The organism is Pseudomonas sp. FBCC-B1667, from assembly GCF_059133255.1.
The window spans coordinates 979,726-1,210,411 of sequence record NZ_CP101437.1 but is presented as its reverse complement, the minus strand read 5'-3'; the positions used below and the strand labels follow the sequence as shown (position 1 = coordinate 1,210,411).

Annotated in this window: 189 protein-coding genes, 3 tRNA genes, 2 rRNA genes, 1 other RNA gene and 6 pseudogenes (2 of these 201 running past the window's edge); 81 read left to right on the top strand and 120 right to left on the bottom strand. The window is 58.5% G+C overall.

Features of this window, described 5'->3' with window-relative positions; translation table 11 throughout:
- Positions 1 to 1,022 carry the 3' portion of a glycosyltransferase family 4 protein gene (locus NL116_RS05275; RefSeq protein ID WP_494376284.1) on the top strand. Its footprint begins 178 nt before the window's first position, so only the last 1,022 of its 1,200 coding nucleotides appear in the window; its start codon lies off the left edge, out of view; it ends in the stop codon at positions 1,020 to 1,022.
- A gap of 116 nt (positions 1,023 to 1,138) precedes the next feature.
- Here NL116_RS05275 and NL116_RS05270 read toward each other — a convergent pair whose 3' ends face one another.
- From NL116_RS05270 to NL116_RS05260, 3 genes are all read right to left on the bottom strand, one after another.
- Positions 1,139 to 2,242, bottom strand: a complete 1,104-nt coding sequence (locus NL116_RS05270; RefSeq protein WP_494376283.1) for an NADH:flavin oxidoreductase — start codon at positions 2,240 to 2,242, stop codon at positions 1,139 to 1,141.
- 154 nt (positions 2,243 to 2,396) lie between these two features.
- Complete coding sequence (locus NL116_RS05265; protein ID WP_027924552.1) at positions 2,397 to 2,879, bottom strand: glutathione peroxidase; 483 nt, start codon at positions 2,877 to 2,879, stop codon at positions 2,397 to 2,399.
- A gap of 121 nt (positions 2,880 to 3,000) precedes the next feature.
- The gene (locus tag NL116_RS05260; RefSeq protein WP_494376282.1) at positions 3,001 to 3,486 is read right to left on the bottom strand and encodes an FKBP-type peptidyl-prolyl cis-trans isomerase; all 486 of its coding nucleotides are present in this window, start codon (positions 3,484 to 3,486) and stop codon (positions 3,001 to 3,003) included.
- Between NL116_RS05260 and NL116_RS05255 the strand changes: the two genes are divergently transcribed.
- Genes NL116_RS05255 through yihG form a run of 3 tightly spaced genes read left to right on the top strand, consistent with a single transcriptional unit; the run spans position 3,455 to position 6,859 of the window.
- Complete coding sequence (locus NL116_RS05255; protein ID WP_081743972.1) at positions 3,455 to 3,793, top strand: DUF3565 domain-containing protein; 339 nt, start codon at positions 3,455 to 3,457, stop codon at positions 3,791 to 3,793. The genes NL116_RS05260 and NL116_RS05255 overlap by 32 nt on opposite strands.
- A gap of 60 nt (positions 3,794 to 3,853) precedes the next feature.
- Positions 3,854 to 5,953 (top strand): phosphate acetyltransferase, encoded by a 2,100-nt coding sequence (gene pta / locus NL116_RS05250; protein ID WP_494376281.1) that lies wholly within the window; start codon positions 3,854 to 3,856, stop codon positions 5,951 to 5,953.
- Positions 5,954 to 6,859, top strand: coding sequence for a 1-acylglycerol-3-phosphate O-acyltransferase, YihG family (gene yihG, locus NL116_RS05245; protein ID WP_494376280.1), 906 nt, complete (start codon positions 5,954 to 5,956; stop codon positions 6,857 to 6,859). It begins immediately after the preceding gene.
- 182 nt (positions 6,860 to 7,041) lie between these two features.
- Here the strand turns inward: yihG and cysN are convergent, their stop codons facing one another.
- The 3 genes from cysN to NL116_RS05230 all read right to left on the bottom strand — a co-directional run bounded on the left by cysN (position 7,042) and on the right by NL116_RS05230 (position 10,877).
- A complete protein-coding gene (gene cysN / locus NL116_RS05240) occupies positions 7,042 to 8,940 on the bottom strand; it encodes a sulfate adenylyltransferase subunit CysN (protein ID WP_494376279.1) in 1,899 nt (632 codons plus the stop codon).
- Between the two features lie 9 nt (positions 8,941 to 8,949).
- Positions 8,950 to 9,867 (bottom strand): sulfate adenylyltransferase subunit CysD, encoded by a 918-nt coding sequence (cysD, locus tag NL116_RS05235; protein ID WP_027924547.1) that lies wholly within the window; start codon positions 9,865 to 9,867, stop codon positions 8,950 to 8,952.
- Positions 9,868 to 10,118: 251 nt separating this feature from the next.
- The gene (locus NL116_RS05230) at positions 10,119 to 10,877 is read right to left on the bottom strand and encodes a Nif3-like dinuclear metal center hexameric protein (RefSeq protein WP_494376278.1); all 759 of its coding nucleotides are present in this window, start codon (positions 10,875 to 10,877) and stop codon (positions 10,119 to 10,121) included.
- A gap of 102 nt (positions 10,878 to 10,979) precedes the next feature.
- Here NL116_RS05230 and algW point away from each other — a divergent pair, with 102 nt between their 5' ends.
- Entirely contained in the window at positions 10,980 to 12,140 is a 1,161-nt protein-coding gene (gene algW / locus NL116_RS05225; protein WP_027924545.1) for a Do family serine endopeptidase AlgW, read from the top strand.
- 122 nt (positions 12,141 to 12,262) lie between these two features.
- Here the strand turns inward: algW and hisC are convergent, their stop codons facing one another.
- The 10 genes from hisC to NL116_RS05175 form a co-directional block, all read right to left on the bottom strand.
- On the bottom strand, positions 12,263 to 13,315 hold the full coding sequence (gene hisC, locus NL116_RS05220) for a histidinol-phosphate transaminase (protein WP_494376277.1): 1,053 nt from the start codon (positions 13,313 to 13,315) through the stop codon (positions 12,263 to 12,265).
- Position 13,316: 1 nt separating this feature from the next.
- Positions 13,317 to 14,642 (bottom strand): histidinol dehydrogenase, encoded by a 1,326-nt coding sequence (hisD, locus tag NL116_RS05215; protein ID WP_494376276.1) that lies wholly within the window; start codon positions 14,640 to 14,642, stop codon positions 13,317 to 13,319.
- A gap of 125 nt (positions 14,643 to 14,767) precedes the next feature.
- The gene (gene hisG / locus NL116_RS05210) at positions 14,768 to 15,403 is read right to left on the bottom strand and encodes an ATP phosphoribosyltransferase (RefSeq protein ID WP_007942738.1); all 636 of its coding nucleotides are present in this window, start codon (positions 15,401 to 15,403) and stop codon (positions 14,768 to 14,770) included.
- A gap of 126 nt (positions 15,404 to 15,529) precedes the next feature.
- Positions 15,530 to 16,795 (bottom strand): UDP-N-acetylglucosamine 1-carboxyvinyltransferase, encoded by a 1,266-nt coding sequence (gene murA / locus NL116_RS05205; RefSeq protein ID WP_027924542.1) that lies wholly within the window; start codon positions 16,793 to 16,795, stop codon positions 15,530 to 15,532.
- A gap of 22 nt (positions 16,796 to 16,817) precedes the next feature.
- The gene (locus tag NL116_RS05200) at positions 16,818 to 17,057 is read right to left on the bottom strand and encodes a BolA family protein (protein WP_007912386.1); all 240 of its coding nucleotides are present in this window, start codon (positions 17,055 to 17,057) and stop codon (positions 16,818 to 16,820) included.
- Positions 17,058 to 17,170: 113 nt separating this feature from the next.
- Positions 17,171 to 17,476 carry an STAS domain-containing protein gene (locus NL116_RS05195; RefSeq protein WP_494376275.1) on the bottom strand — a complete coding sequence of 102 codons (306 nt, stop codon included), beginning with the start codon at positions 17,474 to 17,476 and terminating at the stop codon, positions 17,171 to 17,173.
- Positions 17,473 to 18,114 (bottom strand): MlaC/ttg2D family ABC transporter substrate-binding protein, encoded by a 642-nt coding sequence (locus tag NL116_RS05190; RefSeq protein WP_494376274.1) that lies wholly within the window; start codon positions 18,112 to 18,114, stop codon positions 17,473 to 17,475. The genes NL116_RS05195 and NL116_RS05190 overlap by 4 nt, the downstream gene beginning before the upstream one ends.
- Positions 18,115 to 18,125: 11 nt before the next feature.
- Complete coding sequence (mlaD, locus tag NL116_RS05185; protein ID WP_027924539.1) at positions 18,126 to 18,593, bottom strand: outer membrane lipid asymmetry maintenance protein MlaD; 468 nt, start codon at positions 18,591 to 18,593, stop codon at positions 18,126 to 18,128.
- Positions 18,593 to 19,390, bottom strand: a complete 798-nt coding sequence (mlaE, locus tag NL116_RS05180; RefSeq protein ID WP_123435318.1) for a lipid asymmetry maintenance ABC transporter permease subunit MlaE — start codon at positions 19,388 to 19,390, stop codon at positions 18,593 to 18,595. Before mlaE ends, mlaD begins: the two co-directional genes overlap by 1 nt.
- Positions 19,390 to 20,199: an ATP-binding cassette domain-containing protein gene (locus NL116_RS05175; RefSeq protein WP_494376273.1), complete on the bottom strand. Its 810-nt coding sequence runs from the start codon at positions 20,197 to 20,199 to the stop codon at positions 19,390 to 19,392. Before NL116_RS05175 ends, mlaE begins: the two co-directional genes overlap by 1 nt.
- Before the next feature lie 277 nt (positions 20,200 to 20,476).
- Between NL116_RS05175 and NL116_RS05170 the strand changes: the two genes are divergently transcribed.
- From NL116_RS05170 to NL116_RS05125, 10 genes are all read left to right on the top strand, one after another.
- The gene (locus NL116_RS05170; protein WP_007942750.1) at positions 20,477 to 21,451 is read left to right on the top strand and encodes a KpsF/GutQ family sugar-phosphate isomerase; all 975 of its coding nucleotides are present in this window, start codon (positions 20,477 to 20,479) and stop codon (positions 21,449 to 21,451) included.
- Positions 21,451 to 21,975, top strand: coding sequence for a KdsC family phosphatase (locus NL116_RS05165; protein ID WP_494376272.1), 525 nt, complete (start codon positions 21,451 to 21,453; stop codon positions 21,973 to 21,975). Before NL116_RS05170 ends, NL116_RS05165 begins: the two co-directional genes overlap by 1 nt.
- A gap of 7 nt (positions 21,976 to 21,982) precedes the next feature.
- Positions 21,983 to 22,555 carry an LPS export ABC transporter periplasmic protein LptC gene (gene lptC, locus NL116_RS05160; protein WP_494376271.1) on the top strand — a complete coding sequence of 191 codons (573 nt, stop codon included), beginning with the start codon at positions 21,983 to 21,985 and terminating at the stop codon, positions 22,553 to 22,555.
- On the top strand, positions 22,542 to 23,090 hold the full coding sequence (lptA, locus tag NL116_RS05155) for a lipopolysaccharide transport periplasmic protein LptA (protein ID WP_494376270.1): 549 nt from the start codon (positions 22,542 to 22,544) through the stop codon (positions 23,088 to 23,090). The genes lptC and lptA overlap by 14 nt, the downstream gene beginning before the upstream one ends.
- Positions 23,090 to 23,815 carry an LPS export ABC transporter ATP-binding protein gene (lptB, locus tag NL116_RS05150; protein ID WP_027924532.1) on the top strand — a complete coding sequence of 242 codons (726 nt, stop codon included), beginning with the start codon at positions 23,090 to 23,092 and terminating at the stop codon, positions 23,813 to 23,815. Before lptA ends, lptB begins: the two co-directional genes overlap by 1 nt.
- Positions 23,816 to 23,998: 183 nt before the next feature.
- Complete coding sequence (locus NL116_RS05145; protein ID WP_032828652.1) at positions 23,999 to 25,492, top strand: RNA polymerase factor sigma-54; 1,494 nt, start codon at positions 23,999 to 24,001, stop codon at positions 25,490 to 25,492.
- Positions 25,493 to 25,566: 74 nt separating this feature from the next.
- On the top strand, positions 25,567 to 25,875 hold the full coding sequence (gene hpf, locus NL116_RS05140) for a ribosome hibernation-promoting factor, HPF/YfiA family (protein WP_007941242.1): 309 nt from the start codon (positions 25,567 to 25,569) through the stop codon (positions 25,873 to 25,875).
- Between the two features lie 12 nt (positions 25,876 to 25,887).
- Entirely contained in the window at positions 25,888 to 26,352 is a 465-nt protein-coding gene (gene ptsN, locus NL116_RS05135) for a PTS IIA-like nitrogen regulatory protein PtsN (RefSeq protein WP_123435314.1), read from the top strand.
- A gap of 2 nt (positions 26,353 to 26,354) precedes the next feature.
- Positions 26,355 to 27,212, top strand: a complete 858-nt coding sequence (rapZ, locus tag NL116_RS05130; RefSeq protein WP_494376269.1) for an RNase adapter RapZ — start codon at positions 26,355 to 26,357, stop codon at positions 27,210 to 27,212.
- A 15-nt stretch (positions 27,213 to 27,227) separates the two neighbouring features.
- Positions 27,228 to 27,500 carry an HPr family phosphocarrier protein gene (locus NL116_RS05125; protein ID WP_494376268.1) on the top strand — a complete coding sequence of 91 codons (273 nt, stop codon included), beginning with the start codon at positions 27,228 to 27,230 and terminating at the stop codon, positions 27,498 to 27,500.
- Positions 27,501 to 27,677: 177 nt separating this feature from the next.
- Here NL116_RS05125 and pmbA read toward each other — a convergent pair whose 3' ends face one another.
- The gene (pmbA, locus tag NL116_RS05120; protein WP_494376267.1) at positions 27,678 to 29,024 is read right to left on the bottom strand and encodes a metalloprotease PmbA; all 1,347 of its coding nucleotides are present in this window, start codon (positions 29,022 to 29,024) and stop codon (positions 27,678 to 27,680) included.
- 107 nt (positions 29,025 to 29,131) lie between these two features.
- On the opposite strand from pmbA, the gene yjgA reads away from it, so the two are divergent.
- Positions 29,132 to 29,656: a ribosome biogenesis factor YjgA gene (yjgA, locus tag NL116_RS05115; RefSeq protein WP_027924525.1), complete on the top strand. Its 525-nt coding sequence runs from the start codon at positions 29,132 to 29,134 to the stop codon at positions 29,654 to 29,656.
- Positions 29,657 to 29,706: 50 nt separating this feature from the next.
- Here yjgA and tldD read toward each other — a convergent pair whose 3' ends face one another.
- From tldD to mreB, 8 genes are all read right to left on the bottom strand, one after another.
- A complete protein-coding gene (gene tldD, locus NL116_RS05110; protein ID WP_123435310.1) occupies positions 29,707 to 31,149 on the bottom strand; it encodes a metalloprotease TldD in 1,443 nt (480 codons plus the stop codon).
- Positions 31,150 to 31,161: 12 nt separating this feature from the next.
- Complete coding sequence (locus tag NL116_RS05105) at positions 31,162 to 32,016, bottom strand: carbon-nitrogen hydrolase family protein (protein WP_494376266.1); 855 nt, start codon at positions 32,014 to 32,016, stop codon at positions 31,162 to 31,164.
- A gap of 80 nt (positions 32,017 to 32,096) precedes the next feature.
- Positions 32,097 to 35,900, bottom strand: a complete 3,804-nt coding sequence (locus NL116_RS05100) for a YhdP family protein (protein WP_494376265.1) — start codon at positions 35,898 to 35,900, stop codon at positions 32,097 to 32,099.
- Between the two features lie 75 nt (positions 35,901 to 35,975).
- A complete protein-coding gene (gene rng / locus NL116_RS05095) occupies positions 35,976 to 37,433 on the bottom strand; it encodes a ribonuclease G (RefSeq protein ID WP_027924521.1) in 1,458 nt (485 codons plus the stop codon).
- Between the two features lie 57 nt (positions 37,434 to 37,490).
- A complete protein-coding gene (locus NL116_RS05090) occupies positions 37,491 to 38,087 on the bottom strand; it encodes a Maf family protein (RefSeq protein WP_494376264.1) in 597 nt (198 codons plus the stop codon).
- 42 nt (positions 38,088 to 38,129) lie between these two features.
- Positions 38,130 to 38,621 (bottom strand): rod shape-determining protein MreD, encoded by a 492-nt coding sequence (gene mreD, locus NL116_RS05085; protein ID WP_494376263.1) that lies wholly within the window; start codon positions 38,619 to 38,621, stop codon positions 38,130 to 38,132.
- Positions 38,621 to 39,745 carry a rod shape-determining protein MreC gene (gene mreC, locus NL116_RS05080; RefSeq protein WP_494378005.1) on the bottom strand — a complete coding sequence of 375 codons (1,125 nt, stop codon included), beginning with the start codon at positions 39,743 to 39,745 and terminating at the stop codon, positions 38,621 to 38,623. The genes mreD and mreC overlap by 1 nt, the downstream gene beginning before the upstream one ends.
- Before the next feature lie 142 nt (positions 39,746 to 39,887).
- Positions 39,888 to 40,925, bottom strand: a complete 1,038-nt coding sequence (mreB, locus tag NL116_RS05075; protein ID WP_002555108.1) for a rod shape-determining protein MreB — start codon at positions 40,923 to 40,925, stop codon at positions 39,888 to 39,890.
- A gap of 211 nt (positions 40,926 to 41,136) precedes the next feature.
- On the opposite strand from mreB, the gene gatC reads away from it, so the two are divergent.
- The 6 genes from gatC to NL116_RS05045 all read left to right on the top strand — a co-directional run bounded on the left by gatC (position 41,137) and on the right by NL116_RS05045 (position 46,330).
- Positions 41,137 to 41,424, top strand: coding sequence for an Asp-tRNA(Asn)/Glu-tRNA(Gln) amidotransferase subunit GatC (gene gatC / locus NL116_RS05070; protein WP_007901429.1), 288 nt, complete (start codon positions 41,137 to 41,139; stop codon positions 41,422 to 41,424).
- A gap of 16 nt (positions 41,425 to 41,440) precedes the next feature.
- Complete coding sequence (gene gatA / locus NL116_RS05065) at positions 41,441 to 42,892, top strand: Asp-tRNA(Asn)/Glu-tRNA(Gln) amidotransferase subunit GatA (protein WP_494376262.1); 1,452 nt, start codon at positions 41,441 to 41,443, stop codon at positions 42,890 to 42,892.
- A 10-nt stretch (positions 42,893 to 42,902) separates the two neighbouring features.
- Positions 42,903 to 44,348 (top strand): Asp-tRNA(Asn)/Glu-tRNA(Gln) amidotransferase subunit GatB, encoded by a 1,446-nt coding sequence (gene gatB, locus NL116_RS05060; protein WP_494376261.1) that lies wholly within the window; start codon positions 42,903 to 42,905, stop codon positions 44,346 to 44,348.
- Positions 44,349 to 44,469: 121 nt separating this feature from the next.
- Entirely contained in the window at positions 44,470 to 44,844 is a 375-nt protein-coding gene (locus NL116_RS05055; protein ID WP_494376260.1) for a septal ring lytic transglycosylase RlpA family protein, read from the top strand.
- A 50-nt stretch (positions 44,845 to 44,894) separates the two neighbouring features.
- Positions 44,895 to 45,956: a calcium/sodium antiporter gene (locus NL116_RS05050; protein WP_494376259.1), complete on the top strand. Its 1,062-nt coding sequence runs from the start codon at positions 44,895 to 44,897 to the stop codon at positions 45,954 to 45,956.
- A complete protein-coding gene (locus NL116_RS05045; protein WP_494376258.1) occupies positions 45,953 to 46,330 on the top strand; it encodes a carboxymuconolactone decarboxylase family protein in 378 nt (125 codons plus the stop codon). The genes NL116_RS05050 and NL116_RS05045 overlap by 4 nt, the downstream gene beginning before the upstream one ends.
- A gap of 139 nt (positions 46,331 to 46,469) precedes the next feature.
- Here NL116_RS05045 and NL116_RS05040 read toward each other — a convergent pair whose 3' ends face one another.
- From NL116_RS05040 to kdgD, 5 genes are all read right to left on the bottom strand, one after another.
- Positions 46,470 to 47,411: an AEC family transporter gene (locus NL116_RS05040; protein WP_494376257.1), complete on the bottom strand. Its 942-nt coding sequence runs from the start codon at positions 47,409 to 47,411 to the stop codon at positions 46,470 to 46,472.
- Positions 47,412 to 47,598: 187 nt separating this feature from the next.
- The gene (gene garD / locus NL116_RS05035) at positions 47,599 to 49,152 is read right to left on the bottom strand and encodes a galactarate dehydratase (RefSeq protein WP_027924511.1); all 1,554 of its coding nucleotides are present in this window, start codon (positions 49,150 to 49,152) and stop codon (positions 47,599 to 47,601) included.
- Between the two features lie 11 nt (positions 49,153 to 49,163).
- Complete coding sequence (locus NL116_RS05030) at positions 49,164 to 50,543, bottom strand: MFS transporter (RefSeq protein ID WP_494378004.1); 1,380 nt, start codon at positions 50,541 to 50,543, stop codon at positions 49,164 to 49,166.
- Positions 50,544 to 50,642: 99 nt separating this feature from the next.
- Positions 50,643 to 52,088, bottom strand: a complete 1,446-nt coding sequence (locus tag NL116_RS05025; protein ID WP_494376256.1) for an aldehyde dehydrogenase family protein — start codon at positions 52,086 to 52,088, stop codon at positions 50,643 to 50,645.
- Positions 52,089 to 52,148: 60 nt separating this feature from the next.
- Positions 52,149 to 53,060, bottom strand: coding sequence for a 5-dehydro-4-deoxyglucarate dehydratase (gene kdgD, locus NL116_RS05020; protein ID WP_027924508.1), 912 nt, complete (start codon positions 53,058 to 53,060; stop codon positions 52,149 to 52,151).
- Between the two features lie 236 nt (positions 53,061 to 53,296).
- On the opposite strand from kdgD, the gene NL116_RS05015 reads away from it, so the two are divergent.
- Positions 53,297 to 54,601 (top strand): phospholipase, encoded by a 1,305-nt coding sequence (locus NL116_RS05015; protein WP_494376255.1) that lies wholly within the window; start codon positions 53,297 to 53,299, stop codon positions 54,599 to 54,601.
- Between the two features lie 14 nt (positions 54,602 to 54,615).
- Complete coding sequence (locus tag NL116_RS05010; RefSeq protein WP_494376254.1) at positions 54,616 to 54,807, top strand: hypothetical protein; 192 nt, start codon at positions 54,616 to 54,618, stop codon at positions 54,805 to 54,807.
- A gap of 158 nt (positions 54,808 to 54,965) precedes the next feature.
- On the opposite strand, the gene NL116_RS05005 is transcribed toward NL116_RS05010, so the two are convergent.
- From NL116_RS05005 to NL116_RS04990, 4 genes are all read right to left on the bottom strand, one after another.
- On the bottom strand, positions 54,966 to 55,715 hold the full coding sequence (locus NL116_RS05005; protein ID WP_027924505.1) for a FadR/GntR family transcriptional regulator: 750 nt from the start codon (positions 55,713 to 55,715) through the stop codon (positions 54,966 to 54,968).
- A 136-nt stretch (positions 55,716 to 55,851) separates the two neighbouring features.
- Entirely contained in the window at positions 55,852 to 57,579 is a 1,728-nt protein-coding gene (locus NL116_RS05000; protein WP_494376253.1) for an ABC transporter ATP-binding protein/permease, read from the bottom strand.
- Between the two features lie 96 nt (positions 57,580 to 57,675).
- Positions 57,676 to 58,236, bottom strand: coding sequence for a response regulator transcription factor (locus NL116_RS04995; RefSeq protein WP_027924503.1), 561 nt, complete (start codon positions 58,234 to 58,236; stop codon positions 57,676 to 57,678).
- Positions 58,229 to 59,491, bottom strand: a complete 1,263-nt coding sequence (locus tag NL116_RS04990) for an ATP-binding protein (protein WP_140664169.1) — start codon at positions 59,489 to 59,491, stop codon at positions 58,229 to 58,231. The genes NL116_RS04995 and NL116_RS04990 overlap by 8 nt, the downstream gene beginning before the upstream one ends.
- Before the next feature lie 240 nt (positions 59,492 to 59,731).
- On the opposite strand from NL116_RS04990, the gene NL116_RS04985 reads away from it, so the two are divergent.
- A complete protein-coding gene (locus tag NL116_RS04985) occupies positions 59,732 to 60,448 on the top strand; it encodes an SIMPL domain-containing protein (RefSeq protein WP_494376252.1) in 717 nt (238 codons plus the stop codon).
- Positions 60,449 to 60,672: 224 nt separating this feature from the next.
- Here the strand turns inward: NL116_RS04985 and NL116_RS04980 are convergent, their stop codons facing one another.
- The gene (locus NL116_RS04980; RefSeq protein ID WP_494376251.1) at positions 60,673 to 61,047 is read right to left on the bottom strand and encodes a DUF6124 family protein; all 375 of its coding nucleotides are present in this window, start codon (positions 61,045 to 61,047) and stop codon (positions 60,673 to 60,675) included.
- 1,064 nt (positions 61,048 to 62,111) lie between these two features.
- Here NL116_RS04980 and NL116_RS04975 point away from each other — a divergent pair.
- The 8 genes from NL116_RS04975 to NL116_RS04940 all read left to right on the top strand — a co-directional run bounded on the left by NL116_RS04975 (position 62,112) and on the right by NL116_RS04940 (position 72,881).
- Positions 62,112 to 63,737 (top strand): ABC transporter substrate-binding protein, encoded by a 1,626-nt coding sequence (locus NL116_RS04975; RefSeq protein WP_494376250.1) that lies wholly within the window; start codon positions 62,112 to 62,114, stop codon positions 63,735 to 63,737.
- 306 nt (positions 63,738 to 64,043) lie between these two features.
- Entirely contained in the window at positions 64,044 to 65,645 is a 1,602-nt protein-coding gene (locus NL116_RS04970; RefSeq protein WP_494376249.1) for an ABC transporter substrate-binding protein, read from the top strand.
- 168 nt (positions 65,646 to 65,813) lie between these two features.
- The gene (locus NL116_RS04965; RefSeq protein WP_494376248.1) at positions 65,814 to 67,229 is read left to right on the top strand and encodes an OprD family porin; all 1,416 of its coding nucleotides are present in this window, start codon (positions 65,814 to 65,816) and stop codon (positions 67,227 to 67,229) included.
- A gap of 78 nt (positions 67,230 to 67,307) precedes the next feature.
- A complete protein-coding gene (locus NL116_RS04960) occupies positions 67,308 to 68,903 on the top strand; it encodes an ABC transporter substrate-binding protein (protein ID WP_494376247.1) in 1,596 nt (531 codons plus the stop codon).
- Positions 68,904 to 68,977: 74 nt separating this feature from the next.
- Positions 68,978 to 69,988 carry an ABC transporter permease subunit gene (locus tag NL116_RS04955; RefSeq protein ID WP_494376246.1) on the top strand — a complete coding sequence of 337 codons (1,011 nt, stop codon included), beginning with the start codon at positions 68,978 to 68,980 and terminating at the stop codon, positions 69,986 to 69,988.
- A 10-nt stretch (positions 69,989 to 69,998) separates the two neighbouring features.
- Positions 69,999 to 70,922 (top strand): ABC transporter permease subunit, encoded by a 924-nt coding sequence (locus NL116_RS04950; RefSeq protein ID WP_494376245.1) that lies wholly within the window; start codon positions 69,999 to 70,001, stop codon positions 70,920 to 70,922.
- Positions 70,923 to 70,932: 10 nt separating this feature from the next.
- On the top strand, positions 70,933 to 71,901 hold the full coding sequence (locus NL116_RS04945) for an ABC transporter ATP-binding protein (RefSeq protein WP_494376244.1): 969 nt from the start codon (positions 70,933 to 70,935) through the stop codon (positions 71,899 to 71,901).
- Positions 71,901 to 72,881, top strand: coding sequence for a peptide ABC transporter ATP-binding protein (locus tag NL116_RS04940; RefSeq protein ID WP_059181621.1), 981 nt, complete (start codon positions 71,901 to 71,903; stop codon positions 72,879 to 72,881). The genes NL116_RS04945 and NL116_RS04940 overlap by 1 nt, the downstream gene beginning before the upstream one ends.
- A gap of 101 nt (positions 72,882 to 72,982) precedes the next feature.
- On the opposite strand, the gene NL116_RS04935 is transcribed toward NL116_RS04940, so the two are convergent.
- Together NL116_RS04935 and NL116_RS04930 are read right to left on the bottom strand one after the other, a co-directional pair.
- Positions 72,983 to 73,234: a hypothetical protein gene (locus NL116_RS04935; RefSeq protein WP_494376243.1), complete on the bottom strand. Its 252-nt coding sequence runs from the start codon at positions 73,232 to 73,234 to the stop codon at positions 72,983 to 72,985.
- Between the two features lie 251 nt (positions 73,235 to 73,485).
- A complete protein-coding gene (locus tag NL116_RS04930; protein ID WP_123435283.1) occupies positions 73,486 to 75,069 on the bottom strand; it encodes a peptide chain release factor 3 in 1,584 nt (527 codons plus the stop codon).
- A 446-nt stretch (positions 75,070 to 75,515) separates the two neighbouring features.
- On the opposite strand from NL116_RS04930, the gene NL116_RS04925 reads away from it, so the two are divergent.
- The 5 genes from NL116_RS04925 to NL116_RS04905 all read left to right on the top strand — a co-directional run bounded on the left by NL116_RS04925 (position 75,516) and on the right by NL116_RS04905 (position 80,595).
- Positions 75,516 to 76,232, top strand: coding sequence for an ABC transporter permease (locus NL116_RS04925; RefSeq protein WP_483842519.1), 717 nt, complete (start codon positions 75,516 to 75,518; stop codon positions 76,230 to 76,232).
- Positions 76,233 to 76,252: 20 nt separating this feature from the next.
- Positions 76,253 to 77,146: a glycine betaine ABC transporter substrate-binding protein gene (locus tag NL116_RS04920; protein WP_494376242.1), complete on the top strand. Its 894-nt coding sequence runs from the start codon at positions 76,253 to 76,255 to the stop codon at positions 77,144 to 77,146.
- 12 nt (positions 77,147 to 77,158) lie between these two features.
- Positions 77,159 to 77,812, top strand: coding sequence for an ABC transporter permease (locus tag NL116_RS04915; protein WP_007942812.1), 654 nt, complete (start codon positions 77,159 to 77,161; stop codon positions 77,810 to 77,812).
- Entirely contained in the window at positions 77,809 to 78,966 is a 1,158-nt protein-coding gene (locus tag NL116_RS04910) for an osmoprotectant ABC transporter ATP-binding protein OsmV (protein WP_494376241.1), read from the top strand. The genes NL116_RS04915 and NL116_RS04910 overlap by 4 nt, the downstream gene beginning before the upstream one ends.
- Positions 78,967 to 79,431: 465 nt before the next feature.
- Entirely contained in the window at positions 79,432 to 80,595 is a 1,164-nt protein-coding gene (locus tag NL116_RS04905) for a type III PLP-dependent enzyme (RefSeq protein WP_027924486.1), read from the top strand.
- A 58-nt stretch (positions 80,596 to 80,653) separates the two neighbouring features.
- On the opposite strand, the gene NL116_RS04900 is transcribed toward NL116_RS04905, so the two are convergent.
- The gene (locus NL116_RS04900; protein ID WP_494376240.1) at positions 80,654 to 81,421 is read right to left on the bottom strand and encodes a tetratricopeptide repeat protein; all 768 of its coding nucleotides are present in this window, start codon (positions 81,419 to 81,421) and stop codon (positions 80,654 to 80,656) included.
- Positions 81,418 to 82,098 (bottom strand): Fe2+-dependent dioxygenase, encoded by a 681-nt coding sequence (locus tag NL116_RS04895; protein ID WP_494376239.1) that lies wholly within the window; start codon positions 82,096 to 82,098, stop codon positions 81,418 to 81,420. The genes NL116_RS04900 and NL116_RS04895 overlap by 4 nt, the downstream gene beginning before the upstream one ends.
- 206 nt (positions 82,099 to 82,304) lie before the next feature.
- Here NL116_RS04895 and NL116_RS04890 point away from each other — a divergent pair, with 206 nt between their 5' ends.
- Together NL116_RS04890 and NL116_RS04885 are read left to right on the top strand one after the other, a co-directional pair.
- Complete coding sequence (locus NL116_RS04890) at positions 82,305 to 84,623, top strand: TonB-dependent receptor (RefSeq protein WP_494376238.1); 2,319 nt, start codon at positions 82,305 to 82,307, stop codon at positions 84,621 to 84,623.
- Positions 84,624 to 84,881: 258 nt separating this feature from the next.
- The gene (locus NL116_RS04885; RefSeq protein ID WP_494376237.1) at positions 84,882 to 87,410 is read left to right on the top strand and encodes a PepSY domain-containing protein; all 2,529 of its coding nucleotides are present in this window, start codon (positions 84,882 to 84,884) and stop codon (positions 87,408 to 87,410) included.
- A 141-nt stretch (positions 87,411 to 87,551) separates the two neighbouring features.
- On the opposite strand, the gene NL116_RS04880 is transcribed toward NL116_RS04885, so the two are convergent.
- From NL116_RS04880 to ptsP, 4 genes are all read right to left on the bottom strand, one after another.
- Positions 87,552 to 89,093 (bottom strand): alkaline phosphatase D family protein, encoded by a 1,542-nt coding sequence (locus tag NL116_RS04880; RefSeq protein ID WP_494376236.1) that lies wholly within the window; start codon positions 89,091 to 89,093, stop codon positions 87,552 to 87,554.
- A 172-nt stretch (positions 89,094 to 89,265) separates the two neighbouring features.
- Entirely contained in the window at positions 89,266 to 91,005 is a 1,740-nt protein-coding gene (locus tag NL116_RS04875) for a PTS fructose-like transporter subunit IIB (RefSeq protein ID WP_494376235.1), read from the bottom strand.
- An 11-nt stretch (positions 91,006 to 91,016) separates the two neighbouring features.
- Complete coding sequence (gene pfkB, locus NL116_RS04870; RefSeq protein WP_494376234.1) at positions 91,017 to 91,958, bottom strand: 1-phosphofructokinase; 942 nt, start codon at positions 91,956 to 91,958, stop codon at positions 91,017 to 91,019.
- Complete coding sequence (gene ptsP / locus NL116_RS04865) at positions 91,958 to 94,819, bottom strand: phosphoenolpyruvate--protein phosphotransferase (RefSeq protein ID WP_494376233.1); 2,862 nt, start codon at positions 94,817 to 94,819, stop codon at positions 91,958 to 91,960. Before ptsP ends, pfkB begins: the two co-directional genes overlap by 1 nt.
- 44 nt (positions 94,820 to 94,863) lie before the next feature.
- On the opposite strand from ptsP, the gene NL116_RS04860 reads away from it, so the two are divergent.
- The 3 genes from NL116_RS04860 to NL116_RS04850 all read left to right on the top strand — a co-directional run bounded on the left by NL116_RS04860 (position 94,864) and on the right by NL116_RS04850 (position 96,875).
- Positions 94,864 to 95,007, top strand: a complete 144-nt coding sequence (locus NL116_RS04860) for a hypothetical protein (protein ID WP_494376232.1) — start codon at positions 94,864 to 94,866, stop codon at positions 95,005 to 95,007.
- Between the two features lie 92 nt (positions 95,008 to 95,099).
- Positions 95,100 to 96,095 carry a catabolite repressor/activator gene (gene cra / locus NL116_RS04855; RefSeq protein ID WP_494376231.1) on the top strand — a complete coding sequence of 332 codons (996 nt, stop codon included), beginning with the start codon at positions 95,100 to 95,102 and terminating at the stop codon, positions 96,093 to 96,095.
- A gap of 3 nt (positions 96,096 to 96,098) precedes the next feature.
- On the top strand, positions 96,099 to 96,875 hold the full coding sequence (locus NL116_RS04850; protein WP_494376230.1) for a TatD family hydrolase: 777 nt from the start codon (positions 96,099 to 96,101) through the stop codon (positions 96,873 to 96,875).
- Here the strand turns inward: NL116_RS04850 and NL116_RS04845 are convergent, their stop codons facing one another.
- The 5 genes from NL116_RS04845 to NL116_RS04825 form a co-directional block, all read right to left on the bottom strand.
- Positions 96,876 to 97,265: a hypothetical protein gene (locus NL116_RS04845; protein ID WP_494376229.1), complete on the bottom strand. Its 390-nt coding sequence runs from the start codon at positions 97,263 to 97,265 to the stop codon at positions 96,876 to 96,878.
- Between the two features lie 140 nt (positions 97,266 to 97,405).
- Positions 97,406 to 98,110 carry a methyl-accepting chemotaxis protein gene (locus NL116_RS04840; protein WP_494378003.1) on the bottom strand — a complete coding sequence of 235 codons (705 nt, stop codon included), beginning with the start codon at positions 98,108 to 98,110 and terminating at the stop codon, positions 97,406 to 97,408.
- Positions 98,111 to 99,623: 1,513 nt separating this feature from the next.
- On the bottom strand, positions 99,624 to 100,460 hold the full coding sequence (gene ampE / locus NL116_RS04835; protein ID WP_494376228.1) for a regulatory signaling modulator protein AmpE: 837 nt from the start codon (positions 100,458 to 100,460) through the stop codon (positions 99,624 to 99,626).
- Positions 100,457 to 101,017 (bottom strand): 1,6-anhydro-N-acetylmuramyl-L-alanine amidase AmpD, encoded by a 561-nt coding sequence (ampD, locus tag NL116_RS04830; RefSeq protein WP_494376227.1) that lies wholly within the window; start codon positions 101,015 to 101,017, stop codon positions 100,457 to 100,459. The genes ampE and ampD overlap by 4 nt, the downstream gene beginning before the upstream one ends.
- A 64-nt stretch (positions 101,018 to 101,081) precedes the next feature.
- Positions 101,082 to 103,277: a DUF1631 domain-containing protein gene (locus tag NL116_RS04825; protein WP_494376226.1), complete on the bottom strand. Its 2,196-nt coding sequence runs from the start codon at positions 103,275 to 103,277 to the stop codon at positions 101,082 to 101,084.
- Between the two features lie 271 nt (positions 103,278 to 103,548).
- Between NL116_RS04825 and nadC the strand changes: the two genes are divergently transcribed.
- Complete coding sequence (gene nadC / locus NL116_RS04820) at positions 103,549 to 104,397, top strand: carboxylating nicotinate-nucleotide diphosphorylase (RefSeq protein ID WP_494376225.1); 849 nt, start codon at positions 103,549 to 103,551, stop codon at positions 104,395 to 104,397.
- An 83-nt stretch (positions 104,398 to 104,480) separates the two neighbouring features.
- On the opposite strand, the gene NL116_RS04815 is transcribed toward nadC, so the two are convergent.
- The 17 genes from NL116_RS04815 to rlmE all read right to left on the bottom strand — a co-directional run bounded on the left by NL116_RS04815 (position 104,481) and on the right by rlmE (position 120,708).
- The gene (locus tag NL116_RS04815; RefSeq protein ID WP_494376224.1) at positions 104,481 to 104,786 is read right to left on the bottom strand and encodes a DUF6388 family protein; all 306 of its coding nucleotides are present in this window, start codon (positions 104,784 to 104,786) and stop codon (positions 104,481 to 104,483) included.
- Positions 104,787 to 105,200: 414 nt separating this feature from the next.
- Positions 105,201 to 105,276 (bottom strand) — tRNA-Thr (locus tag NL116_RS04810).
- Positions 105,277 to 105,408: 132 nt separating this feature from the next.
- Positions 105,409 to 107,514 carry a polyribonucleotide nucleotidyltransferase gene (gene pnp, locus NL116_RS04805; protein WP_494376223.1) on the bottom strand — a complete coding sequence of 702 codons (2,106 nt, stop codon included), beginning with the start codon at positions 107,512 to 107,514 and terminating at the stop codon, positions 105,409 to 105,411.
- Positions 107,515 to 107,709: 195 nt separating this feature from the next.
- Complete coding sequence (gene rpsO / locus NL116_RS04800; RefSeq protein ID WP_003176135.1) at positions 107,710 to 107,979, bottom strand: 30S ribosomal protein S15; 270 nt, start codon at positions 107,977 to 107,979, stop codon at positions 107,710 to 107,712.
- A 117-nt stretch (positions 107,980 to 108,096) separates the two neighbouring features.
- Positions 108,097 to 109,014 carry a tRNA pseudouridine(55) synthase TruB gene (gene truB, locus NL116_RS04795; RefSeq protein ID WP_494376222.1) on the bottom strand — a complete coding sequence of 306 codons (918 nt, stop codon included), beginning with the start codon at positions 109,012 to 109,014 and terminating at the stop codon, positions 108,097 to 108,099.
- A gap of 3 nt (positions 109,015 to 109,017) precedes the next feature.
- Complete coding sequence (rbfA, locus tag NL116_RS04790; RefSeq protein WP_007942872.1) at positions 109,018 to 109,419, bottom strand: 30S ribosome-binding factor RbfA; 402 nt, start codon at positions 109,417 to 109,419, stop codon at positions 109,018 to 109,020.
- Between the two features lie 159 nt (positions 109,420 to 109,578).
- The gene (gene infB / locus NL116_RS04785; protein ID WP_494376221.1) at positions 109,579 to 112,107 is read right to left on the bottom strand and encodes a translation initiation factor IF-2; all 2,529 of its coding nucleotides are present in this window, start codon (positions 112,105 to 112,107) and stop codon (positions 109,579 to 109,581) included.
- A gap of 27 nt (positions 112,108 to 112,134) precedes the next feature.
- Complete coding sequence (nusA, locus tag NL116_RS04780; RefSeq protein ID WP_007900474.1) at positions 112,135 to 113,616, bottom strand: transcription termination factor NusA; 1,482 nt, start codon at positions 113,614 to 113,616, stop codon at positions 112,135 to 112,137.
- A 47-nt stretch (positions 113,617 to 113,663) separates the two neighbouring features.
- Entirely contained in the window at positions 113,664 to 114,122 is a 459-nt protein-coding gene (gene rimP, locus NL116_RS04775) for a ribosome maturation factor RimP (RefSeq protein WP_494378002.1), read from the bottom strand.
- Between the two features lie 138 nt (positions 114,123 to 114,260).
- Positions 114,261 to 114,337, bottom strand: a tRNA-Met gene (locus NL116_RS04770).
- Between the two features lie 96 nt (positions 114,338 to 114,433).
- A tRNA-Leu gene (locus tag NL116_RS04765) sits at positions 114,434 to 114,519 on the bottom strand.
- A 22-nt stretch (positions 114,520 to 114,541) separates the two neighbouring features.
- Positions 114,542 to 114,925, bottom strand: a complete 384-nt coding sequence (gene secG, locus NL116_RS04760; protein ID WP_017336473.1) for a preprotein translocase subunit SecG — start codon at positions 114,923 to 114,925, stop codon at positions 114,542 to 114,544.
- A gap of 4 nt (positions 114,926 to 114,929) precedes the next feature.
- The gene (tpiA, locus tag NL116_RS04755; protein WP_494376220.1) at positions 114,930 to 115,685 is read right to left on the bottom strand and encodes a triose-phosphate isomerase; all 756 of its coding nucleotides are present in this window, start codon (positions 115,683 to 115,685) and stop codon (positions 114,930 to 114,932) included.
- A gap of 66 nt (positions 115,686 to 115,751) precedes the next feature.
- Positions 115,752 to 117,089, bottom strand: coding sequence for a phosphoglucosamine mutase (gene glmM, locus NL116_RS04750; protein ID WP_123435255.1), 1,338 nt, complete (start codon positions 117,087 to 117,089; stop codon positions 115,752 to 115,754).
- Positions 117,090 to 117,105: 16 nt separating this feature from the next.
- A complete protein-coding gene (folP, locus tag NL116_RS04745; protein WP_494376219.1) occupies positions 117,106 to 117,957 on the bottom strand; it encodes a dihydropteroate synthase in 852 nt (283 codons plus the stop codon).
- 8 nt (positions 117,958 to 117,965) lie between these two features.
- Entirely contained in the window at positions 117,966 to 119,876 is a 1,911-nt protein-coding gene (gene ftsH, locus NL116_RS04740) for an ATP-dependent zinc metalloprotease FtsH (protein ID WP_494376218.1), read from the bottom strand.
- Between the two features lie 202 nt (positions 119,877 to 120,078).
- Complete coding sequence (gene rlmE, locus NL116_RS04735; protein WP_494376217.1) at positions 120,079 to 120,708, bottom strand: 23S rRNA (uridine(2552)-2'-O)-methyltransferase RlmE; 630 nt, start codon at positions 120,706 to 120,708, stop codon at positions 120,079 to 120,081.
- A gap of 101 nt (positions 120,709 to 120,809) precedes the next feature.
- Between rlmE and NL116_RS04730 the strand changes: the two genes are divergently transcribed.
- Positions 120,810 to 121,118: a YhbY family RNA-binding protein gene (locus tag NL116_RS04730; protein WP_007942889.1), complete on the top strand. Its 309-nt coding sequence runs from the start codon at positions 120,810 to 120,812 to the stop codon at positions 121,116 to 121,118.
- 9 nt (positions 121,119 to 121,127) lie between these two features.
- Here the strand turns inward: NL116_RS04730 and NL116_RS04725 are convergent, their stop codons facing one another.
- The 8 genes from NL116_RS04725 to grpE form a co-directional block, all read right to left on the bottom strand.
- Complete coding sequence (locus NL116_RS04725; RefSeq protein WP_494378001.1) at positions 121,128 to 121,532, bottom strand: MFS transporter; 405 nt, start codon at positions 121,530 to 121,532, stop codon at positions 121,128 to 121,130.
- A gap of 28 nt (positions 121,533 to 121,560) precedes the next feature.
- Entirely contained in the window at positions 121,561 to 122,037 is a 477-nt protein-coding gene (greA, locus tag NL116_RS04720) for a transcription elongation factor GreA (protein WP_494376216.1), read from the bottom strand.
- Complete coding sequence (gene carB / locus NL116_RS04715; protein ID WP_494376215.1) at positions 122,034 to 125,255, bottom strand: carbamoyl-phosphate synthase large subunit; 3,222 nt, start codon at positions 125,253 to 125,255, stop codon at positions 122,034 to 122,036. The genes greA and carB overlap by 4 nt, the downstream gene beginning before the upstream one ends.
- A 118-nt stretch (positions 125,256 to 125,373) precedes the next feature.
- On the bottom strand, positions 125,374 to 126,510 hold the full coding sequence (gene carA / locus NL116_RS04710) for a glutamine-hydrolyzing carbamoyl-phosphate synthase small subunit (protein ID WP_494376214.1): 1,137 nt from the start codon (positions 126,508 to 126,510) through the stop codon (positions 125,374 to 125,376).
- A gap of 259 nt (positions 126,511 to 126,769) precedes the next feature.
- Positions 126,770 to 127,576 (bottom strand): 4-hydroxy-tetrahydrodipicolinate reductase, encoded by an 807-nt coding sequence (dapB, locus tag NL116_RS04705; protein ID WP_494376213.1) that lies wholly within the window; start codon positions 127,574 to 127,576, stop codon positions 126,770 to 126,772.
- 9 nt (positions 127,577 to 127,585) lie between these two features.
- Positions 127,586 to 128,710 (bottom strand): molecular chaperone DnaJ, encoded by a 1,125-nt coding sequence (dnaJ, locus tag NL116_RS04700; protein ID WP_109627906.1) that lies wholly within the window; start codon positions 128,708 to 128,710, stop codon positions 127,586 to 127,588.
- A gap of 297 nt (positions 128,711 to 129,007) precedes the next feature.
- A complete protein-coding gene (gene dnaK / locus NL116_RS04695) occupies positions 129,008 to 130,924 on the bottom strand; it encodes a molecular chaperone DnaK (RefSeq protein WP_494376212.1) in 1,917 nt (638 codons plus the stop codon).
- 102 nt (positions 130,925 to 131,026) lie between these two features.
- Positions 131,027 to 131,593 carry a nucleotide exchange factor GrpE gene (gene grpE / locus NL116_RS04690; protein WP_494376211.1) on the bottom strand — a complete coding sequence of 189 codons (567 nt, stop codon included), beginning with the start codon at positions 131,591 to 131,593 and terminating at the stop codon, positions 131,027 to 131,029.
- 240 nt (positions 131,594 to 131,833) lie between these two features.
- Here grpE and recN point away from each other — a divergent pair, with 240 nt between their 5' ends.
- Positions 131,834 to 133,507, top strand: a complete 1,674-nt coding sequence (gene recN / locus NL116_RS04685; protein ID WP_494376210.1) for a DNA repair protein RecN — start codon at positions 131,834 to 131,836, stop codon at positions 133,505 to 133,507.
- A gap of 75 nt (positions 133,508 to 133,582) precedes the next feature.
- Here the strand turns inward: recN and fur are convergent, their stop codons facing one another.
- On the bottom strand, positions 133,583 to 133,987 hold the full coding sequence (gene fur / locus NL116_RS04680; protein WP_003197684.1) for a ferric iron uptake transcriptional regulator: 405 nt from the start codon (positions 133,985 to 133,987) through the stop codon (positions 133,583 to 133,585).
- 97 nt (positions 133,988 to 134,084) lie between these two features.
- Here fur and NL116_RS04675 point away from each other — a divergent pair, with 97 nt between their 5' ends.
- Entirely contained in the window at positions 134,085 to 134,612 is a 528-nt protein-coding gene (locus NL116_RS04675; RefSeq protein WP_494376209.1) for an outer membrane protein assembly factor BamE, read from the top strand.
- Between the two features lie 60 nt (positions 134,613 to 134,672).
- On the opposite strand, the gene NL116_RS04670 is transcribed toward NL116_RS04675, so the two are convergent.
- The 3 genes from NL116_RS04670 to NL116_RS04660 are packed head-to-tail and all read right to left on the bottom strand — an operon-like array spanning position 134,673 to position 136,825.
- Positions 134,673 to 134,987 (bottom strand): RnfH family protein, encoded by a 315-nt coding sequence (locus NL116_RS04670; RefSeq protein WP_494376208.1) that lies wholly within the window; start codon positions 134,985 to 134,987, stop codon positions 134,673 to 134,675.
- The gene (locus tag NL116_RS04665) at positions 134,980 to 135,414 is read right to left on the bottom strand and encodes a type II toxin-antitoxin system RatA family toxin (protein WP_494376207.1); all 435 of its coding nucleotides are present in this window, start codon (positions 135,412 to 135,414) and stop codon (positions 134,980 to 134,982) included. Before NL116_RS04665 ends, NL116_RS04670 begins: the two co-directional genes overlap by 8 nt.
- Positions 135,415 to 135,421: 7 nt before the next feature.
- Complete coding sequence (locus NL116_RS04660; RefSeq protein WP_494376206.1) at positions 135,422 to 136,825, bottom strand: sodium-dependent transporter; 1,404 nt, start codon at positions 136,823 to 136,825, stop codon at positions 135,422 to 135,424.
- Positions 136,826 to 136,943: 118 nt separating this feature from the next.
- On the opposite strand from NL116_RS04660, the gene smpB reads away from it, so the two are divergent.
- Entirely contained in the window at positions 136,944 to 137,426 is a 483-nt protein-coding gene (gene smpB, locus NL116_RS04655) for an SsrA-binding protein SmpB (RefSeq protein ID WP_007942908.1), read from the top strand.
- A gap of 130 nt (positions 137,427 to 137,556) precedes the next feature.
- Here smpB and NL116_RS04650 read toward each other — a convergent pair whose 3' ends face one another.
- A complete protein-coding gene (locus NL116_RS04650; RefSeq protein WP_494376205.1) occupies positions 137,557 to 138,324 on the bottom strand; it encodes an FCD domain-containing protein in 768 nt (255 codons plus the stop codon).
- 263 nt (positions 138,325 to 138,587) lie between these two features.
- On the opposite strand from NL116_RS04650, the gene NL116_RS04645 reads away from it, so the two are divergent.
- From NL116_RS04645 to NL116_RS04605, 9 genes are all read left to right on the top strand, one after another.
- Positions 138,588 to 140,282 (top strand): lactate permease LctP family transporter, encoded by a 1,695-nt coding sequence (locus tag NL116_RS04645; protein ID WP_494376204.1) that lies wholly within the window; start codon positions 138,588 to 138,590, stop codon positions 140,280 to 140,282.
- Between the two features lie 151 nt (positions 140,283 to 140,433).
- Positions 140,434 to 141,258, top strand: coding sequence for a (Fe-S)-binding protein (locus NL116_RS04640; RefSeq protein ID WP_494376203.1), 825 nt, complete (start codon positions 140,434 to 140,436; stop codon positions 141,256 to 141,258).
- Complete coding sequence (locus tag NL116_RS04635) at positions 141,255 to 142,709, top strand: LutB/LldF family L-lactate oxidation iron-sulfur protein (RefSeq protein WP_494376202.1); 1,455 nt, start codon at positions 141,255 to 141,257, stop codon at positions 142,707 to 142,709. Before NL116_RS04640 ends, NL116_RS04635 begins: the two co-directional genes overlap by 4 nt.
- Positions 142,709 to 143,380: a LutC/YkgG family protein gene (locus tag NL116_RS04630; RefSeq protein WP_494376201.1), complete on the top strand. Its 672-nt coding sequence runs from the start codon at positions 142,709 to 142,711 to the stop codon at positions 143,378 to 143,380. The genes NL116_RS04635 and NL116_RS04630 overlap by 1 nt, the downstream gene beginning before the upstream one ends.
- Positions 143,377 to 146,187 carry an FAD-binding and (Fe-S)-binding domain-containing protein gene (locus NL116_RS04625; RefSeq protein WP_494376200.1) on the top strand — a complete coding sequence of 937 codons (2,811 nt, stop codon included), beginning with the start codon at positions 143,377 to 143,379 and terminating at the stop codon, positions 146,185 to 146,187. Before NL116_RS04630 ends, NL116_RS04625 begins: the two co-directional genes overlap by 4 nt.
- Positions 146,188 to 146,385: 198 nt before the next feature.
- A complete protein-coding gene (locus tag NL116_RS04620; RefSeq protein ID WP_494376199.1) occupies positions 146,386 to 146,658 on the top strand; it encodes a PA2433 domain-containing protein in 273 nt (90 codons plus the stop codon).
- A 287-nt stretch (positions 146,659 to 146,945) separates the two neighbouring features.
- Positions 146,946 to 147,197: a PA2433 domain-containing protein gene (locus NL116_RS04615; RefSeq protein ID WP_494376198.1), complete on the top strand. Its 252-nt coding sequence runs from the start codon at positions 146,946 to 146,948 to the stop codon at positions 147,195 to 147,197.
- Between the two features lie 114 nt (positions 147,198 to 147,311).
- Positions 147,312 to 147,709, top strand: a transfer-messenger RNA (tmRNA) gene (ssrA, locus tag NL116_RS04610).
- Between the two features lie 187 nt (positions 147,710 to 147,896).
- Complete coding sequence (locus NL116_RS04605) at positions 147,897 to 149,153, top strand: integrase domain-containing protein (RefSeq protein ID WP_494376197.1); 1,257 nt, start codon at positions 147,897 to 147,899, stop codon at positions 149,151 to 149,153.
- Positions 149,154 to 149,273: 120 nt separating this feature from the next.
- Here NL116_RS04605 and NL116_RS04600 read toward each other — a convergent pair whose 3' ends face one another.
- The 4 genes from NL116_RS04600 to NL116_RS04585 are packed head-to-tail and all read right to left on the bottom strand — an operon-like array spanning position 149,274 to position 152,250.
- Entirely contained in the window at positions 149,274 to 149,543 is a 270-nt protein-coding gene (locus tag NL116_RS04600) for a hypothetical protein (RefSeq protein WP_338648823.1), read from the bottom strand.
- Entirely contained in the window at positions 149,540 to 150,520 is a 981-nt protein-coding gene (locus NL116_RS04595; protein ID WP_339497276.1) for an integrase domain-containing protein, read from the bottom strand. The genes NL116_RS04600 and NL116_RS04595 overlap by 4 nt, the downstream gene beginning before the upstream one ends.
- Entirely contained in the window at positions 150,504 to 150,857 is a 354-nt protein-coding gene (locus NL116_RS04590; RefSeq protein ID WP_494376196.1) for a hypothetical protein, read from the bottom strand. Before NL116_RS04590 ends, NL116_RS04595 begins: the two co-directional genes overlap by 17 nt.
- Positions 150,850 to 152,250, bottom strand: a complete 1,401-nt coding sequence (locus tag NL116_RS04585) for a YfjI family protein (protein ID WP_072451315.1) — start codon at positions 152,248 to 152,250, stop codon at positions 150,850 to 150,852. Before NL116_RS04585 ends, NL116_RS04590 begins: the two co-directional genes overlap by 8 nt.
- A gap of 1,360 nt (positions 152,251 to 153,610) precedes the next feature.
- On the opposite strand from NL116_RS04585, the gene NL116_RS04580 reads away from it, so the two are divergent.
- The 3 genes from NL116_RS04580 to NL116_RS04570 all read left to right on the top strand — a co-directional run bounded on the left by NL116_RS04580 (position 153,611) and on the right by NL116_RS04570 (position 160,314).
- Positions 153,611 to 157,273 carry an AAA domain-containing protein gene (locus tag NL116_RS04580; protein WP_494376195.1) on the top strand — a complete coding sequence of 1,221 codons (3,663 nt, stop codon included), beginning with the start codon at positions 153,611 to 153,613 and terminating at the stop codon, positions 157,271 to 157,273.
- Positions 157,270 to 159,120, top strand: coding sequence for a phospholipase D-like domain-containing protein (locus NL116_RS04575; RefSeq protein ID WP_494376194.1), 1,851 nt, complete (start codon positions 157,270 to 157,272; stop codon positions 159,118 to 159,120). The genes NL116_RS04580 and NL116_RS04575 overlap by 4 nt, the downstream gene beginning before the upstream one ends.
- Before the next feature lie 168 nt (positions 159,121 to 159,288).
- Positions 159,289 to 160,314 (top strand): hypothetical protein, encoded by a 1,026-nt coding sequence (locus tag NL116_RS04570; RefSeq protein WP_494376193.1) that lies wholly within the window; start codon positions 159,289 to 159,291, stop codon positions 160,312 to 160,314.
- 159 nt (positions 160,315 to 160,473) lie between these two features.
- Here the strand turns inward: NL116_RS04570 and NL116_RS04565 are convergent, their stop codons facing one another.
- Complete coding sequence (locus NL116_RS04565; protein ID WP_494376192.1) at positions 160,474 to 161,328, bottom strand: hypothetical protein; 855 nt, start codon at positions 161,326 to 161,328, stop codon at positions 160,474 to 160,476.
- Positions 161,329 to 161,883: 555 nt separating this feature from the next.
- Between NL116_RS04565 and NL116_RS04560 the strand changes: the two are divergent.
- Both NL116_RS04560 and NL116_RS04555 read left to right on the top strand, forming a co-directional pair.
- A pseudogene (locus NL116_RS04560) lies at positions 161,884 to 162,344 on the top strand (isochorismatase family protein).
- A gap of 69 nt (positions 162,345 to 162,413) precedes the next feature.
- Positions 162,414 to 162,617 (top strand): hypothetical protein, encoded by a 204-nt coding sequence (locus tag NL116_RS04555; RefSeq protein ID WP_494376191.1) that lies wholly within the window; start codon positions 162,414 to 162,416, stop codon positions 162,615 to 162,617.
- 491 nt (positions 162,618 to 163,108) lie between these two features.
- Here the strand turns inward: NL116_RS04555 and pelG are convergent, their stop codons facing one another.
- From pelG to NL116_RS04515, 8 genes are all read right to left on the bottom strand, one after another.
- Positions 163,109 to 164,479 carry an exopolysaccharide Pel transporter PelG gene (pelG, locus tag NL116_RS04550; RefSeq protein WP_123435170.1) on the bottom strand — a complete coding sequence of 457 codons (1,371 nt, stop codon included), beginning with the start codon at positions 164,477 to 164,479 and terminating at the stop codon, positions 163,109 to 163,111.
- Positions 164,480 to 165,994: a GT4 family glycosyltransferase PelF gene (gene pelF / locus NL116_RS04545; protein WP_494376190.1), complete on the bottom strand. Its 1,515-nt coding sequence runs from the start codon at positions 165,992 to 165,994 to the stop codon at positions 164,480 to 164,482. It lies immediately after the preceding gene.
- Positions 165,991 to 166,980 (bottom strand): tetratricopeptide repeat protein, encoded by a 990-nt coding sequence (locus tag NL116_RS04540; RefSeq protein WP_494376189.1) that lies wholly within the window; start codon positions 166,978 to 166,980, stop codon positions 165,991 to 165,993. Before NL116_RS04540 ends, pelF begins: the two co-directional genes overlap by 4 nt.
- Positions 166,958 to 168,325: a PelD GGDEF domain-containing protein gene (locus NL116_RS04535; protein ID WP_494376188.1), complete on the bottom strand. Its 1,368-nt coding sequence runs from the start codon at positions 168,323 to 168,325 to the stop codon at positions 166,958 to 166,960. Before NL116_RS04535 ends, NL116_RS04540 begins: the two co-directional genes overlap by 23 nt.
- A gap of 5 nt (positions 168,326 to 168,330) precedes the next feature.
- Positions 168,331 to 168,849: a penicillin-binding protein activator LpoB gene (locus NL116_RS04530; protein WP_140663956.1), complete on the bottom strand. Its 519-nt coding sequence runs from the start codon at positions 168,847 to 168,849 to the stop codon at positions 168,331 to 168,333.
- 28 nt (positions 168,850 to 168,877) lie between these two features.
- The gene (locus tag NL116_RS04525) at positions 168,878 to 172,465 is read right to left on the bottom strand and encodes a tetratricopeptide repeat protein (protein ID WP_494376187.1); all 3,588 of its coding nucleotides are present in this window, start codon (positions 172,463 to 172,465) and stop codon (positions 168,878 to 168,880) included.
- Positions 172,443 to 175,256 carry a bifunctional glycoside hydrolase/polysaccharide deacetylase family protein gene (locus NL116_RS04520; RefSeq protein WP_494376186.1) on the bottom strand — a complete coding sequence of 938 codons (2,814 nt, stop codon included), beginning with the start codon at positions 175,254 to 175,256 and terminating at the stop codon, positions 172,443 to 172,445. The genes NL116_RS04525 and NL116_RS04520 overlap by 23 nt, the downstream gene beginning before the upstream one ends.
- Positions 175,257 to 175,319: 63 nt before the next feature.
- Positions 175,320 to 176,252 (bottom strand): NAD-dependent epimerase/dehydratase family protein, encoded by a 933-nt coding sequence (locus NL116_RS04515; RefSeq protein WP_494376185.1) that lies wholly within the window; start codon positions 176,250 to 176,252, stop codon positions 175,320 to 175,322.
- A 440-nt stretch (positions 176,253 to 176,692) separates the two neighbouring features.
- On the opposite strand from NL116_RS04515, the gene NL116_RS04510 reads away from it, so the two are divergent.
- From NL116_RS04510 to NL116_RS04495, 4 genes are all read left to right on the top strand, one after another.
- Entirely contained in the window at positions 176,693 to 177,610 is a 918-nt protein-coding gene (locus NL116_RS04510; protein WP_494376184.1) for a hypothetical protein, read from the top strand.
- A 451-nt stretch (positions 177,611 to 178,061) separates the two neighbouring features.
- Positions 178,062 to 178,436, top strand: coding sequence for a DUF6124 family protein (locus NL116_RS04505; RefSeq protein WP_494376183.1), 375 nt, complete (start codon positions 178,062 to 178,064; stop codon positions 178,434 to 178,436).
- Positions 178,437 to 178,468: 32 nt separating this feature from the next.
- On the top strand, positions 178,469 to 178,726 hold the full coding sequence (locus tag NL116_RS04500; protein WP_494376182.1) for a hypothetical protein: 258 nt from the start codon (positions 178,469 to 178,471) through the stop codon (positions 178,724 to 178,726).
- A 206-nt stretch (positions 178,727 to 178,932) separates the two neighbouring features.
- Positions 178,933 to 179,625 (top strand): DUF433 domain-containing protein, encoded by a 693-nt coding sequence (locus tag NL116_RS04495; protein WP_494376181.1) that lies wholly within the window; start codon positions 178,933 to 178,935, stop codon positions 179,623 to 179,625.
- 53 nt (positions 179,626 to 179,678) lie between these two features.
- Here the strand turns inward: NL116_RS04495 and NL116_RS04490 are convergent.
- Together NL116_RS04490 and NL116_RS04485 are read right to left on the bottom strand one after the other, a co-directional pair.
- Positions 179,679 to 179,929, bottom strand: a pseudogene (locus tag NL116_RS04490) (helix-turn-helix domain-containing protein).
- A gap of 80 nt (positions 179,930 to 180,009) precedes the next feature.
- Positions 180,010 to 180,918, bottom strand: coding sequence for a YeeE/YedE thiosulfate transporter family protein (locus NL116_RS04485; protein WP_494376180.1), 909 nt, complete (start codon positions 180,916 to 180,918; stop codon positions 180,010 to 180,012).
- A 145-nt stretch (positions 180,919 to 181,063) separates the two neighbouring features.
- Between NL116_RS04485 and NL116_RS04480 the strand changes: the two genes are divergently transcribed.
- Positions 181,064 to 182,470: a DUF2252 domain-containing protein gene (locus tag NL116_RS04480; protein ID WP_494376179.1), complete on the top strand. Its 1,407-nt coding sequence runs from the start codon at positions 181,064 to 181,066 to the stop codon at positions 182,468 to 182,470.
- Positions 182,471 to 182,724: 254 nt separating this feature from the next.
- Entirely contained in the window at positions 182,725 to 184,164 is a 1,440-nt protein-coding gene (locus NL116_RS04475; protein ID WP_494376178.1) for an ArnT family glycosyltransferase, read from the top strand.
- Here the strand turns inward: NL116_RS04475 and NL116_RS04470 are convergent.
- Entirely contained in the window at positions 184,115 to 184,978 is an 864-nt protein-coding gene (locus NL116_RS04470) for a phosphatase PAP2 family protein (RefSeq protein WP_494376177.1), read from the bottom strand. The genes NL116_RS04475 and NL116_RS04470 overlap by 50 nt on opposite strands.
- Before the next feature lie 25 nt (positions 184,979 to 185,003).
- Entirely contained in the window at positions 185,004 to 185,675 is a 672-nt protein-coding gene (gene pmrG / locus NL116_RS04465; protein ID WP_494376176.1) for a lipopolysaccharide core heptose(II)-phosphate phosphatase PmrG, read from the bottom strand.
- Between the two features lie 258 nt (positions 185,676 to 185,933).
- On the opposite strand from pmrG, the pseudogene NL116_RS04460 reads away from it, so the two are divergent.
- Positions 185,934 to 186,947: pseudogene (locus tag NL116_RS04460) on the top strand (methyl-accepting chemotaxis protein); the annotation flags it as partial.
- Between the two features lie 42 nt (positions 186,948 to 186,989).
- Complete coding sequence (locus NL116_RS04455) at positions 186,990 to 187,853, top strand: methyl-accepting chemotaxis protein (RefSeq protein ID WP_494378000.1); 864 nt, start codon at positions 186,990 to 186,992, stop codon at positions 187,851 to 187,853.
- A 516-nt stretch (positions 187,854 to 188,369) separates the two neighbouring features.
- On the opposite strand, the gene NL116_RS04450 is transcribed toward NL116_RS04455, so the two are convergent.
- The 6 genes from NL116_RS04450 to NL116_RS04425 form a co-directional block, all read right to left on the bottom strand.
- Entirely contained in the window at positions 188,370 to 189,743 is a 1,374-nt protein-coding gene (locus NL116_RS04450; protein WP_494376175.1) for a DUF1329 domain-containing protein, read from the bottom strand.
- Between the two features lie 159 nt (positions 189,744 to 189,902).
- Positions 189,903 to 191,858 (bottom strand): DUF1302 domain-containing protein, encoded by a 1,956-nt coding sequence (locus NL116_RS04445; protein ID WP_494376174.1) that lies wholly within the window; start codon positions 191,856 to 191,858, stop codon positions 189,903 to 189,905.
- Between the two features lie 69 nt (positions 191,859 to 191,927).
- A complete protein-coding gene (locus NL116_RS04440; protein WP_494376173.1) occupies positions 191,928 to 193,217 on the bottom strand; it encodes a phospholipase in 1,290 nt (429 codons plus the stop codon).
- Positions 193,218 to 193,459: 242 nt separating this feature from the next.
- A complete protein-coding gene (locus NL116_RS04435; RefSeq protein ID WP_494376172.1) occupies positions 193,460 to 195,028 on the bottom strand; it encodes an FGGY-family carbohydrate kinase in 1,569 nt (522 codons plus the stop codon).
- Positions 195,029 to 195,048: 20 nt separating this feature from the next.
- On the bottom strand, positions 195,049 to 196,644 hold the full coding sequence (locus tag NL116_RS04430) for a glycerol-3-phosphate dehydrogenase/oxidase (protein ID WP_494376171.1): 1,596 nt from the start codon (positions 196,642 to 196,644) through the stop codon (positions 195,049 to 195,051).
- 5 nt (positions 196,645 to 196,649) lie between these two features.
- Entirely contained in the window at positions 196,650 to 198,245 is a 1,596-nt protein-coding gene (locus NL116_RS04425) for an FAD-binding oxidoreductase (protein ID WP_494376170.1), read from the bottom strand.
- A gap of 210 nt (positions 198,246 to 198,455) precedes the next feature.
- Here NL116_RS04425 and gliR point away from each other — a divergent pair, with 210 nt between their 5' ends.
- Positions 198,456 to 199,472, top strand: a complete 1,017-nt coding sequence (gene gliR, locus NL116_RS04420) for an AraC family transcriptional regulator GliR (protein ID WP_494376169.1) — start codon at positions 198,456 to 198,458, stop codon at positions 199,470 to 199,472.
- A gap of 208 nt (positions 199,473 to 199,680) precedes the next feature.
- Positions 199,681 to 199,818 (top strand): annotated as a pseudogene (locus NL116_RS04415) (DUF6124 family protein); the annotation flags it as partial.
- 60 nt (positions 199,819 to 199,878) lie between these two features.
- On the opposite strand, the gene NL116_RS04410 reads toward NL116_RS04415, so the two are convergent.
- The 7 genes from NL116_RS04410 to mdaB all read right to left on the bottom strand — a co-directional run bounded on the left by NL116_RS04410 (position 199,879) and on the right by mdaB (position 207,297).
- Positions 199,879 to 200,247 carry a glyoxalase superfamily protein gene (locus NL116_RS04410; protein ID WP_494376168.1) on the bottom strand — a complete coding sequence of 123 codons (369 nt, stop codon included), beginning with the start codon at positions 200,245 to 200,247 and terminating at the stop codon, positions 199,879 to 199,881.
- A 120-nt stretch (positions 200,248 to 200,367) separates the two neighbouring features.
- Positions 200,368 to 201,825, bottom strand: a complete 1,458-nt coding sequence (locus NL116_RS04405; RefSeq protein WP_494376167.1) for an N-acyl-D-amino-acid deacylase family protein — start codon at positions 201,823 to 201,825, stop codon at positions 200,368 to 200,370.
- Between the two features lies 1 nt (position 201,826).
- Positions 201,827 to 202,687 (bottom strand): MurR/RpiR family transcriptional regulator, encoded by an 861-nt coding sequence (locus NL116_RS04400; RefSeq protein WP_494376166.1) that lies wholly within the window; start codon positions 202,685 to 202,687, stop codon positions 201,827 to 201,829.
- Between the two features lie 395 nt (positions 202,688 to 203,082).
- Positions 203,083 to 204,528 carry a SulP family inorganic anion transporter gene (locus tag NL116_RS04395; RefSeq protein WP_494376165.1) on the bottom strand — a complete coding sequence of 482 codons (1,446 nt, stop codon included), beginning with the start codon at positions 204,526 to 204,528 and terminating at the stop codon, positions 203,083 to 203,085.
- A 212-nt stretch (positions 204,529 to 204,740) separates the two neighbouring features.
- On the bottom strand, positions 204,741 to 205,634 hold the full coding sequence (locus tag NL116_RS04390; RefSeq protein WP_494376164.1) for an NAD-dependent epimerase/dehydratase family protein: 894 nt from the start codon (positions 205,632 to 205,634) through the stop codon (positions 204,741 to 204,743).
- A gap of 103 nt (positions 205,635 to 205,737) precedes the next feature.
- The gene (locus NL116_RS04385; protein WP_494376163.1) at positions 205,738 to 206,649 is read right to left on the bottom strand and encodes a LysR substrate-binding domain-containing protein; all 912 of its coding nucleotides are present in this window, start codon (positions 206,647 to 206,649) and stop codon (positions 205,738 to 205,740) included.
- Positions 206,650 to 206,706: 57 nt separating this feature from the next.
- Positions 206,707 to 207,297, bottom strand: a complete 591-nt coding sequence (gene mdaB / locus NL116_RS04380; protein WP_494376162.1) for an NADPH:quinone oxidoreductase MdaB — start codon at positions 207,295 to 207,297, stop codon at positions 206,707 to 206,709.
- Positions 207,298 to 207,458: 161 nt separating this feature from the next.
- On the opposite strand from mdaB, the gene NL116_RS04375 reads away from it, so the two are divergent.
- Positions 207,459 to 207,773 carry a putative quinol monooxygenase gene (locus NL116_RS04375; RefSeq protein WP_494376161.1) on the top strand — a complete coding sequence of 105 codons (315 nt, stop codon included), beginning with the start codon at positions 207,459 to 207,461 and terminating at the stop codon, positions 207,771 to 207,773.
- Here NL116_RS04375 and NL116_RS04370 read toward each other — a convergent pair.
- Positions 207,763 to 208,527, bottom strand: coding sequence for a sulfite exporter TauE/SafE family protein (locus tag NL116_RS04370; RefSeq protein ID WP_494376160.1), 765 nt, complete (start codon positions 208,525 to 208,527; stop codon positions 207,763 to 207,765). The two genes, NL116_RS04375 and NL116_RS04370, sit on opposite strands and share 11 nt — an antisense overlap.
- Before the next feature lie 223 nt (positions 208,528 to 208,750).
- Between NL116_RS04370 and NL116_RS04365 the strand changes: the two genes are divergently transcribed.
- From NL116_RS04365 to NL116_RS04350, 4 genes are all read left to right on the top strand, one after another.
- Complete coding sequence (locus NL116_RS04365) at positions 208,751 to 209,635, top strand: LysR substrate-binding domain-containing protein (protein WP_494376159.1); 885 nt, start codon at positions 208,751 to 208,753, stop codon at positions 209,633 to 209,635.
- Positions 209,636 to 209,680: 45 nt separating this feature from the next.
- Entirely contained in the window at positions 209,681 to 210,256 is a 576-nt protein-coding gene (locus NL116_RS04360; protein WP_494376158.1) for an NAD(P)H-dependent oxidoreductase, read from the top strand.
- A 46-nt stretch (positions 210,257 to 210,302) separates the two neighbouring features.
- Positions 210,303 to 210,674, top strand: a complete 372-nt coding sequence (locus NL116_RS04355) for a MerR family transcriptional regulator (protein ID WP_494376157.1) — start codon at positions 210,303 to 210,305, stop codon at positions 210,672 to 210,674.
- A 107-nt stretch (positions 210,675 to 210,781) separates the two neighbouring features.
- Positions 210,782 to 211,126: a cupin domain-containing protein gene (locus NL116_RS04350; protein ID WP_007946320.1), complete on the top strand. Its 345-nt coding sequence runs from the start codon at positions 210,782 to 210,784 to the stop codon at positions 211,124 to 211,126.
- A gap of 70 nt (positions 211,127 to 211,196) precedes the next feature.
- On the opposite strand, the gene mmsB is transcribed toward NL116_RS04350, so the two are convergent.
- Positions 211,197 to 212,084 (bottom strand): 3-hydroxyisobutyrate dehydrogenase, encoded by an 888-nt coding sequence (gene mmsB, locus NL116_RS04345; RefSeq protein ID WP_494376156.1) that lies wholly within the window; start codon positions 212,082 to 212,084, stop codon positions 211,197 to 211,199.
- A 10-nt stretch (positions 212,085 to 212,094) separates the two neighbouring features.
- A complete protein-coding gene (locus tag NL116_RS04340) occupies positions 212,095 to 213,621 on the bottom strand; it encodes a CoA-acylating methylmalonate-semialdehyde dehydrogenase (RefSeq protein ID WP_494376155.1) in 1,527 nt (508 codons plus the stop codon).
- 163 nt (positions 213,622 to 213,784) lie between these two features.
- Between NL116_RS04340 and NL116_RS04335 the strand changes: the two genes are divergently transcribed.
- The 3 genes and pseudogenes from NL116_RS04335 (at position 213,785) to NL116_RS04325 (ending at position 217,112) form a co-directional block, all read left to right on the top strand.
- Positions 213,785 to 214,732: a LysR family transcriptional regulator gene (locus NL116_RS04335; RefSeq protein ID WP_140663823.1), complete on the top strand. Its 948-nt coding sequence runs from the start codon at positions 213,785 to 213,787 to the stop codon at positions 214,730 to 214,732.
- Between the two features lie 346 nt (positions 214,733 to 215,078).
- Positions 215,079 to 216,207 (top strand): annotated as a pseudogene (locus NL116_RS04330) (polymorphic toxin type 44 domain-containing protein).
- Between the two features lie 368 nt (positions 216,208 to 216,575).
- Positions 216,576 to 217,112, top strand: a complete 537-nt coding sequence (locus tag NL116_RS04325) for a hypothetical protein (RefSeq protein ID WP_494376154.1) — start codon at positions 216,576 to 216,578, stop codon at positions 217,110 to 217,112.
- A 221-nt stretch (positions 217,113 to 217,333) separates the two neighbouring features.
- Here NL116_RS04325 and NL116_RS04320 read toward each other — a convergent pair whose 3' ends face one another.
- Positions 217,334 to 217,753 carry a hypothetical protein gene (locus NL116_RS04320; protein WP_494376153.1) on the bottom strand — a complete coding sequence of 140 codons (420 nt, stop codon included), beginning with the start codon at positions 217,751 to 217,753 and terminating at the stop codon, positions 217,334 to 217,336.
- Between the two features lie 43 nt (positions 217,754 to 217,796).
- Between NL116_RS04320 and NL116_RS04315 the strand changes: the two are divergent.
- Positions 217,797 to 217,934 (top strand): annotated as a pseudogene (locus NL116_RS04315) (LysR family transcriptional regulator); the annotation flags it as partial.
- Here the strand turns inward: NL116_RS04315 and yfiB are convergent.
- From yfiB to NL116_RS04275, 8 genes are all read right to left on the bottom strand, one after another.
- Positions 217,931 to 218,425 carry an outer membrane lipoprotein YfiB gene (yfiB, locus tag NL116_RS04310; protein ID WP_494377999.1) on the bottom strand — a complete coding sequence of 165 codons (495 nt, stop codon included), beginning with the start codon at positions 218,423 to 218,425 and terminating at the stop codon, positions 217,931 to 217,933. The pseudogene NL116_RS04315 and the gene yfiB sit on opposite strands and share 4 nt — an antisense overlap.
- Positions 218,426 to 218,437: 12 nt before the next feature.
- Positions 218,438 to 219,706: a diguanylate cyclase DgcN/YfiN gene (gene dgcN, locus NL116_RS04305; RefSeq protein WP_494376152.1), complete on the bottom strand. Its 1,269-nt coding sequence runs from the start codon at positions 219,704 to 219,706 to the stop codon at positions 218,438 to 218,440.
- Positions 219,703 to 220,278 (bottom strand): regulatory sequestration protein YfiR, encoded by a 576-nt coding sequence (gene yfiR / locus NL116_RS04300; protein WP_494376151.1) that lies wholly within the window; start codon positions 220,276 to 220,278, stop codon positions 219,703 to 219,705. Before yfiR ends, dgcN begins: the two co-directional genes overlap by 4 nt.
- A gap of 119 nt (positions 220,279 to 220,397) precedes the next feature.
- The gene (gene recD, locus NL116_RS04295) at positions 220,398 to 222,506 is read right to left on the bottom strand and encodes an exodeoxyribonuclease V subunit alpha (RefSeq protein WP_494376150.1); all 2,109 of its coding nucleotides are present in this window, start codon (positions 222,504 to 222,506) and stop codon (positions 220,398 to 220,400) included.
- Positions 222,503 to 226,192, bottom strand: coding sequence for an exodeoxyribonuclease V subunit beta (recB, locus tag NL116_RS04290; RefSeq protein WP_494376149.1), 3,690 nt, complete (start codon positions 226,190 to 226,192; stop codon positions 222,503 to 222,505). The genes recD and recB overlap by 4 nt, the downstream gene beginning before the upstream one ends.
- Positions 226,189 to 229,641 carry an exodeoxyribonuclease V subunit gamma gene (gene recC / locus NL116_RS04285; protein ID WP_494376148.1) on the bottom strand — a complete coding sequence of 1,151 codons (3,453 nt, stop codon included), beginning with the start codon at positions 229,639 to 229,641 and terminating at the stop codon, positions 226,189 to 226,191. Before recC ends, recB begins: the two co-directional genes overlap by 4 nt.
- 156 nt (positions 229,642 to 229,797) lie before the next feature.
- Positions 229,798 to 229,913: ribosomal RNA gene (gene rrf, locus NL116_RS04280) — 5S ribosomal RNA — on the bottom strand.
- Between the two features lie 157 nt (positions 229,914 to 230,070).
- Positions 230,071 to 230,686: ribosomal RNA gene (locus NL116_RS04275) — 23S ribosomal RNA — on the bottom strand (it continues 2,276 nt past the right edge of the window).

Sequence of the window (230,686 nt, the reverse complement as noted above, 5' to 3'; positions counted from 1 at the left end):
TAAGCGGTGACGATGATTTGCTGTTGTGTCGCGGCTGGCCGCTGCCGGGCTATCCCGGCTTGCAGTGGGGCCAGTCATCGATGCACAAGTTGCTCAGGCGCTGGACCCGACATCGACCAGACGTGCTGTACATCGCCACTGAAGGACCGCTGGGCCTGTCAGCGTTGCGCGCGGCACGGCGGTTGGGGATTTCGGTGGTCAGCGGCTTTCACACCAACTTTCAGCAGTACTCCCGCCAATACGGACTGGGGTTGCTGACGCGCCTGCTGACTCACTACCTGCGCTGGTTCCACAACCGTTCAACCCTGACCCTGGTGCCGAGCCCCAGCCAGCGGATAGAGCTTGAGCGTCGCAGTTTCGAACGCCTGGCCTTGCTCTCCCGGGGCGTCGACAGTCAATTGTTTCATCCGAGCAAAAGACTGCCAGCACTGCGCGGACAGTGGGGACTGGCCGACGATGACATTGCGATCATTCATGTCGGGCGTTTGGCCCCCGAGAAAAACCTGGGCTTGCTCAAGCGCAGTGTCGATGCCCTGAAAGCGACTTATCCACAGCGCAATCTGCGCTTGATCGTAATCGGCGACGGCCCGCAACGAGCGGTGCTGGAGCAGGAACTGCCCGAGGCAGTTTTCTGCGGCGCACAGCGTGGCGAAGCGTTGGCCAGTCACTACGCATCAGGTGATGTGTTTCTGTTTCCAAGCATGACCGAAACCTTTGGCAACGTAGTGCTTGAGGCATTGGCCTCGGGGCTGGGGGTGGTCGCTTACGATCAGGCGGCGGCAGCCCAGCATATCCGTCATGGCTATAACGGCGTGCTGGCGATGCCGGGGGATGAAGAGGCGTTCTGTGATGCGGCCGCATGGCTGCTGCAAGAGCGTGAGACCTTGCGATGTGTGCGCTTGAATGCACGCCAGCATGCGAGGCGCCAGGGTTGGGCGGCGATCATCGAGCAGTTCGAGGGGCAGTTGCGGGGGGCGTGTGGTGGGGAAGTGGTGGTGCCGAATGCATCGACCGTACCCTGATTTTTTGGTGACATTGGGTCAGTCATCGCGAGCAGGCTCACTCCTACAGGGGTCTGTGTCGTGCACAAAACCTGTGGGAGCGAGCTTGCTCGCGATAGCGTCCTTCCAGTCGCCGCTTAAACCAGCGTCATCAACGCCTCACGGCTGAACGGCAGGATGTCTTCTTCACGACCATCACGCACCTTCTGCGCCCAGTCCGGATCAACCAGCAACGCACGACCCACAGCCACCAGGTCGAATTCGTCGTTGTTCAAGCGCTCCAGCAGTTTCTCCAGGCTCGCCGGTTGGGCGATCTTGTCGGTGTTGACCATGAACTGCAGGAACTCGCCATCCAGGCCCACGCTGCCTACGGTAATGGTCGGCTTACCCGTCAATTTACGGGTCCAGCCGGCAAGGTTCAGCTCGGAACCGTCGAATTCCGGCTCCCAGAAACGGCGTGTCGAGCAGTGGAAAATATCCACGCCAGCGTCGGACAATGGCTTGAGGAATTCGCCCAGCGCTTCCGGCGTTTGCACCAGACGCGCGGTGTAATCCTGCTGCTTCCACTGCGAGAATCGGAAAATGATCGGGAAACCTTCGCCGACTGCGGCACGGACGGCTTGAATCAGTTCGATGGCGAAACGTGAACGGTTGGCCAGATCACCGCCGTATTCGTCGGTGCGCTGGTTGCTGCCGTCCCAGAAGAACTGATCGACCAGATAACCGTGGGCGCCGTGGATTTCCACGCCATCCATGCCGATGCTCTGGGCATCCTTGGCGGCTTGGGCGAACGCGGCGATCACCTCCTGGATATCTTGTTTGGTCATGCCGTGAACCACGACCTGACCGTCCTTCAGTTTTTCCGACGGGCCGTAACCCGGCACGCTCGCATCCGGTTCGGTGCCGATACGGCGCACGCTACCGACATGCCACAACTGTGGAACGATCTTTCCGCCTTCGGCGTGCACTGCATCGACGACTTTCTTCCAGCCGGCCAGTGCGGCTTCACCGTAGAAATGCGGCACGTTCGGGTAGCCGTTCGACGCCTTGTGACCGACAGTGGTGCCTTCGGTGATGATCAAGCCCACGCCAGCGGCGGCGCGGCGACGGTAGTACTCGATCACTTTGGAATTAGGCACGCCGCCTGGCGAAAACGAGCGGGTCATCGGCGCCATGACGACGCGGGTCGGCAGTTCGAGGGTGCCGAGGTGGAACGGTTTGAACAGGGCTTTAATTGGCATGGGCACTCCACGAAAACGATATCGACGGGATGAAATTTTATGACGGCGATAATATGTGCAGTTCAATGTGATGCACAGCACTATTGATCTGGGTGATTAAGGGTCAAAAGGCGCGCATAAAAAATCGCAGCCCGAGGGCTGCGATTTTTGGGGTTCAGCTCAACGCTTTTTCAATTGCATGCACGATCGTCGGGTCATCCGGCGCCGTACGCGGGGAAAACCGCGCCAGCACACGACCGTCCTTGCCCAGCAGGAATTTTTCGAAGTTCCAGGTAATGTCACCCGGGAACTCCGCACCCTCGCCCGCCAGCAGACGGTACAGCTGATGACGTTCATGCCCGTTGACTTCCAGCTTGCTGGACAACGGAAAGGTCACGCCATAGTTGAGGCTGCAAAACTCCTGGATTTCCTGCTCGGAGCCCGGCTCCTGCCCGGCAAACTGGTTGCAAGGCAAGCCGAGTACGCTGAAACCCTTGCCTTTGTATTGCTGGTAGAGGTTTTCCAGCGCTGCGTACTGTGGGGTCAAGCCACATTTGGAGGCGACGTTGACTACCAGCACGACTTGCCCTTTGAAAGGCGCCAGCGGTAGCTCCTGTCCATCCAGGGCTGTCAACTTAAGGTCGTGAAAAGCACTCATGACGAACTCCAAATTCCCGTGTTCTTCTCGAAACAGCCACTTGGCAATCGCCAGGGACAGCCGCCGACTAAAAAGGCGCCCTCAAGGCGCCTCTCCAGTTCTCTGAGCTTAGCGCAGAAAATCAGTGGTGATGGCCACCTTCGCCATGGACGTGACCATGAGCGATTTCTTCCTGGCTGGCGTCACGAATGTCGATGATCTTGACTTGGAAATTCAGGCGCTGACCGGCCAACGGGTGGTTGCCGTCGACGGTGACTTCGTCGCCGTCCAGATCGCGAATGGTGACGATCTGCATCTGACCGTCTGGCGCGGAAGCGTGGAACTGCATGCCCACTTCCAGTTCGTCGACGCCTTCGAACATGCTGCGGCTCAAAGTGCTGACCAGTTCGGCAGCGTACTCGCCGTAAGCATCTTCAGGTTCAACGGCAACGGTCAGTTCGTCACCGACTTTCTTGCCTTCCAGTGCCTTTTCCAGGCCCGGGATGATGTTACCTGCGCCTTGCAGGTAGACCAGCGGCGCGCCACCGGCGGAGCTGTCGATGACCTCACCAGCGTCGTTGGTCAGGGTATAGTCGATGGAGACAGCCTTATTGGCGGCGATCAGCATGGGGCGAGACCTTTTGCATAAGAATGAAGAAAGGCCAAGTTTAGCGAAGCCATCGCCCGAAAGCGAACACAACCCGGACGGAAGGTTGGCGACGCCAGGGGCAACGGTCACCGGTTTCCATCAGGATGAGGACGGGCATTGGGTGGCGGAGCTTTCCTGTGGCCACACCCAGCACCTGCGCCATCAGCCACCGTGGCAATCGCGCGCCTGGGTCCTCGACCCCGCGCAACGTATTGAAAAAATAGGCCAGCCCTTTGACTGCGGTTGGTGCGCACAAGGCCCGGTTAGCGATAACCTTGGCGACTGAATTTCGGTAGATCGTCAGGTATAAACGATCGCCTTTGCCATGCTCCCTTAGAGAATCCGCATGCAAACTTTTTTTATCGCACCCACCGATTTTGGTGTGGGTCTGACCTCCATCAGCCTCGGGCTGGTGCGCACGCTTGAGCGCGCCGGCCTCAAAGTCGGTTTTTTCAAACCGATTGCCCAACCACATCCGGGTGACACCGGCCCGGAACGTTCCACCGAATTGGTGGCGCGCACCCACGGCTTGCGGCCACCGCAACCACTCGGTCTGGCGCACGTCGAGCGGATGCTCGGCGATGGTCAGCTGGATGAGCTGCTCGAAGAAATCATCACCCTTTATCAGCAAGCCGCTGTCGGCAAGGACGTGCTGGTCGTCGAAGGCATGGTCCCGACCCGCAGCGCCAGTTACGCCGCACGGGTCAACCTGCATTTGGCCAAGAGCCTGGATGCCGACGTGATTCTGGTCTCGGCGCCGGAAAGCGAAGCCCTGACCGAACTCTCTGGCCGCGTGGAATTGCAGGCGCAATTGTTCGGCGGGCCGAAAGACCCGAAAGTCCTCGGCGTGATCCTCAACAAGGTCAAGACCGACGAAAGCATGGACGCCTTCGCCACGCGCCTGAAGGAACACTCACCATTGCTGCGCAGCGGTGATTTCCGTCTGCTGGGCTGCATCCCGTTCCGACCGGAATTGAACGCCCCGCGCACTCGGGACGTGGCCGATTTGATGGGCGCACAAATCCTCAATGCTGGCGACTACGAAACCCGCCGCATGACCAACATCATCATCTGCGCCCGCACCATGCGTAACACTGTGGAGCTGCTCAAGCCCGGTGTGCTGGTGGTGACGCCCGGTGATCGCGACGACATTATCCTCGCCGTCAGCCTCGCCGCCATGAACGGCGTGCCGCTGGCCGGCCTGCTGCTGACCAGCGACACCCTGCCCGACCCGCGCATCATGGACCTGTGCCGTGGCGCGTTGCAGGCGGGTTTACCGGTGTTGTCGGTGAGCACCGGCTCCTACGACACCGCCAACCAGTTGAACGGTTTGAACAAGGAAATCCCGATCGATGACCGCGAACGTGCGGAGATCATCACCGATTTCGTCGCCAGCCACCTCGATGCCAACTGGCTGCACCAGCGCTGCGGCACCCCGCGTGAGATGCGTCTGTCGCCCGCCGTGTTCCGCTATCAATTGATCCAGCGCGCCCAGGCCGCCAACAAGCGCATCGTGCTGCCAGAAGGCAGCGAGCCGTTGACCGTGCAAGCCGCGGCGATCTGTCAGGCCCGTGGCATTGCCCGTTGCGTGTTGCTGGCGAAACCGGCGGACGTCGAAGCCGTGGCCCGCGCTCAAGGTATCGATCTACCGCCCGGCCTGGAAATTCTCGACCCGGACCTGATTCGCGAACGCTATGTCGAGCCAATGGTTGCGCTGCGCAAAAGCAAAAGTCTCAACGCACCGATGGCCGAGCAGCAACTGGAAGACACCGTAGTGATCGGCACCATGATGCTGGCGCTGGATGAAGTCGATGGCCTCGTCTCCGGCGTCATCCACTCCACCGCCAACACCATCCGCCCTGCCCTGCAGCTGATTAAAACGGCACCGGGTTGCACCTTGGTGTCGTCGGTGTTCTTCATGCTGTTCCCCGAAGAAGTGCTGGTCTACGGCGACTGCGTGATGAACCCGCACCCGAGCGCCAGCGAACTGGCCGAGATCGCCCTGCAAAGCGCCGATTCGGCGGCCGCGTTCGGCATCACTCCGCGCGTGGCAATGATCAGCTATTCCAGCGGTGAGTCCGCCACCGGCGAAGAAGTCGAGAAAGTGCGCGAAGCGACGCTGCTCGCCCACGAACAGCAAAACGCGCTGCTGATCGACGGTCCGCTGCAGTACGACGCCGCCGCCAACGAAACCGTCGCCCGGCAACTGGCTCCCAACAGCCAGGTCGCCGGTCGCGCAACGGTGTTCGTGTTCCCCGACCTGAACACCGGCAACACCACCCACAAAGCCGTGCAGCGCAGCGCCGACTGCGTGAGTCTCGGGCCAATGCTGCAAGGCCTGCGCAAACCGGTGAACGACCTGCCGCGCGGTGCGCAAGTCGATGACATCGTCTACACCATCGCGTTGACCGCGATCCAGGCTGCCAACCGACCTATGGATGTTTAAATGCTGGATTCCCTGCCTGCCGCCGTGCGCGGTGTGATTGCCTCGTTATTGTTGGCCCTCAATACCATCTTGCTTTGCTCGTTTCTGTTCTGCGTGGCGATTTTCAAGGTGCTGCCGTTCGCCATCACCCAGCGTTTCACGCGCTGGTTGATGAGCCACACCCATGAAGCGTGGGTCAGCAATAACAAAGCGTGGATGAACCTGGTCTGCCGCACCCGCTGGCACCTCAGCGGCCTGGAAGGTCTGGACTATCGGCACTCGTACCTGATCACCAGCAACCACCAGAGCTGGGTCGACATCATGGTGCTGCAATACGTGCTCAACCGTCGCATCCAGCCGCTGAAGTTTTTTCTCAAGCAAGAGCTGATCTGGGTGCCGGTGATCGGTCTGGCCTGGTGGACGCTGGGCTTTCCGTTCATGAAGCGCTACTCCAAGGCGTATCTGGAAAAGCACCCGGAGAAAAAAGGCAAAGACCTGGAAACCACCCGCAAGACCTGCGCGAAATTTCGCAACAGCCCGGTGGGGATTTTCAACTTCGTTGAGGGCACGCGCTTCACCGAGGGCAAGCATGCCCAGCAGAAATCACCGTTCAAATATTTGCTCAAACCCAAGGCCGGCGGCATTGCATTTGTGCTGGACGCGATGGGCGAGCAGCTGGAGTCCATCGTCAACGTGACGATTCACTATCCGGGCGGCCGTCCGGGGTATTGGGATTTGCTCTGCGGGAATGTGAAGGATGTGGTCGTGCATTTTCAGGAGCTGAAGATACCGCCGCAGTTTATCGGCAAGAACTACGACCAGGATGGCGAGTATCGATTGCAGTTTCAGGGGTGGATCAATCAGCTGTGGCTGGATAAGGATGCATTGCTGGAGCAGATGCATCGGGAGTATCCGGGCAAGTCTTGAGGCGCCTGTACTGACCTGTTCGCGAGCAAGCCCGCCCCCCTGTCAGATCTTCGGTGAACACAGGTTTCGCGAACGCCAGAGATTGAATGTGGAAGCGGGCTTGCTCGCGAAGGCGCCCTCCCGGACACAAAAAAACCCGCCGATGATTACTCATCGGCGGGTTTTTTATGGGCTGCCAGCGCTTAGATCGCGCCGCGGCTACGCAACAGATCCAGCACCTGCTTGACGCTTTCTTCCAGCGACAGCGACTGGGTGTCGACCACAAGGTCGGCATCGAGCGGCACATCGAACGGGAAGGAGTCGCCCGGGATGTTATCCCCGGCCGCCGCGTACAGACCTTGCGGGTCACGTTCGGCGCAAACAGCCGGCGAGGCCTGAACGTAAACAGTCAGCAAACGCTCTTTGCCGATCAGTTCCCGGGCCTGCTCACGACCTTCGGCACTCGGTGCAACGAAGGCTGCAAGGGTCAGCAAACCGGCTTCGTTGAACTGACGCGCCACGTGTGCCGCACGACGCCAGTTTTCGGTACGCCCGGCGCGATCCTGGGGCAGACCTTTGTTCAGGTCATGACGCAGGTTCTGGCCATCGAGCACAAACACTGCACGGCCCATGTCGAACAGCTTGCGTTCAACCGCGTAGGCCAGGGTGCTTTTTCCCGCGCCCGACAAGCCGCTGAACAACACGGTGGCCGGTTGCTGGCCAAAACGCTGGGCGCGTTCCTCGGTGGCGACGTGAGCAAGTTTGCCATGGTGCGTAGCGCTGCCATGCGCCACTGGCTGAGCGATGATCATGCCGGCAGCGACGGTGCCATTGGTCAAACGATCAATGACGATGAACGAACCGGTGGTGCGGTTACTCGCGTAACCGTCCAGCGCAATGGCCGCATCGAGGCTGATCTTGACACGACCGATCTCGTTCAACTGCAACGAGCTGGCAGGACCTTCTTCCATAGTGTTCACGTCAACGCGGTTGACGATGCTGGTGATCGAACCCGGCACGTACGTCGTGGCGCGCTTGATGTCGTATTTCTTGCCCGGCAGCATCGGTTCTTCAGCCATCCACACCAGCATGGCGTCAAAGGCGTCAGTCACTTGCGGCAGGTTGTCGGCGTGCACCAGCAGGTCGCCACGAGAGATGTCGATTTCGTCTTCCATGGTCAGCGTCACCGCCTGACCCGGCCCCGCGTGCTCCAGTTCACCCTCGAAGGTGACGATGGATTTTACGCGGCTGCTCTTGCCCGACGGCAGCACAACGACTTCGTCGCCCTTGTGCACGACGCCGCTGGCCAGGGTGCCGGCGAAACCTCGGAAATTAAGGTTCGGACGGTTGACGTATTGCACCGGGAAACGCAGGTCGGTGTAATTGCGGTCGCTGGCGATTTCGACCGTTTCCAGAATTTCCATCAGCGACTGGCCGGTGTACCACGGCGAGCGCTCGGACTTGTTCACCACGTTGTCGCCCTTGAGCGCCGACATAGGCACGAAGGCCATGGTGGTCGGCTTGAAGGCGATGCCTTCGGCGAACTTCAGGTAATCGGCCTTGATCGACTCGAAGACGTTTTCGTCGAAGCCATTGAGGTCCATCTTGTTGATGGCCACAACGATGTGTTTGATGCCAAGCAACGAGGCAATGAAGCTGTGGCGTCGGGTCTGGGTCTGCACACCGTAACGGGCGTCGACCAGAATGATCGCCAGGTCACAAGTGGATGCACCGGTGGCCATGTTGCGGGTGTACTGCTCATGGCCAGGGGTGTCGGCGATGATGAATTTGCGTTTGGCGGTGGAGAAGTAGCGGTAAGCGACATCGATGGTGATGCCCTGCTCACGCTCGGCCTGCAGGCCGTCGACCAGCAATGCCAGGTCGATGTCATCGCCGGTGGTGCCGACTTTTTTCGAATCGCGGGTAATGGCTTCCAGGTGATCTTCGTAGATCATTTTGGAATCGTGCAGCAGGCGCCCGATCAGGGTGCTCTTGCCGTCGTCGACATTGCCACAGGTCAGAAAGCGCAGCATTTCCTTGCGTTCGTGCTGGCCCAGGTAGGCGAGGATGTCCTCGCTGATCAAATCAGATACGTGCGACATGACAACCCCTTAGAAATAACCCTGACGTTTCTTTTCTTCCATCGAGCCTGCGCCATCATGGTCGATGACCCGGCCCTGGCGTTCGGAAGTTCGCGTCAGGAGCATTTCCTGAATGATGTCGGTCAGCGTGACAGCCTCGGACTCGACCGCACCGGTCAGCGGGTAGTCGCCGAGCGTACGGAAACGGACCTTCTTCTTGACGATGCGCGCCTTGTCTTCATCGCTCAGGTGATTGAGCAGGCGTTCGTCGTCGATCATGATCCAGGTGCCATTCATCTCGATGACGTCGCGCTCGGCGGCGAAATACAGCGGCACAATCGGGATGCCTTCGAGGTAGATGTACTGCCAGATGTCCAGTTCGGTCCAGTTCGACAATGGGAAAACGCGGATCGATTCGCCCTTGTTGACGTTGCCGTTGTAGACGTTCCACAGCTCTGGACGCTGGTTTTTCGGATCCCAGCGGTGCTTGGTGTCGCGGAAGGAATACACGCGCTCTTTGGCACGGGATTTCTCTTCGTCACGACGGGCACCGCCGAAAGCGGCATCGAAACCGTACTTGTCGAGGGCCTGCTTGAGGCCTTCGGTTTTCATGATGTCGGTGTGCTTGGCACTGCCGTGAGTCAGCGGGTTAATACCCTGCGCAACGCCATCGGGATTGACGTGGACCAGCAGGTCCAGGCCGAGTTCTTCGACCATACGGTCACGGAACGCGTACATTTCCTTGAACTTCCACCGGGTGTCGACGTGCATCACCGGGAACGGCAGCTTGCCCGGGAAGAATGCCTTGCGCGCAAGGTGCAGCATCACGGCGGAATCTTTGCCGACGGAGTACAGCATCACCGGGTTATCGAACTCGGCGGCGACCTCGCGGATGATGTGGATGCTTTCGGCCTCCAGCTGTTTCAGATGCGTCAGTTTGTCGACCATGGCTACTCACGAAAACGATCTTATGGACGGCCAGCGGGCCGTGTTCGAGCGAGGAATCCTAGCACAGCGACCTCTTCTAATCAGGACACCAACTAGATCGAAAGAGTATATGAATATACCCCCATGTTTGGCCAACGAGGCCTCTGTGGGAGCGAGCTTGCTCGCGATGACGGCGTGTCAGTCGACATCAATGTTGAATGTTAGTCGGCCATCGCGAGCAAGTTCGCTCCCACAGTGTTCCGTGGTGGATTTCAGATCGGATTCGGGCAATCGATAAAAATGTGTTCGAGGGCAAACCGGCGCGCCAGATAATCACCCAGTGCCTGCACACCATAACGCTCAGTGGCGTGATGGCCGGCGGCGATAAAGCTGATGTCGTTTTCCCTGGCACTGTGAAAGGTCTGCTCCGAGGCTTCACCGCTGAGGTACAGATCGACACCGGCCAACACCGCCTGATCGATGTAACCCTGACCGCCGCCCGTGCACCAGCCCACCCGGCGAATCATCTCGCTGCCTTCGATCAGCAACGGCTCACGGCCCATGACTTCCTGGACGCGACGGGCGAAATCGCGCGGCGTCATCGGTTCACTCAACGAACCGACCAGGCCAACGATTTTAAGGTTGTCCGGATCCAGCGGACCTTCGACGGTAATGTCGAGCTGTCGTGCCAGTTGCACGTTGTTGCCGACTTCCGGGTGCAGGTCCAATGGCAAGTGATAAGACAACAGGCTGATGTCGTGTTTGAGCAAGGTTTTCAACCGACGCTGCTTCATGCCGGTGATGCACGGGTTCTCGCCCTTCCAGAAATAACCGTGATGCACCAGCACCAGATCGGCGTTGGCCTCCACAGCGGCGTCAAGCAGCGCCTGACTCGCGGTGACGCCACTGACAATGCGCATCACTTGCGGCCGGCCCTCGACCTGCAAGCCGTTGGGGCAGTAATCGGCAATTTTGGAGCTGGTGAGGTAGCGGTCGGCTTCTTCGACCAGGGTGCTCAGGGCGACGGCCATAAAAGACTCCTAAATATCCCGTTCAGAGGCGCGCTTGGCCTCGTATAATGCGCGACATTATGGGCGGTCTCATACCGCCTGCAACCTTTCAGGAAGTGCTTAATGCTCAAGGCGCTGCGTTTTTCCGGCTGGCCGCTGTTGGCCGGCGTGCTTATCGCTCTTTTGATAATTCAGCGTTACCCGCAGTGGGTCGGGCTTCCGAGCCTCGACGTGAACTTGCAGCAAGCACCGCAAACCACCAGCGTGCAACAGGGGCCTGTGTCCTATGCCGACGCCGTGGTCATTGCCGCACCGGCGGTGGTCAACCTGTACACCACCAAGGTCATCAACAAACCGAATCACCCACTGTTCGAAGACCCGCAGTTCCGTCGCTTCTTCGGTGACAACTCGCCCAAGCAGAAGCGCATGGAGTCGAGCCTGGGTTCTGGCGTGATCATGAGCCCGGAAGGTTACATCCTGACCAACAACCACGTCACCACCGGTGCCGACCAGATTGTCGTGGCGCTCAAGGATGGCCGTGAGACCCTGGCTCGCGTGATCGGCAGCGACCCGGAAACCGATCTCGCGGTATTGAAGATCGACCTGAAGACCCTGCCGGCAATCACCATCGGCCGTTCCGACAACATCCGCATCGGCGACGTGGCGCTGGCCATCGGCAACCCGTTCGGTGTCGGCCAGACCGTGACCATGGGCATCATCAGCGCCACCGGGCGCAATCAGCTGGGCCTGAACAACTACGAAGATTTCATTCAGACCGATGCCGCTATCAACCCCGGCAACTCCGGCGGTGCGTTGGTGGACGCCAATGGCAACCTGACCGGCATCAACACGGCGATTTTCTCCAAATCTGGCGGCTCGCAAGGCATCGGGTTTGCGATCCCGGTCAAGCTGGCGATGGAAGTGATGAAGTCGATCATCGAACACGGCCAGGTGATTCGCGGCTGGCTGGGCATTGAAGTACAACCGTTGAGCCAGGAACTGGCGGAGTCGTTCGGCCTGTCGGGACGTCCAGGGATTGTAGTCGCGGGGATCTTCCGTGACGGTCCGGCGCAGAAAGCCGGCCTGCAATTGGGTGATGTGATTCTCAGCATCGACGGCGAACCGGCCGGCGATGGTCGCCGTTCGATGAACCAGGTGGCGCGAATCAAGCCAACGGACAAGGTCACGGTTCAAGTGATGCGCAATGGCAAGGAGCTCAAGCTCACGGCCGAGATCGGCCTGCGTCCGCCACCGGCGCCGGTCAAAGAGAAAGAAGAAGAGTAAGCAGCCAACAAAAAAACCTGTGGGAGCGAGCTTGCTCGCGATGAGGTCCTAACCTTCAACATCAATGTTGAAGGTTATACCGCTATCGCGAGCAAGCTCGCTCCCACAGGTTCAGCGGTGGCTTAGAGGTCGCCGAGGCCGTCGATCAGCGCCTGGTTCTGCTCCGGCGTGCCGATGGAGATCCGCAGGAACTGGGCAATCCGTTCCTGCTTGAAGTGCCGAACGATCACGCCTTGTTCGCGCAACTTCGACGCCAGCCCGGCCGCATCGTGCCGGGGGTGACGGGCAAAAATGAAGTTCGCTGCCGACGGCAACACCTCAAACCCTTTCGCCTCCAATTGCCCGACCACCTTCTCACGACTGTCGATGACCAACCGGCACGTCTTGTCGAAGTACTCGCGATCCTCGAACGCCGCCGCCGCCCCGACAATTGCCAGGCGATCCAGCGGATAAGAGTTGAAGCTGTTCTTGATTCGCTCCAGCGCCTCGATCAAGTCCGGATGCCCGACCGCCAGGCCAACCCGCAGACCAGCCAGTGAACGGGACTTGGACAGGGTCTGAGTCACCAGCAGGTTCGGATAACGGTCCACCAGCGTGATTGCCGTCTCACCGCCAAAGTCAATGTAAGCCTCATCCACCACGACCACCGAATCCGGGCTGGCCTGGAGGATCTGCTCAACGGCGTCCAGCGCCAGCAGGCAACCGGTCGGTGCGTTCGGGTTCGGGAAGATGATCCCGCCGTTCGGCTTGGCGTAGTCGGCCGGGTTGATCTGGAACTGTTCGTCCAGCTGCACCGCCTCAAACTTGATGCCATACAACCCGCAGTAAACCGGATAGAAGCTGTAGCTGATGTCCGGGAACAGCAGCGGCTGATCGTGTTGCAGCAAACCGTGGAAAATGTGCGCCAGGACTTCATCGGAACCGTTGCCGAGGAACACCTGATTGCCTTGCACGCCGTAGTACCTGGCAACAGCCTGCTTGAGCAGGTCGCTGTTCGGGTCCGGGTACAAACGCAGGTTGTCGTTCAGTTCGGTCTGCATCGCCGCCAGGGCTTTAGGCGATGGACCGTACGGGTTTTCATTGGTGTTGAGCTTCACCAGTTTCGTCAGCTTTGGCTGCTCACCCGGCACGTATGGCACCAGGCTCTTGACGAAGGGGCTCCAGAATTTACTCATCTCAGTTCCCCTTTTTGTCATCAATGATGCGGTATTCGGCGCTGCGGGCGTGGGCGGTCAGCGACTCGCCACGGGCCAGTACGGAAGCGGTCTTGCCCAACTCGGACGCACCCTGCTCGGAGCAGTAGATGATCGACGAGCGTTTCTGGAAGTCGTACACACCCAGCGGCGAGGAGAAACGCGCGGTGCCGGACGTCGGTAACACGTGGTTCGGGCCGGCGCAGTAGTCGCCCAAGGCTTCGGAGGTGTGACGCCCCATGAAGATCGCGCCTGCGTGACGAATCTGCGGCAACCAGGCCTGCGGATCAGCGACCGACAGCTCAAGGTGTTCCGGTGCGATGCGGTTGGCCACTTCGATGGCTTGTTCCATGTCGCGGACTTTGATCAGCGCGCCACGGCCATTGATCGAGGTTTCGATGATCTCGGCGCGTTCCATGGTTGGCAGCAGCTTGGCAATGCTCGCGGCAACCTTGTCGAGGAACTCGGCGTCCGGGCTGACCAGAATCGCTTGGGCGTCTTCATCGTGCTCGGCCTGGGAGAACAGGTCCATGGCGATCCAGTCCGGATCGGTCTGGCCGTCGCATACCACGAGAATCTCGGACGGGCCGGCAATCATGTCGATGCCGACCTGACCGAACACGTGACGCTTGGCGGTAGCGACATAGATGTTGCCCGGGCCCACCACTTTGTCGACCTTCGGCACGCTTTCAGTACCGTAAGCCAGCGCGGCAACGGCTTGGGCGCCGCCGATGGTGAACACCCGGTCGACGCCGGCGATGCAGGCTGCGGCCAGCACCAACTCGTTGATTTCTCCGCGCGGGGTCGGCACCACCATGACCACTTCGGTCACGCCCGCCACTTTGGCCGGGATCGCGTTCATCAGCACCGAGGACGGGTACGACGCTTTGCCGCCCGGTACATAAAGACCGGCGCGATCCAGCGGCGTAACCTTCTGCCCCAGCACCGTGCCGTCGGCTTCGGTGTAGCTCCAGGAGTCCTGTTTCTGTTTTTCGTGGTAGCTGCGCACACGGGACGCGGCTTTTTCCAGGGCTTCGCGTTGCGGCACGGTGATCCGGGTCAGGGCCAGTTCCAGACGCTCACGCGGCAGAATAAGGTCGGCCATCGAGGCGACTTCGAGGCCATCGAACTTCTGGGTGAATTCCACCAGTGCCGCATCGCCACGCTCGCGCACGGCTTTGATGATGTCCAGCACCCGCTGATTGACCGAGTCGTCAGACACACTTTCCCAGCTCAGCAGATGATCCAGATGATGTGCGAAATCCGGGTCAGCAGCGTTGAGTCGGCGAATTGCAGTCGGTGCGGTCATAGCGAGAGCCTCATAGGATTGGCAAAAAACTCAGGCGCCCGAAGCTAACATTCGATCCGCTTGGGCACCCGAGAATTCTGGCTATGAGGCGGATAGACGGCGCGACTCAAGGTCGCGCAGGTGAATCAGCCGCGGTGTCGAGACTCCACTGCCTTGCGCAGGGTGTCGATCAACGCCTGGATACGGGCGTGCTGCATTTTCATCGAAGCTTTGTTGACGATCAGCCGGGAGCTGATGTCGGCAATGAAATCCTGGGGTTCCAGGCCATTGGCGCGCAAGGTGTTGCCGGTGTCGACCACGTCGATGATCTTGTCAGCCAGACCGATCAGCGGCGCCAGTTCCATCGAGCCATACAGCTTGATGATGTCGACCTGACGACCCTGCTCGGCGTAGTAACGCTTGGCAACGTTGACGAACTTGGTGGCAACCCGCAGGCGACCTTTGGGCTCGACATCGCCGACGCGGCCGGCGGTCATCAGCTTGCACAGGGCAATGCGCAGGTCCAGAGGCTCGTACAGGCCCTGGCCGCCATATTCCATCAGCACATCTTTACCGGCGACGCCGAGGTCCGCGGCACCATGCTCGACATATGTCGGTACGTCGGTGGCGCGCACGATCAGCAGACGTACGTCAGGCTGGGTCGTGGGAATGATCAGCTTGCGGCTCTTGTCCGGATTCTCGGTCGGCACGATGCCCGCTTCAGCCAGAAGCGGCAGGGTGTCGTCAAGGATGCGGCCCTTGGACAGTGCGATGGTCAACATGGGAAACGTCAGTCCTTATCAAGGTACTCATGCCCGGTCGCAAACGGCGCCGGACACACATCGAGCCGGAAACCGGCTCGACTTCAACAATTCAACGGGCATGTCCTTATGCCCATGCAGCAGAAACTAGCCCGGTACGCGACGGATCTTGGCGCCGAGCATCTGCAGTTTCTCTTCGATGCACTCGTAACCACGGTCGATGTGGTAGATGCGGTCGATCAGGGTGTCGCCTTCAGCGATCAGCGCCGAGATCACCAGGCTGGCCGAAGCACGCAGGTCGGTGGCCATGACTGGCGCGCCTTTGAGCGTCTCGGTGCCGGTAACGATGGCAGTGTTGCCTTCGACCTGGATCTTGGCGCCCATGCGGTGCAGTTCGTAAACGTGCATGAAGCGGTTTTCGAAGATCGTCTCGATCACGGCACCAGTGCCTTCGGCAATGGCGTTAAGGGAGATGAACTGCGCTTGCATGTCGGTCGGGAACGCCGGGTATGGAGCGGTCCGCACGTTGACGGCTTTTGGCCGCTTGCCGTGCATGTTCAGCTCGATCCAGTCTTCGCCGCAGGTGATTTCGGCACCCGACTCGCGGAGTTTTTCCAGAACGGCTTCGAGGATGGTCGGATCAGTGTCCTTGACCTTCACACGACCGCCCGTCACGGCAGCCGCCACCAGGTAGGTGCCGGTTTCGATGCGGTCGGGCATCACTTTGTAGGTGGTCGGGTGCAGACGCTCAACGCCATCGATGGTGATGGTGTCGGTGCCGGCGCCAGTGATCTTGGCGCCCATGGCGATCAGGAAGTTAGCCAGGTCGATGACTTCAGGCTCACGAGCAGCGTTCTGCAACACGCTGCGGCCCTTGGCCAGAGCAGCCGCCATCATGATGTTTTCAGTACCGGTCACGCTGACGGTGTCGAAGAAGAAGTGCGCACCGCGCAGGCCACCTTCAGGCGCCTTGGCCTTGATGTAGCCGCCTTCGACGTCGATGACCGCGCCCATGGCTTCGAGGCCACGGATGTGCAGGTCAACCGGACGCGAACCGATGGCGCAACCGCCAGGCAGTGCGACTTCGGCTTCACCGAAACGGGCAACCATCGGGCCCAGCACCAGGATCGATGCACGCATGGTTTTGACCAGTTCGTACGGTGCGATCAGGGTCTTGATGGTGCGCGGGTCGATTTCGACGCTGAGTTTCTCGTCGATCACCGGCTCGATGCCCATGCGACCGAACAGCTCGATCATCGTGGTGATGTCGTGCAGGTGCGGCAGGTTGGCCACGGTCACCGGGCCATCACACAGCAGGGTGGCAGCCAGAATCGGCAGGGCAGAGTTCTTTGCCCCGGAGATGCGGATTTCGCCATCAAGACGAACGCCACCGGTAATAATCAATTTATCCATAAGAATCTCGACGCCCTTGGGCTCAGGTGCGCTCGGCCCAGGCCGCGCTGCTGAAAAATTTCATAGTGACCGCATGGATGCTGCCATCGGTGATCCATGGGTTCAAATGGGCATAGATCTGCTGCTGACGCTTCACCGGGCTTAACGCCGCCAGTTCATCGCTAATCACGTTCAGCTGGAAATTGCAGCCTTCGCCCTCAACTTCTACCAACGTTCCGGGCAGCTTTCCTTCAAGGAAGCTCTTCACTTCTACGGCCTGCATGCTCAACCTCAATCGGCGCCCTGTGCGCACGGGTCGGACATCATACAAAAAAGCCCCGCGCCTGCGAACCCCGCTAAGCAGGACTCTGACGGGGGGCTTCCTTATAGATGCGGTCAGGGGTGCGCCAACAGCTCGGTCAATTCGCAGACCTGAGCGATTTCACGCATGTCTTCGGGCATCCCGCGGATGCTCAGCGCCTTGCCGGCCGCCTCTGCATCACGCATGAAGCACAGCAGCAGCGACAAGCCGACACTGCTGGACTTCAACACTGCAGAGCAGTCGACCACCAACTCGGTAGCCGCGCTCGATTTAATCAACGCCTGCCCCTGCTTGCGCAAGCCAGGGGCCGTGAGGTAGTCCAGCATGCCACTCAACCGCAGCTCGCCGGATTCGCTCATGCGAATGGCCGACACACTCATTGGGCTGGCTTCTCGGTCGATGCCTTGGCTTTGGCGACTTCCCCGGCCCAACCGTTGATGGTCTTGTCCAGGTCGTTGCCATTGCGCTGCATTGCATCAGCGAACTGATCACGGAAAAGCTTGCCGATGTTGATGCCATTGATGATGACGTTGCGCAGTTTCCACTCGCCATTGATTTTTTCCAGTGTGTAGGACACTGGATAGATCGCGCCGTTGCTGCCTTTGACGGTCATGCCAACGCTGGTGCGATCGCCCGACTCGTCTTTTGCCGGGTCAACGGTGATGCCCTGGTTGTTGTACTCGAGCAGCGCATTGCCATAAAACTGGAACAGGCCCCTCTTGAAGTTCTCTTCGAAGGTTTTCATCTGTGCCGGCGTGGCTTTCTTCGAATACTTGACCGTCATGATGCTTTTGGAGATGCCTTCGGCATCCACCACAGGCCCGACGATGGTGTTCAGCGCCGTATAGAAGTCCTGTGGATCCTGCTTGTACTTCTCTTTGTTGGCCGACAGATCGGCCAGCATCCGGTTGGTGGTGTCCTGTACCAGGTCGTGCGCGGAAGGCGCCGCCACGGCGTTAGCCATCAACGGCAGCGCCGCGAGTACTACCAACAGGCCACGTCGCAAGGTAGAGATCATTCAAAAGCTCCTCATTTGGCGTCTTTGCTAACGGTATTGAGCAGAAATTTACCGATCAGGTCTTCGAGCACCAGCGACGACTGGGTGTCGTGGATGGTCCCGCCATCCTTGAGCAAGGCTTCTTCGCCGCCCACGCTGATACCGATGTACTTCTCGCCCAACAGGCCAGCGGTGAGGATAGATGCAGTGGAGTCAGTCGGCAGGTTATCTACGCGCTTTTCCAGTTGCATGGTCACCCGGCCGGTGAAGCTGTCGCGGTCCAGATCGATCGCCGTGACTTTGCCGATGGTCACACCGGCCATGGTCACTTTAGCTCTGACCGTCAAACCGGCGATATTGTCGAAATACGCATAAAGTTTATACGTGTCGGTGCTCGGGCTCGGGGAAAGGCCACTCACCCGCAACGCCAGCAGCAATAAAGCCAGGATGCCAGCCAGCAAGAAAAGGCCGACACCGATTTCCAGGGTGCGGTTTTGCATCAGAAATCTCCAAACATCAAGGCGGTCAGAATAAAGTCCAGACCGAGTACAGCCAAAGAGGCATACACCACGGTCTTGGTAGTGGCACGACTGATCCCCTCGGAAGTGGGCTCACAGTCATAGCCTTGGAATACGGCGATCCAGGTCACGACGAACGCGAAGACAATGCTTTTGATGATGCCATTGAGCACATCATCAGTGAACGTCACGCTGTTTTGCATGTTTGACCAGTATGAGCCTTCATACACACCCAGCCAGTCGACGGCCACCCACGAACCGCCCCAGATACCCACCACGCTGAAAATCATCGCCAGCACCGGCAGGGAAATGAAGCCGGCCCACAGGCGTGGGGCAACGATATATTTGAGCGGGTCGACACCAATCATTTCCAGACTGGACAATTGTTCGGTGGATTTCATGTTGCCGATTTCCGCCGTCAGCGCCGAACCGGCACGCCCGGCGAACAGCAGTGCCGTCACCACAGGCCCCAGTTCACGCAGCAGCGTCAGCGCAACCATCTGCCCGACAGCCTGTTCCGAGCCGTAGCTGGACAGGATGTTGAAGCCTTGCAGCGCCAGCACCATCCCGATGAACACGCCGGAGACGACAATGATCACCAGGGACATCACGCCGACTGAATGAAGCTGCTTGACCAGCAGGCCGAAGCCGCCGCCGATGCCACCGCGACCGAGCAAGGCATGGAACAGGAAAATCGTCGAGCGACCGAACACCGCCAGCACGTCGATGGCCGCATGGCCAAACCGGCGCACGCGTTCTATCAATGAAATCTTGCGCATCAACGCTTCCCCAGAAGATCTGCGCGGTAATCCGTCGCTGGAAAGTGGTACGCGACCGGACCGTCGGGGTCGCCAGTCATGAATTGACGGATCCGTGGCTCCTGCGAGTTCATCAGTTCCTCGGGAGTCCCCTGTCCCAACACCTGGCCTTCGCCGACGACATAGATGTAATCGGCGATGCTCGCTGTTTCGGCCAGATCATGGGACACCACGATACTGGTGATGCCCAGGGCATCGTTGAGCAGGCGAATCAGGCGCACCAGCACGCCCATGGCAATGGGGTCCTGGCCGACAAAGGGCTCGTCGTACATGAGGATCTGCGGATCAAGGGCAATTGCCCGGGCCAGCGCGACACGACGCTTCATGCCGCCGGACAACTCGTCAGGCATCAGGTCGATGGCACCACGCAAGCCCACGGCCTGCAATTTAAGCAGGACGATGTCACGGATCATTTCTTCCGGCAGTTCGGTATGAACGCGCAGCGGGAACGCGACGTTCTCGAACACATCGAGGTCGGTGAACAGGGCACCGCTCTGGAACAGCACCCCCATGTGCTTGCGCGCATCGAACAGATCACTGCGCGACAACTTGGGCAGGTTCTGGCCGTTGACCCAGACTTCGCCCTTTGTTGGACGCAATTGTGCGCCAATCAATCGCAACAGCGTGGTTTTGCCACACCCGGAAGGCCCCATGATGCCGGTGACCTTGCCGCGTGGGATACGGATATCGACGTTATTGAAAATGCTGCGCGCACCGCGCTTGAAGGACAGTCCCTTCAGCTCGACCGCGTAGGCGTTATCGGCACTCATCTAAACTCCTTGCGATGCAGCCTCTCACTCGGACGCCTGGCTCTCTGACGAAAGCACATACCTCCCCGGGCAGGCCGAACTGGCGGCGAACTATATCACTGCAAAGGCCTGGCGCCCAAGGCCCAAGCCCGACCATGTTCAGTAACATGACAGGCAAAAAGCCTCGTTTAGAGGGGATTCGGTTACAGGGAATGACAAAGCGTGACGAACTAGCGTGAGGGATTTGATCATTACCGCTATAATCGCCGCCTTTTCATCAGGCTATACGATTTCTGACATGAGCCAATCCAGCGACCTGATTCAATCAGCACAACGCACCATCCGCCTCGAACTGGAAGCCGTAGAAGGCTTGCTGCCCCATATCGACGCAGATTTCGTACGCGCTTGCGAGATGATTCTGGCCAGCAAAGGCCGCGTGGTAGTGGTCGGCATGGGTAAATCAGGGCACATCGGCAACAAGATTGCCGCGACCCTGGCCAGCACCGGCACCACGGCTTTTTTCGTGCACCCGGCCGAAGCCAGCCATGGCGACATGGGCATGATCACGCGGGATGACATTATTCTGGCCCTGTCGAACTCCGGCTCCACCAACGAAATCGTCACCCTGCTGCCCTTGATAAAGCGTCTGGGCATTCAGTTGATCAGCGTGACCGGCAACCCGGATTCACCGCTGGCCAAGGCTGCCGAGGTCAACCTCAACGTTCACGTCGAACACGAGGCCTGTCCGCTGAACCTGGCACCGACTTCCTCCACCACCGCAGCCCTGGTGATGGGTGACGCACTGGCCGTTGCGTTGCTGGAAGCTCGCGGCTTTACCGCTGAAGACTTTGCCTTTTCTCACCCGGGAGGTGCGCTGGGCCGACGTCTGCTGCTGAAAGTGGAAAACGTCATGCACGCCGGGCAAGAGCTGCCGCAGGTTCAACGCGGCACCTTGCTCAAGGATGCCTTGATGGAAATGACCCGCAAGGGTCTGGGCATGACCGTCATTCTGGAAGCCGACGGCAAGCTGGCCGGGATCTTCACTGACGGTGATCTGCGTCGCACACTGGATCGCAGCATCGACATCCACAGCGCCACCATTGACCAGGTCATGACGGCTCACGGCAAGACCGCCCGCGCCGAAATGCTTGCCGCCGAGGCCCTGAAAATCATGGAAGACCACAAAATCAACGCGCTGGTCGTGGTCGACAGCGAAGACCGTCCGGTCGGCGCCCTGAACATGCACGACTTGCTGCGCGCAGGAGTAATGTAATGAGTTCGGACCTGCTGCAACGCGGCAAACAGATCAAACTCGCGGTGTTCGACGTCGACGGCGTGCTGACTGACGGACGCCTGTATTTCCTCGAAGATGGCAGTGAGTTCAAGACGTTCAACACCCTCGACGGTCAAGGCATCAAGATGTTGATGGCGGCGGGCATACAGACGGCTATCATCAGCGGCCGCAAGACCCCGGTGGTCGAACGACGAGCAAAAAACCTCGGCATCCCGCACCTTTATCAAGGTCGCGAGGACAAACTGGTGGTACTGGACGAACTTCTGGCCCAACTCAACCTAAGCTATGAACAAGTGGCCTATCTCGGTGACGACCTGCCGGACCTGCCGGTGATTCGCCGCGTCGGCCTGGGCATGGCAGTAGCCAACGCAGCCAGCTTCGTGCGTGAAAACGCCCACGGCATTACCGTCGCCCGGGGTGGCGAGGGTGCTGCTCGCGAGTTCTGCGAATTGATCCTGCGCGCCCAGGGCCGCCTCGATGCGGCCAACGCCGAGTACCTGTGAGCACATTATGCTGAGCAAAAAGTTTCGTAACATCCTGTTGTTCAGTTGCATCGCGGCGCTGTTCGCTGCGGTCGGCTACTGGAACATCAGCCCGGAACGCTTCCTCGACAAGACAGTTGCCCCTGTCGATGAAAGCGCGATCGACTATTACGCACTCAACGCCCACAGCGTGCAGTACCTGCCGGACGGCAAATTGCAGTACGAAATGACGTCCGACAAGGTCGAACACCTGAAAGCGTCCGAGGTCACGCTGTTGACCAATCCCGACCTGAACATGTTTCGCGGCACCCAGTTTCCCTGGCACGTTCAGAGCGAGCGCGGCGAAGTCAATACGGACGGTACCCAGGTCGAGCTGATCGATTCGGTACGCATCACCCGTTTCGACGAAAAAAACCGCAAGACCCTGATTACCACCACCCGTATGACTGTGTTCCCGCAGCAGCAATATGCGCAGACCGACCAACCCGTTAGAATCGACGGCGCTGGCGGTGTATCGACAGGCAACGGAATGAAAGCGTACTTGAAAGAAAGCAGGATACACCTGCTATCTAACGTAAGAGGACAGTATGAGGCTCGTTAAAACCCTCCCTATTTTGCTCAGTCTGGGCGCAGCACTGGGAAGCGTGAGCGCCTGGGCTCTGCCGAACGATCAAGAGCAGCCAATCCGCATTCAGGCCGACGATGCCCAACTGGACGACAAGAATGGCGTTGCCACCTATAAAGGCGACGTGATCATCACCCAGGGTTCGATGATCGTTAAGGGCAACACCGTGACCATCACTCGTACGCCGGCTGGCGACATCGACGTGGTGACATCGGTGGGCAACCTTGCCTACTTCGAACAGTTGCAGACCGCTGGTGACACCAAGCCTGTGCAGGGTTGGGGTGTAACCATCCAGTACCACGCTGCGCAAAACCGCGTCGTGCTGATCGACAAGGCAAAAGTTGTCGACAAAGACAGCAACACTACCCAGGGCGAGAAAATCGTCTATGACACGGTCAAGAAGCTTGCCAGCGCTGGCCGTGCGACAGGCAACAAGGTCACCGAGGCGCGTCCACGCATCGACATGGTGATCCAGCCGAAGAAGAAAACCGACGAGCAGAAGGCCCAGTAATGGCAACTCTGAAAGCCCAGCATCTGGCCAAGAGCTACAAGAGCCGCCAGGTCGTGCGCGACGTCAGCCTCTCGATCGACAGCGGTCAAATCGTCGGCCTGCTGGGTCCCAACGGCGCCGGCAAGACCACCTGCTTCTACATGATTGTCGGCCTGGTGCAGGCCGATCAGGGCCGCGTGCTGATCGATGATCTGGACGTCAGCCACCAGCCAATGCACGGTCGTGCAAAAGCCGGTATCGGCTATCTGCCGCAAGAAGCATCGATCTTCCGCAAACTTTCGGTGGCCGACAACATCATGGCGATCCTCGAGACCCGCAAGGAACTCGACAAGGCCGGTCGTCGCAAAGAGCTGGAAAGCCTGCTACAGGAATTCCACATCAGCCACATCCGCGACAACCTCGGCATGAGCCTGTCCGGTGGTGAGCGTCGTCGCGTGGAAATCGCCCGCGCACTGGCCACCAATCCGAAATTCATCCTGCTCGACGAACCTTTCGCCGGCGTGGACCCGATTTCGGTCGGCGATATCAAGCAGATCATCTACCACCTCAAGGCCAAAGGCATTGGCGTGCTGATCACAGACCACAACGTCCGTGAAACCCTGGATATCTGCGAGACCGCCTACATCGTCAACGATGGCCAGCTAATCGCCGAAGGCGACTCCGCCACTATCCTGGCCAACGACCTGGTCAAAGAAGTTTACCTGGGCCATGAGTTCCGCCTGTAAGCGTTGAGGTGTCTGGCTAGTCGACTGAGCGCTTACAACGATAAAAATCAACAGGTTTTTATTGTTACAGCGCTCTAGGCAAACACTTCAGTTTCAGGCATATAATTTGCTTATGTTTGGCGCTCCGGCGCCCTGTAGTGGATGGCGCATGTGCGCCGGCGAATAAGGTGTTAAGCCCCTGCCATGAAACCATCGCTAGTCTTGAGAATGGGCCAGCAGCTGACGATGACACCGCAGCTGCAACAGGCCATCCGTCTGCTCCAATTGTCGACCCTGGATTTGCAACAGGAAATCCAGGAGGCCCTGGAGTCCAATCCGATGCTCGAACGCCAGGAAGAAGGCGACGACTTCGACAACGCCGACCCCTTGGCCGACAAAGCCGAACAGCAACCCAATGCCGATGTTTCGGAACCCTCCTATCAGGAAACCGCCCCGACGGTGGACAACCTCGAGGAAGGCGACTGGAACGAGCGCATTCCCAACGAATTGCCCGTCGACACGGCTTGGGAAGACGTCTACCAGACCAGCGCCAGCAGCCTGCCGAGCAACGATGACGACGAATGGGACTTCACCACTCGCACTTCGGCTGGCGAGAGCCTGCAAAGCCACCTGCTCTGGCAACTGAACCTGGCACCGATGTCCGACACCGATCGCCTGATCGCCGTGACCCTGATCGACTGCATCAACAATCAGGGCTACCTGGATGAAACCCTCGAGGAGATCCTCGAAGCGTTCGATCCGGAACTGGACATCGAGCTGGACGAAATCGAAGCCGTCCTGCACCGCATCCAGCAATTCGAGCCGGCCGGCATCGGCGCTCGCAACCTGGGCGAATGCCTGTTGCTGCAATTGCGCCAATTGCCCGCCAAGACGCCCTGGCTGGCCGAAGCCAAACGCCTGGTCACCGACTACATCGATTTGCTTGGTAGTCGCGATTACAGCCAGTTGATGCGCCGCATGAAGCTCAAGGAAGATGAACTGCGCCAGGTCATCGAACTGGTCCAGAGCCTCAACCCGCGCCCCGGTTCGCAGATCGAATCCAGCGAAGCCGAGTATGTCGTCCCGGACGTGATCGTGCGCAAGGACAACGAACGCTGGCTGGTGGAACTGAACCAGGAGTCGGTGCCCAGGCTGCGGGTCAACGCGCAATACGCCGGATTTGTCCGTCGCGCCGATACCAGCGCCGACAACACCTTCATGCGCAATCAGTTGCAAGAGGCTCGCTGGTTCATCAAGAGCCTGCAAAGCCGCAATGAAACACTGATGAAAGTCGCCACCCAGATCGTCGAGCATCAGCGCGGCTTCCTCGAATACGGCGACGAAGCCATGAAGCCGCTGGTTCTACATGACATCGCCGAAGCAGTAGGCATGCACGAATCGACGATTTCACGGGTGACCACACAAAAATTCATGCATACCCCTCGGGGTATTTATGAGTTGAAATACTTTTTCTCCAGTCACGTCAGCACCTCCGAAGGCGGCGAATGCTCGTCCACGGCGATCCGCGCGATCATCAAAAAACTGGTTGCCGCGGAAAATCAGAAAAAGCCGTTGAGTGACAGCAAGATCGCTGGTTTACTGGAGGCACAAGGCATTCAGGTGGCTCGCCGCACCGTCGCCAAGTACCGTGAATCCTTAGGGATCGCGCCTTCGAGCGAACGCAAGCGGTTGATGTAGAGCCACGCCACAGCGTTCCAGTGGTAGATCATCTGATCTGCCGCTTTATGCACTGGCAACGAAGGAGAAGCTGTATGCAAGTCAACATCAGTGGACACCAACTGGAAGTGACCGAACCCCTGCGCACCTACATCGGCGAAAAACTCGAACGATTAGAGCGGCATTTCGACAAGATCACCAACGTGCAGGTCACGATGACGGTCGAGAAGTTGAAGCAGAAAATCGAAGCCACCCTGCATATTCCCGGCAATGAAGTGGTCGCCAACGCGGAACATACCGATATGTACGCGGCGATCGACGCATTGACCGACAAGCTGGATAAACAACTCAAAAAGCATAAGGAAAAGACCCAGAGCCTCCTTCAGGGCGCGACCGGTCGTTAACATCCCCAACCCATGATCCGACTTGAAAACATCCTGACCCCCGGCCGTTCCCTCGTGAACGTGCCGGGTGGCAGCAAAAAGAAAGCCCTCGAGCAAATTGCCAACCTGATCGCCCGGGAAGTGCCGGATCTGGAGATGCAAGATGTCTTCGAGGCTTTGATTGCCCGTGAAAAACTTGGCTCGACCGGTTTTGGTAACGGTATCGCCATCCCCCACTGCCGCCTCAAAGGTTGCGAGTCGCCCATCAGCGCCTTGATGCACCTCGACGCCCCAATCGATTTCGATGCCATCGACGGCGCTCCGGTTGACCTGCTGTTCGTACTGCTGGTCCCGCAAGCCGCTACCGATGCCCACCTTGAACTGCTCCGCCAGATCGCCAGCATGCTCGATCGCAAGGAAGTCCGTGATCGTCTTCGCAGCGCCCCGAGCAACGAAGCCTTGTATCAGGTTGTCCTGGACGAGCAAAACGGTCCGTAACCATGCGCTTGATCATCGTCAGTGGCCGTTCCGGCTCAGGTAAAAGTACCGTACTCGATGTTCTCGAGGACAACGGCTACTACTGCATCGACAACCTGCCCGCCGGCTTGCTCCCGGAACTGGCCGAACGCGCACTGATTCATACCGAACTGGCACAGCCGCTGGTCGCAGTGTCCATTGATGCGCGTAACCTGCCGAGCCACCTGTCACGCTTTCCCGAACTGCTCGAAGAAGTCCGTAGCCGGCATATCAAGTGTGATGTGCTGTACCTGGACGCCGACGAAGAAACCTTGCTCAAGCGCTTTTCCGAAACCCGTCGTCGTCACCCGCTGAGCACCGCCAACCGTTCGTTGGCCGAGGCGATCGAGGACGAAAGCAATCTGCTGGGTCCGATCGTCGATCTGGCCGACCTCAAGATCAATACCACCAACCTGAACTTGTACCAGCTACGCGACACCATCAAGCTTCGCCTGCTGAACCAGCCTGAAGCCGGCACTGCCTTTCTGGTTGAGTCGTTCGGATTCAAGCGTGGCATGCCGGTGGACGCGGACCTGGTGTTCGACGTACGTTGCCTGCCCAACCCTTACTGGAAGCCGGAACTGCGTTCGCAGTCCGGGCTCGATCAACCGGTGGCTGAATACCTGGCTGCACAACCGGACGTCGAAGAAATGTTCCAGGACATATCGTCGTATCTACTCAAGTGGCTGCCGCGCTTTGCCGCCAGCAACCGTGCTTATGTCACCATTGCCATTGGCTGCACCGGCGGGCATCACCGCTCTGTCTACCTGACCGAACGTCTGGGCCAGGTTCTGCAAAAAACCCTGAAGAACGTCCAGGTCCGCCACCGCGACCTCAGCTAAAGGATTCACACCGCGATGCCTGCTCTGGAAATCGAAATCATCAACAAGCTGGGTCTGCATGCCCGTGCTTCTGCAAAATTCGTTGGAGTGGCGGGTCAGTTCCCCTGCCAGATCAGAGCCGGGCGTACGCCAGAGTCAATGGTTGACGGTAAAAGCATCATGGCCATGATGATGCTCGCGGCCGGCAAGGGCACCCGAATCCACCTGCGCACCGAAGGCGAGCAGGAACAGGAAGCGCTGGATGCGCTGGTGGCGTTGATCAATAACTTCTTCGACGAAGGTGAATAACGCCCCTGTAGCAGTGGCCTCTTCCAGCTGCCACAAAAGCTGTGCCAAGCCAGATCATCATTGGTGAATGCTTCACCGCTATCGCGAGCAGGCTCGCTTCCACAGCGGCCGGTGCCAGGCGCATAAAAAAGGCGCGCCATCCGATGAGATGGCGCGCCTTTTTTGAAGCGGTAAGGTTTAGCTACCCGCCACCGTCATCCGCTCAATCAGCACCGAGCCGGTGCGAATGTTGCTGCGCAGCTCCAGGTCATTACCGACCGCAACGATCTGCTTGAACATGTCGCGCATGTTGCCGGCGATGGTCACTTCCTGCACGGCGAACTGAATTTCGCCATTCTCGACCCAGTAACCCGCCGCCCCCCGCGAGTAATCGCCAGTGACCATGTTCAGGCCCTGGCCCATCAGCTCCGTGACCAGCAGGCCACGGCCCATGCGCCGCAGCAAGGCAGCCTGGTCTTCATCGCCGTGGGTGACGAACAGGTTATGCACGCCGCCAGCGTTGGCAGTACTCGGCATCCCGAGCTTTCGCCCGGAGTATGTACCGAGGATGTAGGACACCAACTCGCCCTTTTCGACGAACGGTTTGGCGTAGGTCGCCAAGCCATCGCCATCAAACGCGGAACTGCCCATGGCGCGCATCAAGTGTGGGCGCTCGTCGATGGTCAACCATTCCGGGAACAGCTTCTGACCCAGTGTGCCCTCGAGGAACGACGATTTGCGGTACAGGCTGCCGCCGGAAATCGCCGACAGGAAGCTGCCGAATAAACCACCCGCCAACTCAGCGGAAAACAGCACCGGCACCTCGCAGGTCGGCACTGGACGTGCGCCCAAACGGCTCGCCGCCCGTTGCGCGGCACGCTGGCCGATGCTCACCGGGTCGGCCAGCAAATTACCCTGACGGTTGACGTCGTACCAATAGTCGCGCTGCATCTGGCCATCGGCCTCGGCGATCATCACACAGCTCAGGCTGTGACGGGTCGACGCGTAGCCACCGATAAATCCGTGGCTGTTGCCGTATACGCGGCAGCCCTGATGGGTACTGAGGGTGGTGCCATCGGCATTCTTGATCCGGCTGTCTGTGGCAAACGCAGCGGCTTCGCAGGCCAACGCTTGTTCGATGGCTTGCTCCGGGGTGATGTCCCATTGATGGAACAGGTCGAAATCCTGCAGGTCACGGGCCATCAGCGCGGCATCAGCCAAGCCCGAAGCTTCATCTTCGGAGGTGTGTTTGGCGATGGCCAGCGCCGCCGCAACCGTTTCGCGAATCGCGTCAGGACCGCTCGCCGAGGTACTGGCCGAGCCTTTGCGCTGGCCGACGTACAAGGTGATGCCAAAGCCCTGATCGCGGTTGAATTCGACGGTTTCGACCTCACGCTGACGCACCGACGTGGACAGCCCCTGCTCCAGGGACACGGCGACTTCGCAGGCGCTGGCGCCCTGACGCTTGGCTTCAGCGATGATCTGCTCGACTTGTTCTTGCAGTGCCGGCAACGCTTGTGGGCCGACGCTTTCAACTGCACTCATGCTGTTCTCCACTCAAATTCTGCTTTCGGTAAGGCCTTCGAGCGACCGGGCCGGACAAGCGGCCCCCGACTGGTTATCATGGCGGCGTTTCTTTGCGGACGGCCACCATGGTTGATTCTTACGACGACTCCCTCGATACGGGAGAAAAAAGCAAATCCCAGGTTAAACGCGAGCTTCATGCTCTGGTTGACCTTGGCGAGCGCCTTACAACACTCAAGCCTGACTTGCTGGCAAAACTGCCGTTGACCGACGCCATGCGCCGGGCCCTGGCCGATGCGCCCAAGCACACCGCGAATATCGCGCGTAAACGGCACCTTATGTTCATCGGCAAACTGATGCGCGATCAGGATACTGCCGCCATTCTGACCTTGCTCGATCAACTCGATGCCTCCACCCGGCAGTACAACGAACGTTTCCATGGCCTGGAACGCTGGCGCGATCGCTTGATCGCGGGCGACGATGCAGTCCTGGAGAAGTTCGTGCTCGACTACCCGGAGGCTGATCGTCAGCAATTGCGCTCCCTGATCCGTCAGGCCCAGCACGAACTGGCGACCAACAAGCCACCGGCATCGAGCCGTAAAATCTTCAAGTACATCCGTGAGCTGGACGAGACTCAACGCGGTCTGCGTTAAGTCCCGAATCGGGTGAACCGCACGCGGTTCACCCGAGGCTCCATCCCTGTTTACGATCCTGTGCCACCCACAGTGATCGCATCAATTTTCAGCGTTGGCTGGCCGACACCTACCGGCACCGACTGCCCATCCTTGCCACACGTCCCCACGCCGCTGTCCAGCGCCAGATCGTTACCGACCATCGACACCTTGCTCATGGCTTCCGGGCCGTTGCCGATCAACGTCGCACCTTTGACCGGTGCCGTAATCTTGCCGTCTTCGATCAGGTACGCTTCGCTGGTAGAGAACACGAACTTGCCGCTGGTGATGTCCACCTGGCCACCGCCGAGGTTGGCGCAGTAGATGCCTCGTTTCACCGAGGCGATGATTTCCGCCGGATCGCTTTCGCCCGCCAACATGTAGGTGTTGGTCATGCGCGGCATCGGCAGGTGCGCGTAGGATTCGCGACGACCGTTACCTGTGCGGGCCACGCCCATCAAGCGCGCGTTGAGCTTGTCCTGCATGTAACCCTTGAGCACGCCGTTTTCGATCAGCGTGGTGCACTCGGTCGGGGTGCCTTCGTCGTCGACGCTCAGGGAACCACGACGGCCCGCCAGCGTGCCGTCATCGACGATGGTGCACAGCTTGGAGGCAACCATTTCGCCCATGCGCCCGCTGTAGGCAGAACTGCCCTTGCGGTTGAAGTCGCCTTCCAGACCGTGGCCAACCGCTTCATGCAGCAACACGCCGGACCAGCCGGAACCCAATACCACCGGCAACGTACCGGCCGGCGCCGGAATGGCTTCAAGGTTGACCAGTGCCTGACGCAATGCTTCACGGGCGTAGCCCATGGCGCGGTCGTCACTGAGGAAATAGCGGTAATCGGTTCGCCCGCCACCGCCATGACCACCGCGCTCGCGGCGACCGTTTTGCTCGACGATTACGCTCACATTGAAGCGCACCAGCGGCCGTACATCGGCGGCCAGGCTGCCGTCGGTGGAAGCGACGAGGATGCGCTCCCAGACACCGGCCATGCTCACCGTGACTTGCTGAATACGCGGATCGAGGGCGCGGGTGGCAGCATCGATACGCTTGAGCAGTTCGACTTTCTCGGCGCGGGAGATGACTTCCAGCGGGTTGTCCGGCCCGTACAACTGGGCGACGTCTTGGGTGGTGAACGCCTGTACCGTGCCGTTCTGCCCGGCACGGGAGATCGACCGCGCGGCACGGGCCGCAGCACCCAGGGCTTCCAGGGTGATGGCATTGCTGTAGGCAAAACCGGTTTTTTCACCCGATTGCGCGCGCACGCCGACGCCTTGGTCAAGGTTGAAGCTGCCTTCCTTGACGATCCCGTCTTCCAGCGCCCAGGACTCGGAAATCTGCCCCTGGAAATACAGGTCGGCGGCATCGATGCCCGGGCCGGCCAGATCGCCGAGCACGCCTTGCAGGCTCTCGATCGTTACGCCGCCGGGCGCCAGGAGGTGTTCACTGACGGAGGACAACAACTCGCTCATATGCTTTACGCCTTAAATTCGTCGTTCTGAGGCAGGTCGCTGAGCGCCCTGCGAGAAAAAGCGCCGGTGACTGGACACCGGCATCCGCGCCCTGATGGACGCCTGTTCGCTGCTATCGCGTGCGGCCAGCAGCACGGCCTCGCCTTGATCCTGCTGTGCCAGCACCCGGCCCCAAGGGTCGATGATTGCGGCATGCCCCCAGGTTTCTCGCGGCCCTGGATGCGTTCCACCCTGAGCGGCCGCCAGCACATAGCATTGAGTCTCGATGGCCCGGGCGCGTATCAGCACATCCCAGTGCGCCGCGCCGGTCACCGCCGTAAACGCCGACGGCGCGGTAATCAACTCCGCTCCCGCAGCGCGTAATTCGCTGTACAGCTCCGGGAAACGCAGGTCGTAACACACCGTCAGCCCGACTCGACCGACGGGTGTATCCGCCACAACAACCCCACTGCCATAAGCATAGTCATCGGATTCGCGATATCGCCCGCGATTGTCCGTCACGTCGACGTCGAACAAGTGCAGCTTGTCGTAGCGCGCCACTGTTTCGCCATGGTCATTCACCAACAGCGAGCAGGCATGCACCTTCGCCGCCGGTTCATCCACCGGCGGCAGCGGCAATGTGCCGGCGACTATCCATAACTTGAGGTCGAGGGCGGTCTGTTTCAACCATGGCAGGATCGGGCCTTCACCCAAGGCCTCGGCACGGCCGATGTCGGCAATGTCGCGACGGCCCATGGCGGCAAAGTTTTCCGGCAACACGGCGAGCTTTGCGCCACCCGTCGCGGCCTCCTCTAGCAGCCGGCGGGCCTGAACCAGATTGGCCAGCACATCGCTTTGGCTGACCATTTGAATCACCGCTACTGACATGGTGCGCTCCTGCATCGCAATTTATGAGGACAGGCGAGCATGCTACTCCATCCTTGAGGAGTGCTTTTTCAAAAAGCGACTCAAAAAGGTTTGTCGAAGGTTATCTGCGGCTCTTTCCACGGGCCTTTGACGGTGTATTTCACACTGGCAAAACGGGAAACACGGTCACCGATCAATTTGTCGATCAGGAACAGCGCACCGCCGACGGCCGGCGCGCCGACAATCAACGCCGCAATCGGCAAGTTGTTGGTCACCGGCAAGGTCACCAGCAACTTGGCGTCGATCTGATCACCCACCAGGTTCAGGGTGCCATTGAGTTCCACGTTACTCGACGGACCGGTCATCCGGATCGGTTCACGGGTGACGTAGACGCCATTGGTGCCGACCAGCAATCCCTTGACCCGGTCATAGCTCAGGCCTTTAGCGAACAGGTCGGAAAAGTCCAGGCGCAGACGGCGGCCGATGGAGTTGAAGTTAAGCAGGCCGAAGACCTTCAGGGCCTGGGCACTGCCCTCGACTTCAACAAACTGGCCCTTGGTCAGCGACGCATCCAGAGTGCCAGAGAAACGCTTGCTGGCCAGCCAGGCCGGTGAACCGGGCCAGCGACCGTCAACATCCATATGAAACTCTTCACTGGTGACACTCGGCGCAAACCCCCAGCCCTTGAGAACGTCGGCAAGATTCTTGCCACTGATTCGCCCCTTGTACCAACTGCTGGAACTACCCGGGGTACCTTCCCAGCCGCCACTGCCTTGCAAAAGAATGCCTTTGAGGCCCATGTCCAGATTGTTGAGCGCAATACCCTTGCCTGTCGGACGAATTTTCAGCGACCAGCCACCCACCAGGTCCGGCCCCAGAAACAGCTGGTTGATGGTGATGTCCAGGGGCGGAATCTTGGTCGGATCGACCGTGACCAGCGGATCGGGCGAGTTCTCGTCAGCCACCACCTTCGGATCCGTCGCGGGCAGGCGCACGTATTGCAGTTTGACCGTGATCGGCGCGCCTCTCGCATCGGGAATGCCGACAGCGCCTTTGACCTGCTGGCTATCAAGTTGCAACGCCCAACTGGCAGGCTTTCGGTTCACCTGCACGGAAGCCTGATCAAGGGTCGTGCCAAGGGCGCTGAGCTTGCTAATCTTCAGGTCTGCGCTGCTGAAAAACTGCTTGGCGCTGCCACCCAAATCCTGACCGGCGTACTTGCTTACCAGATCCTGCCAGGGACCGACGTCCAGCTCCGACAACACACCGCGTACCCGCAGGCCTTTGGCGTTGGGCATTACCGCATCGCCACCGCCGAGGAACAGCTCACCGCGACCTTCGGAAAAATTGCCGCTCGGTGCTGCGAACGTGAGATTCGCCAACTGACCATAATTGACCCAGTAGCGCCGTTCCGGCCCTTGCAGGGTCATACGGAAAGACGTATCACGACTGGCATCGGCCGCCATGCCGAATGGCGCCGGCAGATCGACCTTCACGCCCTTGAGATTGGAATTGACCATCAACTGACTGTCAGCGCCCTCCAGATTCAACTGCAACTGATACGGGATCACCCCGGAAACCGGCAATGGCTGAGTCACGCTCAACCAGTCCGTGAGTTTCTTGACCTCGACCTGACCGGAAGCCGTGACGCGTGTCTTGATGTTACCCGCTTTGCCATCGGCGAAAATCCGTGCAGTGACAGGCTTGTCAAAAGCGCGGGCGCTGATGTTCTGTCCACTCAATCCCTTGGTGCTGTCAAAGCGGAAATCACCCTTGAGTTGAGTCAACTCGAGCGCGGGATCGGCCAGTTTCAGACGCGCCTTGGCGGTCTTGAAGTCGACGAGGATCTTTGGCTCCTCGCCTTTGGCCAGCGGGATATCCAGATTCAGCTTGCCTTGCAACTCGCCCTCGCCTTCCCATTTGGCGAACGTCTCAGCGGTGCCTATCGGCGCTTCCTGGAGGATTTTCAGGCCATCGCCCAAGCCGCCGGCGAATCCACCGTCGAGGAACAGATGGACATTTTTGCCATCCGGAACATGGGGAATATTGACGTAAATGTCGCGCACCTGAGTGTCGAGCAACTGGCCCTTGCTGGCCAGAACCCGAACGCCACTGTCTTCCACAAACACATCACCGGTGACTTTGCTGACATGCGGCCAGCCCGGCTGGAACGCCAGTTCGGCATCGTGCACTTTGAAGAACAGGCTGGTGCTGCGGGCAGTATCGGCCGCGCCATGGTTCAGCGAGCCCTGATACTGGAAGAAACCTTCATCCACCGCACCCTTGAGGATCGCCGTGCGCAACCATTCGTCCAGCGCCGGGCTGAGCATGGTCGGCAGATACTTGGCGGTGTAGCGACCATCCCCCTCGACCATGCCGACCCGCAGGTCCATGTAGTCTTCCTGGGTTTGATCGAAGTGAAGGCGAATCAGGAAGTCGCCGGCTATCTTGCCCTCTTCGCCGCGCACCTTGAGGTACGGTGCGATCAAGGTGAACCCTTCTTTATCGAGCTTCCAGGTCAGCGTCGCATTGGCCTGGAGGTATTGCCATGGCTTGGCGAAAATCGGGGCCAGGTGCAGGACAAAGTCCTTGCTGTCCATGCGCAATTCGCCCTTGCCGAGATCACCGCTGATGCTGCCGCTCACATTTCGCGCCGCCGGAGCCCCGTGATAGGCATCGAAACCGACCCGATCGAGGTTCGCGGCGAAGCTGAACTTGCTGTCGTCAGTAGCATGGGGCCGCATGTCGATCAGCACGTTGCGCAGCCCACCGGTCACTTTGAGTTTTTCGACCGCCGTGGCGACACCTTCGGGCAGTGGGCCCAGGGCGTTCAGCAACGGCGTCAGCGGGGTGAGGTCGACGCGGTCCGCTTGCAGGTGCCAGAGTTCTTCAACCTTGTCGGTGGCTGAAGTTTGTGTGAGTTGCAGATGCGATTCCCAGCGCGTCTCGCCAACGTTCATCGCGAGGGAGTCCAGCGTCACCACGACGCCTTCAGTGCTGCGCTGGAAATAGCCATTGAGCGCCAGGTTGTTGATCTTGATCGGCTTGCGCTCGGCGTAGGCGCCTTTGACTTGCGGTGCGTTCAAACGAATGGCTGCGGATTGCAGGTCGCCCTTGCCCCAATTGATCCAGAGTTCGCCGCCGGCCTTGATCTCGGAAAAATTCCATTGCCGGGTGAGTCGCTTGGGCAGCCATTTCGACCAGTCGCTTTGCGGCAGGCTCAGGTAAGCCTCGGCGTCACCGCCCTTCCACTGACTGGCCTGGATGCGGGTGCGCAGGCTCATGGCCACTGGCTGGCCATCGGGCAAGGTCATACGGGCATCGAGGCGCTGGCGAGAAGCACCGGTTTTCAGATTGAAGCCAACGTAGGTCAGGGTCAGCGGCGGTTGATCCAGAGGCTGCAAGGTCACCTGACTGTCGATCACCGACAACTGCTGGACCATCTGCATGCGATTGAGCAACTGCTCTGGATCGAGCGGCTGATCTTTCTGCACCGGCAAACCTTCCAGCGCCCACTGGCCGTCGTCGCCTTCCTTGAGGCTGATCTTCAAACCATTGAGTTCCAGGTGGGCGATGCGCACCTGACGGGCCAACAGGCTTTCCCAAATGTCTGGCACTGCACGCACCTGATCCAGGTGCAGCGCATTGGCACCTTCGCCGACGGTCACGTCATGGGCCAGCAAAATCGGCGCAAAACCGCTCCAGTTGCCTTCCAGCCTGCCGATTTGCAGCGGCATTCCCAAGGCCTCGGTGGCTTTGGTTTCGACGTCGACACGGTATTCGGCCACCAGAGGCGTCAACTCTCGGCCGAGGCTGACGTACAACGCCATCAACACCAGTACCAACGCGCACAGGCCCAGACCCCAGCGGGTCAGTGCAACCAAAATGCGTGTCAGACGCTCCATGTCAGGTGGCTCCCATGGCAAAAATGCTGCAAAAAGCTGAGGCCAGCCGTTCTAGTAAGGTTGAAACACAGCGATTCAGAGCAACACCACGTCGTATTGTTCCTGGGAATACATGGTTTCTACCTGGAACCGGATGGTGCGTCCGATAAACCCTTCCAGCTCGGCCACGTTGCCTGACTCTTCGTCGAGCAAACGGTCGACGACTTTCTGGTTCGCCAATACACGATAGCCTTCCGCTTGATAGGCGCGCGCCTCGCGGAGGATTTCGCGGAAAATTTCGTAGCAGACCGTTTCCGGCGTCTTCAACTTGCCGCGACCCTGACAGCTGCTGCACGGTTCGCACAGCACTTGCTCAAGACTTTCACGCGTGCGCTTGCGGGTCATCTGCACCAGGCCCAATTCGGTGATGCCGATGATATTGGTCTTGGCGTGGTCGCGTTCCAGCTGTTTTTCGAGCGTGCGCAATACCTGGCGCTGGTGTTCTTCGTCTTCCATGTCGATGAAGTCGATGATGATGATCCCGCCCAGATTGCGCAGGCGCAGTTGACGGGCAATGGCAGTGGCGGCTTCGAGGTTGGTCTTGAAGATGGTTTCTTCAAGGTTGCGATGGCCGACAAACGCCCCGGTGTTGACGTCGATGGTGCTCATGGCTTCCGCCGGGTCGACCACCAGGTAGCCGCCAGACTTGAGCGGGACTTTGCGCTCCAGGGCTTTCTGGATTTCGTCTTCGACGCCGTACAAATCGAAAATAGGCCGCTCGCCTGGGTAGTGCTCCAGCCGATCGGCGATTTCCGGCATCAGTTCGGCGACGAACTGCGTGGTTTTCTGGAAGGTTTCCCGGGAATCGATGCGGATCTTCTCGATCTTTGGGCTCACCAGGTCTCGCAGGGTACGCAACGCCAGGCCGAGGTCTTCGTAGATCACACTTGGCGCGGCGATGGTTTTGATCTGTTCGTTGATCTGATCCCAGAGACGGCGCAGGTAGCGGATGTCCATGAGGATCTCATCGGCGCCCGCCCCTTCGGCAGCGGTGCGCAAAATGAAACCGCCGGCTTCTTTGATGCCTTCTTTGGCCACGCAATCGGTGACCACTTGTTTGAGGCGCTCGCGTTCGGCTTCGTCTTCGATCTTCAACGAAATACCGACATGAGCGGTGCGCGGCATGTACACAAGATAGCGCGACGGAATCGACAGCTGCGTCGTCAGGCGTGCGCCTTTGGAACCGATCGGGTCCTTGGTGACCTGAACCACCAGGCTCTGGCCTTCATGTACCAAGGCGCTGATGCTCTCGACCGCAGGGCCTTCGCGCAGGGAAATTTCCGAGGCGTGGATGAATGCAGCGCGGTCCAGGCCGATGTCGACGAACGCCGCCTGCATGCCTGGCAAAACCCGAACGACCTTGCCTTTATAGATGTTGCCGACGATCCCGCGCTTTTGCGTACGCTCGACGTGAACCTCTTGCAGAACACCGTTTTCGACCACCGCCACGCGCGACTCCATCGGCGTGATGTTGATCAGAATCTCTTCACTCATGGCAGGGTCTCGTTCAGGCATGTTCACGATAATGGCTGCATCTTGTCAGTATGACGCTCAGCGCGCGTCAGGTGTTTGCCAACAGGGTATGCCGAAATGGCCGAGCAGTTCTGCGGTTTCGCACAGCGGCAACCCGACCACCGCCGAATAACTGCCATTGAGCCCGGAAACAAATACCGCGCCCAGTCCTTGAATGCCGTAGCCACCCGCCTTGTCGCATGGCTCGCGGCTGGCCCAGTAGGCTGCCGCTTCTTCGCGGCTGATGTCGCGAAACCGCACCAGGCTGCGCACCACCCGAGACTCGCAGCGCTTGGCATCGAGTACGGCGATGGCCGTCAGCACTTCATGTTCACGTCCGGCCAACAGCATAAGCATGGCGCACGCGTCGGCTTCGTCCACCGGTTTGCCAAGAATTTTGCCGTCCAGCACCACGGCGGTGTCTGCACCCAACACGCAAAAAGAGGCGTCAGACACGACTACCCCGCGTCCCGCCTCGGCTTTGCCGCGCGCCAGGCGCTCGACATAGGCCGACGGGGATTCTTGAGTTAAGGGGGTTTCGTCGATGTCCGCACTGACAGCGGAGAACGGCACGCCGATCTGTGTGAGCAGTTCACGCCGACGCGGCGAACCTGAAGCGAGGTAAAGTTTTTTCATCAAGACATCTCCCTGTCTAGTGCGGGCCAATGCCTGACCGAATTAATTGATTTTGTAGCGCCGACGCAGACCGCGCAAACCGTAGCTCACCCAAGGCCACAACAACGCGCTGACCAGTGCCGGCAACACCAGCGCCAGGGTTGGCTGACGATTACCGGTCAGAGCGCTCAGCCACAACTGAACAAGCTGCGCGAGGCCGAAGATCACCAGGATCACCAGGCTCTGTTGCCACATCGGGAACATGCGCAAGCGCTGTTGCAGCGACAGCACCAAAAAGGTAATCAACGTCAGGATCAATGCGTTCTGGCCAAGTAGCGTGCCGTACAGCACGTCTTCGGCCAAGCCCAGGCACCAGGCGGTGGCCATGCCTACTTTTTGCGGCAGGGTCAACGCCCAGAAAGCAAGCAGCAACGCCAGCCACAACGGGCGGAGGATTTCCATGAACTGCGGCAGCGGTGAAACGCTGAGCAACAGGCCGATCGCGAACGTCAACCAGACTATCCAGCTGTTTCGGGAGGCTTTGACGCCGACCATTATTCTTGTCTCCCAGTGGCAGCCGGTTCGGGGACAGGCGGTTTGGCAGCTGGCTTCACGGCCGGCGGTTTACTGGCGGCAGACGGCTTGGCAGCGGCAGGTTTGGCCGGTTTGGCCGGGGTAGAAGGCGTCGCAGTTGCTGGAACCGGTGCAGCGGCCGCCGGAGTTGCGGCAGGTGCAGCAGGGGCCACGGCGGCCGCAGGAACCGGTTTAGGCACGGTCGCAGGAATGATCGGGCCGCCGCCATGCTGGTCCAGAGCCTCTTGCGCCTGAGCCGCTTCGTTGGCGCGCTCTTCAGCGGTGCGGCCATCGCTGAATACCAGCAGCAAATAGCGGCTGCGGTTCAGCGCGGCGGTTGGCACGGCGCGAACAATGGCAAATGGCTGACCGGAATCGTGAATCACTTCCTTGACCGTTGCCACCGGGTAACCCGCCGGGAAGCGCTGACCAAGCCCGGAACTGACCAGCAGATCACCCTCCTTGATGTCGGCAGTATCCGCGACGTGACGCAACTCAAGACGCTCCGGGTTGCCGGTACCGCTGGCAATCGCGCGCAGACCGTTGCGGTTCACCTGCACCGGAATGCTGTGAGTCGTATCGGTCAGCAGCAAAACACGGGAGGTGTAGGGCATCAACTCGACCACCTGCCCCATCAGGCCACGGGCATCGAGCACCGGCTGACCGAGGATCACACCGTCGCGTTCACCCTTGTTGATGATGATGCGATGAGTGAAGGGGTTGGGGTCCATGCCGATCAACTCAGCCACTTCGACCTTCTCGTTGACCAGCGCCGAAGAGTTGAGCAACTCGCGCAGCCGAACGTTCTGCTCGGTGAGGGCGGCAAGCTTTTGCATGCGCCCCTGCAACAGCAGGTTTTCGGTCTTGAGTTTTTCGTTTTCAGCGACGAGTTCGGTACGGCTGCCAAATTGGCTGGCCACACCCTGCCATAGCCGCTGCGGCAGGTCGGTGATCCAGTAAGACTGCATCAGCACCAGCGACATTTGGCTACGCACTGGCTTGAGCAGTGTGAAGCGGGCATCGACCACCATCAGCGCGACCGATAGCACGACCAGCACCAACAAGCGCACGCCCAGTGAAGGCCCTTTGGTGAAAAGCGGTTTAATAAGCCGCTCCTCCCAGGCAAATGTTCTCTTTATTCATACGGCATCAAACCGGCCTGGATGCAGACTGACAGAAGATAAACGCCAACAGGCAGCACTGCAAAGTGCTGCCTGCGCGCCAACAGCATAGATGCAACCGGCGAGATCACTCGCTGGAGAGCAGGTCCATGGTGTGTTTATCCATCATTTCCAAGGCACGGCCACCGCCGCGAGCAACGCAGGTCAGCGGGTCTTCGGCAACGATCACCGGCAGACCTGTTTCCTGGGCCAGCAACTTGTCGAGGTCACGCAGCAAGGCGCCACCACCGGTCAGTACCAGGCCGCGCTCGGCGATATCGGACGCCAGCTCCGGAGGCGATTGCTCCAGTGCACTTTTCACCGCCTGAACGATGGTGGCCAGGGACTCTTGCAGAGCTTCCAGCACTTCATTGGAGTTCAGGGTGAAAGCACGTGGAACGCCTTCGGCCAGGTTACGGCCACGAACGTCGACTTCGCGAACTTCGCCGCCCGGGTAGGCTGTGCCGATTTCCTGCTTGATGCGCTCGGCAGTGGATTCGCCGATCAGGCTGCCGTAGTTGCGACGCACGTAGGTGATGATCGCTTCGTCGAAGCGGTCGCCGCCAACCCGTACGGATTCAGCGTAAACCACACCGTTCAGGGAGATCAGGGCGATTTCGGTCGTACCACCACCGATATCGACCACCATCGATCCGCGAGCTTCTTCAACCGGCAGGCCGGCACCGATCGCAGCAGCCATCGGCTCTTCGATCAGGAACACTTCACGAGCACCGGCACCAAGGGCCGATTCACGGATGGCACGACGCTCAACCTGAGTGGATTTGCACGGAACGCAGATCAGCACACGAGGGCTAGGCTGCAGGAAACTGTTTTCGTGAACCTTGTTGATGAAATATTGCAGCATCTTTTCGCAGACGCTGAAGTCGGCGATGACGCCGTCCTTCATTGGACGAATGGCAGCAATGTTGCCCGGCGTTCGGCCGAGCATACGCTTCGCCTCGGTGCCGACAGCGACGACACTTTTCTGGTTACCGTGTGTCCGAATAGCCACAACCGATGGCTCATTCAGGACGATGCCGCGCTCGCGCACGTAAATAAGGGTGTTGGCAGTGCCCAGGTCAATGGAAAGATCGCTGGAAAACATGCCACGCAGTTTCTTGAACATGGGAAAGGGACCCTAGGCAACGCGTGGGTAAAAAAGTGCGGCAAACTCTAACAACGACAGGGATTTTGGGCAAGGCGCCAATATGTTAAATTGGCCGCTTTTCTGTGCACCAACCCCCACAATCGCGGCCTTATGACCGTAGAAATGCGGTAGTGTTCCGACAATCTAACACACGGACGCCGTCCGTTCTGTATTCCACTGGAGAATCGCAATGGCGCTTGAACGCTCCGACGTGGAAAAAATCGCTCATTTGGCCTGCCTTGGCCTTAATGATGCCGATCTTCCACACATCACTTCGGCCCTGAACAGCATTCTGGGCCTGGTCGACGAAATGCAGGCGGTCAATACCGACGGTATCGAGCCGCTGGCCCACCCATTGGAAGCCAGCCAGCGCCTGCGTGCAGACGTCGTGACCGAGACCAATCATCGCGAGGCCTATCAGTCCATCGCACCAGCGGTCGAAAACGGCCTGTACCTGGTTCCGAAAGTCATCGACTAAAGGGAAAGAGCCTGCAATGCATCAAATGACTCTGGCCGAGATCGCCCGCGGACTCGCCGAAAAAAAGTTTTCCTCCGAAGAGCTGACCAAGACCCTGCTGGCGCGTATCGCCCTGCTTGATCCTCAGCTCAACAGTTTCATCAGCCTCACCGAAGACCTGGCGCTCCAGCAGGCGAAAGCCGCTGACGCACGCCGGGCCAATGGAGAGAGCGGAGCCCTGCTCGGCGCGCCGATTGCGCATAAGGACCTGTTCTGCACCCAGGGTATTCGCACCAGCTGCGGCTCGAAGATGCTCGACAACTTTAAAGCCCCGTACGACGCCACCGTCGTCGCCAAGCTGGCCGCCGCCGGGACCGTGACCCTGGGCAAGACCAACATGGACGAATTCGCCATGGGGTCGGCCAACGAGTCGAGCTACTACGGCCCGGTGAAAAACCCGTGGAACCTGGAATATGTACCTGGCGGTTCGTCCGGCGGTTCGGCAGCTGCGGTTGCCGCGCGCCTGCTGCCTGCGGCCACCGGCACCGACACGGGCGGCTCGATCCGTCAGCCAGCGGCCCTGACCAACCTCACCGGTCTGAAACCGACGTACGGTCGTGTTTCGCGCTGGGGCATGATTGCCTACGCCTCCAGCCTCGATCAGGGCGGCCCTCTGGCACGCACCGCCGAAGACTGCGCCATTTTGTTGCAAGGCATGGCCGGCTTCGACCCGAACGACTCCACCAGCATCGACGAGCCGGTGCCAGATTACAGCGCCAGCCTCAACGGTTCGCTGCAAGGCCTGCGCATTGGCGTGCCGAAAGAGTATTTCAGCGCCGGTCTTGACCCGCGCATCGCCGAGCTGATCCACAACAGCGTCAAGGCGCTGGAAAAGCTCGGCGCCGTGATCAAGGAAATCAGCCTGCCGAACATGCAGCACGCAATTCCTGCGTACTACGTGATCGCCCCGGCAGAAGCCTCGTCCAACCTGTCGCGTTTCGACGGCGTGCGCTTTGGCCATCGCTGCGAGAACCCGAAAGACCTGATCGATCTGTACAAGCGCTCCCGTGGCGAAGGTTTCGGCCCGGAAGTGCAGCGCCGGATCATGGTCGGTGCCTACGCGCTGTCCGCCGGCTACTACGACGCCTACTACCTGAAAGCCCAGAAGATCCGGCGCTTGATCAAGAACGACTTCATGGCCGCCTTCAATGAGGTCGACATCATTCTCGGCCCAACCACGCCGAACCCGGCCTGGAAGCTCGGCGCCAAGAACAGCGACCCGGTCGCTGCGTACCTGGAAGACGTCTACACCATCACTGCCAACCTCGCTGGCCTGCCGGGCTTGTCCATGCCGGCCGGTTTCGTCGATGGTCTGCCGGTCGGCGTGCAACTGCTCGCCCCGTATTTCCAGGAAGGCCGCTTGCTCAATGTTGCGCACCAGTATCAGTTGAACACTGACTGGCACACCCGCACCCCAACCGGCTTCTGAGGAGACACACATGCAATGGGAAGTCGTGATCGGGCTGGAGATTCATACCCAGCTCACCACCCGGTCGAAAATCTTTTCCGGTAGTTCCACCACCTTCGGTTCCGAGCCGAACACCCAGGCCAGCCTGATCGACCTGGGCATGCCCGGCGTGTTGCCGGTACTGAACCAGGAAGCGGTGCGCATGGCGGTGATGTTCGGTCTGGCGATTGACGCCGAGATTGGCCAGCACAACGTGTTCGCCCGTAAAAACTACTTTTACCCGGACTTGCCGAAGGGCTACCAGATCAGCCAGATGGAATTGCCGATCGTCGGCAAGGGCCACCTGGACATCGCCATGGAAGACGGCACGATCAAACGTGTCGGCGTGACCCGTGCGCACCTGGAAGAAGACGCCGGTAAAAGCCTGCACGAAGAGTTCAACGGTGCCACCGGCATCGACCTGAACCGTGCCGGCACGCCGCTGCTGGAAATCGTCTCCGAGCCGGACATGCGCAGCGCCAAGGAAGCCGTGGCTTACGTCAAGACCATCCACGCGCTGGTGCGTTACCTCGGCATCTGCGACGGCAACATGGCCGAAGGCTCGCTGCGTTGCGACTGCAACGTGTCGATCCGTCCGAAAGGTCAGGTTGAGTTCGGTACTCGCTGCGAGATCAAGAACGTCAACTCGTTCCGTTTCATCGAGAAAGCGATCAACAGCGAAGTGCAGCGCCAGATCGAGCTGATCGAAGACGGCGGCAAAGTGATCCAGCAGACCCGCCTGTACGATCCGAACAAGGACGAAACCCGTCCGATGCGCAGCAAAGAGGAAGCCAACGACTACCGTTACTTCCCCGATCCGGACTTGCTGCCCGTGGTCATCGAAGATTCGTTCCTCGACGACGTGCGCGCGACCCTGCCGGAATTGCCACCGCAAAAACGCGAGCGCTTCCAGGAACAATTCGGTCTGTCGGTCTACGACGCCAGCGTGCTGGCGACCAGCCGCGAGCAAGCCGATTACTTCGAGAAAGTCGCGAGCATCGGCGGCGACGCCAAACTGGCGGCAAACTGGGTGATGGTCGAGTTGGGCAGCCTGCTCAACAAGCAAGGCCTGGACATCGAAGACTCGCCGGTTTCGGCCGAGCAACTGGGCGGCATGCTGCTGCGTATCAAGGACAACACCATCTCTGGCAAGATCGCCAAAGTCGTGTTTGAAGCGATGGCCAACGGCGAAGGCAGTGCGGACGAGATCATCGACAAGCGCGGCCTGAAGCAAGTGACCGACACTGGTGCGATCTCGGCGGTGCTGGACGAAATGCTCGCGGCCAATGCCGAACAGGTTGAACAGTACCGCGCGGCAGACGAAGCCAAACGCGGCAAGATGTTCGGCTTCTTCGTCGGTCAGGCCATGAAAGCCTCCAAAGGCAAGGCCAACCCGCAACAGGTCAACGAACTGCTGAAAAGCAAGCTCGAAGGCTGATGAGCATGGAGCCAGTTTCAAAGCCTGGCTCCACCCCCTGTGGGAGCGAGCCTTTGTGGCGAAGGGGAAAGCCCCCTCGCCACAAAAGCTCGCTCCCATATTTGTATGTGGAAACTTTCAAATGAAGCGTCTACTCGGTGCTTGCGCCCTGCTCGCTCTGCTGGCCGGTTGCGCCAGTAACGATGTCATTGATCCACACGGCTACGACAAGACCGGCGTGGCGTCCTATTACGGCGCCAAACACCAAGGCAAACGCACCGCCAGTGGCGAGCGTTTCAACAAGAACTCCATGACCGCCGCCCACCGCCAGTTGCCCTTTGGCACGCGGGTGAAGGTCACCAACCTGAACAACGACAAGTCCTGTGTGGTCCGCATCAACGACCGCGGGCCGCATACCCGCGGGCGCCTGATCGATTTGTCCCATGCAGCCGCCGAACGCCTGGGCATGATCAGCAGCGGCACCGCCCAGGTTCGCGTGCAAGCCCTCGACGACTGACAGACGGAGCACCGACCATTTTCGGACTTGCCGATTTACCCCTGATCAGCGTGATAGAACTGCTCAGCGGCCTGGTTCTACTGATCTTCGGCGCCGAGCTGATGGTGCGTGCGGCCGTGCGCCTCGCGGCTCGATGGCACGTACGGCCACTGATCATCGGCCTGACCATCGTCGCCCTTGGCAGCAGCGCGCCGCAGATGGCCGTGAGCCTGCAAGCGACCCTCGCGGAAAACGCCGACATTGCCGTCGGCAGCGTGATCGGCAGCAGCATCTTCAACATTCTCGTCACCCTCGGTCTGTCGGCGCTGATCATTCCGCTGCGCGTTTCGCGGCAGCTGGTGCGTCTGGATATTCCGCTGATGATCGGCGCCAGCCTGCTGGTGTTCGTTCTGGCCTGGAATGAAGAACTGACCCGTACCGACGGCGTGATCCTGCTGGCGGCGCTGGCGCTGTACCTGGGCTTGCTGCTGCGTCAGTCGCGGCATTCGGCCCGTCCGCCATCGAGCGATCCGCACAGTCAGGCTGCGCCCTGGTTCAGCAGCCTGCTGATGATCGTGGCCGGGCTGGCAATGCTCGTTTACGCCGGACACCTGCTGCTGGGTGCGGCCGTTGTGGTGGCAACCGACCTTGGATTGTCGGAACGAATCATCGGCCTGACCATCGTCGCCATCAGTACCTCCCTGCCGGAGTTGGCCACCTCATTGATCGCCGCTTTGCGTGGTCAGCGCGACATCGCCGTGGGCAACGTGATCGGCAGCAACCTGTTCAACCTGTTGGGCGTGCTAGGCGTGACGGCACTGATTGCGCCGTCGCCGCTGTCGGTTTCACCCAACGCCCTGGATTTCGACTTGCCGGTGATGCTCGGCGTCGCGGTGTTGTGCCTGCCGCTGTTCTACACCGGATACCGGGTGACCCGGGCCGAAGGTTTGCTGTGTCTGGGTTTGTACCTGGCGTACGGGCTGCACGTGGTGTCGTTCACCACTGGCATGCCGCTGGCCGGCAAGCTCGAACATCTGATGCTGTTTTTCGTTCTGCCGGCGCTGGTGGCGTTTTTGCTGTTCACCTCGCTACTCGCCTGGCGCCGCCAACATCACAAGAGGGATGTGCCATGACTGACAAAAAACCTGGCGTTGAAGTCCGCCGCCAAGTAATGGGCGACGCCTTTGTCGACCGCGCGCTGGGCAACGCCACTGAATTCACTCAGCCGTTGCAGGATTTCGTCAATGAACACGCCTGGGGCGCTGTGTGGAACCGTGATGGCCTGGCGCTGAAAACCCGCAGCCTGATCACCCTCGCTGCGCTGACGGCACTGAAGTGCCCGCAGGAATTGAAAGGTCATGTGCGCGGTGCATTGAACAATGGCTGCACCGTGGAAGAGATTCGGGAAACGCTGCTGCATTGCGCGGTGTATGCCGGTGCGCCGGCGGCCATTGACGCGTTTCGGGCGGCGCAGGAAGTGATTGAGAGTTATCAGAAGCCGGAGTAAAAAATTCAAGATTGTGGTGAAAGGCCTGACGCCATCGCGAGCAAGCTCGCTCCCACAGGGGATCTTCAGTGATCATGAGATCAGTGTGGGAGCGAGCTTGCTCGCGATGAGGCCCGACAATACACGGCAGATCCCGAAGTCAGATCCACCCACCCCACTGCAACAAAAAGATCCCGATGTTGGTGGTCACCGCCGCCATCAACGTCGTAATCACAATGATCGCCGCCGCCAGCTCATGATTACCCTCAGCCTGACGGGCCATGACAAAACTGGCCGCCGCCGTCGGGCTGCCGAAGTACAAAAACAGAATCCCCAACTCCGCCCCACGAAAGCCCCACAGCCAGGCGCCAAGGGTCGTCAGCACCGGCAAGCCGATCATCTTCACCAGGCTGGAACTGAGCGCCATGTCGCCGCTCTTGCGCAACGCCGCGAGCGACAACGTGCCACCAATGCAGATCAACGCCAGCGGCAAAGTGGTCTGCGCCAGGTACTGCCCGGACGTCTCCAGCCACCCCGGCAAGCCGATCTTGAAATAGGCAAACGGCGCCGCCGCAAACACGCTGATGATCAGCGGATTGCCCATCACGCTTTTGCAGATGCTCCACGGATCGGACTTGATCACCGGGCTGTACACCGCCAGCACAATGGTCGACAGGGTGTTGTAGAACAGGATCACCAACGCCGCGAGAATTGCCCCGAGGGAAATCCCGTAGGCGCCGTACATGCTCGCCGCCAGCGCCAGGCCGATGACCCCGTTGTTGCCGCGAAACGCACCCTGGGTATAAATCCCCCGGTCTTCGCGCGGGCACTTCCAGATCGCCCAGACCCAGGCAATGGCGAAACTCACCAGCGTGGCCAGCGAGAAATAGATCAACAGCGCCGGTTGCAGCGCAGCGTGCAGGTCGGCATGCAGGATGCCCAGAAACAGCAACGCCGGCATGGTGACGTTGAACACCAGCGCCGACGCCGTGTGGATAAAGTTGTCGTTGATCCAGCCAATGCGCTTGAGCAACACCCCCAGAAACAGCATGGCAAACACCGGCGCGGTGATGTTCAGGGTTTCGAGGAAGATTGCCAGCATGCCGAGGGGAACCTTGGGTGAGCGTCGTTAGGGGGCTAATGATAAGCCACTCAGCCCTTCGGCGTCTGTTAGACCGCTATCGCGAGCAAGCTCGCTCCCACATTTGTCCTGCGTAAAACACACACTCTGCGCACGACGAAAAATCCCTGTGGGAGCGAGCTTGCTCGCGATGAACGATAACGCGGTCTTACGTGATCGGCGCCGGGTTAAACAAGGTGATGTCGTTATGCAGCTTGTGCTGCTCGGCCCACGTCTGTTTCTTGCCGCTGGCGACGTCCAGGTAGTAGTGAAACAACTCCCAGCCGAGGTCTTCGATCGACGCCCGTCCGGTGGCAATCCGCCCGGCATCGATATCGATCAGATCCGGCCAGCGCTGCGCCAGTTCCGTACGCGTCGACACCTTCACCACCGGCGCCATCGCCAAACCATACGGCGTACCACGGCCAGTGGTGAACACATGCAGGTTCATTCCCGCCGCCAACTGCAACGTTCCGCAAACAAAGTCACTGGCCGGGGTCGCGCAGAAAATCAGGCCTTTGCGCTTGAAACGCTCGCCAGGGCCAAGCACCCCGTTGATCGCGCTGCTGCCGGACTTGACGATGGAGCCCAGGGATTTCTCGACAATGTTCGACAACCCGCCCTTCTTGTTACCCGGCGTGGTATTAGCGCTGCGATCCGCTTCACCTTTGGCCAGATACCGGTCGTACCAGTCCATTTCGCGAACCAGTTCCTGCGCGACTTCCTGGGTTTCCGCACGGGAGGTCAACAAGTAGATGGCGTCGCGCACTTCAGTCACTTCGGAAAACATCACCGTCGCGCCGGCCCGCAGCAACAAGTCCGAGGCATAACCCAGCGCCGGGTTGGCGGTGATCCCGGAGAACGCATCACTGCCGCCACACTGCATGCCGAGGATCAGTTCGGACGCCGGCACGGTTTCCCGGCGACGCTGATCGAGCTTCTTCAAACGGGTTTCGGCCAGCGCCATGATCTGCTCGATCATCTCGGTGAAACCGTGACTCGAATCCTGCAAGCGGTACAACCACGGCTCGCTCAAATCCACCGAGCTGTCGTTCTCGTGCATCACCTGGCCGGCCTGCAATTTCTCGCAGCCCAGGCTGATCACCAACGCTTCGCCACCCAGGTTCGGGTTGCGCGCCAGGTTGCGCACGGTGCGGATCGGGATGTACGCGTCAGCCGCCGTAATCGCCACACCGCAGCCGTAGCTGTGGGTCAGCGCGACCACGTCGTCGACGTTCGGGTACTTGGGCAGCAACTCATCCTTGATGCGCTTGACCGCATGATCGAGCACACCGGTGACACACTGAACGGTCGTGGTAATCCCCAGAATATTGCGCGTGCCGACGGTGCCGTCGGCGTTGCGATAACCCTCGAACGTATAACCATCGAGGGGAGCCTGCGCCGCCGGCACTTCGGTGGACAGCGGCAAGCTGTCCAGCGGTGGCGCGGTGGGCATGCGCAGTTGATCTTCCTTGACCCAGCTGCCGCGCGGAATCGGCTGCAACGCGTAGCCAATGGTCTGGCCGTAACGAATTACCTGGCCGCCTTCGGGAATGTCTTCCAGCGTGACTTTGTGGCTCTGTGGCACGAAGTCCACGGTCACCAGGCCATCGGGAAACTCGGTGCCGGCGGGCACGCCCTGGTCATTGACCACGATCACTACGTTGTCCCGCTCGTGCAGGCGGATGTAGCGCGGCGAGTCGGAATGTTCAATCAACTGCATGACGCCGCTCCTCAGGAATGCGCTTGTGACAATTTGTTGTTAGTTTCAGGACCGTTGAGAGGCGGCTCCTTGAGTACCACACGTTTGATCGGACCGACGATCACCAGATAGCTGAACACCGCAACCAATGCGTTGCAACCGACAAACACCAGCGCCCATTTGAACGAACCGGTGGAGCTGATGATGTAGCCGATCACGATGGGCGTGGTGATCGACGCAATGTTGCCGAACATGTTGAACAGGCCGCCACTGAGACCGGCGATCTGTTTTGGCGAGGTGTCGGACACCACTGCCCAGCCCAATGCGCCCACACCTTTGCCGAAAAATGCCAGGGCCATGAAGCCCACGACCATCCATTCGATGTCGACGTAGTTGCACGCCACGATGCTGCTGGACACCAGCAAACCGGCAATGATCGGAGCCTTGCGGGCGAAGGTCAGGGAGTGGCCTTTGCGCAACAGGTAGTCGGAGATCACACCACCCAATACACCACCAATAAAACCGCAGATAGCCGGCAACGAAGCAATGAAACCGGCCTTGAGAATGGTCATGCCGCGTTCCTGCACCAGGTACACAGGGAACCAGGTCAGGAAGAAGTAGGTGATGGCGTTGATGCAGTACTGGCTCAGGTAGACGCCAAGCATCATGCGATTGGTCAGCAGCTGACGCACATAGTCCCACTTCGGACCTTCAGCCGGTTTGCCGGCCGCTTGCCCTTTGCCTTTGTCCTGGTCCATGTCAACCATGCCGCCGTTCTCGGCGATGTGCTTGAACTCGGCCTCGTTGATCATCGGGTGCTGGCGCGGACTGTGGATAACTTTCAGCCAGATCAGCGAGAACACGATGCCGATGCTGCCCATCACCACAAACACATGCTGCCAGCCGAATGTGTAGACGATCCAACCCATCAGCGGTGCAAACAGCACGGTGGCGAAGTATTGCGCCGAGTTGAAGATCGCAGACGCGGTACCGCGTTCAGCGGTCGGGAACCAGGCTGCAACGATGCGCGCGTTACCGGGGAAGGAGGGCGCTTCGGCCAGGCCAACCAGGAAGCGCAGCATGAACAGCGCAACAATCGCCGTGGACATGCCGAACTCACCGACGTAGCCCTGGAGCACGGTGAACAGCGACCAGGTGAAGATGCTCAGGGCATAGACTTTTTTCGAACCGAAACGGTCCAGCAGCCAGCCACCGGGAATTTGCCCGGCCACATAGGCCCAACCGAATGCAGAGAAGATGTAACCGAGAGTGACCGCGTCGATGCCGAGGTCTTTTTGCAGGCTGGAGCCCGCGATGGCGATGGTAGCCCGGTCGGCGTAGTTGATCGTGGTCACCAGGAAAAGCATGAGCAGGATCAAATAGCGGACATGGGTCGGCTTGGTCGCTTGCATGTAGATGTACTCCCACTGATTATTTTTATGCGGGTAAAACATTCTTTGGTCTTGTACCGCGCAGGACCTCAGGCAAAGGTCCCGCGTGGGTGCAGCGGATTACGAACCGATGTAAGAGGTCTTCACCACGGTGTAGAACTCTTGCGCGTAGCGACCTTGCTCGCGGGAACCGTAGGATGAACCTTTACGCCCGCCGAATGGAACGTGGTAATCCACGCCAGCGGTCGGCAGGTTGACCATCACCATCCCGGCCTGGGAGTGGCGCTTGAAGTGGTTGGCGTACTTCAACGACGTGGTCGCGATGCCCGCCGACAGACCGAATTCGGTGTCGTTGGCCATGGCCAGTGCTGCTTCGTAATCCGCGACGCGAACCACGTTGGCCACCGGGCCGAAGATCTCTTCGCGGCTGATACGCATCGCGGCTTCGCTGTCGGCAAACAGCGTTGGCGCGAGGTAGTAGCCTTCGGTGTCGCAGGTCACCAGACCGCCGCCGCTGACCAGACGCGCACCTTCGGACTGGCCGATGTCGATGTACTTCATGTCCTGTTCAAGCTGAGCCTGAGAAACCACGGGACCAATGTCAGTACCGGTTTTCAGCGCGTGGCCGACCGTGATCGACTTCATGCGTTCGGCCACGGCGTCGACGAATTTGTCGTGGATGCCGGCGGTCACGATGAAACGGCTGGAGGCGGTGCAACGCTGACCGGTGGAGTAGAACGCGCTCTGCACCGACAGTTCGACCGCTTGTTTCAGGTCGGCGTCGTCGAGAATGATCTGCGGGTTCTTGCCACCCATTTCCAGCTGAACCTTGGCCTGACGCGAGACGCAGCTGACCGCGATCTGACGACCGACACCGACGGAACCGGTGAAGCTGATGCCGTCGACTTTCGGGCTCTGCACCAGCGCATCGCCAACCACACGACCGCTGCCCATCACCAGGTTGAACACGCCAGCCGGGAAGCCTGCGCGGGAGATGATTTCAGCCAGGGCCCAGGCGCAACCCGGCACCAGATCGGCCGGCTTCAACACCACGCAGTTACCGTAGGCCAGGGCTGGAGCGATTTTCCACGCCGGGATGGCGATCGGAAAGTTCCACGGCGTGATCAGGCCAACCACGCCCAATGCTTCGCGAGTCACTTCAACGTTTACACCCGGGCGTACCGACGGCAAATAGTCGCCGGACAGACGCAGAGTTTCACCGGCGAAAAACTTGAAGATGTTACCGGCGCGGGTCACTTCGCCGATGGCTTCAGGCAGGGTCTTGCCTTCTTCACGGGCCAGCAGCGTACCGAGCTCTTCGCGACGGGCGAGGATTTCGGTACCGACTTTATCCAGCGAGTCGTGACGTGCCTGAATGCCCGAGGTCGACCAGGCCGGGAACGCGGCGCGAGCGGCGTCGATGGCGGCGTGCACTTGAGCCAGATCGGCTTTGGCGTAGTGACCGATGGTGTCGGTCAGTTCGGACGGGTTGATGTTGGCGCAGTAATCACTGCCCGCAACCCATTCACCGTTGATGTAGTTATCAAAACGCTTTGCATCTGCCACGGAATATCTCCTCACGCAAAAGGCCGCTGATTACTCAGCGGCCCTGTTAAATCGGATGTGTTACTGCGCACCTTGCTTGTCGATCAGCGCAGCGAGCATTTCGTACTCTTCGGCCGTCAGATCGGTCAGCGGTGCACGCACAGGACCTGCGTCATAACCGGCAATTTTTGCCCCGGCCTTGACGATGCTCACCGCGTAGCCGGCTTTGCGGTTACGGATGTCGAGGTACGGCAGGAAGAAGTCGTCGATGATCTTGCCGACGGTGGCGTGATCTTCGCGAGCGATGGCGTGGTAGAAATCCATCGCGGTTTTCGGGATGAAGTTGAACACCGCCGAGGAGTAAACCGGCACGCCCAGGGCCTTGTAGGCAGCGGCGTACACTTCGGCGGTCGGCAAACCACCCAGGTAGCTGAAGCGGTCGCCGAGGCGACGACGGATCGACACCATCAGTTCGATATCGCCCAGGCCATCCTTGTAGCCGATCAGGTTCGGGCAGCGCTCGGCCAGACGTTCCAGCAAAGGAGCGGTCAGGCGGCAGACGTTACGGTTGTAGACCACGACGCCGATTTTCACCGATTTGCACACCGCTTCAACGTGAGCGGCAACGCCGTCCTGGCTGGCTTCGGTCAAGTAGTGCGGCAGCAGCAACAGGCCTTTGGCGCCCAGGCGCTCGGCTTCCTGTGCGTACTCGATGGCTTGACGGGTCGAACCGCCTACACCGGCCAGGATCGGCACGCTGGTTTCGCAGGTGTCTACGGCAGTCTTGATGATTTCCGAATATTCGCTGGCCGCCAGAGAGAAGAACTCACCGGTGCCGCCCGCGGCGAACAATGCCGTGGCGCCGTATGGGGCCAGCCATTCGAGACGCTTGATGTAGCCCGCGCGATGGAAATCGCCCTGAGCATTGAAATCGGTGACCGGGAAAGACAACAGGCCGGAAGAGAGGATGGACTTCAGTTCTTGTGGATTCATTATTCGAACACCCTGGGTAGCAACGTATGTGTGTGAGGAAACCGTTCAGCTTTCGCCGAGTTGTAGGTCATCGTACAACTTAAATAATAACCGTCAACTGCATTTCATCGCCGTCTGCGTTTTTATGTAGGAAAGGTTCTTTCCTTGACGTAGGAAATTTCTCGGCTAAAGTCTTTTTAGCTGTATATACATACAGCTAATTTGAAGTCTGCCTACGACATATCAAGGAGCTAGAAATGTCAGGTCTACACACTCAATCCCAGGAAAAACCCAAGCAGGTCACCGCCGTTTTCGATGATCTTTTCAGTGAGCACGGCATTGCCATCAACGGTCATGAATCGTTGGCGCTGCACTTGGGCGCACCTCACAACCACGCACCGCAACCGTCCACCTGCCCTTCCGGCGAAGCCTTGAAAGGCACGCCCCAGCTGAGGTTCGAGGGTGGTGAACACACGGCTATCGGCGATAGCACGCTGCTGCGTTTCATCAAGGACGCCCCCGCAATCCCCGCTTCAGAGGTCGAACTGCACCTGCCCAATGGGCTGGCGCTGACCTATGGCCAGGTCGTTGCGCTGGGTGGGGATTTCTATGGCGTCCCCGATCAACCAATCAGCGAAGGCGCCACCGCGCCGGACCGTATCCAGCGCTTCTCCAACGCGTTCAACTCGTTGGCGGTGCTGGCGGCCGCGAATGCCGAGGCCCAGCTGATCCTCGGTGTCATGCAGAAGGAAATCGCCGCGGTGAAGCAGGCGATTTTGGACGGCAAACAGGCCCATGAAGCCTATGACGCCCTCGGAGATACGTTGTCGGAAGAGTGGAACAAGATTACCGGCGGCGGCAGTTTCGTCTCGGCGCTGTTCCCGTTGGGGCGTTATCTGAAACTGGCCGCCAACAATTCTGACCATTTTGCCGAAGGGGCCTTGGCTGCCTATATCGCCGGCCACACCGCCGCCGTGCAGCAAGCCGTGCTGGCGAAAAACAGTGGTGATGAAAAACAGCTGGAAATCGCCTACGCGATGAATGCTTTTGCTGATCACTACCTGACCGACCTGTTTTCCGCAGGTCACCTGCGGGTACCCCGCAAGCAGTTGGCAGCCGTGGTCACACCCAGCGACCTGGGCTCGTTGATCACCCGCTTCATGCATGACGAAGACAGCAAATTCGGCCTCAATGTACGCAACGGCAACAGCGATCAATGGCGCGCGTATGGCGACAAGCGCTACTTCGAAGTGATCGACAGCGCCAATCGCGCGCAGGTCAATCAAGCGGTTCAACGGTCTGCGGATGAAATCTTCGCGGCGTACCTCAGCGGAGTCGCGCCATCGCCCGGCAACTTCAGCGCCTTGAAAAAGCTGCCGGACTTGCAAGTCGTGCTGAACCCGGCGGGCAATTTTTCGCCCCTGTTCCGGGTCGAGGGCAGCAAGGTGCTACGGCGCAAGGACGTCAACAACCTGAACGACACCGCCTCCGTCGACGACTGGTGGGGCTGGAGCACTTATTTGCTGCTCAAGGACTACACACCCACCGGCAACGTTGCCTGATAAGGAGATCCATGATGACCATCAAATTGAAACTGCAATTGGCTTCGGGGCAATCGCTGAAGGGGGCGCCGTTGGAGTTGTTGTCCAAGGCCGTGGTGATTGCGCGGGCGGTGGTGGATGAGCGTGGGGATGTGGCGTTTGAAGCCAAGGCTGGGGTGGCTGGGTTGGCGGTGAGGGTGGATCGGTCGATCCTGCGCTCAGTCTGACCAATTAGTACTAACGCTACCGGCCCATCGCGAACAAGCTCGCTCCCACATTTGATGGAAGGTGAACACTCATAGTGTGTTCACTGAAGATCCCCTGTGGGAGCGAGCTTGCTTGCGATGGCATTCCAGCAGACGGCGGAAAATTCCGAACCGGAAAACTAACCCCGCTGCGCCTCCGCCTCTTCATGCGCATGACGCAACCGCTCGCGGCTGTTGGTCAGGTGCAAGCGCATCGCCGCCCGCGCCGCATCGGAATCCTGGCGAGCGATGGCATCGTAAATCTCTTCGTGTTCACGGCTCAGGCGATTCATGTAGTGCTGCTGGTCATCATGGGCCAGGCGCGCCGAGTTCAGCCGCGTGCGCGGGATGATGCTGGTGCCCAGGTGGGTCATGATGTCGGTGAAGTAGCGGTTACCGGTCGCCAGCGCTATTTGCAGATGGAACTGGAAGTCCGAGGCGACCGCATCGCTGGCATGCGAAGCGCTTTCGTTGAGGGCGTCCAGCGCGGCTCTCATCAGACCCAGTTGTTCGTCGCTGCGACGTTGCGCGGCGAGGCCGGCGGACTCCACTTCAAGACTGATGCGCAACTCCAGAATCGCCAACACGTCACGCAGGGTGACCACCGTCGCCGGGTCGATACGAAAACCGCTCGGGCTCGGGGTATCGAGCACGAAGGTGCCGATGCCATGACGGGTTTCAACCTGCCCGGCCGCCTGCAAACGGGAAATCGCTTCGCGCACCACGGTGCGGCTGACGCCGTGGGCATCCATGATCGCCGACTCGGTGGGCAATTTGTCGCCGCGTTTGAGGTGACCGTCGCGGATCTGCTCGGACAGCACCGTCACCAACTCCTGTGCGAGGCTGCGGCGCTTGCGAGGGAGGCGTGGTGCGTCGATCGGGTTTTCCATGGTGAACTTCTGTCTCGAAAATTCGGCTTAAACCGCATCATAGCTCAACGCGGTTGTACGATCACCGTCAGTGTCCACCATCCCTTGTGGGAATGAGCCCGTGGCGAGGGGGCTCCCACAAAAGGATTTGTGGTGCTCAGGCGGTCACGGTCTGGTCCACCAAATGGCCGTTCTCGATGCGAACATGCCGTGGATGGAAACGCTTCAGGCTGCTGCGATGCCCGACGCTGATAATGCTCAGCCCCGGCAACTCATCGATCAGCGCTTGATACAACGAAGCCTCATCCTCTTCATCCATCGCCGAAGTGGCTTCGTCCATGTACAACCATTGCGGTGCATACAGCAGCGCTCGGGCAAACGCCAAACGTTGCTGCTCACCCGGCGAGAGCATGCGCTGCCAGTGGTTCGCCTCATCCAGACGAGCAACAAGATGCGGCAAACGGCACGTTTCCAGCACGTGGACGTAGCGTTCCTGAGAGTAGGTATCGCCAGCCTGTGGATAACTCAGCGCCTCACGCAAGCTGCCAATCGGCAAGTACGGCTTTTGCGGCAGGAACAGGTAGCGCGCCGACGGCAAACGGATATTGCCGTGGCCGCGCGGCCACAGATGCCCCATCGCACGCAACAAGGTTGACTTGCCGCTGCCGGAACGGCCGCTGAGCATCACGCGATCGCCCTCTTCCACTGCCATGTTGGCGTTGGTCAGCAGATGACGACCATCCGCCAGATCGAGACCGAGGTTGTGGATCTTCAGTTCATCGCCCTGATTCTGTACGTCGATGGCCGGTTGGCGCTCTTCGTTGTCGGTCATGGCCTGACGGAAACTCAGCAGACGATCACAGGTGGCGCGCCATGAGGCGAGGTTCTGATACGCACTGATAAACCAGCTGAAGCTTTCCTGCACGTTGCCGAATGCCGAGCTGATTTGCATCAGCTCACCGAGCTCGATCTTTCCGGCGAGATAACGCGGCGAGGCAACGATAAACGGGAAGATGATGGCCGCCTGGCTGTAACCGGCGGTGAAGAATGTCAGGCGCTTGGACACCTTCATGATGTCCCAGAAGTTGTGCCAGACCATCCCGAAGCGGCCACTTAACCGACGATTTTCGTTCGGTTCTCCGTTGTACAACGCGATGCTTTCGGCATTCTCGCGAACGCGCACCATGGAGAAACGCAGGTCGGCTTCGAAGCGTTGTTGTTGGTTGTTCAGACCGATCAAGCGACGGCCGATCAAATGCGTCAACCAGCTGCCTACCACTGCGTAAACCAGTACGCACCAGAACATGTAGCCGGGAATAGTGATACCGAAGACTTCAATACTGCCCGAGACGCCCCACAGAATGATCGAGAACGACACCAGGCTGACGATATTGCGCAGTAGCCCGATCCCCAGCTCAAGGGTGTTGGAGGTGAAGTTGTTGAGGTCTTCGGAAATCCGCTGGTCCGGGTTATCGGTGTAACCGCCCTGCTCCAGCTGGTAGTAGTTTTTGTTGCCGAGCCAACGGGCAAAGTGTTTCTCGGTCAGCCAGGCTCGCCAGCGGATCGTCAGCATCTGCGTCAAATAGAGCCGGTACACCGCACCGACAATCGCCACGGCGGCAATCGCGCAGAAATACAGAATCAGCTGCCAGAACGCCGCTTCATCCTTCTTTTGCAAGGCGTTGTAAAAATCCTTGTACCAGGTGTTGAACCACACCGAGATCCCCACGCTGATCAGCGACAAGGCAATCACTGCGATCAGCAGTGTCCAGGCCTTGCCCTTCTCTTCACTTTGCCAATAGGGCGTGATGATCGCCCACACTTTGCGGAAAAACTGCCCGTGCACGGCATCGTTGACCGCGGAATATTCAGCGTTCTGATTCATGGATAAGGCTCGATAGAGAAAAGAACACACACGAACCGATCATAGTTGATCGGCTCGGTTTATCGCGAGGGCTGGCGATGATCGTTCAGCGTCCGTTCAGCGGCGCACAGGACGTTTTTGCAGTTTGCGCTGCAGCGTTCGGCGGTGCATGCCCAGGGCGCGCGCGGTGGCGGAGATGTTGCCCTCGTGCTCAGTCAGCACGCGCTGAATGTGCTCCCACTGCAAACGGTCCACCGACATCGGGTTTTCCGGCACCAGGGTGTCGAGGTCGGCGTGCTCGGACAGCAGCGCTGCCAGCACGTCGTCGGCGTCGGCCGGCTTGCACAGGTAATTGCAGGCGCCGCGCTTGATCGCTTCGACGGCGGTGGCGATGCTCGAATAACCGGTGAGGATCACCACGCGCATTTCCGGGTCCAGCTCCAGCAGCTTGGGCAGCAAGACCAGCCCCGAGTCGCCGTCCATTTTCAGGTCCAGCGCGGCGTAATCCGGCAGATCGGCCTGGGCGATGGTCAGGCCTTCCTCGGCAGAGCCGGCGGTGCTGACGCGAAAGCCACGGCGGGCCATGGCGCGGGCCATCACGCGGGTAAAGGTTGCATCGTCGTCGACCAACAGCAAATGCGGCAGTTCTTCGCCTTCAACCTGGATATCGTCACTCATGTTCGTCTCCTCGGGCGACACGAGGAAGGCGCAGCTCGGTGAGCGTGCCGCCTTCCTCATGACTGTAGAGTTTCACTGAGCCGCCGGCGCGTGTCACGCTGGCCTTGCTCAAAAACAGGCCCAGGCCGAAACCTTTGCCCTTGGTAGTAAAAAACGGTTTACCGATCTGTTCGGCGATGGCCAGCGGCACACCGGCACCGTGATCGCGGATGCTGATGGTCAAGTCTTCGGCATTCCAGTCCAGCGTCACTTGCAGCCCTTCGGGGCAAGCGTCGGCGGCGTTGTTCAACAAATTCAGCAGCGCTTGCGTCAGATCCGGCGGCGGCGCCATGCGCGGCACGGTGCCCTGGCCCAGACGCTGGAAGCGGTAACTGGCTTCCGGACGCATCAGGTGCCAGCGGTTCAGCGCTTCGTCGAGCCAGTCGGTGACGTCCTGCATCTCCACCGCCAAACGGCGATTGGCCTCGGCGGCGCGCACCAGTTGCTGCAAGGTTTCCTTGCACAGCTTGACCTGATCCTGCAGCACGCTCAAATCGTCCTGCAATAACGGGTCGTGATGGTCCTGACGCATTTCCTTGAGCAATACGCTCATGGTCGCCAGCGGCGTGCCCAGCTCATGCGCCGCGCCGGCCGCTTGCGTCGCTACCGCCAGCAATTGCTGGTCTCGCAGGCCTTCTTCACGCCGAATCGCCCGCAGCTCTTCCTGACGGCGCAGCTCTTCGGCCATGCGCGCGGCGAAAAACGTAATCACCGCAGCAGCCAGTGCGAAGCTCAGCCACATTCCGTAGACCTGCAGGTTTTCCCGGGCAATCGGGAAGGTTTGCAACGGATAGAAGCGCGCGAGCAACAAGGTGTACATCGTCAATGCGATACCCGACAGAATCACCGAATAGCGCCATGGCAGCGTCACCGCAGCGATGGTCAGCGGCACCAGGTAATAAGAGACGAACGGGTTGGTCGAGCCGCCGGAGAAATACAGCAGGGCACTGTGAATAAACAGGTCGCAGGCCAGTTGCAGCGCGTATTCCAGTTCGGTGACTGGCCACGTGGTGCGCAGTCGAACCGCGGTGAACACGCACAGCAGCGTCGAACAGCCGAGGGTCATTGCCAGCTGCACCCACGGCAACGGCAACAGGTCGAGCCAATAGGCCAACCCGACGGAGCCGGCCTGGGCCGCGAGCACTAACGTGCGGATGAACGTCAGCCGCCAGAGGTTCTGGCGAGTGGCAGAAGTGATTTGAACGGGGGCGAGCATGAGCTCTCCTGATGAGCGCTCCAGGCGGATCGCACGGAGTATAACCAAGCACGGGGGCTGACAGGCAAAAGTGCGGCAAAGCGCCACAGTCTGCGCGCCATGTAATGTCCCCTGTGGCGAGCGAGCTTGCATCCGATCTGTATAGAAGTTGTAACTGTGCGAACCGGATCATTACAGCTAGAGTCTGATGGTTTCACGCAGGCTCGAACCTGACACCTGCGCATCGCCCAAGGAGCTTTCATGTACACATTGCGCCGCTGCACCGCCCTCCTCGCCCTGAGTGCCGGCACCCTCGCCAGCCTCCCGGCCCTGGCCGCCGACGAGCTGCATTACAACCAGATCTCCCTGCGCGCCGAAGTCAGCCAGGAAGTGGCTCGCGACCTGATGATCGTGACGCTCTACACCGAAGACCAAAACACCGACCCGGCCAAACTCGCCGCCGACGTCAGCACCACCATGAACAAAGCGCTGGCCCAGGCGAAACAGGTCAAAGACATCACCCTGCGCCAGGGTAGCCGCAACAGCTACCCGATCTACGACACCAAGGGCCAGAAAATCACCGGATGGCGTGAACGCGCGGAACTGCGCCTGGAAAGCTCGGACTTCGCCGCCCTGTCGAAACTGACCGGCGAACTGCTGACCGACCTGAAAATGGGCGGCATGGACTTTGCCATCGCCACACCAACACGCAAGGCCAGCGAAGACGCACTGCTTAAAGAAGCCGTGACCGCCTTCAAGGCCCGCGCCCAACTGGCAACCGATGCACTGGGTGGCAAGAGCTACAAGATTGTTAACCTGAACCTCAACAGCAATGGTTACCCACAACCGTACATGCGCGGCCCGATGATGATGAAAGCGGCCTCGATGGATGCCGCACCGGTGACACCGGATGTTGAGGCGGGCACCAGCCAGGTCAGCATGACGGCGGATGGGGCGATTGAAGTGTTGATGCCTTGATTTGATAGTTCGCACATAAAAACGGCGATCACGGGAGTGATCGCCGTTTTTTTATTGCCTGCCAAAAGCCCAGTTGAACCAGCAAGTTCTGTTGTGGGTGATCCGGCGCCATCGCAGGCAAGCCAGCTCCCACAGATGATCTATGTCTTGCTCAAAACCTGAGAACACACTCAATCCCTTGTGGGAGCTGGCTTGCCTGCGATGAACGATAACGCGGTCTTTGATCAGCCCTGCGGATCGACGTTATCCAAGGCGCGATTCACCGCCAACTCCGCCAGCATGATGATCTGCTGAATCGCCAACACCGTATTACGCTGAGGGCCGATCAGGTTCGAGGCGAAATCGCTGGTCATGACGCTGGCAGAGGCCAGTGATTCGCAGGCCTGGGCCAGGAGACTTTCGGTGTCCATGTTCGGGGCGATCATGTACATCGTGCTCGGACGGCGGGGTTTTTCGGCGTATTGGGATGGGGGATCGAGGTAGTAGTCGAGGGCGCGGTTTATGGCTTCGCGGTCTTTTAGTAGCGTTTCGGCGCGTAAGTCTTCGGCTTCGGTTTCAGCTTCGGGGGTGGTGGGTGGATCGGGGATTAACCTATCCATGGAAACTCCTACTGGTAACGGGAGCCCTCCCTTCGCCGGATCTCAAGCGGCGAAGAGGTGGCAGCTATGTGCAGAGTGAGATCACCGGTAGTAGGCACCCGGCCAGACCGAAGTCTGCCCGCACACAGCCGCCATAACGCATTTACAGGCAGCAGATAAGCTGGCGCCAATTATGGTGGCATTGGCGCTAGATGAATACTAATAGCCGGAGATCTCACACCCGGTCGCTGATTTTGCAGCGACAGCCAGAGGTTAGAGACAGGACTTCCTACCCGGCAACCTGAAAAATGCGTGGGAAAGCTCTGTGTTTTTTACACATCGTTCAACACAAAAATGGAACGCGGAGCGTCCCTGGCGACATTCCCACGCGGGAGCGTGGGAACGATCAGTTGGGGACGGCAGAAAGAGATTGGTCGTCTGTCAGGACGCCATCGCAGGCAAGCCAGCTCCCACAGATAATGATGTGCACCTGATAGAGATTGGTCGGCTGTCAGGCCGCCATCGACAAAAGGCGCTACCAATAAATAGCCGCGGTTGCACCCAGTACCACCCATAAACGCGCAGCCCACGACCGTGCGCCAACCGCCGCCACCAAATGTACCGATTAGATCAACAACCAAGATGTCCACTGACACACACTTGCCATTCAAACTACACCGACACCCACACCAAAACCGTTAAACAACAAACACCTACCGCACAGCCCCCAACTCAACAGAAACCCATCCCGGCGCAAAACATCCTCACTCCCAAAAAGCCACCCCACCCAGCACATCCAACCCCCAAAGCCTGGGTATAAATAAGTAACACCCCGCTCCAACCGGGTGCGCGAGCTTCCCCTTTTGCCCCGCTGCGGTGCGTCGGTTGCACCGAAAAAAACCCGCGCAAACGGTCAAATGCGCCTGAATTTATACAAATGCGACATTAAGGTACGTACGTGCCACTGTTTAACGCCTGTGGTCGCTCTGGATCTTGCATTGGGTACGGCCCCTGCATAAGTATCCGCAGGTCGACTCACGAGGTCGTCCTCTAATTCCAAAAATGACAACAATCATGAGGCCACCATGCTTAAAAACGCGGTCATTCCGTTTTTACTCGGCGCCAGCTTGTTAGCTAGTGCCCCCTTCGCCCAAGCCGCGACTAACCTGGTGTTCTGCTCCGAAGGGAGCCCCGCCGGTTTCGATCCAGGTCAATACACCACCGGAACCGACTTCGACGCCTCTGCAGAAACCATGTTCAACCGCCTGACCCAGTTCGAGCGCGGCGGCACCGCTGTGATTCCTGGCCTGGCGACCAGCTGGGACATTTCCCCGGACGGCCTGACGTACACCTTCCACTTGCGTGACGGCGTCAAGTTCCACACCACCCCGTACTTCAAACCGACTCGTGACTTCAACGCCGACGACGTGCTGTTCACCTTCAATCGCATGATTAACAAGGATGATCCGTTCCGTAAGGCGTACCCGACTGAATTCCCGTACTTCACCGACATGGGGATGGACACCAACATCACCAAGATCGATAAAGTCGACGACAAAACCGTCAAGTTCACGTTGAAAGAAGTGGATGCCGCGTTCATTCAGAACATGGCCATGAGCTTCGCCTCGGTGCAGTCCGCCGAATACGCCGCCCAGCTGCTGAAAGAAGGCAAAGCTGCGGACATCAACCAGAAGCCGGTCGGCACTGGCCCGTTCGTGTTCAAGAGCTACCAGAAAGACTCCAACATTCGCTACACCGGGAACAAGGACTACTGGAAGCCTGACGACGTCAAGATCGACAACCTGATCTTCGCCATCACCACCGACCCGTCGGTGCGTATCCAGAAGCTGAAGAAGGGCGAGTGCCAGATCACTCTGTTCCCGCGTCCAGCCGATCTGAAGGCGCTCAAAGAAGACAAGACCCTGAAAGTGCCTGACCAGGCCGGTTTCAACCTGGGTTACATCGCCTACAACGTGATGCCTAAGGTCAAAGGGCAAACGGATGCAAACCCGTTGGCCGACCTGAAGGTTCGCCAGGCACTGGACATGGCCGTCAACAAGCAACAGATCATCGACTCCGTGTACCAAGGCGCCGGTCAATTGGCCGTCAACGCCATGCCCCCAACCCAGTGGTCCTACGACACCACCATCAAGGATGCGCCGTACAATCCTGAGAAAGCCAAAGAGCTGCTCAAGGAAGCCGGCGTGAAAGAAGGCACCGAAATCGTTCTCTGGGCGATGCCGGTACAGCGTCCGTATAACCCGAACGCCAAGCTGATGGCTGAGATGCTGCAGTCCGACTGGAAGAAAATCGGCCTGAACGTCAAGATCCAGAGCTACGAGTGGGGCGAGTACATCAAGCGCTCCAAAGGTGGCGAGAACCAGGCCATGCTGATTGGCTGGAGCGGTGACAATGGTGATCCGGACAACTGGCTGAACGTGCTGTTCGGCTGCGATTCGCTGGAAGGCAACAACTTCTCCAAGTGGTGCGACAAGAAGTTCGACGGCATCGTAAAAGAAGCCAAGCGCACAACCGACCAGGCCAAGCGCACCGAGCTGTACAAACAGGCGCAACACGTCCTCAAAGATGCAGTTCCAATGACACCTATCGCTCACTCGACGGTGTTCCAACCTATGCGCAACGAAGTGCAGGATTTCAAGATCAGTCCGTTTGGCTTGAACTCCTTCTACGGCGTCAGCGTCAGCAAGTAAGGTGTTCAACGGCGACGTTTTTGACGTCGCCGTTGCTTTATCTGCCGAGAAAGCAGGAAAGCTCTTACGCCCAATTCCGCCGCTTACTACTGCGTCGGGGTCGGACGTGTTGCTAATTCCTACGAAACTTTAGGACCGTTCGCATTTACTGCCAGATCCACGGCTCATACCGTCGGGTTCTGACCAGCTTATGCGTGGGCACTCGGTTATTGCTGCAATGCATGGTTTGAAATCAGTGATCTTCCACGTTCCAGGACGGGACGGCGGCTCGCTGTCAAAACACTCGTTATTACAAGAGGGAGCGTCATGCGCCATTCCTTGATTTTATCCGCATTACTGGGCACCGGCCTGTTGGCTGCCACCTCCATCAGCCAGGCCTCCAACAACAGCCTGGTGTTCTGCTCCGAAGGTAGCCCCGCCGGTTTCGACACGGCGCAGTACACCACTGCGACCGATAACGACGCCGCCGAGCCGCTGTACAACCGTTTGGCAGAGTTTGAAAAAGGCGCAACCAACGTCGTTCCGGGCCTGGCTACCAGTTGGGATATTTCCGAAGACGGCCTCAAGTACACCTTTCATCTGCGCGAAGGGGTGAAGTTTCATACCACGCCCTACTTCACGCCGACCCGTGACTTCAATGCCGATGACGTGTTGTTCACGTTTAATCGCATGCTCGATCCGCAACTGCCTTTCCGTAAGGCTTATCCGACCGAGTTCCCGTACTTCAACGGGATGAGCCTGAACAAGAACATCGCCAAGGTCGAAAAGACCGGGCCGCTGACTGTGGTCATGACGCTCAACAGCGTCGACGCCGCGTTCATCCAGAACATCGCCATGAGCTTCGCCGCCATCCTGTCCGCTGAATACGCCGACAATCTGCTGGCAGGCGGCAAACCGAGCGACATCAACCAGAAGCCGATCGGCACTGGACCGTTCGTGTTCAAGAGTTACCAGAAAGACTCCAACATCCGTTACACCGGCAACAAGCAGTACTGGGACCCGAGCCGGGTCAAGCTCGACAACCTGATTTTCGCCATCAACACCGACGCGTCGGTGCGAGTGCAGAAACTCAAGGCCAACGAATGCCAGATCACCCTGCATCCGCGCCCTGCCGATGTGACCGCGCTGAAGAACGACGAAAAACTCAAGCTCATCGAGAAGCCAGGATTCAACCTCGGTTACATCGCCTACAACGTTCGGCACAAGCCTTTCGACCAGCTCGAAGTGCGCCAGGCACTGGACATGGCGGTGAACAAGCAAAGTATTCTCAACGCCGTCTACCAGGGTGCCGGGCAGTTGGCTGTCAACGCCATGCCGCCGACCCAATGGTCCTACGACGAAACGATCAAAGACGCCGCCTACAACCCGGAAAAAGCCAAGGAACTGCTCAAGGCTGCCGGCGTGAAGGAAGGCACGGAAATTACCCTGTGGGCGATGCCGGTTCAGCGCCCCTACAACCCGAACGCCAAGTTGATGGCCGAAATGCTCCAGGCTGACTGGGCGAAAATCGGCCTCAAAGTAAAGATCGTCAGCTATGAATGGGGCGAGTACATCAAGCGCACCAAGAATGGCGAGCACGACATCAGCCTGATCGGCTGGACCGGGGACAATGGGGACCCGGACAACTGGCTCGGCACGCTTTACAGCTGCGACGCCATTGGTGGCAACAACTACTCCATGTGGTGTGATCCCGCTTACGACAAGCTGATCAAGCAGGCCAAGGTCGTCACCGACCGCGACCAGCGCACCGTGCTGTACAAACAGGCTCAGCAGTACCTCAAACAACAGGTACCGATTACGCCGGTCGCCCACTCGACGGTTAACCAGCCGTTAAGCGCCAAAGTCGAAGGGTTCACAGTCAGCCCCTTCGGCCGCAACGTGTTCTCGGGCGTCAGTATCGACCAATAACCGATTAGCCAGAACGCTGGGGGCGCAGTGCGCCCTCACGCAAGCGTATTGCCGTAATTCGTCAATTCGGCGCACAGCAAACGTTTGCGATGCCTTGTATGAGTTAAAAACCAAATAGCCGGATCACCATAAGACCGGCATAAAAAAAGAAAGTAAGGAGCTTCACCCATGAAACTGAGCAGCACCGCGTTATTGGCCTTGGCCATCAGCAGCGTCACCGCCACGGCGTACGCAGAAACCCAGAGCCAGGAATTCACCCCGGTGACGGTCAACACCAAAAGTGCACAAGCTGATGCAACCGGCTTCGTCGAAGGTCAATCCATCTCCGGCACTACGCGCAACTGGTACGCCAACGAACAACTGAAACGTGGCGGCAAGTTCTTCTACAAGAAAGACGGCGTTTCGACCCCGACTGATCGTCGTATCAACTGGGTGCAAGGCACAATCATTAAGTACAACTCCGGCTTCACCGAAGGCACCGTTGGCTTCAGCACCGAAGTGGCGGCCTACAACGCTGTCGCTCTGGAACGTGATCGCGAGAGTCTCGCTTCCAACAACGGTGGCGCACCGGGCACTCGTCCAGGCGCGGGCAACAACCGGACCCTGACCAAAGAAGGCGGCGACGCTCAAGGTCAGTGGAGCAAGCTGGGCCTGGCCAACGTCAAGGCGCGCGTCTCCAACACCACCCTGACTGCCGGTCGCATGAACTTCAGCAGCCCACAGGTCGACGTCATCGGTAACCGTGCCCTGCCTTCGAGCTTCGAAGGTATCGCGATCCACAGCGAAGAGCTGAACAACCTGGCCTTCGACCTGGGCACTTTCGATCGCAACTCACCGCGTACCGAAGAAAGCCTGAGCAAATTCCGCTCCGAATACGGCAACCCCGACGCCGAAGCCGATCACGTCAACACCGCTGGCATCACCTACCAGCCGTTCGCCAGCCTGACCACCAGCTTCTGGGGCACCCAGGCCGAAGACCTGTGGAACCAGTACTACTTCGGCGCCAGCCACGTACTGGGTGACAGCTCGGTACTGAGCCTGACCACCGGCCTGAACTACTACAAAACCGTGGACCAGGGTAAAAAACTGTTGGGCGACATCGACAACCAGGCCGGCTCCCTGTCGTTCGGCCTGACTCACCAGGCTCACACCCTGACCTTCTCGTACCAGGAAATTAACGGTAACGAATACTTCGACTACCTGCACGAAACCAACGGCATCTACCTGGCCAACTCCCTGCTGTCGGACTTCAACGGCCCGAACGAGAAGTCCTTCCAGATCGCCTACGGCCTGAACATGGCTGAATACGGCGTGCCAGGCCTGAAGTTCAACATCTACCAGGCGCGTGGCTGGGGCATCGACGGTACTCACTACGCGGGCGGCGGCTACGACGGCGTGCAGTCGATGGACGGCGAGAGCCACTATGAATACGGCATCGGTTCTTCGTACGCCATCCAGAGCGGTCCGCTCAAGGCCACCACTGTTCGCGCGACCTACACCGCTCACCGTGGCAGCGAAAACCAGGCTGATGGCAGCATCAACGAGTTCCGTCTCGTGACCACGATTCCTTTCAACATCCTGTAATGCACCTGCCCGACGGCTGATTCAACAATGAATCGGCCGTCGGGCTTTAGTCCTTTAACCGATTGCAGAGGGTTCTTGATGAAAATGCTTCCCCTACGTGCGGCCATCGCGGCCGCGTTGCTGAGTGTCGCTGTTGGCGTCGCTGCCAAACCCCTGGTGGTCTGCACCGAAGCCAGCCCGGAAGGCTTCGATATGGTCCAGTACACGACTGCAGTCACGGCCGATGCGGTGGCTGAAACCATCTTCAATCGTCTGGCGGACTTCAAGCCGGGCACCACGGAAGTGATTCCGGCACTGGCCGACTCCTGGGACATCAGCGAAGACGGTCTGAGCTATACGTTCCACCTGCGCAAAGGCGTCAAGTTTCACACCACCGACTATTTCAAACCGACGCGCGACATGAACGCCGACGACGTGGTCTGGAGCTTCCAGCGTCAGCTGGACCCGAACCACCCATGGCACACACTGTCGAGCGTGGGCTTCCCGTACTTTGAAAGCATGGGCTTCAAAGAGCTGCTCAAAAGCGTCGAGAAAGTCGACGACAATACGGTCAAGTTCACCCTGACCCGTCGTGAAGCACCGTTCCTGGCCGACATTGCCATGGCCTTCTCCTCGATCTACTCCGCCGAATACGCCGACCAGTTGCTCAAGGCGAACAAGACCGGCGACCTGAACAACAAGCCGATCGGCACCGGTCCGTTCGTGTTCCAACGCTACAACAAGGACGCGCAAGTCCGCTTCAAGGCCAACCCGGAGTACTTCCGTGGCAAGCCACCGGCTGAGGCCTTGATTCTGGCGATCGCCACCGACAACAATGTGCGCCTGCAAAAGCTCAAGGCCAATGAGTGCCAGATCGCGCTGTATCCGAAACCGGATGACATCCCGAGCATCAAGAAAGACACCAACCTCAAGGTTGATGAACTGAACGCGATGACCGTTTCGTACATCGCGATGAACACCTCGCACAAATACATGAGCGATGTGCGTGTGCGCAAAGCCATCGACATCGCGTTCGACAAGGCCGCTTATGTCAACGCGCTGTTTGGCAAAGGCAATGCGACCGTGGCGGTCAACCCGTACCCGGACACCCTGCTGGGCTACAACCACACGCTGACCAACCCGCCGCGTGACCTGGACAAGGCCCGCGCCTTGCTCAAGGAAGCAGGCGTGCCGGAAGGCACAACGTTTACACTGTTCACCCGTAACGGCGGCGGGCCGACCAACCCGAACCCGATGCTGGGCGCGCAGATGATGCAGGCTGACCTGGCCAAGGTCGGTATCAAGATCGATATTCGCGTCATGGAATGGGGCGAAATGCTCAAACGTGCGAAGAACGGCGAACACGACATGGTTTCCGCCGGATGGGCAGGTGATAACGGTGATCCGGATAACTTCCTGACGCCTATGCTGAGTTGCGAAGCAGCCAAGAACGGCGAAAACTACGCGCGCTGGTGCAACGAGAAATTCCAGACGCTGATCGACGAAGCCCGAGCTAAAGTGAACCCGACGGAACGTGCAGCGCTCTACGAGCAAGCCCAGGAAGTTTTCAATCAGGATCAGCCATGGATCAGCATGGCGCACACCCGTATGTTTACCGCAATGCGCAACAACGTAGAGGGCTATCACATTAGCCCGCTTACCACGAATAACTTCGCCACCACCCAGGTGAAGTAAATAAGAAAACTCCCGGTGTCCCTGACTCCAGGGACACCAGGCACGCCTAACCGGCTGATGAGGTACACCACAAGATGTTTAGTTTTATTGCCCGCCGATTGGGGTTATTGATCCCCACGTTCTTCGGCATCACCTTGCTGACTTTCGCGTTGATTCGCATGATTCCAGGCGACCCCGTGGAAGTAATGATGGGCGAACGTCGAGTCGACCCCGAAATGCATGCTCAGGCAATGGAACGCCTTGGTCTGAACAAGCCTCTGTACGCCCAATACGTGGACTACATCGGCAAACTGGCTCACGGCGACCTCGGCGAATCGCTGCGTACCCGTGAAAGCGTGTGGAGCGAATTCACCTCTCTATTCCCCGCGACCCTGGAACTGTCCATGGCCGCCCTGTTGTTCGCCGGCATCCTGGGCCTCCTGGCCGGCGTGATTGCGGCACTCAAACGAGGATCCCTGTTCGACCATGGGGTGATGGGCATCTCCCTGGCGGGATATTCGATGCCGATCTTCTGGTGGGGCCTGATCCTGATCATGTTCTTCTCGGTGAGCCTGGGCTGGACCCCGGTGTCCGGGCGGATCGACCTGCTCTACGACATCGAGCCGCGCACCGGCTTCATGCTCATCGACACCTTGCTGGCCGATGACGTTGGCGCATTCTTCGATGCCCTGCATCACCTGATCCTGCCGGCCATCGTGCTGGGTACCATCCCGCTGGCCGTTATCGCGCGGATGACCCGTTCTTCGATGCTCGAAGTGCTGCGTGAAGACTACATCCGTACCGCCCGCGCCAAAGGCCTGTCGCCTTCTCGCGTGGTGTTCGTGCACGGCCTGCGCAACGCGCTGATTCCGGTATTGACCGTGGTCGGCCTGCAAGTCGGCACATTGCTGGCCGGTGCGGTCCTGACCGAAACCATTTTCTCGTGGCCCGGCATCGGCAAATGGCTGATCGAAGCCATTGGCGCCCGTGACTATCCAGTCGTGCAAAACGGCATCCTGTTAATCGCCTGCCTGGTGATTCTGGTCAACTTCGTAGTGGACATCCTCTACGGCTTTGCCAACCCACGCATCCGTCACCAGCGCTGAGATCATGACCATGACCACTCCAGCTACAACCCCAAATCAAGCGGTAACAGTCGATCAAAGCCTGCTGTATCCGTCCCCGTACAAAGAATTCTGGCACGCGTTTTCCCGCAACAAGGGCGCCGTCGCCGGCCTGATGTTCATGTTGCTGGTGATTTTCTGCGCGATCTTCGCGCCGTGGGTTGCCCCGCATAACCCGAGCGAGCAATACCGTGACTTCCTGCTGACCCCGCCAGCCTGGCTGGAAGGTGGGCAGATCCAGTTCCTGCTCGGCACCGATGAACTGGGTCGCGACCTGCTGTCGCGCCTGATTACCGGCTCGCGCCTGTCCCTGCTGATCGGCTTGTCGTCGGTAGTGATGTCGCTGATCCCGGGGATTCTCCTGGGTCTGTTCGCCGGTTTCTTCCCGCGTGTTTTAGGCCCGACCATCATGCGTCTGATGGACATCATGCTGGCCCTGCCGTCGCTGCTGCTGGCCGTGGCGATTGTCGCCATCCTCGGCCCTGGCCTGATCAATACCGTGATCGCCATCGCCGTGGTGTCCCTGCCGTCCTATGTTCGTCTGACCCGCGCCGCGGTGATGGGCGAGTTGAACCGCGACTACGTGACCGCCGCGCGCCTGGCCGGTGCCACGCTGCCCCGCCTGATGTTCATCACTGTGCTGCCGAACTGCATGGCGCCGCTGATCGTTCAGGCAACCTTGAGCTTCTCCTCGGCGATTCTCGATGCCGCGGCCCTGGGCTTCCTGGGTCTTGGTGTTCAACCGCCAACCCCTGAGTGGGGCACCATGCTGGCTTCGGCTCGCGACTACATCGAACGCGCCTGGTGGGTGGTAAGCCTGCCTGGTTTGACCATTTTGCTCAGCGTGCTGGCAATCAACTTGATGGGCGACGGCCTGCGCGATGCGCTGGACCCGAAACTCAAGAACGCCGCCTGAGGAAATTCAAATGTCACTGTTAGAAATCAAGAATCTCAACGTTCGCTTCGGCGACAAGAACGCCGTTCCGGTGGTCGACGGGCTCGACATTACCGTGGAAAAAGGCGAAGTCCTGGCCATCGTTGGCGAGTCGGGTTCGGGTAAATCCGTGACCATGATGGCGCTGATGGGCCTGATCGAGCATCCGGGGATCGTCACCGCCGACGCCCTGAATTTCGACGGCAAGAACATGCTCAAGCTCAGCAATCGTCAGCGTCGACAAATCGTCGGCAAAGACCTGGCCATGGTCTTTCAGGACCCGATGACCGCGTTGAACCCGAGCTACACCGTCGGTTTCCAGATCGAAGAAGTGCTGCGCCTGCACCTGAAAATGTCCGGCAAGCAAGCGCGCAAGCGTGCCATTGAGCTGCTGGAAAAAGTTGAAATCCCGGGCGCCGCCAGCCGTATGGACGCCTACCCGCACCAACTGTCCGGCGGTATGAGCCAGCGTGTTGCAATTGCCATGGCGATTGCCGGTGAACCGAAACTGCTGATCGCCGACGAACCGACCACAGCTCTGGACGTCACGATTCAGGCGCAGATCATGGACCTGCTGCTGGCGTTGCAGAAAGAACAGAACATGGGCCTGGTGCTGATCACTCACGACCTCGCGGTCGTGGCTGAAACCGCCCAGCGCGTGTGTGTGATGTACGCCGGCCAGGCCGTTGAAGTCGGTCAGGTGCCACAGCTGTTCGACATCCCGGCGCACCCGTACAGCGAAGCGTTGCTCAAAGCGATTCCGGAACACAGCCTCGGCGCCACACGCCTGTCGACCCTGCCGGGTATCGTCCCCGGTCGTTACGACCGTCCGCAAGGTTGCCTGCTGTCGCCGCGTTGCCCGTATGTGCAGGAAACCTGCCGTCAGCAACGTCCGGCCCTTGACCCGAAAAGCAACAGCCTCGCCCGCTGCTTCTACCCGCTTAATCAGGAGGTGGCGTAATGGCCGTCGTACTTACCGCCCGCGACCTGACCCGTCACTACGAAGTGTCCCGCGGCCTGTTCAAGGGCCATGCGACCGTACGTGCCCTCAACGGCGTGTCGTTTGAACTGCATGCCGGCAAGACCCTCGCTGTCGTTGGTGAATCGGGCTGCGGAAAATCCACCTTGGCCCGTGCATTGACGCTGATCGAAGAGCCATCCTCCGGCTCCTTGAAAATCGCCGGCCAGGAAGTCGCCGGTGCCGACAAGGCGCAGCGTAAACAACTGCGCAAAGACGTGCAGATGGTGTTCCAGAGCCCGTACGCCTCGCTCAACCCTCGGCAAAAGGTCGGTGACCAGCTCGGCGAACCGCTGCTGATCAACACCAACCTGTCGGCGGCCGAACGTCGCGAAAAAGTCCAGGCAATGATGAAGCAGGTGGGCTTGCGTCCTGAGCACTATCAGCGTTATCCGCACATGTTCTCCGGCGGTCAGCGCCAGCGAATCGCCCTGGCCCGCGCGATGATGTTGCAGCCTAAAGTGCTGGTAGCGGACGAACCGACCTCGGCGCTGGACGTGTCGATTCAGGCGCAGGTGTTGAACCTGTTCATGGATTTGCAGCAAGAGTTCAACACCGCCTACGTGTTCATCTCGCACAACCTGGCGGTGGTGCAACACGTTGCCGATGACGTGATGGTGATGTACCTCGGTCGCCCGGTGGAAATGGGTCCGAAGAACGACATCTACGAGCGTCCGCTGCACCCGTACACCCAGGCGCTGTTGTCGGCCACACCGACCATTCACCCGGACCCGAACAAGCCGAAAATCAAGATCGTCGGTGAGTTGCCTAACCCGCTGAACCCGCCATCCGGCTGCGCTTTCCACAAGCGCTGCCCGTACGCCACCGAGCGTTGCAGCACCGAAGAGCCGGCCCTGCGCCCTCTCGATAACCGCCAGGTGGCTTGCCATTACGCGGAGCAGTTCCTCGACGGCGCGGCCTGAAAAAAAGCGCGCCTCATGAGATGAGGCGCGCTTTAGTCAATCAAACCCCTTCTGCTTCGATTGCGCATCAATCCGGCAAAGGGGTTTTTTTTGCCCGGGATTTACGATTGGTCGTCACTTTCTTCATCGTCGGAACCCGTCGGTTCGTCCGCGCCTTCAGTGCCACTTTTGCCAGAGTCCTGACCATCAGGATCAGAGTCATCGGCGTAAATGGCATGAATTGAACTGCCTGGCCCCTGAACACCCGAGTAACCATGGGAGTGCCCTGGGCTACTGGCCCACGCGGCCGATGCCCCAAGAGACAACATCACCATTACTTTGATCAATAGCAAAATGCGTTGAAAGATTTTCATAGATTCCGTCCTTTCATGTGTGACGCTTGGGTGCCTGACTGGCGCTGAATGAAATCTAGTTCCGATCAGCGTGGTTCACCAGATAGGACGCTAACGGCAGGCTGGAAATGCGCATGATCGGCAGATTGGTTTCGAATAAGGGTTATGGCGAATAGTTATTACCACTTCTGGCTCGGTCTAATGTGGGAGCGCGTCAGCAAAAAAAACCCCGCAGCTTTCGCAACGGGGTTTGGGGTGTTTCAACTTCGCGCTTAGTGATGCTCACGCGTCGCACGGAATTTCACGTCCGGCCAGCGCTCTTCCATCAACGCCAGGTTGACCCGGGTCGGGGCCAGGTAAGTCAGGTGACCACCGCCGTCGATCGCGAGGTTTTCCACCGCCTTGTTGGAGAATTCCTCAAGCTTCTTCTTGTCGCTGCAATCGATCCAGCGCGCGGAATAAACGGTGATCGGCTCGTATGAGCACTCAACCTTGTATTCCTCTTTCAAGCGGCTGGCGACCACATCGAACTGCAGCACACCGACGGCGCCGAGGATGATGTCGTTGCTGCGCTCGGGGAAAAACACCTGGGTCGCGCCCTCTTCCGCCAACTGCTGCAAGCCCTGACGCAATTGCTTGGATTTCAGCGGGTCACGCAGGCGTACGCGACGGAACAATTCCGGCGCGAAGTGCGGGATACCGGTGAAGCCCAGGGTTTCACCTTCGGTGAAGGTGTCGCCGATCTGGATGGTGCCGTGGTTGTGCAAACCGATGATATCGCCGGCAAACGCTTCTTCCAGTTGCTCACGTTCAGAGGAGAAGAATGTCAGCGCATCGCCGATCCGCACGTCTTTGCCGGTGCGCACGTGGCGCATCTTCATGCCTTTTTCGTACTTGCCGGAGCAGATCCGCATGAAGGCGATGCGGTCGCGGTGTTTGGGGTCCATGTTCGCCTGGATCTTGAACACGAAACCGGCGAACTTCTCTTCAACCGGTTCTACGGTGCGCTCGTTGGCCACACGGGCCAGCGGTTTCGGCGCCCAGTTGACCACGGCGTCGAGCACGTGATCGACACCGAAGTTGCCCAATGCAGTACCGAAGAACACCGGCGTCAGTTGGCCGTCCAGGAATTCCTGTTGATTGAATTCGTGACAGGCACCCTGCACCAGTTCCAGCTGATCGACAAAACGATCGTACTCGTCGCCCAAATGCGCGCGAGCCTCATCGGAGTCGAGCTTCTCGATGATTTTCACATCGGTACGTTCGTGGCCGTGACCGGCGGTGTACACGATGATGTAGTCGTCGGCGAGGTGATACACGCCTTTGAAGTCGCGGTAGCAACCGATCGGCCAGGTGATCGGCGCAGCCTTGATCTTCAGGACCGCTTCGATCTCGTCGAGCAGCTCAATCGGGTCGCGGATGTCACGGTCGAGTTTGTTGATGAAGCTGACAATCGGGGTGTCACGCAGACGACAAACATCCATCAGCGCGATGGTCCGAGGCTCTACACCCTTACCGCCATCGAGCACCATTAATGCCGAGTCCACTGCCGTCAGGGTGCGGTAGGTGTCTTCGGAGAAGTCTTCGTGGCCCGGGGTGTCGAGCAGGTTGATCATGTGGTCGCGATACGGAAACTGCATGACCGACGTGGTAATGGAAATACCACGCTGCTTTTCCATTTCCATCCAGTCGGAGGTGGCATGGCGGTCGGACTTGCGAGACTTCACCGTGCCCGCAATCGCAATCGCCTTGCCCATCAGCAAGAGCTTCTCGGTGATGGTGGTTTTACCGGCATCGGGGTGGGAAATAATGGCGAAAGTGCGGCGTTTCGCGACTTCGGCGGCCTGTTTGGTCATGGGAAATCGCCTGGCAGGTGATTCAAAAAAGGGCGGCGAGTATAGCGCAAAGCGACTGTCACGGACCACCGTTCGCCCAGCCGCACGGATCTTTGTAGGAGCCGGCCTGCTGGCGATGACAGCTCCGCGATCTGTCAGATAAACCCAGGCGATGCGATCGCCAGCAAGCCGGCTCCTACAGTGCGCAATCGAAATCAACGGTGGCTAAATGCTGTTAATTATGGAACCTTTTAAAAGGTGCAGACGTCCACTCCCCTGTTACGGCACTCGTACCAGGGGCTGACAATTCAGCAAGTTGGCCTGACGAGGCTGCGCTTATGGCTCGATGTCATGCGGTTTTTACCCGCATGAAGAGCTGCTTCTCGCGAACGTTGATTACCCGGCAGCCAGTAATGGACTGCCCCAAGGGACTGCGTTCGCCGACAAAAGAAAAAAGGAGTCCGCCTGTGGCTATTCGCTATGGCAAAGGGCTGATAGGAGGTGCGGTTGTCGTCGCCCTTCTGGCCCTGCTGGTCCACTGGATTGGCATCAACACGATCGAACATTACCGCGACGATTTGTTGTTTTACCTGCAAGCTCATCTGATTCTCGTCCTTGTCTCCATGCTGGCCGCCCTCGTTGTGGGCATTCCCGCCGGTATCTTCCTCAGCCGTCCGTCCATGGTGGACCGCGCTGAGCGCTTCATGCAGCTCTTCAACATCGGCAACACCGTGCCGCCTCTCGCCGTACTGGCCATCGCCCTGGGGATTCTGGGCATCGGCAGCGGACCCGCGATCTTCGCCCTGTTCCTCGCCTCGCTGTTGCCGATTGTGCGCAACACCTATGAAGGCCTGAAAAACGTTCAGGGTTCACTGAAAGAAGCGGCCGTCGGCATCGGCATGACCCCGACTCAAGTGCTGTGGCGAGTAGAACTGCCAAACGCCGTGCCGATCATCATCGGCGGCGTGCGCGTGGCGCTGGCAATCAACGTTGGTACCGCACCGCTGGCGTTCCTGATCGGCGCCAACAGCCTGGGCAGTCTGATTTTCCCTGGCATCGCCCTGAACAATCAGCCGCAACTGCTACTCGGCGCGGCCTGCACCGCCCTGCTGGCCTTGCTGCTCGACGGTCTGGTGACACTCGCCAGCCGCCTCTGGCTCGAACGCGGCTTGCGCCCGTCTTAAGCCTCGGCAAAGGAATCTTTATGAAGACATTTAGCTTTTTACTAGGCTGCGCCCTGCTGTTCGCAGGCGTTGCCCAAGCTGCTGAAAAACCCGTGATCCGCATTGGCGCACGGGTATTCACCGAACAAACCCTGCTGGCGGAAATCACCTCCCAATACCTGCGCACCAAGGGTTATGACACCCAGGTGACCGGCGGCCTGGGCAGCAACCTCGCTCGCAGCGCCCACGAAAGTGGCCAGCTGGATTTGATGTGGGAATACACCGGCGTGTCGTTGGTGGCTTACAACCACATCACGGAAAAACTCGACAGCGCTCAGTCCTACGCCAAGGTGAAAGAACTCGACGCGAAAAAAGGCCTCGTCTGGCTGACCCCGTCGAAATTCAGCAACACCTACGCGCTGGCCCTGCCGGAAAAAACCGCGCAAGCCTATCCGCAGATCAACACCATCAGCGAGCTGAACACGGTGTTGCAGGCCGAGCAAAAGGACATTCATCTGGTGGCACTGGACACCGAGTTCGCCAACCGTTCCGACGGTCTGAACGGCATGGTCGACCTTTACGGCATGAACCTGACGCGCAAAAACATTCGCCAGATGGACGCCGGGCTGGTCTACACCGCCCTGCGCAATGGCCAGGTGTTTGCCGGGCTGGTCTACACCACGGACGGTCGTCTGAACGCTTTCAAGCTGAAACTGCTCGAAGACGACAAGCACTACTTCCCGGACTACACCGCCGCGCCGGTTGTACGTCAGGACTACCTCGACGCCCATCCAAAACTGGCGGAAGACATCAAGCCGCTGGCGGAGCTGTTCGATGACGCCACCATGCGCCAACTCAATGCGCGGGTCGATGTCGATCACCAAAGCCCTTCATCCGTTGCCGCAGACTTTCTGCGCCAGCATCCATTGAACTGAGGAGGAAAAGACATGGAATTTCTGAACGCCTTTTCCCATCTCGACTGGCCGCTGGTGCTGCACCTGACCTGGCAGCACATCACCCTGGTCGGCATCGCCGTGACCCTGGCGATTCTGGTCGGCGTGCCGCTCGGCATTCTGATGACGCGTTTCCCGACGCTCGCCGGCCCACTGCAAGCCAGCGCTACCGTGCTGCTGACGGTTCCGTCGATTGCGCTGTTCGGCCTGCTGCTGCCGTTCTACTCCAAATTCGGCCAGGGCCTCGGTCCGATGCCGGCGATCACGGCAGTGTTTCTGTATTCGCTGTTGCCGATCATGCGTAACACCTACCTCGCCCTGACCGGCGTCGAACCCGGCATTCGCGAAGCCGCACGCGGCATCGGCATGACCTTCGGCCAGCGCCTGCGCATGGTCGAACTGCCGATCGCGGTGCCGGTAATCCTCGCCGGCGTGCGCACTGCCGTGGTCATGAACATCGGTGTCATGACCATCGCCGCGACCATCGGCGCCGGTGGCCTCGGTGTTCTCATTCTCGCTTCCATCAGCCGCAGCGACATGTCGATGCTGATCGTCGGCGCCGTGCTGGTCAGTCTCCTGGCCATCTTCGCCGACCTGCTTCTGCAATGGCTGCAACGCACGCTGACTCCAAAAGGACTCCTGAAATGATCGAACTTCAAAACCTCAGCAAGACCTTCCAAAGCAACGGCAAAGATGTGAAAGCCGTGGACTCGGTAAGCCTGACCGTCAATGAAGGCGAAATTTGTGTGTTCCTCGGGCCATCGGGCTGCGGCAAAAGCACCACGCTGAAAATGATCAACCGCCTGATCAAGCCGACCTCGGGCAAGATCTTGATCAACGGCGAAGACACCACCGACCTCGACGAAGTGACCCTGCGTCGCAACATCGGTTACGTGATCCAGCAGATCGGTCTGTTCCCGAACATGACCATCGAGGAAAACATCACCATCGTTCCGCGCCTGCTCGGCTGGGACAAACAGAAATGCCACGACCGCGCCCGCGAGTTGATGAGCATGATCAAGCTGGAACCCAAGCAGTACCTGAATCGCTACCCGCGAGAGTTGTCCGGTGGCCAGCAACAGCGGATCGGCGTGATTCGCGCACTGGCGGCGGATGCGCCGTTGTTGTTGATGGACGAACCGTTTGGCGCGGTCGACCCGATCAACCGCGAAATGATCCAGAACGAATTCTTCGAGATGCAACGCGCGCTGAACAAGACCGTGATCATGGTCAGCCATGACATCGACGAAGCGATCAAGCTCGGCGACAAGATTGCGATCTTCCGTGCCGGCAAGCTGCTGCAGATTGATCACCCGGACACGCTGCTGGCGCATCCGGCGGACGATTTCGTCAGCAACTTCGTCGGCCAGGACAGCACGCTCAAGCGACTGTTGCTGGTGAAAGCCGAGGACGCGGCGGACAACGCGCCGTCGGTGAGCCCGGAAACGCCGGTGGCTGAAGCGCTGGAGTTGATGGACGAGCTCGACCGTCGTTATGTCGTGGTCACCTGCGCTGAAAATAAGGCCCTGGGCTACGTGCGTCGTCGAGATCTGCACCGTCAGACCGGGACTTGCGCGCAGTACCTGCGTGAGTTCAACGCCACGGCGGCGTTTGACGAGCATTTGCGCATCCTGCTGTCGCGGATGTACGAGTTCAACCGTTCGTGGCTGCCGGTGATGGATGCGGAGCGGGTGTTCCTGGGGGAAGTGACGCAGGAATCGATTGCCGAGTACCTGAGCTCCGGCAAATCCCGTGGCGGCAAGACCAGCATTGTTTCGCCAGCCGAGACTGCGGTGGCCTGACCGACGCATTCGCGGGCAAGCCCGCTCCCACAGGGTTCTTGGTGTACACAGGATTTGTGTACGACAGAAATCCTGTGGGAGCGGGCTTGCCCGCGATTGGGGGCACCACAAATCCCGCCTGAAGCACCTCAAATCTCCCTCCAGCGGGAACATCACACTGTCATGCAGGTCGGTTACATCAGTAGCTGTCCGGGACCGCACGACGGATGTGTGCAAAAACGCGACATTTTTTGTTGATCTCAAGCCCCTCACGCCCTAAAGTTCGCGCCGAACGTCCATGCTGGAAACGATCCATCCGGCTCAAGTACTGACGACGAGACAGCAAGGCCAAGGGAAAGCAGCGCTTCCCATGGCCTTTTTGCTTTCGGCGACATGCCTTGGGAAGTAGGCGAACCAAAGTGGGGATACGGAGGACGTTCATTTGCACCCATTGTTAATTTCAGTTTGCCAGTAGGAGTTCCCAGCATGTCGATCAACGTCGAAGACTATTTCGCGCGCGATACCTTCAATAAAATGAAGGCCTTCGCCGACAAACAAGAAACCCCGTTCGTGGTGATCGACACCGCGATGATCAGCCAGGCCTATGACGACCTGCGCGCCGGCTTCGAATTCGCCAAGGTCTACTACGCCGTCAAGGCCAACCCGGCCGTCGAAATCATCGACCTGCTCAAAGAAAAAGGGTCGAACTTCGACATCGCGTCGATCTACGAGCTCGATAAAGTGATGAACCAGGGCGTCGGCCCGGATCGCATCAGCTACGGCAACACCATCAAGAAATCCAAGGACATTCGCTACTTCTACGAGAAGGGCGTGCGTCTGTATGCCACCGACTCCGAAGCCGACCTGCGCAACATCGCCAAGGCTGCACCGGGTTCGAAAGTCTACGTGCGCATCCTCACCGAAGGCTCGACCACCGCTGACTGGCCGTTGTCGCGCAAGTTCGGCTGCCAGACCGACATGGCGATGGACTTGCTGATCCTCGCCCGTGACCTGGGCCTGGTGCCTTACGGCATCTCGTTCCACGTTGGCTCGCAACAACGCGACATCAGCGTCTGGGACGCCGCGATCGCCAAGGTCAAAGTAATCTTCGAACGCCTGAAAGAAGAAGACGGCATTCACCTCAAGCTGATCAACATGGGTGGTGGCTTCCCGGCCAACTACATCACCCGCACCAACAGCCTGGAAACCTACGCCGAAGAAATCATCCGCTTCCTCAAGGAAGACTTCGGTGACGACCTCCCGGAAATCATCCTCGAACCGGGCCGTTCGCTGATCGCCAACGCCGGTATCCTGGTCAGCGAAGTGGTGTTGGTCGCGCGTAAATCCCGCACGGCGGTAGAACGCTGGGTGTACACGGATGTGGGCAAGTTCTCCGGCCTGATCGAAACGATGGACGAAGCCATCAAGTTCCCGATCTGGACCGAGAAGAAAGGCGAGATGGAAGAAGTGGTCATCGCCGGCCCGACTTGCGACAGCGCCGACATCATGTACGAAAACTACAAGTACGGTTTACCGCTGAACCTGGCGATTGGTGACCGTTTGTACTGGCTGTCGACCGGTGCGTACACCACCAGTTACAGCGCGGTTGAATTCAATGGCTTTCCGCCGCTGAAGTCGTTTTACGTGTAAGCGCCACGCGTAGAAATCAAAAAGCCCATGACCTGTCATGGGCTTTTTTGTGTCTGCGTTACAGCGGTGTCAGTTGCCGCTCAAGCTCGATTACACGTTGAGCATATTCGGGCGCCAGTGCGCGAAGTTGTGGGTTTTCTGCGCTTGCCAGTCGCTTGCTCGCAACGCTCAGGAAATTCAGATTTCCACCCGCCAATGCCTTGCGCAACCAGATCAACGCCTCTTCGGCATTCCCCGCCTCGGCCAGCACAGCGGCATAACTGAACTGCCCACGAAAATCTCCGCCGACCGCCGAACGTCGATACCAGTCACGAGCGGCCGTTAGATCCCTGGGACACACCCGCCCTTCTTCCAGATAACGCCCGAGCAGGTTCATCGATTTCGCGTGACCGAGCTCGGCGGCGCGGCGATAGAGACTCAGCGCTTGCTGCTGGTCTTCCATCACGCCACGACCGGTCGCCAGCAGGTTGGCGTAGTTGTACATCGCCCAATCCAGCCCGGCATTGGCGGCCATACGATAATGCCGCGCAGCCACCGAAGCATCTGCCATGCAACCCCAGCCGTGTTCGTGACAACGGCCGAGCATGTTGCGCGCCATCAGATGTCCGCCTTCAGCGGCAATCTCGAACCAGCGCACTGCCAACGGCTGATCCAGCGCGATGCCGTTGCCGTCCAGCAGGATTTGCCCGAGCAGCGCCTGAGCGTCCAGTACGCCTTCACGAGCAGCGATCAGAATGGCTTGGGCTGCACGCGCCGGACTTTCCGCCAGCATGGCCTTGAGCGAATCACCGTCGAGGACTTCCTCACGGCGCAATTGATAACTCATACCTCGACCCAACGACGCAGCAGGTTGTGATACGTGCCGGTGAGGCGGATCAGCGAGGGGTGATCAGGCACGTCGTGAGTCAATTGCTGGATCGCCCCGTCCATCTCGAACAGCAAGGCGCGCTGACTGTCTTCGCGCACCAGGCTTTGCGTCCAGAAGAACGAGGCGTAACGCGTACCCCGGGTGACGGCATTGACCTTGTGCAGGCTGGTGCCTGGATACAAAACCATGTCGCCGGCGGGCAACTTCACCCGTTGAGTGCCGAAGGTGTCCTGGATTTCCAGTTCACCGCCGTCGTAGTCCTCGGGCTCGCTGAAGAACAGGGTGGCCGACAGATCGGTGCGCACCCGCTCGATGCTGCCCTTGGGTTGTCGCACGGCGTTATCGATGTGGAAATCGAAACTGCCACCCGCCGTGTAACAGTTCAACAACGGGGGAAAAACCTTGTGCGGTAACGCCGCGGACATGAACAGCGGATTTTTCCACAGCCGTTCGAGCATCGCCGCGCCGACCTCCTTGGCCACTGGATGCCCTTCAGGCAACTGCAAATTGTGCTTGGCCTTGGCTGACTGATAGCCAGCGGTAATCTTGCCGTCCGCCCAATCCGCTTGTTCCAGCGCCTCGCGAATGCGCTGCACTTCTTCTTTTGCGAACAAGCCGGGAATGCGCAGCAGCATGGCAAAGACACCTGGAACAAAGGGGTGCTAATGGTATTGATTCTTATTGCTCATGTAAAACCCCTGCGACGGACGAAACGGCAAAAACCGTAAGGTTAAATTGTAAAGAATGTAAATTCTTTGCGAATAATAACGTTTCGCAATTGATACAAATACGCGTCTACCCTATATTCCGCGGCCTCAAATCCTTGGGGAGGGGAATTCAAATGTCACGTCAACAACCACACGTACCGGTCAGTTCACCACGTTTGCTCGCATCGGCCATTGGTATGGCGATTACTGCCGGCTCTGCGGGCCACATGGTTTTCGCGGCAGAAAAAGCCGACGAAAAAGCACCGAGTAATGTGATTTCGCTGGGCGCTACCGCCATCACTGGCGAGGCCCAGGACGAGACTTCCTACAACGTCGAAAAAGCCTCCTCGTCCAAGTACACCGCGCCGCTGGTGGACACGCCGCGCTCAATTACCGTCATCCCGCAACAAGTCCTCAAGGACACCGGCGCGATGAACATGCAAGACGCACTGCGCACCGTTCCTGGCATCACTTTCGGTGCCGGTGAAGGTGGCAACCCGCAAGGCGACCGCCCGTTTATTCGTGGCTTCGACGCCCAGGGCGACACTTACCTGGACGGCGTGCGCGACACCGGATCGCAGAGCCGCGAGATCTTCGCCGTCGAATCGATTGAAGTCAGCAAAGGCCCGAACTCGGCCATCGGCGGCCGTGGCGCTGCCGGCGGCAGCATCAACCTGGTGAGCAAGAAAGCCCACTTGGGCGACTCGAACGATGCTGGTTTTACCTGGGGTTCAGACCAGACCCAGCGTTTCACCCTGGACAGCAACTACCAGTTCACCGACACCGCCGCGGGCCGTCTGAACCTGATGAGCCACGAGAGCAACGTCGCTGGCCGTGACAGCGTCGACTACGACCGCTGGGGCATCGCGCCGTCGCTGGCCTTCGGCCTGGGCACCGACACCCGCGTCAACCTCGATTACTACCATCTGGAAAGTAACGACACCCCGGACTCGGGCATTCCGTACACCGTCCCGGTGGCCGGTTCCGCTGCGCGCACCAAGTCCAATCCGGACAAGCCAAACGATGGCGGCGACAGCACCAACTTTTACGGCCTGAACGACCGTGACTTCCGCAAGGGCCGCACCGACACCGCGACCTTCGCCATCGAGCACGACCTGAACGACGCGCTGACCGTCAAGAACACCCTGCGTCACGGCACCAGCATGCAGGATTACATCCTGACCCAGCCGGACGACAGCAAGGGCAACGTCAACAATGGCAGCGTCTGGCGCCGGGCAAACACCCGTGTCAGCAACACCGAGACCACGACCAACCAGACCGATCTGTTCGGTGATATGTACATCGCCGGGTTCAAGAACAGCTTCGCCACCGGTATCGAGTTCACCCACGAGGAAAACCAGAAATCCTCGTACAACGTCAACACTGACACCACTCCAAGGACAGCGGCCGCAACCACCAACTGCTCCCCGGCATTGATCGGCGCACCGAGCGGCTACAACTGCACTTCGCTGTCCAACCCGAACCCGAACGATCCATGGAACGGTGCAATTTCGCGTAACTACGCCGGCACCGACACCAAGGCCAACACCTACGCGTTGTATGTGTTCGACACCCTGGAGTTGTCCCGGCAGTGGCTGGTGAACATGGGCCTGCGCTACGACCATTTCGATACCGACTACAAAACCTTCAACGGTTCCGACGTGACCACGTCCAAGGGCGATGACACCAGCGAGTTCGTCACCGGTCAGTTCGGTGTCGTGTACAAACCGGCGGAAAACGGCAGCATCTACGCGTCCTACGCAACGTCGGCCACGCCACCGGGCAACACCCTGGGCGAAGGTTCGGAAGGCAACCCGCTGGGTGGCACGCCGGATCGCAACGGCAACCTGCTGAAAAGCGACCTGGAGCCGGAAACCACCAAGAACTACGAAATCGGTACCAAGTGGGATTTCATGAATGATCGTCTGTCGCTGACCGCCGATATCTTCCGCACCGAGAAAGACAATGCCCGTGTCCAGGTCAATACCACGACGTATGAAAACGCCGGCAAAACCCGCGTGCAAGGTGTCGAACTGTCGGCCACCGGCAAGCTGACCGACCAATGGCAAGTGTTCGCCGGTTACGCCTACATGGACAGCGAGCAAATCGACGGCGGTCCCTTGGGCGCAGCCAACGATGGCAACGAACTGCCTAACACACCGAAGAACAGCGCCAGCCTGTGGACGACCTATCAGGTCACGCCGAAGCTGACGATCGGTGGCGGTGCGTTCTATGTCGACGATGTCTTCGGCAGCGTGGCCAACACCACCATGGTGGAATCCTACGTTCGTTACGACGCGATGGCGGCCTACAAGCTGAGCAAAAACGTCGACCTGCAACTGAACGTGCAGAACCTGACCGACGAAACGTACTACGACAAGGCCTTCTCGACCCACTTCGCCAACCAGGCGGCGGGCCGTACGGCGTTGCTGAGCACCAACTTCCACTTCTGATTATCGGTCCCACCGCAATCCCATGTGGGAGCGGGCTTGCTCGCGAAAGCGGTCTGTCATTCGACATTGATGTTGGCTGATACACCGCCATCGCGAGCCAGCTCGCTCCCACAGGGATGTGGGTGAAGGCTGAAATCAGGGTCAGGCCCCGTTCATCTCAATGAACGGGGCTTTTGTACGTAAAAAAGAATGTTTCTCGACAACCCACGGCATAATGCGCGCCGTGAAGACTATTTTTGAACGAACAAGGCGAGTGACGTGTTGAAGAAAACCCTGTTCCAGTTGCACTGGTTTTTCGGCATCAGCGCCGGGCTGGTCCTGGCCCTGATGGGCATCACCGGGGCGACGGTGTCGTTTCAGGACGAAATCCTGAACGTGCTCAACCCTTCCGTGTTGCAGGTCGAGACGCAGGTCGCCGGCGTCCTGCCGCCCGCCGAACTGGTCGAGCGCATCGAAGCCATGTCCGGCAAAAAAGTCTCGATGCTCTCCGTCGAGACCGACAGCGGCAATGCAGCCAAGGTGTTTTTCACCCCGCCTGCGGGTCAGCGCCGTGGCGAAATGCGCTACTTCGACCCGTATACCGCCGAGTTCATGGGCGATGCCACCGGCCAGGACTTCTTCGGCTTCGTGCTGCAACTGCACCGCTTCCTCGCCATGGGCGATACCGGCCGCAACATCACCGGCGCGTGCACGCTGATCCTGGTGTTCTTTTGCCTGTCCGGCCTGTACCTGCGCTGGCCGCGCCAATGGAAAAGCTGGCGTGCCTGGCTGACCCTGGACTGGAAGAAAAAGGGCCGCAGTTTCAACTGGGACCTGCACTCGGTGGCTGGCACCTGGTGCCTGGTGTTTTACCTCCTGGCGGCCCTGACCGGGTTGTCCTGGTCGTATGAGTGGTACAACAAAGGCCTGACCCGATTGCTCTCCGACGCCCCGCAAAACGAGCGCGTGCGCGGTGGTCGTGGCCCGGCCCCCAGTGGTCCGGCACCAACCGCCGATTACGCAGCAATCTGGAGCAGCGTCTACAGCGCCGCAGGCCCGGCACTCAGCGCCTACAACATCCGTATGCCGCCCGTGGCCGGCCAGCCAGCGACCGTGTACTACCTGCTGAAAACCTCACCGCACGACCGCGCCTTGAACCAGATCACCCTCGATCCGGCGACCGGTATCGTCAAGCAGCATGATCGCTACAGCGACAAGAGCCTCAAGGCACAATTGCTCACCAGCATTTATGCGCTGCACGTCGGCAGTTACTTCGGCATTGTCGGGCGCATCATCCTGACAATTACCGCGCTGACCATGCCGTTGTTTTTCGTCACCGGCTGGTTGCTGTACCTCGACCGTCGGCGCAAGAAAAAGCAGATCAAGGCTGCACGCAAAGGCCTCGAACAACCGGGCAGCGATGCACCGGCATGGTTGATCGGCTTCGCCAGCCAAAGCGGCTTCGCAGAACAATTGGCGTGGCAGACCGCCGGCCAGTTGCAAGCCGCCGGCGTCCCGGTGAACGTGCAGCCGCTGGCAAGTGTCAGCGAACAGGATTTGCTCGATTCCACTAATGCGCTCTTCGTGGTCAGTACCTTCGGCGACGGCGAAGCACCGGACAGTGCGCGCGGGTTCGAGCGCAAGGTTCTGAGTCGGGCGTCGCGCCTGGAAAGCCTGAACTATGCGGTACTGGGTCTTGGTGATCGCCAGTACCAACACTTCTGCGGCTTCGCCCGACGCTTGCACACCTGGCTGGGCGAGCACGGCGGCAAAACCTTGTTCGCCCCGGTGGAAGTCGACAGCGGCGACCCGTACGCCTTGCGTCACTGGCAGCAGCAATTGGGTCTGTTGACCGGGCAAACACCGGTCGACACCTGGCAAGCACTGAGCTACGACCACTGGACACTGACCCGCCGCGAGTTGATCAACCCGGACAGCAGCGGCTCGCCAGTTTACTTGCTGGGCCTCACCGCCCCGTCCACCAGCAGTTGGCTGGCGGGTGATCTGGTGGAAGTGCTGCCGCGCAACTGCCCGTGGGCCATCGAACATTTCCTTGATGGCCTGGGCATCGACGGTCGCGCTACGGTTGCACTCGATGGCTTGTTACAACCGCTGGAGCAAGCCCTCGCCACGCGCCAGTTGCCTGAAAACAGAGCCCATCTGGTCGGCCTGCACGCTCAGGCACTGGTCGATGCGCTGGTGCCGTTGGCCATGCGCGAATACTCCATCGCCTCGATTGCGGCCGACGGTATTCTGGAACTGATCGTGCGCCAGGAAATGCACGCCGATGGCAGCCTGGGCATCGGCTCCGGCTGGCTCACCGAACACGCTCCGGTAGGTAGCACCATCAGTCTGCGAGTCCGGCGTAACAGCGGGTTCCATCTGCCGGCCGAGCCGGTGCCGATGATCCTGCTGGGCAACGGAACGGGTCTGGCCGGGCTGCGCAGTTTGCTCAAGGCGCGCATCGCCGACGGGCAACAACGCCACTGGCTAGTGTTTGGCGAGCGCAATCGGGAACACGATTACCTGTGCCGCGATGAGCTGGAGGAGTGGTTGATTTCAGGTGACCTTGAGCGACTGGACCTGGCGTTCTCGCGGGATCAGGTCGAGAAGATTTATGTGCAGGATCGCCTGCGTGAGTCGGCGGACGAGTTGAAGAAATGGTTGGCTGATGGCGCCGTCATCTACATCTGCGGCAGCTTGCAGGGGATGGCGTCAGGGGTGGATCACGTGCTCAATGAAGTGCTCGGGATTGCAGAGGTCGATCGCCTGATCGAACAAGGCCGCTACCGCCGCGACGTCTACTGACACCCCTCCAAAAATGTGGGAGCGGGCTTGCTCGCGAATGCGATCTGACAGTCAACATTTCTGTTGAATGTCATGCCCCCTTCGCGAGCAAGCCCGCTCCCACATTGGTTCTGTGGCGGATCAAAAATGTGCGCAGCCCTCTCAGACCGGCTGCACTTTCTGCTCAAACACCGCCACCCCATCCAGATCCCGCAACACCACGCTCATCTCCCCCGTTTGCCCATCAATATTCACCTCGCCAAAAAACTGAAACCCGGCAAACGGTGAAGTGTTCTGCGCCGGCGGCGCCTTCTCGAATACCACCTCCGGCCCGAACGTCTTGTCCAGCGGATTCGGTCCAAAACTCCCCGCGTTCAGCGGCCCGGCGACGAACTCCCAGAACGGTTCGAAGTCCTGGAACGCGGCACGATCCGGGTGGTAGTGATGCGCCGCGCAGTAGTGGACATCCGCCGTCAAAAACACAACGTTGCGCACTTGCTGCGCCCGCAGGAAACCCAGCAACTCGGCGATTTCCAGTTCCCGCCCCTGGGCCGGTCCCGGATCACCATTGGCCACCGCTTCCCAGCGCGTCACGCCGGGGCTGACCTCACCGTCGGGCACGCCAAGGCCGATCGGCATGTCGGCGGCGATGACTTTCCACTGGGCCTGCGAGCCTTTCAATGCCTGCTTGAGCCAGTCGAGTTGCTCGCGCCCGAGAAAGGGTTTGGCCGCGCCGAGGTTGTCGTCGTTGGCGCCGCGGTAACTGCGCATGTCGAGCACAAACACATCAAGCATCGGCCCATAGCTAAGCTTGCGATAGATACGCCCGCCGTTGTCGGCGCTCTGCAAACGCATCGGTGCATATTCGAGCCAGGCCTGTCGCGCGCGGCCGACCAGGTTGTGGATATCTTTCTCTTGATAGCGCGCATCGAGTTGCTTGCCCGGCGACCAGTTGTTCACCACTTCATGGTCGTCCCACTGCCAGATCTGCGGGACCTCGGCGTTGAAGCGGCGGATGTTTTCGTCCATCAGGTTGTAGCGGTAGTTACCGCGAAAATCGTCGAGGTGTTGCGCGACCTTGCTCTTGGCTTCAGTGGTGATGTTGCGCCACACCCGACCGCTTTCGGTGGTCAGCTGCGCCGGCACCGGGCCGTCGGCGTAGATGGTGTCGCCGCTGTGGATAAAGAAATCCGGCAGACGCAATCGCATGGCTTCGTAGATGCGCATACCGCCGATGTCCGGGTTGATGCCGAAGCCTTGGCCGACGGTGTCGCCACTCCAGACAAAACGAATATCGCGACGGGTTTGCGGCACGCTGCGCAAATGGCCGAACCAGGGTTCGCTGGCGACACCGCTTTGGGCATCTTCGAAGGTCACGCGATAGAAAATCGCCTGATCGGCGGGCAGGCCGGTGAGTTCGACCCGCGCGGTGAAATCGGTGCGCGCATCGGCCAGCGGCGAGACAAATCGGCGCGGGTTGCTGAACAGGCTGCGGGTGTCCCATTCCACGACCATTCGCGCGGGGCGGTCGCTGCGGCTCCAGACCATCGCCCGATCGCCGAGCAAGTCGCCGGACTGCACGCCGTCGGTGAGTTGCGGACGATCCTTGACCGAAGCGATCACGGCCGGCGCCAGCCCTGGCAACAACAGCCCGGCGCCCACCACTTGCATGACACGACGGCGGCCGAGGTCGAATTCGCTCATGGTCTTCTCCCTGAAAAGGAAAAACTAAAGCACATGCCCATGACGCTGGTGTGAAATGCAATCCCTGTGGGAGCGAGCTTGCTCGCGATGGCGGTGTAACAGTCAACTAATCTATTGAATGTCAAGCAGTCACCGCGAGCAAGCTCGCTCCCGCAGGGTAGATGGTGGTGTGTCAGGCCTGGGCGGGTTCCAGTGCCAGTTCCACTGCTTCAGGCCGTTTGAGCAGCGCATACGCCACTGCCGTCAATAAACTCCCGGCGACAATCGCCAGCAAGTACAACAACGCATGGTTGATCGCATTCGGGATCGCCAGCACAAACAACCCACCGTGCGGCGCCATCAGCTTGCAGCCGAAATACATCGACAACGCCCCGGTCAGCGCGCCACCGGCAATGCTCGCCGGGATCACTCTCAGCGGGTCTTTGGCGGCAAACGGAATCGCGCCTTCCGAGATGAAGCACAGCCCCAGCACCAACGCCGCTTTACCGGCCTCGCGTTCGGACTGGGCAAACTTGCGTCGTGCGATGAACGTGGCGATGCCCAGGCCAATCGGTGGCACCATGCCGGCGGCCATGGTCGCGGCCATCGGTGCATAACTCTGTGACGCCAGCAGCCCCACCGAGAACGCATACGCGGCTTTGTTGATCGGCCCGCCAAGGTCGACGCACATCATGCCGCCCAGCAACACACCCAGAAGAATCGCGTTGGTGGTGCCCATGCTGTCGAGGAAGTGGGTCAGCCCTTCAAGCATCCCGGCCACCGGTTTGCCGACCACGTAAATCATCACCAGGCCAGTGAACAGACTCGCCAGCAACGGGATGATCAGGATCGGTTTCAGCGCCTCAAGGCTCTGCGGCAAACGCGCGTAGCGGTTGATCGCCTGCGCCGCATAACCGGCGATGAAACCGGCAATGATCCCGCCGATGAAACCGGCCCCCAGGGTGCTCGCCAACAGACCACCGATCATCCCGGGCGCCAGGCCCGGACGGTCAGCAATCGAGTAGGCGATGTAACCCGCCAGCAGCGGCACCATCAACTTGAACGCGGTCTCGCCACCGATCTGCATCAGCGCCGCCGCCAACGTGCCCGGCTCCTTGAACGCCGTAATGCCGAACACAAATGACAACGCAATCATCAAGCCGCCCGCCACCACCATCGGCAGCATGAACGACACACCGGTCAGCAGGTGTTTATAGACGCCGGTTTTCTCTTGTTTGGTCGGGCCTTTGGAGCCGCTGGCGGCGGTTTCCTGCCGGCCTTCGGCCAGTGCTTTGTTCAGCGTCGCCTCGGCCTGTTTCAGCGCGATGCCGGTGCCGCAACGGTAAATTTTCTTGCCGGCAAACCGCTCGGTGGCGACTTCGATATCACAGGCCAGCAGCACCACATCGGCATCGGCAATCGCCGCCGCGCTCAATGGATTGCGCGCGCCGACCGAGCCTTGGGTTTCCACTTGCAGGTCATAACCCAGACGCTTGGCCGCTTGCTGCAACGCTTCGGCCGCCATGAACGTGTGTGCGACGCCGGTCGGGCACGCGGTGATCGCCACCAGTCGTGGCGCGTTTTTTGCGGGGGCCACAGGCTCGGCGACCACTTCGGGGGCCACGTACACCTGAGCTTCTTCAGCACCGCGCCGCAGCACCGCTTCAACATCTTGCAGGGCTTGCGCCGGGGTGCTCTGGTACACGCGTTTGCCGACGAATCGCGTCATGTCCACCGGCACACTGGTCACCAGCAACACCCACTCGGCGCCCTCGATCGTGGCCGCCGACAACTGCCGCTCCGGATGCGCCGCATCCACCACTTCAACACAGGTCATCCAGCCCTGACGCTGAGCCGCCGCATCGAGCAAACGGGCGCACAGCACACTGGTGACCATGCCGTTCGGGCAAGCCGTAACAATGGCTAATTTCATCACAATCCCTCTTATTGTTCTGTCAGGGGACGCACGCGCACGCCCTGTTCGAGCTGCGCCAATTGCGCGACATCGCCGATGCCGAAACCGATCTGGGTGACCGCCATCGCGGCAATTGCCGTGGCGGTGCGCAGGGTCTGTTCAGGCGTGTCGGCGCTGAGCAAACCATGAAGCATGCCGGCCAGTAACGAGTCGCCCGCGCCCACCGTGCTGGCGACGCTGACCTTGGGCGGCGAGGCGTGCAGCGCCGAACCGACACCGAACCAGTTCACCCCATCGGCACCGTGGGAGATCACCACGTGCTCGATACCTTGAGCGTGCAAGCGGCTCGCGGCCTGAGCCTGTGCCGCGACCGAAACAACTTCGCAGCCGAGCGCATCAGCCAATTCTTCGGTATTGGGTTTGATCAGCCACGGCCCGGCCTTGAGTGCGGCACGCAACGCTTCACCGCTGGTGTCGAGGGCGACGTTCAGACCGAGCTTTTTCAAGCGCACAATCAACGCCTGCAACCAACGCGCACTGACGCCCTGCGGCAGGCTTCCGGCGACGACCACCGCATCATGGCCTGGCGCAATTTGTTCAAGACGATCAAGCAACGCCTGCTGCGCCGCTTCACTCACTCGCGGTCCCGGACCGTTGACATCGGTGATACGGCCGTCGCCTTCCGCCAGTTTGATGTTGCTGCGAATCTCGCCGGGAACGCGTATGAACGCGTCGACAAAACCGCGCTTGGCGAACAGGGTTTCGAACGCATGGAGATTGTCTTCCCCGAGGAAACCGCTGACGGTCAGCTGATGACCAAGGTCCGCCAGCACTTGCGCCACGTTTATGCCTTTGCCAGCGGCGTGGGTGTGCATGGCGTCGCTGCGGTTGACCTGACCGGGTTCAAGACGCGGTAGCTGAACGGTGAGGTCCAGCGCCGGGTTGAGGGTCAGGGTTAAAATCCGGGCCATTACAGAGCCTCCACTAATGCACGTACTTCATGGGCGCTGCCCACGGCCAGGGCCTGTCGGGCGAGCATTTGCGTCTGGGCGAGGCTGAGTTCGCGAATGCGCGCCTTGACCTCGGCAATGCTGCGGCCCGAGACGCTGAGTTCGTCCACACCGAGTCCGACCAACACCGGCACCGCCAGCGGATCCGCCGCCAACTCGCCGCACACGCCGACCCATTTGCCATGGGCATGCGCCGCACGCACGGTGATGTCGATCAGTTGCAGCACCGCCGGGTGCAGGCCGTCAGCCTGGGCGGACAGGGTCGGATGACCACGGTCGATGGCCAGGGTGTATTGGGTCAAGTCGTTGGTGCCGACGCTGAAGAAGTCGACCTCTTTGGCCAGCACCGGCGCCAGCAACGCGGCCGACGGCACTTCGATCATGATCCCCAGTTGCAGGTCGGCAACCGGGATTTCCAGACGCAAGCGCTCGGTCATGTCCCGCGCCTGCCGCCATTCATCGACACTGCCGACCATTGGAAACATGATCCGCAGCGGGCGGTTGTCGGCGGCCCGCAGCAAGGCGCGCAATTGTGCTTCCATGATTTTCGGACGTTGCAGCGTCAGGCGAATGCCGCGCACGCCGAGGAACGGGTTTTCTTCCTTGGCAATGGGCCAATACGGCAGCGGTTTGTCCCCACCGACATCGAGGGTGCGCACCACCAGCGGTCGACCGGCCAGACCGTCGAGGACGCGGCGATACTCAACTTCCTGGGTGGCCTCGTCCGGCGCTTGCGAGTGGGCCATGAAAATCAGTTCGGTACGCAACAGGCCAATGCCTTCGGCACCCTGCTCCACCGCGCTGGTGACACCGGCGCTTTCGCCAATGTTGGCGAACACTTCGACCGCGTGACCGTCAGTGGTCAGTGCCGGTTGATGACGTTGTTCAGCGGCCACTTTCAGGCGTTGTTCGCGGGTGTCACGTTCTTCGGTGGCGCGTTGCAAGGTCAGTGCATCGGCGTCCACATGCAGGCGGCCGCGCTGGCCATCAATCAGCAGCGGCGTGCCCGGCGCCAGCAGCAACACGGCCGCCCCGGCACCGACCAGCGCCGGAATACCCAGCGCTCGAGCGACGATCGCACTGTGCGCCGTGGCGCCGCCACGAGCGGTAAGAATACCGGCGACGCGGGCCGGGTCGAGACGTGCGACGTCGGATGGCCCCACTTCGTCCATCACCAGAATGTATGGCTGCTGCGGCTCGCTTGGCGTTTCGACGCCGCTCAGTTGCGCCAACACACGCCGACCGATGTCGCGCAGGTCCGCCGCACGCTCGGCGAGCAACGCATCCTGCAATGACTCCTGTTGTCTGGCCGCCGCTTCGATCACCGCCATCCACGCCGCTTCGGCGCTTTCGCCTTGCTTGAGGCGGGTGTCGACTTCATCGGACAGTTCCGGGTCGTCGAGCATTTCCTGGTGAGTGATGAAAATCTCGCGGATCGCCTTGGACGTGCTGCGTTCGATCAAGCCTTCGACGTCGCGACGTACCTGCGCCAGCGCCTGTTTGAGACGCTCGCGCTCGATGGCGGCGGACTCACCGCGCAGCGGGTAGTCGATGGTTTGCAGCACTTGAATATGCGCCGGACCGATCGCAATGCCGGGGGCTGCGGCGATGGCTTGAATCAGGCAGCCGGACGCCGGGGCGAGCAGCACTTCGGCGATCTCTGCGAGCTCTTCGCGCTGTTGGCTCACGGCTGGCAAAGGCTCGATTTCTTCTCCGAGGCCTTCTTCGATGGCGGCCAGTAAGGCGGGCAAGGCATCGGCAGCGATGCTCGGTTCGGCGATGAACTCCAGCACCTGACCACGACGGGCGCCGAGGCTGAGCAGTTTGCTCAAGCTCTTCACCGACACCGCGCTGTCCTGGCCATCGACGATGCGTACGCGAATTTCACCTTCAAAACTTTTCGCGAGTTGCGCAAGGATCTTCGCCGGGCGGGCGTGCAAGCCGTGGGCGTTGGCCAGTGCGATGCGCGCGCTCGGCCAGTCCGCCGGCACTTCACCGCCAAGGACTTCGAGCACTTTACGGCTGCTGGTGGCGCGACCCAGTTCGTGGCCACGGCCTTCAATCAGCAGCGCACACAGACGTTCGAGCAACGCTTGATGGGCTTCACCGAGGCTGGCCAGGCAAAACAGCCCGCTGAGCGGCTGGCCGAGGTAGCGCATCGGCTTGTCCGGGGTGACGAAGGCCAGGCCCGGGCGCTTGACCGTTTGTTCGCTGTGCAACCACCACAAGCCATCGCCCAGCGGCAACGCTTCGACCTGTTGCAAGACGGCGGAGAATCCGTTGCTCACGCAATCGGCTTGGCGCAGCAAACGCGCGCCCCGCCAGACCAGCTCCTCGAAATCATCGGCGGACACACTCAAGCCAATCATCTGCGCATCCAGCGCCAATTCCTGCGGCGCGCCTTGCAGCAGTTTCAACAAGGCTTCGGCGGAGCTCGCGCGACGCAACGCCTGGCCCAGGTCAGTTTCGCCGAGCGCGCGGGTCAACAGTTGCAGCAAGCGTAAATGTTCGTCGGACTTGGCCGCGATACCGATTGCCAGGTACACGATCTGACCGTCGCCCCAATCCACGCCATCGGGGAACTGCATCAGCCGCACGCCGGTGGAAAACACCAGGTCGCGGGTTTGCGGGGTACCGTGAGGGATGGCAATACCTTGACCGAGAAAGGTCGAGCCCTGGGCCTCACGCGCCTGCAATCCGTTGAGGTACCCATCGGCGACCAGGCCATCGGCGACCAGATGCTCGGCCAGTAGCTGCAACGCAGCGGACTTATCCACAGCCGACTGGCCCATGGATATCTGCTCTAGAGTGAGCTCGAGCATGCTTTCTCCTTTTTGGCGTCTGAGAGCGCCAGGTATTGTTTTGAATGAATCAGCTTAAGCGCTTCAACGGCACTTTTGGCGGTTTCACGGCAGAACCGGCCAAGGGTGCGTATAACCCTGAAAATACGCTTGCTGAAACGTTTAATCTAGAACCCTTGGCACGTTACTCGATAATGTCGCATCCTTGAAGCCCAACTGTCGGATGAGGCTCGACAATAGTCGCTTGCCGGATTCGGGTAGGATTGGCGAAAACGTCGGCCGAAAAACAAGGAAACCCGAGTTGAAACTCAGTGATATCGCACAATTGGCCGGTGTGTCCGTCACCACCGCCAGTTATGTCATTAATGGCAAGGCCGAACAGCAACGTATCAGCAGCGCCACCGTCGAGCGCGTGCGCGCGGTCGTCGAACAGCATGGCTTTACGCCCAATCCTCAAGCGGCCGGATTGCGCAGCCGGCACACGCGCACATTGGGTTTTATTCTGCCGGACCTGGAAAACCCCAGTTACGCGCGAATTGCCAAACTGCTGGAACAAGGCGCCCGAGCGCGTGGCTATCAGTTGCTGATCGCCAGCTCCGACGATGCGCCCGACAGTGAGCGGCAATTGCTCAAATTGTTCCGCGCCCGGCGCTGCGACGCGCTGATCGTCGCCAGTTGCCTGCCGACTGATGATGACAGCTACCGCCAGCTGCAAGCCAAAGGCATGCCGATCATCGCCATCGACCGGGTGATGGAGCCCGAACATTTTTGCTCGGTCATCAGTGACGACCGCGAGGCCAGCCTGCAATTGACCCGCAGTCTGCTGGACCCGTTGCCCAAGCAAATCGCCTTGATCGGCGCGCGCCCCGAGTTGAGCATCAGCCAGGAACGCGCGACCGGCTTCAAGGAAGCGCTGCACGGGTTCGAAGGCCAAGTGCTGATCGAGCACGGCGAATCGTTCAGCCGCGAGTGCGGCAAGCAGTTGATGGAAGAAATGCTTCAGCGTCTGGGGCATTTGCCAGACGCCCTGGTGACCACCTCCTACGTGTTGCTTCAGGGGGTGTTCGATGCCTTGCATGACTTCCCGCTGAAAACCCGTCCGTTGCGCCTGGGCACGTTCGGTGACACGCAGTTGCTGGACTTCCTGCCGTTGCCGGTCAACGCCATGGCCCAGCAGCATCAGTTGATCGCCGATAAAGCCCTGGCGCTGGCGCTGGCCGCCATCGAGCAGTCCGATTACCAACCCGGCGTGCAGGCCATCGCGCGGACCTTCAAGCAGCGTATTCACCAGGACTGAACCGTGGAGCTGATCGACAGCCATACTCATCTGGATTTTCCGGATTTCGACGCGGATCGTCAGGCGTTGCTGGCCGAAAGCCGCGCCTTGGGTGTACGTCGGATGGTGGTGCTGGGGGTTTATCAGGCTAATTGGCAACGGGTCTGGGACCTGGTGCAAAGCGATCCGGACCTGCATGCGGCACTCGGTTTGCACCCGGTGTATCTGGAGGATCATGGTCCTGAAGATTTATCGAAACTCGGTGACTGGCTGACGCGCCTGGCCGGTCATCGGCAGCTGTGCGCAGTGGGCGAAATCGGTCTGGATTACTTAATCGAAACCCTGGACCGCGAGCGCCAGCAAGCGCTGTTCGAGGCGCAACTGCAACTGGCGGCGGACTTCCATTTGCCGGCGCTGATCCATGTGCGACGCAGCCACGCGGCGGTGATTGCCACGCTGAAACGCTTTCGATTGAAACGTGCCGGGATTATCCATGCCTTCGCCGGCAGCAAAGAAGAAGCACGCGAGTACATCAAGCTCGGTTTCAAGTTGGGTCTGGGTGGCGCCGCGACCTGGCCGCAGGCGTTGCGCATGCACCGCGTGCTTGCCGAATTGCCACTGGAGTCCGTGGTGCTGGAAACCGACTCACCGGACATGGCACCGGCCATGTTTCCCGGTCAACGCAACAGCCCGGCGCACCTGCCGGCGATCTGCTCGGCGCTGGCGCAGATCATGGCGATCAGCCCTGAGCAATTGGCCGCCACCAGCACGGCTAATGCCTGCGAGCTGTTCAACTGGTAATCAGTCGGCGTGGGCCTTCGCGGCTTCCAGAATCAGCGTGATGTGTTGACGGTGATGGGCGAACTGTATGACGGCGAAGTAGACCAGAATGACGACCAGCGAAAAATTCAGCTGCTCGACCACGCTGAGCATACCGATCCATTCCATGACCAACGCCACCATGACCGCCGTGCACACCATCACCAGCGTGCTCGCCTGGAGCAAGCCGAGTGAATCGAGCGACTTGAAGCGTTTGATCTGTTTCGGGTCGCTCAACTGCAAGGCTTTGTGGCAGTGAGTACAGGCAAATGATTCGTTGATTGCAATTGCATTGAGTTGCCAGGCCTCCAGCCGCAGGGTGCTCCCACAGTGAGCGCAGTGTCCCTGTATCCCTATTGTTGCAACAGACATTACCTCGCCTCCTCAGGGCTGGGCAGATTGAATGATCTTCCTTCATTGAAGACGAAAAATCAGAGCACGGAGGAAAAGAGGACCAATCTCATCCGCAATGGAAACAAATACTACAGATTGTTCGCAAACCTTCAGGGCGCTTACACCCGAAAGGCGCTGATCAGATGCTTGAGTTCCACCACTTGGGCCGACAACGCCCGGCTGGCATCCTCGGTCTGGTGTGCCCCTTCGGCGGTACGTTCGCCTGCGCGATTGATCTCGACGATGTTCTGATCGATGTCGTGGGCGACGGCGGTCTGCTGCTCGACAGCTGCAGCGATTTGCTGGTTCTGGTCCACGATCATGCCGACAGCGCCGAGTATGTTTTCCAGCGCCTGCTGGACTTTTTCCGACTGCCCGACCGTGCCATCGGCCACCTGATGGCTAATGCCCATGGCCTTCACCGCCGCACCGACGCCGCTGTGGAGCTTGGTGATCATCTGCTCGATTTCTTCGGTCGATTGCTGAGTGCGTTTGGCCAGCGTGCGGACCTCATCGGCCACCACCGCGAACCCGCGCCCCTGTTCACCGGCCCGAGCGGCTTCGATGGCCGCGTTGAGGGCCAGCAGATTGGTCTGTTCGGCGATGCTCTTGATCACTTCCAGCACGCGGCTGATGGACTGGCTGTCGCTGGCCAGTTGATTGATCACGATCACTGACTGATCGATCTCACTGGCCAATTGCGCGATGCTGCCCTGCTGGGACGCTACCAGACCTCGACCGCTGATGGTCTCGTCGTTGACGCTGTGGGCGCTGCTGACCGCAGCAGCGGCACTGCGCGCCACCTCAAGGGAGGTGGCCGACATCTGGTTCATGGCCGTGGCGACTTGCTCGATCTGCGAACGTTGCCCGGCCACCGCCTGGTTGCTCTGGGTAGAAACGCTTTGTACCTGCCCGGCCTGGCGTTCGACCTCATTGACGGTTTTTCCGACGCGCTCGATCAGGTCGTGGATTTTCTTCACGGTGCCGTTGAACACCTCGCCCAACTCGCCGAGCTCATCGCGGCTTTCCGCGCGGAAGGTCACGGTCATGTCGCCCGCCGCGACCGTGTCCATCATGGCGCCAAGACGCTTGAGGGTGGTGCGGGTCGACGCGTAGAAGCCGCCGTAAAGGTAGAAAATCAGCACAAACACCACCGACAGCGCCACGGCCTGCAAAACCATATGGGTGCGGTTTTGTTCCAGTCGCTGCTGCAACTGGATACCCAGAAATTTCAGGGTGGCTTCGTTGAGTTGGTAGGTCTGGTCCATCAGGCCGGTGACTTGATCGTAAAAGCCCTGCCAAGGCTCATCGAGGGTGTCGGCCATCACCACTTTTTCTTCGAACAGCTCACTGGCTTTTTTCAGCGAAGCCTTGCTGCTGTCGGCTTGAGCAGCCAGGGTTTCACGCGCCGCTTTGCTGGAACCCAGTGCATCCTGCAACTTCAGGCCGTATTCGCCCTGGAGCTTTTCGATCTGCGCCAACAACTCATCGAATCGGGTGCTCGATGCCGAGTTGAGAAAGCCTTGCCCCAGCGAAAACGACCCCATCGCCCGGCCTTCGCCCAGCAACTGGGTCACCAGTGGGGTGACGTTGGTAATCAGCTCGCTCAGTTGACGCATGTCGCTTTGGCTGTCGCGACTGAGGCCGGCCTGGGTGGCGATGATCTGGCTGAAAATCTGCGCATTGCTAAGCAGTTTGCCGATCATTCCGCTTTTGCTTTGCAGGGAAGTTTCCGTTTGCTGAGCCTTGAACGCGGCGATCATTTCATCGCGTTTGCCGTCGAAAACCGTGATCTGCTCAGGATCGGTGGTCATCGCGGTCAGCCCTTGCAGGCGCGCCAGAATACTTTGCTCCAGGGTGCCAATCTTCGACTCGACGTTGCCGGCCTTACCGGACTGGCCAAGCGTGACGTTGATCTGCACCAGATTGTTGAGGGTCTCCAGGTCACGCCGCAGCGTCATGCCACTCCCCAGCAGGTCAAGGCTTTGCAGCTCGACTTGCGTGCCCTGAAATTCGCGATAGGAGTCTCGCACCAGATAAAAGTTGGTGACCAGCATGGGCACAAGGAACAACACGCTGATCAGGCTGAACTTCATGCCGAAGCTCAGGCGGTTCATCAGCGCGACGGCGGGATAGAGCAAGCTCTTCACTGGAAGTCTCCCATTGCATTCTTATTTTTATTTGGCAGGCGCGGCTCGGCGGCAGATAGCCACTATTCAGCGCTATCCCTGTATATCTTAAATCGGCAGGGGGTTTTGTAACTTAAGGTTAACGAGGGCAGGCAAACCCCTGTTGCGGCTGGCGCAGGCTGCGTCAGCGGCTACAGGGGTTGAGGTGCTAAGGCAGGACCGTCCACAGCGCAAAACCGGCGTACCAGAGCACTGCCGCGCGCAGCAGTAACTCCCAGATCCGGTCCAGGCTGTTGATGCCATCCGGTCCGACGACCGGTGCCGGAATTTCACCGGCGACCATCCCGACTTTCTCGATCAACTGAGCGGCGCTGATATTCCAGTTCAGCAACTCATGCACCATCACCCGACCGACCGCAACAAAGTTGCCGACCAGTGCAAAACTCGCCGCCAGCAACCGCACGGGCACCCAATCAAAGGCGTGACGCAATTGTGCCGCCCGTTCGACCACGGCGGGGTTCTCGCCATGCTCTTCGGCCAGTGCCAGCAATCGGTAACTCAGGGCGGCCACCGGCCCCAGCAGGAAGTACCAGAAAATGACGGCGAAGAAACTCTGGTAAGCCTCCCAAAGCAGGTGCGCTTCGACCTGTTCCAGCAGTTGCTCGGCGCTTTCGGCACAAATATCCAGGTCCCGTTTGGCCACATGCGCAGCGGCTTGCAAGTCTTCCCGGCGCCAGGCATCGCGAAACGGTCCCAACCCGGCCAGCAGATCGCCGCGCCCCAGGCTGTAAATCACCACCAGCAAATGCACCGGTAACGCCAGCAGACCGTAGGCCACCGGATCCAGCACCACCAACAACAATCCCAGCAGCGCGACCGGCAGCAACACCATCATGACCAGGATCAACCAGGGCCGGTCGATCAGACGTGGCATGACCTCAAGCTTGTTCAGTTCGCGCACCCATCCGCCATCACGCTGGACACGATGGCGCAGTGCCGAGAACTTCTCGATCCATACCGCCAACAGCAACACCAGAAAACTCATTGTCCTTCCTCTTTTGCCAGGGCAGCGCGATAGCGTGCCCAGTCGAACGCCGGCCCTGGATCGGTCTTGCGCCCCGGGGCAATGTCGCTGTGCCCGCAAATGCGCTGCGCCGTGATGCCGGTGTAGGCGTTTTGCAGCTGTCGGGTCAAGGCCGTCAGCGCGTGATACTGAGCCTCGGTGAACGGCAGATCATCCGTACCTTCAAGCTCGATGCCCACGGAAAAATCGTTACAGGTTTCCCGGCCCTCGAAATTCGAGATACCGGCGTGCCAGGCGCGTTCCAGACAAGAGACAAACTGAGTGACCGTACCGTCACGCTCAATCAGAAAGTGCGCTGACACCCGCAAGTCAGCAATACCTTCAAAATAAGGATGCTCCGTGACATCCAGACGATTCTGAAAGAATTCCTGCACTTTGCCGGTCGCGAACTGCGCGGGCGGCAAGCTGATGTTGTGGATCACCAGCAGGGAAATTTCGCCCGAGGGGCGCGCATTGAAGTTGGGTGAGGGGCATAAACGCACGTCCTGGCACCAACCGCTCGCGGGGTCCAACTGCATACAGGTTCCTTCAACGACGACTGTGTTGGCGCCCAGTATGCCGCGATAGACCACCGGGACGCGATCACTTGCCGCGATTGAGGCAACGCAGGTTAACGAGCACAGAGGCCAGCGCCCGGTCAAACAGCAAGGTACCGTCCAACGCGCGCACCGCGCCGCGACGAAATTCCAGTGCCAGGCCACTGCGACTGCGCTCCAGCACTTTCATACCGGTGCGATTGACGAAGAGGTAGTTGCCGGTGGCTTCAATGATCGCGGCCAGCTTGCAGCGCAGGGTGTTTGCATCGTCCTCTTGAAACTCGACCCAGCAGCCGGGATGCAGTTGATCCACTTGCAGCAAGCTGGCGTCGTCCGCCGGAAAACGGGGAAATGCCGTTTCGACCGGTCCTACGTCTGCGGTTTGCAGGACGATTTCCGGCGTCATCCGGACCATCACCGGCGCATCGAAAGACGCTTCGTTTGCCTGCCCCGGATTTGTGAACAGGTGAACGTGCAAGGTTTCCAGCTCGCTGAAAAACTCGCTGGTGGCGAAAGGATCGAATGCCGAACTGCTCAGCCCGTCACGCAATGACTTCAGTAGCCCAGGCAACAGCGCCAGCAAGCGCTGGCTCGCATCGGGCTCGTCGTGACGCTGCACACTCCAGATCAATTGCTCCATGGTGTGGACGTCCGCACGCCATTCAGCCGAGTGATCACCGTGTTTGAGGCAGGTCAGCAGCAGCACTGTGCTCCAGGCTTCCTGAACGAGCACCACCACCGTTTGCGGCAACACTTTGCCCAACAACGCCTGATTCAGCGCCTGTTCGACACGCTGGCGAGCCAGTTCGGTCCTGGCACGGCCCTCTTCGGCGTCACAGGTGCGCTGCTCCAGTAACTCACTGCGGCGGCGCTCATCACTGGTGAAAGCGAGAAAATCCGCCAGCAGCTCGGAAAAAATCGCCGGGTCGTCAGCAAAGTCATTCAACAGACGCTGCACCACCTGCTCGATGCGCAGGTACAGGCTGTCGCGCTCAGGGTCATCGCACTCGCCCCAGCCCATGGCCGCAGCGGCAATTTCGTTGAGCAAGCGTCGGGCCGGATGGCTGCTTCGACTGAAGAAACGCTTGTCGAGCACCGCCACTTTCAGCATCGGGATCTGCAGGCGGCCGATCAGCGCCTTGAGCGAATCCGGCAGGTTGCGATCATCGAGCATGCATTCAAACAGCATGGCGATCAGGTTGATCACGTCTTCATCAACGACCCCGACCACGCGCGACGTGCCACTTTTGACGCTGACCCGCGTCAGCAACTGTTCGAGCTGGTTGCGCAGATCGAAGTCGTCCTGAGCCGCCAGTGCCGGCACGTGTTGCTGCAAGTGCGAGAGCATGCGCAACAAGTCCTGCGTGGAAATGGGTCGTGTCTCGGCGCTGGCCTCTAGGGTCGGGGCGACACTGCCGCGCACAGGCAGCAGCAGCTCCTGCAAGGCAGCGAACACCTCGTCGATCTGTGCCGTGTTCGAGCGGCTGTTCGTCGGCGAAGGCGGGTTATCCTGGCTGGACGTCGTGCGATCTGTCGCACGCCGTGTGGGCGCAAGTTTGAGCTCGGGCAATATGCCGGTGGCGACGAGTAATTGATTGGATTGAGCGTAGAGCTGATCGGCGCTGCTGAGTACGTAGCGCTCGAACAACTTTAGGATGATCAGCTTGACCTTGATCTCTACCCCAAGGTTGCGCCCGGCCTGCAAGAAATACTCGCACAGCATTGCCGGACCCAAGGGGTTGCGCTGATCGTCCAACGCCTTACCGATCAACGCACCGAGCCGCGCGGTGAGCTGACCGAGGGCAACACCTTCACGACTCAGTACTTTAGTGACCATCGCGTCCACCGCGACGATGCGTTCCATGTCGTCGGGGCGTTGTGTCGAGACGTCAAGGGTCAATGCCCGGGGCAACGCAGCTTGAGTGCTGTCATATTGCGTGAGGCTGACAAACGCCTCGAAGAAGTATTCAAGGAACTCGCGCTCGATGCTTTTACGCTTGAGGCGCAAGTCGCGCATGGCTTCGAAATAAAGGTTCTGCTCAACTTCATTACGGGCCTGATCGGCCATTTCGAACAAAGTGTCGTCGGCATTATCGAACAGGTCCTGTAAACCCTGCCGAAGCTGCAGTGCAGCCTTGTCGCGAACCTGAAACAGAATCACAGGCAGGCGGGCGAGCGGCGAGTGAATCGCCTGATCGGTAGCGCCTTTGTGCAAAGGCACTACATTCCCGTCGTTGTGCATCCAAGCCTCCTGAAAGGGTGATTTGCGGGTAGAACAAATCCGAAAATACGTCAATGCCATGACGTCAAAAGCAAGGCGGATTATCTTGCAAAAGGCACTCGCGGTGCCAGAAGACTCTTTATCCCCCGCTCAAATAGACGCAGAGAACAGATGCCGACTTAAGCGACAAATCGACCAAATACAAGTTGCCGCACAAACGGAAGCCTCTAACACCTTGGGTTGACTCGTGCCATACCCCTATAATCGGACCACTTTGTTTGTGGAGTCCGTTATGCCGAATCTACGTCTCGCCGACTTGACCGCCGAAATCGAAGCCAACGTACGCCGTGCGCTGCTCGAAGACGTCGGCAGCGGCGATATCACCGCACAGTTGATCCCGGCCGAACGCCTGGCAAAAGCCACCATCATCACCCGTGATGCCGCCGTCATTGCCGGCACGGCTTGGGTCGATGCGGTATTCCGGCAACTGGACCCACGGGTCGCGGTGCATTGGCAGGTGCGTGATGGCGAACGGGTTCAACCCAATCAGGCGCTGTTTCACCTCGAAGGTCCGGCGCGCTCGCTGCTCACGGGCGAACGCAGTGCGCTGAACTTCCTGCAATTGCTGTCGGGCGTAGCCACGCGTGCGCGGCATCTGGCCGACTTTGTCGCCAGCACGCAGGTTAAGTTGCTCGACACCCGCAAAACCCTGCCGGGCCTGCGCCTGGCGCAAAAATACGCCGTGACGTGCGGCGGCTGCCATAACCACCGCATCGGTCTCTACGACGCCTTCCTGATCAAGGAAAACCACATCGCCGCCAGCGGTGGCATCCCGGAAGCCATTAATGCCGCGCACAAGATTGCCCCGGGAAAACCGGTGGAGATTGAAGTGGAAAGCCTCAAGGAACTCAAGGCAGCGCTGGCGGCGGGCGCTGACATCATCATGCTCGACGAGTTGAGCCTGGATGACATGCGTGAAGCCGTGCGCCTGAACGCGGGAAAGGCAAAACTGGAAGCCAGCGGCGGGATCAATGAAAGCACACTGCTACCGATCGCCGAAACCGGGGTGGATTACATTTCGATTGGCGCGATGACCAAGGACGTGAAGGCTGTCGACCTGTCGATGCGCCTCAGCCTCTAAGACACAGCCGCGAGCGGCAAGCCCCAGGTTTCAAGCAGTTTTGCTTTTAGTTGCAGCTTACCGCTTGGAACCTGAAGCTGTTCTCAAACCACCAGATTGTTCATCTCGCAGTACTCTTCCCACTCGACACCCAGCACCTCGGCCGCCTCCTTGTGCAGAACCAGGCGCTGAGCCTCAAACTCTTCCTGGGTCGAGGTGTACTTGAGCGTCAGTTCCCACGGCTGCAAGCCCTGTGACTCTGCCTCATCCTCAAACGCCCACTGAATCTGGTCTTTCTGATCGTCGGCCGGCAGGTCCTTGATCTCTTCGGCGAGTTGGGGCGAATCCAGCAGATACTTCTTGAGCGCTTCTTCGTGTCTGGCTTCTTGGGTCAATTCTTTAACGGTCATGTCGTTCTCGCTGATCTGGGGAATGGAAGATGGATCTGGATCATCAAGGATCTCTCTGACGCAAAAAACCGTGTGAAGCCCGGTTTGTCTGGCCTTCAGAACCATTCGGGGATCATCTGAAAACTGCAAAAATGGCGCTTGTGCGACGTCGAATATAGGACCTTTGTCAGACGATTTACAGGCATGTTTACATCGAATCTACAAAAAAACCGGATGCCATGGCTGGCCGCGTGTATTTCGCACGGCCCTCAGGGGCGAGTTTTCAAATCCACAACTCCGACAGCGCATCCTCTTACGATAAATCCCTGATAATCCACAACTCGTACGGGCGCGAAGTCAGCGATCAGGACAATCAACTGGATCAACTCAGACGTACCGTGGATGACTGAGCAGAAAGGTGACGTAACTGGGGGATGGTGCCCGAGACAGGAGTCGAACCTGCGACCTTCGCGTTACGAGTGCGCTGCTCTACCAACTGAGCTACACGGGCAGTGGGCTAAACCTAGCACCGGGTCCGAGGGTCAGCAACTTCACACCCCGTTTCACAGACAAAAAAAATGCCCCGCAGTGTTCACTGCGGGGCATTTTTTATAACGTTGAAGCGGTCAGGCGTGGGGAGTGATTAAACGCCCGAAGCCTTGGCTGCTGCTACGTCTTTGATGGACAGCTTGATACGGCCGCGGTTGTCCACGTCCAGTACCAGTACTTCCACTTCCTGGCCTTCTTTCAGGATGTCGGTCACTTTCTCAACGCGAGCATCGCTCAGCATCGAGATGTGAACCAGACCGTCCTTGCCTGGCAGGATGTTGACGAACGCGCCGAAGTCGACGATGCGCTCAACCTTACCCATGTAGATCTTGCCGATTTCAGCTTCAGCGGTGATGCCCAGAACGCGCTGACGTGCTGCTTCAGCCGCTTCCTTGGTTTCGCCGAAGATCTTGATCGAACCGTCGTCTTCGATGTCGATCGAAGCCTTGGTCTCTTCACAGATCGCACGAATGGTCGCGCCGCCTTTACCGATGACATCACGGATTTTGTCGGTGTCGATTTTCATCGCGATCATGGTCGGAGCGTTTTCCGACAGTTCGGTACGCGACTGGCCAATGATCTGGTTCATCTGACCGAGGATATTCAGGCGCGCTTCCAGGGCTTGGCCCAGAGCGATTTCCATGATCTCTTCGGTGATGCCTTTGATCTTGATGTCCATCTGCAGCGCGGTAACACCTTTGGCGGTACCGGCTACTTTGAAGTCCATGTCGCCGAGGTGGTCTTCGTCACCCAGGATGTCGGTCAGGATGGCAAATTTCTCGCCTTCTTTAACCAGGCCCATGGCGATACCGGCAACCGGTGCTTTCATCGGGACACCGGCATCCATCAAGGCCAGGGAAGCGCCGCAGACCGAAGCCATGGAGCTCGAACCGTTGGACTCGGTGATTTCCGAAACAACACGAATGGTGTACGGGAACACGTCGGCAGCAGGCAGCATGGCGGCAATCGAACGGCGGGCCAGACGGCCGTGACCGATTTCGCGACGACCAGCGCCACCCATGCGACCACACTCACCTACCGAGAACGGAGGGAAGTTGTAGTGCAGCATGAACGGGTCTTTTTTCTCGCCTTCCAGGGTGTCCAGCAGTTGTGCGTCACGGGCGGTACCCAGTGTCGCAACAACCAGAGCCTGGGTTTCGCCACGGGTGAACAGGGCCGAACCGTGGGTCTTAGGCAGAACACCGACTTCGATGTTCAGAGGACGTACGGTCTTGGTGTCGCGGCCGTCGATACGTGGCTTGCCGTTTACGATGTTTTCGCGAACGGTGCGGTATTCGATTTCGCCGAATGCTGCTTTGACTTCGCTGGAAGAAGGCTGGCCTTCTTCACCGGACAGCTTGGCAACCACCTGGTCTTTCAGTTCGCCCAGACGAGCGTAACGGTCGGCCTTGATGGTGATGGTGTAAGCCTGGGAGATCGCGTCGCCGAACTCGGCACGGATAGCGCCCAGCAATGCGGTGGCTTCTGGCTGTGGAGCCCAGGTCCAGGTCGGCTTGGCAGCTTCAGCAGCCAGTTCTTTGACAGCGTTGATCACAACCTGGAACTCGTCGTGAGCAAACAGTACTGCACCCAGCATCTGGTCTTCGGTCAGCTCTTTGGCTTCCGATTCAACCATCAACACGGCTTCCGAAGTACCGGCAACGACCATGTCCAGGCTCGAAGCTTTCTGCTGTTCGTAAGTCGGGTTCAGCAGGTAACCGGTGCTTTCGTGGAACGCAACGCGGGCAGCGCCGATCGGGCCATCGAAAGGAATGCCGGAGATGGCCAGGGCAGCCGAGGTACCGATCATCGCAGCGATGTCCGGATCGGTCTTCTTGCTGGTGGAAACGACAGTGCAGACAACCTGCACTTCGTTCATGAAGCCTTCTGGGAACAGCGGACGGATCGGACGGTCGATCAGTCGGGAAGTCAGGGTTTCTTTCTCGGAAGGACGGCCTTCGCGCTTGAAGAAACCGCCAGGGATCTTACCGGCAGCGTAAGTCTTTTCCTGGTAGTGAACGGACAGAGGGAAGAAGCCCTTGCCTGGATCGGCTTGTTTGGCACCGACTACGGTCACCAATACGCTGACATCGTCGTCAACGGTGACCAATACTGCGCCGGAGGCCTGACGGGCGATACGGCCAGTCTCGAGGGTAACGGTCGACTGACCGAACTGGAATTTTTTGATTACCGGGTTCACGGTGTCCTACCTTCTTTTGTGGCTCTTGGGGAACTTGTCTTCTTGCGAAATTCTTGGGCAATGTCGGGAATCGGCCCAACGCCTGTCCGGGGTAAAACGTGTGTCCAGATAAAACTTGAGGCTGGGAGCCTGCCATGCGCCAGCGGGAAACCCGCTGACGCACGACAGACAACCAACCTCTAGCGCAATCGCTTATTAGCGACGCAGACCCAGGCGACCGATCAGAGCCTGATAACGACCCAGATCCTTGCCTTTCAGGTAGTCCAGCAGCTTACGACGCTGGTTTACCATGCGGATCAGACCACGACGGGAGTGGTGATCTTTACCGTTGGCCTTGAAGTGACCTTGCAGCTTGTTGATGTTGTGGGTCAGCAGTGCAACTTGCACTTCTGGCGAACCAGTGTCACCAACGGCTTGCTGGTAGTCAGCTACGATTTGAGCTTTTTCTTGAACGTCGAGAGCCATGAGGCAATCCTTTTATCAGGAAACTGTTTCAGAAAAACAGTTTCAACAGGCCAGGGACAAATCCCTGTATCTAAAAATGAGTAGTGACCGTGCCTGTTGACAGCCACCCTCGTCCGGTCATTCTGACCGAATCAGTCGACGTGGCGCGATGCGCCCGTCTTCGCTCACTTCACCGATACCGATGAAGCGACCATTGTGATCCTGTACCCGTACCATGCCGAATTTCGGTGCATCCGGGGCTCGGACCGGTTGGCCGTTAAGCCAGTAGAACGAACTGTGCTCCGAGAACTGCAATAGCGGCCAATCCAGCAGGCCGCTGTCCGATGGCATCAGGAAGCGATCAACCGCTTCATTGCCGCCTTCGGCATGTACGGCTTCCAACTCTTCCAGCGTGACCGTCTGCGCGAGCGTGAAAGGCCCGGCCTGGGTACGTCGCAATTCAGCAACGTAAGCGCCACAACCGAGTTTCTCACCGATATCCTCCACCAGAGTGCGGATATAGGTGCCTTTGCTGCAATCCACTGCAAGCCGCGCAGTATCACCCTCGAAGGCCAGCAATTCCAAGCGCGCAATAGTAACAGAACGCGGTTCGCGCTCCACTATTTCGCCGGCACGGGCCAGCTTGTACAGCGGCTGCCCGTCGCGTTTGAGCGCCGAGTACATCGGCGGTATCTGGCTGATTTTCCCACGAAAACCGGGCAAAACAGCTTCGACATCGGCGCGACCAACGGTCACCGGGCGCTCCTGCAAAACCTCACCCTCGGCATCCGCAGTGGTGGTGGTTTTGCCCAATTGCGCCAGGGTTTCGTAACCCTTGTCGGAGTCGAGCAGGTACTGCGAAAACTTGGTCGCCTCACCGAAGCACAACGGCAACACGCCGGTGGCCAGCGGATCAAGACTGCCGGTGTGCCCGGCTTTCTCGGCGTTGAGCAACCAGCGAACCTTCTGCAACGCGGCGTTGGAGGTGAACCCCAGCGGCTTGTCGAGCAGGATAATTCCGCTGACGTTACGACGGATACGTTTGACCTGAGCCACCGATTACTCCTTGGCGTCTTCGGGTTCAGCCGCTACCGGGTGCTGATTGTCTTCAGCCACCGCACGCTCGATCAGGGCCGACAGGTGCGCACCACGCACGACACTTTCGTCGTAGTGGAAGTGCAACTGAGGAACGCTGCGCAACTTCATTTCGCGAGCCAACTGCATACGCAGGAAACCGGCGGCGGAGTTGAGCACCTTGATGCTTTGTGCGATGTCTTCGGCGTTGTCCTGCCCCATCACGGTGATGAAGATCTTGGCGTGACCGACGTCACGGCTGACTTCAACAGCAGTAATGGTGACCAGGCCGACGCGCGGGTCTTTGACTTCACGACGGATCAGCTGTGCCAGCTCACGCTGCATCTGATCGCCGATACGTTGGGTACGGCTGTATTCTTTTGCCATGTCTTGTTACCTGTTACTGCCCCACGGTGAAACCCGAGGGGTCTGAAAGCGGCAAACGCCCGGCCTGACAAAAGCCAGACCGGGCGTTGCGTTTAGAGTCCTGACGCGGTGCCGCGCATCTGCATGCGGCGGCTAGGCGTGGCCCTTGAAGTGCGCGAGTTAGAGGCTGCGAGCAACCTGAACCTTCTCGAAGACTTCGATCTTGTCACCGACTTTGACGTCGTTGTAGCTCTTCACGCCGATACCGCATTCCATGCCGGCACGTACTTCGGAAGCGTCATCCTTGAAGCGGCGCAGGGATTCCAGCTCGCCTTCGAAGATAACGATGTCTTCACGCAGTACACGGATTGGTCGGTTACGGTGAACAACACCTTCGATAACCATGCAACCGGCGATCGCGCCAAACTTCGGCGAACGGAACACGTCACGCACTTCAGCGGTACCCAGGATGTTCTCGCGAACATCGCTGCCCAGCATACCGGTGAGGGCCTTCTTGACGTCTTCGATGATGTCGTAGATCACGTTGTAGTAACGCATATCCAGACCTTCCTGCTCGACGATCTTGCGAGCGCCGGCATCGGCACGCACGTTGAAGCCGAACAGTACAGCGTTGGAAGCCAGTGCCAGGTTAGCGTCGGACTCGGTGATACCACCCACGCCGCCGCCCACAACACGCACTTGCACTTCGTCGTTACCCAGGCCGTTCAAGGCACCGTTCAACGCTTCCAGGGAACCACGGACGTCGGATTTGAGGACGATGTTGAGCGTCTTCTTCTCTTCCTGACCCATGTTCTCGAAGATGTTTTCAAGCTTACCAGCGTGAGCACGGGCCAGTTTGACTTCGCGGAACTTGCCTTGACGGAACAGAGCCACTTCACGGGCTTTCTTCTCGTCGGCAACCACGCTCATCTCGTCGCCAGCGTCCGGGGTACCGTCCAGGCCGAGGATCTCGACAGGGATGGAAGGACCGGCTTCCTTGATCGGCTTGCCGTTCTCGTCGAGCATGGCACGTACACGGCCATAGTTCGAACCGACCAGCACCATGTCGCCTTGGCGCAGGGTACCGTCTTGAACCAGAACGGTTGCAACCGGGCCACGACCTTTGTCGAGACGCGATTCAACCACAACGCCACGGCCAGGAGCCGAAGGAGTTGCTTTCAGTTCCAGGACTTCGGCTTGCAGCAGAACAGCTTCGAGCAACTCGTCCACGCCAGTACCGACTTTCGCCGAAACCGATACGAACGGGGTGTCGCCGCCCCACTCTTCCGAGGTCACGCCGTGAACCGACAGTTCGCTACGGATGCGATCGAGATCGGCGCCCGGCTTGTCGATTTTGTTCACTGCAACAACCAGCGGAACACCGGCAGCCTTGGCGTGCTGAACGGCTTCAACGGTCTGCGGCATCACGCCGTCGTCCGCTGCAACCACCAGGATCACGATGTCGGTCGCCTTGGCACCACGAGCACGCATTGCGGTAAACGCGGCGTGACCCGGGGTATCGAGGAAGGTGACCATGCCGCGTTCGGTTTCAACGTGGTATGCACCGATGTGCTGGGTGATACCGCCAGCTTCGCCAGCAGCTACCTTGGCACGACGGATATAGTCGAGCAGCGAGGTCTTACCGTGGTCAACGTGGCCCATGACGGTCACGACTGGAGCACGGGAGAACGCTTCACCTTCAAACTTCAGGGACTCGGCCAGGGAATCTTCCAGGGCGGTGTCGCTGACCAGGGTCACTTTGTGGCCCAGCTCTTCAGCAACCAGTTGGGCAGTTTCCTGATCCAGTACCTGATTGATGGTCGCTGGAGTACCCAGTTTGAACATGAACTTGATGATTTCAGCTGCCTTGACCGACATCTGCTGGGCGAGATCGCCAACAGTGATGGTCTCGCCGATCTTCACTTCGCGCACAACAGGGCCGGTTGGGCTCTGGAAACCGTGGGCGTTGCGTTTCTTCAACTTGGCCTTGCCGCGACCACCACGACGGAAGCCATCGCTTTCTTCGTCGGTAGTACGTGGCGCAACACGTGGAGCAGGCGCTTTCTCTTTGACCGAAGCACGATGCGGAGCGTTTTTGCGCTCGCCATCGCCACTGCCACGACGATTGTTATCGTCGGCACGTGGTTTGTCCGGACGGCGCTGTTCGTTCTGCTTGTTGCGAGCGTCAGCAGACGGTGCGGGTGCGGCAGCCACAACCGGTGCGCTTTCACGCACGGGTTCAGCAACTGCAGCAGGCGCTGCAACAGCGTCGGAAGTAGCGTTTTGCGCCGCAGCAGGCTGGCGACGCGCTTCTTCTTCGGCGCGACGCTTGGCTTCTTCTTCAGCCTTTTGACGAGCAGCATTTTCTACTGCGCGACGCTCTTCCAGTTCGCGTTTGCGCTCGGCTTCGATTTCTTCCGGGCTGCGCTGTACGAAAACTTTCTTTTTACGAACTTCAACGCTGATGCTTTTGCTGCCAGCAACACGCAGTGTGCTGGTGGTTTTACGCTGCAGCGTGATCTTGCGTGGTTCTTCCACTTTCGCCTTGTGGCTGCTTTTCAAGTGAGTCAGCAACGATTGCTTCTCACTGTCAGTCACACTTTCTTCGGCGGCGGTGTGCGGCAGACCTGCCTCACGCATCTGCTGCAACAGGCGCTCTACCGGTGTTTTGACCTCATCGGCCAGTTGTTTCACCGTGACTTGCGTCATGCACTTCTCTCCTCAGGCCGCGCCTAATTACTCGAACCAGTGGGCTCGGGCGGCCATGATCAACTTGCCGGCACGATCATCGTCAATGCCGTCGATGTCGAGCAGGTCGTCAATAGACTGCTCGGCCAGGTCTTCGCGGGTAATTACGCCGCGCACCGCCAGTTCCATCGCCAAATCCTTGTCCATACCCTCAAGCGAGAGCAGGTCTTCGGCCGGATGGGCGTCTGCCAGCTTTTCCTCAGTAGCGATGGCTTTGGTCAACAAACGATCCTTGGCACGAGCGCGAAGCTCGTTGACGGTTTCTTCGTCAAAGCCGTCGATGTTGAGCATTTCTTCCAACGGTACGTAGGCAATCTCTTCCAGGCTGGTGAAGCCTTCATCTACCAGCACCTGTGCCAGATCTTCGTCGACTTCCAGCTCGTCGATGAAGTTGCGCAGGATGTCGCCGGTTTCTGCTTGCTGCTTAGCCTGGATGTCCGATTCGGTCATCACGTTCAGGGTCCAGCCAGTCAATTGGCTAGCCAGACGCACGTTCTGACCACCACGACCGATGGCCTGAGCCAGATTGTCTGCGCCAACGGCGATGTCCATTGCGTGGGCATCTTCGTCAACGATAATTGCCGCAACCTCTGCCGGGGACATGGCATTGATCACGAACTGAGCCGGGTTGTCGTCCCACAGGACGATGTCCACACGCTCACCGCCCAACTCACCCGACACTGCCTGGACACGCGAACCGCGCATACCGATGCAAGCGCCCTGTGGGTCGATGCGTTTGTCCTTGGAGCGGACCGCGATCTTGGCGCGCGAACCCGGATCACGGGATGCAGCCATTACTTCGATCAGGCCTTCAGCGATTTCCGGCACTTCGATGCGGAACAACTCGATCAGCATTTCAGGCGCGGTACGCGACAAGATCAGCTGCGGGCCACGGTTCTCGGTGCGGATTTCCTTGAGCAGCGCACGCAGACGCACGCCGACACGGAAGGTTTCGCGAGAAATGATATCTTCGCGAGCCAGCAACGCTTCAGCGTTGTTGCCCAAGTCGACGATCACGTTGTCGCGGGTCACTTTCTTCACGGTACCGGAGATGATTTCCCCCAGGCGTTCGCGATAAGCGTCAACCACTTGTGCGCGCTCGGCTTCACGAACTTTCTGCACGATGACTTGCTTGGCAGTCTGTGCAGCGATACGGCCGAATTCGATGGATTCGATTTTTTCTTCGACTACATCGCCAACCTTGGCACCAGGATGCGTTTCGGCAACCTTGCTCGGCCAGGTTTCAATGGCCGGATCGTCCAGGTCTGCTTCTTCGACGACCGTCCAGCGACGGAATGTCTCATAAGCACCGGTGTGGCGATTGATTTCCACACGCAGATCGACTTCGTCCTCAAAACGCTTTTTGGTAGCAGTGGCCAGAGCCAGCTCCAGCGCTTCAAAAATTACGTTTGCCGGTACGCCCTTTTCATTGGATACCGACTCAACAACCAGCAGTACTTCTTTGCTCATCGTACGCCTCGCCTTTCGCAAGCCATTGGATCCGCGGGATCCGCGTCTCAGTCAAAACTGGGAATAATGTTGGCCTTGTCGATCATATCGATCGGCAACAGGAACTCATGGTCTTCTACCTGCACCACGACGTCCTGATCTTCTACACCGCGCAGAAGGCCCTGAAAGTTGCGTCGTCCTTCAAAAGGCGAGCGCAGCTTGATCTTCACTTGTTCACCGGCAAATTTTGCAAACTGCTCAATAGTGAACAGCGGGCGTTCCATGCCAGGCGAGGAAACTTCAAGGGTGTACTCAACGGCGATCGGATCTTCAACATCCAGGACACCGCTGATCTGACGGCTGACAATGGCGCAATCGTCCACCAGCACACCGCCCTCTTTATCAATATAAACGCGCAACATCGAGTGACGACCTTGAGCCGAAAACTCAATACCCCAGCATTCATAGCCCAGGGCCACGACCACCGGGGCCAACAAGGCCTGCAACTCTTCTAGCTTGCTCGACACCTGAACCCCCTCGTGCATGTATGTGCATGCTATGCAAAATAAAAAAATGGGCGAAACGCCCATCCTTGAAACGCCGTCGAACAGCGGCGCAGAAAGTGTCCAGCTAACAAAAAGCCCCTTAAAAGGGGCTCCTTAAACTGGTTGCGGGGGCCGGATTTGAACCGACGACCTTCGGGTTATGAGCCCGACGAGCTACCAGACTGCTCCACCCCGCGACAAAGCTGGGGCGGAAGTATACGACCGATCCCTAACAGGGTCAATGTAACCTTCCACCTACAAGAAAGCCCGCAACAGCGGGCTCTCCTGACAATTGGTACCGAGAAGGGGACTCGAACCCCTACACCCTATGGGCACAACCACCTCAAGGTTGCGTGTCTACCAATTCCACCACCTCGGCAATACTACGTTTGAAACCCTTCTTACTTTTGCTCTTGAGCTGGAGGCACGTCAGTCGCTGGAGTAGCCGACTTTTGCTCTTGAAGCACCGGGACATCATCAGAAGCCGGTTGTTGCTTTGGAACTTCCAACACTGCTGGATTTGGGAGACCTACTTGAGTCAGCTGGTGAGCCTTCTCTTTAGCAAAGTAACCTAACCCCAAGCTGGTTATGAAGAAACCTGCGGCAAGTATAGCAGTAAACTTACTAAGAAAGGTAGAGGAACCTTGGCTTCCGAATACAGTATTTGAAGCACCTGCTCCGAAAGACGCGCCAGCATCCGCACCTTTACCCTGCTGCAGCAATACGAGAGCAACTACGCCCAATGCACCCAGCAGATGAAAAACGACTACGACTGTTTCCAGCATTTTTTCAGTTTCCCGCGGCGCGACAGATCGCACCGAACTCATCTGCATTCAGGGAAGCCCCACCAATGAGACCCCCATCGATATCCGGCATGCCGAACAGTTCGACCGCATTGGCCGCCTTCACGCTGCCGCCGTATAGAAGCCGCACACCTTGTGCGACTTCAGAATTCTTTGCCGCCAACTGCGCGCGAATGGCTGCATGCACATCCTGCGCTTGTTGCGGCGAAGCAGTCAGCCCGGTGCCAATGGCCCAAACCGGCTCGTAAGCGATCACTGCTTTTGCAAATACATCGACACCCAGCTCATCGATGATGCTGCTCAGTTGAGCCGAGACAACCTCCATCGTTTTCCCGGCTTCGCGCTGCTCAAGGGTCTCCCCTATGCACAACACCGGAATCAAGCCAGAGGCCTGCGCCGCTGCGAACTTGCGGATCAGCACTGCGTCCTGCTCGCCCAATATCTGGCGGCGTTCGGAGTGCCCGACAAGTACCAGGGAACAACCTGCATCCACCAACTGACTCGGCGCGATTTCACCGGTCAACGCACCTTGCTCGGATTCCACCGCAGAATTCTGCGCGCCGACCGAAACCGACTGGCCTTTCATGCCATCAATCACTTGATTGATGAACAAGCTAGGCGGGAATACCGCGACATCAACACCGCTCGGCAAGGCCAGGTGACTAAGGCCGTTGATCAGCTCAGCGACGCTGGCGCGGGTACCGTGCATCTTCCAGTTACCAGCTACCATAGGGCGACGCATGCTGTACCTCGTCGGTCAAAGTGGGCGCAGATGTTACCCAACACAATCAAGGCTGGCAAGCCGAATTCAGGCAGAAACTTCAGTAACGAGTTTTGCCAGCTCTTCGGCGTAACCGCGAACCTGTGTTTCGTCCTCGCCTTCAACCATGACACGCACCAACGGCTCCGTCCCGGACTTGCGCAATAGCACCCGACCACGCCCCGCCATCGCCTTGGTAACACGGTCGCTGGCTTCTTTGACGGCTGGATGATCGAGCGGACTCGCACCACCACCAAAACGGACGTTGATCAGCACTTGAGGGCACTTGCGCAGCGCTTGACGAGCCTGAGCCAGCCCTTCGGAGCGAGTCTTCAACGCCATCAACACCTGCAGTGCAGCAATGATCGCATCACCGGTCGTGGTGTGATTGAAGCAAACGATATGCCCCGAGTTCTCACCACCCACCAGCCAGTTGCGCTCAAGCAAGTCAGCGATGACATAGCGGTCGCCAACGTTGGCACGCACAAATGGAATCGACAGATCCGCCAGGGCCAATTCCAGCCCCAGGTTACTCATCAACGTGCCGACCACACCGCCTTGCAGCTTGTCGCGCTCATGCAGATCGCGGGCAATGATATAGAGCAGTTCGTCACCGTCAACAATGGCACCGGTGTGATCAACCATCAGGACACGATCACCGTCGCCATCGAACGCGATACCCAGATCAGCGTGCTCAGCCAATACGGCAGCCTGCAATTGACCCATATGGGTCGAACCACAATTGTCGTTGATGTTCAGACCATTCGGCTGAGCGGATAGCACAACGACTTCAGCACCCAACTCACGGAATACGCTTGGGGCAACCTTGTAGGTCGCACCATGGGCGCAGTCGATCACGATCTTCAGACCAGCGAAGCTGGTGCCGGTCGGGACGCTGCTTTTGCAGAATTCGATGTAACGGCCAGAAGCGTCGTTGATGCGCGAGACCTTGCCAATCTTGCTGGACTCAACGACGGTCATCGGGGTGTCGAGCAACTCTTCAATCATCAGTTCGACTTCATCCGGGAGTTTGGTGCCCTTTCCGGAGAAGAACTTGATGCCATTGTCATCGTGAGGATTATGCGAGGCACTGATCACGATGCCCGCTTCAGCATGAAAAGTACGCGTCAGATAAGCGATCGCTGGCGTTGGCATGGGGCCCAGCAGCATCACGTCCGCACCTGCCGACGTCAACCCGGCCTCTAGCGCAGATTCAAACATGTAACCGGATATCCGGGTGTCCTTGCCGACTAATACCTTGCAAGCGCCCATTTTGCGGAACGCCATACCCGCCGCCCAGCCGAGTTTGAGCATGAAGTCAGGAGTAATCGGGTATTCGCCGACACGACCACGAATACCGTCGGTACCAAAGTATTTTTTGCTCATAAGTGCTCCATCATTCTTATTCGGCTGATTCCACTGCGGCGATCATCCGCACCACGTCCATTGTTTCGGCAACATCATGGACGCGCAATATACGCGCCCCCTTGGCCGAAGCCAGCGCTGCGAGCGCAAGACCACCAAAAAGACGCTCACCGACCGGACGGTTCAAGGCCTGACCAATCATGCTCTTTCGCGAAACCCCGACCAGCAGGGGCCGCCCCAAGGCGTGCAAGGCTTCCATATGCTTAAACAAGCTTAGATTGTGCCGCAAGGTTTTCGCGAAGCCAAAACCCGGATCAAGAATAATCCGCTCCGGCGGGATACCCACCAACGCGCACTGAGCCATTCGCTCAGTGAGAAATTCGCCCACTTCTTTGGTGACGTCCTGGTAGTGCGGATTATCCTGCATGTCGCCCGGCTCACCGAGCATATGCATCAGACACACGGGTAGCCCAGTGACTGCAGCCGCATCCAGGGCACCATCTCGACGAAGCGAGCGCACATCGTTGATCAAGCCGGCACCCAAGCGCGCGGTCTCACGCATGACTGCTGGCGTGGAAGTATCGACAGAAATAATCACATCGAGTTCGCGATGGATGCGCTCAACGATAGGAGCGACGCGCTCCAACTCCTCAAGCGGAGAAACCGCCCGGGCGCCTGGGCGGGTTGATTCTCCACCGACATCAATCAGTGTCGCACCCGCCAACACCATCGACTCGGCGTGGCGCAGAGCCACATCCAACTGGCTGTATCGGCCGCCGTCAGAAAAGGAATCAGGAGTGACATTGAGAATACCCATGACATGCGTCTGGGCCAAATCAAGAACCCGGTTGCCGCAAGGCAACCGGGTCGAGGACTGAACAGAAGTCATTTCAAACCTTATACGTCAGCAGCCGGACCGCCGATTGGTGTTTCCGGACGCTCGTCCTGCACTGCCGGAGGTGTCCCGGAAGTACCAGTGCCACCTGACCAGTCACGAGGCTCGCGCGGTGCACGACCGGCCATGATGTCATCGATCTGATCAGCATCAATCGTCTCGTACTTCATCAGGGCATCAGCCATGGCATCAAGCTTGTCTCGGTTGTCCGTGAGGATCTGCTTGGCCGTGCCATAGCACTGGTCAATGATGCTACGCACTTCGGAGTCGATCAGTTTGGCTGTCTCACCAGAGAAGCTCGCACTCTGACCACCGCCGCCGCGACCGAGGAACACTTCACCCTCTTCTTCTGCATACATCAGCGGGCCGAGTTTTTCCGACAAGCCCCACTTGGTCACCATGTTCCGCGCAATCTGGCTTGCACGCATGATGTCATTGGATGCACCCGTGGTGACGCCATCGAAGCCCAGGGTCATTTCTTCTGCGATACGACCACCGTACAGCGAGCAGATCTGGCTGATAAGCGCACGCTTGGACAAGCTGTAGCGATCTTCTTCCGGCAGGAACATGGTCACACCCAACGCACGCCCGCGCGGAATGATCGAAACCTTGTAGACCGGATCATGCTCTGGCACGACACGACCCACGATAGCGTGGCCGGCTTCGTGATAAGCGGTGTTCTGCTTTTCCTTCTCGGACATGACCATCGATTTGCGCTCAGCGCCCATCATGATCTTGTCTTTCGCCAGTTCGAACTCTTTCATTTCGACAATGCGCTTGCCGGCACGGGCGGCGAACAAAGACGCTTCGTTCACCAGGTTAGCCAGGTCAGCACCGGAGAAACCAGGCGTGCCGCGAGCGATCACCGCTGGAGCGACGTCGTCACCCATTGGCACTTTGCGCATATGGACTTTAAGAATCTGTTCGCGACCACGAATGTCTGGCAGACCAACCACAACCTGACGGTCGAAACGGCCTGGACGCAGCAACGCAGGGTCCAATACGTCCGGCCGGTTGGTTGCAGCGATAACGATGATGCCGTCATTCATTTCGAAGCCGTCCATCTCTACCAGCAACTGGTTGAGAGTCTGCTCGCGCTCATCGTGACCACCGCCCATGCCGGCACCACGGTGACGACCAACAGCGTCGATTTCATCGATAAAGATGATGCATGGCGCGTGCTTCTTGGCCTGCTCGAACATATCGCGAACGCGGCTAGCACCAACACCAACGAACATTTCAACAAAGTCGGAACCGGAGATGGTGAAGAACGGCACTTTCGCTTCGCCGGCAATCGCCTTGGCCAGCAACGTTTTACCGGTCCCCGGAGGACCGACCATCAGTACGCCGCGAGGAATACGACCACCCAGACGCTGGAACTTGCCCGGATCACGGAGGAACTCGACCAGTTCGCCGACTTCTTCCTTGGCTTCGTCGCAACCGGCAACGTCAGCCAATGTGGTTTTCACCTGATCTTCAGAGAGCAGGCGCGCCTTACTCTTGCCGAAGCTCATCGGCCCGCCCTTACCGCCCGCACCACCTTGCATCTGGCGCATGAAGAACATGAAAACGGCAATGATCACGAGAATCGGGAAGCTTGCGACCAGGAGTTGAGTCCAGATGCTTTGCTGTTCAGGCTGCTTGCCTTCGACCACGACGTGGTTGTCCACGAGGTCACCGATCAGACCGTTGTCCTGGATGGCCGGACGAATGGTCTTGAAGCTGTCGCCATCGTTGCGTTTACCGGTAATCACGTAGCCGTCAACCGCTACGCGCTCGACCTTGCCATCCTTGACCTGCTGGATGAAGTCGGAATAGTTGAGGGTCTGCGGCTCGTTAGGGCTGGAGAAGTTGTTCATCACCGTCACCAGGACAGCCGCGATGATCAACCACAGGATCAGATTCTTTGCCATATCGTTCAATTAACTACCCTCTGAAGCAAGCTCCGCTAATGGCGCGCGCTTCGCATGATATTCACCGGCCTAACTTACTACATTACCTACGGCTCTGGCAGGCGCCGTCTGTAACCCTTTGTGAAACACTTTCTACACAATATTCGCTAATGCTCACGGGACGAAATACGAAAAACCTATCGCCCCGCCAAAAAACCTCGTTTTACTCACTACGCCCGCGGTAACCCCAAGCCAGCATGTATTGCTCGCGGGAGCTGCCTCGAGACGAGTCCGGCTTGATCATCTGGATCTTGTCGAATTTCCGACGAGTATCCTTCAAGTAAACATCAAACCCTTCGCCCTGAAAAATCTTGATAACAAAATTACCACCTGGCTTGAGTATCCGCTCCGCCAGATCAAGCGCCAGCTCGCAAAGAAACATGGCTTTCGGCATGTCCACTTCAGGCGTACCACTCATATTGGGGGCCATATCGGAAATCACAAGGTCCACCTGCGAATTACCCACGGCTTCAAGGATCCGAGCGAGCACTTCATCCTCAGTGAAGTCACCCCGGATGAAAGTCACGTCCGGAATGCTGTCCATTTCCAGAATGTCCGAGGCGATCAGACGCCCCTCACCACCGATCAGGCGGCTAGTCACCTGCGACCACCCTCCGGGCGCCGCGCCCAGGTCGACAACGCTCATCCCTGGACGGATCAGCTTGTATTTCTCCTGGACCTCCAGAAGTTTGTAACTCGCACGCGAGCGGTAGCCATCCTTCTGCGCCTGCTTCACATAAGGATCGTTGACATGTCTTTTCAGCCAACCAAGGCTTGTCTTGGAACGCGCCATTGGGCACCTCGTTGATAAGGGTCGTGATTAATTGGGCGGATCCACGAGCCCTCGGGTAAAATGGCCGCCATTTTACAGAATCCAGACGAAAGGGTCAGATTATGCCGCTCACTCAAGAGCAGAAGAAACAGTACAAATCCATTGGCCACCATCTGAAACCAGTTTTGATTGTGGCTGACAACGGTTTGACTGAAGGTGTGTTAGCCGAACTTGAACGCGCCCTGGCGGATCACGAGCTGATCAAAATCAAGCTCAACATCCTCGATCGCGAATCGCGCCTGGCGTCCATTGCAGAACTCTGCAAGGTCGGCAAAGCGGATCTGGTTCAAGTCATCGGCAAGATGGCACTGATTTACCGCAAGAACTTCAGCGTCAACAAGCAGCTGTCGAACGTCCATCGCTTCAAGTGATGGCAAGGGTCAAGGGTGTGCTTCGCGCACCCTGCCGCTCCATCCCGGTACCGGCTGCATCACCAGCACCAGCCCGGAGAAGCCCAGAATCAGATAGCTGAACACCTGCCACCGCCCCATCTCCGGCCAACCGAAGCGCACCGCGAAAAACATCGCACACGCATACAGCGCCATCAGCAGCAGCTGCCCACGAATATCGCGCCATAGACTCGCAAGGCCATCGGCCTGTACCAGCACCAAAGCCTGAAAAATCACACACGCTGCGGCAAATCCCACCATCAGCGCATTCAACATGCCCGCAATTTCGTCAATCAGCATCGGCGCCAGGCCTGTTTGGCCCAGCGCCGGCACCAGACCGATGTGTAATAGCCACAAGCCGCCAACCCACAACATCTGAGTCAACTGCCAAAGCATGGCGCCCGCACGCAGCGGGCGCAGGCCTTTAGATGTGGCGGACTTCGACAATCTCGTACTCGATCACGCCACCCGGCGTTTTCACGGAGACCACATCACCCTCTTCCTTGGCAATCAAGGCGCGAGCCAGTGGCGAACCGACGGAAATCTTGCCGAGTTTGAAATCAGCCTCGTCCTCACCCACGATGTGGTAAGTGACGCGCTCATCGGTCTCGACGTTGGCGATCTCAACGGTGGTGCCGAAAATCACTTTGCCGGTGTGAGGAATGGTCGTGACGTCAATGATGACCTGATTCTGAATCCGGCCTTCGATGTCACGAATCCGCGCCTCGACCATACCTTGCTGCTCGCGAGCAGCGTGGTATTCGGCGTTTTCCTTCAAGTCGCCCAACTCGCGGGCCGTTCCGATGTCCTGGCTGAGCTTCGGACGAACGACCTTGGTCAGGTGAGCGTGTTCCTCTTCCAGGGCTTTCGCGCCCTGGACGGTCATTGGGTATTTGATCATGCCTTCAATCCTGCGTGTAGATCCTGCAAGCGGCGCACGGTCTTCTCGGGACCGAACTTCAGCGCTTCGCAGATGGCTTCGCCAGCAGCAATAGTCGTGGTGCAGTAAATCTTGTGCTGCAAGGCATTACGACGAATGGAGTACGAGTCAGCGATGGACTGACGACCTTCGGTAGTGTTGATGATCAGCGTGACTTCGTCATTCTTGATCATGTCGACCACGTGCGGACGCCCTTCGGTCACCTTGTTGACACGGCGCACTTTCAGGCCTGCGGCTTCGATCAGCTTGGCAGTACCGGCAGTAGCGACCACTTCGAAGCCCAAGTTGATCAGATCACGGGCTACGCCTGCAACCAGCGGTTTGTCATCGTCACGTACGCTGATGAACGCAGTACCGCCGGTCGGCAACACTTCGCTCGCGCCCATCTGGGCCTTGGCGAATGCTTCACCGAAGGTGTCGCCCACGCCCATCACTTCACCGGTGGACTTCATCTCTGGGCCCAGGATCGGGTCCACACCAGGGAATTTGGCGAATGGGAACACCGCCTCTTTCACGCTGTAGAAGTTCGGAATGATTTCTTTGGTGAAACCGATTTCCTTCAGGGTTTTACCGGCCATCACGCGAGCCGCGATCATAGCCAGGGAAACACCGATGCATTTCGACACGAACGGCACGGTACGGGAAGCGCGCGGGTTGACTTCGATGACGTAGATGTCTTCGCCTTGCAGCGCCAACTGCACGTTCATCAGGCCGACAACGCCCAGTTCCAAGGCCATTTTCTTGACCTGTTCGCGCATCTCGTCCTGGATGTGACCAGGCAGCGAGTACGGGGGCAGGGAGCATGCGGAGTCACCCGAGTGAACGCCTGCCTGCTCGATGTGTTGCATGATCGCGCCGATCACCACGTCGGTGCCGTCGCAGACCGCATCCACATCCATTTCGATGGCGCAGTTGAGGAAGTGGTCGAGCAGCACTGGGCTGTCGTTCGACACTTTCACCGCGTCACGCAAGTAGCGCTTCAGCTCTTCTTCTTCGTAAACGATTTCCATCGCACGACCGCCCAGCACATAGGACGGACGAACCACCAGCGGGTAACCGATCTTGGCAGCGGCACGAATCGCTTCGTCTTCGCTGCGCACGGTGGCGTTTGGCGGCTGACGCAGGTTCAGACGCTCAACCATTTGCTGGAAGCGCTCACGGTCTTCGGCGCGGTCGATGGCGTCCGGGCTGGTGCCGATGATCGGCACGCCGGCTTCTTCCAGGGCGCGAGCCAGTTTCAGCGGGGTTTGGCCGCCGTACTGGACGATCACGCCTTTCGGCTTCTCGACGCGGACGATTTCCAGCACGTCTTCCAAGGTCACTGGTTCGAAGTACAGGCGATCGGAAGTGTCGTAGTCAGTGGAAACAGTTTCCGGGTTGCAGTTGACCATGATGGTCTCGTACCCGTCTTCGCGCAGTGCCAGCGCCGCGTGTACGCAGCAGTAGTCGAACTCGATGCCTTGGCCGATACGGTTTGGACCGCCGCCGAGGATCATGATCTTGTCGCGACCCGATGGCGCGGCTTCGCACTCTTCCTCGTAAGTCGAGTACATGTAGGCGGTGTCGGTGGCGAACTCGGCCGCGCAGGTGTCAACGCGCTTGTAGACCGGGTAAACCTCAAGCTTGTGACGGTGGCGACGCAGCGCCTTCTCGGTCACGCCCAGCAGCTTGGCCAGACGCATGTCGGAGAAGCCTTTGCGCTTGAGGCGAAACATCACGTCGCGGTCGATGCTGGCCAGACCCAGGGTCTTGACCTTTTCTTCTTCCTTGATCAGATCTTCTATCTGCACCAGGAACCACGGGTCGATCATGTTCATGCCGAAGATGTCTTCGACCGACAGACCGGCGCGGAAGGCGTCAGCCACGTACCAGATACGCTCGGCGCCCGGCACGGTCAGTTCGCGCTTGAGCACGCTCATGCTTTCCGGGTTGCTCAGGTCGAGCTTCTCGTCCAGGCCGCAAACACCCACTTCCAGACCGCGCAGGGCTTTCTGCAAGGATTCCTGGAAGGTCCGGCCGATGGCCATGACTTCACCGACCGACTTCATCTGGGTGGTCAGGCGTGCGTCGGCTTTCGGGAATTTTTCGAAGGCAAAACGTGGCAGCTTGGTCACGACGTAGTCGATGGACGGCTCGAAGGACGCAGGCGTAGCGCCGCCAGTGATTTCGTTCGACAGTTCGTCGAGGGTGTAGCCGATCGCCAGCTTGGCAGCGATACGCGCAATCGGGAAACCAGTGGCTTTCGAGGCCAGTGCCGAAGAGCGTGAAACACGCGGGTTCATCTCGATCACGACCATACGGCCAGTGTCCGGGCAGATGCCGAACTGAACGTTGGAGCCGCCGGTTTCCACGCCGATCTCACGCAGTACCGCCAACGAGGCGTTACGCATGATCTGGTATTCCTTGTCCGTCAGGGTCTGTGCTGGCGCAACAGTGATCGAGTCACCGGTGTGCACGCCCATCGGGTCAAAGTTTTCGATGGAGCAGACGATGATGCAGTTGTCCTTCTTATCGCGGACAACCTCCATCTCGTACTCTTTCCAGCCGATCAGGGATTCGTCGATCAGCAACTCTTTGGTTGGCGACAGGTCCAGACCACGAGCGCAGATTTCTTCGAATTCTTCACGGTTGTAAGCAATACCGCCACCAGTGCCGCCCATGGTGAAGGACGGACGGATGATGCATGGGAAGCCCAGGCGTTCGAGAACGGCGTTGGCTTCTTCCATGCTGTGGGCGATACCCGAACGCGGGCAGTCCAGGCCGATGGATTTCATCGCCTTGTCAAAGCGCGAACGGTCTTCAGCCTTGTCGATGGTGTCGGCGTTGGCACCGATCATCTCTACGCCGAACTTCTCCAGAACGCCTTCGCGCTCCAGGTCCAGAGCGCAGTTCAGAGCGGTCTGGCCACCCATGGTTGGCAGCAGCGCGTCCGGACGCTCTTTCTCGATGATCTTGGCAACGGTCTGCCATTTGATCGGCTCGATGTACGTGGCGTCGGCCATGTCCGGGTCGGTCATGATGGTCGCCGGGTTGGAGTTCACCAGGATGACGCGGTAACCCTCTTCGCGCAGGGCTTTGCAGGCCTGGGCGCCGGAGTAGTCGAATTCGCAGGCCTGGCCGATAACGATCGGGCCAGCGCCGAGAATCAGGATGCTTTTAATGTCTGTACGTTTTGGCATGGGTTTGTCACTCAAATCCGCAGGTCAGTCGGCAAGCCGTCTTGTTCAATCTTTGAAGCCTTGAGGGGGCCACCGGTGTCGGGACCGCCCTCAAGCCTTGCACCATCAAGGCGAGCGATCAGCGTCGCTTGGCCATCTCGTTGATGAAGCGATCAAACAATGGCGCTACGTCGTTCGGGCCAGGGCTGGCTTCCGGGTGACCCTGGAAGCTGAAAGCGCTCTTGTCGGTACGCTCGATGCCTTGCAGGGTGCCGTCGAACAGCGATTTGTGGATCGCGCGAACATTGGCTGGCAGGGTCGCTTCGTCTACCGCAAAACCGTGGTTCTGGCTGGTGATCATCACTACGCCGCTGTCCAGATCCTGGACCGGGTGGTTGGCACCGTGGTGACCATGGCCCATTTTCAGGGTCTTGGCGCCGGAAGCCAGCGCCAGAAGCTGGTGACCCAGGCAGATGCCGAACACCGGGATCTCGGTTTCGAGCACGTCCTTGATCGCCTGGATCGCGTAGTCGCATGGCTCCGGATCACCAGGGCCGTTGGACAGGAACACACCATCCGGATTCATTGCCAGCACATCGGCAGCAGGCGTTTGTGCAGGCACCACGGTCACACGGCAACCGCGCGCGACCAGCATGCGCAGGATGTTCAGCTTGACGCCGTAGTCGTAGGCGACCACGTGGTACGGCAGTTCGGAAGCGTCGATGGTTGCGTGGCTGTCGGTTTTCAGATCCCAGACAGTCGAGCGCCATTCGTACTGCTCTTTGGTGCTGACGACTTTCGCCAGGTCCATGCCTTTCAGGCCAGGGAAACCCTGTGCGGCGGCGATGGCGGCGGCTTCGGAAATGTTGTCACCGGCCATGATGCAGCCGTTCTGTGCGCCTTTCTCACGCAGGATGCGTGTCAGGCGGCGGGTGTCGATACCGGCGATAGCCACAACGTTGTTGGCTTTCAGGTAGTCAGACAGGGACATCGTGTTACGCCAGTTGCTCGCAACCAGGGGCAGGTCACGAATAACCAGGCCAGCGGACCAGACGCGGTCAGACTCGGCGTCTTCCGGCGTGGTGCCGGTGTTGCCGATGTGCGGGTAGGTCAGGGTAACGATCTGTTGGGCGTAGGAAGGATCGGTAAGGATTTCCTGATAGCCGGTCATTGCGGTGTTAAACACCACCTCACCAACGGTTTGACCGTCGGCTCCAATGGCTTCGCCGCGAAAAATGCTGCCATCAGCAAGGGCGAGTATGGCTGGCTTAGTCAAGAAGACCTCCCGTAAATAAAGCCTGAAAGGGCGATCGCAGGTTGTAAAAAAGCGGAGTGACGTATGGACACGTCACCCCGCTTCTTCACCGAATAATTCTGCGCGCTTTTAGTGGACACACTAAAGCTGTAGCTTACAGAAAAAGGCCTTTTTGGTCTACCGCCAATGAGCCCGAAAGGCTGGAGAATGCGACAGGGCGTCGCTTGGCAGTGTAAAACCGGGCTCAAACGCTGGGTCTGAGCCCGATTTCGGGCGCATCTTAACGCAAATCGAGCACGTCTTGCATGTCGTAAAGACCTGGCTCACGAGCATCGAGCCACAACGCAGCCCGCACCGCCCCCTTGGCGAAGGTCATGCGGCTGGACGCTTTATGCGTGATTTCCAGACGCTCACCTTCGCAGGCGAACAGGACGGTGTGATCGCCGACCACATCACCGCCGCGAACCGTGGCGAAGCCGATCGTCTCACGCTCACGCGCGCCGGTATGGCCTTCGCGACCATAGACCGCGACCTTCTGCAGATCACGATCCAGTGCACTGGCGATCACTTCACCCATGCGCAGCGCGGTGCCTGAAGGCGCGTCGATCTTGTGCCTGTGATGCGCTTCGATGATTTCGATGTCCGCGTCATCACCCAGTACGCGCGCCGCCATGTCGAGCAACTTCAGTGAAAGGTTGACACCGACACTGAAATTGGCCGCGAACACGACCGGAATGTCTTTGCCCGCCTCGGCCAGCAACTGTTTCTGCGCAGCGTCCAGCCCGGTTGTTCCGATGACCATGGCCTTGCCGGTCTTGCGGCAGAACGCGAGGTTTTTCAGCATGACTTCCGGCAGCGTGAAGTCGATCAACACATCGAACTCATCAGCGACCGATTCCAGATTGCCGGACAACGGCACGCCGATGCGGCCCAGCGAGGCCAGCTCGCCGGCATCCACACCAATCAGCGTGCTACCGGGGCGCACGATGGCCGCCGTCAGACCGGCCAGCGGTGCGCGCTGCTGCACGGCCTCGACCAGAATCTTGCCCATGCGCCCGGCAGCGCCCATCACAGCTATACGTCGCATGCCGACTCCTTACAAATCGCCGAAGAAACGCTTCACGCCTTCGAACCAACCGGTGGTTTTCGGCGAATGGCTGTTGTCGTCCGCCAAAGAGCTGCGGAATTCTTCCAGCAGTTCTCGCTGACGACGACCCAGGTTGACTGGGGTTTCGACCGCCACGCGGCACATCAGGTCACCGGCACCGCCGCCACGCACTGGCGCAACGCCTTTGCCGCGAACGCGGAACTGCTTGCCGGTCTGGGTCCCCTCAGGGATTTTCAGTTTGACTCGACCGTCAAGGGTCGGAATCTCCAGTTCGCCACCCAACGCCGCATCAACAAAGCTGATTGGCACTTCACAGAACAAATGCTTGCCGTCGCGCTGAAAAATCGCGTGCTCGCGCACATTGATCACCACGTACAGGTCGCCCGTCGGACCACCTTGAGCCCCCGCCTCGCCTTCGCCGGACAGGCGAATGCGGTCACCGGTATCGACACCGGCCGGCACTTTGACGGAAAGCGTTTTGTACTCTTCGACACGACCTTCGCCGTTGCAGGAGTTGCACGGATCGGAAATGATCTTTCCTTGGCCATGGCAGCGCGGGCAGGTTTGCTGCACCGAGAAGAAGCCTTGCTGCATACGGACCTGACCGATACCGCCGCACGTCGGGCAAGTGACTGGCGAGGAGCCTTTCTTGGCACCCGAGCCGTCGCACGGCTTGCAGTTGACCAGTGTCGGAACACGGATATTCACGGTGGTACCGCGCACCGCTTCTTCCAGGTTCAGCTCCAGGGTATAACGCAGGTCGCTGCCGCGCTGGGCACCGCCCCGGGAACCGCCACGACCGCCACCGAAGAAGTCACTGAAAACATCGCCAAAGATGTCGGAGAAGTTCTGACCGCCAAAACCGGCACCGCCACCGCCCATGCTTGGGTCGACACCGGCGTGACCGTATTGGTCGTACGCCGCACGCTTGCTGGAATCCGACAGTACTTCGTAGGCCTCGTTGGCCTCCTTGAACATCTCTTCCGACGCTTTGTCATCGGGATTACGGTCCGGGTGATGCTTCATCGCCAGGCGGCGGTAGGCCTTCTTCAGGTCTGCTTCGCTTGAGCCACGCTCAACACCCAATACTTCGTAATAGTCACGCTTTGCCATATGTCTTTGCACTCTTGAGGACGTTCGGCAAACCTCTCCTGAGCCTTGCCAAACTCGTTGAGCCCCAATACAGGCCCGGACCCAACTCACGTCAATTCAACGATCCTGGTCTTTGATTCATTGCGATACTTTCGGCTCGAAAAGCAGGAGCATTCCCGGCCATACCGCCAACACACGAGCGTTGTCGCATGCTGTAAAAATTCGCTAACTCCAGACACGCCAACGCGGGAGCAAGCTCCCGCGCGGCGACATCCTACCAGTCACCGCCTGAAGGCAGTCAACCGGGCGACCAACAACTTACTTGTGGTCTTTGACTTCTTCGAACTCGGCATCGACAACGTCGTCAGCCTTTTCAGCTTTTTCATCGTGCGGTGCCGCGCCTTCAGCAGGCTGGGCCTGTTCGGCGTACATCTTCTGAGCCACTGGAGCAGAGACTTTCGACAGCTCTTCAACCTTGGCTTCGATTGCAGCTTTGTCGTCGCCTTTTACAGCGGCTTCCAGAGCAACAACAGCGGCTTCGATTGCAGTTTTCTCTTCGGCAGTCACCTTATCGCCAGCGTCAGCGATCATTTTGCGCGTCGAGTGAACCAGCGCATCACCCTGGTTGCGAGCGGTTGCCAGCTCTTCGAACTGACGGTCAGCGTCGGCGTTGGTTTCAGCATCGCGAATCATCTGCTGAATTTCTTCCTCGGACAGACCGGAGTTGGCCTTGATCACGATCGACTGAGTCTTGCCGGTGGCCTTGTCTTTGGCGCCTACGTGCAGAATACCGTTGGCGTCGATGTCGAAGGTCACTTCAATTTGTGGCACGCCACGTGGTGCTGGTGGAATCTCGGCCAGGTCGAACTTGCCCAAGGACTTGTTCTGGGCCGCTTGCTTACGCTCACCTTGCAGCACGTGAATGGTCACAGCGCCCTGGTTGTCGTCGGCAGTCGAGAACACTTGCGATTTCTTGGTAGGAATCGTGGTGTTTTTCTCGATCAGCGCGGTCATCACGCCGCCCATGGTTTCGATACCCAGGGTCAGCGGGCTAACGTCCAGCAACAACACGTCTTTCACGTCGCCAGCCAATACCGCGCCCTGAATAGCAGCACCCATGGCAACCGCTTCGTCCGGGTTCACGTCTTTACGAGCTTCTTTGCCGAAGAACTCGGTTACCAGCTTCTGAACCAGTGGCATACGGGTCTGACCGCCGACCAGGATCACGTCGTTGATCGCGGCAACGTCGATACCAGAGTCTTTCAGAGCGATGCGGCAAGGTTCGATGGTGCGCTGAACCAGGTCTTCAACCAGTGCTTCCAACTTGGCGCGAGAAATCTTCACGTTCAAGTGCTTAGGACCGGTGGCGTCTGCAGTGATGTACGGCAGGTTCACGTCGGTCGACAGCGCGGAGGACAGCTCGATCTTGGCCTTTTCAGCGGCTTCTTTCAGGCGCTGCATCGCCAGCGGGTCACCTTTGAGGTTCATGCCGCTTTCTTTCTTGAATTCGTCGACGAGGTAGTCGATCAGACGAATGTCAAAGTCTTCACCGCCCAGGAACGTGTCACCGTTGGTGGCCAATACTTCGAACTGGTGCTCGCCATCGACTTCAGCGATTTCGATCACGGAAACGTCGAACGTACCGCCGCCCAAGTCGTAAACGATCACGGTGTGATCGCCCTTAGCCTTGTCCATACCGTAAGCCAGAGCAGCTGCGGTTGGCTCGTTGATGATGCGTTTTACGTCCAGACCCGCGATGCGGCCGGCGTCTTTGGTCGCTTGACGCTGGCTGTCGTTAAAGTAGGCCGGAACGGTGATCACCGCTTCAGTCACTGGCTCGCCGAGGTAGTCTTCGGCGGTCTTCTTCATTTTCTTCAGAATTTCAGCCGAGATTTGTGGCGGCGACATTTTCTGGCCGTTCACTTCTACCCACGCGTCGCCGTTGTCAGCCTTGGCGATTTTGTAAGGGACCATCTTGATGTCTTTCTGTACGACTTCTTCGTCGAACTTGCGACCGATCAGACGCTTCACCGCGTACAGGGTGTTATGCGGATTGGTCACAGCCTGACGCTTGGCCGATTGGCCAACCAGAATTTCGCCATCGTTGGCGTAAGCGATGATCGACGGCGTGGTACGCGCGCCTTCAGCGTTTTCGATAACTTTGGCTACGCCGTTTTCCAGCACGGAGACGCAGGAGTTGGTAGTCCCCAGGTCGATACCGATAATTTTGCCCATGTTCACTCTCCCGAAACTTTGGATTTGGTTGCCGCAGCAGTGGTGGCTAACTGCGGTAGCACTTAAACGCTTGACTTATAAATGGGGGCCTTGCGGCCAATTTCAAGCCTGCTCGTCAATCGAAGGCGAAACTGGCGCCGGGGCCTTGCTGACCACGACCATGGCCGGGCGTAGCAGGCGACCATTGAGCTGATAGCCCTTTTGGAACACCTTGAGGACGCTGTTCGGCTCGACGTCAGCGCTTTCCTGCATGGCCATGGCCTGATGCTGAACGGCGTTGAACGGTTCGCCATGCGGATCGATCGCTTCCAGCTGATAGCGCTTCAGGGTGTCCTGGAACATTTTCAGGGTCAGCTCAATGCCTTCGCGCATTGGGCGGATGCTTTCGTCGTCCGGGTTGGATAACTCCAGACCACGCTCCAGGCTGTCGATGATCGGCAGCAAATCGCCAGCGAATTTTTCGAGGGCGAATTTGTGCGCTTTCTCTACATCCTGCTCGGCGCGACGGCGGACGTTCTGCAGATCGGCGGCAACACGCAAAGCCTGATCCTGCGCGCCTGCCAGTTGCTCTTCGAGCACTTGTACACGAGCCGCCAGGTCTTCACCCGAAGTCGCGGAGCCCTGGTTGGCGTCTTGATTTTGCGTATCCACTGTCTGTTCGTCAGCCATAGATTTCTCCTTTCAATATCGTCCGTGAGCTCAACTCACGCTTCTGTCCCGGTATATGGGGCCGCAAAAATCAGCTTCAAGGGGTTTATTGCGATTAACCCTACAAAAAGCGCTGCATTGCGATGACCTGACGCTCCAAGCATTTCGTCAGACCGCGCAAAACGAGCTGAGGGAGGGCATTGTCAGGCGCAAATAAAACACTGTATAAATAACCAGACCTAAAGCCTGGGAGCGGCCTTTATGCTGGTGCACCTGTCCGTACATAACTACGCCATCGTTGAACACCTCGATCTCGAACTCGATCGCGGGATGAGCGTGATCACCGGGGAAACCGGTGCCGGCAAGTCGATCATGCTCGACGCCCTGGGCCTGACCCTCGGCGACCGCGCCGACAGCGGTGTGGTCCGCCCCGGCGCAGACAAGGCCGACATCCTGGCGACCTTCGACCTGGTCGATATCCCGGAAGCCAGCGCCTGGCTCGCCGATCGCGACCTTGAAAGCGACGGCCCGTGCATCCTGCGCCGGGTGATTACTGCCGAAGGCCGCTCCCGTGGCTACATCAACGGCACGCCCTGCCCGCTTGGCGACCTCAAGGCCTTGGGTGAGCTACTGATCGATATCCACAGCCAGCACGAGCACCAATCGCTGCTCAAGACCGACACCCACCGACGCCTGCTCGACGAATATGCCGGAGCCACGGACCTTGCACGCCAGGTGCAACTGGCCGCCCAACGCTGGCGCCAGACCCGCCAGGAGCTAGAGCGCCTTTCCAACTCCGGCGACGAGCAACGCGCTCGCCACCAATTGCTCAGCTATCAGCTTGAAGAGTTGGAGAACCTCGGCCTCGGCGAAAACGAGCTGGAGCAGCTGGAGCAGGAACACAAGAACCTGACCAATGCCGAAACCCTGCTGGGCATCTGTCGACAAGTGGTCGAGCAGTGCAGCGAAAGTGATTCCGGCAATGTCCTGAACGCCCTGACCGCCAGCCTCAATCGCCTCTCCAGCGTCAACAATTCGATCGGTGCCCTGGGCGAGGCCAGCAGCTTGCTGACCAGCGCACAGATTCAGGTTGAAGAAGCCGTGGGCGAGTTGAATCGCTTCCTCGACAACTTCGACGCCGACCCGGCACGGCTTCAATACCTCGAAGAGCGCCTCGACGCGATCTACACCATGGCGCGCAAACACCGCATCCAGCCGACCGAGGTCGCGGAGATGCAGCAGCGACTGCTGGATGAAATCGAAACCCTTAATGCCAACGATGAGTCCATCGAACGGCTGAGCGACGAACTGTCCTCCTATGCCCGCCATTATCAGGAGAAGGCGCGCGAACTGAGTGACTTGCGGCATCAGGCATCGAACAGCCTGGCCAGCGCCGTTGAGCAGGAAATTCAACGACTGGGCATGCCTGGCGGTCGTTTCACCATCGAATTACGCCCTAACAACAGCGATGAACTGCTGCCTAACGGACTCGAACAGGTCGAATTACTGGTGAGCGCCAACCCCGGTCAGCCACTAAAAGCCTTGGCCAAAGTGGCCTCGGGGGGTGAACTGTCGCGGATTAGCCTGGCGATTCAGGTGATCACCGCACAGACCTCTCGTGTCCCGACGCTGGTGTTCGACGAAGTAGACGTGGGCATTGGCGGCCCGACCGCCGAGATCGTCGGTCAGTTGTTACGGCGCCTCGGAGAACGCGGGCAAGTGCTGACTGTCACTCATTTGCCGCAAGTGGCCGCTCAGGGTCACCAACATTTATTTGTGCACAAGGTGCGTGGCGAAGAGGCGACCCACACAGCCGTCTCCAAACTGAGTAAAAATGATCGCGTCGAAGAAGTGGCGCGGATGCTGGGCGGCATCGACCTGACCAAGGAGTCCCTGGCCCACGCGAAAAAGATGGTCGTCGCCGCGAAGATTTAGGAGCGGCAGACAGCACGAAGGCGACCCTGGGGTCGCCTTCGTTCGTTTCGCGAATATGAAATTCGCGCGACATGCTTACTTTTTCTTGCGTACGTACAGCACCAGATTGTGATCAACCATCTCGAAGCCGTATTTATCGACGATGGCTTTCTGCAGGCGCTCGATTTCTTCGTCGAAGAATTCGATCACTTCGCTGGTTTCGACGTTGACCATATGGTCGTGATGCTTGCCGTCATCCAGTTCGAAGACCGCATGGCCTCCGTCGAAGTTGTGCCGCACCACAAGGCCAGCTGCCTCGAACTGAGTCAGTACACGGTAAACCGTGGCCAGACCGACGTCCTCACCAGCCTCCATCAGTGCCTTGTAAACATCTTCCGCACTCATGTGGCGCTGCTCGGCGGAATCGAGCATTTGCAGAATTTTGACCCGTGGAAGGGTCACTTTGAGGCCGGCTTTGCGTAGTTCGCTATTTTCAACCATGGTCGGCTTTCTCGCGATGCTGCTTCGCAGCTTCTCTTAATGCGGGTATGATCGGCGTTTACGTTGTCCCAGCCAAGATAGTGGAAGTCGCCCACCGATGCAAAACACCAAGCTCTTGCTAACCAGTTTCACCTTTGTGGGACTGCTCGCACTCGCCGGTTGTTCATTCCCCGGGGTTTACAAAATCGACATCCAGCAGGGCAATGTCGTCACGCAGGACATGATAAACCAGTTACGCCCGGGAATGACCCGCAAGCAAGTACGGTTTATCATGGGCAATCCTCTGCTGACCGACACGTTCCATGCCGATCGCTGGGATTATCTGTACAGCCTGCAACCGGGTGGCGGTGAACGCCAACAAGAACGCATCAGCGTTATCTTCAACCCAAATGACCAGCTTGTCAGCCTCTCTGGTGATTTCATGCCAGGCGTGAGCCGCGACGAAGCCATTCTCGGCAAGGACAGCGGCACCAAAGTCGCTGAACCGGCAGAAAACGTCGAGAAGCCAAAACCGGAAAAACCGGTCAAGCCAGGTTCGTTGCTTGACCAGATCCAGAAGGACGTCGACGGTGTAGAAACCGTTCCAGTTCCGACGCCGACACCGCTGGACACCTCGCCGCAATAATTTGCGACGCAATAAAAAACCCGGAATTTCCGGGTTTTTTATTGTCTGGCGTTTAGCGAATCACTGATTCCGTGCTTTGGCCTCGGCTGCTTTAGCGGCGCGCAAGCGACGAACCTCCTTCGGATCCGCCAGCAATGGCCGGTAAATCTCGAGGCGATCACCCGCGTGAACAGGATGCACCTGCGGATCGGCAATGACCTTGCCAAAGATCCCCACCGGGCAGTTGCCCAGATCCAGCTCCGGAAACTGCGCATCCACCGCCGATTGGCGCAAAGCCTCGCGCACTGACGCCCCCTCGGGCACAGCGACCGTCAGCAATACCTGACGATCAACCGCGGCGTACACCACCTCGACCTCGATCACCGACTCAACCATGAATCTGCTTGGCGCGCTGACAGAACGCGTCCACCAGTGTGTTGGCTGCCTGATTGAACAACGGCCCCAACGTCGCGCGAACAATCGGTCCGGCGTAGTCGAACGACAGGTCCAGGCTGATCTTGCAGGCCTTATCAGTCAGAGGCTTGAATACCCAGATGCCGTGCAACTGAGTGAAAGGACCTTCTTCAAGGTTCATCTCGATCGAATGCCCCGGCACCAACGTGTTCCGAGTAACGAACTGCTGACTCAAACCACCTTTGGCCACCCCTACGCTGGCGCGCATGTGCTCGGGCGAACTTTCCAGCACTTCGGCTGCCGAGCACCACGGCAGAAACTCGGGATAACGCGCTACGTCGTTGACCAGGTCATACAGCGCCTGCGCCGGGTACGGCAGCAGGGCCGAGCGTTGAATATGCGTCGTCATGTCAGCGTCACTTCCACAGCTGGGCGGCAAACACTACTAGAATGCCGATGGGCGCCACATAGCGCATCAAGAACAGGGACAAGCCAAACAGCATCGGGCTGCGGATCGACAATTCGTCGCGCACCGCTTCACGCCCCATGATCCAGCCTGCAAACACCACGAAACACAAACCACCGAGTGGCAACATGATCCGCGAGGTGAAGAAGTCGATCACACCAAAGAAGTCCAGACCGCCGGCCGCCCCCCATTGGTAGAGGTGGAACATCCCGCCTTCGTTCACGAAAAACTTGGCTTCCTTCCAGATATTGAAGGAAAACACAGTACCCAGACCGACGAACCAGCAAGTGAATGCTAACCAGAACGTCACCCAGGCGCGGCTGACCTTGGTGCGCTCAACCAGGTACGCGACCATCGGCTCAAGCAGCGAAATTGCCGAACTCCAGGCAGCAACCGCCACCAGCACGAAGAACACTACGCCCATCAATTGGCCAAACGCTACGTTACCAAAGGCAAAGGGCAGGCTGACGAACATCAGACCTGGGCCCTCGCTCGGGTTCAGGCCCGCAGCGAACACAATCGGAAACAATGCCAGACCGGCCACCAGCGAAACAAACGTATCGAGCAATGCCACGCCAACGACGGTTCCGGAAATCGACGAGTGCTTCGGCATGTAGGCGCCGTAGATCATGATCGAGCCGACGCCCACGCTGAGGGAGAAGAACGCGTGACCCATGGCGGGCAGCAAACCGTCGAGGACTTTTTCCGGGTGGAAGTCGAACATGAAATGCACGCCCTCCATGAAATGGCCGGTGGTCATGCTGTAACCCAGCAGCACCAGAATCATGACAAACAGCAGCGGCATCATGATGCGCAAGCTGCGTTCCAGGCCCGCAACCACGCCTTTGGCAATCACCAATGCAGACAGCAGCATAAAAATCGTGTGCCAAAGTGTCAGGCGCCATGGGTCGGCGATTACATTGCCGAAGTATGCGCCAACCTGATCAGGCGTTACGCCCTGAAAGTCACCACGCCCCATGTCGATGATGTAATCCAGCGACCAGCCGCCGACCACACTATAGAAAGAAAGGATCAGCAACGCCGTGATCATCCCGGCGAAAGCGCCCCAGGACCACTTGCCCGAATGCCCCGCCTCCAGCGCCAGCACCTTCAGGGCGTTGGCCGGACTTTGCCGGGCACGACGGCCAATCAGGGTTTCAGCCAGCATGACCGGTACGCCGATCAGCGCGATACAGGCCAGGAACATCAGCACGAAAGCGCCGCCGCCGTAGACGCCAACCATGTACGGGAATTTCCAGATACTACCCAGGCCCACGGCCGAACCGGTCGCGGCGAGTATGAAGACCCAGCGGCTAGCCCAACTGCCGTGGACAGAAACCTTGTCTGTCGACATCGTTATCACGCCCAAGCGTTCAAAAAAGAGGCCGCATTGTCCGGGATTCAATCAACCTGCTCAAGCACGTAGCGATACCGTAGCCGACTCGCGTGCAACTCCCTATAATGCCGCCCCTATGGCTAAACAGAAGAAACACCCAACAGGGACCATCGCGCAAAACAAAAAGGCGCGACACGATTACTTCATCGAGCATAAGTTCGAGGCTGGTCTGGTCCTGGCCGGCTGGGAAGTAAAAAGTCTGCGGGCAAGCAAGCTGCAACTGGTCGACAGTTATGTGCTGCTCAAGGATGGCGAGGCCTGGCTGCTTGGTAGCCACATCACGCCGCTGATGACTGCCAGCACGCACGTCATTGCTGATCCGACCCGCACCCGAAAATTGCTGCTCAACCGCCGCGAGCTGGAAAAACTGGCCACCGCTGTGCAGCAGAAAGGCTATGCCTGTGTGTGCCTGTCCTGGTATTGGAGCAAGCACATGGTCAAGTGCGAGATCGCACTGGGCAAGGGCAAGAAGGAATACGACAAGCGTGATACCGAACGCGAACGCGATGCCGGTCGCGAATTGGCGCGTGCGGTGCGCAACAAGGGCAAGGAAGATTAATTCTCCTGCTGCCTGAGTCCGCTGTCGCGAGCAAGCTCGCTCCCACATGTATTTTGTGCCGTTCACAAAACCAATGTGGAAGCGAGCTTGCTCGCGATGGCGGCCGCACAACCACCGCAAAACTGAATGACTACATTCCCTTGCGCCGCTCCGCCCGAGCCATGCGCTGCACTTCCTGACGCACCTCTTCCAGCACTTCCTGCACATACAAGATATGCCGGCTGGAGACTTCCCGCGCCTGCTCTGCCCGCCCTTCGATAATCGCCATGTACAACTCCCGATGCTGCGTGATCAGCATGTCGCGGGTTTCCGTGCGCTGCTTGTACATGCCGCCGATGTTGGTCACCACGTTGCGCTTGAGCAGGTCGAACAACCCGCGAATTGTGTGCAGCAGCACCGCGTTATGACTGGCTTCAGCGATGGCCAGGTGGAAACTGGCGTCCGCCGCGCCCTCTTCGGCCCGACTCACGTCGTCGTGACGCGAATAACAGTCCTGCAAAACCTCAAACGCCGCCGTCAACCGCTCACGGTCCACATCGGTAGCGCGCAAGGCCGCGTAATAAGCACAGGACGCTTCCAGCGTGTGGCGAAACTCCAGCAGATCACGCTGCGCCTCGGGGTTGTTTTCCAGCAGATGCAGCAATGGATCGCTGAAGGTTGACCCCAGCGAGTCGACGACATAGTTGCCACCGCCCTGACGACTGACCAGCAAGCCCTTGGCTGCCATTTTCTGAATCGCCTCGCGCAACGAAGGGCGTGACACGCCGAACTGTTCGGCCAGTGCACGTTCGGCCGGCAAGCGCTCACCGGACTTCAGCGTGCCTTCAAGGATCATCCCCTCGAGCCGCTCGACAATATCGTCAGACAAACGGCGCTGACGTATCTGATCAAACCCCATAACTCACTTCTCCACGATCCCGACCGCTCGCCGGGCTCTCTATTCTGGCCTATTGGCGCGGCGCCAGCACCTGCCAGGAAGACGCTCGATCAGACCGGTCAACGGCATTGCGCACGGCGTATTCGACAAAAGTTTTAGGGCGGCAAATTGACACACCGCACAGAAGGCTTTTACCCTAGCCAACAGCGATTGTAAATTGGTATTACCAATTAACCAAAAACGCTGCCCAGTGCCTGACCAACAACAATTAGGGGCCACCCCATATGCAAACCTGGCAACAGCTCTACACCCCGCTCGGCAGTCTCGGCATCTCCGCCCTCGCGGCCGTTATCCCCATCGTGTTTTTCTTCCTGGCGTTGGCGGTGTTCCGCCTCAAAGGCCATGTGGCCGGCAGCATCACCCTGGCGTTGTCCATTGCCGTGGCGATCTTTGCCTTCCAGATGCCCGTGGACATGGCATTTGCCGCCGCCGGTTATGGCTTCGCTTACGGTCTGTGGCCCATCGCCTGGATCATTGTGGCGGCTGTGTTCCTCTACAAACTGACGGTCAAGAGCGGCCAGTTCGAAGTGATCCGCAGCTCGGTGCTGTCGATCACCGACGACCAGCGCTTGCAGGTTTTGCTGATCGGGTTCTGCTTCGGTGCGTTCCTTGAAGGCGCCGCCGGTTTCGGCGCGCCGGTCGCGATTACCGCGGCCCTGCTCGTCGGCCTGGGCTTCAATCCGCTGTACGCGGCCGGCCTGTGCCTGATCGCCAACACCGCGCCCGTCGCATTCGGCGCCCTGGGGATTCCGATCATCGTGGCCGGGCAAGTGACCGGTATCGACGCGTTCAAGATCGGCGCCATGACCGGTCGCCAGCTGCCGCTGCTGTCGCTGTTCGTGCCGTTCTGGCTGGTGTTCATGATGGACGGCATGCGCGGCGTGAAGGAAACCTGGCCTGCCGCGCTGGTGGCCGGCTTGAGCTTCGCCATCACCCAATACTTCACGTCCAACTTCATTGGCCCGGAGCTGCCGGACATCACCTCAGCCCTGGTCAGCCTGATTTCCCTGACGCTGTTCCTGAAAGTCTGGCAACCGAAACGCGCCGCCGGCCAGCACATTGCCGGTGCCGTCTCGGCGTCCGTGGTGACTGCCAGCGTCGGTGGTTTCGGCCAGAAACGCACCACCGTCGCTTCGCCTTACAGCCTCCTGGAAATCTTCAAAGCCTGGTCACCGTTCCTGATCCTCACCGTACTCGTCACCATCTGGACCCTGAAACCGTTCAAGGCGATGTTCGCGGCCGGCGGCTCGATGTACAGCTGGGTGTTCAACTTCGCCATCCCGCACCTGGATCAAATGGTGATCAAGGTCGCTCCAATCGTGGCGGCCCCGACGGCCATTCCGGCCGTGTTCAAGCTCGACCCGATTTCCGCGACCGGTACGGCGATTTTCTTCTCCGCACTGATCTCGATGCTGGTACTGAAGATCAATGTCAAAACTGGTCTGACCACTTTGAAAGAGACCTTCTACGAACTGCGCTGGCCGATCCTGTCCATCGGCATGGTCCTGGCGTTTGCCTTCGTCACCAACTACTCCGGCATGTCGTCGACCATGGCATTGGTGTTGGCAGCGACGGGCGCAGCATTCCCGTTCTTCTCGCCGTTCCTCGGCTGGTTGGGCGTGTTCCTGACCGGTTCCGACACGTCGTCCAACGCCTTGTTCAGCTCGTTGCAAGCGACCACCGCGCACCAGATCGGTGTCAGCGATGTGTTGCTGGTGGCGGCAAACACCAGCGGTGGCGTGACCGGCAAGATGATCTCGCCACAATCGATCGCCGTGGCTTGCGCTGCGACCGGCCTGGTGGGCAAGGAATCGGATCTGTTCCGCTTCACCCTCAAGCACAGCCTATTCTTTGCAACGATAGTCGGCCTGATCACCTTGGCTCAGGCCTATTGGTTCACCGGCATGTTGGTGCACTAAGTCCTACACGCCAAAAAGCAAAAACCGACGCCGGACCACGATTCCGGCGTCAGCAATTCACAACCCGGTCTGTAAGGCTGCTGAAAGCTTCCCTCTCTATATTCAGCAGCCTCAGCGGACGGATAACCGGGCCCACCCGGAGACACGCCTGATGAGCGAGCTTTTTTACAACGCTGTGCCGAACGCGACTCGCGTCGCCCCGCCACTGCCCGAGCCTCGGCAATACCCCAGCGAGAAACCGTCACGGGTGTACCTGTTCGGGACCTGCGTGGTGGATTTGTTCTACCCGGAAGCCGGGATGGACGCGATTCACTTGCTGGAACGCGAAGGCATTCGTGTCGAATACCCGCAAGGGCAAAGCTGCTGCGGACAACCGGCCTACACCTCGGGTTACACCGAGCAGGCAAGGACCGTGGCGCGCTCGCAACTGGCGTTGTTCGCTGGGGACTACCCGGTGGTGGTGCCCTCGGGATCGTGTGCCGGGATGTTGCGCGAACACTACGCCGACTTGTTCAAGGACGAGCCGGACACGTTGAAAAAAGTCCAGGCGCTCGCCGCCCGGACGTATGAACTGGCCGAGTTCCTGCTGTTTGTCTGCAAGGTGCAGCTCAAGGACAGTGGCGAGCCGGTCAAAGTAGCGTTGCACACGTCGTGCTCGGCACGCCGTGAAATGAACACCCACCTGCACGGTCGCGAGTTGTTGGCGCAACTGAGCAACGTGGAGCGGGTCAATCACGATCACGAAAGCGAATGTTGTGGCTTCGGTGGGACGTTCAGCGTCCGTATGCCAGACATTTCCGGCGCGATGGTGGCGGACAAGACCCGGTCATTGAAGGAATCCGGCGCGCACAAGGTACTCAGTGCCGACTGCGGTTGCCTGATGAACATCAACGGCTCGCTGGAGAAACAGCAGGAAGCGTTGCGCGGCCAACACCTGGCCAGTTTCCTCTGGCAACGAACCGGAGGTGCCCGATGAGCACTTCCACGATTATTCCGACGGTCAGCGTCGACGAAGATTTTCGCGCCCGGGCTCACAAGGCTTTGGACGACAAGCAACTGCGAAACAACTTTCGCACTGCGATGGATTCACTGATGACAAAACGGGCAGCGTCCTTCAGCGATGCCCACGAAAGAGAGCATCTGCGAGCGCTGGGCAATGCTGTGCGCGCCCGCGCGTTATCCAAGTTGCCCGACCTGCTCGAGCAGCTTGAACAGAACCTGACCCGCAACGGTGTGACAGTGCACTGGGCGGAAACGGTGGACGAGGCCAATGGCATCGTCCTCTCGATCATCCGCGCTCACGAGGGGCGGCAAGTGATCAAGGGCAAATCGATGGTCAGCGAAGAGATGGAGATGAATCATTTTCTCGCTGATCAGGGCATTGAATGCCTGGAATCGGACATGGGCGAGTACATCGTCCAGCTCGACCACGAGAAGCCTTCACACATTATTATGCCGGCAATCCACAAGAATGCCGGTCAGGTCGCGTCCTTGTTCCACGACAAACTTGGCGTGGAATACACCAAGGACGTTGACCAACTCATTCAGATCGGTCGCAGAGTCTTGCGGCAGAAATTCTTCGAAGCGGACATCGGCGTCTCCGGTGTCAACTTCGCCGTGGCCGAAACCGGCACCCTGTTGCTGGTGGAAAACGAAGGCAACGGGCGCATGACCACGTCGGTGCCACCGGTGCACATTGCCGTCACCGGCATCGAAAAAGTCGTGGAAAACCTGCGCGACGTGGTGCCGCTGCTGTCGCTGCTGACCCGATCGGCGCTGGGCATTCCGATCACCACCTACGTCAACATGATCTCCGGGCCGCGCAAGGCGCATGAGCTCGACGGTCCTCAGGAAGTGCACCTGGTCCTGCTCGACAACGGTCGCAGCCAGGCGTTTGCCGACAGCGAACTGCGCCAGACCCTGAACTGCATCCGCTGCGGCGCCTGTATGAATCATTGCCCGGTCTACACCCGAATCGGCGGCCATGCCTATGGGGAGGTCTACCCTGGGCCTATCGGAAAAATCATCACGCCGCACATGGTCGGCCTGGCGAAAGTCCCGGATCACCCCAGCGCTTCTTCTCTGTGCGGAGCATGCGGCGAAGTCTGCCCGGTAAAAATTCCTATCCCTGCATTGCTGCGCCGCCTGCGGGAAGAGAACGTCAAAGCCCCGGACAGTCCGCATCAGGTCATGCGCGGCCAAGGCAGCAAGTATTCGCGCAAGGAACGGTTCATCTGGAACGCCTGGGCGAAGCTCAACAGTTCGCCGACGCTGTATCGATTGTTCGGTTTCTTCGCCACACGGCTGCGCGCGCTCACGCCGAGCAATGTCGGTCCGTGGACGCAGAACCACAGCGCACCGAAACCCGCCGCCCGCTCACTGCACGACATGGCCCGCGAGCATTTGGCCAAACAGGGGGACCGCTGATGAGCGCCAAGCAAAACATCCTGGCCAAACTACGGAAAAGTCTGACCGGCACCACGCCTGTGCCTGACGAGTTCGACGTCGAATTGGTGACAGTGCCTTACACCTACACCGCTGAACAACGCATCCCGCAGCTGCGCAAGTTGATGGAATCGGTGCACACCGAAATTCATCTGACATCGGGCGAAGGATGGCCTTCGCTGTTGGCTCAGTTGTTACGGGATCGTCAGTTGCCAAGCCTGTTGATCGCGCCGACTACACCTCACGGTCAATACATCACTCAGCACTGGGCGAACAATCCGGGGATGCCGACGCTCAAAGCCTACGACCGTCCGGTTGAAGAATGGAAAGCCGAGCTGTTCAACGACACCCCGGCCAGCCTCACCGGCACCCTCGGTGCAATCGCCGCGACAGGCAGCCTGATTCTCTGGCCTACGCGTGAAGAACCCCGCCTGATGAGCCTGGTCCCGCCGGTGCATTTCGCCCTGCTCAAGGCCAGTGAAATCCGCGACAACTTCTATCAGGTGCAGCAGGAATTCAGCTGGGCCCACGGCATGCCGACCAACGCGTTGCTGGTTTCCGGCCCGTCGAAAACTGCAGACATTGAACAGATCCTCGCCTACGGCGCGCACGGTCCGAAAGACCTGGTGGTGTTGATCCTGGAGGACCAATGAGTCTACCGGCGGCTTTCCTCAGAGATGCACAGCAACTGATTCCCCAAGAGCGACGTTTCGACGACCCGCTGTCGACATTGGCCTTCGGCACAGACGCCAGTTTTTATCGACTGATTCCGCAACTGGTGATTCGTGTCGAGTCGGAAGATGAAGTGGTGGCGTTGCTCAAACTGGCACAACGAGATCAGGTCCCGGTGACCTTCCGCGCCGCCGGCACCAGCCTGTCTGGCCAGGCGATCAGCGACTCAGTGCTGATCGTGCTGGGGGATAACTGGAACAGCCGCGAGATCCGCAGGCAGGGTATGCAGATCCGCCTGCAACCGGGCGTGATCGGCGCACAGGCCAATGCCTGGCTAGCCCCGTTCGGACGCAAGATTGGCCCGGACCCGGCCTCGATCAACGCCTGTAAAATTGGCGGCATCGTCGCCAACAACGCCAGCGGCATGTGTTGCGGCACGGCGCAGAACACTTATCACACGCTGGCCGGCATTCGGTTGGTGCTGGCCGATGGCAGCCGCCTCGATACCGAAGACCCGACCAGTGTGACGGCATTCCGTCAAAGCCACGCAGCGTTGCTCGAACGTCTGGCCACATTGGGCCGCGAGACGCGCGCCAATGCCGAACTGGCTGCCCGAATCCGCCACAAATACCGTCTGAAAAATACCACTGGCCTGTCACTCAATGCCCTGGTGGATTTCGACGAGCCTGTGGATATCTTGAGCCACTTGCTGGTCGGTTCCGAAGGCACGCTCGGTTTCATCAGCGCCGTGACTTACGACACAGTAATCGACCACCCGAACAAGGCGTCGGCACTGATCGTGTTCCCGGACGTGGAAACCTGCTGCAACGCCGTGACCGTGCTGAAAAGCCAACCGGTGTCGGCCGTGGAACTGCTGGACCGACGCAGCCTGCGTTCGGTGCAGAACAAGCCCGGCATGCCCGCTTTCGTACAACAGCTGTCGAACAATGCCTGCGCGCTGCTAATCGAATCCCGCGCCGCATCCTCCACTTTGCTCCAGGAACAACTGGCGCAGATCATGGCGTCGTTGACCTCGTTCCCGGTGGAAAAACAGGTTGACTTCACCGAAGACCCCGTGGAAAACGCCCGCCTCTGGGCGATCCGCAAAGACACCTTCCCCGCTGTCGGCGCCGTGCGTAAAACCGGCACCACGGTGATCATCGAAGACGTGACCTTTCCGGTGGAACAACTGGCCATCGGCGTGAACCGTCTGATCGAATTGTTCGACAAACATCACTACGACGAAGCGATCCTTTTCGGCCATGCGCTGGAAGGCAATCTGCATTTCGTCTTCACCCAAGGCTTCAACAACCCGCAAGAGGTCGCACGCTATCAGGCGTTCATGGACGACGTGGCGCAGTTGGTGGCGGTGGAGTTTGGCGGCTCGCTGAAGGCCGAACATGGCACCGGGCGCAACATGGCGCCCTTCGTCGAGCTGGAATGGGGCAGCGATGCCTACCAGTTGATGTGGCAACTCAAACGCCTGCTCGACCCCAACGGCATTCTCAATCCGGACGTGGTGCTCAGCGAAGATCCGCAGATCCACCTCAAACACCTGAAACCGTTGCCGGCCGCCGACGAGATTGTGGATAAGTGCATCGAGTGCGGTTTCTGCGAGCCGGTGTGCCCGTCGAAAGGTCTGACTCTCAGCCCACGTCAGCGCATCGTGATCTGGCGGGATATTCAGGCAAAAAAACGCGCAGGCGTCGACACCACCGAACTCGAAGCCGCTTACGAATATCAAGGCATCGACACCTGCGCCGCCACCGGCCTCTGCGCGCAACGCTGCCCTGTCGGCATCAACACCGGCGAGCTGGTGAAAAAACTCCGCAGCCGTCACGCAACGCGTACGAAAACTGCCAACTGGCTGGAAGGGAATTTCGCCACGGCACTGCAAGGTGCGCGTTTCACCCTGCACGTCGCCAATGGCGCGCGGATGCTGTTGGGAGCGCCACGCCTGGCAAAACTGTCGGCGACGCTGACCAAGTTGTCGAAAGGTCAGGTTCCGCAATGGACCAGCGCCATGCCCCAGCCGGAAAAAGCCATTCGCTTCAGCCCGACCGTGTCGGACGAACGCCCTCGGGTGGTGTACCTGGCAGCATGTGTGTCACGGGTCATGGGCCCGGCGGCGGGTGACAATGAGCAGATGTCGCTGTACGACAAAACTCGCGGGCTGCTGGAAAAGGCTGGTTACCAAGTAGTCTTCCCGGACAATCAGGACAACCTCTGCTGCGGCCAACCGTTCGCCTCGAAGGGTTACACCGAACAGGCCGAACACAAACGGCAAGAACTGATAGGCGCCTTGCTGCACGCCAGTCGCGGCGGGCTCGACCCGATCTACTGCGACACTAGCCCCTGCACCTTACGGCTGGTTCAGAATTTGGGCGAAGTTCGACTGGACCTGTACGACCCGGTGCGTTTCATCCGTACGCATTTGATGGATCGCCTGGATTTCACACCGCAGGAAGCGCCGATTGCCGTACACGTCACTTGCAGCACCCAGCACCTTGGCGAGAGTCAGGCGTTGATTGATCTGGCGCGCATGTGCAGCAAAACCGTGGTCATTCCGGAAGGGATTCACTGTTGCGGGTTTGCCGGCGACAAGGGTTTCACCACGCCGGAATTAAATGCTCACGCCCTGAGAACGCTCAAGGACGCGGTGCAGCAGTGCAGCGAGGGGGTTTCAACCAGTCGAACCTGTGAGATCGGGCTGACGCAACATGGCGGCATTGATTACCACGGGCTAGTCTATCTGGTGGACCGCGTTACCCAGGCTAGGGCGACCTGAGCAGGATCTCAAGGAAGGCGCATTCAGGCGTCTTTTTGAGTACTTCTTGCCAGAATCGACAGCAGTACCGCAAAAATCAGAACCCTGATGTGCCACCGCAGTCCACTGATCAAGCCCTGCAAACGTGGGGCCTTTCAAAACTCGGCAGTCCGTCCTGATGGTCAGCGATGCCTAGTCCCTCAGTTCAAGGAGATACACATGAAACGTTCTGTACTGTTTGGTCTGTTCGTTACTGCCTCATTGCTGGCCTCCTCCTCGTTTGCCGCGATAAAAGACGAATGCGCGGAAAACCTGAAAACCATCGAAAACGCCCAGACACAGGTTCCTCAGGAAATGGCTGACCAAGTAGCGGCCTCCGTCAAGAAAGCGCAGGCAGACCATGCAAAAGGCGATCAAGGGACAAAGGATTGCATCGCCGAGACCACCGAAACCATCAAGATGATCAGGGACGCGAACAAAGGCGGGAAGTAACCCGGCTCGGGGCCGACCTTCGGGTCGGCCTTGTTGGCGTACTGGCTCCGCCATACGAAGCAAACCAAAACCCGCCAATTGCGGGTTTTGGTGCATCTGGGGCTTGGTTAGCCTTTTTAGTGTCATTGCTCGTATCAAGCAGTTTTTTCATCGCTTTTCCGCCAAAACCGAATTCCTGCGCTGCGCCGTAGTCTTTTAGATAAGCCCAATCATTCGTGGCTGATTTTTCAGATCTGGCCGAGCCGCCCTTATGGCAGCACCGAGATCATCAGTTCGAGGAAATACCCATGAAACGTACCGCACTCGCTGGTCTTTTCATTTCTGCTGCAATGCTGGCCTCTCCTGTATTCGCTGCGGACAACAACCTTTGTACGAGCAAGCTGCAAGAGCTCGAAGCCAAAGTGAATGCGCTGCCTGCGACCTCCAGCAATGCACCGGAGATCAAAAGACTGTTGGCCAGCGCCAAAGCTTCGCAGGCCGCAAAAGATGAAAAAAAATGCGCCACCGAGGCCAGCCAGGCATTGTCGATGGCAAATTGAACCACGAACGAACCCATGATCAATCAAGGTCTACCTTGTGGGTGGCCTTCTGAGGCGTGTTGGCGTACACTGCGCAGGCCTGTCGCTCATTTTGATTCACCGAGCAACAGGCACGGGGCCGTTTAGGATTCGACGCCGGTCGCGAAACTTTAGGTGCATGCCGAGTTGGTAACAGAACTCGTAAATCCACTGTTGCAACTACTTATAGTTGCCAATGACGAAACCTACGGCCAGGAATTCTCTCTCGCTGCGTAAGCAGCTTTAGATCCTGAGCTTCTGGTACCTTCGGGTCCAGCAATCACCAGGGGATGTCTGTAAACCCAAAGTGATTGTCATATAGAACAGAATCGCCGTGCAGTACGTTGTGGACGAAGCGGCTAAAACTTACACAACTCGCCCAAAGCACCCTGCCCTTCGGGTCGCTGAGGGTTAACTTAATAGAAACGGCTACGCATGTAGTACCGACAGCGGAGTACTGGCGGACGGGGGTTCAAATCCCCCCGGCTCCACCACTTCATCATCTAAAGACGTCCATGGACGTCTTTTTTTGTGCCTTAAATCCAGTAAATACGGGGGTTTCAGGGCTACGGGGGGCTTTCCAGGTTTTTTGAGTTCCAGGCGGTTTGGTATTCCCAATGGTATTCCCGGCTACCCGGCGCTAATCTTGGGAATACCAAAAGGTGTCATGGAGTACTTCTCATGTGCGCTCAAACCACCCGCCTCTCCGACCGCCAGCTCAAGGCGGTCAAACCGAAAGACAAGGATTACGTCCTCACAGATGGCGACGGGCTCCAGCTGCGAGTCAGGGTCAATCGCTCGATGCAGTGGAATTTCAACTACCGGCATCCAGTAACCAAGAACCGAATCAACATGGCACTCGGTTCCTATCCCGAGGTTTCTCTTGCGCAAGCCAGGAAGAAAACCGTTGAGGCCAGAGAGCTGCTTGCACAGGGCATCGACCCAAAAGCTCAGCGCAATGAGCGGCAGGAAGCCAAACGAGCGGAAACGGAACACACCTTCGAGAACGTGGCCACCGCCTGGTTCGAGCTGAAGAAGGATTCCGTCACGCCGGCGTATGCCGAAGACATTTGGCGCTCCCTCACACTGCATGTTTTTCCGAGCATGAAATCAACGCCTCTCTCGGAAGTCAGCGCCCCAATGGTCATCAAGCTCCTTCGTCCGATTGAGGCCAAAGGCAGCCTCGAGACAGTTAAGCGAGTGAGCCAGCGCCTTAACGAGATCATGACCTACGGGGTCAATTCCGGAATGATCTTTGCCAATCCTCTCAGCGGCATTCGAGCGGTATTCAAGAAACCCAAGAAAGAGAATATGGCCGCGCTATCACCTGATGAGCTACCGGAGCTCATGATGGAAATCGCGAACGCCAGCATCAAGCGGACGACCCGCTGCCTGATCGAATGGCAACTTCATACCATGACCCGCCCTGCCGAGGCGGCTACCACTCGATGGGCAGACATCGACTTCGACAAACGCATCTGGACCATCCCTCCGGAGCGAATGAAAAAGCGGCGTCCGCATACAATCCCGTTGACCGAACATGCACTCTCATTATTGGAGACGCTTAAACCCCATAGCGGCCACAGGGAATATGTGTTCCCGTCAGATAGAAACCCGCGCACCCACGCGAATAGCCAGACAGCCAACATGGCGTTGAAGCGGATGGGTTTCCAGGACCGCTTGGTCAGCCACGGCATGCGCTCCATGGCCAGCACAATCCTGAACGAGCATGGATGGGATCCGGAACTGATCGAAGTCGCGCTGGCGCATGTCGACAAGGACGAAGTTCGGAGCGCCTACAACCGGGCGGATTACATCGAACGTCGGCGCCCGATGATGGCCTGGTGGAGTGAACATATCCAGAAAGCGGCTACCGGCAGCCTGTCAGCGTCGGCCATCAATCAAACCAGGGACCGCAAGGTGGTGCCGATACGCTGACATCACGGCGACAGTTCATGCCATCCGTGTAGTGGAGCTTGCCAGCGCTTCTTCGGCCAAGCCCCTGAGTATGGGAAGGCTCCGCATTCCCATACCCAGGGGCTCACGCTTAAAGGTCTATCAGGCAACCACGGCTTTTGCCTTTCTAAGGCGGATCAACCCTGCTGTTAACTCGTAGTAGTAGACGGTAGCTGGAGCTGAGCATCGCAGGTAGTGCTCCAGAAACCATCTCACGTGCTTTTCTCTCCAGGACCAGGGCGTCGCGCAACCCCAGCGTTCACGAATCACCTCGTGCATCCTTTCTGCTTGCCTGATGTGCCGCTGCCGCGTGGCATGCGCACCTTTGAGCACAGGGCTCAGAAACAACGCTATGTCGAACTCGGACGTCATCGCCGACCTCCGATGTAGGCACTCACCACATCGATGCGGTTATGTCCCAGCTCGTGGCTGATCTGCTGTCGTGCATGCTGATCAAGCTCTCGATCGTCTCGATGAACACGACCGCCATTGATGGGTGTATTCAAGCCAGTCAGTTGCTCATAGCGCTCACAGGCGTAAGCCGCCCGCAGCTCATGAAAGCCTTTCAATCCATGCTCGTGCAAAATGTCCCGTGCCGGTCGCACAACTGACTGCATAAACTCTTTGTAGCTCTCATTGGGGGTCAACAGGTTCCGACTGCGACTGGGTGAAGCCTCCCAGGCCCTATCCAAGGCACCACGGATTTGATCAGTGACCGCGATCCAACGCGGTGCTGACGCGCCTGATCGACCGCCTTTGGTGCCGTCCTGGATGTTGATCTTGCCCAGTTGCTCGGCCTCACGTTGCAGTCGGGGCAGGTCCGCCAAGATCGCTTCACGCAGACGCATACCAGTCTCCCGGGCCAGGTGCACAATTGCGGCCACTCGTTGCTGACCCCGCTCTGACAGTGCGCGTGCGATCAACTCAATCTGAGCACGATCTTGGCCTTGCGGGGCCTCCCCGCGCACGCTTGAGCGCTGCAAACCCAGCGCCTTGCTCGGACTGGGGATTTTGACGTACTGATCACCGCGCAGCGCAGCCATCGTTCGGTTCACACTGGACAGTCGGTTCTGCGCGGTGGCGATGCCAACGTTGCCCTGGTCCACTTGCTCCCGCATATAGGCGGCGTACCGCATGAGGATCTCGCGGTCGATCTGTCGCGCGTCATTTAGCCTCGGCCCTTCCTCGAATCGACACCAATGCACGAATGCTTGCCAGCGATCGCTATGGGCTTTGACGGTAGCAAAATGGCCGTCGCCAAATAGATCTTTCAAGGCTTGCGGTCCGGCATAGCTGAGCTGGCGACCGAAGCCGAAATTGCGCCCCGCTCGCTTACCGACGCGAGCCATTTATCTGTTCCTGATCGACTGCAGCGAGCTCATGTTGAAGCGCTCGCCAGTGTGCGCCTACGATGGCGAACTGGGCCCAATCAGTAGGGCGAAAACACAGCGTGTTGTCGACGACGTAGAGATGCGCCCCCTCCTTTTCTAACCACTGGATAATGGCTGTCGTCGAGGTGATAGTTTTACGATCGGTGGCGACATCGGCGACAGCGGCGACAACCCTTGTCCTACCTGGTTTTGAGCGTGGCGACAAAGTGGCGACACTCGCGGCGACAAACCGCACTTTCGGCTCATTGTGACGTTGAGCTAAGTGGTTGCGCAGTGCTTCATCAAGATTAAACATGGCGCACCTCGAAGGTGTGGCCGTCGGTGATCAGCCACTGATGATCAAGCAACTCGACTAACAGCTTGGTGGCATGGCGACTGCTTTTACGGGCAAAGCGGGGGCCGTTGCGGTTCAGGTCTCGAATACTAAAGCGCTTCCAATCTTTGACCTGCAGCCAGCGCAGCAGCCGGTCTGCCTCCTCTTTTACCCTGCACATCGGTTCCTGCTCGGTCAGGCGCTGGATCTCGGTGAGGTAGTAGCCGACTAAGGCCGAGGCCCGTTGGATATGATCGACCTCCACGACGCTGCTCTCCTCCACTACTGCCAGATTGCCGGCGACGCGCAGCAGGTTGTCGGCGGCCTTCGATCCGCTAGGCCGTACGCTTGCCAACTCGCCAAACTCACCCAACTGGGCCTCGATGGCATCATGCAGATCAATCCAGCGACGACGAGCCAATGGACTGAGGCTCAGCGGTGACAGCCGCAAGGCACCGTCAGCGGAAAGCGACCAAGGCTGATGAAACAGGGCCGAAAGACGGTGGTGATATCGCTTTAGGGCGGGGTCTTTTGACAAGTCGACAGCCTGGTAACTGCGTTGTCCGGCCAGGCTGGTGGGCCAGGTCATGAGGCAGCGACCGAGAATGCCTTGCCCCTGCAGCAACGGGTCACTGAGTAACTGCATGGCTAGATACGGTTGCAGCATTAGGTGCAGGCTTAAGCGTCGATCGTAAGCTCGCAAGCTTTCACCCACCATGGACCGCGCGCGATCTATCGGACTGCCGTCCCAGAGTGACGACAAGGTCGTAACCGCTTTCAAACGGTTATCCCGACTCATGGTGCTGCTACCGAGGAATTGTCCCCCCTCGTCACAGAACAGGCCCATGCTCGGCAAGTCATGGCAGAGTCCCTTGATCAGGGCCTCGATAGTCGGATCCGTGGTGATCAGCCTAGGTGCTGAGGGCTCCGCTTCAAGCGGTACGCCGTTTGTGGGGTTGGGATCGCCAGGGTTGATACGCTGCGCCTGTCGCTGCGCGACACGGTACCGGGCGAGTTGTTCGCGATAGCGCTGCCACTGCTCACGCTCCCATTGCCGTGCGGGCAGCAATGCAAATCGATCTGCCGCCGTTTTGCGATCGCCGGATGCGGCCACGGTGATCAGGTACAGCGACAGCGGATAATTTCTCCCATCGAGCTGTAAGCCCGCATGACCTTGAGTGGCCAGCGCCGAAGCAGCCAGCACCGATTGTGCAGCCAATGCCTGGGGCACCCCGATGACCTCAGCCATGCGTTCGACTGCAGGCCCAAGAATCCCACCCAGTGCCTGCACCGGATAAGGCTGGGCCACGGGATTCGACTCAATCAGCGGTCGAGGTAGTTGTGGTAGTTCAAGCTTCGGATCTAACTGCTGCATGGGCCGTCTCCTCGTCATTGCTGGTTGTCCTCACGTAGTCCCGCCACGGCTGTTGAGTGTTATCAGGGATCAAGGCCCCTGCGGCCTGTGAGGTGTTCACTGACGCGGAACGCACGGCTCCTTACGACCGGGAGCAAGGGCATGAACCCATTAATCTGGCCTCCTTAGACGCATCCGAAGATACGGGCGGGTGGAGGCCGTGCCGGCTGACGAGTTCGGCACCTAAAGATCCTGGGTGGGAGAAGGCAACAACATCGACACCTGGGGCAGGCCTGACTGTCAGTCAGGTGCAGCCTTTCCATAGACTGCGGCACCCGTGCCTGCGTCGTTGCGGATGGCGACGAATCGGATTTGTCAGGCCAATTGTCACGAGGAGAGTTGCGGCAATGCCCTGTACGACGTGGCTTGCAGCAGTGGTACGAGCGCCCGTCTCTTTCCAGGAGAAAGAGACGGGCGCGGATTGGCGCAGCGAAATGTGCCGAGAGGTGAGGTTGCTGCAGCGCAGCGCGGGAGGTCCATCATCTGCCGCAGTGGACAGACAAGTCGAGTAGGCATCCATCACTCTTGAGGAGTGACCGTGCGAGCCGCCGGACGCTAATCGCACTTCGGGAGAACCACCACGTAAGTGGCATAGCCTTGAAGGTTCTGGCTACCTGGGCAGGTGCTGCCAACGACAGCGGTCTGTGCGCCAATTTTTATACCCACTCGAAAAGGCGGTCAAGCGTCACGGCCAAAGCGCTCAGAAAGTGGCGACTGTCGCCACTTTTGTCGCCATGCTCCAAGCCCCGCTCTGCCTGGGTTGTCGTCGGTGTCGCCGGTGTCGCCACTTCTTTTTCCATAGCCCTACGACAAGCTCCGCTCTGACACCGGAACGGACTGCGTGCGATAGAGATCATGGGCAATTACTGACGGGTAAACGATGGCGTGGCGCTAATTGAAATATAAAATGAGGTAGTGGTACGAGGCGGCATCGAGAAAGAGCGAGTGAACCCTCTGATCGGCGCGATCAAAGATCGCTTGATCGGAGGGTTTGGCGGGAAAAGCAAATCTCAAACGTCAAATACAGCCTCAAAGCATCAACGCTGGTTGATTGGGAAGTGTCGGCTTCACGCCGGACGATCAGCGTCTGTTGCAACCGCAGCCGAAGACCGGCTTCGAGCGCTTCTTGGGTATCACCTGCATGCATCCGAGCAGAGCAGGTTAGGGGAGGCGGTGGAGACGGATTATCCGATGGAGGCTGTTATTAGACGCGTCTTAACCTTGAGTAGGCCGAACCATACTCACCTCAGCGCCTAGTAGCACAAAGCTAGCATTTCGATATAGGATCAAATCTTTAAGCCATGGAATATAGGGGCTGGTAATGCAAAACATTTCTTCAATACCATTTTTCGCAAAATTCACAGATTTAATACCTATAAGAGAATATGACTTTGAACATGGGAACCCAGGCCTTCTAGGAGCGGAGGTAGAAGGAAAACAAGTAATAGTCAAATACTGGCTCAACCGCCATCAAGATAAAACCGAAATACTAAAAGAAATATGGCTGTACGAAAAAAGGCAACTTCAAAGGCTTAAAGGTTGCCCTGGAGTGGGAGATTATATTTCTCCAATATATGAATCACACGCTGATGAACATGGATTTTATTTAGTTCTAGATAGTGGGTCACGACTACCCCTTTCGCTCTACTACGAATCCACATCGAGGACTCTGTATTTACAACGCCCTTGGATTTTCAACCTGAGACCGATATCAAATCGATTGAAATTCTGGAGAAATATTAGTCGAATAATATCGGCAATTAGCATCTTGCATTCTCAGGGTCTTCTACACAGGCATCTAAATATTGATTCGATACTTACCGACCCAACTAGTGATTTAGATTTTCAACTTACAGGCTTTGAGTGGTCAATCCGGGTTCAGCGAATGTCTGAATCTAATAAAACCAGAAATGCATCCACTGATGTTAATAGGAAGCACTTTTCATTCCTAACTGATTGGATGGACCTTGGTTTTTTGATCGCCAAAATCCTGAAAATCGATAATGAAGAAATATCAAGCACCTATTACCCCATTGACAAAATCATCGAAAAAACCGACCTGACAATAAATGAGGTAGTTCTCATACGAGGCCTAATCGGCTCTATCGATATTGATAAAAGCGCTTCAAGCAAGGTAATAAACTCTGACATAGCACTAAAGAAAATAAAGGATATAACTACAGAGCTGAATAGCCTCCTCGAAAAAAGCCCTGACCCACTAGCGATAGCCTTTCTATTTAACACATCATCTACCAAAGGGCAGCATAGCTCTGGAAAAACATCAGTATTTAATGCCGTACAGCATATATTTTTTGAAAATCACTCCATTTCTCTATCAGAAGCAGACATATCCGAACTACTAGATTTTATTAGTCAAGATCTCGCGACCTCAAGCATAACAAAGATACTTCAAAATAACGGTGAGATTGAATATCTGCTTATCGGTTCGCAGCTTTCCTACATCATTGGAAAAAACAAAAGTAACCGATTGGACTCCGAGGGAAGCTGGAATACAGCATTCTGCCATTCAGCATACTTAACTCCACCCATCAAGCTTGGGCAGCGAAATCAAAAGGTACAGATCAATAGGCACATTAAATGTGTTGTGCATACAAATAGAGTTGAGCTGGAACGACTTAATCCCTACCCGTGGAGCGAGTATATTGATAATTTGGATTCTCCAGCCACTAAGGATGAGGTCGCAAAAGATCTAACAACAGGTTTTGCTGCGTATCACCTGACGGAAATAGCATTTGCCAAAGCCGAAATTTACCCAATTGAGGTCATATCATACACGATAGATTCTGACGACCCCTCCCTGTACAACGTAAAGCTGCGCACAAGAATTGATCCGGAAGCAGAAACCGTATCTCAAAGTTTATCAATAAAGAGCCCCGCTGTAAGGCTAAAACAGATTTTTACGAACAGCGGCGAGTATTCACGATGGTTTTTCCTAAGCAATTCTAATTTTAACGACGAAGATCACGAGGTTGTACTCGACTATTTATCTAGCCAACAAAATAATGGTGAAATCACTTATGAGTTCACAACAAATACGCCAAATCCAGACCACAAAACTCCTTTCATAATCACAAGCTCCACTCAAGGAACAATTAGCCAACTCAGCAGACGGGCTGCAGCAATTGATGCCTTAAGCCACCATGACGAATTGATAGAGCTACTAAAATCTCCACACAGAAGGATCATGAGCTCCAACGAAAATATTACTTTACATGATTCGTTCAATGAGTTGGACAGCTCAAAAAGAGACGTTTTTCAAAAAGTACTAAGCACTTTACCTCTATATTTAGTTCAAGGCCCACCCGGGGTGGGTAAAACTTACTTAGTCACCACGTTAGTGCAGCAAGTTTTTTCGAGCGAGGCTAACAGTCGGTTACTTCTTACGGCACAAAGCCACTCCACAGTTCATCACCTTTTTAATGAAGTTAATAAAGCGCTAGGAAGAGACAATACCCAGAACCCTCTCTTGGTTATAAGTTGCGTTAAAAATGGTTCTCCGGAAGATGATGCAGATCCGAACCTTAAAGTAGATGAGCTAGCGAAGGAGCAAATCAACAATCTTATCTCAAGCTCTCTTTTCAAGAGTTGCCCATCAGAAAGCACGAAAAATGGAGTCATTGCACTCAGCACCCCAGGAAACCGATCAGGCCGTAGCACACTAGTCAACCAGCTCCTTAAATCAGCAAACTTGGTATTCGCCACGACCAACTCAAAACAAGTTGAAGACCTTATAAGATCCAACTCTCAATTCGACTGGTCGATTATGGAGGAAACAGGAAAAGTTACCGGACTAGAACTATTAAGTCCCATGCTGCTATCGCACAGGCGATTGATGATTGGCGATCACAAGCAACTCCCACCATATGCTTCAGAAGTTATGAGAAAGGCATTAGGAGATGTAAGCAGTCTTAAAAAATCTCTACAATTCTCGCAGGAAATCTACAACAACAATATAAAAGGTGAGTTCGTAAAAAACAAACTAAACCAAGAGTCTATTGATAATTTTTCCGAGCAAGACCTTGAAGATATTTGCAGGGAAGCTCTACGTCTCCACTTGCTATTCGAAAGTTTAATAAACGAAGAAGAAATCGCCCTAAAGAGATCGAAAGATCATTATGGTCATGAGGGTCGACATAAACCCATCGCGAGTATGTTAGAGATACAGCACAGGATGCATCCAATAATTGCGGAGGTTGTATCTGATGTATTCTACAAACACAAGTTGGACACATCAGATGAGAAAAAAGAATTTTATACAGAGCAAAACAAGCCATTCTACTTTGAAACTGCAGATTTTGAGGAGATAAACAGCGCCCCCATCGTATGGATTGAAACTCCCGATGTACAGGCTAACCAGGGGGTAAAGTCGGGCGATAGAAAGCCACAATGGAACAATCCATTTGAAGTTGAAGCCGTAGTCAATTTACTGAAACTCCTGCGAAGGAAGCCGGGTATTCAAAAACCACCGAAGCTAGCCTTACTGTCTCCCTACAACAAGCAAATTGAACGAATTTCAACAATGCTTGATAGAGAAAGCCAGAAAATTTTAAATCTACACGATTTTTCAAAGCCTGACGACTCCTCCTCATTCTGCAGTACAGTCGACGCCTTTCAGGGAGCGGAAGCAGACTTAACTATTATTTCATTGGTCCGAAATAATAGTGACTCTTATCCTCTAAGTGCTTTGGGGATTTTGCTGGACAGCAGACGCATGAATGTTTTATTGAGCCGTGCAAAGCATCAACTGGTCATAGTCGGATCATATGAATTTTTAAAACATTGGGCAAAAAAAATTCAACGAGAAGAGGTGAGCAAAGGGAACACGAGAAACGAATTTCTTGTCACTCTGATTTCAAAGCTTGAAAGCCTCAGGTCATCCAAGCACGCCGTATTTATAAGTTCAGATAAATTTAAATCTGACCCCGCCCCGCTTGAGCCTAAAACAACTAGGAAGAGATCATGACCAAAACTGAGAATCGTCAAAAAATATTTGTCAAGGTTCCTTTCGGTTTTGGAACTTTTCGATTAAAAATTTCGCGTTCTCAGAAATGGGGCGCCATAGACCTAATGATACTAATTTCATTAATTGAAAATCCAAAAACCTCTCAAACACTGTCCAGTGAGTCATGCTTACCAAGGCAGCTTATAGTTGAGATTTTAATACCGCTGATGAAAGCAGGGTGGATAGAGATAATAAACTCTGATAGTGAATTTCTATTCGCACTTACAGAGCGTGGAATGGCCGTCTCGGGAAATGAAGAACTGCCTTCAAATCAGGTACCTATGAGTGTGGTTAGAAGCTTTTTAATTGACCCATTAACCGGAGACTGCTATAGATTTGAAAAGAAAAAAAGGAAACAAAACTATTTGATATACAAAACTGGCAAAGCGACTAGCTTGGCTAAGCAGTATGGAAGTCAATGCGTGGAGTTGAAAGTAAAGCATCCTAAGTTTTCGCCAAAGCTCACCGAAATACTTAACTGCCTGCCTAATGAGAATGAGGAGATAGTTGGTATTGAAGATGAATATATCAAAGAAAACTTTAGCGACTCTCTCAGATACATGCTCGCATGCGTAGATAGCGAAGATCAGGTATCAGGAATCCCTGACATCTCGGTGGACTTAAGAGGGGCTATTATTGAGGCAGCTAAAAATCAAAGAAAAGTATTAGCTGAAAGTGCTAGTGCCACAACTCCCCTGCGTCATAAGGGAAAGGTTTTCGAAGTAGGCTCTCTGGAACGTCACTTCAAAGCACGCGAGGTAGACTTAGAAAGAGTGAACATTATATCAGGCGGCGAAGAACATCGGCAGCACCTATTTGACAGCATTAAAAACGCACACACTCGACTAATCATACATTCAACATTTATAAATCCATCTACTGTTGAGGAAATCTTTGTCGAGCTTCTTGAGTCTGGTAAAAAACGAGTAAAAGTAGACGTTTTATGGGGGCAAACAGAACCAGGCGATACAAACAAAGTTCAGCAGTACAATGAGTTAGTACATGCAATTGAAAAATTTCAGCACCGGATAAACTCAGAAGGACTTTCAACACAAATAAACTTTCACACGACTCCAACTGGCTCGCACTCAAAATTCATCGTAACCGATGACGCAGACGGTTCGTGGAGCATGACAGTCGGATCATGTAACTGGCTATCGAGTGGATTTAATAGGTTTGAAGCTTCGGTACAAATTAGAGATTCCATTTTAGTTTCGGACTGCCTAAATATTGCATCGGACTTAGCGACTGGCCGATATGGGGTTCCTAACATGTTAAGTCGAGATCTTGCCATGGAGGCATCACGTATTTACAAAGCCGCTGAGAGCATCGCGCCTTCCGGGGGTAATACCGTTGAGGCTCAAATCCTAACATCAGCAGAACATCACGCAGCAATAAAGCAAGCAAGCGAATCAGTTGTTAATAATTTTTTCATATGCAGCCACAGGTTTAGCTTCGCTGCGGAACGCCCTATTTTGACCCCGCTAATTGCGGCAAGAAAAGCAAATCCTGACTTATCTATTCGGGTTGCCTACGGACGCTCTAGTGGTGCAATGAAAAACAAGGACGCTAAGTCTGTTAATGATGAACTGCAAGGTTTAGGGTTTAAGGTTACTAAGGCGGACGATCCACAAATACATGCGAAATTCGTAATTTGGGATGATACCAACCTAATAGTAAGCAGCCTAAATTGGTTGTCGGCCTCTTCAAAAGGGCATGATTTTAGCGAGCTTGGCATATATTTAAGTGGCGCGAATTTTGGGGGTAAGCTTATGACTTCATTTAACCAACTCTACGAAAACGCATGACTTCCAATAAGCTCTTGAACTCATGCAAGCGTGATAGGTTCTAATGCAAGAACTTCTGTACGAGGCAGACCTTTGGGTCTGCCGATTTATTACCTCTTTCTATGCTTAACTCAATCCGCTTCAATTCGCTCCTTTCATTTTCAATACTATCAATATGGATTTAAACCCATGAAAAAAAGAGATGAAGCTTTTTCTATTGAAATCCGCGACCCGGACTCGATAGATAAATCCCCTATAGTTAAAACAGAAAACATTAATGATTCGCTACTTTTAATCTTCAAAGAAAAAAGCATCTACAAGTTAATAACTGCAGACTCGACAGACCCGGAAGGGACGTACCCAGACACTGGACACACATATGAAAAAATATCAAACCTAGGAGCATCATCACCCTACGTCGCCAGAATATTTATTCAATTCAAAGGCATTATCGATCAAACTTTTCCAGAAGAACCTTTAAAGAAAAGAACAATACAAGAGATATGGAATCTTAATGAGCAACTGTTATCCTGTGCTCAATTTGAACTAAATATCACAGACCAACTTGCCGACATAATTACAAAATGCGATGCACTCATTGAGAGCAACAAGAATACGCTTAATATCCCACCACTTCCAAAATTTAAAAATCTTGAGAATGATGCAAAGTCCTTTCTTTTGGCAGGAAAGCAATTTCTTATAGATTGCTTTAAAATAATCAGCACTCTAACAGATGTTCCGATATCCCCTAGAGAAGAAGCACACTTCGAGAAACATATAAAGTGGCTAGATCAGAATCGTCCATCGCTACACGAGCTAGTATTAGCACTGAACAATGATCTCCCTTGGATTCGTCGACTATCAGAATGCCGAAATGCAATTGAACATCCAGGTCCCGGACAATTGCTTACCATACAAAATACAAAACTCCATCCAGGAAATAAATTTTCACTTCCTACATGGAGCTACGATCTTACGAAAAAACTAAGCCTACAAGAGCTTTCGGTTCCCATCCATTTAGAGATGGAAACATACTTAAATAACATGTTGGATTTCCTAGAAGAAATCCTTCTTTTTTGCATCTCTGACAAAATCTCTAGCAATAGAATGTTTTCTATTTATCAGCATGACGAAAAGTCTATAAACCAAGCCTGTCCCGTTCGATACTACGCCGGTGTGAGCGCAGATTTTTACTCAAAAATAAAGAAAACATAGTTACGATACATTAGAACTCTAATTTAGTTCTGCTCCCGCTTTTAGTGAACGGGGATTAAGTCACAAAAATTGGGAGCAGACCACTGTTATCTATAACGTAGTCTGACTCCAAACTTTCCTGACTTCCACCGAGTATATACGATACATTTATATGTTAATTTAGCTATTGAAAATGTCAAGCCATCTTTTGCGCCGCTTTATAGCTGTTTTATCTGCCAACAGAAAGTAAAAGAAATCCTCAAAGTGAGGAACGATCATTGTCGGTTTGCCATGACTCATTTCGTACTCACTTGCTTTGTGTGACATAGCTTCAAGCAGAAGGTGAATAGGGCGAAGTATTTCTACCAGTCTCCAAATCACCAAAGGGGAACTCTTCTGAATTACGTATTGACGATGAAGGCAGTCAAAGACCATCATAGGGTGACCTGATTCGTCCAAGTAAGTGGTGAAACCATTTGGTTGTCCTGTCCTGTCCATGTTATAAATAAGATCCATCGCACTTTTTTGTATGACTTGATAAGGTGTATGTTGTTCATAGACGGAGCGGGCGATCTTCAACCACTTATCTAATGGGCTACGATCCATCTTCGCCTCGCACACTTCATTCAAATTGAAGTAGCGAGAGTTCATTGCATATTCAGTGAAAAAGTCAATCAGGTCTTGATCCTCAGCATTCAAGGTCGGTTGTTCTGTTCGCCTTGGACTATATACCGGTATCAGCTTCATACATTCGCCATATAAGCTCTTTATATCGTGTCCAAACTGATTTCTCAGCTGCTTTATTGTTGGCGTTGAGTAGTGGTTCGTAAGCATGTAATTAGTAATAATAGCCAGCTTTAAAATTCGTTCCACCCCTATAGAAATATTAAAAAAAGAAGAATAGAAGTAACCATCTTTGTCTTGAAAAAAATTTGCTTTTAGAAGGAGATCGAAGCCGGAGAGAATTGAGTTCTTTGTCAGGTGAGCCTCTTGAGCCAATAAGGTGAATTTCTTGTCAAATCCAATCTGCTTCATGTCGGTTAGTCCCGTTGGCGCAAGTTATATAGTAATAGACAAGTTTCTTGATCCGATTTTTGACTCATTTTTCACGAATACGAAACCTTTAACCAATAAGAGATTTACTTGGATATGGAATTATCAGCGGAGTAAGCACATGGTAGACCACTATCTTCCTCAGGAGGAAGATAGTTATAGGCACAAAACCAAAAGAAAAGACGCTCGATCGACGATCTGCTTCTGACTGATTGCTGTATGTTGTCCCGACAGCGGAGGGAGTTCACTCATTATAGATACGAAGTGCGTCAGCTCGGATGTGCACGGTTGTCAGATCGAATACAAGCAGACGGTCAAGCGGAATACAATTGCACACGGTATTCCAGTTGGTATTCCAACGAATAACAAAATAAGATATTAGCTATAAAAATCAACGAAATCGAACACGGATTCAGATTACCCCGGCCCACCAAATCCGAAGCAAAACAAAACCCGCCAAGTGCGGGTTTTGTTGCATCTGGGGGTTGGTATTTTGTACCACTCCCCTCCACCGCAAGCCTCGACCCGGAGCCCCTCATGCGCCAAGCCCTCCTGATCATCGACGTGCAGCCAAGCTTCGCCCCGCCACAATGGCTCATCGACGGCATCCGGACACTCATTGGCACCTGCCCAGCGTCGCCACAGTCGAGCGCCACGACGAAGCCAAAACCCCCTTTGCAAAACAACTCGGCTGGCACCCCGCGCCGGACGACAACAGCCTGATCGAGGCCGACCGTGTCTTTATCAAGTACGGCTACGCGCCAACGCCTGAAATCATTGAGTACCTGAAAAACCTGAACGTGGACCGCGTATTGGTTTGCGGGCTGCAAACCGAGACCTGTTGCCTGGCCGCCGGGTTTGCGTTGTTCGATGCGGGGCTACAGCCGACGTTGATTACGGATCTGACGGTGGGTTCATCGCTGGATCGATCGGGCGGGTTGGGCGTCAGGCTTTGGGAGCATCATTTCAAGCACACGGTGAAGTCGACCGCGCTGTAATTTGCACGCGGGTTGGACGGTTCAACACAATCGGACCTACGCTGTCGTACTAATCCCAAGGATGACGCCATGAAATTCAACATTCTGATGATCGTGTTAACCCTCTCACTGACGTCCGGTTGTGCGTACTACAACGACCGCACCACCGACACCAGCAAGAACGGGCGGATTGCCTGTGATGCCGAGCCGGCCAATCAGCCGGGGTGCTACACAAAGCAGTCGAAGGATTGGAATTGGGGTGGGTTGAAGTTTGGGGTTGGGGCTTCGAACTAAGCTCGGGGCCTGTAGGAAGCCGCTGAGATTGGAAGCGTTTTTTAAACATAAAATTTCGTTCTAATCCTACCGACGCTGTGATTTCAGGGAGGTTTCCGACAGGTCACGGCGGTTGTCGGGTAGGAAGATGAGTGGATAGGCTTTGTCGGTCGCTGCACATCAGCGAACCTACGCCCCCCTCGATTCAAAGAAACTCAACCACGCCGCTGACCGCGCGCTGGACCACTGCCTCAACCCCTCCGCCCTCAAAGCAGCCGTGGCCCGCAAGCCGAGCACGATGTTCTTGATTGCGCCGGATTAGTTTTACCCGGATTTACCTCGGCATCCACCGACGTGTCTTCCGGCAATTTGATTTTCATCTTGCCCGCCACCACCTGAATTGCGCCGATAGAACTCACCGAATTACCCAGCGCAACCAGTTGCTCTGGCCGGAAGAAAAAAAGGCACTGAGCGAATAACGCCAGTGCCTTTTTTCACGCAGGGAGAGTCCGTCAGCGCGACAGCATGAACGTGTCGTACTCCAGATCCTCCAGCGCCGTGGTCAGCCGATGCAAACCCAGCAATACACAGATCAGCAGCGACAGCGTAAACCCGTAACCAAAGAAGCTCGGGCCGAGGTACATGCTGAACAGCGTCAGCATCGCGTTCAACACCGCGAACAGCACGCACAGCTCCAACACCACGGTGCGTTTGTCGAGGTAGAAGAACACATTGAGCAAGGCCATGAACACCACCTGAATGCTCACACCGATCAGGTCGATGTAGAACAGCGGCAGGTAGTAACTGGAGATGCCCAGCCAGTCGAGCAAGCGCGGCGCGAACAGGAACAACAGCACTGCCGTCAGCCCCTGGACCTTACAGATTTCCAGCAACCCCTGGCGGATCGACAAGGTCATTTCGGTTTTCAGTTGACCGATGTGCTGCAACGTTTCGCCTTCGCGGATCGCCCGGAACAGACGGTCGTACCACTCGGCAAAATCGGTTTCGATGCGCACCAGAAACACCGCCATGCCGGGAATGATCGCCAGGTACGCGAGGAAGATCGGCAGGTCGTACAGGATCGAAGCGCGCAGCGGGCCAACGATTGCGTTGGAGGTGCCGGGGTTGAACCAGAACAGGAATTTGTCGATCCAGATGCCCAGGTTGTAGAAGAAACCGGTAGCCAGCAGACTGAGGAACACATTGCGCCGTGCGAGGAAGTCGAAGGCGATCAGTTTCTCGGCCCGGTACTCGCGCAGGATGTCGTAGAGGAACAGGAACAGCAGCGTGCTGTGCCCGATCAACAGCGCCAACAGCAAGCCCGGCATTTGCAGAAAACTCAGCAGATAAGCACTCGCGACCATCAGCGCGTAACCCACCAGCATCACCAGCAGAATGCGGTTATAGGCCTTCATCCCCGAGAGGAAGATGATCACCAGCCACAAATTGCACAGCACCACAAAGTTGGCCAATACCAGGACGCGGTAAATCAGCGGCTGGTCGAACAACAAGCCAAGAACGACAATGCCGAGCAGCCCGGCGCCCAAGGTGACCAGCAACAGCACGCCCAGCAGGTTGGGCAGGATCTGATCGTACTTGTGTTCGAATAACCGGTCTGACACGAACCGGGTGAAGAACAATTGCAGGCCGCCGGTGAGAATCAGCGAGGTGGCCATCAGGTACGTCACCGTCACCAGAAACTGCCCGACCAACGCGTTCGGCAGCAGCAAGCCGATACTGATGATCCCCACCAGCATCACGCTGATGATCGACAACACCCACGGCCCAGAGCTGATCAGCCCCGCGTAAACGTAGGCGTGCAAGGTCGCCGTGTAGGAATCACGCGAAAGGATTTTTCGCAGTTCGAAGCCAATCCCGGCCATTTAACTGTTCTCCATGGCAGCTTGATACAAGTCGCGATAACGCTGCAGCATCAAGGCTTCGGTGTAGTAACGAGTGACCCGCAACAAGCCACTGGCCTGAGCGGCCTGCCAGCGTTGCGGGCTGCGCAGCAGTTCGAGGATCGCCGCGCTGGTGGCTTGCGGGTCGGCAATCGCCACCACTTTGCCGGCGTGACCGAGGTCGCGGTCTTCGGCGCTGCCACCCTCGATCAATTCGCGGCACGAACCGACGTCGCTGCTGACCACCGGCGTACCGGCGGCCCAGGCTTCGAGGATCACCAGCGGTTGTGCCTCGCTGATCGAGGTCAGCACCATCAGGCCGAGCTTCGGCAGGATCTCCTGAATACGCTGGAAGCCAAGGAAATGCACCTTGCCCTCCAGGCCCAGGCTGGCCATCAGACTGCGGCATTCGCTGACGTATTCCGGGTCTTCCTCTTCCGGGCCGACGATCCAGCCCTCGGCGTGAGGCATGGCGCTGATCACGCCGCGCATGGCCCGCAGAAAGGTTTTGACGTCCTTGATCGGCACCACACGGCCGATCAGGCCGACGACCGGCGCAATGCCGTGGGCACGGGACTCCAGCGCAGCGGTCCACACCGGCAGGTCGATACCGTTCGGAATCACCTGCGTGCGCGAGGCCATGGCGCCGTCCTTGATCTGCCGCTGACGGTTGCCGTCGTAGAGCGCGATGATGTTGTCAGCGCTGTTGTAGGTCAGTTGGCCGATGCGCTCGAAAAAGCGTACCCACAAGGTGCGGATGTAACCCGAACCGGCATCGAGGCTGCGGTTCAGCGCCTGGCCGGAACTCTCGGCAATCCAGCTGGCCTGGGCCAGGTCGATCTTGCGTTCCTTGGTGTAAATGCCGTGCTCGCTGAGCAAATAAGTGCAGTTCCAGCGTTGCTTGAGGATGCACCCGAGAAAACCCGCGTAGCCGGTGGAAATCGAATGCAGCACCCGCGCTTTCGGCATCCGCCGCGCGGCTTCGGCGAGCATCAGCAACGGCGACTGCATCGAGCGCAGGGTCCAGAAATAATTGACGAAGGACGGGTCGGCGCAATGCTGACGGTAGCCTTCGCTCAGCGTTTCCCAACTGGCGCGGCTGCGCAGCACATCGTCGAGGGTCATGCGGCCTTGGGCAATGCAGTCGAGCAGGCGTTCCCCCATGGCGAGGTCAGGCGCGTCCGGGTGATGCAGGAAGCGATACAAATCCTGCAGCTGATGTTCATCAGCCTCGCGCGGATCGCCCAGATTTTTGGTCGGGTGCGTGGCGTCTTCGAGGAACACTTCTTCGATGTGCAGCACGTTGGCCGGCACTTCGTAGCGGCGCGCCGAATAAGCCTGACGCTGGCCGCCAATGAACATCACCGAGAAGGTCAGTTCCGGCAGGCCGAGGATCATCTGGTGAATCCAGCTGGAAACGCCGCCGCGCACGTAAGGCCACGTGCCTTCAAGCAGCAGGCAGATGTCGGCAACAGGTGCCTGTTCCTTGCGATTCATGTCCAGCTCCTGACCAATGCAGCGAACGGTGGCCGCTGACGGGTTTCCTCGGGAAGGCGTGCGAGCAGTCCGGGAATTTCGTGATAACGACCGGCCTCAAAGGCCAGTTCTGCGTGGAACGGCAGCACCTGCGCTGCCCCCATGCCATTCTCCTGGGCCTGACGGAGCAGCACTTCAGCGCGCTCGATGTCGCCACGCTCCAGCGCGATGCGCCCGGCCAGCAGAAACAGTTCACCGCCCTCGCCTGCTTCCAGGCCAAGCTCGGCATGTTCGCTGGCTTGGTTGAGTACGTGATCCAGCACACTGCCTTGCGCCAGCCCCAGATAGGCCAGTTCCCAATACCAGCGCGCCAGCCGGCCGTGGAGCGCGCCCGCTGCTTTGGCATTGGCGTCGGGCAGCTCACCGAGGGCGATCTGGATGTGCAGGTTGATGTCGCTTTCCTGCTTGTCGAGCATCGAGTACGCCAGCAGCCGCACATCGTCGCTCGGGTCGGCCAGCGCCAGTTTGAGGATTGGTACGGCTTCTTTGCCGGGCATGCGTCGGGTGGCCAGCAATGCGGCCAGACGCTGGTCCGGATCGGGCGCATGACGCAAAACGTCCTGCAAACCGCCATCGGCAAACACCGGTTTGTGCAATTGCAGCTGCGCCCGATACGGCAGCTTCGGAATGCCCACCGCTTGCCATGCCTGCTTGTCGCGTTTGCGCGGCAGGTACAGCGCCGGGAAAATCGCCGCGACCACGCCCACCGCCCCGAGCACCGGCACAAAGAACGCCAGGCTGAAGATGAACAATGGGCTCCACGGCAGCGGCGAACGGTAACGTGCCGGCAACAGCAACCACACCGCCGCGCACAACATCACGCAAGCCAGGCCATGGCTCAGGGTGAACACCAGCAATTGTTGTAACTCGGGCGCTGCGACCCACAAGCTGGCCCAACTGCCCGCCTCTAACAACAAGGCTCCGCTAAACAGCCACTTGCTGATCATTCAGGCCACACTCGTTGAACAGGAAATTACGCAGCCCGTTGCGTTCACAGCCAGGCTCCAGGTTGAACGGCAGCACACGCACGCCAAGGCTTTCCAGGCTGCTTTCGATACCAAAGTGCTCGTGCAGCAACAGGTTTATCCGCGCCAGATACCCTTCGCTGCCTTGCGGACTGGTCAACGGCAAGAGCACCAGCAACAACGAATGATCGCGGTCGTTACGCAGCGACAATTGCAGATCGAGACCGCGCTGGCTGCGTTCAAACAGGCGCGCCAGCTCATCGTTCTGACGGGTCATTTCAAAGGCGAACAGGCCGGCCGCCAACTTGTGCTGCTCGACATCCACCAACGAGCGCTTGAGTTGCAGAGTGAAGTGCTGCGCATCGGCATCGGCCAGTTGCAGCACTTGCGGATCGCGACGCAGCAGGTCGGCGATGTGCCCGGCGAGCAACGCCAACAGGCTCAACGTACGATCCTGAAAGGCGAAGAACGGCATCTGCCGAACCGCCAGAATCGCCAGCAAGCGACCTTCGGCATCGATCAGCGGAATGCACGCCTGCAACGAGGAGAACTGCGCCGAACTGCCGGCATCGATCAGTTCCTGACGCACGCTGACCAGTTCACCACGGTCCAGGCACAGCTTGACCAGACCGTCCTCGGTGCCCAACGGCCCCATGATACCGATCGTCGCCAAGGCTTCAGGCAAGACGTTTTCTTCACGCTCGTCGACGCGGTACAAACCGGCCACGCGCAACGCGCCGTATTGACCGAGCATGGTCACAATCGGGTCGGCCAGCGCGGCGAGTGCATCGCCTTCGTCCGGCATTACCCGCAGCTTGTCGCGCAAGCCCAGCAAGGAGCTGCGCAAACTCTGGTCGCTGCCCGCCACGCGCTGCTCCAGCAGGTCGTGGGAAACCCGCAAAATCTGGTGCGCACGGGTGAATTCATCGAGACGGTACTGGCGGTAATCGTTGGCCATCTGCAGACGCTGCAAGCGCCGCTCCCACAGATCGCGAACCTCACCCACCAGCATGCCGCTGACCAGCACGCCGACAATGAATGACGGATCGAGCTGCTCATAGCCCTCATGCCCGACGTAGCGCAGGGCGAACATCGCCATTACCAGCAGACTGGCGCTGACCAGGCCGCGCACAAATCCGTAGCGCACACCGAGCAGCAACGGCGCCAACACTGGCCAGGGAAAACCGGCGTGCATTTGCAGTGGGTCCTGCGGGGTCAGCCACAAGCCGAGGCCGATGGCCCCGCCAGTCACCAACAGCGTTTCCAGCCAAGACACCGGGCCGCTGGCACGCGGCGCGAGGCTGTAATCCATGTGAGGAGAATTCATTGCATTCACTCGAACCGAAGGGCGCCAACAAGTGTGTCGAGCACCGTTTGCGCGGTGCCGGCGAGGCTTTCACGGGACCAGCCGGCCCGCGCGCCGCTTTTGCTCCAGAGCACACGACCGCTGCTGGCTTCGAGCACGCGCAGGCTGATGCCCACCGCCGGTTCGCCGTCCAGACCGTTCTTGTACTGCCACTCTTCAACGCTGCCGGAGACCACGTAATCGAGCTTCTGATCGCGAGCCCAATCGAGGGCGCCGGCCAGGCGTTCGTTGTCGTCCATCAGCGCTTGTTCGCCTTGGGTGCTGGCCGGGTAAACCCGTGGTTTCAGGCCATGGCTGCTGAGGACGCTGAGCAGGATTTGCTCACTGCGCTCGCCGGCTTGCGGGGTCTGCGAATAGTTGACCATCGGCACCACGCCCCACTTCGCATTACGCGGCAGATTGGGGCTGGTGTCGCCGGTGAAGCTGGCGCAACCGGCGACGAACAGGACTGCCAGAGCCAGGCTCAGATTACGAATTGCTTGCATCAGTTTTTCTCCCGTAAACATTTCATGATCAGCGTCCGAATCGCACGCCGTAGCTCACACCCAGTGTTCCGCCTGCCTGACCATCCCCGCCTTGTGGCGCGGATTGGTAGCCGAAGGTCAGGGCCAATTCGTCACCGCCCAGCACTTCGACGCCGATCCCGGTGTTGATGCCGTAGTTGAAGGTTTGATCCAGCCATTGCCAGCCCGCCGTGACGTCCACCAACCAGGTGTATTGCGGGCGAGTACGCACCAGCGCGCCCGGCAGACCGCGACGCCAGGAGCTGCCGACGTAGAGTTGGCCGTAACGGCTTTGCAGCAGATCATCGGCCGTGACGACCGCAGGATCGTCCGAGCCATCAACGCTTTTCACCGGGCCGCCGTTGGCACTGGACAGGTAGTCCAGGGTGCGGTCCTTGACGTTGTTGTGTTGATAATCAACCCCGCTGCGCACGGTCCAGTTAGGCCCGGCGAATTCCAGCGTGTGGTTGTATTCCATCTTCAGTTCCTGGCCATTGCCCAAGGAATCGCCAGCGCGGGTTGAGAAGGATTTCTGCGCCACTTCCCAACTGATCTGATCCCGCGCCGTTAACCCGTGACGACCAGCAACCCACACGCTGTCGTGTTGACCGAAGGCGCGCATCAAGCCGCTGTCTTCGCTCTTGCGATTCCAGTCCAGACCGGTCTCCACCTGGTCGCTGACGTCCAGCTGCCAGATCCGCGACAGGCCCAGGCCATTGCGGTTGTCGTCCTTGCGCTGACTGGTGTCGGCGAACAGTTTATAGCTGCCGTCCTCGACAAAACGCTGCAAGGTCAGGCCGGCGTTATTCTCGTCGCCCATGCGCGTTTCAATCAGTTGATCGCTGTTGTAAGTGCCTTGCTCCAGCTCCAGGTTGGCGTACCACTGATCGCCCAGGTTGTGCGCCACTTCAAGGCGTGGGCCGCTGAAGTCCAGGCCACCGAAATCCTGTTGATGCCAGGACAGTTGCGCGCCTTGGGGCGTCAATTCCTGAAGCTCCACGGCTTGACGACGCAGTTGTTCACGCACCGCCGCCGGTTGATCATCACCCAGCGCGGACTCGCTGAGATCGAGGGCTTCGCCGTAACGGCCGAGTCGACTGAGGGCCTGCGCACGTTGTGCAGGATTCAGGTCGTTGCTGGCCAGCAGCGTTTCGACCTGCTGCTTGTTACGGCTGCGCAAGGCTTGCTGAATCTCTTCATAGCGCTCGACCTTCAAGCCCTGACTGCGCGCCCAATCCAGCCACTGGTCTTTCTGCGATTCCTGGTTGGTCGCGTCGAGACGCGCCAGCAATCGCTCGAACCACAACTGCAACATGGCTGGCGAGCCGTCCTTCCACTGCGAGACTTCATTCGCCGCTTTGCCCGGCGAATAGCTGCTGGCCATCAGGCGCAACCAGATCGCGTAACGCTGCGACGACGGTTTGATTTCTTCACCCTCGGGGCTGCGCAGCAACTTCAGGCGCAGACGTTGGGCCGCATCACGATAACCGGCGCTTTCGAGGGCATCGGCGTAGGCGGCACGCACCAACCAATCATTCGGACTGGTCTTGAGGTACAGGCGATACCAGGCCAGGGCTTCGCTTTCGCGACCGAGCAACTGGCTGGCACTGGCGAACGGCAGCCACAGAATGCGGTCTTGCCGCGCCTGCGGGCGCCATTCCGTCAGCAACGGTTTCAGCGCGGTGGTGTTGCCCTGATCGATGTAGAGCCACATCAGGCGTTCGCGGAACTGATTGTCATCGGGGTAACGTGACAAGCCCAACAAGTACAAACGCTGCGCTTCTTCGGTTTGCCCCTGCTGCACCGCCAAGGCACCGCGAATCGCCAGTACCTGTGCCTGCTCACTGGCCTCCGGATATTGCTCCGCACTCTTGAGCAGGGCGGCGACTTGTGGCCAGTCCTGCAAGTCCTGAGCTTGCTGCAAGGCTTCGACCAGACGCAGCGGATCATGCACGCGCTGCCAACTGCCGACCATCATGGTCAATGCGCGTTTCGGATCGCTGGTGCGGTACATCGTGATCAGCTGACTTTCGTCACCGCTGTTGAGCGAACCGCGCAGGGCGAGGAGTTTTTCCAGAGAGGCTTGCAGCTCATCGTCGAGCTCCAGATCCCAGGCCAGCGAGGATCGCAGGCTCCAATATTCCTCATCGGTGATCTTGCGATTGTCGATCTGCACCACGCCCCACGCCGATTTATTGTCAAACAGCTTCAAGTAGGTGTTGGCCCAATCGATGCGTTCGGTGGTGGTCAAGGCAAATCGTTTCGAGTAGCTCTTGTAGGTTTCGGCCTTGTGCGCGTATTGCCCGGTGTTTTCCAGGTTCTGCACCAGACGCGTCCACGCCAGGCGGTGAGCTGGATACTTGTTGATGTATGCGCGCAACCAGGTCTCGGCTTCGGTTGGGGTGCCGCGTGACTCGTGGCCATAGATCAGCGCATCAAGTTCAACGTCGGTCAGCGCACGTTGCTGCATGATGTCGGCGAGCAAAGGGATCGCCGAATCGAAGTCGTACTGCTGGCTTGCCAGACGCCACGCGTGTTCGCGGGTTTGTGGGTCTTCGTGCAGTTTCAGCAAGCGAATCCAATAGGCCAAGGCTGCCTGACCATCACCACGCCATTCACCCAGATGCGCCATTTGCTCAAGCAAGGCCAAGTCATCCGGGTGTTCGGCCACAAGCTGCTCACCGCTTTCCCAGGCACCGGCCAGATCACCAAGCGCCAGACGCATGCCGAATTCTTTCCTGAGGATTTGCGGGTTATCCGGCTGCAAGACGCGCCACTGATCAAGGAATCGCTGCGCCAGATCGAAGCGCTGGCTGCCGACGGCGACATCGACGCCCTGCTCCAGCCACGCTGAATCAGCCGGGTCCTTGAGTTGATCCAGTTCATCGGCGAGCACTTGTACGGCCTGGTCCCCGTGACCGGCGGCCAAGAGACTGTTGAAGGCCAGTTGTGCGTATTCACGACGCTCGGGGCCTTTACTGTCCTTTTTCAGTTGCAGATAAATCTCGGCAGCGCGATCCGGTTTCTCACCGGCCAGATACCACTGCGCGGCGGACTTGAGCGACTCATTGCGCTGAGCCGGATCGCGCCCGGCGATTTCTTCGTAGACACTGGCGGCGAACGCCGGCGCCTGAAGCGTCAGCGCCAGCTTGGCCAGGTTCTGCAATTGCGGCACCGGCAGACTGCTGTGATCAAAGCGTTGCAGGCGCTCGATCAACGCCTTCTGTGCAACCGGATCATCAGCTTTCGCCGCTTCCAGCGCATCCAGTTCCAACCGGTAATAGGCCTGCATTCCGAGTTCAGGTTTCGGCCAATTCTCGAGGTGTTGACGCGCCTTGGTGTAATCACCGAGACGAATCAGCAGGTCGACCAATTGCAGGCGCAAATGGTCGTCGTCCGGGTGCGCCGACAACAGCAGTTCGGCGTAATTGGCCGACACCGCATCCGGCTCACGACCATCGGGCTGGAACACTTCTTCGCGCTGGAACGTCAGCCAAAGGATGCCCCCGACCGCCACGGCCACCACCGCCAGTGTCCACGGATTGAGCAGGCGGCTGCTTTTAGTGGCTGAAGAGTTAGTTGCAGAAGAGCTGACCATGACTCACCTGCTTCATTGGTAATTGAAAAGTCCACAGACCGGCTGATGCCTTGCCTGCAAAACGTTGCCCGTCCACTTCAACCCGGCATGTGCCCGAGGCGCGCACGGAGAAGGTCAGGTCGACCTGCCCGGCAAACGAAAAGTCCACTTGACGCTCATCCACGTAATGCCAGTCCACCAGCGGCAGATTGGCGTCCTCCAGTGCCGGTCTTTCATCCCGATCGGGACGCAATACGAGCAATGCATGGTCGCTGCTCAGGGCCACATAACGACCCTGCGGCAAGTCGCGAACACCGGCCACGCCTTGCGAGCGCATCAGGTCCGGCCAGCCCATTTGCGGGTCGAGCCGCACGGTACGCAGTGCGTCGAGCCCACGAATTTGCCAAGCGCCGTCTGCGGTGCGCGCCATGCTCACTTGATACAAACCGTGCAAGCGATCGAGGTAGTCGCTCATCCACAGCGACATCGGCTGTTGCGACTTCATGAAGCCGTAGATCTCGCCCATGGCCTTGATCGAGGCCTGCTTGGTACTCGAATAGAAGTGGTAATACAGGTGCAGACCGCGCATTCGCCGTGGGCTGTCGGTGAGTTCGAAGGTATCGATCACATCGCGGAAGCCGTAATACGGGCCCTTCCACAGGTTGGTGTAGAGGTTCTCGTTGATGATCGGCGCGTAGTACTGCAAACCGCCTTGGGTGGGGCGCAGCAACGGGTTCAAACCGGTCAGCGACGGATTGGCCCTGGTCATCATGGTCTCGGCGCCATTGACGTTTTTCAGGCCGGCGTCGTAAGCCAGTTTGATCGTGGCGGCCGACGGCAACGCATCGCCCGGCCAGAACACCATCTTCACCGGTTTTTCCGGGGTGGTGAGGTGCTGGTTGATGTAGTCGCGCGAGCCAAAAATCTCGCGGCGGAAATCGATTTTGTCGTACCCCGGAATGGCCATTTTCAAGCCGTATTCCGGGTGGAAGTTTTCGCGTTGCTTGGCCAGTTCAGGCTGCAGGAAAAACGGATGGCTAAAGGTGTGCGTGGCGACTTCGACTTTCGGGTCGGCGAACAGCTCACGGGCAATGGGCTCCAGTTCGCGGGCGAGAAACGGGAACATCCCGCGCGGCGAAATTTCACCTTCGATCACCGACACCGACGTCAGAAACGGATTGGGCCGAATGAAGTCGTCGAGCACCTGCTTGCCGGCATAGGGCGTGCCACGCACTTCGGCGCGCGACGGGAAACCATCGCCGTCGATGTGCACGGTGGCGATACGACGACCATTTTCGGTGGTGGTGTCCGGGCGCGGTTGCACCGGCAGGCGCAGGCTGGCTTGAAGGAACGCGAAGGGGTCGAGAATCCAGCGGCTGCGCTCGTTGTTCGCCTCCAGGATGTAAGGCGCGAGGGCCAGGCCGCCCCAATCGGCAACGGCGACCGGAGCGAAGGTCTGGCCGTCTGCGGCGGTCAGCAGCAACGCGGCTTTCGGGCCTTTGGGCAACAGGGAAATTGCGGTCAGGTCACGGGATCGGGGCTGCACCGGTGCTTCGAACGCTCCGATCAGCGCCTTGTCCTGATAGGTGATGCTTAATGCTTGCGTGGCGATGGGCGCTTCGCGGCTCAAGCCCAGACGCTTGAGCAGCAGCGGGTCCAGAATCGGCAAACCGGAAAAGAACACCACCGGGACGTGCTCGTCCAGACGCTTGCCGATCCAGCTGTTGAACGCCGGAGGGTCCTGCGGCGGGCCGCTGGTCATCCAGGTAATGACGCCCGCGTACAAACCACTGAAGCGGTACTGCGGCAAGGTGTTGTCCACCGGCAGGTAATCCACGCGGTAGCCGAGGTATTCGAGTAGACCGCCGAGCAGGGTGTGCCCGGCGTTGCGGATCAGGTCGCCTTCGCGTGGGTCGAACAGCAGTGCGACCCGGCGCGGTTGGACTTCAATGTTGCTGATGCCCATCGAGTCCAGTTCAGAGGTGCCGATGTACGGAATGAAGCCCTCTTCGCGCAGTTGCTTGGCCAATTTGCGCGCTTCGTCGCGGCGCTCTGGCGGCAAGTAGTCGATGGCCACCAGCGGAATGCCTTTGGCGCGCAGGGGCTGGATCTGGGTTTCCAGCCACGCACGGTCGGCTTCAGGCACTGGGCGGTAACGCTTGGCGGTCGCATCCCAACCGGCGTGGATCGACTCGACAGCCACCGCAGCGGCCACACCGTCAAGCTCGGGCAGGACTTCAAAGCCACGGTTGAAAAACAGCTTCAATGTCGGCTGGCGCTGGTGCAATTCGCGCAGGAAACTCGCGAGCGCCAAGCGCTGAGTTTCTCGCTCGGCCTCGGGCTGCAGTTGGAAACTGTCGAGGGTGTCGAGGAACAACCCGGCATAGCCTTCAGCTTGCAACGACTTGGCGCGACCGAACAAATGTTCACGCCACGCCGGCGCTGCCAGGTTCATCACCTGACTGTCCCAGGCGCCGTTACGCACCGGGCTGACCGCGCCGGCGAGGTGGGCTTTTTCGATGTCGGCCTTGTTGCCGGCGAACTCGCCAATCGACAGGTAAGCGAATGGCTTGCTGCCCAGATCACGCAGGGTTTTGACGTCGCCCTGGGTCATATGCCCGGGCTCGACCACCGACCAGTCGAACTGTGCCAATTCTGGGATCGGCGGCTGATCGGCGTACCAGAACGTCACGCTAGAGGGCTGTGGCAACGCGGCGGCCTGGGCAGCCGGGCCACTCACGATAAGCGCGATGGCAGCCAACAGCCGTTTGGCGGCCGAGCGGACACGCGTCCTGCGAAAAACGATTTCCATAACGCACTCTTGAGTGTGACTGATTCGATGCTGATTGAACGTCGTGCCGAATGACTGGCCGAGTTACAGACTGCGGATAAGCTGCGCCAAACCCTTGCCGATAGTGGTCGGCTCTGGAAGTTTGAAACGCTCGAGCAAGCGAGTGTTGTTGGCACGCGAGTGGCGAATGTCGCCTTGTCGTGGTGCGTGATGAATCACCTTCAACGGGGTACCGACAACAGCCCCCAGTTCAGCGATCAGGTCGTTGAGACTGGTGGAACGGCTGAGCCCTACGTTGACCGCACCGGGTTTCGGTTCGTTCACTTCCAGTGCCTGCACGAGAATGCTCACCAGGTCTTCAACGTAAACGAAATCGCGGGTCTGCCCCCCGTCACCGAAGATCGCCACCGACTGCTCGGCCATGGCCAGCTTGGTGAAAATGCTGATCACGCCGGAGTACGGCGAAGACGGATCCTGGCGTGGGCCGAAGATGTTGAAGAAGCGGAAGATCATCGGTTCCAGGCCGTGTTCGCGGCGATAGAAATCCAGGTAGTACTCACCGGCCAGTTTGTCGGCGGCGTACGGCGTGAGCGGGGATTTCGGCGTGTCTTCGTGAATCGCCGTGCCTTCACCATTGTTGCCGTAGATAGCCGCGCTGGACGCATACACCACACGCTTGATCCCGGCCTTCGACATGCTTTCGCAGACGTTCAGGGTGCTGACGAAATTGCTTTGATGAGTACTGACCGGATCATCCACCGAGGCTTGCACCGAGGCCACCGCCGCCAGGTGAACGACAGCGCTGCAATCACGCATGGCCTGCTCAACGACAACACCATCCGCCGCATCACCGATGACCAGGTTCAGATTGGCATTGTCCATCGGCAAATTAGCCACTTTGCCGGTCGACAGATTGTCCAGCACGCGGACCTTATAGCCCTTGCCGAGTAACGCTTCGACCAAGTGCGACCCAATAAAACCCGCCCCGCCGGTAACCAGTATTCGCTCGACAAACATGTACTTTCTCCCTGAATAGTTGAGCGGATACGAGTGGTTAGGTCCGCCGCTTTTATGGCGCAAGGCCACCAAAACGCGGCCGATAATGGGAGTTCAGGAAGGGGCTGTCAATAGTTTGTCTATATTGAGATTGCACAAGAAGATAGTCATTTATTTGACGGAATTTATTAGATTCAAAGTGTCATGTTATTGCCACGCTTGCCCGACAGACTCGTCTAAACCGGGCTTCTACGTCCGGTTACAAACCCTTCTCCCGTCGACGCTGAACTTGCGTCAGTACTTCAATACTTATCGACACAAGTCACTGGACGATGACCGCAGAATCGAGGCGGATCGCGACGAAATCCAGGCCGGGTGTTTTGGACAGATCACGTCGGTTTTCGGTGCTGAATTACATCGCTGATCTATTCTTTCGCTTCAGTACTTCGCGGAAAACAAACATGAATCGCTGGATTACCGTCGGTCTGTTTTCAGTCATCGCTACTTTTGCGCAGGCCGCCCCCCAGGCCGAACCCCGAGTCGAGCCAGTGCCTGCTGATAAAGGAGACGACGGCGCCAGGTTCGACCCATCCATCAAAGGCACGCTCACTGCGCAATACCGCGTCAGCGCAAAAGCAGGCCAGATACTGACCGTCGACCTCAAACCCTCCAACGCATCGGCGTACTTCAACATCGCCGCCAAAGGTCAGGAGACGGCATTGTTCAACGGTTCGATCATGGGCAACCACTTTATGGGCCCGTTGCCAACTGATGGCGTGTACACGGTCCAGGTGTACCAGATGCGCAACGCCGCGCGGCGCATTCACCTGGCCAACTACGACCTGTCTCTAAACCTCAGCCCGGTGACGGACAGCGCCCAGCCGTTTGATCAGACATTTGAGCTGCAAGGCATACGTTTTCGGGTGAAGGGCGAATGGGTCGACGGCAATCCCGTGGTGCGCATCTCGCCCCAAGGGTTGGAAATCGACAACTCGGCTATCACTCGACCGCTGACGGGCAACATTGCCCGCGCGGAAGTCGCTGACCTGGATAAGGATGGTTCACCGGAGATTTACGTGTTCGCCAGAGCGCCCGGGCGCGGAATGCCGGGGGAGCTGGTGGCGTATGCGGCTAACCATAAAAAGTCGCTGAGCGAGATTTACCTTCCGCCGGTTAGTGAGAACGCGAAACTGGCCGAGGGGTATCAGGGGGAAGATGAGTTTGCAGTGGTGGAGAAGGTGTTGGTGCGGCGGTTTCCGGTTTATGAGAGTGCGGATGTTGGAGCGGGGAGGACGGGGAAGATGCGGCAGGTTGAGTACAGGTTGGTGGCTGGGGAGGCTGGGTGGGTTTTGAAGGGGGGTGAGAGGGTGGAGTATTGAGAAATAATCCGGCATCCCTGAACGTCCATATCGGTTAAGCAACTTCTGTGGTAACGCAATTTTGTAGCAGCCGGACGCAGGTATCGCGTGATTGCTTAACTGATCGGCATTAACCGATATCCCGAAAAAAATTTGTAGTTCACGTCCTAGGAAACTTCCCGCAACTCGTATCGACTTTCATGAACTGGCGGAAGCGGTTCTGCGTCGATAGCCTTCAGATATCGCTACAAAACAGCGATCGGCTTTGACAGGCTGAAAACCAGTAACTTTCACTCTTCCTGATAAAACGGCATGCTTACGCGTGTGCATTTTTTTCATGGCGGTTGTGCGTGGGGCATCTTCGGATGCACCGGTTTCTGGTTTGCCGGTCTGTCAACCCGCGTACGGCTGCCACCCTTCCCTGTTTGACAGCAGGGGCGTGGCGGCTCCTTGAATAAACCAGAGATAGACCATGAAAAAACACAGCCCCAATCCACCGGCCCCGGCAACAGAAACTACCGATTTGTCGGCGCTCTCAGAAGCCACCGAACGCACCGTCAGTTCTCGCCTGCGCAACCCACAACACCCCGACCCCATCAGCCACGTCTTCACCCTCCTCCCCGACATCGACACACCCACCCTGCTCGCTCACGCTTGCGAAACCCTCGCTTCGCTCAACGTCATGACCACCGACCTGGCCTGTGAACTCGAAGGCTCGCGTCGGAACGTGGCACTGGCCATTCAACAGTTGAGCGTACTGGCGGAGCTGTTGGTCAATCGCGCGTTGGACAACCTTGATCCACGTGACGGGCTTCCTGAGGTTCCGTCTGCAGTCACCACTGCTTAGTCGCGTTCTTTTACCAAATGGAGGGTTTTGTCATGGATAGATACATGCCTATCACCGGCATCGACTGCACCATCGCGTCGTTGCTGATCGACACCGAAGCACCGCTGGACGTGCTGCACGAAACCGCGGCGTACCGTATCCGCACCGCGACTCAATTACTGGAGAGCATCGCGTTTGGCGAGGGTATTCACAGTGAACTAGCGCGGGTTTTAGTGACGTCGCTACGCGATGGTTGTGATTTGCTCGATGTCGTAGGCCGGCGATTGCAAACGCAGGTTTTGACGATGTAAAGAAGTGGCCCTAGCCCATCAATAAGCACCTGACGAGAACATCGCAGGTGCTTTTTTGGTTCCAACTCTTGGCCTTCCTGATAACAAATTAAAGGACAGACTCCTCGGAAACATCCCTCAAACTTTAACGACTCGGAGCTGAGCTTGGGATCACCCTTCCCACCGGAATCACCTCGCCAAATAACCTGATGACAGGGAGGCCGCATTTGCAAACCATCAAACTGCCTAGCCGTCTTGTCGGTATTGGCTTATACACACCGGCTGAAGCCTCGCTTTACACAGGGATTCCAGTTGCCGATATTCGCCGATGGCTATTCGGATATACCGCGCAGGGTGTTCAGTATCCGGGGATCTGGAACTCAGAACTGGCTGACTTGGATGGGCCCGTTCTAGGCTTTCATGACCTCCTGGAAATTCGCTTCGTCCATGCCTTCCGTCAGCACGGAATCAGCCTGCAGGCCATGCGCAGTGCCTCACAGCAAGCAAAAGAGTTGTTTGACCAAGCCTATCCATTTACCTGCAAACGCTTTCAAACCGACGGCCGAAGTATTTTTGCCACCGTGTTGAGTGAAACAGGAGATGAATCCCTTCTGGATTTGATAAAGCGCCAATACGCTTTTGAGCAAGTCATCAAGCCTTCTCTATATGAGGGCATTGACTACACGCAATCAGAGGCCGCTCAGCGTTGGTATCCCGTCAAGCGTAGCAAAGCCATCGTTCTGGACCCTTCGCGGAACTTCGGCAAACCCGTTCTCACAACTGCCGGAATTGATACGGCGACAATTTTTAGCGCTTATCAGACAGAGGGCAACGACACCAAACGCGTAGCGCTGCTCTATGAATTCCCTACGGCAGCCGTTGAAGCGGCGGTGCACTTTGAGCAAAGGAATGCTGCTTGAATTTCTTACTGGATAACGTTTTAACGTTCGCCATTCTCTGAGAGAAGGCATTTTCAATCGAAAAGCCCCTCTAGCTCTTCAAGTGTCGGCATCACCGCCGGAATGACCGATAGCTCACTATCCAGCGCAGCTAAAACTCGCGCAAAAGCGATCATCCCAACGGTAAGAGTGCCCTTTTCTACCGCGATGACTTTTTGCCGTGTCAGCCCCGCGAGTTTGGCGAGTTGGACTTGCGTCAGGCCACGATTGATACGTTTTGGCGTATTTGCGTACCCAGACGGGAAATGGTCAGTGAATAATCCATGTGCCGTTACCGTAACATTGGTGGGCCAACGTACCGTATACACAACATTCAAGCGAACCCGAATTGCTGACTTATCAAATTCAACCCCTAATCCGCCTCATCCCAACCCCCACCAATATCCCCAATACAATCGCCCCTAACGGCACCGCCCCCACCCACGTCATCGTTGGAAACACCAACAATATCTGCGAATCATTCCCCCCAAGCATCATCGACGCGCCAATCCCCATCAGCACACCCGCCAGCAAATGCTTGCCCGCGGTCATCACATCAAACCGCTGGTAAAGGAAGGTCCGGCGATGCAGCGTGTAACTGAGCATTCCCAGCAACAGCACGACAAATACCGCCACTCGCCGACCGGTCAGGGAGCTATTCCCCGAATCCCAGAACATTTGCGAAACGTTGTAGATGAATACGCTCGGGGTCCACAGCGGTTCGAAGGTGTAGAGGCCGCTGGTCAGGGCGCCCAGCAGCATGCTGGACAGGACCAGGTGTTTGTCACCGTGAACGCGGATCAGCAACAGCAACACCAGCAGGACAAGCCCCAAGGTCAGCCAGTAGTGGCGGCTGGTGATGGTCGGCATTTGCAGGATTTTGTGCTCGGCGAGCATGTTCAGGTGATACCAGAGGACGATCCCCAGCACCCAGCCAAAAATGGTGAACGCTTTGTTCAGGTTGCCGCTCGCGAGTTTGGTGAGCGTGCCGACGCTGCAACCGTCATTGAGTACCGAGGCGAGACCAAACAACAGTCCGCCGCCAACCAGTGACAGGTAGCCGACTTCAGGAATGAATAGCGGCTGACTGACACCAAACAAGGCATAGAGCGGCGCCAGTAACAGGCCGAACAAACCGCAGGTGATCAAAGACACAAACAAGGTCGGTCGACGCCTGAGTAACAGCCCTGTGGCATTGACCAGGCACATGCCCATGCGCTGGGACACCCAGCCGATGAGAAAGGCCAGCAGCAGCGATATCAGCAGTGAGAGCACAATCCTCCTTGTTGCCGGGTTGCGAGAGGGAACAAAGGCATGAAGGACAGATTAGTCGCTGCTCAATCACTTCGGATGAGCCTGCAAACCCCTTCTACACTCATCTCGACTCCACCCCATGACACCGCCCCCAAAAAGAGCCCCCATGACCACCCTCGACAACCGTTTGAAGCAAGGCAAGGCTGCTCGCAAAAACTGCTCGCGAAGTGCTCAAGCGTCCATGGGAAAAGTGACCCGTGACCCCATCCCGTTGATCAAAAGATCCAGCGAAGGCCGGATCAAGTCGCTGGTCGAGTTACGGTATGGCCGCATGCTCGTGTCGCCGTTCACCTTCTATCGGGGCAACGCCTTGCTGCAGGCTCACGACCTGGCCACCACACCCGACATGGGCTTGGCCTCAACGATCTGCGGCGACTGCCACCTGATGAATTTCGGCGGTTTCGCCACGCCCGAGCGCAATCTGTTGTTCAGTGTGAATGATTTCGACGAGGTCCACCCCGGCCCGTGGGAATGGGACCTGAAGCGTCTGGTGGCGAGTTTCATGGTGGCGGCTCGCGACCTGCGCCACGGTGAGACAGTAGAAGAAGACGTCTGCCTCCAGGTCGTCAGTTCCTATCAGGACACCATGCTCGAGTGCGCCCAACAAAGCTCACTGGAAAACTGGTACGAATCCATCACCTACGATGATTTGCTCAAGCAGGCGAGCAAAAGCACGCTGGAGCATGTAGAGCGCGCCATCGAAAAGGCCGAACGGCGGACGCATGCTGAACTGCTGCCAAAGATCAGCGAGCGTGACGCGAAAGGGCATTTGGTAATTCGCGATGACCTGCCGGAAATCTTTCACCTGCACAAAGACACCACGCTGCTGGATGCCGACGATGACTGGCTGCGCCTCTCGGACTGGCGTCCTTTGTACAAAACGTTCATGAATGACTACCGAGCCACGCTACAAGCTGATCGCCGTGAACTGCTGTCCCGGTTTCACGTTCACGACATGGCCTTCAAAGTGGTGGGTGTGGGCAGTGTCGGCACCCGTTGTCTGGTGGCGTTGCTGACGGATGAACAGGAGTTCCCGTTGTTCCTGCAATTCAAGGAAGCGCGGCGTTCGGTGCTCGCTGATTACGTGAAGGTCAAATCACGTGTCCGGCATGAGGGGCAGCGCGTGGTCAATGGTCAGCGCTTGATGCAGTCGGCCAGTGACCTGTTCCTTGGCTGGGCCACCGGCCCCAGCGGTCGACACTTTTATGTGCGCCAGCTGCGCGACATGAAGATTTCAGCGGAGCTGGAAAACTTCGATGCCGAAGCCTTTGCGGCCTACGGACGCTTGTGTGGTCGTGCCCTCGCCCGCGCGCATGCCAAATCTTCCGGGCACGCCTCGCAGATCAGCGGCTACATCGGCAAGAGCGATGCGCTGGCGGAAGCGCTGGTCAAGTACGCGAAAAGCTACACCGACCAGAATAACCGCGACTATGAACGATTCCAGCAAGCCTGCCGCAAGGGCCTGTTGCGGGCGCGTTCAGAGGCGGACTTTGCGGCGGATCATTTACCGTAGACGCAATGGCGCACGGGCGTTCATCTACATGAACTTTTCTTCACCCCCTTGCGCCTCAACAATCGGTACATTGCCCTCGCTCATTCAAGAAACTACGGTTTGCCCGCCCTCCCGCGGGCTTTTTTTGCCTGAAAAAAAGCGGCTCTATTGGGTTGGGTTTTCTATTACTCGATTACTACGCGCCGTTCACATTACGTTCAGCTCTCATTTCCTATGATCGGCCTCTCAGTTCCCCTGTCCGGTCATCGACGTCCATGTCCCGCCCCGCCGCTTCACTGTTTCTGCTTGCCGCTTTGTTGTTCTTCTTCGCGCTGGGTAATTACCAACTGCAAGGTTCCACCGAGGCTCGGGTGGCCGGGATCGCCATGGAAATGCACCTGGATAACGATTGGGTGACGCCCCGTTTGTTTGGCGAACCATTTCTTGAAAAACCTCCATTAAGTTTGTGGCTCGATGCCGCGGCGATCCGCGCGTTCGGCGGCACACCGTGGGCTGTGCGACTGGCGTCGGCTTTCGCCGGATTGTTCAGCGTGATGGTTTTGTACGCGATGCTACGACGGTTCGGCCGCCCCAAAGAACTCGCGTGGACAGCGGGCATCCTGCTCGCCACCATGGCCAGTTACTGGAGCAACGTGCGGGGCGTTGGTGAAGACGCCTTGCTGGCGTTGGGCGTGAGCATGGCGTTGCTCGCATTCTTTCAGGGGCAACGAAAGTCGACGCTCGGCAACGCGATGCTGTTTGCTTCAGGGATTGCCATCGCCACCTTGAGCAAAGGCGTGCTGGGCCTGGCGATGCCGGGGGTGGTGATCTTCGCGTACCTGTTGGCTGATACGTTGATCGACAAGCGCCTGAACCTTGCTGCCTGGCTGCGCCCCGGGCTGTTGACGTTGCTGGGACTGGTACCGCTGCTGATCTGGCTCACCCTGCTCTATCAGCAAAGCGGTGTGCAAGCCGTGACGGATGTGCTGTTGACCAACAGTGTCGGGCGCTTCAGCGGCTCGTTCGTCGAGGCCGGGCATTACGAACCGTTTTACTACTACCTGGCCAAGCTGCCACAAGCGTTTTTGCCGTGGAATATTCTGGTGTACCTGGGGCTTTGGCACTTCCGCAAAAGCTTGCTGGCCAATCGTTACTTGCTGTTTTTCACGCTATGGCTGCTGGCACAGTTCGCCATGCTGACGCTGGCTTCGAGTAAACGCACGGTGTACCTGATGTCGATGACACCCGCCGCGGCAGTCATTGCAGCGGAATACGCGAGCGTGCTGTACGCAAAATTGAAGGGCCATGAAACCGCTGCAACCCTGTTGGGTCGTATCGCACGGTATCGACGGGGTGGGGTAATCGGCGTGTTTGCCGTGGTGATTGGCGGCTACCTGGCTGCCGCACAATGGGTGATGCCGCTGGCGGATCGCACCTTGTCCTTTGTGCCATTGACCACGCAGATTCAAACGATGCAAGCCAACGGACAACAAGTTGCCCTGTTCCAGGCCAATGAGCGGGTGGGCGGCGCCAGTGTGTTCTACAACCAGCGCCTGCTCAAAGGCCTGGACACTGACGCGCAACTGCACGAGTTTCTCGCGGCATCCGCGTCCAACGTCGCGGTCATGTCCGGTGATACCGAACCGACCGCGCCGTTGAAAGTGCTCAAGACAATGATGGTGGGCCGACAGGCTTACTACTTTGTGAACCTGTAAACACATCAACACTGGAGCGCCCGGTCTTTTGCAGCACGGGCACATCCAGTCTGGCCCGACCATAAAACGCCAGGGCTGTCAGCAAGCACGCCAGCCAGACGAAGATCCCGGCCCAGAAGGTGTGGGACATGTAGTGCCAGCCTTGCAGTACCCGCGTGGTGCCGTAGACGAAACCCAGCACCAGGGAGAACCACAACACCGCTTTGGAAAAGCGCCACTGGTAACGGCGGGCAACGAAGTACAGCGCGAGCATGGTGAAACCACCCGACGCATGGCCACCTGGCCAGCAGCGACCGTCGCCGGCTTCGCGAAACAGCTGGAAGTTGTTGTACCACTCCATGTGGGCAATCTTGCCACCGTAGAGGGTCGTTTCAATCGGACAGTACACGCTGGTGTGTGCCTTGAGGAAATGGATCACGCCGGTGCACACGGCAAACGCCACCACCACAAAGATAAAGTCACGGCGATGGTCGGCGGTAAACCGCAGCACCGGAGCGGCCTTGATCCGCTCCAGGAATTGACCGATACGTGGACGCTTTTGCGGGTTGACCAATGGCCATAAAAACGAAAGCAACATGCCGATCAAGGCAATTTCAGCGGTCCAGTTGGGAATGATCCGCGCCCACTTGTGCGTGAGCTTCTCGAAGAAGTGAACCTTGTCGAGCGGGAAGGTCTGGGTGACCGGGTCAAAAAGAAGATTGCTGAACCAGATGTCGATTTTGGTCATGTCGAACATCAGGAAAACCACGGCCGCGCAGGCTAGCGCAATACCAAAGTTCACCCAGTAAAAGCGGTGGCGGGAAAAATTCAGCATTGTGTGTCCTGATCCAGAAAAAAAGTCATTCGGTGGTTACCGTGTGCCAGTCGGAGGCTTCAATGAAACCCAACATGTGTGTCGTTTGCGGTGTTGGAGCGGAGATAAACAATGAGGCGCCGTACCCCAGGCTCGAGGCCGGCAATTTGAGGTCTTTTTCAAGTTGCGACATGCACTCGCTGTGGGTCACCAGCACAAGGTTGCGGCCCGCCACTTTGTGCGCCAGGGCATCACGCAACATAGTGCCCTTGCAACTGATTAGCCAGTCTTCACCGACGGCTGCCTTACTGAACATGAAATTGGCAGTCTGCACAGTACGCAGGATCGGGCTGTTGTAAACGTCCACCTTGCTCATCCCAAGGCGCTGAAACTGCTCGCCGACACTGACCGCAGCGCTGCGTGAACGCTCGGTGATGCCATCATCGCCCGCCAGGCAAGGGGCCGAAGAGTGATCGCAGCGTTCGACATGGCGCACCAGCACGATCAGGTCGCCCTTGGCCCAGCCGTCCGTCAGTGCCTTGGCACCCGCCACATTGCCATGGGCCAGGTCCGGCACCGCGGCGGGCTGCAACAGCCAGACCGTCAACGGAATCACCAGCAGCGCCGACGCCAGTACCACTGCCGCATTGCGATAGCGGGCAAAGCGGTTCAAATCGATCGAGCGTTTTATCCCGAGTAGATTCAGTCTCAATTCCACATCAAGCCGCCTCGCCGGCACGTACCGCGCTCATTAAATCCGATGAGCCTAAAGAGGCAGGCGTCGGCAGCGAGTGAAACGCATGTGAAAAAAAGCTTAAAACCACGCAAAGACTTGTTACAGGTTATGCCCCACTAAATCCTTTCAGCTCTCGCGGATGCGGCCGATACAGACCTGCTACCTACCTTGCTGGCTCCCAAAAACAACAATCTTCCAGCCAACCGACGATCAAGAAGCACAACGTTCCTGGAGGAATTGATGAATAGCTGGTTCGGCAATATCAGCGTGAACATGAAACTGGGCCTGGGATTCGGCCTGGTCCTGGCGTTGACCTGCGTCCTGGCCCTGACCGGCTGGACAAGCCTGGGCAGCCTGATTGACCGCAGCAACTGGATGAGCGACATCACCCAACTCAACGCCGGCCTGACCAAGCTGCGCGTGGTTCGCCTGCAATACATGCTGACCAACGGCGACGAAACCGCGGCGCAGAACGTGCAGACCACCCTCGACGCCTTCTCGGCCCAGCAGCAAGCGTTGCTGTCGAAATTCAAAAGCCCGGAAAACCTCAAGCTGCTCAAAGAGCAAGGCACCGTCATTTCGGCGTACCAGACCTCGCTGAACAAAATGCGCAGCGCCTACCGCACCGCCAACAGCGCCCGCGACACCATGGGCGCCAATGCTGATACCGCCAGTTCGCTGATCGAAGCTATCAGCAGCCGCGTGCGGCAAATGCCGCTGAGCGAGCAACGCTTCGAACAATTCCAGGCAATTACCGCCGCCAAGGAAGCGTTCATCCTGGCCCGCTACGAAGTGCGCGGCTATACCGCCACCACCAACGCCGAGACCGAGCAAAAAGCTGTCGGCCAACTTGACGCCGCGATTGCCAGCCTGAAACCACTGAACGCACAGTTCGCCGAGACTCAGCAAGACGCCTTGCGTCAGCTGGAAGCCGCATTAGTCAACTACCGCAGCGCCTTGCAGTCGTATAAAGCGGCCAACACCGAAGCCGTGCAGGCGCGCAAGGAAATGACCGACCAGGGTGCCGCCATTGTGACCCTGAGCGATCAGCTGTATCAGATCCAGCTCGACCGCCGCGACGCCGAAAGCGCCCAAGCCCAAACCCTGCAATTGATCAGCACCTTGCTCGCATTGCTGGTCGGCGTGATTGCCGCCGTGATCATCACCCGTCAAATCACCGGTCCGATTCGCGACACCCTGGCCGTGGTTGAACGCATCGCCAGCGGCGACTTGTCCCAAGACGTCAACGTCACGCGCCGTGATGAACTTGGTGTATTGCAACAAGGCATCTCGCGCATGGGCGTGACCCTGCGCGACCTGATCAGCGGCATCCGCGACGGCGTCACACAAATTGCCAGCGCCGCCGAAGAACTGTCAGCCGTGACCGAACAAACCAGCGCTGGGGTGAACAGCCAGAAGATCGAGACCGATCAGGTCGCTACCGCCATGCACGAGATGACCGCCACGGTGCAGGAAGTCGCGCGCAACGCCGAAGAAGCGTCGCAAGCCGCCGCCGCGGCAGACGGTGAAGCCCGGGAAGGCGACAAAGTGGTCAACGAAGCCATCGCCCAGATCGAGCGTCTGGCCAGCGAAGTGGTGCGTTCCACCGAAGCCATGAGCGTGCTGCAACAGGAAAGCGACAAGATCGGCAGTGTGATGGACGTGATCAAGGCCGTCGCCGAGCAGACTAACCTGCTGGCGCTCAACGCCGCGATTGAAGCCGCGCGTGCCGGTGAAGCCGGTCGTGGTTTCGCGGTAGTGGCCGATGAAGTGCGGGGCTTGGCCCAGCGCACGCAGAAATCCACTGAAGAAATCGAAGGCCTGGTGGCCGCTCTGCAAAATGGCACGCAACAAGTGTCGACGGTCATGAACAACAGCCGCACCCTGACCGACAGCAGCGTCGCGTTGACCCGCAAGGCAGGCGTATCCCTGGAAAACATCACCCGCACGGTGTCCAACATCCAGTCGATGAACCAGCAAATCGCCGCCGCCGCCGAACAACAAAGCGCCGTGGCCGAAGAGATCAGCCGCAGCATCATCAACGTGCGCGACGTGTCCGAACAAACCGCCGCCGCCAGCGATGAAACCGCCGCGTCGAGCGTTGAGCTGGCGCGGTTGGGTGGGCAACTGCAGCAGATGGTCAGCCACTTCCGCGTTTGATGTTCACTTTGCGGTGAATGAAAGAACCATTCGCGAGCAAGCCCGCTCCCACATTTAATCGGCGTCGTGCCACGATCAAATGTGGGAGCGGGCTTGCTCGCGAATGCGGTCTGAGTGACAACTAAAGATGATGTGTTGAATCGAGAAACTGGCGGCCCACTTCATCGAGAGGGCAGATCCAGTTCTACTCCACCATCGACGCTGAACCGCTTGTGGATTCGAGTCCCCAAGCCGTCAGTGCATTTGTTCTGCTCCAGTGCTTTGCTCAAAATCCGACACGCGAGATCTTCAATCGAAAGACCTCTGATATCTGCCGTTACTCGCAGTTTTCATAGAGCTGACGATCAATGTTATTGATGCTCAAACTTGCCACATGCCCTCCGATTTAACGGCAGTTGAAGCAATGAGGCTACCGTGACTCTTCATTATTCGAGTGTTGGGTAAGATTGTGCCGACCGAGTGATGGGCGTTGTGACAAGAGCGCTGCCCTCGCCACTTTTGCGCAGTTTGCTCCCCTCACCGCGTCCCGCGCTGACGCAATGCCGACGGCATGAAATAGGCGTCTTCCGGCACCGGTTGGGCGAAGTCCACGGTGGCCGGTTCTTCGTTGTCCAGGTTCTGCACGTAGTAACGACGCGCCTGCAAGTCATGGAAAACGTCCAGCGCACTCCAGGTGGTGGGCAGGTCGTAGAAGTTTTTCAGGTAGGCCATCGACACCCGCCACAACTCCCCGCGCCCGTCATATTGATCCACCAGTGCGGCGCCCCAACTGTCCTCGTCGAGAAACAGCACACGCTTGGAATAAATATGCCGCGAGCCCGGCTTGAGCGTGCCTTCGACCACCCAGACCCGGTGCAGCTCATAACGGGTGAATTGCGGGTTGAGGTGACCCGGTGTGAGCAACTGCGCGTACTTCACGTCAGGGCTGCCGACTTTGTAGTTGTTGTACGGGATGTAGACCTCTTGCTTGCCTTTGAGCGTCCAGTTGTAGCGGTCCGGCGAGCCGTTGAACAAGTCGGTGTCGTCCGCGGTGCGCAGGCCATCGGATGAAGCGATCGGCGTGTCATACGCCAGGTTCGGCGCGCGGCGCACACGGCGTTGGCCGGCGTCGTAGACCCAGGCCTGACGCGGGTCCTTGAGCTGGTCCAGGGTCTCGTGAATCAACGCCGCACCACCGGCCAGCCGGGCCGGGCTTTTCACGAACGCCAGGTAGTAAAACAAGATGTTTTTCAGGTCGGCGAACTGCCCGCCCGGACGGTAATAGTTGAAGAGCCCTTCCTGCTGCGAGGTCACCAGCGCGAAGCTGCCGTTGCGCTGTACCGGCGCTTCGGAAGCACGCCGCACCACATAGATGCCGCGATAGCGGGTGATGTGGTTCCACAGCACCTCGATCCCGTCCTTGGGCACCGGGAACGGCACACCGCCATAGGCATCGGAAAACCCGCTGCCGCCCTCGAGCAGCTTGGCCGAAGTCGCATTTTTGAAGGTGTTGTCATACAGCCACTGCGGCGCCGAGCCCGACCGGCGAGAGGGATAGATCGGCATCTGGAAGGTGTCGGGGTAGCTGTTGAACAGAGCGACCTGACCCGGACTGAGGTGGGCCTTGTACTGATCAAGGTTGGCCTTGGTGATGGTGAACAGCGGTTTGTCCGCCGCGTATGGGTCCGGGTGGTGTTGACCGGGTTTGTAGCCGGCCGGCGCCTGGGTGATGCCGCCGGCCCAGGCCGGAATGGTTCCGGCTGCATTGGCGGCACGCTCGGCGCCCAGCGGCGTCAGCGTGGTTTTCAATTGCTCGGCTTGCTGGGGCGAGATGGCGGCCAGCGTGCTGCCGGCGGCCAGGCTCAGGATTAGCGCCAGTGTGGTTTTGGTCAGTCGTGACGTGTGAAACATGATCGTTCTCCGAAAAAATTCAGCAGGTCTGCAGAACACAGCAGATCCCCTGTGGGAGCGAGCTTGCTCGCGATGGCGGTGTGTCAGGCGGCATTGATGTTGGATGTGTCGCCCTCATCGCGAGCAAGCTCGCTCCCACAGGGGTTTTGTGTATGGCGTTTAAAGGAAGTACTTGAGGTTGAAGCCGACGTTGTCGCGGTCACGCAAGCCGTTGTCCTGCCCGCCGCCGTAGAACTCGGTGTATTGCAACTCGGCCTCCAGCTTGTTCTGGTAATTGGCCTTGATCCCCAGGGTGTAGGCCTTGCGGCCTTCGATGGTGTTGCCCGCCTGATAGCTGTTGCCCTCGAAGTCGTCCTTGTAGACGACATAAGGCGAAACATTGACCCCGGCATACACGTCGTTCCAGGTGCCGTTCAACATCGCGGTGTAGCTGTAGGAGTTACGGTTGACCTGGTCGGCGCGATCGCCGCCAGACACATAGGAATAGTTACCGGTGCCCGCGTAGTAACGGGTACTGCCGTCATAAGCGGTGTATTGCAGACTGCTGCCACGCAGGTGCTCGGACGCCAGTTCGAACACGCCAAACATCGAGTCGAACGACAGCCCCGGACCAAAGTTGTAAATGGTGCCAAGGGATGTGTTGAACGCTTCCACCCGCTCAGCGTTGTTGATTTGGCTGGATAGCGAGACTTGTTGCCCGCCGATGTTGATGGTCTGGCCGCCAGCCACTGCGGCAGCGCCGTTGGCCAGGTCGCCGATCAGGTCGTTGGTGGCGGCGACACCGATGGGCAGGTTCGGCCGATAGGCCACTTCACCAAACACCGACGCCTGGCCCAGGGTGGTGTTGAAACTGAAGCCGTACATGCGGATGTCTTCGGCGTAACGGCGATGCGCCTGGATATTGCCCATCACATCCACGGTCGCCAGGCCGTTGGCCAGTTGCGCCGCCTGACTGCCGGCGACGCCGGTCAACAGGTTGGTCAGGGCATTCATGTCGATGCCTTTATACCCCCCCAAATCAGCGGAAACGGTCGGTTCCTTGGCGTGGTAGTTGACCATGTACAAGCCGAACTCGGTGCTGTTGAGTTGTTCGGCGATGTAGCGAAAGGCGAAACCGAACTGGCCATCGTTGCGCGCGTTGTAATCCTTGCCGACCGAAGCGACCTTGACGATATTGCCGAAGGTCGGGGTAACCCCGTTGGCATAAAGGCCAGTGGTGCTCAATGTCTGGTTGAGCAACGGGTTGTTGCCCAGCGCACTGTACAGGCCGATCACGTTGCCGAAGCCCGGTACCGGCGTGTCCAGCGCGGTGTCGGTAAAGTTGTTGTAACCGGTGTTGCCGCCGTCGGCGAACAGGTCCGATTGCGAGTAGTACGTACCGACCGGGTCGATCCGGGTTTCCTTCCAATTGGTCTGGTAAAAGCTTTCCATGGTCAGGGTGTCGGTCAGGCCGATGTTGAAGCTGAGCGCTTCCACCGGCACCAGCACTTCCTTGACTTCGGCGCCGGGCAAGCGGTACTTGGCGGCGTCCACCGGGTTGGTGGTGTTGATCCCGCCACGGTAGAAAATCCCTTCGCCCCAGTTGAACACCTGGCGGCCGATACGGGCCGTGACCGGCATCTGCGCGACGTCCCAATTGCCATAGAGGTAAGCGTCGAGCATCTCTACCCGGCTGCCGGCGATATCGCGGGTCTGGCTGGTGAAGTGATCGTCCTGGGGGTAGCTCTGGCTCGGTTGCGAGGGGTTGTTGTTGCGGTAGTAATCGTTGCGCTTGTCCATCAACTGAGTGTCATAGAACGCGGTGCCGCGCATGAACATCCCGTAGTTTTGATAGTTGGCCTCCAGCTCCGAGGTGATCTTGTACACCTCGGAAACCAGCCCGGTGTCGAAGTTGCGATTGCCATCGTTGGTGTTGATGTCGTCGTTGTTTTTGTCCCGGCCCTGAACCCGCCACAAGCGGCCATAGGACAAGGTGCTGTCGAACGAGCCGGTGACCTGATTGTCCAGCACACTGAACGCCTCGGCCTGCACGCCGTCGACCGCGCACAGTTGCAGCAGCCCTGCCAGGCCGACGCCGGGGAGCGCCGCGCCAGACAGGCGAAATCGGGTTCTCATGGTGTGTTCCTCTTCCCTGGTTTTATTTTTTTTATGTGTTCTGTGTGGGTGGCCACGTTGCCGCGATGGCTATGGCGTCATTCCCGCGCTGACATAACTCCGGCTGTGCGCGCCGAAATGCCCCAGCAGTCTGAACAGCTGTTGGTTAAGTGCCGGATGGTCGAAGTCTTCGCGCTGCACCTGGTTACCGGCGCTGAAATCGCGGGTGATCGGGGCCGTGTCCAGCCACTGCCCGATGGCTTCATCAAACGCTGCGGATTCATCGGCGGACTCGGCGCTCACCACGTCGCGCAGATAGTCGACCGAGTACGGTGGGTAACTGGCGTCTCGTGCAGAGTCGACATAGGCGTCGAGCATTGGATGCGCCTGGCCGGTACGCAGCAGGCGACGCAGCCAGGTCGACTGATATTTCTCCACTTCCATGTGCCGGGTGGCGACCCGTTCAATGGCTGCATGCTTGTCGGCATCGAAGCCGGCCAGCGCCTTGCCCTCCAGCAGTAGAAGGTCTGCCAGTTCGACGCCGGGCAGTGGCTTGGCGTGATAAGGCTGGGTCAGGTCCTGAGCGTGGTGCAGGCCCCAACCGAGAAACCGATAGCCCCAGTAAGGATGGCCGCTGGCAAACGCCAGTCGCGCCAACCCCATGTATTGGTAGGCGCGCCAGTCCGGCCAACTGCGCTGAAGAAATCCGGCTGCGGCATACACCACCGCACTTTCATGGAAGAACCCCATGTGGAACGGCGCCTGGGAACTGTACTGAAACCGCGCATCGCCGAAAGGCTGCGGGCCGAAACCGTATAACGCGCCCACCTCGCCTGGGTTGTCGCTGAACAGATTGATGTCGTGGCCGTAATCAGGCTCATCGGCGGCGCTGGCCAACACGGCCAGGGGCGCGACTTCTTCGCCGTCAGTCAGGTGGATGAAACGCTGGCGATTCCATGGCGACAGGGTCTGCTCAACCATGACCTGCTCGGCCTTCACGTGTTCTCGCTCGGGCAGGTCCTTGCCCGGCATCGGCTGGATAACCATCGCCAGATGAATCTGCGGATTGATCCTCAGCGCGGTGAGGAAATCATGGCGCAGAGTGTCCCCAGGCACGGCTGGCAATTTCAGGTTATCGGGACGCGGCGGGTAGTGGGCGAAGTGCTCGCGAGCGAAGCGTTCCTGTTCGTCCAGCAGCGCCGACACGGCTTCGTACTGTTGCGTGAGAAACTGCTCCAGCGGTTCGACCTTGACCTGCGGGGCATCGCGCAAGGGCGGCAGATCCTGCAACGCCAGGTAGCTGCCGACCGTATGGTTGGACCAGCCCCACGCCATCGGTGCCGTTCCACAAAGCAGCAACAGGAGGAATGTCAGCTTCATTGCTATTGGTTCTTATTGGCTGTGCAGTGGGGATTGAGCCTAACAACCGACCCCGCCCCTGACACTGTCCAATCTCACCAGAAAAGTTCTCCGATAGCGCCACATGCGCGGTGCAAAAACCACAGGAGATCATTGTGGGAGCGAGCTTGCTCGCGATAGCGGCAGCACATTCAACATCAATGGTGACCGACCCACCGCTATCGCGAGCAAGCTCGCTCCCACAGGGGGTTTGAGGTGGTCTGCTAAGCGGGGTAACCGGTGATGTTGCGAATGCTTTGGTACAACGGCTTGAGCTGCCGATACATGCGCAGGTAGACCTCTTTGTACAGTCGCTCATAGGTCTGCTGCGCCTCGGGTTGCGGCATGAACACGGCACCCACTCGAGTCATCGCCGCCATCGCCATGGGAAAATCCGCGTACAAACCCAGCCCCACCGCACAGCAAATCGCCGCGCCCAGACCGGACGCCTCATAAACATGCGGACGCTCAGCCGGCAGCCCAAAAATGTTCGCTGTGAGCTGCATCGCCGCATCACTCTGGGAACCGCCACCGGCAACGCGCAACCGCTTGACGGAGATTTTCGAACGTTTCTCGATCTTCTCCATGCCCTGACGCAAGGCATACGCCAGCCCCTCGAGGATCGCCCGGTAAATGTGCGCGCGGGTATGCACGTCACCGAACCCGATCATCGCGCCCTTGGCTTCCACTCCCGGCTCACGGATACCCGGCGACCAGTAGGGTTGCAGCATCAGCCCCATGGACCCCGGCGGCACCGCGTCGACCAGCGCATCGAAGAGTTGCTCAGGTTCCACCCCCAGCGCTTTGGCCTGCTGCATTTCCCGCAGGCCGAACTCGTTCTTGAACCAGCTGACCATCCAGTAGCCGCGATAAATCATCACCTCGCAGTTGTATTGATCCGGCACTGCCGAGGGATAAGGCGGAATCAACGGGACGATTTCAAGATAGCGCGATCGGGTACTGGTAATCGTCGCCGTGGTGCCGTAGGACAGGCACACCGTGTCCGCGTCGACGACGCCGGAACCGACGACTTCGCAGGCTTTGTCAGCACCCGCGGCGATCAGCGGCAGCCCCTCGGGAATGCCGGTATGACGGCTGGCCTCGGCGCTGATGTACCCCAGGGTTTCACCGGGTTTCAGCAAACTTGGCAATTGCTCGGGACGCACCTTTAGCGCTTGCCATTTCCAGTCGCTGGGCGCGGCCCATTTCAGACGTTTGAAATCGAACGGCAGGTAACCGACGCAACAGCCGACGGAATCGACGAAGCGCCCGCACAAGCGATGCGTGAGAAACCCCGAGAGCAGCAAAAATTTGTCGGTCGCCGCCCAGACGTCAGGCTGATGGCGGGCGATCCAGTTAGCCTCGGCCTGGGCGCGAAAGTAATCCACGGTGGCTTGCGCGCCGACCAGCTTGAACAGCCAGCCCCACGGCCCCTTGATCCGGCCTTCGACGTCGGCCTGACGTTGATCGAGCCACAGGATCGCCGGGCGTAGCGGCTTGCCTTGGGCATCGACATTGATCACGGTGCCGCGCTGGGTGGTCAGGGAAACGCCGGCAATCTGCGAACGATCGATTCCGGTTTGCTGCCACACCTGCTGGCAGGCCTCGCCCAGTTTCGCCCAGTAATACTCCGGGTCCTGCTCGGCCCAGCCAGGTTGTGTCGAGTAATAGGCCTGCAATTCGACCTTGCCTTTGCCCAGCAAATGACCCTGCAGGTCGAAGAGCAGCGCACGCACGCTCTGGGTGCCATTGTCGATGGCCAGCAGGTAACGCTTGTTCGGGTGGTTATCCATGGAGCTCTCTTCAATGGGCATCAATGCGCGGCATCCGGCAGACCGTGGTGGCGTTGCCATAACGCCTGATAGCGCTGCTGCTCCTGCTGCCAACGTGCGTCGTCCCAGCCGAGTCGTGGCTGGCAGAGTCGGCGGATGGCGGCCAAGTATTCCTCGCCACCGCGCGGCAGCAACAGGCCGAGGCGGGTTCGACGCAGCAGCAAGTCGTCCAGGTGCAGCACCATTTCCGCCTCACAGGCAAACGCCAGTTCCGCCCACAAGGTGTCCGTGGCGCCCACGCTGTCATGGCCCAGTTGCGCGATCAGTGTCGCCAGCCTCGGCAGGTCACGGCCATGTCGCCCGGCCAGGCGCCGCCACGGGTTGCCGCTGAGCCCCGGGATCGCCAGCGGCGGCACGACGGCAAACACCGGCGCGGCGTCGTCACTGAAGGGTCGGTCGAGCATGATCGCGCAAGCCTTGAGCACTTCGAGGGCCTGCGGGCGAAAAGTGGTCAGTTTGCCACCGGCCAGGGTCACGCAACCCGGCTCCTGCCACAGCACATGCTCGCGGGTTTCATTCGACGGTTTGCCTTGATGTTCACCCGCCGCGCTGCCCACCACCGGGCGTACTCCCGACCAGGTCGACAGTACATCGTCAGCAATGACTTGCGACCCGGGAAACTGCTGTTTGCAGGCCGCCAGCAGATAGTCGAGTTCATCAGCGCTGATGCTCGCGCTCTGGTCCAGATCGCCGTGATGATCGAGGTCCGTGGTGCCGACCACGGTGGCGCCCTCCCAAGGGAAAACGAACACCGGGCGACGGTCGCGCTCGTGCAGAAAAGTGAAGGCCTGCGCCACCGGCAGGCGCCAGCCCGGCAGCAACAAATGGCTGCCACGCAACGGGCGCAACTGACGCGGTGCATCGGGCAGGCGCAAGCGCTCGGCCCAGGCGCCCGTGGCCACGGCTAACACACGGCAACGCAATTGCAGTGATGCGCCACCTTCGCAGTCCTCGATCTGAACCCCGCACACCCGTCCCTCTTCACGCAGTAATTGCTGCACGCGCACCCCGTTCAAGACCACGGCGCCATCGGCCCGGGCCTCGCCCAATACGCGCATCACCAGACGCGCGTCATCGGTCAGCGCATCGACAAAACAGGTGCCGCCCAGCAGCTCATGCTCCTTCACCCCCGGCGCCAGATAACGCAGTTGTTGCGCGTCATGGAAGCGATGGCTACGCCGTCCAGCCAAGGCGTCATAGACCGATAACAAGCCACCCAGTACTCGCGGCCCGGGGAAGCCGCCACGGTAATGCGGCATCATGAAGCTCATCGGTTCCACCAGCCCCGGCGCTTCGTCGAGCAGGCGCTGGCGTTCGCGGACGGAATCGCGGGTCAGGCGCCACTGGCCCTTGGCGATGTAACGCAAGCCGCCATGGACCATTTTCGAGGATCGACTGGAGGTGCCCCAGGCGAAATCGCGCTGCTCCAGCAGCAGGCAACGCCAGCCACGCCGTGCGGCCTCGCGCAGGATGCCGGCGCCGCTGATGCCGCCGCCGATGACGATCAGGTCCCAGGTTTCATCCGCCAGCGTCGGCAGCACTTGCTGGCGCCACGCGGCGTTCCAGTTCGGGTTCAAGGTCGTCACTCCGGCAACAGCGTGCCGGGGTTCAATCGCCCGGCCGGATCAAAATGCCGGCTCAGCGCCTGCAGGGTGTCCATCGCCAGCGCGCCCTTCTCGCGCAGCAGATACGGCGCGTGGTCCTTGCCCACGCCATGCTGGTGACTGATGGTGCCGTGGTTGTCGACGATGGTCTGGCTGGCCGCCTGCTTCAGTGCCTGCCAGCGCGCCAGCGTCGCGGGGTAATCCGCTGCCGGGCGAAACACATAAGTGGTGTAGATGCTCGACCCTTCGCCATAGACATGGGACAGGTGAGTGAAGACATGCACCCGCTCACCTTCAGCCGCCAGGGCATCGCGCAGGCTGTTTTCGATCAGGGTCAGCAGGTTGTCGACGTTGCTCCAGTCGGTGGCCGTTTCCAGGGTGTCCACCACATAACCGGCGTTCCACAGGTTTTCGCGCAGGTAAGGGAAACGAAAGCGGTTCTGCGCCCACTTCTTGCCGAGCAAGGTGCCGGTAAATACCCCGCCGAACGACTTGAGGTGCTGCCGGGCCTGGCTCAGGGACAGCGCATTTTGCCGACGATTGCCGGTCACGCCGAATGTCAGCAGGCATTTGCCCTCACCGGCGCCACGCAGCGACAGGTATTTTTCCAGCCAGGCGATCTGCTGCGGGTGACCGGCGAGCGCCAATTGGGTTTCGGTTTCCACCGCGTTGGACAAGCGCAGCATCGACAGCGGCACCCTCGCCTGGGCCAACTGGCGGATGGCTTGCAGTGCCTTGGTCCAACTGGGCAGGAACACGCCATAGAAACGTTCATCGGCGGGCAATGCGCTGACCCGAACCTTGACCTCGGAAATAATCCCGAATCGGCCCTCGCAACCCAACACCACTTCGCGCAGATCGGGGCCGGCGGCCGAGGCCGGGAACGTGGGAATTTCCAACGGCCCGGCAAACGTTTCCAGAGTCCCGCCGGCGAACAGTTGCTCGATGCGCCCGTAGCGCAACGATTGCTGGCCACTGGAACGGCTGGCAACCCAACCACCAAGGGTCGACAGCTCCCAGGACTGCGGAAAATGACCCAGCGTATAACCCCGGGCGCGCAACTGACTTTCCACCTGCGGCCCTGTCGCACCGGGGCCGAAGGTCGCCAGCAGGCTGTGTTCGTCGAGGTCCAGCAGGCGATTCATCCGGGCCAGAGACACCGTCACCACGGGCCGCGTGGAATCCGGTGGATTGATGTGCCCGGCCACCGAAGTGCCACCGCCATAAGGAATCAGGCACACGTCCTGTTCATGCGCGAGCGCCAGCAACTGGCGGATCTGATCGGCGCTCTCGGGAAAAGCCACGGCGTCGGGATAATTGCCCAGCGCGCCTTCCCGCAACGCCAGCCAGTCCGGCAGGCTCTGGCCCCGGGCATGCAGCAAACGATCGTGCGAGTGCACGCTATATAAGACATGTTCCTGCAACCGCGAGGCCGGCACGCGGGCCAATGCCGTCTCCAGCGTGGCATCGGGCAACGCTCGACTGTCACCCAGCCGCTGGGCGAGAAAACTCGCGCCCTGGGCCGGCAGTTCGACCACCGTGCTTGCATCTCCCCAGCCGTTCCAGCGTCGCATGCGTGTGTCCTTTTGCAGTTCTTATGGGTGATATTTCAGGTCCCCATACTAGTCAGCTGCCCGAAAGTGTCACGGTCGCATCCGGCCAGTTCGAGTAGCCAATTGAGTCAAACGTCGCGCAGACGTCAGCCATTTACTTTAGCCGTGGTTTCAAATTACCTTTCAGGGCATTCATCCGCGCACGCGGGCCTTGATCAAAGGAATACGATCATGCAATCCCTGGGCTTCACTTCCGTTCCGCCGCTGCTCAAATACCTGCGTCATGCCGAACAGCTGGGCATGGCCATCGAGCCTGCGTTGGCGGCCGCCGGATTGCAGACGCCGCAGTTGAGCGACAACAGCCTGCGGTTGCCGGGTGAAGCCCATGAACGCTTGCTCGATTATTTCTGCGAACACTCGGGCGATCCGTTGTTCGGGCTCAACGCCGCGCATTTTGTGTTGCCCAACTCCTGGAGCGTGCTGGGCTACATCACCATGAACTGCGCGACCCTGGGCGATGCCATGAGCCGCATCATGCCGTTCGAGAAACTGGTGGGCGACATGGGCGTCAGCCGCGCCGAGGTGCAGGAGAGCCACGTGCACCTGATCTGGACCTGCCGCTATCAACGCCCGCGCATTCGCAGGCATCTGGTGGAAAACGTACTCGGTTCCTGGCTGCAATACGCACGCTGGATCGCCGACAAGCAGATGTCGCCGGCCGCCGTGTGGCTGGAGCATGCACGCCCGGCCGGGACGACGCTGGCGCAATACGAGCAGTTCTTTGACTGTCCGGTGCTGTTCGACCAGCCTTATTCGGCGCTGATTGTGCCGTTGCCGTATTTGCAATTGCCGTTGCGCCAGGCCGATGCGCAATTGCTGCGCACTCTGGAAGAACATGCCATGGGGTTGATGGCGACACTGGAGGACGCGTCGCTGGAACAGCGGGTCAAAAACATCCTGCGCCAGTTGCTCAAGGAAGGCCTGCCGCGCAAAGAGCAAGTGGCCGAGCATCTCGCCGTGTCGGTGCGTACGCTGCAACGCCAGTTGCATCAGGCCGGCACGTCGTACCAGCAAATCCTCGACGACCTGCGCCAGGAACTGGCCGAGCATTACCTGCTCAACAGCACGCTGCCGATTCAGGACATCGCCCAGTACCTGGGTTTCACCGAACCGCGCTCGTTTCACCGTACGTTCAAGAGTCGGCGCGGGATGCCACCGGGCGAGTTTCGGCAGACTCACCGGGTGTGACTGCACGGGCCTGCTCGCGAAGGCGTCAGTCGCGACAGCGCATTAAACGTCTTTCAGTGCGCATGTTTAAAGACACTCGGCGTTACGCGACAACGCCCACAGATCCCTGCGCCGCTGCCTACGACTACGCCAGAATCCGCCGGCTTGTGCGCTTGGGGGCTGCTCGGTAACTTTTTGCTTAGCGGCGAAATGGATGCGGCCTTCCTGTGAAACCCTGGGCTCAGCCACCGTCATGCTCAACGACTTCGCCGCGTTGCTCGAAGGCTCGCACCGCAAACCCGCGCAAGGTTTCGCCCAAGTGGTCATGGTGGCGGAAATGGCGGTCAATCAAGTGCTGGATAAATGAGTGCCCACTGACTGATCAATGCGTCCATGAACGAAAGAAGCCCGCTTACAACGTCTGCACTCAGAGGCTGATCGCGTTGGTGAACACCAACCGGTTGCCGAACGGGTCGGCAATGGTCATGTCCTGGCTGCCCCACGGCATGGCCTGAATCTGCGGGTGCGAAAAGGTGTATTCCTTGGCCAGCAAATCCTGCCGAAACGCTTCCAGCTCATCAGTCTCGATCCGCAATGCCGAACCCGGTGTGCTGTCGCCGTGGTGTTCAGACAGGTGCAGCACGCATTCGCCATGGGAGATCTGCAGGTACAACGGGAAATTCGCTTCGAAGCGATGTTGCCAGTCGATCTTGAAGCCGAGGAAGTCGACGTAGAATTCCAACGCCTTGGCTTCATCGAAAATCCGCAGGATCGGGGTGGTTTTACCGAAGCTCATGCAGTGACTCCCTGACTGAAAAGACACCCAATGTAGCTGGGCCGATTGTCAGCGCTTCGGCTTGGCGGTGGCTTTCTTTAATTGCAATGTGCCACCAGTGTGACAGACCACAAAGAATGCTCACTGAAACCCGTCCCGCAAATCCCCTTCCCGCGCTAAAAATCGCCCTTCCCGTTTCCCGTTCGCCTGCCCTTCGCTGTAACTCAACACGCCGTTGACCCACACGCCGTCGATCCCTTCCGCCGCCCGTTGCGGATCGTTGAAGTCCGCCACGTCGCGAATGGTCAGCGGATTGAACAACACCAGATCCGCCCAGTGCCCTTCGCGGATTTCGCCACGCGCCTTCAAGCCAAACCGCGCCGCCGACAGACCGGTCATTTTGTGTACGGCGGTGTGCAGCGCAAACAGCCCGACATCACGACTGAAATGTCCGAGAACCCGTGGGAATGCGCCCCACAAGCGTGGATGCGGGAACGGGTCTTCGGGCAAGCCGTCAGAGCCGACCATCGACAGCGGGTGCGCGAGGATGCTTCGTACGTCTGATTCATCCATGCCGTAGTACACCGCGCCCGCCGGTTGCAATTGGCGGGCGGCGTCGACCAATGACTGGTTCCACTCGGCGGCGATGTCCATCAGGTCGCGCCCGCCCATTTCAGGGTGTGGCGTGGACCAGGTGATGGTAATGCGATGAGCATCGGTGACTTGCTTGAGGTCCAGCGTCGAAGAGCTCGCCGCGTAGGGGTAGCAGTCGCAGCCCACCGGGTGGGTTTTCGCCGCGTGTTCGAGCGAGGCCAGCAATTGCGGACTGCGCCCCCAGTTTCCGGCGCCCGCGCATTTGAGGTGGGAAATGATCACCGGGGATTTCGCATGACGGCCGATCTGGAACGCCTCGTCCATGGCCTCCAGCACCGGTTCGAATTCGCTTCGCAAATGGGTGGTGTACACCGCGCCGAATGCGGTCAGCTCTTCAGTCAGTTGCATCACTTCGTCGGTGGAGGCCGAGAACGCGCTGGCGTACGCCAGGCCTGTGGATAAACCCAATGCACCGGCCTCCAGACTTTCGCGCAGTTGCTCGCGCATCGCACTGATTTCGTCCGGCGTGGCGGTGCGAAACAGGTCGTCGAGGTGATTGCTGCGCAGTGCTGTGTGGCCGACCAGTGCGGCGACGTTCAGCGTGGTGTTCGCCGCTTCGATCGCCGCGCGGTAGTCGCTGAAGGTTGGATAAACGAACGCCGCCGCCGTGCCGAGCAGGTTCATCGGGTCCGGCGGATCGCCTTTCAAACTCACCGGCGAAGCGCTGATCCCGCAGTTGCCGACGATCACCGTGGTCACGCCCTGACTGAGTTTGGGCAGCATCTCTGGCTGGCGGATCACTACCGTGTCGTCATGGGTGTGGACGTCGATGAAACCCGGCGCCAGCACGCGACCGGCAGCGTCGATTTCTTCGCTGGCGGTGGCCCCGTGCAAGTCGCCGATGCGCTCGATGCGGCCGTTCAGAATCGCCACGTCGGCGGAATAACCGGGGGTGTTGCTGCCGTCGATGATCAGGGCGTTGCGAATCAGCGTGTCGTACTGCATGTCAGTCTCCCAGCGGCAAGTGATCGTCGCCGCCGCGGTAATCGTCGAGGGCGAGTTTGATCCGCCGCAGACGTTCTTGATTGTCTTCAGGATTGGCCAGCGCCAGCTCGGTGGCAAGCACATCGATGGCGAGCAGCATGCCGTAGCGCGCCGCCGTCGGTTTGTAGATAAACGAGGTTTCGACGCCTTGCAGCGGCAGCAGCACGTCCGCCAATTGCGCCAGCAGCGTATCGGCCCGGGTGATGGCGACAATGGGTGCGCCGTAACTGCGCGCCAGTTCAACGGCTTCGATGAGTTCGGGGGTAATGCCGGTCAACGAACAGGCAATCACGGCGTCTCCGGCATCGAGACTCGCGGCGGTGACGCGCATCATCACCGGGTCGTGGCACACCGCAATCGGGTAGCCGAATCGTACCAGCCGCACTTGCAGTTCATCGCTGCACAATGTCGAGCAACCGCCCATGCCGAACGCATGAATCATCCGCGCCTTGCCCAACAGCTTCACGGCATCGGCGAAGCGCGACTCATCGAACGCCGACAGGTGCTGGCGCAAGGTCGACTCGATATCACCGACGATCTGCCCGTAAAACGCCGACTGATCAGGTGTGCCCGCCGGGTCGAGAAAACGGCTGCCAACGCCGCTGGCCTGAGCCAGTTGCAGACGCAAATCGCGCAAGTCGCGGCAGCCCACCGTGCGGGCGAACCGCGACAGCGTGGCGGTGCTGACTTCCGCTCTCAGCGCCAGCTCATCGAGGCTGGCAGCGGAGGCAAAACCGACGTCGTCGAGCATCAGGCGAGCGATGCGCCCTTCGCCGGCGCTGAAGGAATCCTGGCGGGCGCGGATCTGATAAAGGATGTCCATGGAAGGCGACTCCGGTTAAATCAGGTAAGAAAGGCCGACGCGGCGCGCCACGGTAACAATGATGGCGATGGCGGCATACACCCGCAGCCAATAGCCGAAGGACAGGGTCATTTCGGTACTCCTCGAAAGGGTCACGTCAAATGGATTGTGAAACTCTTAAAACATTTCGAGAGGTGATTTTCAAACGAGGTGAAAATAATTTTCGCGGAAGGGTAAGGGCTGTCGCTGAGAGATAGGCGAGGTCGGTGAATATGAAAATCCGACAGGCGAATTTACATGCCGATTTCCCTGTGGGAGCAGCATGCTCGCGATGAGGGAGTGTCAGTCAACAATGATGTGACTGATACGCCGCCATCGCGAGCAAGCTCGCTCCCACAAGGATTTTACTTGGGACCTCAGTCGTGGCTGACGCGAGCGCGTTTCAGCAGTTTCTTGCAACGCTCCGACAGGTGCAGCACACGCAGGTGCTTGCCAGCCTTGGCATAGCGTTCGCGCAACGTAGCCAGCGCAGCAATGGCCGAGTAATCGACGAAGCTCAAATGCCGGCAATCCAGCGTGACGTGCGCAGGATCATCGGCCGGGTCGAATTGATTGAGGAAGGGTGTCGTCGAGGCAAAGAACAGCGTGCCATGCACCCGGTAGAGTTTGCTGCCGTCGTTTTCCAGATGACTGTCGGCATACAACTGCCGGGCCTGCTGCCAGGCAAAGTTGAGCGCCGCGATGATGATCCCGCACAGCACCGCGGTGGCCAGGTCGGTGAACACGGTAATCACCGTCACCGCGATGATCACCAACACGTCGTTCAACGGCACCTTGTTCACCACCCGAAGCGAAGCCCAAGCGAACGTTTGCTGTGACACCACAAACATCACCCCGACCAGCGCCGCCAGCGGGATGCGCTCGATCAACGGCGACAGAAACAGAATAAACAGCAAGATCAGCCCCCCGGCGACCACCCCGGACAGTCGACCGCGACCGCCGGAACTGAGGTTGATCACGGTCTGGCCGATCATCGCGCAACCGCCCATGCCGCCGAATACGCCAGAGACCATGTTGGCCGCGCCCAGCGCCACACACTCGCGGTCGGGAAAGCCGCGGCTCTCGGTGATTTCATCGGTCAGGTTCAAGGTCAGCAGGGTTTCCAGCAGGCCGACCAGCGCCATCAGAATCGCGTAGGGCGCGATGATGCGCAGGGTGTCCAGCGTCCAGGGAATGTCTGGCAGCGCAAAGGTCGGCAAGCCACCGGCGATGTGGGCCATGTCGCCCAGCGTGCGGGTTGGCAGGCCCAGCAGGTACACCGCCAGCCCCACACCGAGAATCGCCACCAGTGCCGGCGGCACCGCACGCGTGAGGCGCGGCAGCAGGTAAACGATGGCCATGGTCACGGCCACCAGCCCCGTCATCATGTACAGCGGCGTACCACTGAGCCAGGCGTCACCGCTTTTGAAATGCTCCAACTGCGCCAGGGCAATGATGATCGCCAGGCCGTTGACGAAACCGAGCATCACCGGGTGCGGGACCATGCGCACCAGTTTGCCCAGTTTCAGCAACCCGAACGCCAGCATGATCAGCCCGCCCAGCAGCACGGTTGCGAGCAGATACTGCACGCCGTGTTGCACCACCAGCGCGACGATCACCACGGCCATCGAACCGGCCGCACCCGACACCATGCCCGGCCGCCCGCCGAACAGCGCGGTCAAGGTGCAAATGATGAACGCCCCGTAAAGCCCCATCAGCGGATTGAGGTGGGCCACCAGCGCGAAGGCGATGCATTCGGGCAGCAGGGCGAAAGAGGTCGTAAGCCCGGCCAGGACATCGGCGCGTAGACGTTTTGGTTTCATGGGGGGAATCGCACGCAGGGAGTAACGAGAAGAAAGTGCGCGGATGTTACGGAATTGCGGATGGCCCGGCCAGTTGTTGGGTTGCCTAAAACGCCATCGCGGGCAAGCCCGCTCCCACAGGGATCTGTGTCGTTCACAAAATCTGTGTCCGACGCAGATCCCTGTGGGAGCGTGGCTTGCCCGCGATGGCCACGACGCGGTTTAGAGCGAACTCAAACCATCTCGTCCCGAATCCACTCAATCACCGACACCCGCTTCGGCGCCCAGCCCAGCAACTCACGCGCCTTTTTCCCGCGCACCCGGCTGTTGGAGCCCAAACCATAGTTGGCCATTTCATACCCCCACTCGGCCTCGGCGTCTTTCAGCGGCCAGTCTTGCGGCGCGCCCAGTTCCAGCGCTTGGGCAATCGCGGTGGTCATGTCGATGAACGACGCTTCACCGCTTTCAACGAAGTAGAACGTGCCCGGTACGTTTTTGGTCAGCGCCAGCAGGTACAGGGACACAACGTCTTCGATGTGCACGTTGGACCAAATGTTCTGACCCGGGCCGACATGCCGCACCACGCCACTTTTACGCGCCTGTTTGAGCAAGCGCGGCAATTGCACGCTGTCGCGATGGACGCCCAGACTGCGGCCATAAATCAAGGTGTTGCAGATCACCGCCGAGTTCACGCCATCGTTCGCGGCGGCGAGGATCAGGTTGTCGATGGCCACGCGGGCGGCCTTGTCGACGGTCGGTTCCGGCAATTTGTCTTCGAAATAAATAACGTCGCTGAAGTGACCGCCCGAGGCATCGCCAACAATGCTCGAACCGCTGGTGTGCAGGAACACTTTGTTGGAGCCGCGCAAGGCGTCGAGCAACGCTTGCACCGCACCGCGATGGTCGCTGCTGGCGGCGTTGATCACGGCGTCGGCTGCACGGGCCTGTTCGGCGAGCAATGCACTGTCGTCCAGCGTGCCGATCACCGGCGTGATGCCCAGCGCGCTCAGTTCATTGGCTTGGGCTTCGCTGCGCACCAGGCCGGTGACCTTGTGGCCCGCGCGGATCAGACCGGTGGCGATGGAGCCGCCGATGAAACCTGCAGCGCCGGTGACGAATACGTTCATGGAGAAACTCCCTGCGTGAATAAGTGATGCAACGAGTATCGAGGAGTGATCTCTGACGAAAAATCCCCTCCGACCCAATTCACTCTTGCGCAGGGATCACGAATCAACCTTTGAAATCCGAGTTCGCATACACCGCCAATTTGCCCTGAATGAAGTCCAGGAAGCACTGAATGCGCAGGGCCAGTTGCGAGTTGCGGTAGTACACCGCGTTGATCGGCTGGCGATAGCCGCTGTTGAAGTCCGCCAGCAGCACCTGCAAACGTCCGGCCCGGATGTCCTCGATCGTCATGTAATGCGACAGGCAGGCAATGCCCTGCCCTTCCAGCGCCAGGTGCCGGATCGTCTCGCCGCTGGAGGCACTGATCGACGCCTCGATTGGCCAGCGATCACCGTGTACATAACGCAGCGGCCACTGGTTGAGGCCTTCGTTCTGGGTAAACCCCAGTAACGCGTGCTCACTCAAGTCGGCCACTGCTTGCGGCGCGCCGTGCTGCTCGATATAGGTCGGGCTGGCGACGATGTGCAGCGGACTGCACCCCAGCGAGCGGGCGTGCAAAGTCGAGTCGGCAAGGGTGCCGATGCGGATCGCGATGTCGGTGCTTTGCTCCAGCAGATCGATAATCAGGTCGTTGCTGTTGAGTTCCAGCTGAATGTCCGGATAGAGCCGGCGGAACTCGTCGATGTACGGCACGATGGCGTGCAACATGAACGGTGACGCGGCGTTGATCCGCAACCGCCCGGACGGGGTTTGCTGGCGTGAATTGAGGCGTTCTTCGAGCTCGTCCATCTGATCGAGAATGCGCTTGGCGTGCTCGAAGAAGTACTTGCCCTCTTCGGTCAGGTCCATGCGCCGCGTGGTGCGGTTGATCAGCGTGGTATCGAGTTTGGCCTCCAGCCGCGACAGCGTGCGACTGACCGCCGAAGGCGTTTGCCCGACCTGCTCGGCGGCAGCGGAAATCGACCCGCATTCAATCACGCAGACGAAAATCTGCAACTCATCGGATCTGGCTTTCACAAAGGCCCCTCATTCAAAACTGGCTTGATAGTAGCTGGATGCGGGGCAAAAGGAATCTCAGGCCTTGAGGCCAAACACCTCGGTCAAATGCCGTTCATAGCGTGCGACATCGGCTTCAATGTTCGGGCGTTTCATTACGTCGACGCACAGGAAAGTCGGCAGGCCGGTCATGCCGAGGAACTCGTTGGCCTTGTGGAACGGGAAGTACACCGCGTCTACGCCCTTGGCTTCGAAGAAATCGGTCGGGTCATCGAAGGCTTGCTGCGGCGCATTCCACGTCAACGACAGCATGTATTGCTTGCCCTGCACCAAACCGCCGCTGCCGTACTTTTGCGACGCATCGGAACGGGTGCGGCCATCACTGGCGTAGAGGCTGCCATGGCCTTCGGTGAAGACTTCGTCGATGTACTTTTTCACGGTCCACGGCGCGCCCATCCACCAGCCCGGCATTTGATAAATGATCACGTCGGCCCAGAGAAATTTCGCGACTTCTTCAGCGACGTCGTAGCCCTCGTCGATGAAGGTGGCTTTCACGTCCACGCCGCCGCGGTCCAGCACGCTCAGCGCCGTTTCGTGCAGGGTGGTGTTGTAGCGGCCATCGGAGTGGGCGAATTGTTTGCCGCCATTGAGCAACAGGACTTTTTTCATGAGAAATCTCGAAAGGTCAGAAATCGGATGGCGGCAGGTTAGCGGCGCGGCCCGCACGGAATAAGCCCCGAATGCACAAAACCCTTTTGACCAATACGCACGAATCCATAGGTGATTGTTGCCATAGACTTGCGCCGATTCTTAACTTGAGGGGATTTCTGATGAGTGAAATGCAAGGCTTCATCCTGCACGCCAAGACCCGCCCGGAAAAATCCGACGCCTTCGAAGCGTTTTTCAGCGGCTATGTGGAAGCCAGTCGTGCCGAGCCCGGCTGCATCGAGTACCACATGCTGCGCGACAAACAGGATCCGACGCTGTTCATCTTCTACGAGATCTGGCAATCCCAGGCGCACCTGGACGTGCACTCGAACCTGCCGCACATGAAGCAGTTCCTTGAGCAGCGCGATGAATTCCTGGAACGGGATTTCGAGATCCGTACCATCGACATGCTCAGCCCGTCGTCGGCTACCCGCTGATCAGCAAATGGCCGCCGAGCACGCCGAGGCCAATGAAGAACACGCACTTGAACAACACGGCGCTGATCCACTGACGCAGCCATTGGCCCAGAAACATCCCGAGCACTGCGGGGATCAGCGCCAGCAATGACGCGCTCAATTCGCCCCCATCCAAGGCATCGCGCGTCCACAGACCGGCCGCCAGCGCCAAGGTCGACACGGTGAACGACAAGCCCAGCGCCTGCACGAGTTCGTCTTTGCTCAAACCGAGCGCCTGCAGATAAGGCACCGCCGGAATCACGAAGACGCCGGTGGCCGAGGTGATGACGCCGGTCAGCACGCCACACAGCGGACCGAGCCAGCCTTCGACGTGACTGCCGACGCGCACTGCGGGCAGGAACAATCCGCTCAATGCGTAGAGCAGCAACGCCGCGCCCAATGCCCGCACGACCCCATGCCCGCCGGCCATGCCGATCCACAACGTACCGGCGCCCGTGCCGATGAAAATCGCCAGCAGCATCGGCCATAAACGCCTGCTCAGCCCGTGCAGGTGCCCACCGAATGCCAGTTGCCAGACATTGGTGAGGGTCGCGGGAATGATCAGCAGCGCGGCTGCCTGCGACGGAGCCATAGCCAGACCGAGCAGGCCCATGGCGATGGTGGGCAAGCCGAGACCGATGATGCCTTTGATCATGCCGGCCAGGAGGAAGGTGACGGTGACCAGTAAAGACAAGGCAAACCCGAGGTTTTGATAGAACGCGACGAGTGTCTTCATGGGGCTATCCTGAGCCTGGATTAGCCGTGTGAAAATCTGCCATATACTGAGGGTGCCTCTTGTATAGCAAGAGCCTTATAAATAAGTAGAGGCTACTGGCCTCTTCGCGAGCAAGCCCGCTCCCACAAGTGATCGAGTTCTCACTGAAAAAATGCGGTCCACTGTGGGAGCGGGCTTGCTCGCGAAGGGGCCCGCCCAGACAACGCACATCCAGAGGTTGCCCATGCACTTCGACCTGACCGACCTGCGCCTCTACCTGAACATCCTCGACAGCGGCAACATCACCGCCGGCGCAGCGTGCAGTCATCTGTCCCTGGCAGCGGCGAGCGCGAGAATCCGCGCCATGGAGGCTTCGCTCGGCATCGATTTTCTGGAACGAGGCCGGCGCGGTGTCACGCCAACTCCGGCCGGCAAAGCGCTGGCTAAACACGCCCGATCCCTGCTGCAACAAGCCGAACGCATGCAACAGGACCTGGCCGAATACGCTAAAGGCGTCAAAGGTCAGGTGCGCCTGCTGTGCAATACCACGGCGATCACCGAGTACCTGCCGGAGTTGCTCGCCGACTTCCTGCACGAGCATCCGAATCTCGACATCGACCTTCAGGAATTGCCCAGCACACGCATCACCCACGCCTTGCGCCAAGGTGCAGCAGACCTGGGCATCGTGTCCGACGCCGTGGACACCGATGACCTGCAGACCCGCCCCTTTCGCGACGATCCGCTGGTATTGATCCTGCCCCGCGACCATCCGCTGGCCGACTCCGAACGCTTGAGTTTCAGCGACACCTTGCACCACGACTATGTGGGTCTGAACGCCAACAGCGCCCTGGCCGTGTACCTCGAAGAACAGGCACTGCACATCGGTTCACGGCTGAAAATCCGCATCCGCGCCGACGGTTTCGATGGCGTCATGCGCATGGTCGCCCGGGGAGCAGGGTTGGCGATCGTGCCGCTCGCGGCCGTCGAGCGCTGGACCGGCAAACCATCGTTCCAGAGCATCGCACTGCAAGAACCCTGGGCCCAACGCAAACTCCTGCTCTGTGCCCGGGACTTTGCCGCGCTGCCCGGTTATGCCAGAGCCCTGCTGCATGCCTTGACTCTCCCCTGAGGGGCAGACTTTACCCTTGAGGTTTGATCTTCAAGGACAGAGGCAATGGGCAAACGAATTCTGGTGATTCTCGGTCATCCTTCCAGCAACAGCTTCTGCGCCGCACTCGCCGAGCGCTACGCACAGTCGGCGTTGCGCGCCGGGCATGAAGTCCGTCAATTGTTTCTCGGCAGGATGGACTTCGATCCGGTGCTGCGCGAAGGCTATCAACAAGTTCAACCTCTGGAAGCCGACTTGCGCCAGGCGCAGGCCGACATCCTGTGGGCCGAGCATCTGACGCTGGTGTATCCGATCTGGTGGGGCGGGATTCCGGCCTTGCTCAAGGGCTTTTTTGATCGTGTGTTCCTGCCCGGTTTCGCTTTCAAATACCGTGAGGGCAAAGCCTTTCCCGATAAATTATTGCGGGGTCGCAGCGCGCATTTATTGGTGACCATGGACACGCCCCCCTGGTATTACCGCTGGGTGTATCGCATGCCCGGGCTGCATCAGGTCCGCAAAACCACCCTCGCCTTCTGCGGTATCGAACCCAGGCGCACGCTCACGTTCGGCCCGATTCTCGGCGCCAGTGCTGATCAGCGTGAAACCTGGCTGCTGCAAGCCCAGGCTATCGCCGACCGTTGAGCCCGCCGATAATGCGCCGGGCTATACCACGGAAAAAGGACTTTTCATGTTCATCGGCCAAGCCGCGCAACGCTCTGGCACCACGATCAAGAGCATCCGCCATTACGAATCGATCGGCTTGCTGCCGGCGGCCCAGCGCGTGGGGAAATACCGGGTCTACGACCAGCAAAGTGTCGACCAGCTGATTTTCATCAAGTGCGCCCAGCAGCTGGGTTTCAGGCTCAAGGAGTTGCAGGCGATCTTCGCCGGCCATCAGGGTCAGGTAATGCCATGGGAACTGGCGCATCAGGCCATCGATGCCAAGAAGCGTGAGATCAGCGAGCGAATGACCGTGCTGTCGCGCCAGCACGCTCAATTGATCGAGTTCGAAGCCAGCCTCGAACAATCCCGGGCCGATTGCCCATTGGAAAGTCTTTGAGGCTTTGCGCGTTTCTGGACACCTGGATGTCGAGTTCAGACAACTGACCGGTGCATGGGGGCTATAGGGTGCCACTTCAGTTCTTGAAGCCACTGCCCGGAGTCATCATGACCGCACCGATTACTGTCCTTCGCGATACTCATCCACTGCCGGTGCTGGACGCCTGCAAATGGGAAAAACTCGAAGGTGACCCGCACACCGTCAACCTCAACGCCTACACCAGCGAAGACGGCAGCAAGATCATGGGCACCTGGATCTGCACGCCGGGCAAGTGGTATGTCGAATACGTGAAGTGGGAATACTGCGATTTCCGCGAGGGCTACTGCATCATCACACCGGAAGGCAAAGAGCCGATCCATCTGCGCGCCGGGGATATTTTCGTCATCGAGCCGGGGATGAAAGGCACGTGGGAAGTGGTTGAAACCGTGCGCAAGTATTTCGTGTTTGCCTGATGCAAAAAAACCGGGGGATCACCCGACGTGATCTCCCGGTCAATGAGGGCATGCTGTACCTGTTACGAGATTATTGCGGCTTGCGATAGCTGTTGATGATCGCCGAGAAGTCTTTCCCACCTTCTCCACGCTGACTCATCGCTTGATACAACTGCTGCGCCACCGCGCCAAGCACCACCGGTTGGTGCGCCTGACGGGCCGCTTCCGTGGCCAGCCCCAAATCCTTGAGCATCAGTTCGGCACCAAAGCCGCCGGTATAACCGCGTGAGGCCGGCGCTGTTTCGACGATGCCCGGCCATGGGTTGTACATTTCCGAACTCCAGCAACGCCCGGTGGAACTGTTGATGATCCCGGCGAGCACGGTCGTGTCGATCCCCAGAGCATCACCCAGCGCCATCGCTTCGCTGACGCCAACCATGGAAATCGCCAGCAGCAGGTTGTTACAGATCTTGGCGATTTGCCCGGTGCCGACTTCGCCGCAATGGACGATGTTGCGGCCCATCTGCGCCAGCACCGGTTGCAGCGTAGCGAACAGTTCCGGAGTGGCACCGACCATGAAGGTCAGCGTTCCGGCCGTGGCGCCACCGGTGCCGCCGGACACCGGCGCATCGGCCATGGCCACGCCTTGCCCGGCAGCGGCGGCGGCTACATCGCGGGCGGTCTGCGGATCAATGGTGCTGCAATCCACGGCCGGAACTCCTTGGCCGATACCGGCGAGAACGCCGTCTTCGCCCAGCCATACGCTGCGCACATGCACAGCGGCGGGGAGCATGGTGATCACCAGTTCTGCACCTTGCGCCGCTTCACGGGCCGACGCACTGATGCTGCCGCCCAGTTGCTCCAGCTCCGCCAGCACGGTTTTGTTCAGGTCGACCAGACGCAGCGCGTGGCCGGCCTTGATCAGGTTGCGCGCCATCGGGGCGCCCATGTTGCCAAGACCGATAAAAGCAATTTTCATGTCCGGCTCCTTAACGCAAGTTGATGGTGGTGTTCACACCGTCGTTGACGCTGTCGTCATCGAACCAGCGACTGGTGACGGTCTTGGTCTGAGTGTAGAACTGCACCACTTGCTTGCCATATGGGCCGAGGTCGCCCAGCTTGGAACCGCGCGAACCAGTGAAGCTGAAGAACGGGACCGGCACCGGAATCGGGATGTTGATACCGACCTGGCCGACGTCGATTTCGTTCTGGAATTTGCGTGCGGCCGCACCGCTCTGGGTGAACAGGCCCGTACCATTGCCGAACGGGTTGGCGTTGACCAGCGCAATGGCCTCGTCGAGCGTATTCACTTCCAGCACCACCAGCACCGGGCCGAAGATTTCCTGGGTGTAGATCTGCATGTCGGTGGTCACGCCGGAGAACAAGGTCGGGCCGACAAAGTTGCCCTTCTCGTATCCTGGAACCGTGATCTCGCGACCGTCCAGTTCCAGCTTGGCGCCTTCCTTGATGCCGCTTTCGATCAGATCAAGAATGCGCTGTTTGGCTTTTTTCGAGATCACCGGGCCCACGTCAGTGCCTGGCTCGCTGCCGGCATTCACCGTCAGTTTCTGCGCCAGCGCTTTCAGGTCCGGCAACCATTGTTTGGCCGCGCCCACCAACACCACCACGGAAGTGGCCATGCAACGTTGACCCGCCGCACCAAAACCGGCGCCGACCAGCGCATTCAAGGCTTGCTCGCGGTTGGCATCCGGCAGCACCACCGCGTGGTTCTTCGCGCCCATCATCGACTGCACGCGCTTGCCGTGTTTGCCGGCCAGGTCGTAGACGTGAGTACCGACGGCGGTCGAACCGACGAAGGAAACCGCCTTGATGTCTTTGTGCGTGCAGAGTGCGTCCACCACGTCCTTGCCGCCATGCACGACGTTAAGCACGCCCGGCGGAACGCCAGCCTCGATCGCCAGTTCCACCAGGAGCATGGTCGACATCGGGTCCTGTTCGGACGGTTTGAGCACGAAAGTGTTGCCGCAGGCGATGGCCATCGGGAACATCCACAGCGGAATCATCGCCGGGAAGTTGAACGGGGTGATGCCAGCGCACACGCCGATTGGCTGACGCAGGGTGTAGGTGTCGACACCGCCAGCGACGTTCTCGGCGAATTCCCCCATCTGCAGGCTGCCGATGGAGCACGCGTGTTCGACCACTTCCAGGCCACGGAAAATGTCGCCTTCAGCGTCGGCGATGGTTTTGCCCTGTTCGGCACTCAAGACCACGGCGATGCGTTTGGAGTGCTCACGAATCAGCGCCTGGAGCTTGAGCATGATGCGCATCCGCGCGCCGATCGGGGTCAGCTTCCAGGTCTGGAAGGCGCGATGAGCAGCGCTGATCGCGGCGTCGACTTCTTCAGTGGTCGCAAACGGCACCTTGGCCAGCACTTGCTGGGTCGCCGGGTTGACGATGTCGTGCCATTCGGTGGTCTTGGATTCGACCCACTGGCCGTCGATCAACAGCTTTACCGTTTGGACAGTGGTTTGGTCAGGCGTGAGCGAAGCGTTCATGTGGGTCTCCGGATGTTTGCTTTTTATAGTTAGAGCTATCTTGAGAGCCAAGGCGAGAAAGTCGCCTTGCGATGAGGCGTGTGCCGCGAATTGGTTGTGCAGCTGTTTTTGGAGTATAGATGTGCAAACTTCTAATAAGAACGCACATAAAAGCCGGTCCATCATGCAAAAAAACATCACGTCTTTAGGCTCGTTGAACTGGGATGACCTCAAGTTTTTCCTCGAAGTCGCCCGCACCCGCAAGGCCAGCACCGCGGCCAAGCGCCTGGCGGTGGACTACACCACCGTGTCGCGGCGCATCAGTTCGCTGGAAGCAGCATTGGGAACGTTGCTGTTCGAGAAATCCCGGACCAGCGGCTTTGTCCTGACCGCTGAGGGCCAGCGATTGCTCGGTTATGCCGAGTCGATTGAAAGTACGCTGCACATGGCCTGCGAGCAGGTGTCGGGGTCTGGGGTGGCGTTGTCCGGTCATGTTCGCATGGGCTGCACCGAAGGCTTCGGCAGCTTTTTCATTACGCCGCAACTGAGCCACTTCGTCGACGCCTACCCGGCCATCTCCGTCGACATCCTGCCGCTGCCGCATTTCATCAGCCTCTCCAAGCGCGAAGCCGACATCGTCATCGCCCTGGAACGCCCGGAACACGGTCCGTATGTGTGCTGCAAACTCTGCGACTACCGATTGCAGCTGTACGCGACCCAGGATTACCTGGACAAACACCCGCCGATCCGCCGCCCGGCAGACTTGGGCAAGCATTCATTCATCAGTTATGTCGACGATTTGGCGTTCAGCTCAGAGCTGCTGTACCTGGCGAACGTACTGCCCGGCGCCAGCGCCAATTTGCGCAGCACCAGCGTGATCGCGCAATTCGTGGCGGCGCAGCAGGGGCGGTCACTGGCGATTCTGCCGTGCTTCCTGGCGGCTCAGGACCCACGGCTGCTGCCGGTGTTGCCACAGGAGATCAACATTACGCGGCAGTTCTGGATGTACTGCCGGGAGGACTTGAGGAAGCTCAAGCGGATTACCCTGTTGTGGGATTACATCCGTTCGGTTACGGAACAGAATCAGGCGCTGTTGATGGGTGAAACGCGCGAGATGGTGTTCGCTGATTAATAGATTTTTCAAGGAATCAGGTGGCGGAATCGTAACGAGGTCAGCAGCTTTTTCCAACGGTTTGTAACAGGAGTTGGTACTCCACTTGTAACACCTCGACGCATACTTTCAAGACCCACACCGTCATTGACTGGGCAGATGCTAGCCCCCCCCTTCGTGATCAAAGGCATGCGTGCCCCCAAGAGGTCGAGCACCTTTTTCTTTCATGTGTCTGAGTTTGGTGGTTGTGCCGAGGGCCAATAGCCACCATTCCCCCTATTCTGGCGAACCGATTATGCTGTCTGCCCGGTCAGGTATGTAGGGTTGTCCTACTGCCGAGGAGACCACATCCAAAGGAATGTATCTCGTGCCCTATGTAATCAGGGAAGGTGACCCGACCACGACAGGTGGGAAGGTAGTTAAAGGATCGGCTACAACGTTCGTGGAACATCGGGAAACCGCGAGGATCAGTGACCCTGTTTGGTGCCCAAAATGCAGCAGCATGGGATTCATTGCAGAAGGCAATCCGACCTTCATTGTCGAAGGGGTTGCTGTGGCAACCCATGGGCACGCAGTGCAATGCGGCTGCCCTTTAGGTAGCAACCGCCTTATAGCGACACAAAGCACGGTGATGGCAGCCGAAGAAGGGAGCGTGACCATCGCCCCGGATTTCGCTGCACTGGCTCAAGCCGCCACGCATGTGTGGGGCCAAAGCTATTAGTGATGGTTCGTACGTAAGTGAACATTCCTGTGATATCCCGCATCAGGGGCTGACTGGCTTCATAAGCCCGAAAACGACTCCGCCTGAAAAGCCAGAGTCTGTCGTCTGCAAAGACCCTGACAGGATGGAAGAACTGGCTGCATATATTGCCAACGAGATGAATACAAACATCCACCACCCATCAGTCTTGAAGATGAAAGAGCTGCTCAGCTACGACGTGGCGGAAGAGACCCGGAAGCTAATGGAGCTGCCTTGGTATGCCCAGATTGGCACCCCCAGCCCCCAAGCGATTGCTGCTTCCAAAGGCGCGGCTGCTATGGCTCTTTTTACTGAGCGTGTGGGTCAAGATCGTCCGTGGGACCACAAGCCAAAAATTCATGCAAAGTTTGGTGATTACTACCACAAGCAAGGTGAGTTCGACTATTTCTATGATATCTGGTCGAACATTCACTATGGATATGTAGGTAGAGCGGCTGGTCTTTCTGAAAGCCTTTTGGCTGACGGTGCTGGCGTTGAGCAGATTGCATCCGACTCCATCAGAAAGATACTTGATTGGGAAAAGCGGCGAGGGCCACATGCATCCGAGAGTGTCAGCGGGATGAGAGCTTACGATGACGATCAGGACCGCATATCAGTTGGCATCGGCATCAAACTATTTGCAGAACATCCCAATGGGAACATCACTCCCCAAATGATCATGGAGAGGGTTCTCGCGGTTAAACCAGAGGATTGGGGGGATGGAGCTCGTGCACACGTTTGTAAGAAAGCTGAGTAAAGGAAAAGTCATATCTCTCCTCCTGTTAGCATCACTTATATTGTGGTATGTGACGCTGCCAAGAGTAGTGGTGAATTACTCCAAAGAAGGGACGGAGGGGTTGCGCTACATATGGAATACCCAGCATCGCATAGACAGAGGCAGCCTTATCCCCGGTGAAGGAACCGCAGATATCGGCCACGTCTTCCCAGACGAAAACTTCTTCATGGTTTTCTTTTGGGGGACCGCAAAGGGTACTCAGCGGTGTGTCGATATCACGCCCAAGTGGGGGACTACGACAGAAATCAACCTCGATTCTACAGGTCGGATTGATACTGCCAATACCACTCCTGATGTTATTGCTCGATTGAAACAATGTGAGGGCGAACGTGACCCTTTCCGACCTTAAGAAAAATATCCGACGTATCGAACTGCGTGATTTCGGTATGGCGCTGTACTTGCTCAGCCTTATGCTGCCTGCCGTGTGGGAAGAAGATGATAACTGGCTTCATGAAACACTCACCCAAGACACTTTACCGGGATGGTGGGCATTCATCTTGGGGTTACTGTCAATGGTCTACGGTTATGCTGCTTGGTTAGCAAATCCCTTGTTCATTGCAGCCTATCGGACTCGGATCGCCGAACACAGATTCATCTATGCCATCCTCGCATTAATGGCCGGACTGTCGGTGCAATTACAGCTCGTTACTTGGTATGACGAAGACGGTAGGTTCACCGTTATTGGATATACATACGGCTACTACGTCTGGTTATTTTCCTTCGTTTGGCTGGCTGGATTGGCTGTACTGAGCTGGCGGAAGAGGGCCAAGGGCATAACTGCAAATGAAGAAAGGCCGCTACACATAGGACGTTGGATTATCCTGTGGCTCACGACAGCGGTTGCGTACTGGTATTACGTGTCCTAGTGAAGTTCTTGCCCTGCCGTTTTGCGGCTGTTGCACAGGGTGGGGACGGTGACGGCCTGTGGGCCAGGTGGAAACGTTAGGTGGTAGCCCGCCCACACCGAAGGACTATCATCCTGCACGGCGTTGAAACTGAGGGTGTGAGCGAGCTGGCGGCGATTTTATCAAAGAGAGAGGATCAGATTTTGTGTGTACCCGATTAAACTGCTCACCCTTGAGCCGAACTACACTCTGCGGGAAAGCCTTTCGGTCGAGATTGGGGGCGGGACAATGACGGGGTGACTATCATGCAACCCGCCCCACTCCTGCGTAACGTCGCCATCACGTGCAGCCTTGAACAGCTCCATTGAGACAACACGGAAATGTTCTTTCAGCTTGCTCCACGAAGCATCTGGGTTTTCCAAATGGAACGTCCTGACAAAGCCCGATAGCTGCTCAGCGGCATCCATAGCCGCCCTTCTGTTGTTGGTCTTCAGGGAAACCGAAGCGAGATCAGTGGTGCTACCTGTTGCTCTGAGACGCATGTAGTAAATACCGTTGCGTCGGTAGTGATATGGCTTAGCAAGCCTTGTGGTCGGCCTCAAAGAAACCGCAAGACTTGTAACACTGGTTGATACAGCAGATCGAACATCAAGAGTACTCATGGCGGTTAGCCCCCGTATTCATTGGGTTAACCTGTTTTCCTTGAAGTTCTGGATGTACTGCCGCGAGGATCTGAGGAAGCTCAAGCGGATCACCCTGTTGTGGGATTACATCCGTTCGGTTACGGAACAGAATCAGGCGCTGTTGATGGGTGAAACGCGCGAGATGCTGTTCGCTGATTAATCGGCGCTCACCACGATCGACACCCGTCGGTTCTCGGTACGGCCCGTTGCTGTGGTGTTGGACGCCACCGGCTCGCTGCTGCCGAAACCGCGCAACTGGATGTTCTGTTCTTGCATGCCGACGGTGGCCAGCACCTTGCCGACACTTTTCGCACGGCGCAGGGACAGTTGCTGGTTGTAAGCCTCTTTGCCGGAAGCATCGGTGTGGCCATCGACGCGCACGCGCTCGATTCCAACGCCCAGCAACGCTTTGCCGATGCGCTCGACGATGTCGGTACTGGCGGCGTTCAGGCTGTCGTCGTCACTGCCGAACAGGACTTTGCCGGACAAGCCAAAGGCCCAGCCTTCTTCGGTCAGTTCGAAGCCTTGCTGTTTAAGCACGGCGATCTGTGCCGGGGTCAGGCCCTTTTGTGGTGCTGTCTGGCACCCGGCCAAGGCCAACAAGGCCATGCACAGGGTGATCGCGAAAAATCGCAGGGAACGGGGGGTCATTGAGAACAAAAGTCAGCTCCTGGCTTGAACATGGGCGACAGGATGCTCCGATCCTGCCGTGTGCTGTGCGCCACGAGAATCGCGCTTGGCGCGGTACATGGCCGCGTCGGCGGCGTGGAGCAAAGTACCCGGTGTGGCGCCATGATCCGGGTACACCGCGATGCCGATACTGAGGGAGGTCATCACGTGGACACTGCCCGGCAAATGGATGGGCGCTTCCATGCTGGCGAGGATCTTGTCGGCGATCCGCTCGGCGTCTTCGGTTTTGTGCAGCGGTGACAGCAGCACGGCAAATTCATCGCCGCCCAGACGCGCCACCAGGTCCTCTTCGCGAAGTTGTGCCCGCACGCGGGTCGCGACCGCCACCAACACCGCATCACCGGCCGCGTGGCCAAAGTTGTCGTTGATTTCCTTGAACCGGTCGCTGTCGAGGTACAGCACTGCCACTCGCTCGTTGAGCTTGTTGGCGTTGCGCAATGCACGAATCAACCGACCTTCGAAAAACGCACGATTGGGCAAACCGGTAAGGCTGTCATGGCTGGCCTGATGCGCCAGGGTTTCGTTTTCGCTTTGCAGGTGGGTCTGCCAGGACTCGAGCTCATCAAGCAAGGCATTGAAGTCGTTGCCCAGATTGTCGAGCTCAGCGATGGCGGCGGGCGGTACACGACGCTCGAAAGCACGCTCACTGCGAGCGGCGTGAGCCACAGCGGCGAGGCTTCGTAGCGGGCCGGTAATCCCGCGAAGTTGGCGCCGCGCCAGATAAAGCGCAACCCAGGCACTGATCGCCGTACACAAGATAATGCCCACCAAACCACTGAGCAGAAAACGCATCAGGCTGCCGCCGTGTCCCGTGAGCTGGATGCGGCCGATGTCCTGGCCCTGATAAACGATCGGAAGGTCGATGGGTTTTTCCAGAAAGGTCTTGGCGATCTGCAATTCGAGATCGGAAAACAAGCCGCTTTCTGAACGCTGCCAACGCGCCAGTAACTGTCCTTTGGCGTCCAGCACCTGGGCGTCGGCGACTTCCTCAGTGGACGCGATCATCGCCAGCGCTTCGGTGGCGGCAGCTTTGTCGTTAAATACCACCGCGGCCTCAACGGTGTAGTTAATCGAACGCGCAATCAGGTGCAGGTTGTGGTCGGCATAAACCTGCAACGCGAGGACGCCAAGCAGCGTAAGAGACACACTGGCCATGGCCACGCCGACCAGCGCGACGATCAGATGCCCGCGACCAATGACAGAACGCAAGGTCGGGCGAGTATCGACTTTGAACAAGCTCATAAGGCCGCCGGCTTGCGGCGGGACAACTGCAACACACTGGGATGAATGCGCACGCCACTGCGGGCGACGGAGTCGAGGTTGACCTCGAAGGACACCTGCTCATCGCCGACCCGCAGGCAGAACAGGCTGCCGACCGTGCATTGATCGTCGCTTTCACTGATGCTCAGCACCGGGCGCCCCATCAATAAGGCGAACAGCCGACTGCGCTCATCACCGGTCAGTTTGCCGATGTACACCGCATCGCATTCACCGACAATCGACGGGTTATCAGCCAGCAGCCGGCGCACGGCGACAGGCCGGCCGGTGGCCTGGGTGGTGCCTTTGACCAGGTCGTCGGTGTATTCAGTGGGGCCGACCACGCACAAACGCAGTTGCGCGGGCTCAACCGGCCAACGGGCATAACTGAGAATGCCGAGCACCACTTGAGTGACCGATTGGGCACGCTGGTCTGCCATGCTCGACGGTCCTTGCGACTGCGCAAAAACGCTGCCGGACAGCCAACAGAGCAGGCCAGCGAGCAACACTTGCTTGCCGCCAATGACGCGTCCTGTCGTCCAGGCAGCCACCTTCATGCAGTGATTCTCTTCGATCGTAGCGAAATAATTTCGCCACCATAGCATAGCGATGAAACACCCGCGAGGCCGCGTATTACGGCGCTTTGGACGGTTTTTTGGCGCCGGAAACTCGCACCTTAATCGCCCGGGGCACCCCCTTCTTCCAGCTCCAGCATCAACCCGCTCAAGCGCTTGACCTTGCGCCGCACGGCTTCTTCAAATACGCCGGTGCGAGGCTCGATCAAGGTGAACCAATGCTTGGCCCGGGTGATCCCGGTGTAGATCAGTTCCTTGGTGAGCACTGGGTTAAGGGCGTCCGGCAGAATCAGTGCCGTATGGGCAAATTCCGAGCCTTGGGATTTGTGCACGGTCATTGCGTAGACAGTCTCGACATCGTTGAGCCGGCTCGGCAGCACAAACCGCACGCCGCCCTGACCATCATTTCGCGGAAACGCCACACGCAGCACCTGTTTGCCTGCTTCGGGCCCATCACGCTCCGGCAGCTTGAGGGCGATGCCGATGTCACCGTTCATCAAACCCAGGCCATAGTCGTTACGGGTCATCAACACCGGTCGACCTTCGTACCACTGCTGATCGCTGTCGATCAACCGGGCCTTGAGTAACGCGGCGGTCACTCGCTGGTTCAACCCTTCCACGCCCCAAGGTCCCTTGCGGACGGCGCAGAGCAACTGAAATGCGTCGAAGGCTTGCAACACCTGACGCGCCCAATCGGTCCAGCATGGATCGTCGAGCGGGCTGTCGAGCGCTGGCCGCTGACTGCGCAGAAGACTCAAATAGTGACGATAGCCTTGCGGTCCTTCGCCGTGACCTTCGAGTAACAAGCGCTCCAACGCCCGGTCTTGTTCGCCCTTTAGCGGCAGGGAAAACACGTCGTCGTGGCTGCGGGCCGCCAACAACTGGCGCGCGTGCTCGGGTTGCTGCTGGTTGACCCAGCGCGCCAACTGGCCAATGCCGCTGCCCTCGCCGAACCGGCGCGAGTGGCGCAGCATCACCACTTGTTGGGCCAGCGGATGAGTGCCTTGGATGTCGGACTGCAAACCACTGGTCTCGAGGCTTTCACCACTGACCGCTTCCAGCCACTGGCGAGTCTGCGGACTGTACCAACCCGCCTCGGCATCGCGGCACAGATCGCCCAGCACAGCGCCGGCCTCCACCGAGGCCAGTTGATCCTTGTCTCCCAACAATACCAACCGCGCGTGGGCCGGCATGGCATCCAGCAGGTTGGCCATCATCTCCAGGTCGATCATCGACGCTTCATCCACCACTAGCACATCGAGCGGCAAGCGATTACCGGCGTGATGACGAAAGTGCCGTGTGCCAGGCCGACTGCCCAGCAAGCGGTGAACGGTGGTGACGTCCGACGGAATCTGGCCACGAACTGATTCGGCGACTTGCAGGGTCTGGACTTGTTGGCTGATCGACTCCGTGAGCCTGGCCGCCGCTTTACCGGTGGGTGCTGCAAGCCGGATGCGCAGCGGTTTGCCGGCTTCCACTGCCGGGGCCTGAAGCAATGCCAGCAAGCGCACGACCGTGGTGGTCTTGCCGGTGCCCGGGCCACCGGTGACGATGCTGAAGGCACTGCGGGTCGCCAGGGCACAGGCGAGTTTCTGCCAGTCGATCACTTCACCGGTTTTGGCGGAACCGAACAAACCGCTCAGGCGTTGAGATAAATCATCCGGCGTCGATTCGTGTTCTGCCAAGCGCAGGCGCAGGGCATCGTCGATGCGTCGTTCGTAAGCCCAGTAGCGGCGCAAGTACAGGCGCTTGCCAGATAAAACCAGAGGTCGCGATTGCGCCGTTTCACGCCCGTCTGCGGCCAGCGCCACCAGAGTGCTGCAGGCCAGCACCTTGCACCAATGAGCACCGTCCAACGCTTCAAGCAATTGCGACGGCAACAACATCGCGCCGCTGTGCATATCACCCTCAGGCGGCAGCGACAGGGCAAAATCCGGTTCTTTCAGCGTCTCGAACAGGTCCAGGCACACATGGCCGTGGCCCAGTTGATGACTGGTCAACGCGGCCGCGAGCAGCACCAACGGATCATCGTCAGGCGCGAGTTCGTGAAGGAAGGCGACGAACGCCTTGTCCAGAGCGCGCAACCAACCACGCTCAACCCAGCGGGTCAGTAACAGCAGCAGGTCATCGGCACGACTCAATGGCTCGAGATCCGCCAGGCTTTGCGCTGCCAAAGGTGTGGGCAGCAAATCGGCAAAGGTGCGGCTCATAGCAGTACTCCCTGTTCCCACGCGGGTTCGGCCTTGGGTTCTGGCTTGCCCTGGAACATTCGGTCCAGTCGCTCGATCAGCTCTTTGGGTGGACGGGCGAAGTACACGCCTTGGCTGGAAGCACGCGTCCCCCGCAAGAACAGGTACAGCGCACCACCGACATGCCGGTCGTAATCGTAGTCGACCAGCCGCGCCTTGAGCTGCCGGTGCAACGCCAACAGGTACAGCACGTATTGCAGGTCATAGCGGTTATCAAGAATCGACTGTTCCATGGCCTGTGGGGTGTAGGCCGCGTCATCAGCGCCCAGCCAGTTGGATTTGTAATCGGCGACGTAGTAACGCCCCTCATGCTCGAAGGTGAGGTCGATAAATCCCTTGAACATGCCGTTGAGCAAGACCGGTTCGGCTGCCACTCGGGCAACGCCGTTGTGGGTGTGTTGGCGCACCAGTTCATCCAGTTTCAGCACATCGACTTTATGGCTGGCGAACCAGAATTCCATCTCGACCCGGTACTGGGTCAGTTGCTCGAAAATCACCGGGGCCTGCCCAACGCCGAGGTGCAGCGGGGACTTGAGCAAATGTTGCAGCCAATCGCTCAGCGTGGTGATCCAGCCTTCCCAGCCACGGCGGTTGCAGCGCCGGGCAATCGCGTCTTCGACCACTTGTGGATGGGTGGTAAAACCTTCGTCGCCCGCCCATTCCAGCAAACCATGAAGAAAGGTGCCGGGGTTGGGGCCTCGAGGGAATCGATGGATATCGCCGCCACCGGCCGCCACTTCTCGCGGTGCTTGCGGGTCGAGGCGTTCGTCGTCGAAGAGTTTTTGCGCTTGCGGACTCTCCGGGGCTTCGTCACGGCCCACACTCATACTGTCGCCAATGCGCAAGGCGCTGTACGAAGCGATCCACCAGTTTTCACTGGCCTTGCGTTTCGGTACGCGCAGCGCAAGCAAACTCGCCTGATTTAGCGGTGGATGGTAAAGCTCGGCGGTGGCTGACGGCATTTCAGCGTAAGTCAGCGCCGGGCAGTCCTGCTGCAAATCTTCCAGCCAGCGCTTCAGGCCTGCCGACTCGGCCAGGGGCGACCCGCCGCCCAGCAGGTAACCCAGTGCCGACAGATGCAGCACCGAACTGTTGTTATTGCCGCGTTTGAGATCTGTCACGCCGAGCCAGCACGCATGTTGCGCGCGAGTCAGGGCGACATAGAGCAAGCGCAGATCTTCGGCCAGACGCTCATCGTCGGCCAGGGCAATCGACTCTGCAGTCGGCTTCAAGCTCACCTGAGCCTTGCCGTTTTCGTCGTGGTAATGCAGCGGCAGACGACTGCCATCCACCGGTTTCGCCGAACAGATGAAGGGCAGAAAGACCAAGGGATATTCAAGGCCCTTGGATTTGTGAATGGTTACGACCTTGACCAGTTGTTCATCGCTTTCCAGGCGCAGAATCTGCTCTTCGCCGGCCTGGCCGGACAACGCCAGATGCTCGGACAAATGACGAATCAGCGCTTGCTCGCCATCGAGTTCCGCTGCGGCCTGTTGCAGCAATTCGGATAGGTGCAGCAAGTTAGTCAGTACTCGTTCGCCATCGCTGCGCGCGATCAATGCCTGCGGGAGCTGGAAGTCATGCAGTAAACGTCGCAGCATCGGCAGCACGCCCTGCTTGCGCCAGAGTTCGCGATAGCCACGAAATTGCATGACCCGTGCTTCCCAGGCGAGTTCGTCCTGATTCAGTCGCTCCAGTTCAGCCAGCGACAGATTGAGCGTGATGCACGCCAACGCCGCTCGCAGTGGTCGCTCGACGTCGGGCTCGGCACAGGCTTTGAGCCAGGTCAGCACGTCGTGAGCTTCTTGTGCGGCGAACACCGAATCCTTGTCCGACAGATAGACGCTGCGCACACCTCGCGCCGACAGCTCGCCGCGCACGGCTTGAGCTTCTTTGCCATCGCGGACAAGGATCGCGATATCGGCTGGCAGCAGGCCTCTGAAGTCCTTTCCAGCTTCGACGAAACCCGCTCGCCCTTGTTGCCCGCCGTTGAGCAACGCGGTGATTTCACTGGCGCAGGCAGCGGCCAATTGCTGCCGATACACAACACCAGACAGGGGTTGTTCTGCGGACAAATGCCAGATATTCAGGGACGGGACCAGTTGCTCCTCTATGTGCAAAACTTCTTTACGCCCCTGGGATTCCACGGGCAGAAACGGTACGGGGTTGTCGCCATTTTTTTCCCGGAACAGAAACGCGCCGCGCCCCGACTCACGGGATTCGGCGCGTTCGAATACGTGATTCACCGCACTGACCATGCCATGGCTGGAGCGGAAGTTGGTGCCCAGCGTATGCAGTCGACCGGTTGTGGCCTGACGGGCACGCAGGTAGGTGTAAATGTCGGCGCCACGGAACGCATAGATCGCCTGCTTCGGATCACCGATCAGGAACAGGCCGCACTCGGGATTGTTGTCTTCGATGCGATAGATGCTTTCGAAGATCCGGTATTGGACCGGGTCGGTGTCCTGGAACTCGTCGATCAACGCAACCGGGAACTGCTCCCGAATCAAGGTGGCCAGCCGCTCGCCGCCCTCCGACTGCAAGGCGGCATCAAGGCGCAGCAGCATGTCGTCGAAGCCCATCTCAGCACGGCGACGCTTTTCTTCCTCGAACCGCGTTCCCACCCAGCGGGCGGCATGTTGCAGAACAGCCGCGTCGGGGGTTGGCAGTCCATCGAGGCTGGCCTTGAGTCCGGGCATCGCGTCCAGTCCCGGGTGGCGCGGCACTTCACCCTTCCAGGCTTCGGCCATGCCGTCCGGCGTCAGACGAGTGAAACCGGTGCCGATGTCCAGTTGCTCAAGCGCTTCATCGGCGGCCCAGGCTTTGATTTTTTCGAACCAGGGCTCGAAGTAGCGTGCCTGCATCTTTCGTCCGTCGACGCTCTTGCTCGCAACACCCTGGTGACAGATCACCAGCAATTCGTCCGCCCATTGACGCCACGGCATCTTGAGTTCGAGCAATGCGGTTCGTCGTTCCTGCAAACATTCGCTGATGAGTTCGGCCGGTTCTTTTCCTTCAAGACTGTCGCGTTCACTGGCGAACAAACCACGCACGCGCGGCAACAACGCTGCCGGTCCGCCCCAATTGCTGCGGACCCAGTTCAGTGCATCGCCTTGCATCGGGTAACAGAACAGCCGCCAGTAATCACGCAGGACTTCGCCCAGCAAATCGCTGTGATCGGTTTCCAGGGTCTGGGTAAACAGGCTGCCGCTGTCGAATGCGTGTTCGCGCAGCATGCGTTGACACCAACTGTGGATGGTCGAGACGGCCGCCTCATCCATCCATTGCGCGGCGATGTCCAGACGGTTTGCGCAGCCCGACCACTGTTCGGGAAGGTACTCATCACGCAATTCGGCAATGAGGCCATCCGGTGCCGGCGTCTCATCACGGAAGAATCGCGCAGCCTCGGCCAGACGCGTACGGATACGTTCGCGCAGCTCCTTGGTGGCGGCATCGGTGAAGGTCACGACGAGGATTTGTGGCGGCAACAATTCACGCCCGAAACCACTCGCGTCGCTGCCATGACCGAGGACAAGGCGCAGATAGAGCGCGGAAATGGTGAAGGTCTTGCCGGTCCCGGCGCTGGCTTCGATCAGTTGGCTGCCGCGCAGTGGGAAGGCCAGTGCCAGAGGTGTTTTTCTGGTCATGAACGAGCCTCTTCGCTGGTCAGTGAACGCCAGGGGGCTTCGAGCATCGGTTTGTACAAGGCGTTGCACCAGTCGGAGAACGTTTCGTCAGCGAGCAGTGCATCGTAGTCAGCAAACTGTCGAGTGAGTGCAGGGCTTTCTCGGCGTTCGCCGTCAGTGGTCTGGCCATCGCCTTCGTAGGCTTTGCGGGCAGCGGCTTCGGCTTTCATCGGATCAGTCTGGCCTAGCCAGGCGAAGGCCGTTTTTACTGCAACCGGCAGGGGTTGACGCATGCCCGCTTGCCAGGCCTCCAGAAGATGTCCCAGCGTTTTCAATGCAGCGCCCTTCCCCAGCGGCTCCAGCAGCAGGCTATCGTCGCTGGCCACCAGCGCGGTGGACATCGGAATGCCACTGGCGCAGGCAACCAGATGATTAACCCAAGGCCGCGTCAACCGGTGCCATTTACGGTTTTTTATTGAGCCAATGCTGTTGGGAATAGTAGTGACCGATAGCAAGCTGCCGTCCGCACGCTGGTGCAGACCACTGAGCCAACCTTCGAGTCGCAGTCCTTCCAGCTCAAGATTCACGGGCAGAGCGCTGGTCAGCGGTGTCGGCCATAACGCCAGGAGTTGTTGATAGCGTTGAAGCAGATCCGGAAGCGGCTCGATCAACTCACGCTGAAGGCATTCGCCGAATCCGGCCAGAGGCAGCAGCCCACTGTTTTGCAGGCGTTTGGCCTGGTCTTCCAGTGCCTGATCGGCGTGATCGATCCGTCCCAACGCCGCCGCAAGCAAACTGTCGCTAAGGTTGTAGCGTTGCAGCGCATCGAGGACAAAGGGCTCTTCATCGGCCAAGGGCACTTCAGCTGCTTCGAAGAACACCTTGAGCCGCTGGCTGAAAAAATGTCGAACGGGATTACGCAGGAAATCCTGCAATTGACCGAGGCTCAGCGGCTCCTCCTGTACGTATGCGTCCAGTACTTCGCCTTCTGCCATCTGATCAGTGACTTGATGGAGGACTTGCCACTCATTGGCGTAGCTGAACAGCGCGTCACCTTCATGAAAGTAACGAGCGCTGAAGGGCTGCAATGGGTGCTCCTGAGTCATGGATTCCAGCAGATCGTCGCCCTCATCGCGCAGTCGCCAACCGCTGGCGAGATGGTCGCGCAATTGGCCAATCAGCACGGAGGCCGGGCGCTCGCTGTTATCTCGTATGCTTCGGCCCACCCAGCTGATGTAGAGCTGATCTCGTGCCGACAGCAGCGCTTCCAACAGGAGATAACGGTCATCTTCACGACGGGACCGATCTCCGGGGCGATAGTCACTGCCCATGAGATCGAAATCCAGTGGCGGTTGCGCACGAGGGTAATCGCCGTCGTTCATGCCCAACAGACAGACCCGTTTGAACGGAATCGCCCGCATCGGCATCAAGGTGCAGAAGTTGACGGCTCCCGCCAGAAAACGCTGGGACAGGCGACCTTGATCCAGTCCGGCCAGCCACGCTTCCCGCACCACGGTCAGCGGCAAATCATCCTGTAAACCGACGGACTCGCAAGTGTCGAGCCACGTTTCGCGCAACTCTTCGAGCTGCGCCAGCAAGTAGTCATCGTGCTCATTGCTGGCCAGGAAGAACAGCTGCACCAAGGCTTGTAATCGCACACCCCATTCTTTGGGCGGTGCAGGTTGAGTCAATTCCTGATGGGCGATTTCCAACGCGTCCAGCAGGGCCACCAAAGGTCCGATGAGCGCGGCATCCAGACCGCCAATTTCGTCGTAAGGCTCGATGCCTTCGCACGCAATGGCGCTGCCCACGGCATAACCCAGCAGCATCCGGCGCAGGCCGAATCGCCAACTGTTCTGCTCCAGCGCTTCAGGCAACCCCAGCCCTGCACGCTGCTCGGCATTCATTCCCCAGCGGATGCCCGCACCTTCGATCCAGCGGTGCAGCGTCGGCAGATCACGCTCTTCGACGCCGAAGCGGGCACGTAATGCTGGAACATCCAGCAGGTCGAGGATCTCGCTGACGGGGAAACGGCTGTCGGGAAGTTTGAGCAGGTGTTCGACCGCAATCAGCAGGGGATCGCGACCACGCTGGCCCTGATCCGCGAGCGTGAAGGGAATGAAACGAGGGTCCTGGCGATCAAGCTGACCGAATACGGCGCGAATATGCGGTGCATAACTGTCGATATCCGGGACCATCACAATGATGTCGCGAGGTTTTAGATCGGGATCAGCGCTGAAGCGTGCCAGGAGTTGATCATGCAGGATCTCGACTTCACGCTGGGCACTGTGGGCGATGTGAAAACGGATCGACTCGTCTTGTTCGAGATCGACGGCTGGCCAGCATTCTCGTGTTTCGCTCAGTGGGCGCAATTCGAGAATGTCGTCCTGCAATTGATTGAGCATGTTCTTTGGCTGATTGTCGCTGAACAGGTCGATGCGCCCGTCACGAAATGCCGCGCTATAGCTGTTGGGATCGTCATAGCTGTCGAGAAGATTGATGTAGTCCCGCCCCTGTTTACCCCAGGCAGCCAGTAGCGGATGAGCATGCTGGTGGAGTGTTTGCGGGTCGAGTACAACAGGCATCCCGCTCTTGCGGGCCTGGCGCTTGTATTGATGCCGTAGCAGGTCTTTATCGGCGACGATGTCAGCCCAATGGTAACGACAAGGGTTATGTACACACAGCAGAACCTGGCTGAAACGGGCCAGTCCGGCAAGCGCTTCAAGTGCTTGAGCGGGGAGAGAAGAAATCCCGAAAACGATCACCCGCGAGGGCAATCCGCTAGGGGCAACGTCGAGGCTGTTGATGCGCTCGATAAACCGCTGATGAACACCGGCACGGCTTTGCGCCATGCCTTCCTCACCCACATCAAGCAACAGCGCTCGCCATAATTCGGCCTGCCAGCAGTTGGCCGGGGCCAGTGGCTTGGCTTCGCCTCTGCCATTGCGCAATTGGTGGCGACCTTCTGCCCAGTCTTCGAGCCAGTCGGCGCGGTAAACCTGGTACTGGTCGAACAAGTCTGCGAGTCGCTCAGCCAACTGGTAGCGCTTACGTAAATCGGTGTCATGGGTCAGGAAGCGCTGCAGTGGCTCAAAGTGTGGCTGGTTGATCAGTTGTGGGAGGAGGCGCATCAGACGCCAGGTCAAGGGCGCTTTATCGAGTAACGATTTTACCGGGATGTTATCGCGGCCAAGGACCATGCGATAAAGCTGCCACATGAAGCTACCGGGTAATTGCACGTCGATGGCGGCGGCAATACCGCAGCCGCCCATATCATCCTCTTCCGGATCTTCGGCAAGGGCCAGCTTGAGCCACTGCGCGATGCCATTGCTCTGCACCAGGGCGATTTCATTTTCCAGGGGAGCCAGCGGATAACGCCGCATTACGCTGATCACCAGGCTGCGCAGTTCATTCAGACTGTTGCTTTGAACCACCATAAAAGCAGCGTTGAGGGACGTGGCGTCCGGCATAAAGGCTTCCTTGGGAAAATACAAACGCTAGGGCCGAACCTTAGCATTGTCGGGAGACTGTGACAGCCGGGAGCTGTCCGGTAATGCTGTACGAACTTTCCTGCAGGCAAAACAAAACCCCTACCTGCATACGCAGATAGGGGTTTCGGAATTTAATCTTGACGATGACCTACTCTCACATGGGGAAACCCCACACTACCATCGGCGATGCATCGTTTCACTGCTGAGTTCGGGATGGGATCAGGTGGTTCCAATGCTCTATGGTCGTCAAGAAATTCGGGTACTGAGTCGTGACCAGTTGGCCTCGCTTCAGCAAATTGGGTATGTGACAGCTTTCGGTGTTTTGTGAGCGTCGAACTTTCGGTTCATTTCGTCTTCACACACCGCAATCTGATGCTCTTTCGAGTAGTCAAATTGCTTGGGTGTTATATGGTCAAGCCTCACGGGCAATTAGTATTGGTTAGCTCAACGCCTCACAGCGCTTACACACCCAACCTATCAACGTCGTAGTCTTCGACGGCCCTTCAGGGGACTCAAGGTCCCAGTGAGATCTCATCTTGAGGCTAGTTTCCCGCTTAGATGCTTTCAGCGGTTATCTATTCCGAACATAGCTACCCGGCAATGCCACTGGCGTGACAACCGGAACACCAGAGGTTCGTCCACTCCGGTCCTCTCGTACTAGGAGCAGCCCCTCTCAAATCTCAAACGTCCACGGCAGATAGGGACCGAACTGTCTCACGACGTTCTAAACCCAGCTCGCGTACCACTTTAAATGGCGAACAGCCATACCCTTGGGACCGGCTTCAGCCCCAGGATGTGATGAGCCGACATCGAGGTGCCAAACACCGCCGTCGATATGAACTCTTGGGCGGTATCAGCCTGTTATCCCCGGAGTACCTTTTATCCGTTGAGCGATGGCCCTTCCATACAGAACCACCGGATCACTAAGACCTACTTTCGTACCTGCTCGACGTGTCTGTCTCGCAGTCAAGCGCGCTTTTGCCTTTATACTCTACGACCGATTTCCGACCGGTCTGAGCGCACC

What these genes read in the sequence shown, in the direction of transcription:
- NL116_RS05045 (WP_494376258.1), top strand. Translation starts at nt 45,953, where the DNA reads ATGACTGACAAAAAACCTGGCGTTGAAGTCCGCCGCCAAGTAATGGGC.
- NL116_RS04450 (WP_494376175.1), bottom strand. Translation starts at nt 189,743, where the DNA reads ATGTTTCACACGTCACGACTGACCAAAACCACACTGGCGCTAATCCTG.
- NL116_RS04445 (WP_494376174.1), bottom strand. Translation starts at nt 191,858, where the DNA reads ATGAGAACCCGATTTCGCCTGTCTGGCGCGGCGCTCCCCGGCGTCGGC.
- NL116_RS04985 (WP_494376252.1), top strand. Translation starts at nt 59,732, where the DNA reads ATGTACACATTGCGCCGCTGCACCGCCCTCCTCGCCCTGAGTGCCGGC.
- NL116_RS05055 (WP_494376260.1), top strand. Translation starts at nt 44,470, where the DNA reads ATGAAGCGTCTACTCGGTGCTTGCGCCCTGCTCGCTCTGCTGGCCGGT.
- cysD (WP_027924547.1), bottom strand. Translation starts at nt 9,867, where the DNA reads ATGGTCGACAAACTGACGCATCTGAAACAGCTGGAGGCCGAAAGCATC.
- nusA (WP_007900474.1), bottom strand. Translation starts at nt 113,616, where the DNA reads ATGAGCAAAGAAGTACTGCTGGTTGTTGAGTCGGTATCCAATGAAAAG.
- NL116_RS05230 (WP_494376278.1), bottom strand. Translation starts at nt 10,877, where the DNA reads ATGGCCGTCGCCCTGAGCACCCTGGTCGAAGAAGCCGACCGCTACCTC.
- mreB (WP_002555108.1), bottom strand. Translation starts at nt 40,925, where the DNA reads ATGTTCAAGAAACTGCGTGGCATGTTTTCCAGCGATCTTTCCATTGAC.
- NL116_RS04400 (WP_494376166.1), bottom strand. Translation starts at nt 202,687, where the DNA reads ATGGACATCCTTTATCAGATCCGCGCCCGCCAGGATTCCTTCAGCGCC.
- NL116_RS04520 (WP_494376186.1), bottom strand. Translation starts at nt 175,256, where the DNA reads ATGGAAATCGTTTTTCGCAGGACGCGTGTCCGCTCGGCCGCCAAACGG.
- rapZ (WP_494376269.1), top strand. Translation starts at nt 26,355, where the DNA reads ATGCGCTTGATCATCGTCAGTGGCCGTTCCGGCTCAGGTAAAAGTACC.
- NL116_RS04860 (WP_494376232.1), top strand. Translation starts at nt 94,864, where the DNA reads ATGAATCAGCTTAAGCGCTTCAACGGCACTTTTGGCGGTTTCACGGCA.
- NL116_RS04875 (WP_494376235.1), bottom strand. Translation starts at nt 91,005, where the DNA reads ATGAAATTAGCCATTGTTACGGCTTGCCCGAACGGCATGGTCACCAGT.
- NL116_RS04955 (WP_494376246.1), top strand. Translation starts at nt 68,978, where the DNA reads ATGTTTAGTTTTATTGCCCGCCGATTGGGGTTATTGATCCCCACGTTC.
- ftsH (WP_494376218.1), bottom strand. Translation starts at nt 119,876, where the DNA reads ATGGCAAAGAATCTGATCCTGTGGTTGATCATCGCGGCTGTCCTGGTG.
- NL116_RS04535 (WP_494376188.1), bottom strand. Translation starts at nt 168,325, where the DNA reads ATGAATTCTCCTCACATGGATTACAGCCTCGCGCCGCGTGCCAGCGGC.
- NL116_RS04650 (WP_494376205.1), bottom strand. Translation starts at nt 138,324, where the DNA reads ATGGGGTTTGATCAGATACGTCAGCGCCGTTTGTCTGACGATATTGTC.
- NL116_RS04440 (WP_494376173.1), bottom strand. Translation starts at nt 193,217, where the DNA reads ATGAAGCTGACATTCCTCCTGTTGCTGCTTTGTGGAACGGCACCGATG.
- NL116_RS04570 (WP_494376193.1), top strand. Translation starts at nt 159,289, where the DNA reads ATGAAAAAAAGAGATGAAGCTTTTTCTATTGAAATCCGCGACCCGGAC.
- NL116_RS04845 (WP_494376229.1), bottom strand. Translation starts at nt 97,265, where the DNA reads ATGTCTGTTGCAACAATAGGGATACAGGGACACTGCGCTCACTGTGGG.
- NL116_RS04940 (WP_059181621.1), top strand. Translation starts at nt 71,901, where the DNA reads ATGGCCGTCGTACTTACCGCCCGCGACCTGACCCGTCACTACGAAGTG.
- NL116_RS04960 (WP_494376247.1), top strand. Translation starts at nt 67,308, where the DNA reads ATGAAAATGCTTCCCCTACGTGCGGCCATCGCGGCCGCGTTGCTGAGT.
- NL116_RS04950 (WP_494376245.1), top strand. Translation starts at nt 69,999, where the DNA reads ATGACCACTCCAGCTACAACCCCAAATCAAGCGGTAACAGTCGATCAA.
- ptsP (WP_494376233.1), bottom strand. Translation starts at nt 94,819, where the DNA reads ATGCTCGAGCTCACTCTAGAGCAGATATCCATGGGCCAGTCGGCTGTG.
- ampE (WP_494376228.1), bottom strand. Translation starts at nt 100,460, where the DNA reads ATGAGTTTTCTGGTGTTGCTGTTGGCGGTATGGATCGAGAAGTTCTCG.
- NL116_RS04355 (WP_494376157.1), top strand. Translation starts at nt 210,303, where the DNA reads ATGTTCATCGGCCAAGCCGCGCAACGCTCTGGCACCACGATCAAGAGC.
- NL116_RS05040 (WP_494376257.1), bottom strand. Translation starts at nt 47,411, where the DNA reads ATGCTGGCAATCTTCCTCGAAACCCTGAACATCACCGCGCCGGTGTTT.
- NL116_RS04475 (WP_494376178.1), top strand. Translation starts at nt 182,725, where the DNA reads ATGTCCCGCCCCGCCGCTTCACTGTTTCTGCTTGCCGCTTTGTTGTTC.
- NL116_RS04600 (WP_338648823.1), bottom strand. Translation starts at nt 149,543, where the DNA reads ATGACGTCCGAGTTCGACATAGCGTTGTTTCTGAGCCCTGTGCTCAAA.
- algW (WP_027924545.1), top strand. Translation starts at nt 10,980, where the DNA reads ATGCTCAAGGCGCTGCGTTTTTCCGGCTGGCCGCTGTTGGCCGGCGTG.
- dnaK (WP_494376212.1), bottom strand. Translation starts at nt 130,924, where the DNA reads ATGGGCAAAATTATCGGTATCGACCTGGGGACTACCAACTCCTGCGTC.
- recD (WP_494376150.1), bottom strand. Translation starts at nt 222,506, where the DNA reads ATGAGCCGCACCTTTGCCGATTTGCTGCCCACACCTTTGGCAGCGCAA.
- rbfA (WP_007942872.1), bottom strand. Translation starts at nt 109,419, where the DNA reads ATGGCAAAAGAATACAGCCGTACCCAACGTATCGGCGATCAGATGCAG.
- lptC (WP_494376271.1), top strand. Translation starts at nt 21,983, where the DNA reads ATGCTGAGCAAAAAGTTTCGTAACATCCTGTTGTTCAGTTGCATCGCG.
- pta (WP_494376281.1), top strand. Translation starts at nt 3,854, where the DNA reads ATGCAAACTTTTTTTATCGCACCCACCGATTTTGGTGTGGGTCTGACC.
- recB (WP_494376149.1), bottom strand. Translation starts at nt 226,192, where the DNA reads ATGACCAGAAAAACACCTCTGGCACTGGCCTTCCCACTGCGCGGCAGC.
- nadC (WP_494376225.1), top strand. Translation starts at nt 103,549, where the DNA reads ATGCCGAATCTACGTCTCGCCGACTTGACCGCCGAAATCGAAGCCAAC.
- NL116_RS05100 (WP_494376265.1), bottom strand. Translation starts at nt 35,900, where the DNA reads ATGGAGCGTCTGACACGCATTTTGGTTGCACTGACCCGCTGGGGTCTG.
- NL116_RS04555 (WP_494376191.1), top strand. Translation starts at nt 162,414, where the DNA reads ATGAAATTCAACATTCTGATGATCGTGTTAACCCTCTCACTGACGTCC.
- tldD (WP_123435310.1), bottom strand. Translation starts at nt 31,149, where the DNA reads ATGAGCGAGTTGTTGTCCTCCGTCAGTGAACACCTCCTGGCGCCCGGC.
- NL116_RS04905 (WP_027924486.1), top strand. Translation starts at nt 79,432, where the DNA reads ATGTCGATCAACGTCGAAGACTATTTCGCGCGCGATACCTTCAATAAA.
- cysN (WP_494376279.1), bottom strand. Translation starts at nt 8,940, where the DNA reads ATGTCGCACGTATCTGATTTGATCAGCGAGGACATCCTCGCCTACCTG.
- NL116_RS04880 (WP_494376236.1), bottom strand. Translation starts at nt 89,093, where the DNA reads ATGAGCGAATTCGACCTCGGCCGCCGTCGTGTCATGCAAGTGGTGGGC.
- NL116_RS05270 (WP_494376283.1), bottom strand. Translation starts at nt 2,242, where the DNA reads ATGCCAATTAAAGCCCTGTTCAAACCGTTCCACCTCGGCACCCTCGAA.
- yihG (WP_494376280.1), top strand. Translation starts at nt 5,954, where the DNA reads ATGCTGGATTCCCTGCCTGCCGCCGTGCGCGGTGTGATTGCCTCGTTA.
- NL116_RS04395 (WP_494376165.1), bottom strand. Translation starts at nt 204,528, where the DNA reads ATGAAACCAAAACGTCTACGCGCCGATGTCCTGGCCGGGCTTACGACC.
- NL116_RS04525 (WP_494376187.1), bottom strand. Translation starts at nt 172,465, where the DNA reads ATGGTCAGCTCTTCTGCAACTAACTCTTCAGCCACTAAAAGCAGCCGC.
- recN (WP_494376210.1), top strand. Translation starts at nt 131,834, where the DNA reads ATGCTGGTGCACCTGTCCGTACATAACTACGCCATCGTTGAACACCTC.
- NL116_RS04630 (WP_494376201.1), top strand. Translation starts at nt 142,709, where the DNA reads ATGAGCGCCAAGCAAAACATCCTGGCCAAACTACGGAAAAGTCTGACC.
- NL116_RS04895 (WP_494376239.1), bottom strand. Translation starts at nt 82,098, where the DNA reads ATGCTGCTGCGCATTCCCGGCTTGTTCGCAAAAGAAGAAGTGCAGCGC.
- NL116_RS04530 (WP_140663956.1), bottom strand. Translation starts at nt 168,849, where the DNA reads ATGCAAGCAATTCGTAATCTGAGCCTGGCTCTGGCAGTCCTGTTCGTC.
- NL116_RS04405 (WP_494376167.1), bottom strand. Translation starts at nt 201,825, where the DNA reads ATGCAGTACGACACGCTGATTCGCAACGCCCTGATCATCGACGGCAGC.
- NL116_RS04410 (WP_494376168.1), bottom strand. Translation starts at nt 200,247, where the DNA reads ATGAGCTTCGGTAAAACCACCCCGATCCTGCGGATTTTCGATGAAGCC.
- mlaE (WP_123435318.1), bottom strand. Translation starts at nt 19,390, where the DNA reads ATGCGCAAGATTTCATTGATAGAACGCGTGCGCCGGTTTGGCCATGCG.
- NL116_RS04500 (WP_494376182.1), top strand. Translation starts at nt 178,469, where the DNA reads ATGGATAGATACATGCCTATCACCGGCATCGACTGCACCATCGCGTCG.
- NL116_RS04470 (WP_494376177.1), bottom strand. Translation starts at nt 184,978, where the DNA reads ATGCTGAATTTTTCCCGCCACCGCTTTTACTGGGTGAACTTTGGTATT.
- pmbA (WP_494376267.1), bottom strand. Translation starts at nt 29,024, where the DNA reads ATGAGTGCAGTTGAAAGCGTCGGCCCACAAGCGTTGCCGGCACTGCAA.
- NL116_RS04910 (WP_494376241.1), top strand. Translation starts at nt 77,809, where the DNA reads ATGATCGAACTTCAAAACCTCAGCAAGACCTTCCAAAGCAACGGCAAA.
- NL116_RS04615 (WP_494376198.1), top strand. Translation starts at nt 146,946, where the DNA reads ATGAAACGTACCGCACTCGCTGGTCTTTTCATTTCTGCTGCAATGCTG.
- NL116_RS04580 (WP_494376195.1), top strand. Translation starts at nt 153,611, where the DNA reads ATGCAAAACATTTCTTCAATACCATTTTTCGCAAAATTCACAGATTTA.
- kdgD (WP_027924508.1), bottom strand. Translation starts at nt 53,060, where the DNA reads ATGAATCCACAAGAACTGAAGTCCATCCTCTCTTCCGGCCTGTTGTCT.
- NL116_RS05200 (WP_007912386.1), bottom strand. Translation starts at nt 17,057, where the DNA reads ATGCAGGCCGTAGAAGTGAAGAGCTTCCTTGAAGGAAAGCTGCCCGGA.
- NL116_RS04665 (WP_494376207.1), bottom strand. Translation starts at nt 135,414, where the DNA reads ATGACGACGCATATTCAACGCTCGGCCCTGCTGCCGTACCCGGCGCAG.
- grpE (WP_494376211.1), bottom strand. Translation starts at nt 131,593, where the DNA reads ATGGCTGACGAACAGACAGTGGATACGCAAAATCAAGACGCCAACCAG.
- rng (WP_027924521.1), bottom strand. Translation starts at nt 37,433, where the DNA reads ATGAGTGAAGAGATTCTGATCAACATCACGCCGATGGAGTCGCGCGTG.
- NL116_RS05010 (WP_494376254.1), top strand. Translation starts at nt 54,616, where the DNA reads ATGACCATCAAATTGAAACTGCAATTGGCTTCGGGGCAATCGCTGAAG.
- NL116_RS04900 (WP_494376240.1), bottom strand. Translation starts at nt 81,421, where the DNA reads ATGAGTTATCAATTGCGCCGTGAGGAAGTCCTCGACGGTGATTCGCTC.
- pfkB (WP_494376234.1), bottom strand. Translation starts at nt 91,958, where the DNA reads ATGGCCCGGATTTTAACCCTGACCCTCAACCCGGCGCTGGACCTCACC.
- pelG (WP_123435170.1), bottom strand. Translation starts at nt 164,479, where the DNA reads ATGGCCGGGATTGGCTTCGAACTGCGAAAAATCCTTTCGCGTGATTCC.
- gatA (WP_494376262.1), top strand. Translation starts at nt 41,441, where the DNA reads ATGCATCAAATGACTCTGGCCGAGATCGCCCGCGGACTCGCCGAAAAA.
- mmsB (WP_494376156.1), bottom strand. Translation starts at nt 212,084, where the DNA reads ATGAAAATTGCTTTTATCGGTCTTGGCAACATGGGCGCCCCGATGGCG.
- NL116_RS04645 (WP_494376204.1), top strand. Translation starts at nt 138,588, where the DNA reads ATGCAAACCTGGCAACAGCTCTACACCCCGCTCGGCAGTCTCGGCATC.
- NL116_RS04915 (WP_007942812.1), top strand. Translation starts at nt 77,159, where the DNA reads ATGGAATTTCTGAACGCCTTTTCCCATCTCGACTGGCCGCTGGTGCTG.
- ampD (WP_494376227.1), bottom strand. Translation starts at nt 101,017, where the DNA reads ATGCAGTTGGACCCCGCGAGCGGTTGGTGCCAGGACGTGCGTTTATGC.
- NL116_RS04350 (WP_007946320.1), top strand. Translation starts at nt 210,782, where the DNA reads ATGACCGCACCGATTACTGTCCTTCGCGATACTCATCCACTGCCGGTG.
- mreD (WP_494376263.1), bottom strand. Translation starts at nt 38,621, where the DNA reads ATGGTCGGCGTCAAAGCCTCCCGAAACAGCTGGATAGTCTGGTTGACG.
- NL116_RS04965 (WP_494376248.1), top strand. Translation starts at nt 65,814, where the DNA reads ATGAAACTGAGCAGCACCGCGTTATTGGCCTTGGCCATCAGCAGCGTC.
- fur (WP_003197684.1), bottom strand. Translation starts at nt 133,987, where the DNA reads ATGGTTGAAAATAGCGAACTACGCAAAGCCGGCCTCAAAGTGACCCTT.
- mdaB (WP_494376162.1), bottom strand. Translation starts at nt 207,297, where the DNA reads ATGAAAAAAGTCCTGTTGCTCAATGGCGGCAAACAATTCGCCCACTCC.
- NL116_RS04670 (WP_494376208.1), bottom strand. Translation starts at nt 134,987, where the DNA reads ATGGTTGAGTCGGTGATCGAGGTCGAGGTGGTGTACGCCGCGGTTGAT.
- NL116_RS05170 (WP_007942750.1), top strand. Translation starts at nt 20,477, where the DNA reads ATGAGCCAATCCAGCGACCTGATTCAATCAGCACAACGCACCATCCGC.
- NL116_RS04660 (WP_494376206.1), bottom strand. Translation starts at nt 136,825, where the DNA reads ATGTCGACAGACAAGGTTTCTGTCCACGGCAGTTGGGCTAGCCGCTGG.
- NL116_RS05265 (WP_027924552.1), bottom strand. Translation starts at nt 2,879, where the DNA reads ATGAGTGCTTTTCACGACCTTAAGTTGACAGCCCTGGATGGACAGGAG.
- NL116_RS04425 (WP_494376170.1), bottom strand. Translation starts at nt 198,245, where the DNA reads ATGCGACGCTGGAACGGCTGGGGAGATGCAAGCACGGTGGTCGAACTG.
- infB (WP_494376221.1), bottom strand. Translation starts at nt 112,107, where the DNA reads ATGACGCAAGTCACGGTGAAACAACTGGCCGATGAGGTCAAAACACCG.
- NL116_RS05000 (WP_494376253.1), bottom strand. Translation starts at nt 57,579, where the DNA reads ATGAATCAGAACGCTGAATATTCCGCGGTCAACGATGCCGTGCACGGG.
- NL116_RS04620 (WP_494376199.1), top strand. Translation starts at nt 146,386, where the DNA reads ATGAAACGTTCTGTACTGTTTGGTCTGTTCGTTACTGCCTCATTGCTG.
- NL116_RS05005 (WP_027924505.1), bottom strand. Translation starts at nt 55,715, where the DNA reads ATGGAAAACCCGATCGACGCACCACGCCTCCCTCGCAAGCGCCGCAGC.
- NL116_RS04515 (WP_494376185.1), bottom strand. Translation starts at nt 176,252, where the DNA reads ATGTTTGTCGAGCGAATACTGGTTACCGGCGGGGCGGGTTTTATTGGG.
- NL116_RS04840 (WP_494378003.1), bottom strand. Translation starts at nt 98,110, where the DNA reads ATGTCGGCCACCTCCCTTGAGGTGGCGCGCAGTGCCGCTGCTGCGGTC.
- NL116_RS04930 (WP_123435283.1), bottom strand. Translation starts at nt 75,069, where the DNA reads ATGACCAAACAGGCCGCCGAAGTCGCGAAACGCCGCACTTTCGCCATT.
- NL116_RS05190 (WP_494376274.1), bottom strand. Translation starts at nt 18,114, where the DNA reads ATGATCTCTACCTTGCGACGTGGCCTGTTGGTAGTACTCGCGGCGCTG.
- NL116_RS05255 (WP_081743972.1), top strand. Translation starts at nt 3,455, where the DNA reads ATGGAGACAGCCTTATTGGCGGCGATCAGCATGGGGCGAGACCTTTTG.
- tpiA (WP_494376220.1), bottom strand. Translation starts at nt 115,685, where the DNA reads ATGCGTCGCCCTATGGTAGCTGGTAACTGGAAGATGCACGGTACCCGC.
- NL116_RS04575 (WP_494376194.1), top strand. Translation starts at nt 157,270, where the DNA reads ATGACCAAAACTGAGAATCGTCAAAAAATATTTGTCAAGGTTCCTTTC.
- ptsN (WP_123435314.1), top strand. Translation starts at nt 25,888, where the DNA reads ATGATCCGACTTGAAAACATCCTGACCCCCGGCCGTTCCCTCGTGAAC.
- NL116_RS04340 (WP_494376155.1), bottom strand. Translation starts at nt 213,621, where the DNA reads ATGAACGCTTCGCTCACGCCTGACCAAACCACTGTCCAAACGGTAAAG.
- NL116_RS04365 (WP_494376159.1), top strand. Translation starts at nt 208,751, where the DNA reads ATGCACTTCGACCTGACCGACCTGCGCCTCTACCTGAACATCCTCGAC.
- yfiR (WP_494376151.1), bottom strand. Translation starts at nt 220,278, where the DNA reads ATGAAGGTGGCTGCCTGGACGACAGGACGCGTCATTGGCGGCAAGCAA.
- NL116_RS04635 (WP_494376202.1), top strand. Translation starts at nt 141,255, where the DNA reads ATGAGCACTTCCACGATTATTCCGACGGTCAGCGTCGACGAAGATTTT.
- lptA (WP_494376270.1), top strand. Translation starts at nt 22,542, where the DNA reads ATGAGGCTCGTTAAAACCCTCCCTATTTTGCTCAGTCTGGGCGCAGCA.
- NL116_RS04995 (WP_027924503.1), bottom strand. Translation starts at nt 58,236, where the DNA reads ATGAGTGACGATATCCAGGTTGAAGGCGAAGAACTGCCGCATTTGCTG.
- NL116_RS04375 (WP_494376161.1), top strand. Translation starts at nt 207,459, where the DNA reads ATGAGTGAAATGCAAGGCTTCATCCTGCACGCCAAGACCCGCCCGGAA.
- gatB (WP_494376261.1), top strand. Translation starts at nt 42,903, where the DNA reads ATGCAATGGGAAGTCGTGATCGGGCTGGAGATTCATACCCAGCTCACC.
- hisG (WP_007942738.1), bottom strand. Translation starts at nt 15,403, where the DNA reads ATGTTGACCATCGCACTGTCCAAGGGCCGCATCCTTGACGACACCCTG.
- folP (WP_494376219.1), bottom strand. Translation starts at nt 117,957, where the DNA reads ATGACTTCTGTTCAGTCCTCGACCCGGTTGCCTTGCGGCAACCGGGTT.
- yjgA (WP_027924525.1), top strand. Translation starts at nt 29,132, where the DNA reads ATGGTTGATTCTTACGACGACTCCCTCGATACGGGAGAAAAAAGCAAA.
- NL116_RS04370 (WP_494376160.1), bottom strand. Translation starts at nt 208,527, where the DNA reads ATGAAGACACTCGTCGCGTTCTATCAAAACCTCGGGTTTGCCTTGTCT.
- NL116_RS05030 (WP_494378004.1), bottom strand. Translation starts at nt 50,543, where the DNA reads ATGCAAGCGACCAAGCCGACCCATGTCCGCTATTTGATCCTGCTCATG.
- NL116_RS04725 (WP_494378001.1), bottom strand. Translation starts at nt 121,532, where the DNA reads ATGCTTTGGCAGTTGACTCAGATGTTGTGGGTTGGCGGCTTGTGGCTA.
- rpsO (WP_003176135.1), bottom strand. Translation starts at nt 107,979, where the DNA reads ATGGCTCTCGACGTTCAAGAAAAAGCTCAAATCGTAGCTGACTACCAG.
- NL116_RS04505 (WP_494376183.1), top strand. Translation starts at nt 178,062, where the DNA reads ATGAAAAAACACAGCCCCAATCCACCGGCCCCGGCAACAGAAACTACC.
- dgcN (WP_494376152.1), bottom strand. Translation starts at nt 219,706, where the DNA reads ATGAGCTTGTTCAAAGTCGATACTCGCCCGACCTTGCGTTCTGTCATT.
- NL116_RS04390 (WP_494376164.1), bottom strand. Translation starts at nt 205,634, where the DNA reads ATGAACGTATTCGTCACCGGCGCTGCAGGTTTCATCGGCGGCTCCATC.
- secG (WP_017336473.1), bottom strand. Translation starts at nt 114,925, where the DNA reads ATGCTGGAAACAGTCGTAGTCGTTTTTCATCTGCTGGGTGCATTGGGC.
- NL116_RS04935 (WP_494376243.1), bottom strand. Translation starts at nt 73,234, where the DNA reads ATGAAAATCTTTCAACGCATTTTGCTATTGATCAAAGTAATGGTGATG.
- dnaJ (WP_109627906.1), bottom strand. Translation starts at nt 128,710, where the DNA reads ATGGCAAAGCGTGACTATTACGAAGTATTGGGTGTTGAGCGTGGCTCA.
- NL116_RS04585 (WP_072451315.1), bottom strand. Translation starts at nt 152,250, where the DNA reads ATGCAGCAGTTAGATCCGAAGCTTGAACTACCACAACTACCTCGACCG.
- NL116_RS04980 (WP_494376251.1), bottom strand. Translation starts at nt 61,047, where the DNA reads ATGGATAGGTTAATCCCCGATCCACCCACCACCCCCGAAGCTGAAACC.
- NL116_RS05015 (WP_494376255.1), top strand. Translation starts at nt 53,297, where the DNA reads ATGTCAGGTCTACACACTCAATCCCAGGAAAAACCCAAGCAGGTCACC.
- NL116_RS04970 (WP_494376249.1), top strand. Translation starts at nt 64,044, where the DNA reads ATGCGCCATTCCTTGATTTTATCCGCATTACTGGGCACCGGCCTGTTG.
- NL116_RS04975 (WP_494376250.1), top strand. Translation starts at nt 62,112, where the DNA reads ATGCTTAAAAACGCGGTCATTCCGTTTTTACTCGGCGCCAGCTTGTTA.
- hpf (WP_007941242.1), top strand. Translation starts at nt 25,567, where the DNA reads ATGCAAGTCAACATCAGTGGACACCAACTGGAAGTGACCGAACCCCTG.
- glmM (WP_123435255.1), bottom strand. Translation starts at nt 117,089, where the DNA reads ATGAGCAAAAAATACTTTGGTACCGACGGTATTCGTGGTCGTGTCGGC.
- carB (WP_494376215.1), bottom strand. Translation starts at nt 125,255, where the DNA reads ATGCCAAAACGTACAGACATTAAAAGCATCCTGATTCTCGGCGCTGGC.
- NL116_RS04335 (WP_140663823.1), top strand. Translation starts at nt 213,785, where the DNA reads ATGCAAAAAAACATCACGTCTTTAGGCTCGTTGAACTGGGATGACCTC.
- pelF (WP_494376190.1), bottom strand. Translation starts at nt 165,994, where the DNA reads ATGAATCGCAAGGAACAGGCACCTGTTGCCGACATCTGCCTGCTGCTT.
- NL116_RS04825 (WP_494376226.1), bottom strand. Translation starts at nt 103,277, where the DNA reads ATGCACAACGACGGGAATGTAGTGCCTTTGCACAAAGGCGCTACCGAT.
- NL116_RS04590 (WP_494376196.1), bottom strand. Translation starts at nt 150,857, where the DNA reads ATGTTTAATCTTGATGAAGCACTGCGCAACCACTTAGCTCAACGTCAC.
- murA (WP_027924542.1), bottom strand. Translation starts at nt 16,795, where the DNA reads ATGGATAAATTGATTATTACCGGTGGCGTTCGTCTTGATGGCGAAATC.
- NL116_RS04595 (WP_339497276.1), bottom strand. Translation starts at nt 150,520, where the DNA reads ATGGCTCGCGTCGGTAAGCGAGCGGGGCGCAATTTCGGCTTCGGTCGC.
- NL116_RS05145 (WP_032828652.1), top strand. Translation starts at nt 23,999, where the DNA reads ATGAAACCATCGCTAGTCTTGAGAATGGGCCAGCAGCTGACGATGACA.
- gliR (WP_494376169.1), top strand. Translation starts at nt 198,456, where the DNA reads ATGCAATCCCTGGGCTTCACTTCCGTTCCGCCGCTGCTCAAATACCTG.
- NL116_RS05260 (WP_494376282.1), bottom strand. Translation starts at nt 3,486, where the DNA reads ATGCTGATCGCCGCCAATAAGGCTGTCTCCATCGACTATACCCTGACC.
- NL116_RS04945 (WP_494376244.1), top strand. Translation starts at nt 70,933, where the DNA reads ATGTCACTGTTAGAAATCAAGAATCTCAACGTTCGCTTCGGCGACAAG.
- NL116_RS04890 (WP_494376238.1), top strand. Translation starts at nt 82,305, where the DNA reads ATGTCACGTCAACAACCACACGTACCGGTCAGTTCACCACGTTTGCTC.
- hisD (WP_494376276.1), bottom strand. Translation starts at nt 14,642, where the DNA reads ATGACCGCACCGACTGCAATTCGCCGACTCAACGCTGCTGACCCGGAT.
- NL116_RS04815 (WP_494376224.1), bottom strand. Translation starts at nt 104,786, where the DNA reads ATGACCGTTAAAGAATTGACCCAAGAAGCCAGACACGAAGAAGCGCTC.
- NL116_RS04605 (WP_494376197.1), top strand. Translation starts at nt 147,897, where the DNA reads ATGTGCGCTCAAACCACCCGCCTCTCCGACCGCCAGCTCAAGGCGGTC.
- NL116_RS04730 (WP_007942889.1), top strand. Translation starts at nt 120,810, where the DNA reads ATGCCGCTCACTCAAGAGCAGAAGAAACAGTACAAATCCATTGGCCAC.
- garD (WP_027924511.1), bottom strand. Translation starts at nt 49,152, where the DNA reads ATGCAGTTGATTGAACATTCCGACTCGCCGCGCTACATCCGCCTGCAC.
- NL116_RS05090 (WP_494376264.1), bottom strand. Translation starts at nt 38,087, where the DNA reads ATGAAAAAACTTTACCTCGCTTCAGGTTCGCCGCGTCGGCGTGAACTG.
- NL116_RS04640 (WP_494376203.1), top strand. Translation starts at nt 140,434, where the DNA reads ATGAGCGAGCTTTTTTACAACGCTGTGCCGAACGCGACTCGCGTCGCC.
- NL116_RS05175 (WP_494376273.1), bottom strand. Translation starts at nt 20,199, where the DNA reads ATGAGTGCCGATAACGCCTACGCGGTCGAGCTGAAGGGACTGTCCTTC.
- yfiB (WP_494377999.1), bottom strand. Translation starts at nt 218,425, where the DNA reads ATGACCCCCCGTTCCCTGCGATTTTTCGCGATCACCCTGTGCATGGCC.
- dapB (WP_494376213.1), bottom strand. Translation starts at nt 127,576, where the DNA reads ATGCGACGTATAGCTGTGATGGGCGCTGCCGGGCGCATGGGCAAGATT.
- NL116_RS04920 (WP_494376242.1), top strand. Translation starts at nt 76,253, where the DNA reads ATGAAGACATTTAGCTTTTTACTAGGCTGCGCCCTGCTGTTCGCAGGC.
- recC (WP_494376148.1), bottom strand. Translation starts at nt 229,641, where the DNA reads ATGCCGGACGCCACGTCCCTCAACGCTGCTTTTATGGTGGTTCAAAGC.
- gatC (WP_007901429.1), top strand. Translation starts at nt 41,137, where the DNA reads ATGGCGCTTGAACGCTCCGACGTGGAAAAAATCGCTCATTTGGCCTGC.
- NL116_RS04435 (WP_494376172.1), bottom strand. Translation starts at nt 195,028, where the DNA reads ATGGATAACCACCCGAACAAGCGTTACCTGCTGGCCATCGACAATGGC.
- NL116_RS05195 (WP_494376275.1), bottom strand. Translation starts at nt 17,476, where the DNA reads ATGAGTGTGTCGGCCATTCGCATGAGCGAATCCGGCGAGCTGCGGTTG.
- NL116_RS04990 (WP_140664169.1), bottom strand. Translation starts at nt 59,491, where the DNA reads ATGCTCGCCCCCGTTCAAATCACTTCTGCCACTCGCCAGAACCTCTGG.
- NL116_RS04320 (WP_494376153.1), bottom strand. Translation starts at nt 217,753, where the DNA reads ATGAGTACTCTTGATGTTCGATCTGCTGTATCAACCAGTGTTACAAGT.
- smpB (WP_007942908.1), top strand. Translation starts at nt 136,944, where the DNA reads ATGGCTAAACAGAAGAAACACCCAACAGGGACCATCGCGCAAAACAAA.
- lptB (WP_027924532.1), top strand. Translation starts at nt 23,090, where the DNA reads ATGGCAACTCTGAAAGCCCAGCATCTGGCCAAGAGCTACAAGAGCCGC.
- rlmE (WP_494376217.1), bottom strand. Translation starts at nt 120,708, where the DNA reads ATGGCGCGTTCCAAGACAAGCCTTGGTTGGCTGAAAAGACATGTCAAC.
- NL116_RS04510 (WP_494376184.1), top strand. Translation starts at nt 176,693, where the DNA reads ATGAATCGCTGGATTACCGTCGGTCTGTTTTCAGTCATCGCTACTTTT.
- NL116_RS05165 (WP_494376272.1), top strand. Translation starts at nt 21,451, where the DNA reads ATGAGTTCGGACCTGCTGCAACGCGGCAAACAGATCAAACTCGCGGTG.
- NL116_RS04455 (WP_494378000.1), top strand. Translation starts at nt 186,990, where the DNA reads ATGGGCGTGACCCTGCGCGACCTGATCAGCGGCATCCGCGACGGCGTC.
- NL116_RS05125 (WP_494376268.1), top strand. Translation starts at nt 27,228, where the DNA reads ATGCCTGCTCTGGAAATCGAAATCATCAACAAGCTGGGTCTGCATGCC.
- greA (WP_494376216.1), bottom strand. Translation starts at nt 122,037, where the DNA reads ATGATCAAATACCCAATGACCGTCCAGGGCGCGAAAGCCCTGGAAGAG.
- NL116_RS04360 (WP_494376158.1), top strand. Translation starts at nt 209,681, where the DNA reads ATGGGCAAACGAATTCTGGTGATTCTCGGTCATCCTTCCAGCAACAGC.
- NL116_RS04675 (WP_494376209.1), top strand. Translation starts at nt 134,085, where the DNA reads ATGCAAAACACCAAGCTCTTGCTAACCAGTTTCACCTTTGTGGGACTG.
- NL116_RS04565 (WP_494376192.1), bottom strand. Translation starts at nt 161,328, where the DNA reads ATGAAGCAGATTGGATTTGACAAGAAATTCACCTTATTGGCTCAAGAG.
- NL116_RS05105 (WP_494376266.1), bottom strand. Translation starts at nt 32,016, where the DNA reads ATGTCAGTAGCGGTGATTCAAATGGTCAGCCAAAGCGATGTGCTGGCC.
- hisC (WP_494376277.1), bottom strand. Translation starts at nt 13,315, where the DNA reads ATGAGTAAATTCTGGAGCCCCTTCGTCAAGAGCCTGGTGCCATACGTG.
- NL116_RS04480 (WP_494376179.1), top strand. Translation starts at nt 181,064, where the DNA reads ATGACCACCCTCGACAACCGTTTGAAGCAAGGCAAGGCTGCTCGCAAA.
- mlaD (WP_027924539.1), bottom strand. Translation starts at nt 18,593, where the DNA reads ATGCAAAACCGCACCCTGGAAATCGGTGTCGGCCTTTTCTTGCTGGCT.
- NL116_RS04540 (WP_494376189.1), bottom strand. Translation starts at nt 166,980, where the DNA reads ATGATCAGCAAGTGGCTGTTTAGCGGAGCCTTGTTGTTAGAGGCGGGC.
- NL116_RS04625 (WP_494376200.1), top strand. Translation starts at nt 143,377, where the DNA reads ATGAGTCTACCGGCGGCTTTCCTCAGAGATGCACAGCAACTGATTCCC.